The following is a 230,686-nucleotide window of genomic DNA, read 5'->3' as shown; positions in this document are numbered from 1 at the left end:
GGCCTATGGCTTTCATGGCACCAGCCACCAGTATGTGGCCGCCCAGGCCGCTACTTACCTGGGCAACCCGGCAGCCAAGATCATCACCATTCACTTGGGCAATGGCTGTAGCATGGCAGCCGTGCTGGGGGGCAAATCGGTGGATACCAGCATGGGTTTTGGGCCGCTCAGTGGCCTGGTGATGGGTACGCGCTCCGGCGACCTTGATCCGTCGATTATTTTCCATCTGATAAATGAGCGGGGCTATGAGCCGGCTCAGGTGCAAAACCTGCTCAACAAAAACAGTGGTATGCTGGGCCTTACTGGCTTCAGCGACATGCGCGACATTACCAAAGCCCTGCTAGCTGGCGACCCCACCGCCGCGCTGGCCTACGACCTTTATGCTTACCGCATTCAGAAGTACATTGGGGCGTACGCTGCCGTGCTCAACGGCCTCGACGCTGTGGTATTCACGGCCGGTGTGGGCGAAAACGACGCCCGTATTCGCGCCTTGGTCTGCCGAAGCATGGAGTTCCTGGGCCTTCACCTTGATGACGGCCGCAACGAGAAATGGGCCAAGGAGCTACGCGAAATTAATCAGGCGGAAGCGCGGGTGAAGATTCTGGTGGTGCCCACCAATGAGGAGCTGGCCATTGCCCGGCAGTGTGTTGCTTTATTACAGTCAGTATAATTCGGCGCGCGGCCCAATAGGAAACTTATTGGCGCTGTGGCCTGTATGCCCAATGCCTGGAAGCCGGCCAACCTTAGCAAATCTGTTTGAGGCGGTATCACACTGGGGTAGAACCGTGCATTCGTTGTGCTGACTGTTTTTTCCTCTTACACTAAGCTTATGATGTTTTTTGAAGTCGCGCTACTTGCGCTTGGAACTACATTGTCAGCGGCTCCGCTCGGTGCCACCACTTCTGCTGGCACTTCCCCGGTAAGTGTAGTCGTGACCGACTTGCCTTCTACCAAGGCGACACTAAAGCTGTACTTCTACAACGTGAAGGAGAATTTTCTGAAGCGGGGCAACTATACCATGCTCAAGTATGTGAAGCCCGCGGGCAGCAAACAAATTACGCTGCCCATCGACTTGCCCAATGGCGAATGGGCTGTAGCCCTTACCCAAGACATGAACGAGAATGACTTGGTAGACCGCAACTTTCTGGGTATTCCTACCGAGCCGTATGCCTTCTCGAATAACGTGTGGCCTACTATGAGGGCTCCCGAGTTCGACGAGTGTAAATTCAAAGTGAATGGCGCCAAAGTTGTGACCATTTCAATGAAAAAATAACAGCTTGCATCTACATAAAAAAGGCCGGCCCCACGCTGATTCGTCAGTGTGGGGCCGGCCTTTTTTATGTAGATGCAAGTTTAAAGTTCAGCCTGCTGATTAGCGGCCAAAATCATCCTGCACGCGCACAATGTCGTCTTCATCAGAGGGCTGGGTGGCGTCGGTGTGCTGCCAGATTTCCGCCAGTACGCCCCAATCGTCAAGGCCGACTAACCGATGACGCTCGCCCTGTTTTAAGGTAATTAGCTGGCCCACGGCGTAGGTTTTTACTTCACCCTCCTCATCGGTAGAGCTTGTTACGACACCTACGGGGCCTTGCAGCACTTTCCAAACCTCGGCGCGGCGGTGGTGGTATTGCCACGACAGCCGCTTTTGGGGCGCTACAATCAGAATCTTGGGGCTCAGCTTGCCCGAAATGCGTAGGTCTTCTACGGCCATTCCATCAAAATAAGCATCGGCAAAGGGCTGGGCTTGGTCTTCATTGATGACAAAAAAGCCCCCCCATGGGCGCGATTGATCTTGCTTGTCGATGGTAAATCCCTGCGCCTGAAGCTGTTGCTCAGTCTGCTGAAACAAGGCCTGCTTTTGAGATTCTGTATGCATTGGAGAAATAAGTAAGAGACAAGAATACGGGAACTATGCCTGACTTCAAATAATATACCGCTTACCCTACCAGGGGCAACGCCCTTTATGCCTTGTGCTGCCCGTCAGGATTTGAGGCCAGATCCAGTGGAATATCTATATAGAAAGTACTGCCTTTGCCTTCTTCGCTTTCAAACCAGATATGGCCCCGGTGCAGCCCCACAATAGTTTTGATGATAGACATCCCCAAACCCGTGGTCTTTTCGCCGCGCAGACCGGGCCGGCGGGCTTTGGTAAAACGATCAAACAAGCCGGCCTGCAAGGCCTTCGGAATGCCGATACCGTCGTCGGCTACGGTGAAGCGTACGGTTGTGGGCTCTTGTGCCACGGTCACGGTGATATGGCCACCATCGGGCGTAAACTTGACGGCGTTCGACAGCAAGTTGTTGAGCACCTGCATAAACTTATTGACGTCCAGGCTTATATAAATAGGCTCTTGGGGGGCAATTAGCTGGAAATGCTTATCCACCAGCGACTCCGATTGCTCGTAGCTTTCCATCATCTGCTGCACGCGCTCCACCATATCCACACGCTCCGTTTTCAGCTCCACGTTGGCGGAGTCCAGAAACTCCTGATCCACAAAATCGCGGATGAGATTTACGCTCTCCTTGCAGGTGGTCTGCATGATGCTTATCATCTCATTGAGTCTCTCATTCTGCAAGGAGCTAACTTGCTCGCCCATGTATTCGGCCAGCTGCTGTAGCATGATAAACGGCCCCGCCAAATCGTGCGAGAGAATTTCCAAGGTGGCGTTTTTCTTGGCGTTGAACTTATCAGCGTTGGCTATATACTCCTTCTGGCTGGTAATCACTTCTAAAAAGCCCCCCAGCAACTCTTTTTCAGCCCCGGTTTGCTGGCGGTAAGGTTTCAGCTGCAGCCATTGCTCCGCGCCATCAGGATCCAGCAGGTTGCCATCAGGATCCAGCAGGCGGAACTCAATTTCCTTTTCTTCCAGCCTGCCACGCTGCCAGCGCCGCCAGCAATTAGCTAAGTAAGGGCGGTCATCGGGGTGCAGGCGCGCAATGAGTTGGTGCAGCTCCTGGTTCACCTGATTACGGTTGCCGCCCATTATATGCTCATAGGCCTCGTTCACGAATACTACTTCGTTTGCAGCAGGGTCATACACGAAGAAGACCTGGTTAAGATTCTCCACGAAGTCTTGAAAGAAGGGCACAGGATCAAGCATAGGAGGCATAACAGGAAGAGTTCGTGGCGCTAACTTATACGGCGAGCACCTCTTTGGTTGTTACTCATATAAGAGCAGCCGAAGGTAGCCAGAAGGTAAGGCTTGCGAAGTGCAGGGCCAAAAGTACGCTACCTCACACTTGTAAGGCTCCGGGGGCAAATTAGCGCAGCGCAACCGGGCTATATAGCTGGAGTTGCTAGCACTTTTACACTGCCTAACGGTAGTAAAAGCAACTACTTATAATTTAATCATTCCGATATGAATTTTACCTTTTTCAATACAAAAACTTGACTTCCTCCTATAAGCTCTATACATTCAGCTACTTATATACTTCAAGTACCCGCGCTACTACCTATCCACCTTTTGCTACACCATTTCATTTTTACTCATGAATTGACCTAGCAATCTATATGACTATGCCCGCAGGGGATGTATTAGTTGCTGCCCCATCCACGCTACACCGCTTAGGCCTGACTGCTATGTTGCGCGAAACATGGCCGACCCTGCGCATTTGTATCCTCCCCGACCCCGACCAGCTTCTGGCTCTGCTGGCACAGCAGCGCTTCACGCTGGTTATTGTCGATGCCATGGCTGCCGACTCCAGCTTGCTGCCCCAGTTGCTGCAGCTGCACGGCGCCCACAGCCAGCAGCAACTAGTGCTCCTCACTAGGCGGCACCTACCCAGTACTACTTGCCACCTGCTGGCGCAAATGGGCTACACTTTACTTCCACGCCGCGCTACACCCACGGAATTGATAAAGTGCGTAGGCGGCCTAATTCGCCCGGATGATTCTATTGGCTGCGCCACCCGACCTGCCCGCCGAAGCGCGCCGCCTACACCTTTCAGCCGCCGCGAGCTGGAGGTATTACGGCTGGTAATTGCCGACCACTGCAACCAGGAAATTGCCGACCGCCTGTTTCTGAGCGTGCGCACGGTGGAAAGCCACCGCCGGGCTTTACTGCAAAAAACGGGGGCCAAAACACTGGTAGGGCTGGTAGTACAGGCGATGCGGGAGGGCTGGGTGGCGGCGTAGAGGCCAGTGGCACTAATGTAGTGCTTGTAGTAAGCTTATATGTAGTCAGAAAGTAAAAGGTAGCTGCCCGCTAAACTCAAAGAAGCCTTAGCTACATGTGTAGCTAAGGCTTCTTTGAATAATTAAGTATGGCAATTACCTACCCCAGCTTCTTGTACCGTACACGCTTGGGCTCCACATCACCCAGACGCTTCTTCTTGGCTTCCTCATAATCCGAGAAGTTTCCCTCAAACCAGACCACTTCCGAGTTGCCCTCAAAAGCCAGAATGTGCGTAGCCAAGCGGTCGAGGAACCAGCGGTCGTGGCTGATGATAACGGCGCAACCGGCGAAGTTCTCCAGCGCGTCTTCCAGCGCCCGGATGGCGTTTACGTCCAAGTCGTTAGTGGGCTCATCGAGCAGCAGCAAATTTGCCCCCTGCTTCAGCGTTGTGGCCAGATGCACGCGGTTGCGCTCTCCACCGGAGAGGTTACCAACTTTCTTTTCCTGGTCGCCGCCGCGGAAGTTAAAGTTGCTCACATAGGCACGGGCATTCACCGGCCGTCCCGCCAGCAGCATGGTTTCGGTGCCGCCTGAAATCGTCTCGAACACGGACTTGTTGGGCTCCAGCGTGTCGTGCTGCTGATCCACGTAGGCAACCTGCACTGTGGGGCCAACCTCAAAGGTGCCGGCGTCGGCTTCCAGTTGGTTAGTAATGAGGCGGAATAAGGTGGATTTACCCGCTCCGTTCGGTCCGATAATGCCCACGATACCACCCTGAGGCAGAGCAAAGCTCAGGTTTTCAAATAATAGCTTGTCGCCGAAAGCTTTGGAGATGTTGTGGGCTTCAATTACCTGCCCGCCCAAACGAGGACCGTCGGGAATAAATAGCTCCAGCTTCTGCTCCTTTTCCTTCACATCAGCGCTTACCATCTTGTCGTAGCCAGCCACGCGGGCCTTGCTCTTAGCCTGCCGGGCTTTGGGCGACATACGCACCCACTCCAGCTCCCGCTGCAAGGTTTTCTGGCGCTTGCTCTCGGTTTTCTCTTCCTGAGCCAAGCGGTTCGACTTCTGCTCCAGCCATGAGGAGTAGTTGCCCTTCCACGGAATACCCTCACCGCGGTCCAGCTCCAGAATCCAGCCAGCTACGTTGTCGAGGAAGTAGCGGTCGTGGGTTACGGCAATCACGGTGCCTTTGTACTGCTGCAAGTGTTGCTCCAGCCACAGCACGCTCTCGGCGTCGAGGTGGTTGGTGGGCTCGTCCAGTAGCAGCACATCAGGTTCTTGCAGGAGCAGGCGGCAGAGGGCTACGCGGCGCTTTTCACCTCCCGAGAGGTTGCCCACGATGGCATCACCGTCGGGGGTGCGGAGGGCGTCCATGGCGCGCTCCAGCTTGCTGTCCAGGTTCCAGGCGTCCAGTTGGTCGAGGCGCTCCTGTACGATGCCCTGACGCTCGAGTAGCTTGTCGAAGTCGGCATCTTCGGCCCCGAAGGCCTCGTTTATCTCGTCGAATTCCTTGAGCAGCGCCACGGTTTCGGCCGCGCCTTCCTGCACCACTTCCATCACCGTTTTGGTGGGGTCGAGTTGGGGCTCCTGTTCTAAGTAGCCCACCGAGTAGCCCGGCGACCACACTACTTCGCCCTGAATCTGCTTATCGACGCCGGCAATTACTTTCAGCAGCGACGACTTACCTGAGCCGTTCAGACCGAGCACGCCGATTTTGGCGCCGTAGAAAAACGAGAGGTAAATATTCTTGAGAACCTGTTTCTGGGGCGGATACACTTTGCTCACGCCGGCCATTGAGAAGATGATCGTTTCGCTCATAGAGATTGGTGGGGGGCTTTTTTTAAAGTTTTTAGGCGACAAAACAAGCTGCCGCGACAGTCAGATTTCGTATAAAAAAGGCGGTCATGCAGAGCGGAGCGAAGCATCTCGCGTGTTTATCAGGATTACTAATTAAACACATCAGCACGCGGGATGCTTCGCTCCGCTCTGCATGACAGTCTGCTGGATAAGGGCTTAGATCAATTCGTCCGTTTCAACTTGGTTACCCACTCATAGCCTAACCTTGCGGCGTTGGCTTACGTTCGGTTCAGATAACCCTGGCTAACTCGGCGAACCGGCCAAAGGTAGGCAGCCTGCCCTAAGTTTCCGCCGTTTAAACCCAGGGTTTCACAGGCAGCGAATGTGCTTTCCATCCCGTAAACTTGTAGTCAGCTAATACCGTTCTTTACCCTTCCGATCCCACCACCTAGCCGCTTTCGCGTTATTATTATCATTAGTATGGAACCACAAGATCACCTGCTGGCCGAAGCCCGGCGCTACGGCTACGTCGAGGGCGACCAAGTGTGGCTACGCTCGTTTATGGATTTGCCGGCCCGTCAGGTTGGGCAGGTTAAAGAATCCGAGGAGGCCTCGCTTCAGTACTTTGCTCAGCGTTTCGAGAGCTTTCGGGCCAAGGTAGAAGACTTACTGGCTAAGATCGAAGAATCGGAGAACAAGGGTTCTTTTCTGATGAAAGCCCTGCACCTGAAGGAGCAAATGGCCTCCTACGATGCTCTGGGCGATTTTGAGGCCCTGCACCACCGCCTCACCGAAGCTGAAGAAGGCATTAAAGTAACAGTAGCCCGCAACCGCGAGAAGAACCTGAACACCAAGATTACGCTGATTCAGGAGGCTGAGGCTCTGCGCGACAGCATCGACTGGCAGACGGCCGGCGAAAAGCTTCAGGAGCTGCGCCAAGCCTGGATAAAGACTGGCCCCGTAGAAAAGCACCTCACCGAAGAGCTGGAAAACCGCTTCCGCGAAGCAGTAGATCAGTTTTTTGTACGCAAAAAGGAGTTCCTGGCCGATAAAAAGGCTATGTCGAATCGGGTGGTAGACAAGTACCGCGACCTGATCCGCAAGTCGGAAGCCATCCAAAACTCGGAAGACTACGAAGAAACCACCCGCCAACTCAAGCAACTACAGCAGGACTGGAAAGAGGTGGGCGGCTCTTTGCCCCGCAAACAAGCTAATGAATTGTGGACGCGCTTTCGGGCTGCTCACAACCACTTTTTCGACCGCCTGAAAGAGCACATCAGCACGAAGCGAGTGGATGCCAAAGACGGCTACATGGATGACAACCTGAGCCGCAAGCGCGCACTGGTAGCCGAGGCTGAAGCCCTGCTTAATCAGCCAATGTCGGCGGCCGTGGCGCGCGCCAAGGAACTGCAGGCTGCCTGGAAAAAGGTGGGCCCCGTACGCGGCGAAGAATCTGACCGCGTATGGGAACAGTTCATCATGGCCTGCGACAAAGTATTTGAGATGAGCGCATTGGAGCACTTTATCCGCAAGCGTCAGCCTAATGCACCAGAAACCGGCTCACCCGAAGACAAAATAAACGCTCGCGTGCAGGCCCTCCGCGACTTTATCAAGTACGATAAGCAGGAACAGGAAGTGCTACAGGAAAACCTGGGCAAGCTCAGCGACTCTCCCGGCAACGAAACTTTCCGCAATATGCTGGAAGGAAAAATCCGGGGATTCGAGCGAAAAATCCGCACAAAAACCGATCTTATTGAGCTGTTACGCCAGCGCTTACCTGCTTAGGCTGAACCTTACAGCACTTTTTACGTTGTCGGGAAGCAAACGCCGTTGCGCCGCTTTGGCAGGCGTTTTCAGCCGGCCGGGTTTTTGCTCATCGGCATATCACAACTTTACATTTGCCCACTTTTTTTGTAGCACACCATTATGTATTGGACTCTGGAACTTGCTTCCTATCTGGAAGATGCCCCCTGGCCCGCCACCAAGGATGAACTGATTGATTACTCCATCCGCTCGGGTGCCCCGATGGAAGTGGTGGAAAACCTGCAGGCATTGGAGGATGACGGCCAACCCTACGAGAACATCGAAGAAGTTTGGCCGGACTACCCGACCAAGGAAGACTTCATGTTCAATGAAGACGAGTACTAAGAAAGAAGCCAGGAGTTAGCAGCCGAAGTTAGAACGGATTGGATGAGTGGTATACCCGACAGTCAGTCTGCTCCGACCGCCAGCGCTCAACTCTCAACTCCTTTAACAATACAGAATCTGGTTGCGGGGTATGAACAGCGCGTTCTGCTCCGCAACCTTTTTTTGTGCGTGCCCACACCGGCATTTGTAGCCATTGTGGGGCATAATGGCTGCGGCAAAAGCACACTTTTCAGAGCGCTTACCGGCCGCATACCTTACCAGGGCAGCGTGCAGGTATTTGGCCACGACCTACGCACCGAGCGCCAACCAGCGGCTAGTGGTTTGTTGGCCCATCTGCCCCAGCGCAATACTGTCAGCTTCCCTATTGAAGTGCGTGAACTGGTCGTGATGGGCCGCTTCCGCCACCAGCGTTTTCTGAGTGTTTATGGGCCCACTGATTACGCCCAGGCTGATGAAGCCCTGGCCCGCGTGGGTGCCGCTCACCTCGCTCACCGCGACTTTACTTTGCTATCTGGCGGTGAGCAGCAGCTGGTGTGGCTAGCGCAACTCGCGCTGCAAGACGCTCAGCTTTACCTCCTCGACGAGCCCACCCAACAGCTCGACGTGTATTACCGCCGCCGCGTGTTCGATCTGCTGCAAAGCTGGGTATTAGAGGCGGGCAAAACCGTACTCTGCATCACCCACGACCTCGACAATTTGCCCCCCATGACGGGCTACTTACTCAATTTGTCGCTTCCGAAGCCAGAATTGGAATTATTGACCCCTGAGAGCGTGCGGGGGGCAAAAGCGTATCTGGAAAGTGAGGAAAGCCTGCGGATTGAGCGTATTTCTTAAGCTTGCACCTACTCTCTTCGTTTCCCTGGCTTGCCTCGTAACACCTGCCCGATAGAACGCATAAATGGCCACGGCGTCACCGAGTTCATCACCTGAAAGTTCTCGACCCAGGAAGTGCGCTCATCTAAGAAGTCAAAGATGCGCTCCACTGGATTATGCTGGAATAATTCGGTGAAAATATCGCGGGTGGTTTCGCCGCGGCGCTGCATGATATCGAGCAGCAAGGTATCGAAGAGGCGAAATTGCCACCGGTCGCCAGTAAGGTCGGACGGTGGGGTGCCGGTAGTAGCCAGCGCTTCCACTATGCGGGCCGTATGCGCCTGAATGCGTTTGAAAGCGTAGCCCGTACTTGGCTTAGCCCGCCCAGCGCGCGTCCCCAGATTGATAATATTTGCCCCCCGACGGGCGGGTAGCGGATGATCGGTCATGGGAATAGCGCCTACCTCTTCCGCCTCTATTCGGTAGTTTTTTAAGCTGAGCGTGATAGTGAGATAATCATGCATAGCGGCTTCGTAGGCAGCTTTGGGCAGTAGCTCCCCTGAAAACAGTGTGTACTCTACCAATGCCCGACGCGGGCTGAAAGGCAGCACATACATAAAGCGCGGCTCATGGTATTGTGGCCCCCGAAAATCCATAAATTCCACAGTTTCCGGATCGAACACATCCTGCTCGGTTTCTACCTCCCAGCCCACAAAATGTTGGAGCAGATAGCGGTGCTTCTCCGGTTGCTTATCAATAACCGGCGGCCGACTATCAAAAGCGTATCTAGCCGTAAATTCCCCAGCCGATGTATGCGCTACCACACCGCTGGGGGGCAAATTTTCGAGGTTATCAACAGTAGCACGGACTAAAGTGAACTGTGGGGTGTTGGCCAGAGCGGCATGTACGAACTGGTAGAAATCCAGCCCCCGAATCATCTTGTAACGGTGGCGACTAAGCGGGAAAACTTGCTCGAAGTCCGGACTACGAAAGGCTAACTGCTGCCACTCGTGGGCGACAATGCTATCAAACGGCGACGGCGCATCTGACCAGAATGACCATGTGCGGTCGTTTTGGTCTTTGGCAGCCGGCTCCAACAGCAGTACTCGCTTGTTGCGCAGGCGTGGCTCCTGGGCCAGCGCATACGCCAGACTCAGGCCGGCGGCCCCACCACCCACTATCAAATAGTCGAAATCAGTTTGCACAAACACAAAAAACCGGCGACGGAAGCATTTCCGTCGCCGGTTCAAATAACGGCTTAATACCTGAGCTTGTTTCTGAATTAGAAGTTTGGCGAGAGCAGGTACTTGGAGTAGAAATCGTCGATGATTTTGACGGCCGAAGCGGCATCATCCACGATTTGCACCAACTGCATATCCTCAGCAGAGATATTGCGCTCCTCGTACAGCATCACTTCCTCAATCCACTTGAACATACCTTCCCAATAGCGAGACCCAACCAGCACGATAGGGAAACGGCCAATCTTCTTGGTTTGAATCAGCGTGATAGCCTCAAATAGCTCATCTAGTGTGCCAAAGCCGCCGGGCATACCGATGAAGCCCTGCGCGTACTTCACGAACATCACCTTCCGTACGAAGAAGTAATCGAAGTTGATGATCTTATCGGGGTCGATATAGATGTTGTGAAATTGCTCGAAGGGCAACTCAATGTTGAGACCTACCGAACGGCCGCCTTCAGAGCGAGCCCCTTTGTTGCCGGCTTCCATGATACCAGGTCCACCGCCCGTAATTACGCCGTAGCCATGGCGCACGAGCTTGGCCGCAATCTCCTCAGCTACTTGATAGTAAGGATTGTCTGGCTTGGTGCGAGCTGAACCAAAAATCGACACGCAGGGGCCAATTTTGCTCATCTTCTCGAAGCCTTCCACGAATTCGGCCATCACCTTGAAGATCTGCCAGGAGTCGGCAATCTTAATCTCGTTCCAGTCCTTGTCCACGAACGCGCGCCGGATGCGCTGCTCATCATCGAGCTGCAGGGTGCGCTGCCCGCTGGTTTGCTCCCGAATTTCGCTGATGGAAGTTACCTTGTTGTCGTTCACATTAGGCTGACTGATCGTCTGTCCACTACCTGCATTCAGGGTTTCGTCGTGGATTTTGGTCCGACTGGTTTTTTTAAGCTTAGTCATAGATACTGCACTTTTAAGCCCGCTTACGGGAATTAGCAAGCACTTTTCGGCGCCGCGAGCCTGTTTTTAAAGAAAAAGAAAGATAATTAGAAGCCTAGCGACCAAAACGCGCAATTGCCCTCCTCCCAAAACCGGGGCGTGCAAGATAAGGCTTTGGCTCTGTTGTGCAAGACAAGGAGCTTACTTACTCCACCTGTTTTACTTCGAGCGGATGGCAATAACCGGATCAAGGTTGGATGCCAAGACCGCTGGAATAATACCTGCCAGAATACCGATGACCACCGATACGGTGAGCCCCAGCGTTACGTTGCCAGCCGAAAGAAACAAAGGCAACGAATCCTGGGGTATCAACGTGATCAGAAAGACTAGGAAAATGCCGGCCGCGCCACCAATCAGACACAGGAAGATAGCTTCGAACAGAAACTGAAACAGGATAAAGTAGTTTTTGGCCCCCAACGACTTCTGAATACCAATAATGTTGGTGCGCTCCTTCACCGATACAAACATGATGTTGGCAATACCAAAGCCCCCCACCAGCATAGCAAAGCTGCCAATAACGGCGCCAGCTACTCCAATTACCGAAAACAGCTTGGAGATAAGCTCACCGAACATCTCGGGTCGGTTGAGGGCAAAGTTGTCTTCCTCGCGCGGCTTGAGGCCCCGTACGTTGCGCATCACACCTTGCAACTCCGATTCTAGATTAGCGAGGTTTTGATCGTCTTCGCGGCCTTTCACAATGATATTGGGCGATACGCCGCCCATGCTACTACCATTATTGACGGCAAAGATTTGGCTGAACATGCCGAAGGTAATCAGGCAGTTGGTATCATTACTGGGCGTGTCAATCAGCTTTTTACCTTCTTTTTTCATCACCCCAATCACGGTGAATTTGCGCCCACGAGCCGAGAACTCGCGCCCCAAGGCAGAGCTGCCACCAAAGAGATTTTCAGCGATGTCGGCCCCGATAATGGCTACGTTGCGGGCGAGGTCAATTTCCTGGGGGGTAAAATAGCGGCCTTCCGCAATGGGTACCTTTGAAACCTGCTGATATTCGTAGCTTACACCCTGCAAGTTACAGTCGGTAAGGCTGTTATTGCCGGCCTTCAACGTATTACCACCCGTATTAGCCATAATGGCCATTCCCATATGGCTATTGGGGTTCAGCATGCGCTGTATAGCGCGAAACTCGCGCTGGGTGGGCACAGGGCGGTTGAAATATTTCCACCAAGGCCGATTAGGTTCGAACTTCCAGGGCCACTTACCAACGTAAACCACTTTCTCACCCAGAAAATCCATGCTCTGCCGGATATTCGACTCCAGCGAATCGACGACGGTAAAAACGGCGATGATAGCAAAAATGCCTACCGTGACGCCCAGCAAAGAAAGAATAGTGCGCAGCAAATTGGATTTGAGAGCTTGCCACGCGAAGCGGAAGCTTTCCAGTGTCAGGCGCAAGGCGAGCATGGAGCGGGAGGTTAAGTAGCTAAATGGTTGGCTGACTGAACTAATACAGTTTCCACTGGGCAGTAGTTCAGCTATCAGTAAAGGAACAAGTTAGCAGTTTAATCTGCCACTATTACAACTAGTTAGCTGTTCATTCATTTAAGCATTCTATGCTGATTCCGGGCGAAAAATAACGATTAATCCGGCCATTCTACGTACTTTTGCCCCCTGAAATTTTTGTTAGCTTCCCCCCCTATTGCCCATATCCGACCATGAAACTGTCCGAGTTTAAATTTGACCTGCCCGAGAACCTGCTGGCGCAGCACCCGGCCAAAAACCGCGACGAGTCGCGCTTGATGGTAGTACACCGCGATACTGGCAAAATCGAACACCGTATTTTCAAAGACATTATTGAGTATTTCAATGATGGCGACGTATTCGTGATGAATGACACGAAGGTGTTTCCGGCGCGGCTATATGGCAATAAAGAAAAGACGGGAGCAAAAATTGAAGTGTTTTTGCTGCGCGAACTGAATAAAGAAAGCCACCTGTGGGACGTGCTGGTTGATCCGGCCCGTAAAATCCGGGTGGGCAACAAATTGTACTTCGGCGAAAGCGACATGGTGGCCGAGGTTATTGACAACACCACATCTCGGGGCCGTACCATCAAATTTTTGTTTGATGGTCCTGACGAGGAGTTTTACAAAGCTCTGCACGACTTAGGTGAAACGCCGCTGCCCCGCGAGGCCATCACCCGCGATGCCGAGCCAGCCGACAAAGAGCGCTATCAGACCATTTATGCCAAGCACATTGGTGCCGTGGCCGCTCCTTCGGCGGGCCTGCACTTTACTCGCGAGGTACTGAAGCGTCTGGAAATCAAAGGTGTGGAAACCACTGCCGTCACGCTGCACGTTGGTTTGGGCACTTTCCGTCCGGTGGATGTGGAAGACCTGACTAAGCACAAGATGGACTCTGAGAACTTCATCGTTCCTGCGGAGGCGGCCATTATCGTAAATAAGGCGCTGGATGCCAAAAAGCGTGTGTGCTCGGTGGGTACTACTACCATGCGGGCCCTGGAGTCATCCGTATCGGCGCACAATCGTCTGAAAGCCAACCAAGGCTGGACCGACCGGTTTATTTTCCCTCCGTACGAGTTTAAAATCGCTAATACCCTGCTCACCAACTTCCATACCCCGGAGAGCACGCTGATGATGATGACGGCCGCCTTTGCTGGCTACGATCTGTTGGCGGAAGCCTACAAAGTAGCTATCAAAGAGAAGTACCGCTTCTTCAGCTACGGCGACGCCATGTTGATTCTGTAAACCAGAAGTCAAAAGTTAGATACCATCTTTCTTCGTCTTCACCAAAAAGCCCGGTTACCTTTGATGGCCGGGCTTTTTGATGCTCGTTATACTCCTTTTTCACTCTCGTAGCTGTTGCTCATGTCGTCTCCTAATCGGTTTGCTATACTTGTGGCTGGCGGCAGCGGCACGCGCATGGGCGCTGGTCAGCCGAAGCAATTTCTGGAGTTGCTTGGGGAGCCGGTGCTGCTGCATACGCTACGCCGCTTCGCCGAAACCAGCCTAGGGGTGCAGCAATTTGTGGTGGTTTTGCCCCCCGATCAGTTTGATACGTGGCACCACCTCTGTACCCGACATCAGGTTTCAATTCCGCATGCGGTAGTGGGTGGGGGGCATTCTCGATGGGCATCCGTACGCAATGGCCTGAAGCACCTGGCTACCTACACCGAAGGCATTGTAGCGGTGCATGATGGTGTGCGGCCGCTAGTGTCGGCGGCAGTTATTGAGAACACGTATGCGGCCGCTGCTGAGCACGGCGCGGCTATAGCCGCCGTGGCACCCAAAGACTCAGTGCGCGGCTTATCCAAAGAAGGTTCCTATGCGATGGACCGTTCCCGCTTGCGCTTAGTTCAGACACCTCAATGCTTTAATTTGGAGCTCCTGCGGCGGGCTTATCGGTTGCCGGAGTTGCCTACTTTCACCGATGACGCGAGCGTAGTGGAAGACTTACATCCCATTCACTTGGTAGAAGGCGACTATCGCAACCTCAAGATCACGACGCCGGAAGATATGCTGCTGGCCGAAGCAATTCTGCGTAGTCGGTAGCCGATTGCGGCACTGTAGCCTAAGGCATCATCCGAACGCCAACTTTCTCTTGTAATTTGCCCCCCAGGCGACGCAAGGACTACCCCACTCGGAGCCGCTTTCTACCTTTCACTGATTCTTATGTATACCTGCTTGCTCTACGATGTACGCGACGGTGTTGCGACGATTACTCTTAACCGGCCCGATGTATTCAATGCCTTCAACGACCCGCAGAGCTATGAACTGCAGGATGCTCTGAAGCAGGTAGGGCGTGACGCCTCGGTGCGGGCCGTAGTGCTCACCGGTGCCGGACGGGCGTTTTGCTCAGGTCAGGACTTGAAGGCAGCGCAGGGAGAAGAGAAACGGTCTTTTTATGACTCTTTGCATAAGCGCTACAACCCTATTATTCGGGCTATGCGGAGCTTACCGAAGCCTATTATTGGGCGGTTGAATGGAGTAGCCGCCGGCGCTGGTTGCTCGCTAGCGCTGGCCTGCGACGCGCTTATTGCCTCCACCGATGCCTCCCTAATTGAGGTATTTATCAATATTGGGCTGGTACCGGACTCGGGCTCATCGTACTTCTTGCCGCGCTTGGTGGGCACGCTAAAGGCGTTTGAGCTGTGTACGCTGGGCTCTAAGGTATCGGCCGAGGAGGCGTTGCGGCTGGGCCTAGTAAATCAAGTGGTGGCACCCGAACAGCTCGACGAGGTTACGTACGCTCTGGCAGCGCGCTACGCCGCGGCACCCACCAAATCGATTGGCCTGATCAAGCAAATGCTGAATAAAGCCAGTGCCTCAACTCTTGATGAAATGCTGGACTACGAAGCCTATTGCCAGCAGATTGCAGGCGAGTCAGGGGATTATCGGGAGGGCGTGCAGGCATTTTTAGAGAAGCGCAAGCCTCAGTTTCGTGGGGCTTAAAATAGGGCATCAAGCTGCAATTTTGGTTTGACAAAAAGCGCCACCTTGTAGTAAGGTGGCGCTTTTTGTTAGATGCTTTGCGAGCTGTTTTGGCGATGCTCAGCTATATCAAAGCCTCGTAAGAGAACGTAGAATCTCTGGCCGATGAAGCGCCATTTTCCACAAGCATTCTAGCAACTTGTGATGCAGGCAACAATTAGCAAGTGGGTAATAGCACGAAGTTTCTTTGCTCTGTTGCTAGCCGTGTGCAGCCTTCCACTGCAAGCGCAGGGACTAACGGCCGAGTTCTTTGGCGGTACGGCCTGGAGCTTACCAACCACTCTTCGGATAGAGCAGCCCAGTGAGTCAGCTATTCGCTTTCGAGCGCGCTACCGCACACGGCCCTGGCACGGGTCGCCATACTACGCCTACAGACTAGGCTACCGGCAATGGAGTGCAGAGCTGGTGCACCACAAGATTTACCTCCAGAATTCGCCACCTGAGATTGAGCATTTCGAGGTATCACATGGCTATAACATGGTCATTGTAAGCCGGACGATGCCTTTGTTGGAACAGTCCAAGGTTTTTCGGATTGGCATCGGAATGGTGATTGGCCATCCGGAGGGAAGCGTGCGCGGCAAACCTATCAATCCGGTGCGAAGCTGGCTCGGCGGTGGCTACCACATTGCGGGAGTTGGTTTTCAGGCCGCTGCCGGCCCACCAATCGGAGTAGCAGATCACTGGTTTTTCCGGCCAGAGGCAAAGCTAACGGCGGCGTGGGCCCGGATGCCATTGGCAGATGGCGGCACTGCTACCGTACCGAATATAGCGCTGCATATGCTGGTGGGGTTTGGCTACCGAAGCACGCACTAAACAAACAGAGCGAGTCTGGGGGGCTTTTTCACGTGAAAAAGCCCCCCAGACTCGCTCTAGCCTCTGCATTTTTCTGCTATCCTGCTATCCCTGATAACCACCTGCTGAGGCGGCCGTATAGGCAATAGCTTATTTTCCATTCCTCTAACTGTTTGTGTGCTATGGCTTCTACCCGTTTTCTGCTCTTAGGATGCTGCGTTGCCTTGGGTTCCTGCTCGCCCGATGCCAGCCAAAAGGATCCGGTAGCGGAAGCCAGGTTTCAAAACGAAAAGCGCATTGGGGAAGCCGCCGTGACTGAGCGACAGGAGCGCGACGCGGACTTCATGGTAAACGCTGCCAGCAGTGGAATGCTGGAACTGGAGATGAGCAAGCTGGCCCAGCAAAAATCAGCTACTCCGGCGGTCCGCAACTTAGCCCAGCGCTTAGTTCAACAGCATGGGCAGGTGAGTACGGCGCTGCGAAACTTAGCGCAGCAAAAGAATCTGATGCTGCCCAGCGGCCTTGGCGCCGACCAGCAAAAACAATATGCCGATTTAAGCGCCCTGACCGGTACGCAGTTCGATAAGCGCTATGTGGAAATGCTGCTGGAGGCCCACAAAAGCGATGTAGATGCCTTCGAGGATATGAGCAAGGACGCTTACGACGGCGACATTCGCGGCTTTGCTGCCAAATTTTTACCCACGATTGAGCAGCATCTGGATGAGGTGGGCGTCGTGGAAGACCAACTAGAAGACTTGCCTTAATTTTTCATTGTTAACCTGAATTTTACCCCATGTTTCATTTCCCAAAACGCCGCTTATTCTCTGTTCTTGCCTTATTCGCCGCTTTGTCGCTGACTAGCTGCGGCAATACTGAAACCCGCACTGATGGCACGGCCGGCGAGGCCGTAGTCGATCAGGAAGAAGCCGCCGAGCAAGGTGGCGTACAAGCTGACGCTACCGTTATCGACAACGAAGAAGGCGCTACCGTTACCGCCGATGCCGACTCCCTGGAAGAGGTCGACAATGACTAACCTTCGGATAATCTGATCCGTACACTAATGACTCTGAGCAGTTGCTCAGTTGTTTTCTGCCGCTAACCATTGGCTTTTACGCTGATTGTTGGCGGCAGACCCATTTTTTTACAGTACAAGCTCAACCATTCCACCTTCTACTACCGCTATGAAACGTACAATCATGAGCCTGTTTTGTGCAGGTATGCTACTAGCTACCAGCGCTTGCAGCAACGAAAAAACAGCCACTACTGACACCCCAACTGATTCAGAAGAGGCTGGCGGCAACGCAGGCGATAACTACATGAACGCCGCTACCGATGGCGACAGCGCCACGGCAACCATGCCTTCCGACACTACTGCTGGCGGTTCGGCGGCCGCTGCTGGCACCGCTCCCGCTGGCATGAACGCCAACAGCGCAGATCCTAACGGCCCAACGGCTCCTCACAAAGACGACCCAGAGTTCATGAAGTCGGCCGCGCACAGCGACCAGAATGAGATTCAACTGAGCCGCTTGGTACTGGAGAAAGGTGTAACGGGCATGGCGAAAGACCACGCCAACATGATGATTACGGATCATACTAAGTCGACAGCGGATTTGAAAACGCTGGCCCAGAAGAAGAACGTGACGCTGCCCACTGATATGGACGCCGAGCATAAAGCCATTGCTGATCAGATGCGTAAGCTATCAGGCAAGCAGCTAGAGCAGCGCTTCCTCCAGCAGATGGTGACCGACCACCAGAAGACGCTGAATACGATGCAAGCGCACGCCAAGATGACCAAAGACACTGAACTACAAGGCTTTATTACAAAGACTACGCCTGTCATTCAGAAGCACTTAGATATGTCGAAGCAGCACGCTGGCATGAAGATGTAAAGGTTTAAAACCAATCAAAAAAGCCCCCCAGAGTCTTCTGGGGGGCTTTTTAATTAAGCGAATTTATAGCACGAAGCTAAGACGCCACCTTATCGTCGGCGTACTTGCTCACTTTCAGCTCCTCAGCCAGAAACTTACCAGTATAGCCTTTGCCGGCCTTTGCCACTTGTTCCGGCGTGCCTTGGGCCACAATAGTGCCACCGCCGCCGCCGCCTTCCGGGCCAAGGTCAATGACATGGTCGGCCACTTTAATTAGGTCGAGGTTGTGCTCGATGATGAGGACGGTGTTGCCCTTGTCTACTAGTTTTTGCAGCACATCAGAAAGGTGGCGAATATCCTCGAAGTGCAGACCCGTGGTCGGCTCATCGAGAATGTAGAAGGTTTTGCCAGTGTCCTTTTTACCGAGTTCCGTTGCTAGCTTCACCCGCTGGGCTTCACCGCCGGAAAGCGTGGTAGCTTGCTGGCCCAAAGTCAGATAACCCAAACCTACTTCGTTGAGAACCTGAATTTTACGAATAATACGCGGCTGATTCTCGAAGTACTCTACGGCTTTCTCTACCGTCAGGTCGAGTACGTCGGTGATGCTTTTACCTTTGAAACGCACTTCCAGGGTTTCGCGGTTGTAGCGGCGGCCTTTGCAGGTTTCGCAGGGCACGTGCACGTCGGGCAGGAAATTCATCTCAATGGTGCGCAGGCCAGCACCCTCGCAGGTTTCGCAGCGTCCGCCCTTCACATTGAAGGAGAAGCGTCCCGGGCCATAACCCCGTATTTTGGCCTCCGGCAACGAAGCGAATAGACTTCGAATTTCGGTAAACACACCCGTATATGTGGCCGGATTCGAGCGCGGCGTCCGCCCAATCGGCGACTGGTCTACCTCAATTACTTTGTCAATCAATTCCAGCCCTTCAATGCCCGCGTAGGGTAGCGGGTCGCGCTTGGCATTGAAAAAGTGTTGATTCAGAATAGGATACAGCGTATCGTGGATGAGCGACGACTTACCGGAGCCCGAAACGCCCGTCACTGCCACCAGCTTACCGAGCGGAAATTTAACGGACACGTTTTTCAGGTTGTGGCCGGTGGCACCCTTCAGTGCCAGCACGTTGCCTTCCCCTTTGCGCTTCTTTTTGCGCAACTCAATGTGCCGCTCCCCACTCAGGTACTGCGAAGTCAAGCTCCCCGATTTGAAAATCTCGGTAGGCGAGCCTGAAGCCACAATATGCCCCCCATGAATGCCCGCGCCCGGCCCAATGTCCAGCACGTGGTCGGCATTCATGATCATGTCCTTGTCATGCTCCACCACAATCACCGAGTTGCCGATGTCACGCAGGTGCTGTAAAGCCTTGATCAAGCGCTCATTATCGCGCTGGTGCAGGCCGATGCTGGGCTCGTCCATAATATACAGCACGCCCACGAGCTGAGTACCAATCTGGGTAGCCAGGCGAATACGCTGCGATTCGCCCCCCGACAGCGTGCGCACTGAGCGGTGCAAGCTCAAGTACTCCAGACCCACTTCGAGGAGGAAACCAATACGCTTGCGCAGCTCCTTGAGTAGCTCCCGCCCAATCACGTTCTGGCGCTCACTCAGCCGTTCTTCCAGCCCTACAAACCACTGGCTGAGCTGGGCAATGTCCATTACCGACAGCTCACCAATATTTTTGCCATCGATTAGGAAGTGTAGTGACTCTTTTTTCAAGCGGTAGCCACGGCACTCGGGGCACTCTTGGGCCTGCGTGTATTCCTGAATCCAGGCGCGGATATTCTCCGAGTCAGACTCCATCTGGCGGCGCAGAAAAGGAATAATACCCTCGAATGGCTCCGTATAGTTGGCCTTTTTGGGGTCCGCGTCTTCATCCTCGGGCACGCCGTAGAGCAGGCGCTCCACCAAGTCTTCAGGGAGCTTTTCTATCGGCGTAGACAGGCTGAACTTTTGCTTTTTGAGGATGAGCTGGAGCTGCTGAAAAATCCAGATGTCCCGGTACTCGCCCAGGGGGGCAATTCCGCCCCGGCTGATGCTTAGCTTCTTATCCGGCAGCACCGAGTCCTCAGTGATTTGCTGCACCTCACCTAAGCCATTGCAGGTAGGGCAAGCGCCGTAGGGCGAGTTGAAAGAGAAAGTGTTCGGCGCTGGGTCGTCGTAGGCGATGCCCGTGGTGGGGTCCATGAGAAAGCGCGAAAAAAACTGCGTTTTCTTCGTGTCCGGGTCCAATACGAGCATAGTGCCTTTGCCGTGGGTCAGCGCATTCTGCACCGAGCCCGACAACCGGAACCGGTCCTCCGCTTTAACCACCAGCCGATCAATGACGATTTCGATGTCGTGGATTTTGTATCGGTCCACCTGCATCTTGGGCGTCAGGTCGAGCAGTTCGCCATCCACGCGCACTTTGGCAAAACCGAGCTTGGCAATCTGCTGAAACAGCTCCCGGTAGTGGCCTTTGCGACCTTTCACCACCGGAGCCAGCACGACTAGCTTTTTCTCGTTGAAGTGCTTGAGAATGTAGTTGATAATCTGCTCGTCGCTCTGCCGGATCATCTTGGCGCCCGTAGCGTAGCTGAATGCCTCCGCCGTGCGGGCGTAAAGCAATCGCAGGAAGTCGTAAATTTCGGTGATGGTACCCACGGTGGAGCGCGGGTTGCGTGAAGTGGTTTTCTGCTCAATGCTGATTACCGGCGACAAACCCTCAATTTTGTCCACATCGGGCCGCTCCAGGCCGCCCATGAAAGAGCGGGCATAAGCCGAAAACGTCTCCATGTAACGGCGCTGTCCCTCAGCATAAATCGTATCAAAGGCCAGACTGGATTTGCCTGAACCCGAAATGCCCGTGAACACCACCAGCTTACCTCGCGGAATCTGAACCGAAACGTTTTTTAGGTTGTGCTCTCGTGCCCCGTACACTTCAATAAATGGCGCCTCCACATCGGCCGCGTGGCCGTTGGTAGCCACTACTGTGGCAGCAAGCTGGGGGGCAATTTCGGGAGTGACGGGGGCAACGGAAGCAGATGTTTTCTTAGCCATGCAGCGCGAATCGAATAAGTCCGCAAAGGTAGGCAAAACTCACCCCTTTCACTATCCGGAATAGCTTATTTGCCAGAGGGTTTAGCAGAATATACCGGGGGTTTAAGGGAACTAAAATTCTACTTGCTGTATAACCATACAGTGCGCAGCGCAACAGCTGGATAATAGTTCGGCGGCCGACACGCTTCTGGTCTTGCGCACACCCTAGCGTTTGGCGCTGTTCTTGCCCACAGTAGGATAATTCCTTCACGCTACATTCTCCCTTCATGTCCTTCCTACCCAAACTCACGCTTGCTGCCGCTTTTGCGCTGGCTATGCTAGGTACTACCGAACCAGCCCAAGCCCAAGTAAATATCAATATAAATCCCCCCTCTTGGGGACCCGCGGCCCCAGCCGGCACGCAGTACTACTACATTCCTGAAGTAGGTGGCTACTACGACCTGCGCGACCAGCATTATGTGGTGCAGCGCGAAGGCAAATGGAAGCGCGTAAGGACTGTGTCCAACTATAATCCCAGCAGCTTTCACCCGGTTGTTATCAACTATGTGGGTGCGCAGCCATGGGTACTTATCCGGGAGCACAAAGGGAAGTACCCGAAGGCTGGTCATCCGCACGGAATGCCCCCCGGCCAGGCTAAAAAAATGCGCGCTACCTACCCTGCGGGCAACGTGATAGTTGTCCAGCAACCAGGGGGACACCCCGACAAGGGAAAGGGCCACGGAAATGGCAAGGGAAAAGGCAAGCATTAACTCCTCTTTCTACCTCCTACTAAAACACCCCGATTGGTCACCCAATCGGGGTGTTTTGCGTTTTAGCACGCATGAAAACCTACCAACCCATCAGCTGCTCTTTCTACGACGAGCTAGAGGCCCGCGCCACCACCCGCCAGCCCTGCACCCTCACCTACCGTCTGGAGCCCGATACGCCCCCCAGTACCTACCAAGGTATTATCAGTGACTTGTTTATCAAGGATAAAGTAGAATACCTGCGCTTGCAGGAGGGCTTCGAGCTGCGGCTGGATGCGCTGGTAGCAGTAGACGATAAAGAACTGCGCAATTACTGCTAAGCGTGCTTCTTTACCCTGTATTCGTTCACTAAGCCCAAAGTCTCAGGCATAGTATTACGGCAACAGATCGAACGGAAAGAGTTAAAGCCTCGTTGCCACGAGCAGTCCTGTACTGCCCTTCTGATCTTGGCGTACCTGGCTGATAAATCTTACCTTTCTGATCTGCCACACTCTGCCTATGCCTGACGCTACTCAATTGCCTACGATTCCAGAGTCTCCCGAGGCAGAAATTCGTGTCTTGCGCGAAGAAATTCGCCAGCTCCGCGAGGACCAAGCAGCAGCCACCGCGCAGGCAGCCAAGACTCATCGTTACCAGCAAAGCCAGGCTCGCTTCCGCACAGTGTTCGAGAACTCGCCCCTAGGCCAGAAAATCATTACTTCCGACCTGACCATCCGCCAGGTTAACCCAGCCATCTTATCCATGATGGGCTATAGCCGGCCCGACGAGCTTATTGGCCGGCGCATTCTTGACTTTTCGCACGCGCACTATCGCGATGACTGGAAGCAATTGCAGACGAAGCTGTGGGAACATAAGCTACCGTACTTCGTCTTAGAAACCTGCCTGGAGCGCGCCGATGGCTCTACCTTTTGGTGCCAGGTAACTTCTGTCCTGTTCCCCGACGATGGTGGCGAGCTCGGGTATACCATCTTAGAGGATATTTCTGAGCGCAAAAGTTTGGAGACCAGGCTAAAACGTCTTTACGACGCGCAGGAAACGATTCTACAACTGGCCACGCACGATATAAAGGCCCCTATTGCCCACATCGAATTGCTGACAGACCTTCTTCAGCGTGAAGTACACAGCCGGGGCGGGGGCGAGCCGTCTGCACCAGAAATGAGCCATTACCTGATGCTCATTCAACAGGCCTGCGCCCAAGCTAGCTCCTTGCTCGACGACGTGCTTTACGTAGGTGACCTCGATGTGCATGGGCTACAGAAAGATTCAACTGATCTAAATGCATACCTAACGGCACAGCTTGAGAAGTATCGTCTACAAGCTCAGGATAAAGGCATAAGCCTAGCCCTCGACTTACCCACTGAGATCATTCATGCCAATATCAATCCTGAAAAGTTCAGCCGGGTATTGAGCAACCTGCTCGGCAACTCCCTGAAGTTTACCCCTACTGGAGGAACGGTTACGATCGGCCTGCAGATGCACGATACCCGGGCCCTTCTGACGGTGCAGGACACAGGTATTGGTATCCCAAGTAAGCTACACGCTCATTTATTCGACAAGTTCAACCCTACTCGGCGCGCGGGCCTGCACGGCGAGATTACTACTGGCCTTGGGCTGTTCATCGCCAAGCAAATTGTGCAGCTACATGGTGGCGAAATCTGGCTGGAAAGCCGTGAACAAGAGGGCACCTGCTTTTTTATTGAGCTGCCTTCCCAATAGAGTGGCGTTGCTTCGCGCAAATTTTACTTCTTCCTCATACAAAAAATGCCCCCCCCCGCATGTACGGGGGGAGGGGGGGCATTTTTTGTATGAGGAAGAAGTACGTTAAAAAGTAGAAGCGCTACTTATCAATTTTAAAACTCTGCGTTTTTTGGGAAGCGGGGGAAAGGAATCACGTCCCGAATATTGGCCATACCGGTCACGAAAAGTACCAGCCGCTCGAAGCCCAAACCAAACCCAGCGTGGGGGGCAGTTCCGAACTTCCGTAGCTCTAAGTACCACCATAGCTCGTGTTCCTCCACGTGCATCTGCTCCATGCGGGTGCGCAGCTTTTCCAGGCTTTCCTCACGCTGAGAGCCGCCGATGATTTCGCCAATGCCAGGAAACAGAACGTCCATGGCGCGAACGGTATGGTCGTCGTCGTTGAGCTTCATGTAGAACGCCTTGATATCCTTGGGGTAATCAGTTAGGATAACGGGCTTTTTGAAGTGCTTCTCAACCAAATAACGCTCATGCTCGCTTTGCAGGTCGGTGCCCCAATCCACGGGAAACTCGAACTTCTGCTTAGCGACTTTCAGAATCTCCACGGCCTCAGTGTAAGTCAGGCGCTGAAAGTCATTGTCGATTACAAAGCGCAGGCGGTTAAGCAACTCCTTGTCGTACTGGTCGTTGAGAAACTGTAGATCGTCGGCGCACTTCTCCAGCGCTTGACGCACGAGGCTTTTGAGGAAATCCTCGGCCAGGTCCATGTTGTCCTGCAAGTCGTTGAAAGCCACCTCGGGCTCGATCATCCAGAACTCCGCTAAGTGGCGGGCCGTGTTGGAGTTTTCGGCGCGGAAAGTAGGCCCGAAGGTGTATACCTTACCCAGCGCCATAGCGGCTACTTCCGCCTCCAGCTGGCCCGATACGGTCAGGTTGGTTTGCTTGCCGAAGAAGTCCTCCTTGTAATCCACGGAGCCATCGGCGGTGCGGGGCGGGTGCTCGGGGGGCAAAGTTGTAACTCGAAACATCTGACCGGCGCCCTCGGCGTCCGAACCGGTGATGACGGGCGTGTGCACGTAGTAAAAGCCGTGGTCATTGAAATACTGATGTACAGCAAACGCTAAGGCGTGGCGCACGCGTAGCACGGCGCCGAAGGTATTGGTGCGGGGCCGCAGGTGGGCAATTTCGCGCAGAAACTCCAAAGAGTGTCCTTTCTTTTGCAATGGATATTCTTCTGGATCAGCAGTACCAAGCACTTCTATCTCAATAGCTTGAATCTCTACCGCCTGACCTTTACCCTGAGAAGCTACCAGTTGGCCGCGCACCGACAAGCAAGCGCCGGTGGCCACGTCCTTCAACGTTTCCTCCGGAAACTTCTCCGCATCGGCTACCACCTGAATATTATGGATGGTAGAGCCGTCGTTCAGGGCGATAAACTGCACATACTTATTTCCGCGGCGGGTGCGCACCCAACCTTTTACTACTACCTCGCGCTCCAGCTCCTGGCTTTGCAGCAGCTGCTGTACACTCGACCTTCTGACGGACATCGGACTCGAATTTCTGTGGTTTATAATCTATGGGGGCAAAGGTAGAGGTTTTCGCTAGCGCAGAAATTTGCACTGTTCTTTAATGCTTTCTGATGGCCTCAACTTTTTTACTTCAACTCAAGTAGAGAATACGCTACATTTGAAGTAGTGCCCCATTTCACCGTCGCTGGGGCTTATTGCGATTTCTGTGTATGCAACGACTTGATATGAAGCAGCTTCTCTCGCAGAAGCTGTCTCCCCAACAGATCCAATTCATTAAGCTGCTGCAAATTCCGACGGCGGAATTAGAGACGCGCATTAAAGAAGAGCTGGAAGTAAACCCAGCGCTGGAAGAAGGCGACGAGAATGAGGAAGAACTGGAGCGCGACGACGATGACGACAGCGATGACGATTTCGATGATCCCGACTCGGAGTTCGATAACGACGACAACACCCTTGACGAAGACTTCGACGACCGCTCTGAGGAGCAGCCTGAGGTAGAGCTTCCCAAGGATGATATCGCCGATGCGCCGGACAACCAGGATCTGGACCTGAGCGACTACCTCAACGACGATGAGATTGCCGGTTACAAAATGCAGGGCGACGGCCCCGGCGACGCTGAGGACGACCGTGAAATGCCGCTGGCCGATACCGGTTCTACGCTCATCGACTCGCTTTTTGATCAATTGGGCTTTGCTAACCTAGATGACAAGCAACTAGCGATTGGCCGCCAATTACTGGGCTCTATCGACGGCGACGGCTACATCCGGCGTGATCTATCGGCTATTGCCAACGACTTGGCCTTTGCCCAAAATATCGAAGCTACCCCGGCCGAGATTGAGCGCGTGCTGCACGTCATTCAGGCCTTTGACCCGGCCGGTATCGGGGCGCGCGACCTGCGTGAGTGCCTGCTCCTGCAACTAGAGCGCCGTCCCGTAGATGACACCGTGGAGGCTGCCGAACGCATTCTTTCCGAGTGCTACGACGAATTTACTAAGAAGCACTATCCGCGCATTCAGCAGCGGCTCGATCTGGAAGACGACGAGCTAAAGGATGCTATTGCTCTAATTCTGAAGCTCAACCCGAAGCCCGGCGGCAGCGGCCCTACTGGCTTGGGCAAAGTACAGTACATCATCCCCGACTTCATTCTTACCAACGACAACGGTCAATTCAACTTAACGCTGAACTCGCGTAATGCCCCCGATTTGCGGGTTGCGCCGGCGTATACCGAGATGTTTCAGGCCTATGATAAGGCCTCGAAAAAAGATCGGAAGATGAAGGAGGCTGTAACGTTCGTGAAGCAGAAGCTCGACGCAGCCCGTTGGTTTATTGATGCTATTCGGCAGCGCCAGCAAACCCTGCTGCGCACGATGGATGCCATTGTGCGCTACCAGCGCGAGTTCTTCCTGGAAGGCGACGAAAGCAAGCTTCGCCCCATGATCCTGAAGGATATAGCCCAGGAAATCAGCATGGACATTTCGACCGTGAGCCGGGTAGCAAATAGCAAGTCGGTACAAACCGAGTTCGGCATTTATCCGTTGAAGTACTTTTTCTCCGAAGGTATTGCCACTGATTCGGGTGAGGACGCTAGCTCGCGGGAGGTGAAGCATATTCTGAAGGAAATCATTGAGGGGGAAAGCAAAGGCAAGCCGCTTTCTGATGATAAGCTGGAGAAAATGCTCAACGCTCGTGGCTACAACATTGCCCGGCGTACGGTGGCCAAGTACCGCGAGCAGCTCAATATTCCGGTAGCTCGACTTCGAAAGGAGTTGTAGAGTTGGGGGGGCTGGGGGGCTTTTTTTACGCTTAACCTACTCAGCTTATGCGACTTCTTCTGCTTCCTTGCCTGCTCCTATTAGCCACTGCCTGCGAGCGACCAACTGGGTCTACTGTAAATTCCACCGATACCTCGCTCCCGGCCGATGGTATGGTAGGACGCGCCGCGTCGCCCAGCATGGGCTCTCCTTCCATTGCGGTGGCTACCGAAGGTCTGGGGGGCATTTATCAGGGATTGCTGCCCTGCGCCGACTGCGCTGGTATCGAAACTGTGCTTTACCTCTATCCTGACAGCACTTACATGGAACGCCGGACCTATTTAGATCAGCCCAAGGAAGGCAACAACGATCAGGTAAGCTCCGGTCGGTGGGCGCAGGTATCGGCTAATCTGGTGCGGCTCACGCGGCGCAGCCCCGCCGGCCCCACTGATTACCGTATGCGTCCCCGCGCTCTACAACAGCTTGATCTGGATGGGCAGGAAATAACCGGTGATTTGGCCGAGCGCTATGTGCTGGCGCAGGTAGGCAACTTTTAGTTTCTAGAATTCGAAGCCAAAGTCACTGTAGCTTAGGGCTTGCAATCCTACTTTCTACTCTGTTGAATAAATCATTGGCAACGGCTCTTTCGCTGGCGTTCCATCCGTTGCTGGTGCCATCCTATCTGTTCTACGTGGTCTGCTATCAGCTGCCGGGCGTGATAGCGCAGCCAGCCGTAGCAGACCGCTGGATAGTACTGGCCGTCGTGTTTGGCTTTACATTTTTACTGCCCGCCTTGGGTACAGGCGCTTTGTACTGGTTTGGCCGCCTCGATTCGTTGCTTCTGCGCGAGCGGGCCCAACGGCCGCTACCTTTGTTGTTGGCCGCTATCAGCTTTGCCGGCGCTGCTTTCCTCCTGCACCAACCGCCTTTTGCTCCTCTGCTCGGCCGCATGATGCTGGGCATGACTCTGGCCGTTCTGCTAACGCTTATCATCTCGCTGCGCTGGAAAATCAGTGCTCATGGCGTGGGCGTGGGGGGCTCTTTTGGGCTGTTTTTACTTCTGCATCTTACAAATGCGGCGGGCTGGGCTGGCTTTTGGTGGCTACTGGCCGCTGCCCTTCTGGCTCTGGCCGTACTTAGCGCCCGCTTGGCTCTTGATGCGCACACGCCGGCCCAAGCCTGGGCTGGACTGGGCCTGGGAATCAGCGTGGTGATAGGGTTGGTGCTGGGAGTTGCTTCTTTCTAAATCCTTGCTTTAGTACTAAAATTTGCCCTTGACCGCTGCCTCGGTAGGTGTATCTTTACCGACCGCCCATCTGTCGTCATTACCGCGCATGCCCCTTTCCACTTTATCGGCCACTCCCGACTCTGCAGAAGCTTTGCTCACCCAATTACACCACGAGCGAACCCGGCGGGCGGAAGCAGAACAGGAACTCGCCGCCCTACGGTATGAGCTTGAGGTTGCCCAGGCCAATGCGCAGCGCCATCAGTCGCGGCTGACGGCATTAGCCCAAAACCTAAAAATGGGCATAATGCTCGTGGACAACGATGGCCGCGTGCTTTTAGTCAACCGGCCTTATTGCCAGCTCTTTGGTATTCCCGACGAGCCGGAAAGCCTGTATGGAGCTATGGGCTTGGAAATAGCAGCGCGCAGTCAGCATAACTACTCCGATCCGGCGGCCTATCTAGCGCGGGCCAAAGCAGTAAGAGCGGCTGGTCGTACGGTGATGAGTGAGGAGGTAATGCTGGCTGACGGCCGGGTGCTGGAGCGCGACTACATAGTGCTCGATGACGTGCTGGCCGGCCGGTTGGTTTGCTACCGCGACATCACTATTCGTTATCGCCGCAATGCCCGCGCAAGTACTATTTCTCTGCTGGCTCAGCAAAGCCCGAATCCGATATTGCGCCTTACGCCCGGCGGGGAGCTCTTGTATGCCAACCCAGCGGCATACCAGCTTGCGCAAATCTATAAGCAGGACGGCCCCAATGAGCTGCGCACTCAGCTGGTAGCCTTGGTAACGATAGCGCTCCGTACAACTGCTCATCACCAGCGCGATATAAGTGTAGAAAATGAGCATTATCTGCTCATTGTGACTCCTGTGCCTGGCGAGAACTATGCGAGCTTATACCTAACCAACATTACGGCTCGCCGGGAGGCAGAGCAGAAGCTAGCCCAACAGCGCGAGTTCTACGAAACTATTCTTAATCAGCTGCCCGTTGGCGTAGCCGCTCTAGATGCTGAGCACCGCTACTTATTTGCCAACCCGACAGCGGCTCCCGACCCTATAACTCGCAGCGAGATGCTGGGCATGACGAATCAAGAGGCTTGTTTGTATCGGCAGCGTCCTCTGGCCTTAGCTGAATTACGCGACGCTTACTTCGCCCAAGCCATCCAAGAGCGCCAGGGCATAAGCTGGGAAGAAAATTTTCTGGAGCCTGGGGGGCAAATCCAAGTATTGCGCAGCTTCCAGCCTGTATTTAATCCTGATGGCTCGCTACGCATGGTAGTCAGCTCAGGACTGGACATCTCAGCCCGCCATCAGGCAGAAGAGAAGCTGGCGGCGCAACAGCAGTTTTACGAAGCGGTTCTCAATCAGCTGCCCGCCGATATAGCCGTACTCGATGCTCACGGTCGCTACGTGTTTGCCAATCCGGTAAGCATTAAAGATCAGGACATTCGAGAGTGGATAATTGGCAGGACTGATCTAGACTATTGTGCATACCGCCAGCGGCCCACCGACGTGGCCGAGAATCGGCAGCGCATGTTTGAACAAGCTGTGCGCGAGCGGGGCCAGGTAACGTGGGAAGAGTTGACCGTTGGCAACCACGAGCCGCGCTACGTCCTGCGCCGATTCCAGCCGGTATTCAATCCCAATGGCGAGCTGCATTTAATGCTGGCTTACGGCCTCGACATTACGGAGCGTCATCAAGCCGAAGAGCTGCACCGCCGCAGCGAATTGGTTGTGCGCGAGCAGCAGGAGTTTATTCGTCAGATAGTCGATACCGTTCCTAACCTGCTCTATGTCAATGATGAGGAAGGAAACATTATGTTTTCCAACACCGCATTTGATGATCTAGCTAGTCGGAGCAATCATGCCCGAGTGCGGAAGAACGAGGAATCACCCGAAGAAACTGAAATTCAACAGCTTAACGTGCTTAACCGACGAGTATTGGCTAATCGGCGGGAACACGCAGCCGAAATGCCCTTTACCTTGGCTAGCGGCGAGGTGCGGCACTTTCAGGTAGTAAAGCGGCCATTGGTCCGCCCCGAGGGCACGGTGCAGGTGCTTACCGTCAGCACGGATATTACGGAGGTAAAGCGCATTCGTCACACCCTAGAGCGCAAGGCCAAGCAGTATCGCGACCTAATGCAGTACACGCAAGCGCTTATCTGTACCCACGACCTCGACGGCGTTATTCTTTCTGCCAACCCAGCTTTGGCAAGCCTTATGGGCGTCGCGGTCAGTAACATGGTAGGGAGGCCGCTTGCTGAAGGCTTAGTAGTAGACCAAGAGGCTGATCTTGTCGATTACCTAGCTGCATTTCGCCAACAGCGGGAAGTATCGGGCATTGTGAGCGTAAAGCCGGTTGCTAGCTCTGGCCCACGCTACTTGCTGTATCACAACTGTTTAGTAGCCGAGGCCGGTGAGCTACCCTATGTGATTGCCTACGCTCAGGATATAACCGACCGTATACTGGCCGAGGATGAGCTACGGCGGGCAAAGCTGGTAGCTGAATCAGCAGCTCGCTCGCGGGAGAACTTCTTGGCTAACATGAGTCATGAAATCCGCACACCTATGAATGGAGTGCTGGGCATGGCCGGTTTGCTGGCACGTACGGATCTGAACGCTCAACAGCGCGAGTACCTCGACATTATTCGCAACTCCGGTCAGCACTTGCTGGGTGTGCTAAACGACGTGCTAGATGTAGCCAAAATAACTTCCGGAAATCTAGAGCTGGAACGTACTCCCTTCGACTTGTGCCAGGCCCTGAAAATGGCGGGTCAAACCGTCGCTTTTCAGGCAGCCGAGAAAGGTATCAGCTTCGATGTACTACCTCCTGCCCTCACCGAGCCACTGGTGCTCAGCGACCCGTATCGACTCAAGCAAGTATTACTTAACTTACTCAGCAACAGCATCAAGTTTACTGATAAGGGCAGCGTAGCGCTGACGTGCCAACTACTAGATGAGACGGCTAAAGAAGTTACTATCAGTTTTCAGGTAAGCGATACGGGCCCGGGCGTGCCCCTTCATAAACAGGAGGCCATCTTCGCTAGCTTCTCGCAGGCCTACGCCGATACGACGCGCCGATTTGGGGGCACGGGCTTGGGCCTGACCATCAGCAGTAGCTTAGTGGAGCAATTGGGCGGGCACCTGCTAATGTGCAGTGAGCCGGGACGTGGCAGCACGTTTAGCTTCACACTCACCTTCGAAAAAGCCCCCCAAGGCACCACTGTCGCTACTAAAGCCGACGCGGAGCTTGAGTACGCTACGGCGGCAGTGCATGGCATGCGTGTACTGCTAGTGGAGGACAATGACGTGAACCGCCAAGTAGCGCAGTTGGTATTGGCCAACTATGGGGTGGCCGTCGATGCAGCTTCCAATGGTGCTACCGCGCTTCGTTTGTTCGAGGAACAACGCTATGATTTGATCCTGATGGATATCCAGATGCCCGGCATGAGCGGCCTGGAAGTTACCGCTCAAATCCGGCGGCATGCTGACTCTGTTCGGGCTCGCACGCCCATTATTGCGCTCACTGCCAACGCATTCCATAAAGCCAATGAAAAGTACCTGGCCGCCGGCATGGATGACTGCCTTACTAAGCCTTTTGAAGAGGCCGAGTTGCTGGAAAAAATGGGTGCCTTGCGTCAGGCATCGACGCAGGCCACACGGCCTCTATTCGACTTAAGTGAGCTGTACCAGATGGCGCACGGCCAGACGAAGTTCGTGCGAAGCATTCTTGACTCCTTTCTGGAGAATACCCCAGAGGTTGTGACTCAACTTACCGCCGCCGCCGAAGCCTCGGACTGGGCGCAGGTTGCCGCCTTAGTGCACAAGATTAAGCCTTCGCTCAAGGTTCTACATGCCCACGATTTGCTGACGCCTATCCAAATGTTGGAAGACTCTGATTCCCTCGCAGAAGAAAGCGCAAAGGCAACCAAACAGCTTATTCAGTTACTACAGCAGTTGCTCCGGGCCTTGGAGCAGCGCCGGCAGAAGCTCTCGTAGATAGTAGCTCTTATAGAAACTAGTATCGCAAATCTACACCAGCAGGGAGAACAGGTTGTAGCCGCTCTGCCACCCGCTGCACAGCTTGCTGGAAACGGTCGTAGGAGAAGGGCTTTACCAAGTAATCAGCTATGTTCAGCTCGTACGCTTCCATGCCAAAGCTCTCGTAGGCGGTCGTAAAAATCACTTCCGGCGGCTCGGGCAGCAAGCGCATCATCTCGATGCCGTTCAGGTCGGGCATCTCCACATCCAGAAAAAGCACATCAACGCGGCGACCTAGACTGAAAAAATTCAGGCCTTCTACGCCGCCTTTCAAGGAAGCTACCAGATGAAGGGAGTCGGTGAGGCCAATGCAATGCTGAAGGGTTAAGCGATTAATCTCGTCGTCGTCGATGATAGCACAGGTTAGAATGCGGGGAGAGACGGGGCCTTCAAGCAACATAACTAAACAAACAGGACAGCAGAAGAGAATGTGCGTGTAAGCAATCAAAAAGCGCTCCTAAAAAGCAGTTGATAAAACAACCAAATTACCGGCCAGATTATCGAATCAAGCATTTTCCGATAAATATAATCCAACCAACGACCAATTTGATTGAAAGATATCAGCACAGCAATTGGAGTACCGATGTCAACAACAAATTATTAGACTTTGGGTAAAGCTAAAACAGGAGCTATTATTTTAGAATAATTCCGTTGTCTTGCTACTCAGACCTATCAGTAGTGCTGGGGGGCTTTTTTGAATAAATCGGCGCTAAGCCAAGCTGGAAATAGAGTCAATTTTCTCCATTTCTTGTCGCACCATTTCCTGCACAGTGGGCAAATCATAATCTGCCTCGGTTTGGATATGCGGCATGAGGCGCTGCATAATGCTTTCCTGCCGCTGGCCGTTGGCCCAGGCATCGGCGTAGGGCGTGTCCGAAAACGTGACCTGTGAATAAAGTGGCAGCCACTGATCGGGATACTGAGCTGAAATCTTACTTTCGATTTTCTTTTGCAGCAGAAAGCGCGGATCAGCTACCCGGTCGCGCATTTCCTCGAAATTATAAATGGCTAGGTCGGCCATTGCGTCGGCGTTGGGTTTGCGCTGGCGCTGAAACTCACTGAACACCATATGCCAATCCTCACCGTACTGATTGAGTAAAGAATCCAGAACGCTGCAATCTTCGAAGCCGGCGTTCATTCCTTGCCCGTAAAAGGGCACAATAGCGTGCGAGGCATCTCCGAGCAGCACTATTTCATCCTTGTGCACCCATGGAAAACACTTAACCGTAATCAGGGAGCCAGTTGGGTTCTGGATGAACTCTTCAGCCAAATCGGGCATAAAAGGCACCGCATCGGGAAACCTTTCCTCGAAAAACTCCTGCACCTGCGAAGCCGTTTCTAGGGCCGTAAATGACTCCTGGCCTTCATAGGGGAAGAACAATGTGCAATTAAACGACCCGTCCAAGTTGGGCAGGGCAATCATCATATACTGCCCCCGGGGCCAGATATGAAGGGCGTTTTTCTCTAACTGCCACTCGCCGTTGGGACCAGCTTCAATGGTTAGTTCTTTGTAGCCATACTCCAAGTAGCTCTGAGAGAACTCGTAACGGTCTGTTTTCTGCATGGCTCCGCGCACCGCCGAGTAGGCGCCATCGGCTCCAAACAAGCGGCGAAACGGCAGCGTTTGCTCCTGATCGGTGAGCGTGTTGTGCATTTCCAGCCGCCGGGCACGCAAATCGACGTGTTGGCAATGCTCATTGAAATGCATGCGGATGCGCGGATCGGCCTCCGTGAGGTTGAGCAGCGTACGATTCAGCCCACCGCGCGACACAGAATAGATGGCCTGGTTTTCGCGGCCGTAGGGCTGATATGTGAGGCGACCCTGCTGGTCGTGCATCACACGCCGATACATGGGTATGGCCACTTCTCGTACCTGCTCGCTGATCCCGACACCCTCAAGCGCCCGCCAGCCTCTATCCGACAACGCCAGATTGATAGACCGGCCTTCCACGGCTCCGCTCAGACGCGGATCAGCGCGGCGCTCATACACATCAACTTGGTGACCGCGTCGGGCCAGGTAGAGCGCGAGCAGCGACCCTACCAGCCCCGCCCCCATAATGGTGCAAGGCGACAGATCGGTGGCAGCAGCCACAGTGGCAGAAGAAGGCGTACCCATAAGCAAAGAAGCTGAAAGCCGACAAGTAAAACGACGGGCGGCAAAAGTAGTCGTTTACGACCTATTTGGCCCGGTGGCCAAACGAATGCGCCAGAACTGCTACTGGGGGGCAATTATCTGACTACTGTAGTTGATTTTTGGCCTCAACAATACGCCGAAAAGTTAGATTCAAACGCGCTTCCACCATGCGAGCAGTTTTTGGCAGCGCGTGTTGCCAGCGCTGCTGCGTGGGGCCGCGCATCACTAGCAGGCTGCCGGAGGGCAAATCTACCCCAACAGGCGCATGCGGAGGTGTGCCAGCGCCGGGCCGCAACCGAAAACGACGAGTTGCGCCAAGGCTTACAGAGGCAATAATTGGGTTTGGGCCCAGTTCCGGCTCGTTGTCGGCGTGCCATCCCATACTATCTTGGCCAGTGCGGTAAAGATTGAGTAGTACGCTGTTGAAATCCGCCCCGGCAGCATTACTTACCTGCTGACGCAAACGCTGCAAAGCTGGTGTCCAGGGCTGTGGCTCTAGGCTTAACCCTGAGTAACGGTAGCGCGCGGCAGGGTCGCCGTGCCAGGAGGTAAGGCGGGGCTGCATCACCTCTTTGCCAAATAGCTTAATGGGCTCGTGTCGCCACGGAATGGTATCGAACAATTCCTGAAAAAGCTCTTCGGCCTCTGTAGGGGGCAAAAAGTGCTGATCGAGCAGCACTTCGGCATCGGGCAGGAGCAAGAGCGTGAGCGGCACGGCGATTATTTAGGACGTTGCTAGCAATGCCTCACAACGAATTATTGTCCTGGCAGCTTGCCGAGGAATTTAGCCAGAAAACTAGCCGCCCATAGGGTCAGACCAATTTTGATGGCGGCACAAATGATAAACGGCAAAAGCCAGCTACGGCTCTGATAAGGCGTTGACCCCACATAACGGGGCCAAAACCAGAAGATATACACCACAATGGCCGGCAGATCGAAGAAGGCCCCAAACCAAGGATTCAGCCCATAGCGCTGCACAACCCAGTTTAGAATCAGGCCACCCACAACCAGATAAGCGATTATAAACAGAACAAGCCGCACAGTAGCACCAGTGCGCTTAAGGGCGCGAAAATTGAGCGCTAACAAAGCTCCACCTGCTAACATCGAGAATACCACCGAAAATAAGGTGATAGTGCTGGGCGAGTACAACATTGGGCCCGTTTCCGCTGCTTCTTCCGCGGCGGTGGCCTCAACGGCACGCTGTTGCGCCTCAGCTGTTTGCGCTACCTGTTTTTGAACTTCAGCCTCCAACTCGGGACGCAGCTGGGCATCGTCAGGATGAGGCTCACCGCGCCGGGCCAGCTCGTCGAGCGCAGCCAGTACGGCATCTTCGCGGTACTGGGCGCGGCCGCTCACATACTGCTGGAGTTCAGCGAGGGTTTTGCGGCCCATTTTGGCCACGTAATCTTCAGTCATCTTAGTAATGAAGGGCGAGGAGGCTGCAAAAAGGACAGCCACAAATTCCTCTACGTAAATTCACTCCAAAACGAACAGCTAACGCACTCGTTCTGCCCATGCAGCCATCAGTTCGCCCACGCGCTGCACTTCCCCAAAGGTGTTATACAGCGGCACCGGGGCCAAGCGAATCACGTTGGGCTCGCGCCAGTCGCCGATTACGCCGGCCTCCGACAAATAGTCAAACAGACCGCGGCCGTCTTTGTGTACCAGCAGAGAAAGCTGGCAGCCACGGTCCTGGGGCTCAGAGGGCGTAATAATTTCGAGGATGCTGGGGGGCAAATTCAGGTTGCGCAATACAAACTCCAGATAAGCCGTGAGCTCCTCACTCTTGCGCCGAAGCACAGCAATGCCGCCCGCCTCATCCACAATATTCAGGGCCGCGCGGTGCATGGCCAGCGCGATGATCTGCCCGTTGGCCAACTGCCAGCCCGCAGCCCCAGCCATTGGCTTAAAGCCTTTTTTCATTTGAAAGCGCTCGGACGCATCGTGGCCCCACCAGCCCGCGAGGCGCGGCAAATCGGGGCGGTTGGCGAAGCGCTCGTGCACAAATGCCCCGCTTACGCCACCGGGGCCAGAGTTGAGGTATTTGTAGGAGCACCAGCAGGCGAAGTCCACGTCCCAGTCGTGGAGGTGCATGACCAGGTTGCCGGCCGCGTGCGCCAAGTCGAAGCCTACGGTAGCGCCTACCGCGTGCCCAGCCTTGGTAATAGCCTGCATATCAAACGCCTGGCCCGTGTAATAATTAATGCCCCCCAGCAGCACCAAAGCCAGCTCTTCGCCTACTTCCCGAATTTTAGCTTCAATATCTTCGGTGCGCAAGGTGCGCTCACCGGGCCGAGGTACCAGTTCCACAATGGCATCATCGGGCGCGTAGCCATGCAGCTTCACCTGCGACTCTACCGCATATTGGTCCGAAGGAAAAGCACCGCCTTCCATCAGCACTTTGTAGCGCGTGGCTGTAGGCCGATAAAAGGAAATCAGCAGCAGGTGCAGGTTGGTAGTCAGATTGTTCATCACAATGACTTCCAACGGCTTGGCGCCTACCAGCCGCGCCGTGGAGTCGGCCAGCGTTTCGTGGTAGGGCATCCAGGGTGACGACCCGCGAAAGTGCCCTTCCACGGCCTGCCGTTCCCACGATTCCAGCTCCTGCTCAATGGCGGCCCGCACAGTTCGCGGCTGCAAGCCCAGCGAGTTGCCGCAGAAATAGATGCTCTCGCCCCCATCGGGTGCGGGCGGAATGTGAAACTGCTCGCGGAAGCGGCGTAGCGGATCTTGGGCGTCGAGGGTAGCGGCGAACTCGGGGGTGGCTTGGAAAGTGGTCATCGGAAGCAAAGATAGCCACAATGGGTTTGCTTACCCATACCCGAACAGGACCTTCTAGGCGGGCACCGGCGCAGGCTTTTCCATCACCGTTCCGCAGTTGCGGCAGGTGCGCAGCTCATCCGATTCCCAGAAACGGTTCATGATGGGGGGCAATTGCTGCACGATATCCGTGATTTCGGCGTACTCCTCGTGCAGCTTGGTGCCACAGTTCTCGCAAAACCACAGGAAGCCGTCTAGCTCGCCAGCGGTGCGGTAGCGCTCCAACACCAGCCCCACGGTGCCAGCCGGGCGCCGGGGCGAATGGGGAACCCCACCCGGTAACAGAAACATCTCTCCGGCCCGCACCGGAATATCGACCGGCTTCCCGTCCTCAATTATCTTAATAACAATATCGCCCTCAATCTGCAGAAAAAGCTCCTCGCCTTCGTCGTAGTGGTAGTCTTTGCGGGCATTAGGCCCACCCACCACCATCACGATAAAGTCTTTATTATCCATAAAGACCTGCTGATTGCCAACGGGCGGCTTCAGCAGATGGCGGTGTTCATCAATCCACTGCTGAAAATTGAAAGGACGGGCGAGAGCCATAAGGTTTTGCTGCTTTGTAAACGTGAGCCGAAGTAACCGGCAAATAACAGGTCTGTTTTACGGAAACAGCTGGTTCGTAGCTACCTCCAAACGAAAGGTTATTCCCGGCCCTCTTTACTCGGCCACCTGACCGTTGCTCTTGCGAGTCTTTTCTTCTGGGTAAGCCATGAAATAATAATTGAGCGACTTCTCAAACTGCTCCACAAACTCCGCGCGGGTGAAAGACGGCTGTCCGGCCAGCCACCGCGCCATCGTGGATACGTGCAGGTTACCAGCGCCCGTGAGCAGCTCGAATATCTGTTCGGGGCGCGTGCCGTAGCAATCGGAAGCGCCCAGGCCATGCTCAAAAATGATGGCTGGCCGGCTATGTTGAATCGTCTTCGCCGCGCCTTGCAATACCTCCAACTCCGCACCTTCCACATCAATCTTTATCAGGTCGATGCGGGTGCCGGGGGGCAAAATTTGATCAAGGGGCTGTTTTTTGACTTTAATCAATGTGTCCACTTCATCGGCCTTATCATACTTGCGCTTTACAAAGCCGCTATAAGCCGGATTGGTGAGCACATAGTTGAAGGACGTTTCGCCGGTCATGTTGCTGAGGCCCAACTGGTAGAAGTGGCAGTTGGCGTAGTCCGCAAAGTGTGTGGTCAGCTTCTCGTATAAATCCGGAATGGGCTCGAAGCCATAGTGTTGGCCCTGGGGGGCATATTTAAGCATCAACTCCAGCACTTCGCCCTTGTGGCAGCCCACATCCACGCAGTTTGCCTGCGAGTGGCATACCGCCCGCAGCACCCGCTCCGTGTCGCGGTCATATTGCTGGTTTTTAGTGAAAGCAATAGGAATGCGCTTTAAAATCCTTTTGGCCAACTCCTTCATGAAAGGGCTCTGAAACTATCGTAGGTAAATAGTAAAGGGCAAAAGTAAGCAACTATGCCATGCCTGCCCTTACCTGCTGGGTTTGGGTGAAGCGAGGAAGCGGCAGCTTCGGCATAGCATAGTCCTAATACGTTATTGAATTTATTAAGTCGTGCGGCTGCCAAACAGGTACTCCGGCTAGAACCTTCTACTTTCGCGGAGTCGGTTGTTTTAGCTCCTATCCTTTGGTAAAGTTCGATACGCTCTCCATTCTCATTCCCGTTTACAACGAGGCCCGCACCATCACGCAGGTGCTGGATATGTTGCGGGAAGTGGAATTGGCGGGAAATATTCAGAAGGAAATCATTCTGATTGACGACTGCTCTACCGATAACTCGGCAGCACTTATTACCGCTTATGCCACCCGTCATCCGGCGCTGAGGCTACGCTTACAACAGCACACAACCAACCAAGGTAAAGGGGCGGCTCTGCACACTGGCATTCGCGAGGCCACCGGCGACTACATCATCATTCAGGACGCCGACCTCGAATACGACCCCGCCGACTACAACGCCCTAATCGAGCCAGTTGTACGCGGCTTTGCGGATGTAGTGTATGGCTCCCGCTTTATGGGGGGCAAACCGCACCGGGTTTTGTTCTTCTGGCACAGCATCGGCAACGCGGTGCTTACCTTCCTCTCCAACATGTTCACCGACCTGAACCTGACGGACATGGAGACCGGCTACAAACTGTTTCGCCGCGACATCCTCCAAGGCCTGTCGTTGCGAGAGAAGCGGTTTGGCTTTGAGCCGGAAGTGACCGCCAAAATGACGCGCGTTCCCGGTATACGCATCTACGAGGTGGGCATCAGCTATTATGGTCGCACGTATGCCGAGGGCAAAAAAATCAGCTGGCGCGACGGGCTCTGGGCGCTGTGGTGTATTCTGCGGTATGGCTTAATAAAATAAAGAAGAAGTTAAGCCCAACAGTATCATTATCAATAATTTATACCAAAGACTACTTTGCGTTAAGCGCTTAGACAAGCTTGACTACTCCAGTATTACAAGAGACACATCATCAATATACACCGGCACCTCCGCATTTGCGCGCCATAAGAACACCCTTATTTCGTGGCTATAGGCAATGTTTTCCGGCAACCTGATTGTCTTCTCGGCCTTTACCCAAGTTCTATAATCATTTATCATGTTGGTGAGAACAACACCATCTTCAAATATTTTCTCTCCCGTTACGGGTTCCAGAATCTGGAGTTGATAATGAGCTGTGGCCTTATTACTAGGAAGATATGCCCAGCAAGACAATTTGACTTTGTAGGGCTTACGGGAACTTACTTTCCCCAGAAAGTTTCTAAATCCCATGCTGTATTCTTGCGCCTTATCTACCTTGATGGAGTACTTGCCACTATGTGCTTGCTCCGAATTAAGAGATCCATTAGCTGGAATCCAGCCATCAAATGCCTCAAAATCATTGGTCATGATATAATTGGCGTTTTTATTCTCCTGATCACCAGAGGTGGAGCAGGCAGCGATTAGTGGCAGCAACAGTAGCAGCAGTAAATATTTTCTCATACAGTCAAACTGCTGGAGTAGTCCTAGGTGATGATGAGGAGAAGCAATTAACCAGACACCTAAGCTACCGGCCATTTTTAGGGTTCTTTGCCATATTTTTTATTGTCAAAACTACCTAATCTTCCTAAATAACCCGAGGCTACTCGACAGTCGGGCGGTGGTTTCTTTCTGTATCTTCGCGGCTCTCAGATAGGCGTGTCGCAGGGCCTGCCTCCTTATTTTATGCACTATCGTCCTGGCTTGCGAGCTACTATTTTACCCAGCACTGCCCGCTTGCACCCTGCTTCACTAGCAGGTTTTTTTTCGCCTACAACTGGGCTCCTGCTGCTCTTGCTAGCGCTAGCTTATTTCCCCCTGTATTATGACCTGGGCCGTCATCCAATTCAACTTTGGGATGAGTCGCGGCAGGCTGTGAATGCTGTGGAAATGCTGCGTAGTGGTGATTGGCTGATAACACGCTTTGAAGGCCAACCCGACTTGTGGAATACCAAGCCCCCACTCCTGATATGGTTGCAGGCGCTAAGTCTATACTTCTTCGGGTTTTCCGAATTGGCCGTGCGGCTACCTACTGCCTTGGCTACTGGTGGTACCATACTGATAGTTTACTTTTTTGCGGCTCGTACCTTACGTCGGCCCTTAGTAGGTTTTTTAGCAGGTCTAGTATTAATCACCAGCCTAGGGTATGTACGCTTGCATGTAGCCCGCACAGGCGACTATGATGCCCTTCTTACTTTCTTTCAGACCCTACTCTGGAGCAGTTTATATCGCTATTTGGTTACTGGTCGTAAGCGCGAGGCTGCGCTGTTGACTGTAGCCGTAACAGGTGCGATTCTTACGAAAGGTGTGGCAGGTGTATTAGGTTTGCCAGCGCTATTCTTATATGTGCTATACCGGCGTCGAATAGGGTGGCTGTTACGTCAGCCAAGTTTCTATTTGGCAGCGGGCAGCACCGTATTCTTAGTAGCCGGATACTATGGCATCCGCGAATGGGCGGCCCCTGGCTATTGGGCGGCGGTACAGCAGAATGAACTAGGCGGACGTTTCGACACTGTATTAAGTGGGCATCAGCACCCCTGGGATTACTATATTTTAGCCATGCAGGAGCTGCGCTTTGCCCCCTGGCATTGGGTATTGCTACCAACGCTGGTTCTGGCATGGAGACAGCCCCGTCGTCCGTTGCAGCACGCTGTGGTGCTGCTAGCATTGTTCAGTATAGTTTGGCTCTTGGTCATTAGCAATGCGCAAACGAAGCTTGAATGGTATGATGCGCCTGTATATCCAGCCCTCAGTTTGTTAGTAGGCTTGGGGCTTTGGTGGCTAGGGCGTGCAGTGGTTTCAACCTACTTCGCTGCGACCTACAATCAGCTGTTAGGTGCTTTAGGGCTGATAATCTTTGTTTTTTATGCACCCTACCAACGAGTGCTCGAGCAAATAAGAGAGGATCGATATAGCGACTATGGTCTTGGGCCTAATGCTCGTATTGGCAGCTACCTACGGCAACTACATCATGATCAACCGTTAGCTGACAGTCTGCAAGTGCTTTACCCTGGTGGCTACGATGCCCGGCTTACCTATTATCAACTTACGTCTCCGCAGCGTTTTCAGAAGAACATAACTATAATATCGCCCGGCGCGCAAAAGTCTCTGCGCCCACGCCAAGTAGTAGTAGTATGCGACCCAAATGAAGCGCTTCGTCTTGATTCGCTATACCAAACTGTGCCTTTGCACAGCGCTGAAAACTGTAATACGCTATTGATTCTGCGGCCCCGCTAAGGTTTATTGAGATTAAGGCTCAACGCTTAGCTTCATGTCATCCAGGTATGCGGGAGCAGTAGCACTAGCCCGCCATAAATAGATTCGGACCTGATCCATAGGATCTAAGACTGTAGGTAAAGTCAGCACCTTGCTTACCTGCTCCCAGGAATTGACCTTGTTGATGTCAATCTTCTCGTAGAACACACTGGTTTGATCAGCTCGTGTGATTTGAAAAACTAAAGCTGCAGCGCCTGGCGCGGTCAAGTATCCCCAAGCCGTTAGCCGTACCTTATCAAACCGCTTAGGCGAAAGGCGAGCTAATTGATTCGTATACGTCTGGCTGAACTCTATATTTTGGTCAACTTTAATCGAGTAGAGACCGGTATGCGCTTTCTCTTTATTCAGTGACGGGTTCTCAGCTACCCACCCTTCAAAGTCCTCGAAACTGGTGGTGAATAGCACCCGATCAGCAGCAACATCAGGAATCTTTTCCTTTGTCTCATTAGCATCACTCGAGCAAGCAGTTATTAAGATAGCAAGGGCAATCCAAGTAGTCAGACGAGGCATAAATGAGGTGAGTATACAAAAACGCAGTTTGCAGCAAATATAGACCTATATACCACAACTGTAGCTGAAGGCTATCGGTCCCAATTCTGTAGTTTTGTTGCCATTCGCTGTTGTCTATCCGACTCATTTAACTAGATAACAGCTTTTGTTCTCCTACTTTCTCTTGTGATTTTATTGAATGAATCTATCTCGTCGAAATGCGCATTGGCTTGGCATGGCTGGGGTTGGGCTAGCTGCTGCCGGTTTACTCACTGTGCTTTTCTCCTTTGTCTTAGCTAATCCTAATGACTATTTCTTTCTCGCAGCTGGCGATGGCCTCCAGAGCTATTACGTCACTGCCTTTTATGCTTTTTACGACACTGGAATCCACTTCAGCGGCATGAACTATCCCTTCGGGGAAAACTTCACTTACCCTAACTTACAGCCACTCATTGCGCTGTTTATTAATGTGTTGCATCGCTTGGGTTTGCCAGCTGCTGAGCGCACCATAGCCATCACCAATTTAGTGGCTTTATTGGGCGTGTGGCTTACTCCGCTGGTTGTATATGCTATTTTGCGGCGTTTGCATATGCCAATTTTGTATGCTGGCCTAATGGCTTTGCTGATCGGTTTTTTATCGCCCCAAATCCAGCGCTTGGGTGCGCATATGTCGTTAAGCTACCCTTGCTTCGTGCCGATATTATGGTACTGTATTTTACGGATGCAGGAGGCTCCGCGCCAGTTCAGGTGGTATATGCTGTTTGGAGTAAGCAGCCTGCTTATGGGATTAGTTCAGGTGTACTTTTTAGCTTGTGGTTGCTTTTTTCTCTTGGCCCACGTGCTTGTACTGAGCTTTCAACGTCCGCGCCCTATAGCACTGCTATGGCGTATGGCTTTAGCTGCACTATTGCCCTTGGTGCTCTTTCGAAGCTGGCTTTGGCTTACAGACCATGTCACTGACCGCCCACCGAATCCCTACGGCTTTCTAGTATACAAAGCGACGCCTAGCGGCGTATTTACCCCAGCCTTATCACCCATGCGCGAGGTGTGGGCGGCCCTATTACCTGCCGGTGATATTAGCTTCGAGGGAATGTCCTATGTGGGGTTAGTAGCTACTGGAGTACTACTCGTTTCGGGTATGCGGGTGGCACAACACGTGTGGAAGCGGCGCGGCCATAAGCTGCGCCTCCGACGCGCAATGCCTACACCTTTGTATACAGCACTTTGGGCGTCGGGCCTGCTATTGATTTTCTCCTTCGGAATACCCTTTATTTTCCCAATGTTCTCGGGCTTAGAAAAGTATCTAGGTCCGTTGAAGCAGCTGCGGGCCTTAGGGCGTTTTGCCTGGCCCTTCTATTTTGTCTTTACTACCTACACAGCTTACTACTTATATCGTCTGTGGCGGTATCAGCGGCAACGCAACGTAGCAGTGCTGGCATTACCCTGGCTACCGCTGTTAGTTATATTATGGGCTGGAGAAGCCTGGATAAATATTGCCACCAAAGCGAAGGAAGTAGCTCAGGGAGCTGGCGCACGGGACTTCATGAGCCGCGAGAATAACCTGCTAGTTCAGCATTTGAGTTGGGCGAGCCGCCAGCCCAGCGATTTTCAAGCCATTCTCCCCCTGCCTTATTTCAATAATGGCAGTGATAAGATTGCCTTACCCGGCTCAGAGGCTTCTATAGCTCAAGTTTATAAACTATCAATTGCAACAGGCCTACCCCAACTGTCTAGCTACATGCCTCGAGCTTCTGTAGGGCAGGTGCTGCAGCACGCGCAATTGCTGAGTAGCCCATTACTGGACAAGTCCTTAGTGCGTCATTTCCCCTCAACTAAGCCCATACTGCTTTTGGTGGCTGAGGGCGCGCTGTCGCCGGCGGAGCAGCGCTTGGTAAGTTTGGCCCGTCCCCTTATTTCATCGCCTGAGGTAAAGCTGTATGAATTATCGTTGGCGGCTTTAACAGCAACAACTCGGGCTCAGGAAAAGGCTAAGGCCGCCAAGCTGCTGCCTACACTGCCAGTGCGTGCCAATGGTGTTCAGACAACCACCTCAAAGGGTGTATTCCTGCAATCCTTCGATACTAGCCCCGATCGTCGGGGGCGGCTGGGGGCTGGAGCTTTTTATGAGCCCGCAGAGAAGTTCTCTATCCTATATGATGGCCCCGTTCCCGCACCAGCCGATACGGGTCGCTATGAAGTCAGCGTCTGGATACATGGCAAAATGGATGAAGGGTACGGCAATATGCAGGTAAAGCAATATATAAATGGCGTACTAGTAGATCACCAATTAGCTGATGCCCGATTAAGCACTGATATTGATGGCGACTGGGTGCGGGTGGCGCTCCCTATTCGAGTAAAACCACGAGTTGACCGCCTAGAGGTACTGTATGATAATAGCGAATTACTGGTTGATGACTTACTTATTCGACCACTGGATACGGATGTGTACTGGTATGACGAGCGGCGGCGTCTAATCTTAAACGGTTACAGCATAGAGCCTTGATGCCCTACTTGCTAGTATAACTATACTTGGTATTATAGGTGGTAACTCTTAGTCATAAACTGATAACTACCTTTGTATCCATTGTATCTATGGACGTAGCTTACTAGAACCTTCCACATTATCTATCTCTTGCTTAGCCTCCCACTACAATATGGATTTAGCTTATGAAGTCACTTATCACCAATTAGAAGAGCAAAATTGGTGGTTTGCCAGTCGCCGAGACATGGTTTTTGATATAGTAAAGCACCTAAAACTCCCTTCTACTGCTCCTATTCTTGAAATAGGTTGCTCTGGGGGGCCTTTGTTGCTGGCATTACGTGCGGCAGGCTATAAGCATCTAAAGGGGATTGATGTAAGTGAGAAAGGCATCACACTTGCTCAGGAACGAGGGTTGACAGATGTCGCCGTAATGGACGGGGCACACTTAGACTTTCCAGACGCTTCCTTCGACTTGGTGATTGCCTCTGACGTACTTGAGCATATAGAAGATGAAGCGCAAGCTCTACGTGAGTGGCGGCGGGTGCTTCGCCCAGGCGGCCGCCTACTGGTTTTTGTTCCGGCCCATCAATACTTGTGGAGTCGGCATGACGAAGTAAATCATCACTTCCGCCGTTACTCGGCCAAGTCACTGCGTACGGCCATTACAAAGGCTAGCTTACGGGTCGAACGCCTAGCATTCTGGAATTTTACTTTGTTTTTCCCGACTGCTATGGTCCGCCTGATGCAGCGTGTATTACCAAAACCTGAAGGCCCGGTTACGGGCGACCTGGTTCCTTTGCCACCCTTGGCTAATACGGGGTTGCTGCGCTTAATAAAGGCTGAAAACCGGTTGCTGCGGGTTTTAAATTTTCCGGTTGGGGTAAGCGTCTTTGCTCTGGCGCAGAAGGCGGAATAGATTTACATGCGCCCTAGCCTTTTGAAAGCCAGATATTTAACACCTTCTGCTAAGTAAGTTTAACCTCCCTACTATCCGCACTGCGCTCGTTTTGGCACTTATTCGCTTCCTACCTCCGACTACCTGACTTATGGACTTATCTATTATTGTTCCCATCTATAACGAAGAGTCAAACATTGAAGCCCTCTACAAGCGGTTGCGCAGCGTGATCGACCCAATGGCTTTGCAATACGAGTTCATTTTTATTAATGATGGCTCGCGCGACTGCTCCTTATCTTTAATCCATGATTTAACGGCTAGCGACCTGCGGGTTCGCTACATTGATTTCAGTCGCAATTTTGGCCACCAGATTGCCGTCACCGCTGGCTTAGACTTAGCAGCAGGCGCGGCTGTGGTAATCATTGATGCTGACTTGCAGGATCCTCCCGAGTTGATTCCTAAGCTGTACCAAAAGCTACAGGAGGGCTACGAGGTAGTATATGCCAAGCGTCGCTCACGCAAGGGGGAAAGCGCTGCCAAGAAGTTCACAGCCAGATTATTTTATCGAGTGTTGGCTAGTATTACACACATATCCATTCCGGTAGATACGGGAGATTTTCGCATTATCTCGCGTAAAGTGGTGAATGCGTTGAAGCAAATGCCCGAACAAAACAAGTTTATCAGGGGGCAAATTTCCTGGATTGGCTACCGTCAAACCTATCTAGAATATGATCGAGCCGAGCGGGCAGGTGGGGCAACTGGCTACACGTATCGCAAAATGATCCGCCTGGCATTAGATGGTATTACTGGCTTCTCAGATGCACCTTTGAAAGCAGCAACTATAGGCGGATTTATCGTGTCTGGAGTTGCCTTCTTGGTGATGGTGTATACGCTCTATGCCCGATTTATAACCAAAGATTACGAACCTGGTTGGTCGTCTCTCATGGTAAGCATTCTGTTTATGGGCGGTATTCAGTTAATAGCCATCGGTATAATCGGAGAGTACATCGCTCGGCTAAGCGCGAACGTAAGGCAACGGCCTCTGTACATCATCTCTGACACTAATATTCCACTGGAAGAAGTTCCCGCTCCAACAATGCCGTTAGCTCCGCATAATAGTTAAATAGCTACGGACAACTCATTTATTCGAGGACAATTCTAATAAGCGGTTTTCCATAAAACCATCTCACTTCAAACGCTCCAGCATTCGCTCCAACTCTTCCAAAGTCGTTTCGCGGAAGGCTAAGGCTTCAGTGGCATGGCGGCCGGTCGTGGTTTCGCGCAGGGCCACGAATGGCACATCGTTTTGGTAACGAATCCCAATGATGACCGCCCGTTTGTTGGCCGGCACATTTCGGAAAGCATAGCCTCCTTCTTCCGGCTGACCAGTTACCAAGGTTTTGGCCTCCCGAAACACGAGATAAACACTAGTGCCGGGGTCGGTATCGGCAGTAGCGATAAGGTCGGTGGCGGGGTTGCCGGTGGCGTGCCACACCCGGTCGCAGTTGAGCCAGCCGAGTTGGGCGCTGCTGAATAAGTAACGGTCGGTGGGCTCTACGTTGAAGCTGGGCTCACTGGAGGGCATTTCTTCGTTAGCCAGCGCCATCGCTGAGTCGGGCGTGGCCTCCATATTGGCAGCACTATCGAGCGACGAGGCCATGCCTGCGTGAAAGGCAAAGCGTACGGGCAGTACCATCTTAACTTTCACGGCTTTGCCGGCCTGTAAGCCAGGTTTCCAGCGGCCGGAGGTTTGGCGCAGCACGCGCAACAGTTCCTCGTCGCAGCCGTCGCCGATGCCCCGCACAATCTTGGGATTCACCACGCGGCCGGCCTCATCGACTACAAAAGCGGCAAAAACCAACCCTTGCGTTTGCTTAGCAATGGCTTGCTTGGGGTACCGAATCAGCTTATTTATATCGGCGGGTCCTTTGCCGTAGGCGGGCATCTTTTCGGGCTCCGTATAGAATTTCTCTTCGGCTGGCTCTGCCTTCAGAGTAAGCGCTACCCAGCGCAGCAGCTTGCGCCGGTCCCCCAGCCCGCGCGAAAGGCGCATTCCAGGCTGGCGGCGCGGGGCGGGCATATCGATTTGAATCGTTTGCCCTTCGGCCACGCGCAACTGCTGCCCTTGGGCCGAGGCCTGCACCAGCACAATGCCACCCGTTTCGAGCAGGTCGTTGTTGTCGGAAACGGTGGAGAGGTTGGAGAGCAGAATATCGGCCATGGAGTAGCACTCCTTCAACTCAACCCACACGGGGCCACGAGCAGGAGCTTGCTTTTCCGTTACCAACGAGCCGGCCGGAATCCGCACAATAGTGCCTTCGCGCCCATGCACTTCACTGGCTTGCGTAGGATCAATGCGAAAATACTCGCTGGCTTTCAGCGTGATATCGTGCAACTCCGCTTCGGGTGGCGGGGGCACGCCGGGGGGCAATTTGGTGATGCCCCGCAAGCTCCGGCGGCTCAGAAGTGGCGCATCGGGGTTGGTACGCTTGGCCAAGCGGTGCCATGAAGCTGAGTTGGTATCCAGTGGGGTAGCTGCTGGAATGGTATCCAAAAAATCCTCGGCCATCTCTGGTTCTGATGCTTCCGTGACAGCCGGCTTGTCGCGCTGACACGCACTTGCCATCAATAGAAAGCCAGCCAGGCCGAGGATTTTTGGTATGCGGACCATTAGAAACTGCAGCTTATAAACAACGAGAAAGGTGAAATGAATGACTAGTTCATCCCGTAAAAAAGCCCCTCAGACAACCTCTACAGGTTTTTCAGGATAAAATCGGTCATCTGGCGGTAGAGGTGCAGGCGCGTGTTGCCACCCGAAATACCGTGGTTGCGGTTGGGGTAATACAGCGTCTGGTAGTCTTTATTGGCTTTCACCAGGGCATCGGTCCAGGCTACGGAGTTCTGGAAATGCACATTGTCGTCGCCGGTGCCGTGCACCAGTAAGTACTTACCCTTCAGCTGCTCCGCAAATTGCACGGGCGAGTTGTCGTCGTAGCCACCGGGGTTTTCCTGGGGCGTTTTCAGGAAACGCTCGGTGTACACGGTGTCGTAGTAGCGCCAGTTGGTGACGGGCGCCACCGAAATACCGGCCTTGAACAAATCGGCCTCCTTGGTCATGGCCAAGGCCGTCATGTAGCCACCGAAGCTCCAGCCCCAAATGCCGATGCGGGCCTTGTCCACGTAGGGCAGCGTGCCCAGGTATTTGGCGCCTTCACCCTGGTCGATGGTTTCGAGCTTGCCGAGGTTGGCGTAGGTGCTTTTCTTGAATTTTGCCCCCCGAGCACCCGTTCCGCGTCCATCTACCGATACCACGATGTAGCCGTTTTGGGCCAGCATCTGGTGCCATAGATAGTTAGTTAAGGCTACGCCACCGCCGGTATTATCGAGCACGGTTTGGGAGCCGGGGCCGCCGTATACGTGCATCAGCACAGGGTATTTTTTGCTCGGGTCGAAGTTGGCGGGCTTAATCATCCATCCGTTGAGCGTGGTGCCCTCGGTAGTTTTGAAGTCGAAGAACTCCACCTTGCCCATGTTGTACTGGCTCAGGGTTTGGCGCAGGGCAGCATTGTCTTCCAATACCTTCACCAGCTTACCATCTTTGCCATCGCGCAGACTCACGGTGGTAGGCTCGCCGGCGGCAGAGTGGTAGTTGAGGTAGTAGCGGGTATCGGGGCTTATGTTCACGACATCGGAGCCGGCGCCCGTTTCGCCCAAACGGCTTTTGCCTTTGCCTTTCAAGCTCACGCGGTAGAGGTGGCGCTGCAAGGGCGAGGCTTCAGTACTGGTAAAATATACCTGCCCATTTTTCTCGTCGAGGCCTTCGATGGCGCCGATTTCCCAGTTGCCTTTGGTAAGCTGACGGGCCAGTTTGCCTTTCATATCATACAGATACAAATGGCGGTAGCCGTCTTTTTCGCTGCTGAAGATGAACTGCTTACCGTCTTTCAGGTAGCGGAGGTCGTCGGCTACGTCCACGTAAGCAGGGTCGGTATCGGTGAGCACCACCTGGGTTTTGCCCGTGACCGCATCAGCGTGTAGCAGTTCCAGCTTATTCTGCAGACGATTCATGCGCTGAATGCTGAGCAGATTGGGCGTTTTGGTCCAGAGCACCCGTGGGATGTACTGGTCAGCCTCGGGGCCCACGTCCATCTTGGTAGTGCGACCCGCCGCTACATCGTGCACCGATACGCTTACCACCGAGTTTTTCTCGCCGGCCTTGGGGTACTTGTAGCGGTAGTCTTTGGGGTAAAGTGCGCCCCACTCCTGCATATTATACTCGGGTACCTGGCTTTCATCGAAGGTGTAAAAAGCCAAATGGCGGCTATCCGGCGACCAGAAAAAGCCCTGAGCGAAGGAAAATTCCTCCTCGTATACCCAATCGGCGGAGCCGTTGATGATTTTATTTACGACGCCATCGGTCGTCACGGCTTTTTCCTGCATCGTGGCCAGATCGACCACAAACAGGTTGTTGTTGCGGGCGAAGGCTACGCACTTGCCATCGGGCGAGAAGGTGGCATAGCTTTGCTTGCCGCCAGCGCTGAGTGGTGCTAACTTCTTGGTAGCCCGGTCAAACACGAAGTAATTTGCCTTGGAACTGCGGCGGTAAATAGGCTCTTCAGCAGTCCAGAACAGGATTTTCTGCTCGTCAGCATTGAAGCTGTAGCCATCTACGGCCAGGGGTTCGTTGCTGCCGGCCACGCGCAAATCTTGGGCGGCAACTAAGGTACTGACGGGCTTGCCGGTCGTTACATCCGACTGCACCAGATTGCCCCCATCGAGGGCGGAGTAGTAACGGCCGTCGCGCATCCAGTTGAAGCCAGGTATCGAGCGGGCCCGGAAGGTGGGCTTCGACCAGATATCTTCGAGGGTAATGGCTTGTTTTTGCTGGGCAACCGCCTGGGGGGCAATTTGGGGTACTAACGCAGGACTAGCCGTGGTGAGAAATAAGGCCAGCCCGAAAGAACGAAACTTCATAGAGTGAAATAAAATGACGGCGGAGTTATGTGGGTTAAAGGTATTCAATAAATCAAAATGGTAGTAAATTTTGGACCCTGGGGGGCAAATTGGATTAAAGTAGCCGGCACCATACCGGCTGTTGCGTACTAGCTTCGGCCCTGGGGGCGTTAGCATTCGCCTCCTATCCCCGACCTTTGTTGTCTATGCGTCTGTCTCTGATTCTTCTGTCGCTGCTGAGCTTGCTGGCAGCCTGTACCCCCGACCCCGGCTCCGGTCCGCGGATTGACTTTGTTGGTAATAGCCGCTTTGTGAGCAACAACCGCCTCGTGACGGCTCCCGGCGATACGCTTTCCACCCGCATCTTCGCCGACAACCGCGACTCGGCCAATGGGCCGCTGCTCCAGCGCCTGCTCATCACGGTGAAGTATGAACCTCAGTCGAGCCCCTTCATCTACGCCAGCCCCTACGACCCCGAACTGGCCCCCAAGGATAGCGTGGTATATCTCGACTCCTTGCTTACGGTTCCTAAGCTTGCCTACCAACTCACTTTTGGCACCCGCACTACTTCGGGCCGCGAAACGTGGCGCTTTGAGGTCACCGATGCTGATGGCAATAAAGCCAGTCGCCGTTTCTGGCTCACGACCCGCAAAACTGACTCACTGACTGTTACTTACCATGAATACATTGCCCGCCTGCAAGCGCCCACGTCACAACGCACCATGAGCTTTCTGGATCTGGACGCCGGCTTGCTGTTTCCCAATACCGCCGTTCGCACCAATCCCGTTGTGCAGCAGCGCATTGACGTATTGTACTTTCCTTCCTCTGGCAACGCGCCCATTCTCGTCACGCCCGCCGAGCCGTTGTTTACTGCAAATGGTATTTTAGGCATCAGGGCTTGGCCGGCTAAAAACCAGACAATCCTCAAGCAAACCCAACTGCTTCCTACTGCCTTTGCTGGCGCTACCAACCCACAAGCCCTTACCACAGCTTTCGACAACGCTCAGAACACAACCGTCACGCGCACTGGAGCGCTGGCCCTCAACCAAGTGTTTGCATTTCGTACCACTGGGGGGCAAACCGGATTGATACTAGTAGAGAAACTCCCGACCTCCGACCGCCCGACCGTCGATTTGCGCGTGCGCGTTACGAAGCAGCAGCCTTAATACTCGCCTAGCCATGCTCGCTAACCCCTAGACATGTGCGACTGATAATTCTAGTCTGAGCAAATGCCCGGACCGGCATCGCAAATCTTAACTAGGCAAGAGCACCAAAAAGGCACGAGCCGGACCCGTAATCACGGATCCGGCTCGTCCTTTTTTGAGTGGTATGACTACTCTAATACGGTTATTTCCAAATCGTCGACGTAAGCGGGCTCAATACCGCCATTATTCCAAGCGTACACAAATATCTGGGTGTCATAAGTAGCTTCGGGAGGCAACGTAATGTCAGCATATCGTCTGATCCAACGGCCATACTTTTGATCTTTTCCAAAAGTGATGCCTTCCCAGATCAGCTTTGTTCCATTCGTAGGATTAACTAGTTCGGTTACCAGTACGGGGTTAGAATTTTTGGTAGGAAGCAGCCCCCACGCCGCAACCCGGATTTTATTGGGCCGAACTTTACTGAATTTACCTAACATGTTAGAGTAGCTCATGCTATAATTCAGGCCTGGTCCCACCTTTAGCGCGGTAGTACCGGAGTGCGCGGCCTCTTGTGTAAGGCTCCCTGCCGTTTCCGCAGGTATCCATCCCTCCAAGTTCTCAAAGTCATTATGGGCAACTACGTTGCCTTGGGGAGCTTCCGGTTTTTTCTTTGAACAAGCATTTAGCAGGCTGCACAGTAATAGAACACAAAGGGGAAATCGCATAAAATGTAGAAAGGGAAATACGGGAAGCAGAATGACTATTTAGGTAAAATCAGGCCCGCAAAATAGAGCGTTTTCTTAGTTGAAAACAAAAAAAGCCGGGCTAGCTGTCTGTTGATAATATATTTGTGACCAGCCTTACTATCAATCTTGACTAAAACGTCTTCGATTCTCACTAACCAACGTCGCTATTCAATCCTCTATTTTCTTGTATGCTTTCTTCCCCTGAAACAGGCTTACCCTCTTCTGCTGATCCTTGGCCGCGCTGGTTGCCCCACTTGCTACTCCTACTGCTGCTGCCCTTAATTTTCTATTCATTATTCTATCAATTGGGGGGCAATCCTATTCCTATGTGGGATGAAGGCCGCTTAGCTGTAAACGCAGCTGAGATGGATCTAAACAATAACTGGATAGTAACATATTTTGGCGGCGCGCCTGATATGTGGAATACGAAGCCACCTCTTATGATCTGGCTGGAGGTACTCTCGTTACGGCTGTTTGGTTATACTAACACTGCACTTCGGCTACCCTCTGCCTTCGCCGCATTGGCCACGGTCATCGTGTTGTATGTTTTTGCCCGATTTTATCTACGGCAGATGCTGGGGGGCGTTTTTGCCGTTATAGTGCTCCTCACTTCCGATGGCTATATAGATCAGCATGTTACGCGCACCGGCGATTATGATTCCTTGCTGACGCTTATGCTCACGAGCGCTGCGCTGTTCTTTTTTTGGTATTTAGAATCGGGGCGTCGGGTGGCACTTGTGGGCTTTGCCACGGCTATAGTTCTGGCAGCTCTCACCAAAGGCGTAGCAGGTCTGTTTTGGCTACCACCACTTGTCTTTTATACAGTATGGCGCCGACGCCTTTTCTGGTTGCTGCAGCGCCGGGAGGTATACGTAGCCATGATAGCAGTCATAGCAGTTATTGCCAGCTATTATATAACCAGGGAACAGTATAATCCTGGCTACTGGAGAGCGGTATCAGACAACGAGTTGGGTGGACGCCTGCTGGGCACACTTGACAATCACTCTCACCCGTGGTACTGGTTTATCCAGAATCTCTACGATAGAAGATTTGCCCCCTGGCTGCTGGCGCTACCGTTTGGCTTGTTCATGCTGGGCATACAGCCCCGTGATACACGCAGCCATAAGCTAGCTTGGCTAGTGGCGCTACTCTTCGTGTTTCATATTACTATCATCAGCACGGCTAAAACAAAGTTGGTGTGGTATGATGCACCCGTATTTCCTTTAGCCTCCCTAGTTGTGGGACTAGGATTTGGCCGCGCCGCTGAGATGCTCTTACGCCAGCAGGTTACGCCCTGGAAACGCACTAGCCTTGTTCTACTGTTCATCGCTGCTTTATTCTTTTACCCCATTCAGCGCATCGTTGACAAACTAAATTACCTTTACAGTCTGCGCTTTACTGACAATAACCTGCAGCACGGGTTTCAGATTAAAGCACTACGGGAGCAAGTTCCACAGGCAACTGAATACACCGTCTTTAGCGATCAGAATTACGAGCCAACGATGACATTTTATGCCATAGGAGCTCGCAAAGATTATGGCCACGATGTAACCATTAAGTATCGTTCCGAAGGCTATACTTTACATGTTGGTGAGTTAGTCCTAGTGTGTGGAGAAAGCGACAGAGCCTTCGTGCAGGATCGTTTCGAGACTATCCCCGTACTGCGTGAAAACAATTGTGCAGCATTGTATCTACAGGCCATAAAGAAGCCTGAAAGCGAGAAGTCGAAAAAGACAGGGAAAGGGAAGGTAGCAAAAGCGGAAAAACCTAAAAAATAGAATCAATAAAAAAGGCTGCCTCCATAAGTGGAAGCAGCCTTTTTTGCGCGGTAGCTACTGCTAGCTAGAAAGTAATACCAGCGGTTACGGAAGTAACGAAGCGGTTGGCGTCTACAGTAATCACAGGCTCATTGCCGGAGTTCAGCGTGTAAGCCCGATAGTATTGGTTACCAGTATTGTACACACCAGCTACATCCAGGAAAAACTTATTCTGGCGAATGCCAAGGCCACCAGTGAAGTAGTTTTGAGTGCCATTTAAGCCACTGCCTTCATACGGGCTGCCGTAGCGTGCGTACCCCATCCGAAAACGAAACGCATTGTAGCGGGCCTCACCACCAATTCGCAGATTCACCGTAGGGCGGTACAGCGCGGCAATGGCGTCGTTTTGCGAATCGAAAGAGCCGGAGAGTCCGGTATCCGAATCGTCCTTCAATCGTGCGCTCGGATAGTTTACGTATTCCAAGTCGCCGCTCACAAAACCGAATTTGCCAATCAGCACCGCTACGCCCCCAGATGCCCGGAAAGGTGTTGTCAGACCGTAGCTAAATTCGCCACCCGTGGAAGCTGAGCCATCAGAGACCCGCTCGATAACCTGTCCATTCTCGTTCACAAACTCAATAGCTGGCGTGAATTGCGTAGTGAGCGAAGTGCTATAGGTATCATCAAGCTGCATGAATGTTGGCGTTTGAACGGAGGCGCCAAAACGAACCTGGTCATTAGGCCGATAAATGGCCCCCAAGCGCGCATTGAAACCATTTCCTCGCGTCTCCAGATTATCCCGCAGTGTCAGGTTCACTCCACTGTTTGGGTCGGTGCCCACCTCATTGAACACGCGGGTTTGAATAAAGCGGGTGCTTACAACTCCAATGGCGCCCCCGATATAAATCTTATCCCGGAAGCTGGCTCCATAGCCAAAATCAAACTGGGTCTGCGAGCCCTCATTCACGACGGTCTCCTGCTGCTGGATAGGGCCATTGCGCGGTACCGTCACAACCTGCTCAGCCGTACCCGGACCGTTATCCTGAATATTAGTCAGGTAGGCCCCGTAAGCTAGGCCTTCCAGATCTAGGTAGTTGCCTGTGTTATCCTGATTTATAATATCATCCAGCGTTTGGGGCAAGGAGCCGTTCAGCAGGCGCGGCTCACGAAGACGTTGAAAAAACGACTGATTATCCTGGACAGTGCCCGAATAGCGGAAACTCGTGTTAAAATCGTTTATTCGGTTGAGGCCCACGGCAAACGCCCCAGCCCGCCAGTCCGATGTGTTATCATCGTCGGGGCGACGATTCACAAAAACGGCCCCCAGGCTTCCTATTTGCAAGCCATTGCGCGATTCTGAGAGTTGAGCACCTGTACCCGAGGTAGTGGTATTGCCGATGTTCAGCCCCGGCGTGAAAGTCACTTCCGACTGCTGAAAAAGCCCCAGACCAGCGGGGTTGCTCACCAGGTTGCCTAGGTCGGCGCCCACGGCTACATTGGCGCCGCCGATACCCAGCGTGCGGGAGGTGCCACCAAATTGCAGCTGCGAATACCGTAGTGCATCCGTTTCACTTTGGGCAAAGGCGTGGCTGGCCCAACCCAAAAGGGTCAGACCAAGCCAGTATTTCAGGTTTTTCATGAAGGAGAGATAGACAAGTTCGCGTAAACGAACGTGCGCAGATTATTATTGAGCTTACGCCTTTGGCTTAACGAATGCGTCCACGGCTTCCGCCGCTGTTGCTGTCACCGCTATTGCTAGGGCTAGGGCTGCTCATCGAAGGAGATGAGTAAGATTCCGAACGCGAAGGCTGCGAATATGACTCGGAGCGCGATGGCTGTGAGTACGTCCGGGTTGAACGCTCAGATCTTGAAGATTCAGAGCGCTCAGGACGTGACACTTGCTCCCTAGGCGCGTTGCGCATCTCCCGACGTGATGGGAAGGTACGAGTAGGCTCAGCAGGTGAGGCAGTACCAGCGTTATTAGCTGGATCTACCGTGCGCCACCGGCGTGGCTGGCTGGCGCTGGTTGCCGATTCGGTAACCACACCAGGCTGCGAAGGCTGGGCAGTAGGCTGCGGGGAATCTGAGCCTGACGCGTTCAGCACACGACCACGGCCACGGCCGGCAGTAGTAGGCGCTGGAGCGGCGGAACCATCAATCACGTTGCCACCCCGGCTGCGGGTAGACATGACAGGACCGCTGTTGGTCGGACGGTCCAAGTTATACGCTTGGCTGCTACGGTCGCGGCGTGGAGCCACGTTTACGTTGCTACGGCGGTTGTCGGTGTAGTTACGATTATACACGTTGCCGTACCCCAGGCCGCCGTAGCCTAAGCCCCCATAGCCATAACCGCGCAGCCCCCCATAGAAGCCGTTGTTGAAACCATCGTAGTAGCCGAGGCCATAGCCGCCACCGTAACCATAGCGCCATGGGCGCGCCCATGGATTGCCGAAGCCCAAGCCAATATTAATGAATGAGCCGCCGCCAAAAGCGTAAGGGTTGTAGAAAGGATCGTAGAAGCCGCCGTAGGGCGAATAAGCACCATAATAGGCATTAGACCCGTACCAAAAAGGATCGGTATAAGCTAAATCGTAATAGCCCAGGCCGGTGCCACGGTATGGCTGATGAAAGCGACGAATACGCGTCGAGTAGCCATAGTCTTCATCATAATATTCATCTGAGCCACTACGCACGTTCGATGAGGCAGCACCCTCGTTGTAATCAGGATTGGCCGCTTCATCAGTGGTGGCTTCGTAGCCGCCTTCCTCATACGAGGCAGGTGCAGCCGAAGCAACGAGAGTTGTCTTATCCTTAGAACTATAGTAAACACCGTCGGTCTCCGTGGAGGTGAGCGCCGACGTGCCAACGCAGCCCCCAAGCGTAAGCAGGGCCAAAGTGGGCAATAAGGCTGGAAGGAAATTTTTCATGTCTGCTGGCGCGAAAGTGTGAACCAAGAAAGGAGAGAATGCGGGTAACCTAACGGGACCCTCGCTCTTCTCCGCTAATGTAGCGGACTGCTTGGGTTTTAATAACGTAATTTGCCCCGAAACGGTGCCTTTTGTTGTGTCAAATGTTGTACCAGAGTACGAACAGATTTGCTTATTTAAAGATACTCCAAAGATGAGTAAAAGTTTGCCGAAGCGGAGCGAAGATTATTCGCTGTGGTACAATGAGTTAGTGAAGCGCGCCGGCCTCGCCGAGAACTCGGCTGTACGAGGTTGTATGGTTATCAAGCCATATGGGTATGCCATCTGGGAAAAGATGCAGCGCCAGCTCGACGATATGTTCAAGCGCACGGGCCACGAAAACGCCTACTTTCCGCTGTTTGTACCCAAAAGTTTATTTGAAGCCGAAGAAAAAAACGCGGAAGGTTTTGCCAAGGAATGCGCCGTAGTAACCCACTACCGGTTGCAGACCGACCCCGACAATCCGGGGAAGCTGCGCGTCGATCCGAATGCGAAGCTGGAGGAAGAATTGATTGTGCGGCCTACTTCGGAAGCCATTATCTGGAGCACCTACAAAAATTGGATTCAGAGCTACCGCGACCTGCCTTTGCTCATTAATCAGTGGGCCAACGTGGTGCGCTGGGAAATGCGCACGCGCTTGTTTCTGCGCACCGCGGAATTCCTGTGGCAGGAAGGTCATACAGCCCACGCCACCGCTGAAGAAGCCCTCACCGAAACGCGCCAGATGCTGGATGTGTACGCCGAGTTTGCGGAAGAGTGGATGGCCCTGCCGGTGGTAAAAGGTGTGAAGACAGAAAATGAGCGCTTCGCGGGTGCCCTCGAAACCTACTGCATCGAGGGTTTGATGCAGGACGGCAAGGCCTTGCAGGCAGGCACTTCTCACTTTCTGGGGCAGAATTTTGCCAAAGCCTTCGACGTACAGTTTACCAACAAAGAAGGCAGCCTGGAGCACGTTTGGGGTACGAGCTGGGGCGTAAGCACCCGCCTGATGGGTGCCTTGGTTATGGCTCACTCCGACGACGATGGCCTGATTTTGCCCCCCAAGCTGGCTCCTATCCAAGTTGTTATTGTGCCTATCTACAAAACCGGCCAGCTTGATGAGCTAAAGGAGCGCATCCGGCCGATTCAGATGGGCCTGCTGGAGCGTGGCATCAGCGTGAAGCTCGACGACCGCGACACGGAGCGCCCCGGCTTTAAGTTTGCGGAATGGGAGCTGAAAGGCGTACCCGTGCGCTTGGCCATCGGTATGCGCGACTTGGAGAACGGTACCGTGGAAGTAGCTCGCCGCGACACCAAGGAGAAGCTGAATCTGCCGCTCACCGACATCGTGAACAACATCGATCAGCTGCTTCAGGATATCCAAAAGAATATCTACCAGCGCGCTCACAACTTCCGCGAAACCCACACTACCCGTGTGGACAGCTATGAAGAGTTCAAACAAGTGCTCGATGGCCTTGGCGGCTTCGTGGTAGCGCACTACGACGGTACCCCCGAAACGGAGGAGCGCATCAAGGAGGAAACGAAAGCCACGATTCGCTGCCTGGCGCTTGCCGAGCCTGATGAAGATGGCTTCTGCATCGTGACTGGTAAGCCCAGCACGCGGCGCGCTCACTTTGCGCGAGCGTATTAGGAGTGTTGCCTTTATTAAAAAAGCCCCCCACAATTAACTGTGGGGGGCTTTTTTACTGTTTATTCTGTTAGCTGCAAGAACCAGCCGACTCAATAGCAGTAGTTAGCTCCTCATCCGAAAGCTCTTCCAGCCAGTCTTTATCCAGTTCCAGACGCACAGTTTGGGCGCCGCCGCTGGGCGTACAAACTACTGTCACGGTTCCATCTTCGGTTTCGGCTAGCTTGGTGGCTTGCTCGGCGGTTTTGCTGTCGAGGCCAGCGTAGGCTTGCACGCAGGTCCAGGCGGTATTTGATTGGTCGGTTATCTCACGTTGTTTCATCATGACCCCAATACGAAAGTAGATCGCAATTGGTGGGTTCAACATGCCTCATCTTGCTTACCCAAATATGTCTGGACGGTACTTCACAGAGAAATGCCAACGAACCAAACCACCTAGATAATAGCAGCAGAAGCTCGGCGCTTGCTCTGGTAACGGCGGTTGTTTTTGTGTATATTTAAGAACACATCCTACTTTCCTTTCTATGGACTGGCTTACCGTTGTTTTATTGTTGCTTTTCGGCCTGCTGTTTTTGGTAGTTGAGGTGCTCTTTATTCCGGGTACTACTTTGGTCGGACTGGTTGGATTTGGGTTGCTGGTGGTGGGCGTATGGCTGGGCTACCGTGATTTGGGCACCACGGCTGGCCACTACGCGCTGTTGTTTTCAGTGGTGGCGGCGGGTGTGATGCTGTATGTCGGCCTTCGACCGAAAAACCTGCATAGGTTTGCCCTCACCGATGTGAATGACAGCCACGTGCGCGATGTGCGTCGCCCCGATGTGCAGCCCGGTACTACCGGACGGACTCTATCGGCGCTACGGCCCGCCGGCACTGTTCTGTTTGGCGAGGACCGGCGGGAAGCCGCCACGCGGGGTGAGTTTCTGGATGCCGGCACCGCCGTGCGCGTTTTGCGCATCGAGCAGAACCGTATTATTGTAGAGCAAGCCTAACCTTGAAAGCCGCGCTGGCTCAGCTTTAAAAAAGCCCCCAATTAGTCTTTTCCCCTATTTACACCCAAGTCTACACCCTCACTTAATGGAGTTTCCCTTTATTCCGCTTGCCATCGCGGCCGTAGCTCTGCTCGTATTCCTGTATTTCTTTCCCATCGGGCTCTGGATTACGGCTATTTTCTCGGGGGTGCGGGTCAGCCTGTTTCAGCTGGTACTAATGCGGGTGCGTAAGGTGTCGCCCACGCTCATCGTCAACTCGCTGATTACGAGCACTAAGGCGGGCCTAGAACTAACCGCGAACGATCTGGAAACGCACTACCTGGCCGGCGGCAATATTCCAAGCGTTATCAAAGCGCTTATTTCGGCTGATAAGGCCAATATTCCGCTCACCTTTAAGCAGGCCACCGCTATTGACCTAGCCGGTCGCGACGTATTTGAGGCCGTCACTACTTCCGTTAATCCCAAAGTTATCAACACACCCAATGTGGCGGCGGTAGCGCAGGATGGTATTCAGCTCATTGCCAAAGCCCGCATTACGGTGCGCGCCAACATTACACAGTTGGTGGGTGGCGCGGGTGAAGAAACGATTCTGGCCCGTGTGGGCGAGGGCATCGTAACCAGTATCGGCTCGTCGCGCTCCCATAAGGAAGTCCTCGAAAACCCGGATAAAATATCGAAGCTGGTACTTAGCAAAGGCTTAGACGCGGGTACTGCCTTCGAGATTCTCTCCATTGATATTGCTGACATCGACATCGGCGAAAACATCGGGGCAAAGCTGCAAATCGACCAGGCCACCGCCGACCTGAAAGTGGCCGAAGCCAAAGCCGAAGAACGCCGGGCTATGGCTGTAGCCGTGGAGCAGGAAAACCGCGCTAAGACCCAGGAAGCCAAAGCCCGCGTAGTTGAAGCCGAAGCCGAGATTCCGAAAGCTATGGCGGAGGCATTCCGCAGTGGCAACCTCGGCATCATGGACTACTACAAAATGCGCAACATCCAGTCAGACACGGACATGCGCGACTCCATTGCGAACCCTGGGGGGCAAAGCAGCAGCATCAAGCCCGGCCGCGACGAAACCCGTCAGACCTGATAAGCAGCGGTGGCAGCCAGCGCTTTTGCATTTATGCTTTTATAAAAAAGCCCTCCGAACACTTAGCGTTTAGGGGGCTTTTTTTCTTTGCAATCAGGCTATACAGCCCGGGCAAAACCTGTCTGTGCTTATTCCTGTGGCAGCTCTCGGTTAAAATGAGCTTTCAAAATATCGTTTACTTTCTCTTTGGTCAGTGGCTTATTCATAAAGCCCGCAATGCCTAGTTGCTGTACGCGCTCTACGTCGCGCGGGTGCAGCGAAGTAGTGAGCATAATAATGATAACATGTTCTTTAGGTGCAATATCGAGTTGGTCGTAAGCTTCCAAAAACTCGAAGCCGTTCATCACAGGCATATTTACATCGAGCAATACCAGCGTTGGGCATACCGACTCCCGGCATTCCTTTTCAAACATTGAAAGCGCCTCCTTACCGTTCAGGGCCGTAAGCAGCTTCTCCGTCATGTTAAGGCCTTCCAAGAGCCTTTGGTTGAGAAAATTATTAATGCGGTCGTCGTCTACTAAGAGGGTGCAAGAAATCTTATCCACAGGCAAGGTTGTATCAGGCGATCAGCGTAGGAGAAGCGTGACTTTATTGCCGCTTCCGACAGTCAAATGCTCTGTTTGCTTAGAGATACGCTGACTTTTCGTTTTTAATTTGAAGTACGGCTACTCGCTGAAGTAGACGATAAAAGGGAAGGTCTGGTTTAGCTGACCGTGCAAACTCCTCCTACTCATGAAGTATATACGGGCCATGAATTCCATATAAAAAATGCCCCCCAACTCAGCTGGGGGGCATTTTTTATATGAAAAGTATCAGATAATGAACTGCTATTTCTTTGTGATCCTGAATTCAACCCGACGGTTGAGGCGGCGCGTTTCCTCTTGGTCGTTGCTGCCTACGGGCTTACTACCACCAAAGCCTTCCGTGGTAATACGAGTGGCAGAAATGCCTCGGGCCACCAAGTATTTCTTTACCTCATTCACGCGGTCAAGGCTCAGCTTCACGTTCAAAGCAGGGTCGCCCTGATTGTCGGTGTGGCCTTCTAGCTTGATTTCCATATTTGGGTACTCTTTCATAATCCCGATCAGGCGTTGCAGCTCGGGGTAAGAGTTCTCACGCAGAAAGAATTTGCTCTGGGCAAAGAAAATATTGGTCAGCTTGATGGTTTGCCCTACCGTGAACGGAATCAGGTACAAATCCTGCGTCAGCTCGGTGTATTTCTGCCGGTCAGTTACGTCGATGTTGTCGCTTTCCGAAATGTAGTCGGCGGCCTCCGCTCGGTAGCCATAGTGCGCTCCCGAAGGAAGTACAATTGTATAAGAGCCATCTACCGGGCTGGTTTCAGCCACGCCCAACTCTTCGCCGGTCAGCAGGTTTTCGTAGCGAATTTTGGCGGCAACTGGCTTTTTGGTGCTGGCATCAAGCACGCGTCCCCGAACCAGGGTTACTATTTCCGGCTTAAACTGAGGTGTGAGGCCAATGCGAAAAATATCGCGTGAGCCTTCTGTACCGTTGCGCGACGACACGAGGTAAGCGTCCTCTCCCGCTGCCGATACGGTATAGTAAGCGTCGAAGTCAGAGGAATTGATATTGGACCCCAGATTACGTGGCTTAGTCCAGCTTGTCCAGGTATCGTCGAGGCGCTTGCTGTAGAAAATGTCGCTTTGTCCGTACCCACCGTGGCCTTCGGAGGCGAAGTACAAGGTTTTGCCATCAGCGGCCAGAAAAGGGGCAAACTCGGCCTTTTTGGTATTTATCGAAGTGCCCAAATTGCGAGGTTTGCCCCATGTTTTGCCATCACTCTTGAGCAGACTCACATACAGATCCTGCTGGCCTTGTCCGTCTTTGCGCTGTACTGCCATCAGTAGTTCCTTGCCCGACGTAGCAAGATAGAAATCAACGTTTTCGGGGTCGTCGTTATAGAAATCCTCTACTTCAATCTTCGTTGGCTTTGTCCAGCCGGTGGGCGTGCGCCGGGCCAGACTCAAGCCTTTGGGGTCCAATGAGCCATCGGGATTGTACACGTTAATCAATACCACAGCATTACCATCCGACGACACCGAAGCTAAGCCATTGGGACCGGGCGTGTTAATGGGTCCACCAATATTCTTGGCGGGGTTCCACGACTTACTTGCAGCATCGCGCAGCGTGCTGTACCACACGTCCTGCACATCATCTTTGCCCCCCACGTTCTGCGGGCTTTCCTGACGAGCGAAGAACAGCGTCTTGCCATCGGGCGATATAACCGGGTGAGTATCAACATACTTTGAATTGACAGTAGGCCCCAAGTTCACCATCGACGAATCAGCCGACACGCCGTTGTCATCTGCGGCGGCCGTTTTAAACTCTTCTTTCACCATGGTGGCCACCACGTCGGCAATACCAATGGCATCAATCTGATTCACGCCATTTACTTTGAGCGTGTTCATGGTGACCCGTACGCCAATAGTCCGGTAAGTGCCCGGCTCAAAAGTCACTTGCAGAGAGCGAAACATTTCTGGAATGGGGCCCGGGTTCTTGTTTTCATACACCTGATGCTTGCCGCCGCGCGTGTCGATTAATTCAATTTTAGTGACCGAGCCAGGATTAAAATTTTCCACTACCGTCACTTGGCGGGCAATCAACGACTTGCTAAAGCGAACTTCCACGAACTCCTCTTTCCCTTCTTTCTTCGGAATCCAGGCATCGTTGCTCACTTGGCCGAGCGGCTTGGCGTTCGGCTCACCTAACACCTTGTCAGGCGAAAACGCCTCTTTTCCCTCAGCCTTCTGCGACGATACCTCTACTACTTTATTGGCCCATACAGCATGTTGAGCCTGAGCTTTTAAGCTCACAGCTAGTACGACCGCCAGCGTAAAAAATGACTTGTAAAAATGCATAGTTAACACCAAAAAGATATTGCGAGAGAGCTCATTAAGCTCATCTTTGACTTCGTTTCTTGCCCCATCACCATCCAAGTAGTTTAGGGAGCGGCTCCGGTCTGCGAAAGCCAAGCCAAAACTACTAACTGTGAACGTAAGGGAAGATTTTTTTTAAAAATAGAACTTTTTCTTTATTAAAAAGAACCTATATAATCTAACACATTAAAAAAAGCCTGTTCACGCTGAGCATGAACAGGCTTTTACTGAAAATAAAGTAATCAGCAACAGCTGCTTAGGGCTGAAGGGTAAACGTACGGGTGACGGAGTTGAACGGCCCCGGAATAACGGTACCATTGCTGTCGACTAGCTCCAGCTTTACGGTGTTTTGGCCGGCGGGCAAGCCTTCCATCATATACGGCAGCCACTGATCAAGCATAAACTCGGTTCCGTTGATGGTAGCGCGTACTTTGTTTCCTTCAGGGCTAAGCGTAGTGTTAACTAGATAAAAATCCAGCATTACTTTCTTCGTATCGTTACCTGAATAGGTATCCTTAGGCCGGCTGTAGAACATGTGTGGAGCGGCCAAATCGGCCCCCAGCGGGGTGGCGCGCGTAGAACCAACATTGATCACGCGCAGGTCGTACGCGCCACGATGCTTAAGGCTTTCGTGATAGGAGCGTGACAGAAACGACAGCACCACGTGCTGACCATCAGGGATATTCTTAGTGAACTCGGTCGTGTAGTGAGCGGTGTAGGGCTCATTGTCGACGATATTATGAATGTGCTGACCTTGCTGCGAATTTGCCATGTGCTCCGCGTGTATGCCGCCGGTCATTTTGGTCAGTTGGAAGTTACTCAAGTCATAGTCGAAGGGCACAGCACCGGAGGCTACGGTATTGCCAGAGGTCGGCGACTTCAGCCGCAATTGTGACTCCGGGTATTTAGGCGAGTCGTTGAAAGGAGTCAGGCGAATACCATTCTTTTCCATGCTTGCCAAACCACCGGTACCAGGCGCTGTGTTCTCAGCAATAGTAGCCGTTTCAGTTTGCTGACGGGTGGTATCGCAGGCTACTACGCCTAAAAACATGGCGCCGCTTAAGAGTAAAGTTGATGCTTTCATAATGAAAAAGGAAATAGTACCAAAGAAGCCGAATATCGGGTAATGTTGAGTTGCAAAGATGACATTTGATTTTTGAGTACCTTGCACAACACGAAATGATTGCTCAAAAGTATCTTGATTTTCCGCTATGGACCCAACATTGCTGGAAGAAATTCCATCCCTCGATCTAGCCGACTTTCGGTCCGGCGACCCGGAGCGCAAGCAGCGCTTCGTTCAACAACTCGGCGATGCTTACCAAAGCATCGGCTTCGTGGCCCTGCGTAACCACGGCTTAACCGAAGAGCAAACCACCCAGCTCTACGCCGACGTGAAATCTTTTTTCTCGCTGCCCGATGAGGTAAAGCAAACCTACGAGAACCCTGCTTTGGCCGGGCAGCGCGGCTACATCGGCAAAGGCAAGGAGCACGCAAAAGGCCGCAACACCGGCGACCTGAAGGAATTCTACCACGTAGGCCAAGAGGTAGACGACCCGAACGACCCCATTAAAAACGAGTACCCCGACAACATCTGGCCGAAGGAAGTACCTACCTTTCACCAGACGACGCTGACCACGTACAAAACGCTGGAAGCTGCGGGCAAAGACGTACTGCGGGCCATTGCTTTGTATCTGAACCTGCCCGAAAATTACTTCGATGATAAGGTGCGCAACGGCAACAGCATCCTGCGCCCCATTCATTACTTCCCCATCGAGAACCCCGATGCGGTGCCAGCTGATGCAGTACGGGCCGCCGAGCACGGCGATATCAACCTGATTACGCTGCTCATGGGCGCTTCGGCTGATGGTTTGCAAGTGTTGCGTCGGGATGGCAAGTGGATTCCGATCACGGCTCTGCCTGATCAGATTGTGGTAAACGTGGGCGACATGCTCCAGCGCCTGACCAATGGCGTGCTCAAAAGCACTATTCACCGCGTGGTAAATCCGCCCCGCGAGAAGATGAATTCTTCGCGCTTCTCCGTTCCCTTCTTTATGCATCCTCGCTCCGAAATGAGCTTAGCTGCCTTGGAGAATTGCGTAACGCCCGACAATCCTAAGCAGGAAGCAGACATCACCGCCGGCGAATTCCTGAATGAGCGTTTGATTGAGCTTGGCTTGAAGAAGAAGTAGCTGTTGTTGTCAGCTAACTTCTGACAACCGATAATTGAGGTAAAAAAGCCCCCCGGCATTTTTCTGGGGGGCTTTTTTCTGATAATACCGTATCTTTTCTTCGCACTATGAAGGCCTTAGTATCTGGCTGTTAAAAGTACCAAGCTCTAAAAAAGTGGAAACGGAAGAGGTTAGCTTGGTTCCCCCACCCCGCCGGAGCGGCAACCGCACCAAGCGCGTACGCGGTATCATTTTCCTGAAGGATGTGGCCGTGCTGGCTCTCACCAGCTTTGGCGGCCCGCAGGCGCACCTAGCCATGATGTTCCGCTTGCTGGTTGATAAGCGACGCTACCTCACGTCGGCGGAGTTGGTGGAGCTAACGGCTTTGTGTCAGATTGTGCCTGGCCCTTCCTCTACCCAAACGATTACTGCAATTGGCTTCCGGCTGGGCGGCCCCAACCTAGCCTATCTCACGCTGCTGGTCTGGATGATGCCCGCCGTGACGTTCATGACTGTTTTCGCCCTCAGCATCAGCTATTTGGATGCTGGACTGGTAGCTCGACTGGTGCAGTTTGTGCAGCCTATTGCCATTGGCTTTGTGGCTTACTCAGCGTATAAAATTGCCGAAAAGGTAATCCATACCAAGACCTCTGTAGCCCTGATGGTGTCGGGGGCCATGCTTGCTTATTCCTTCCAGTTGCCGGCCGTATTGCCCTTACTTCTATTGGCTGGGGGGCTAATTACGGCCTTTCGGTATAGCAAACTGCCGCAGGTGGAGCAAAAGCAGCCACTGCGCGTGGAGTGGGCCAATTTTATTCTTTGGCTGGGTGTGCTAGTAGCTGCGGCCGTACTAGGTCATTACACACGCTGGCTACCGGTGCGTCTTTTCGAGAACTTCTATCGCAACGGCAGCCTCGTATTTGGGGGCGGGCAAGTGCTGGCTCCGCTCCTGTTTGCTGAGTTTGTGGAGTTTAAGCGCTACCTCACAGCCCCGGAGTTTCTATCAGGGCTGGGACTGGTGCAGGCCATGCCAGGGCCTAACTTCTCCTTTGCTTCCTATATCGGTACGCTTGCCATGCGGCGGGAAGATGCTGGTGTGAGCGGCCAACTGTTGGGTGCATTGGTTGCTTCAGCGGGTATTTTTCTGCCGGGCACCTTTCTCATCTTCTTTCTGATTCGCTTCTGGGACCAGCTGAAGCAGTACCGCGTGGTAAAAGCGTCGTTGGAAGGCATTAATGCCGTGAGTGCGGGCCTGGTGTGGGCAGCCACCTTTCTGCTCTACCATCCGCTGCCTGATACGCCCATCAATCTGATTTTGGTAGCCGCTACTTTCCTGCTGCTACTATGGAATAAAATCCCGTCCTACGCTATCATCGGGGCCGGACTATTAGCTGGACTCTTGTTTTAACATTTCTCTGACACAGACATAAAAAAGCCCCCCAGGTCAATTTGGGGGGCTTTTTTATATATTATTTCTGTGTATTTACGCTTCCAGCATCTGCGTTTCGGGCAGGTTCATCAGATAATCGCCATAACCGCTTTTGCGCAAGGGCTCGGCAATTTTTCGCAGCTGATCAGCCGTAATAAAACCCTGACGGTAAGCGACTTCCTCAATGGATCCTACTTTCAAGCCCTGACGATGCTCAATTACCCGCACAAACTCGGAGGCCTGCATCAAGCTCTCAAACGTACCGGTATCCAGCCAAGCCGTGCCGCGACCCAGAATCCCTACTTTCAGCTTGCCACGACGCAGATACTCCTGATTTACGTCTGTGATTTCGTACTCGCCCCGAGGGCTGGGCTTGAGGTTACGAGCAATCTCAATTACTTCGTTATCATAGAAGTACAGGCCCGGCACCGCATAGTTGCTTTTTGGAGCTTTAGGCTTTTCCTCAATACTAAGAGCCTTTTTATCAGCATCAAACTCTACTACGCCGTAGCGCTCGGGGTCATTTACGTGGTAGGCATACACCACGCCACCGTCGGGGTTGCTGTTACTTTGCAACAATTGTTCTAGTCCTTCGCCGTAGAAAATGTTATCCCCCAAGACCAAGGCTACTTTATCATCACCGATAAAGTCGGCACCAATGACAAACGCCTGAGCCAAGCCGTTGGGCACTTCCTGAATGGCATATTGGAAGTTGCAACCCAAGCTCTTTCCATCCCCAAGCAAACGCTTAAATTGCTCCTGATCATGGGGCGTGGTAATGAGCAGGATATCCCGAATTCCGGCCATCATCAAAATAGACAGCGGATAATAAATCATGGGCTTGTCATACACCGGCATAAGCTGCTTGCTAACGGCCAGCGTGAGGGGATGCAGTCGGGTGCCGGATCCACCGGCGAGTATAATACCTTTCATTTGTTAGGAAGACGAACCGAGTATAAATAGAATGAGACACGAACGGCCTGCATGGCCGCCCAAAGTTTAGTTGCTCTCGCGAATGAAAGCCTGATTTGCTTTAAACCACGCCAGTGTTTGCTGTAAGCCTTCCCGAATGCGAATCTGAGGATCATAGCCGAGCAGGTTCTTTGCCTTAGAAATATCAGCCAGCGAGTCGCGAATATCACCGGGCCGATCGGGGCCATATTCGGGTGTGATGTCGGAGCCAGCTTCCTCCTTCAGGATGTTAAACAAGTCGTTGAGCGACGTGCGGTCTGCTACGGCAATGTTATACACCTCATTCAGCGCTGCCGGATTCGTGGTCAAAGCCGCTCTGATGTTGGCCTGCACACAGTTTTCGACGAAAGTAAAGTCGCGCGTCTGGCCACCATCTCCGTTCATACGGGGGGCTTTTCCTTGCAACACCGCGTCAATAAATAGCGGAATTACGGCCGCATAAGCACCATTAGGATCTTGGCGGGGGCCAAAAATGTTGAAGTAGCGCAAGCCGATAATAGGCATGCCATAGGTTTTACCAAATACATCAGCGTAAAGCTCATTGGCGTACTTAGTCACAGCATACGGCGACAGAGGCTTCCCGATACGGTCTTCCACCTTCGGCAGGTGAGGTGAATCGCCGTAGGTTGACGAAGAAGCCGCATATACAAAGCGCTGCACGTTAGCCTCTTTAGCAGCTACCAGCATATTCACGAAGCCTCCCACGTTCACATCATTACTAGTGATGGGGTCATTGATAGAACGTGGTACGGAGCCCAGCGCAGCCTGATGCAGCACCACATTTGCCCCCTGGCAAGCGTCGCGGCACACCTGTGGGTCGCGGATGTCGCCCTCGATAACTTCTAATGCCGGGTGCTCCTCAAACAGACGTATATTTTTGCGGAAGCCGTTGGAGTAATTATCCAGCACACGCACGCGCCCGGCGCCGTACTTAAGCAGGTATTCAACCAGGTTGGAGCCAATGAAGCCAGCACCACCCGTTACCAAAAAAGTCAAGTTATCGAGGGGCTGGTCGTGAAAAGGGGTTTCGTACACGTTATCGGGGAATGTGAAGGAAAGAGGAGCCACTACCTGCTAGGCATGAGTTGTGGCTCCTCATGCATTAATTACTGTACTGCTTAATATAGTATTCTTGGTAGGCACCGGTAGTCACTCGCTCTAGCCATTCGGTATTTGCTAGGTACCAATCTACCGTTTGGGCCAGGCCTTGCTCGAACGTAACAGAAGGCTTCCAGCCCAGTTCTTTCATGATTTTGCTGGAATCGATGGCGTAGCGTAGGTCGTGCCCGGCCCGGTCTTTCACGAAGGTGATCAGCTTGCGCGAAGTGCCAGGAGCCTGGCCGGTTTTCTCGTCCACTACATCACACAGCAGATGAATCAGCTCCAGGTTTTGCCACTCATTTACGCCCCCAATATTGTAGGTGTCACCCACTTTGCCTTTATGAAACACCGCATCGATGGCCGTAGCATGATCTTTCACAAAGAGCCAGTCGCGCACATTTTCGCCCTTACCATACACCGGTACCGGCTGCTGAGTGCGGATGCGGTGAATAGCCAACGGAATCAGCTTTTCCGGAAAATGATTGGGTCCGTAGTTATTAGAGCAGTTGCTCAGCTTCACCGGCAAACCATAAGTGTGATACCATGCCCGCACAAAGTGGTCGGAGCTTGCCTTGGAAGCCGAATAGGGAGAGCGAGGATCATACGCCGTGTCCTCCGTGAACATATCAGGACCCATTTCCAGGGAGCCGTATACTTCGTCGGTACTTACGTGGTAGAACGTTTTGCCCTCATACCCCAGCGGTTTCCATAGGTTTTTGGCCGCATTCAACAAGTGCACCGTCCCGAGCACATTAGTCTTTACGAAAGCCAACGGGTCAGTGATAGAGCGGTCCACATGCGACTCGGCAGCGAGATGGATTACTGCATCGGGTTCTTCGCGCGCAAACAGCTCATCAATGAATGGCTGATCGGCAATGTCGCCTTTTATAAAGCGGTAATTAGGCGCGTTCTCTATGTCGCGCAGGTTTTCAAGGTTGCCCGCGTAAGTCAGCGCATCCAGATTGATAATCTGGTACTCTGGGTATTTGGTTACAAACAGGCGCACTACGTGCGATCCAATAAACCCAGCACCGCCAGTGATAATAATTTTCATTTGCTTACAGTTGAACCTTTAAATGATTAAAAAGCCATTGTTCAGCTCTTTAACCCGCATTATCCGCCATCAATTTCTGCTGCCACTTCCAGGAGCTAGCCAGGCTTTCCTCTAAGGTAGTAGTGGTTTCAAACCCTAGCACCTGATTCGCCTTCGTTACATCGGCATAAATTGCCGGAACGTCGCCGGGGCGAGGAGGACCGATCACGTAATTGAGCTTCTGGCCAGTTGCCTTCTCAAATGTCTGCACTACTTCAAGTACGCTATTGCCGCGACCGGTGCCAACATTGAAGGTTTCAACTGGCTCGCTTTCACCCTTTAACAGACGTTCCACGGCCACCACGTGAGCCTTTGCCAAGTCTACCACGTGAATGTAGTCGCGGATGTTGGTGCCGTCGGGGGTGTCGTACGTATTGCCAAAAATGGTGAGCTTCTCCCGAATGCCAGCCGCCGTTTGGGTCACGAAAGGCACCAGATTGTTAGGTACGCCTAGCGGCAACTCACCAATCAGGGCCGAAGGATGAGCTCCGATAGGATTGAAATAGCGTAGTAAGATTGTACGCACGCTGCTATTCGGCGCGGCCACTACGTCACGCAGTATGTCTTCACATATCTTCTTCGTGTTGCCGTAGGGCGAGGTAGCCGGCTTGGTGGGCGTCTCCTCCGTAACGGGCAGATGGTCGGGAATGCCGTACACGGTGCAAGAAGAAGAAAATACTACGTTAGGCACCTCAAACTCCTGCATTACTTTCAGGAGCGTGAGTAAGGAGTCGATATTGTTGTGATAGTAAGCCAGTGGCTTCTGCACCGACTCGCCGACCGCTTTGTAGGCGGCAAAGTGGATGGCACCGCGCACGTCTTTTTCGTGTGCAAAAACCTTCCGCAGCGCTATTTCATCAGCGCAGTCGATAGCATAGCACGCAATGCTCGTACCCAGAATCTCTTTTAGTCCGTGCATCACAGACTCGGAAGAGTTACTGAAGTTATCGACAATAACGGGCTGATATCCAGCTTCATACAGCTCTACCACTGCGTGCGAGCCAATATAACCTGCACCGCCTGTTACTAATATTTTCGTCCTTTCCATATCTAGTTTGTTTCCTTACAAGCTCCAGTAATGCATATCCTGCATCTTGCTGCGGTACAGTCCCTTAATATCAACTAGTACGGCGTTTTCGGCCGTGATTGACTTAAAATATGCTTCGTTCTTTTCGAGGTAAGGCTTATGGCTGACGGCTACAATAACGGCATCATAGTCAGTTCTTGTCTCATCGGCGGATGTGAGACGGAAGCCATACTCATGGTGTAGCTCGTCAGAGTCCGCGTGGGGATCCACGATGTCCACGTTAACAGAGAAGTTTTTCAATTCCTGAATCACGTCGGCCACCTTAGAGTTACGAATATCTTCTACGTTTTCCTTAAAGGTAGCACCCATCACTAGTACCCGACTTCTGGCTACGTCCTTACCCTGCTTAATCATCATCTGCACCGTTTTGCGGGCGATGTAAGCGCCCATATTGTCGTTGGTGCTGCGACCCGAAAGGATAACCTTGGCATCGAAGCCTAGCTCTTTCGCTTTGTACGTTAGGTAGTAAGGGTCGACACCAATGCAGTGACCGCCTACCAAGCCGGGCGAGAATTTGAGGAAATTCCATTTGGTGCCCGCAGCCTCCAACACCTCGTAGGTATTGATGTTCATGCGGTCAAAAATCAACGACAACTCATTCATCAGCGCAATGTTGACATCGCGCTGGGTGTTCTCGATAATCTTGGCGGCCTCGGCCACTTTAATGCTGCTAGCCCGATGCACACCAGCCTTCACCACCAACTCATAGAGTTTGGCAATGATGTCCAGCGACTCATCATCGCAGCCGGCCACCACTTTTATAATGCTGGTCAGTGTGTGCTCTTTATCACCGGGATTGATACGCTCGGGTGAGTAGCCCACCTTGAAATCCTGAGGGAACGACAGGCCCGACAGCTTCTCCATCACTGGGATACAGTCTTCCTCGGTGCAACCGGGATATACGGTGCTTTCAAACACTACGTAATCACCCTTTTTGAGCACTTTGCCTACGCTGGTTGAGGCACCCAGAAGGGGCTTTAAATCAGGCATGGCGTGCTCGTCGATGGGCGTGGGCACGGCCACGATGTAGAAATTGGCCTCACGCAATACCTCCAAAGAGTCGGTGAACGTGATGTCGCAGCCCTCGAAGTCTTTGGCCTCCAACTCGCCGCTGGGGTCTATGCCATTTCGCATCAAGTCGACGCGGGCGGCGTTTATATCGAAGCCGATAACGCTGAGTTTGCGGGCAAACTCAAGGGCGATAGGCAAGCCCACATACCCAAGACCGATAACGGCTAGCTTGGCTTTTTTCTGAAGTAATTGCTCGTACACAGGGAGAGAAAATTCTGAGTTTTGACTTATGGATTTTGGATCGAAATAACAGGTAGCACCTGATTATCAACGGTTAATTCATACTGCATGCCGCTTTCGGGGCAAGTTGCTTGCCGGCTGGCATCAAAAGCAAGGCGATGCCCCGCGCGGCTTATCCAGCCTTGATGCCGGGCCGGATTACCATACACCAAGGAGTAAGGAGCCACGTCGTGGGTTACTACGGAACCGGCGCCTACAAAGGCGTATTCCCCCAACCGAACTCCGCATATAATAGTAGAATTGGCCCCCACGCTTACTCCGCGCTCCAGCACGGTGGGTTGATATTCGTGGCGGCGCGGCACGGCGCTACGCGGGTTGCGCACATTGGTAAATACGACGGAAGGGCCGAGAAAAACATCATCGGCGCACTCTACGCCCGTGTAGAGGCTCACGTTGTTTTGCACTTTCACGTTGCTCCCCAGGCGGACGCCGTCGGCTATCATTACGTTCTGCCCGATGCTGCAGTTTTCGCCCAGCTCGCAGCCCGCCATCAGGTGGGAGAAGTGCCAGATGCGACACCCGGCGCCAATGCGGCAGCCGTCGTCGAGCACAGCGGTGGGGTGGGCAAAATAGGCAACCGTATCAGTCACGAAAGCAGATAACTAGCTCGGCAGGCCGCCGATTTTGAGCCCGCAAAGGTAGGACTTTTTAAGTTTTAGAAATTTCGGGAATACAACTTTGAGAAGTTCGGATTCTGTGAGCCTGCGGGCACCTACTCGCCAATTATCCCGGTCACCATGCGGTCTTTGCCGAATATATCCTGCTGAATTTGCCCCCCAGCGTACCCCAGCTCAGCGAGTAGGTTGAGTACGGCCGTTGCGTATTGCTCGTTTATTTCGAAGTATAATTTGCCCCCCGGCCGCAATAATTCCTGCCCCAGCTCAGCGATGCGCCGATAGAAAAGCAGTGGGTCATTATCCGGCACAAATAGCGCAGTGGCCGGCTCGTATTCCAATACGTTGGGTCGCATTCGTGCCCGCTCACTTTCCAGCACGTAGGGCGGATTACTCACTAGTACTGCCAAGCTGCGGGGGGCAATTCCGGCCGGCACATCCCGCAGAATATCGACTTGCTGAAGCTCTACGCTTGGTGCATAGCGGGCTGCGTTGCGCCGCGCTACGGCCAGCGCCTCCACCGAAATATCTACTCCTATCACCCGCGCCGTGGGCAACGCTTGGCTCAGGGCAACTGGAATACAGCCCGAACCGGTTCCAATGTCCAGAATAGTAAGCTGGGGGGCTTTTTTTTGCTCTTTAATAATGAGCGCCACTAGCTCCTCCGTTTCGGGCCGGGGGATGAGGGTGGCCGGCGTCACTTCCAGCTCCAGTCCCGCAAAGTGAGCAGTGCCTAGTACATATTGTAGGGGCTCGTGGCGCAGGAGTCGGGCTTGAGCAGCTTCTATGAGTTGCTCCTTCTCTATTGGTAACAACTCAACGGCTTGCATGCGGCGCGTTAAAGGAGTCAGTTCTAGATAATGCTCAATCACCTGCCCCGCAATGGCAGCGGCTTCAGGCTCAGGATAAATGCCCCCCAAAGCGGTGGTGAGGCGGCGCGTTAGCTCCAAGATGGTCATACGAGGCGAGGTTTGTACCTTCGGCCATAAAGCTACGTTGCTCCCACCCCGTATGCGTGATTTTGATGAATTGATAATGCGCCGCGCCCTCGACTTGGCCCGACTAGGTCTAGGCTATGCGCGACCGAACCCAGTCGTTGGCTGTGTGGTTACTCACCAAGGCCATATCATTGGCGAAGGCTGGCACGAGCGCTACGGCGGTCCGCACGCCGAGGTAAACGCTCTAGCTGCCGTTGCTGATAAAAGTCTGCTGCCCAAAAGCCGCGTGTACGTTACACTGGAGCCGTGTGCCCACTTCGGCAAAACGCCGCCTTGCGCCGACTTATTGATTGAAAGCGGCGTACGCGATGTCGTTATCTGCAATCTGGATCCTAACCCGCTGGTAGCCGGCCGCGGCATCGACAAGCTGCGCGCGGCTGGTGTGCACGTGGAGACAGGCGTGCTGGAGGCGGATGGTCGGTGGCTAAATAAGCGTTTCTTCACTTTTCAGGAGAAGAAACGGCCCTACGTGGTCTTGAAATGGGCCGAAACGGCCGATGGATTATTGGCCGGACGGTTTTATCAGCCCATTCAAATAAGTGGCGCGCTGGCCCGCGTGGCGGTGCATCAGTGGCGCGCCGAGGAGCAGGCTATATTGGTAGGTACCCGTACGGCGCTGCACGACAACCCAAATCTGAACGTGCGCGACTGGCCCGGCCAAAATCCCGTGCGCGTGGCTATCGACAAAAACCTCAGTTTGCCCCCCAGCCATCATCTGCTCGATGGCAAGCAGCCTACCTTGGTTTACACGTACCGCGAGCGGGCTGCCCGGCCCAACATCGAATACATCAAGCTGCCCGAAGCAGAAGACTTATTTCCTTGTATTCTGGCCAACCTCTTTGAACGTCAGATACAATCGGTGCTGGTGGAGGGTGGCCCTACTGTGCTGACTTCTCTGTTAAAGGATGGCCTTTGGGATGAAGCCCGGATACTGCGCAGCCCTAAAAATCTCGGCGCGGGCATCGCGGCACCCCAATTGGGTATCAGGCATTTGCACGAGCAGGTAACTCTGGGCGACGATATGCTGTTTATCTATCACCACTACCGCACGTAAGCAGCAACAGCTTGCTTCGCCGTAGCTCGACTTTGTTTTACATCTCACGATCACAAAAGCCGCAGCTTACCCTGCTTTTCTCATGGCTGAAGAACTCATTCTCGACCTTACGCTCACTAAAGCCGAAAAATACCGTCAGCTCCTGCCCCAGATTGAAGCCCTAACCACAGGCGAGCCCGACCTGATTGCCAACTTGGCTAACACGATGGGCGCTTTAAAGCAAACCTTCGGCTTTTTTTGGGTGGGCGCTTACTTAGTAAAAGGTGATGAGCTAGTACTCGGACCCTTTCAGGGGCCTATTGCCTGCACCCGTATCCGGCACGGCAAGGGCGTATGCGGCGCCAGTTGGGCTCAGGCCCAGACCCTCCTCGTGCCCGACGTGGAGCAGTTCCCCGGTCATATTGCCTGCAGTAGCGAGTCGAAGTCAGAAATCGTGGTGCCGGTACTGAAAGATGGGCAGGTGGTTATGGTGTTAGACGTAGACAGCGACCAGCTCAACGACTTTGACCACGATGATCAGCAGGCTTTAGAGCAACTCGCCCAACTGATGGCAAGTTGGTTTTAAAGGTGATACTACTATGCGCAAAGTGGTTCTGTACATTGCCGCGAGCCTCGACGGCTACATCGCCTCGCCTGATGGCTCAGTTGATTGGCTACCGCCTCTCCTACCGGGCGAGGACTATGGCTACACTGAATTCCTTTCGACGATAGACACCACTTTGCAGGGCCGCACTACCTATGAACAGGTGCTCACCTTTGGTGAATGGTCGTATCCTGAGCTTATCAATTACGTTTTTACCAGCAACCCTCCCACTGAAGCGGTGCATCCGTCCGTTAGGTTTGTAACGACAGATACAGTCGAGTTTGTCAAGCAATTGCGGCAAGAAGAAGGTGGCACAATCTGGCTTATTGGAGGCGGTAAACTTGTGGCACCTTTACTGGCCGCAGGGCAGGTTGATGAGTTGATGCTGTTTGTGGTTCCGAGGCTACTAGGTAACGGTATTCCGCTGTGGCAGGAGCCAAAACACTCGCAACCGCTCAAACTGTTGCGTAGCCATACTTGGCCCGATGGTATGGCGTTGTTACATTATCAGCTAACTAACATTGAATAAAAAAGCCCTCAGACTAAGTCTGGGGGCTTTTTTAGATAAAACAGATTGTATGTGCGGGTTAGAAAAGACTTGGAGTTTCCGTTTTTAGCTGGGCAATAACTGTTTCACCGCCCTTCACTTTATCTCCAAGCTGCACTTTCAGTATTGTATCCAAAGGCACATAAATATCGACGCGGGAGCCGAACTTGATGAAGCCGAACTCTTCGCCCTGGCTTACTTCGTCGCCTTCGCTCACGTACCACACAATGCGGCGGGCCATGGCGCCGGCAATCTGCCGGAAAAGGACCATTGGTCCGGCTTCCGACTGCACCACGACGGTAGTCCGCTCGTTTTTGGTGCTACTCTTAGGGTGCCAGGCTACCAAGTAGTTGCCGGGGTGATACTTGAAATAGCGCACGACACCCGAGATGGGGTTGCGGGTGATGTGCACATTGATAGGCGACATGAAGATGCTAATCTGCTTGCGCATATCGTCGAAGTACTCAGGCTCGTGTACGTCTTCAATCACGACAACTTTTCCATCGGCGGGAGCGATGAGCAGATCCTCGTGAGTAAGCAGATTGCGGTAAGGGCTGCGGAAAAACTGTAACAGCAGCAAAAACGCTACGGCCGACGCCCCTACAAATATGAAGTTGAAGGTTTCGTTGCGACTATTAAACCGGAACAGCAACAAATTAACGGCCAGCAGAGCCAGTAGCGTAAAGAATAGTATACGTCGTCCTTCTTTGTGAATCTTCATAAATCGCAGATTAGCTGCGCTGACCTAAGGATGAACCCAACCAGCAAAATGCGCAGCTACAGGGTTTCAACTAATCAAACAGATAAGAAAACTGATTTCGTTGCCGAGTTTAGTCACGAATGTACAAAAGCCTGACAAAGATAGCCCGGACCATTGGCCCGGGCTATCAATTAGACAGTTTTACAACTACTCTGTTTGCATACGCACAATTCAGCTATGTGGTCTAATAACCAGTAAAACTGACTTTAGCGCAACACACGGAAGGCTTAGTAGCCGCCGCGGAATTTATACGTCTGGGCTACTTTATCGATAGCTACGATGTAGGCCGCAATGCGCATAGGCACTTTGTATTTCTGGCTGGTGGCATACACTTTCTCGAAGGCGTCGTTCATGATGCGCGCTGCGCGCTCAATCACCATACCTTCGCTCCACTTGTAGCCCAGGCGGTTCTGTACCCACTCGAAGTAGGACACAGTAACGCCGCCGGAGTTGGCCAAAATGTCGGGCACTACCATAATGCCCTTGCGGTTGATAATATCGTCGGCGCTGGCGGAAGTAGGGCCGTTGGCACCTTCCACAATCAGCTTCGCCTGAATTCGCTCAGCGTTGTGCTCAGTAATCACGTCCTCTACGGCCGCTGGAACCAGTACGTCTACAGCGCTGGTCAGCAATTCGTCGGGGTCCATGGGAGTAGCGCCAGTGTAGCCTTCTAAGCGGCCGTTATGCGCGTTTTTGTAGGCAATAGCTTCGTCGATGTTGATGCCTTCTTCGTTCCAGTAAGCGCCGCTGATATCCGATACACCTTTAATTTTCACGCCTTTCTCGCAGAGCAGCTTTGCCGCCCACGAGCCTACGTTGCCGAAACCCTGCACCGCTGCCGATGACTTAGTGGGGTCCATGCCAAGCTTTTTCATAGCAGCAATGGCGGATACCATTACGCCCCGACCCGTAGCTTCTACCCGGCCCAAAGAGCCCCCCATTACCAAGGGCTTGCCCGTCACGACGGCAGGCGACGTTGCGCCTGTGGTCTTAGAGAATTCGTCCATGAGCCAAGCCATTTCGCGGGGACCAGTACCCATGTCAGGCGCTGGGATGTCGCGGTCAGGACCAAAAACGTCTTTCAGAGCCAGCGTGTAGCCACGGGTCATGCGCTCAATTTCGCCGGCACTCATCTTTGTTGGGTCACAGATAATGCCGCCCTTGGCGCCGCCATAGGGAATATCAACTACGGCACACTTCCAGGTCATCCAGGCAGCCAGCGCTTTTACCTCGTCGAGGTGCACATGCATATCGTAGCGGATACCGCCTTTCGACGGGCCCAGAATTGTGTTGTGCACTACGCGGTAGCCTTCAAACACCCGAATCTGACCATTGTCCATGGTCACGGGAATGTTGACGATTACCTGCTTGTCAGGTGCTTTTAAAACATTGTAGGTTGATTCGTCTAAACCCAGAATCTCCGCCGCGATATTAAAGCGCGACATCATTGATTCAAGTGGATTTTCGCGGTCCACGATTGGGGCCGGCTCTTTGTACACCGTGGTGACAGCCATAGAGGAGGATTGATTGAAAAAGGGTGGGAATTATAATTAGAGGCGCATTAAGGCCGGGTGGAGCCGTAAATGCGCCCTAGGTTTGGGGTGGTCAAAGGTACTAGGTTTGTGCATACGCTGAATAAACCGCCTTGGTACTTCACTATGCAATAATTGCCCCAATCCAGACGCTGTGACCTGTTTAAAGAGCGGAAACAGGTTTAAGCTCCACAGGTGAGAGCCACGGAGGCCAGCGAATATATATTTGAAGATCAACGGCATAACAATTGAGCTCAGGCAGTAATCTTCGCAGACCAATAAGTGCGCTGCTAATGCAGGCTTATTCCACCAATAGCTGCAGCAGCACCAACACCGGCAGCACCAGCAGCAACGCATCAAACCGATCAAGCAAGCCGCCGTGACCGGGCAGAATGCGGCCGGAGTCTTTCACACCTACGCTACGCTTGAGCATCGACTCGGCCAGGTCGCCGAGCACCCCAAATACGGCGACAACTGCTGCGGCTACCAGGCGGTGTGAAAGTGGCATATCGGGCAACAAATAGCCTAAAGCCCAGCCCATAACTAGTGTGAGCAACGCGCCACCAATCCAGCCCTCCCAGGTTTTGCCGGGCGAGATGTTGGGGGCCAATTTGTGCTTGCCCATGGTTTTGCCAGCAGCGTAAGCACCAATATCGGCGGTCCAGACAAGGAAGAGCAGGGCCAGAATCCGGCGGAAGTCGTAGCCGGTTTCAGTAAAAGCCAGCACGCTGAGCAAACTCATCGGAATGCTCACGTAAAACAGGCCTAAGAGATTGACCCCAATGTTTCCGAATGGATTCTTGGAGCGTGGCCACAGAATCATTTCCCGCAAAATCAGCAAGACCGGGATGAGAACTAAGCTACTGAGCAGGGCCCGCTGAATTAGAAAGCCGAACGAGTAAAAAGCCACTGAGCTACCCGGCGCGGCATCCGCGTTGTAGATCTGAATGGCTGAATTGCCCTCCGTATTGTAATGTCCGGCTCCTGCAATTAGGTGTACGCCCATAAAAAGCAGCACGCTCACACCTACTCCCATAGCCGCTACCGGCGCGTAGCCGGTCTTGCGCATCATGCGGTAAAATTCGAGCAACATCTTGGCCTGTACCAAGGCAAAAAACACCGCGAAGCTCCACGCGCTGTACCAGATGCAGCCGAACAGCAGCACCGCGCCCAGAGCCCCGAAAATAACGCGCTGCGTGAGGTTGGACATCGGCTTCTTGCCCGACGGCTGATCGGTCAGAGTGGATTCGGCTGGGGCGGGCGTGGGGGGCAAAATAGCGAGGTTAAGGGAAGGTAAACGTTAGGAAGCCGACTTGTCGTCATCGACCTCAATACCCCGACCGCTAAGCGTGTGGCGCTCATGTGGGACTGGCGCATTGGCGGTGCGCACGGCTACCCCGGCGCTGCCAATAGTATGGGCTTCAGTAGGTTCGGCAGTGGGGGCCATTTTTTGGGACAGATAATACAGAATGCTAGCGGTGAGCAAGGCCGAAATCAATACAAGCGGCCACGGAAGGCTTTCGGTTGAGTCGGGATTGAAGGCGTCGGTGGTCAAGGCGCGCTTCTGCACTAAGTATAGCAGCAAAAGCTGAAACGCATTCTGGGTGAAGTGAGCCGCCATAGGCACCAGAATATTGCCACTCCATGCATAGAGGTAGCCAAAAATTACGCCCAGGGCCAGACGCGGGATAAAACCAAAAAACTGAAAGTGGATGGCGCTAAAAATGGCGGCTGCCAACCAGATACCGGCGTGGTAGCTGCCCGTCCACTGCACCAAGTTGCGCTGTACCACTCCGCGAAATACCAACTCCTCACTAATGGCCGGCACAATAGCAATGACGAGCAAAGCTACCAGAAGACGCGTAACGGAATTGAACTGTGTCAGCGACTTGGTCATGGCTTCCGCTTGATTCTCCATCTGCCGAGCCCACGTTTCAAAGCCCTGCATGAAAGGCGGGAAATGCATCTTGGCATTCCATTCGACCAGGCTCGACATGGCGGGCAGGCTGACGATGACAAGAACCCCAGCCAGCAGCAGCCATTCGTTGTGCGTGGGCCGCCGGGGGGCAAAATACTCGGCCCAGCGGTAACCCTGCATCCAAGCCAGCGCTAACGCCGAACCGGCAAACCCAATGAACAGCGTCAGGCCCTGACTAAGCATGAGCAGTGACCAGCCATTGGGGTGTGAGTCGGGGCGGCGCGTGACGTTACCCATTTCCAGCAAGCCGATATCGTAGATGCTGCTGGCCAGAATAGCAATGAAAAATGTTGCCACGCACAAGCCGCCTACCATCAGGCCAACGAGCAAGAGCAGGGTCAGCAATGGGTGCAAGCGGCTGGACACGAAACCTTTCATAGCAGACAGGTGGTTACGGGAAACTTGGAAGTGTCGTAAATTTGCGCAAATTCCTCTAACTGCCTACTTGTGGTACACATCCGCGACCTAGCTCTGCCCGATTTCCCGTTGCTTTTAGCTCCTATGGAGGACGTATCCGACCCGCCGTTTCGGGCCGTGTGCAAAGCCAACGGGGCTGATTTGATGTACACCGAATTTATTTCCTCGGAAGGCCTGATTCGGGACGCAGCCAAAAGCAAGAAAAAGCTCGACGTGTTTGACTACGAGCGGCCTATCGGCATTCAGCTGTTTGGCTCCGACGTGGCAACTATGGGTGAGTGCGCCGCCATCAGCACCGCCGCCAGCCCCGATTTGATTGATATCAACTACGGCTGCCCCGTAAAGCAGGTGGCCTGCCGCGGCGCCGGCGCGGCTCTGCTGCGCGACATTCCGAAAATGGTCGAAATGACGTCGGCAGTCGTCCGCAATACGCACTTGCCCGTGACGGTGAAAACGCGCCTAGGCTGGGACGACGACACCAAAAATGTGGAGGAAGTAGCTGAGCGCCTACAGGATATTGGCATTGAGGCGCTTACTATTCACGGCCGCACCCGTGCTCAGCTCTATAAGGGCGAGGCCGATTGGACCCTGATTCACCGGATCAAAAACAACCCGCGCATCCACATTCCCATCTTCGGCAACGGCGACATCGACTCGCCCGAAAAAGCAGCGCTGTACAAGGACCGCTATGGGGTGGATGGAATTATGATAGGTCGGGCCAGCATTGGATATCCCTGGATTTTCCGCGAAGTGAAACACTATCTGGCCACGGGCGAAAAGCTGGCGCCGCCTACTATTGAGGAGCGCGTAGCCATGTGCCGCATGCATTTTGAGAAGAGCATTGAGTGGAAAGGCCCCCGCGTAGGTGTGTTTGAGATGCGCCGGCACTATGCCCAATACTTCCGCGGCCTGGAAGGAGCCAAGCAGTGGCGCACCCGCTTAGTCGATGCCGAACAGCCCGAAATCATTCTGGAAATCCTGGAAGAAATAGCCACCGCCGAGCCCGTGATGGTGGGATAAGGCCCAAGTCAGGCATTTGCCCCCCAGACTAGTTCTGGCTAACCTAGTGATAGGCCCATCTGCCGAAACTGAGCCGCTGAGTCGCGGGCACCCCAGCGCCGCTGCACTTTGCCGTCTCGGACCACGAAGTGTTCCATCGCGACAATCTCATACGTCTTGCCTGTAATAGCGCTTCCACGAAACGAACCTACCGATTGTCCACGCTCTGTATAACGCACTGCCACTTCATCGCCCTCAGTTAGTATAGACTCTACCTCTAGCTGAATGTTGAAGGCGTTATGCAACTCCTGCCAGACTGGTATTACTTGCTCCATACTACCCCAGCCGAGCACCCCATACACTAGCGCATCAGGGGCAAAAACAGTGCGTAAGGCTAGCATATCACCTTGGTTAAAGGCTTTCACATAAGCCTGTACAACTACTTTATTAGCTTCTGTCGGCTCCATGGTATCGTTTAAAACATAAGTCGTAAAGCAGCAGTCTGGCACAAGAATCCTCACAGCTACAAGTCTACAGAACGGCTTGATAATTAACCAATCAACTATTGATTTTACGTGTCTGGCGCTGAACATCCAGTTGGTGCCACTCACCAGCACCCTCCTAATACCTCATCCGATCTTTGTAGCCATTATGCCTACTGCTCCTCCCGTTGCTCCTACTATTGCTGCTCCAGTTGCTTCTATCGCCCCTGTCCAACGCATTCCGGCCTCGGCTTGGGTGTTGCTCGTTGTGCTGGCCTGCATCTGGGGCACGTCGTTTATTCTGATGAAAAAGGGGCTGGAGGTTTTTTCGGCCTTGGAACTGGGGGCGGCGCGAGTGAGCATTGCCGCGCTGGTGCTCTTGCCGTTTGGGCTGCGCCATGTGCGGCGCGTAGAGCGTGGCCGCTTCAAGTATTTGCTGCTGAGCGGCGTGGTAGGCACATTTATTCCGGCGTTCTTATTTGCTTACGCCGAAACTAAGCTGGCCTCGGGGCTGGCCGGCGTGCTTAATGCCCTGACGGTAGTGTTTACGCTGCTTGTGGGCGCGCTATTTTTCCGGCAGCGTATTACGCCGCTGCGGACGTTAGGCATCGGGCTCGGCTTTGTGGGTACGGTGGTGCTGATGGGCTTGGGCGGCAGCGGAGGCTCGGCCACTCCTACTGGTCTGGGCAATGCTTGGTACGGCCTCTACATCGTGCTAGCTACAATGGGCTACGGCGTTAGCGTGAACGTCATCAAGCACCACTTGCATAGTATTCCGTCGCTGGCGGTCACTAGTCTGCTCCTTATGCTTATCGGCGGGCCGGCTCTGATTTTCCTTTTCGGCTTCACTGATTTTCTCACGAAGCTTTCCACTGTGCCCGGCGCTTGGTCGGCCCTGGGTTACATTGCGTTGCTGGCCTTTATGAGCACAGCCGTAGCGATGGTGCTGTTCAACAAGCTGATTCAGGAGTCTACGGCGCTTTTTGCCAGTTCCAATACTTATCTGGTGCCTATTGTGGCGCTGGGCTGGGGTGTATTGGATGGCGAAACCATCAATATGCTGCACTGCTTGGGTATGATTATCATTCTAGGGGGCGTTTTTATGGTGAACAGAGCCAAGTAAATCACGCCCTATGGTTTTGCAGGCTTACCTCATTATCCACTACCAGCCATAGCGCCACACCAACAGTCCCAGCACGGTGAAGGCGGCAAGCGCTAAGCTCCAGGGCCAGTTCGCCTTTATTAGTCGCCACCATCTAGTTGGCTTGCGTCTCCTTTTTCGCACTGCTTTCAGCATGTTTAAACGTACGCACAAAAAATGAGCTGCGGATTCTCGGCATTTAGCCTGCTTATTCTGGCACCTTAATGCTAAGTAGTGCCTGGCTTTAGCGTCTAAAAAGCCCCCCACAACTCGAATTGGACCCAGCGGTGGGTGCGTCCGCCCCGAAACTCCGGCGATACCCACGTAGCCGACGGCTCGAAGCGTAGCCCACCGTAGGCGAGCACCACTCCGCCGCTTCCCTGCACTACCCCACGCTTCAGCTCGCTTGCACGCAGCGTATAAGGACTTTGCCGATTGAGTATTCCGCCCTGCATTGTAGCATTATAGCCCACCACTCGTCCTTCCAGGCGGCCCTGGGCATAAAGCTGAAATTTTTGCCCCCCAGCTCGGTTGCCCGCCGATGTTATCCCTAAGTTGCTGAAATACGGGTTCATTTTGCCCGCCCGCATTAGAACGCCCGTGGCGGCCAGCGTGTGCAACGTGCCCACCGAAGCCCGCGCTGTACCAATCAGTTCTGCAAATTTATCCCCCGCAGCTATTTGCTTCTCAGCAGCCACTTGGTAGCCCAGCACCAAGTCGTTTCGCACCTGATAATCCCAGCCCCGCGGGGTGGGCGCATCCAGTAATTCATGCACTTTGGTTTGAAAGCCTTTGGCCCCGGCGGCTGGCCCGATAAAGCCGAGGTCGAGACTAGCGGTAAGCCGCTGCCGGTATTGAGGCTGATTAGCAATACGATAAGGCGAAGCGTAGATATAAGAAGCATACGGCCGGTCGCCCAACCGAATAAAGGCGTCCTGAATTCGCAATGGCGTAAAGCCATCATACAATAGCTTCACGCCATGATAGTGCACGGCAGCCATTTTGCCCCCCAGAAGTATTTTATTTATCGGCGACTTAGCCAGAACGGGCAGCACCACATTCAGGCTCATGCCTTGGGTAAAATAATAATCGGTGCGAAAAAAGGCATCGTTGGCGAAGGAATAGACGATGATATGGTCAGGGCTGACGACACTGCTGTCGGGGGGCATTTTTTGAGCCAGCCCTATTTCAGTGAGAGCAAATGTCAGCAGTAAAGTACTCAGCCAGTAGCGCATAGTGCGTTATGTACGCAGCCTATCGCCAGTTCAGTTTTTCTCTTGTGTATGCGAGAGTGAGGCTATAGGATGAGCGTTCGTACACCTCTTAGGCGACCTTCTTCAGCCCTAGCTTACTATGCTTGTAGCCGTAGCCAAAATACACGCCGAGGCCCATTACCAGCCAAGCAAAAAACAGCAGCCAGTTGCTCACACCCAACTGCGTCATCAGGTACAGATTGGTAAGCAGGCCCAGCACCGGCAGCAACGACAGTCGATTACGGAAGGAAGCAATGCTCAGGTACACGCAGAAACCCAGGAACACCAACATCGGGATATAGTGGCGGAAGCCTTCGTAGCCACTATCGCCACGTACGGCCCGACCAAACTCAGCTACTTGCTCGCCGTTGTAAGTAAGCAGCAAAATGCCCCCCACAAGCACCACGAGTGGCACTAGGAACTTGCCATTGAGGTAAGGCACCTTGAAGCGGGCTTCGGAAGTGCCGTGCGGGTCAATCAGCAGAATGCCACCACATACCAGCGCAAAGGCGAATAAGGTACCGATGCTGGTCAGGTCAATTACTAGGTCCATGTTGAGCAGCAAAGCCGGAATACCCACGAATAGGCCCGTGACGATGGTGCTGAAAGAAGGCGTGCGGAAGCGGGGGTGTACGCGGGCAAATACGGGAGGTAAAAGTCCGTCGCGCGACATCGACATCCAGATGCGAGGCTGGCCAATCTGGAACACGAGCAGCACTGAAGCCATGGCAAAAATGGCGCTTACCGCCACCAAGCCAGCCAGCTTAGGCAGGCCCACTTTGGTGAAAACAAAAGCCAGCGGGTCACCTACGCCCAGCTCTTTATACGACACCATACCGGTGAGTACCAGCGTGATAATTACATAAAGAATGGTGCAGATGATCAGGGCATAGATCATGGCGCGGGGCAAATCGCGCTGCGGGTTCTTACATTCTTCAGCAGTGGTACTAATAGCATCAAAGCCGATGTAGGCGAAGAATACAGCAGATACGCCTTTGAGCACGCCGCTCACACCGTTAGGCGCGAAAGGGGTCCAGTTGCCAGTATTGACGTAGAAAACGCCCACGATAATTACTATGGCCACTACTATGAGCTTGAGCAGCACCAGAAGATTAGAAGCGTTTTTTGACTCTTTGATACCGACATACACAAGGCAGGTAATGAGGAAAGTGATGCCGAAAGCAGGCAAATCAATGACTAGGCGCAGGGAATCGGTGATTTGCGGCGCGGCAATCCAGGTTTGATAGCCAGCCATATCAGCCGGTGAGGCTTCGGTGAGTGGCCGCCCGGCCAGCATCAACTCCAGCACATTGTGGTAGCCTTGGTAGGCGCTCTGAAAACCCATACTTAGGTAAGCAGGCACCTCTAGGCCAATGCCTTGCATAAGTCCGGTAAAGTAATCGGACCAGGAAATAGCCACCACGATATTGCCCACCGCGTATTCCATAATCAGGGCCCAGCCAATAATCCAGGCCGTTAGTTCTCCAAACGAGGCGTAGGCATACGTATAAGCCGAGCCGCTAATGGGAATGGTGGCGGCAAACTGCGCGTAGCACAGCGCCGAAAACGCGCAGGCAATAGCAGTGAACACGAACAGCAGCGACACGGCCGGACCACCGTCGTGGCTGGCATTGCCGATGGTGCTGAAAATACCGGCCCCAATGACGGCGGCAATGCCTAGCGCCGTGAGGTCGCGGACGGTAAGGTTGCGTTCCAAGGCGCCTTCCTCGGTGCTGCCGGGGTGGACGGCAGTATCGACGGGCGGGTTTTGCAGGATGGTGGAAATGTCTTTACGACGGAAGAGGGAGGAGAAAGAACTCATTCGGAAGGTGAGAAGCGGAGGTTTGGGGGGCAAAAGATAAAGAATATTGCGGCGGGGCTGCATAACCCGACAGCAGCTTATTGCATCTGTGCCAAGCACTGGATTTAGAAGCAGGCAACTGGGCACTGGGTCTTGACTCAACTTTCAGCTCAAAAGTTTTGGCTAATCCATATGGAATCGGGGGTGAGGCGGCATCAACTGGGAAACTTGTAACTGCTAGCTGCCATGGCGTACCGCTCTACCATCTCCATTCCAAAGCCCTGTCACGAAAACTGGGACCAGATGACAACTGCCGCCCAAGGACGGCATTGCGCCGCCTGCGACAAAGTAGTGGTGGATTTTACGCGCATGACCGACACCGAAGTAGTGCTGTGGCTCCAACAAGAGCAGTCGGGCCGAACCTGCGGACGATTTGCAACGTTGCAACTGAATCGACCGCTACTGACGCCGACCGCGCCTTTATCCCGGTGGCCCCTATGTGGTTAGCGGCCACAGCAGCCGTGGCTGGGTTGCAGGCGGTAGTAGTACCCGAGGCTCAGGCTCAGCGTATTACCCCTACGGAACAGCACATAATCACGATGGAAATGGTGGCAGTGCCGCGCCGCATGGAGCCACTTGCCCTAAATTTGCCCCCCCACGGTAGTGCGTGGCTCCGTTACAGAAATAATACTGGGAAGAGTCTGCCGAGCGTACATATACTGCTCAAGAATACCACTATCAGAACTTCGACAAGTAGTGACGGTTCGTTTGAGCTGAAGATTCCTATCTCGGCTGATGAACAAACGTTAATCTTTTCATCGATCGGTTATGTCATTGAAGAAAGACGTTTGAGTGACATACAACAGGAAGAAGTTATGATAACTCTAAGCCTAGATACAGACACAACAGGTGAATTTATAATACCCGACTACCCTTCTCATAAGCCTTGGCCCTGGCGCCTACGAGCCGGATGGAGGTACTTAACGCAACCTTTTCAACGCCATTAACTCAAGCATTACCAAACCTTTTGCCCCCCAAAGGCATTATTCCGGGGTATGAGAAATATCCTGCTGCTCTCCCTATCATTATTCTTTGCTACTGCCTGCACGCTTAAGCCAACCAACAAACATGACGTTTTCACCGAAATCGCCCAACTACCACAGGAGGAAGCGCCGCATTTGCGTAACTCTCTGGAGTGGTGGTACTTCACAGGCCATCTGAAAGACAAAGTGACTGGTGAATCCTACGGCGTGGAGTACGTGTTCTTCCACTTCAACCCCACGGGCAAGCAGGATTACCAGATGGTGAACTTTGCCCTCACCGATCCGCAAACCAAGCAGTTTCGCTACGACTATAAAGTGGAGCGGCTGCCCAAGCTGCTGCCCGCTACGCTCCCGCTTAGCCTATCGATGAAGAAGAAGGATGAGCGCTGGACGCTAAGCGGTCAGGAAGGCAGCTACCATCTGCAAGCACGCATGGCTTCCCATCCGGGCTTAGCCGTGAATCTAACTACGATGCCGGCCAAGGCCATTTTGCTGCACGGCGGCACAGGCTATGAAAAATACGGCCCAGTAGCCCAGGCTGGCTATTATAGTTACCCGCGCCTTGCGGCCACTGGTACCATAGAAGTTGATGGGAAGCTCCGCGAGGTAGAAGGCGAGCTGTGGTACGACCGCCAATGGAACTGCAATTCCGTGACCACGAAAGACCTCGGCTGGGATTGGTTTTCTGTGCAGCTTGATGAGCCACGGGAAGAAATTATGGCCTACCAGCTTTTCAATAAAGCTACCGGTCAAACTGTAAGCGGCGGCTCGCATTTTGGCCCTCAGGCCGAAAACATGCACTTGGCCGCCGATGATTTTCAGCTGGAAACGATTGACTACTGGACCAGCCCGGCTACAAAGCTGCGCTACCCCAGCAAGTGGCGCCTGCGGGTGCCCAAACAAGGCTATGATCTTACCATTGAGCCGGTTATGCTCGACCAAGAACTAACGCTCAAGCTGCTGCCCGGTATTAAGATGAGCTACTGGGAAGGCATGTGCCGCGTGACGGGCACTCATAACGGAAAGCCGGTCAGCGGCAATAGCTACGTGGAAATCACCAACCGTAAAGAGGTGAAGCTGCCCCGCTCGAAGCCAATTGAAACTCCGGCCGCCACCAGCATCGCCCGTTAGCCACTGGCTACTAAGTCTTTATTCGCCATTCAGGATTATCCGAAAGGTGGTGCCTTTGCCTAGCTCTGACCATTTTACGAACAGTCGGCCCTGGTGGTAATTCTCGATGATACGCTTGGCCAACGCTAAGCCCAGGCCCCAGCCGCGCTTTTTGGTAGTGTAGCCGGGCAGGAAAACGCGGTCAATTTTGCTCTTGGAAATGCCCTTGCCGGTGTCGGTGATGTCGATGGCAATCTGGGACTTATTACGGGCGGGTCGGCGCAGATGAATAGTAATACTGCCGCGGCCATCCATGGCATCAATAGCATTTTTGCAGATATTCTCGATCACCCAGTCGAACAGCGGAATGTTGAGCTTAGCCGGTGTATGCGTAGGCAGGCTGGTTTCAATTTTAAACACCACTTTTTTCGATACCCGGCTTTGCAGATAAGCAATGGCGTTCTGTGTTACCTGCAGGATATTTTCATCCTTAAGCACGGGCACCGAACCGATATTGGAGAAGCGCTCCGTGATGATTTCCAGACGGCGTACGTCCTTGCCTAGCTCCTCCACAATGGGCTCATCCCGAAACCGCTCCGACTCCTTTAGGTATGTGTGCCAGGCCATAAGGCTGCTCAGGGGCGTGCCTAGCTGGTGAGCGGTTTCTTTGGCCAAACCTACCCATACTCGGTTCTGCTCGGCCCTGCGCGAGTAGCTGAAGGCGAAATAAGCGATAACACCCAAGCAGGCAATAATGGCCAGCTGAACCAACGGATAGTAGCGCAACTGCGTGAGCAGCACGGAGTCTTGATAATAAATATAATTGCGCAGCCCCGCCGCGTACTCCACCACAATGGGCGGGTGCTGGGCCTTCATCTTCTCGATTCGCTCGCGCAGAAACCGAATAGTGGCCTCATCCGACATGCCCTTAGGCAAGTCAATATTTTTGGTGCCCTGAATATTTCCCTGATCATCGGTGAAGATGATGGGAATGGTGGTGTTGGCATCAATGATCTGCTCCTGCACAAATACCAAATTGGTTTCCTCCTCTGTGCTGATAATATAGCGCTGGGCCTTGGCGTACAGGTCTATCTGCTGCTGCTCCCGCTCGGATAGGCGACCTACCAGAATATTGGTGTAGATAACGGTAGCGGCGGCAATGAGCAAAGCGCCAGCCAGCACCACAAGCTTAATACGGGACTTCTGATCGTAAATCGGTAGCAAAGGCAGAAAAGCTGTAAGGCACAAATGCCCCCCACGGGAGGCTCAAAGAACTATAAACGCACGGGCAACGAAGATACGTGCCCGCGCCCGATGCAGATGCTTTCACACTAGATCAGGTTCCACGGTTCTGCTTGACAGCAGAGCGCCACACGAATTTTTTAAGTTTATCTGCGCACCAAAAAGCCCCCCAGCTTGGTTATACGCCTTTTGACACGATACTTTAGGTAATCTCGAACCACCATGGAGCAACGGCTGTTTTCACACTAGCGATTTCCGCCGTATTTTTGCCCCCTGATTCTCGCACTAGCACCAGCTATGCTCCACCCATTCAAGGCTGTCAGCCTGTCTTTCAAGAAAGCGCCCCTAGCTATTCGGGAGCTTATTGCATTAGACGAGGCTGCTTGCCGCCGCTTCCTATATACGCTCCACCACGATCTGGGTCTCAGCGACCTGCTCGTGCTTAGCACCTGCAATCGGACAGAGGTGTACTACGCCGCCGACCACGACCAGAGCACGGCCATCATCACGGCCTTGGGTCATCTGAAGGGTTTGCCCGAAAGCCACGCCTATGCGTCGTACTTCGATGTGCTTGACACCTACGAGACGGCCGTTCTGCACCTCTTTGAGGTAGCGATGGGCCTCGATGCTCAGGTAGTAGGCGACTTACAAATCAGCAATCAGGTTAAGAACGCCTACCAGTGGGCCGCCGATGCGGACGCCGCGGGCCCGTTTTTGCACCGCCTGATGCATACTATCTTCTTCACCAACAAGCGCGTTCAACAAGAGACCAGCTTCCGCGATGGAGCAGCGTCTACTTCTTATGCCACGCTGGAATTGGTAGAAGAGCTGACGGCCGACGTCGCCAACCCGCGCATTTTGGTAGTCGGCTTAGGCGAAATTGGGGCCGATGTATGCCGCCACCTCGGCGACAGTAACCTATTTACCAACGTCAGCATCTGCAACCGTACCCGCACCAAGGCCGAGGAGCTAGCCCTCGAGTGTGGCCTGCGTGTACTCGACTTTGAAGACCTGGTAACGGGTCTGAAAGATGCCGACGTGGTTATTTCATCCATCAACCGTGACTCGCCCTTTTTCACTACTGATATGGTGGCGCGCCTCGACGTACTGAACTATAAGTTTTTCATCGACCTCTCGGTACCCCGTAGTGTAGAGGCAGAAGTGGAAAACGTACCAGGGGTGCTGGTATACAACATCGACGCTATCCATAGCAAGGCTAGCGCAGCGCTAGAGCGGCGCTTAGCTGCCGTGCCACAGGTACGCGCTATTATCGCCGAAAGCATTACCGGTCTCTCCGACTGGACCAAGGAAATGCTGGTTTCGCCTACCATTCAGAAGCTGAAGAATGCTTTAGAGCAGATTCGGCAGGAAGAGATGGACCGCTATCAGAAGAAAATGGCCCCCGAGGAAGCTAAGCGCATGGACGAAATCACTCGCTCCCTGATGCAGAAGTTTCTGAAGCAGCCAGTGCTTCAGCTAAAAGCAGCCTGCAAGCGCGGCGAAGCTGACCAGGTAATTGATATCATTACCGAGCTATTCGACTTAGAAAACCAGCCGACAACTGTTTAATAAAAAGCCCTAACAAGGTACTAACCAGACGAAAAAAGACCGCTATTAGCGGTCTTTTTTCGTCTGGTTTCGTGAGTGAAACAGGTAATTACATAGATTCGCAGCAATCTTCGAGTGAGTCGATCACGTCGAGCAGCTTAGGAATGGACAGGGAGTAGTAGATCTTAGTACCAACTTTGAATGACGACAGAATACCGCGGTCTTTCAAAGTAATAAGATGCTGAGAGGCAATGGCTTGAGGCAAGTCGAGCGAACGGTAGATCTCCGTTACGGTCATCTTGTCCTCCTTACCCAGCAAATCCACGATTGCGAGGCGTTTAGGGTGGGCCAACACTTTCAGCATTGCGGCAGCCTTGTCTACTTTCTTGGATTCTACGCGCGCCAGCAGTGGTTTCATATACTAGTACAAAGGTGGAAAACTTAGGGAGAGAATAAGGATCATACGATATTCTATACCTGCAAAGTTCCTTTGAAACGAACATAGCGCTGAAAAGATTTGCTACAGGCAGAGTTTAGTGCGGCTTTACTCACAAAAAATTTAGTTATAAAAGCTTATTCCTAACCGCTAGCACGGGTCTACTTACCTTTGTGCCACATTTTTCACTCTATCAATTTTCTTGTATTTCTAATGAAAGACCTGCTGGCCCAATTTGAAAATAAGCGTCCCGAAATAGTTTTTGAATGGAAGGATGCCGAAACGGAAGCCGAAGGTTGGGTTGTCATTAACTCGCTGCGAGGCGGGGCGGCCGGCGGCGGCACCCGCATGCGCTTGGGCCTGGATAAGCGCGAGGTAGAGAGTTTGGCCAAGACCATGGAAGTGAAGTTCACGGTGTCAGGGCCAGCCATCGGGGGGGCAAAATCGGGTATCAACTTTAACCCCCACGACCCACGCAAGCGCGGCGTGCTAGAGCGTTGGTACAAAGCTGTTATTCCGCTACTTAAAAGCTACTATGGTACTGGCGGCGACCTGAACGTAGACGAAATCCACGACGTGATTCCTATTACCGAGGACTATGGCCTGTGGCACCCGCAGGAGGGCATCGTAAACGGTCACTACCACGCCACTGAGCCGCAGAAGATTCAGAAGCTGGGGCAGCTGCGCCAAGGGGTCGTTAAGGTGATTGAAGATGCAACGTTCACGCCCAGCCTGAGCCGCAAGTACACCGTGGCCGACCTGATTACTGGCTACGGCGTAGCAGAGGCGGTGCGCCATTACTATGAACTTTGGGGCGGCGAACTAGTTGGCAAGCGCGCCATTATTCAGGGCTGGGGCAATGTAGGCGCAGCAGCAGCCTATTATTTGGCTACCCACGGCGTCCGCATTACGGGCATCATCGACCGGGCCGGTGGGTTGCTGCGTGCGGATGGATTTTCGCTGGAGGAGCTGCGACAGCTGTTTCTCGATAGAAAGAACAACACGCTTGTCGCTAGCGGCTTGCTTTCCTTTGAGGAAATAAGCAAGCGTATCTGGTCCTCAGGGGCCGAAATATTTATTCCTGCCGCCTCGTCGCGCCTGGTTACGCGGGATCAGGTAGAGCAAATGCTGGCGGGCGGCCTGGAGGTTATTTCCTGCGGAGCCAATGTACCGTTTCAGGATCCCGAAATCTTCTTTGGGCCAACCGGTGAATATGCCGACCAACACGTTTCCGTCATTCCCGATTTTATCGCCAACTGCGGGATGGCTCGGGTATTCGCGTACTTGATGGAAACCAACGCCGAAATCACCGACCAAGCCATTTTCGGTGATACGTCGCGTGTTATTCGTCGGGCGTTGGAGCGCACTCGCCTACAGGGTGACGACCGTACGGGGCTGGCTCAGAAATCGTTTGAGATGGCCTTGCGGGAGCTAGTATAGTTTGTTGATTGTTCTCTCAAGAGGGCAATCATATTTTGTAATTCCATGACTGTCAACGAATTTCTTCAGTACCGCATCTTCGGCAACAACGTCGGCACCTATCTCGTGTGCGGGGCTATTCTGCTGGTTGGGTACGCTTTCAAAACCTTGCTGTCGCGCTTTTTGTCGCACTTGCTATTTCGCATTCTGCGCAAGCAAACGGAGGGCGTTAGTGAGAAGCAGTTTCAGGTTTTGCTCATTAAGCCAATTGAGGTCGTCGTCGTTCTGATTACTATTTTTCTGGCGTTCAAAGTGCTGAATTATCCGGTTCGCACCTCAGATCTGGACAAAAGCGAGCACTGGTTAGAACTGCTTATTTTTCGGATTTACCAGATTGGCTTTATCACCGCTATTTGCTGGGTCATTCTGCGGCTCATCGACTTTTTTGTGCTGGTATTCAGCCGTCGAGCCGAACTTTTACCGTCCCGGCTTAATAACCAGTTAATACCTTTTGCCAAGGATCTGCTGAAGGTGTTTGTGATGATCATTACCTTTCTAATTATTCTCAGCAAAGGCTTTGGCGTGAACGTGACGGCCCTAATTGGTGGTCTAGGCATTGGCGGCTTGGCGGTGGCTTTTGCGGCCAAGGAGAGCCTCGAAAACCTCATCGCATCCTTCACCATCTTTCTTGACCGCCCCTTCAATGTAGGCGACCTAGTGACGGTGGGCGGCGTAACCGGCACCGTCGAAAAAGTGGGTTTTCGCAGCACGCGGCTGCGCACAGTGGAGAAAAGCTACGTGACGGTTCCCAATAAGTCGATGATCGACAAGCCGTTGGACAACCTGTCTCTGCGCACCGCTCGGCGCGTCAACTTCACGCTCACCATCAGCCACGAAACGACTAGCGACCAACTGCGCCGCATTATTGCCGATGCCACCGCCACCATCCGGGCACACCCCCTCACGACCGACGAGGTACAGTTGCAGTTTACGGCCCTCACGCCTACTGCCAAGGAGGCAGCCGTGCAGTACTTCGTTGAAACAAATAACTACGATGAGTTTTTGGCAGTGAAAGAGGAGCTGAACTACGCTATCGTGGAGGCTGTAGAACGCCACGGTGGCAAGTTTGCCAATATGCTGGCCAGCACTCAATCGCCCGTCGACCGGCTGCATGGCCTCGAATCAGCTGAGCAGCCTCTTTTGGGAAAGTAATAGCCGTTCAAAAATCTTAAGTGCATAAAAAAGCCCCCCAGAATATCTCTGGGGGGCTTTTTTGTAGAGATATAAAACTGGTTCTACCGACGACCACCCAGCAGGCCGCCGAGCAGGCCACCTAAGCTGCCACCACCACCGAGGAGGCTACCCAGACCACCGCCACCGGCAGAACGCGGTGCCGAGTTAGGACGTCCGCCCAAACCACCCAGAATAGACGTGAGTGAGCCTAAGCCACCGCTGCCCACATGTGAGCCACGCTGGGGTAGTTGCTGACCGCCACCACCCATTACGCTACCCAGCAGGCCGCCGCCTAGCAGACCGCCTAACAGGCCACCCATACCGCTGCCGCCCATGCCGCCCATCAGGCCACCCATGGTGCTACCGCCCATTAGGCCGCCCATACCACCGCTACCCATCATGCCGCCACGGTTGCCACCGCCCATTACGCGCGACAGCACCATTGGGGCCACTACGCCCAGCAGGCCACCCATCAGGGCGCCTTTTGGGATACCAGCGCTTTCGAGCTTATCCGTTATGCCGCCAAAGAAGCTTTGCTTAGCGGGGTCATTAGCATCGTGGGGCACTTTTTCGGCTTGATCAACCACTTGCTCCAGCGTGTGCTGCTGCTGCTGATTGATGCCGAGATAATTGGAAATTTTGTTAACCATGGCCTCTTCGTCGTTGGAATAAGCTCCATCGGCGCGGGCAAAGCTGATCAGGTCGGTTACCAGAGAAAAGCGGAGCTCACTACCTTTCAGTGCGTCCAGGTTCTGTTGTACGGTGCTATTATTGGCATCCTGAGCGGCGCTTACAACCTGCTGAGTAGCACCACTAGACAGGCCGGCAGCCTGAGAGAGCTGCTGCAAAAACTCGATTTCGGCGTCTGAAGCCTGACGGTCAGCCGAGGCTAGGCTGGCGATTACGCTGAGGTAAGCGGTTTTTTCCTGTTCGGAATAGTTCTGTAATACTTGCGTGCTGTTATCCATAGCGGTTGAGGTTGGGAGGAAAGAAAAATACCGTTCTCCTTAACGCGCTACACACGGAAATGTTGATGCTCAACTGTTGCCTATGGCAGATCCGGGTGTTACAATCACTTTTACTTACAGTTAATAACGAGGAAGCTAAAAATCAAAATATTCGTCTGGCTGCGGCTGCGCTGGCTTCTTCACGGGTTTTTTCATCTCAAATGGCTTACGGATCTCAGCAGGACGGGTAGCAGGCGTCGCGGCAGGATCAGTAGCGGCGGCTGGTCCATCCAGTAAATCACCCAGATTAAGCCGTGGACCGCCGCTGGGGGGCGTTGCGGCCGCCCGGTTGGCCTGCGCCCGCGCCCGATCGTAGCTAACCTTGAAGTTGTTCTCATCCCCCTGAATAGCCAGCAGCAGGTTGGGGCCGGTAGTGCCGCTTCCTCCTACCGAAGCCCGGTGCAGCAGCCCCGGCAATACTGGAATAGAGAGGTGATAATCCATCTGCTGGTCGAAAGTATGCGTGCCCGTAACGCGAATAATGGAAGCCGTGCGCACATTCGAGCGAATTTCCATTTCGGGCATATAGACCGTCCGACTCTGAATATAAAAGTTATTGGTAAGCTCGGCGAAGCGCAAATGCCGCAACTGTTCCCGACGTGCTATCATGGAAAGCTTCTGCAACGGCTCAAAATTATTGAGTTCCCCATCGCGCACTGTTGCTCTTACTTCGGCCTCCATACGGTCGGTAAGTGGCGTGAGTCGGCGGTCGAAATACAGGTCCGACTCGCCCGAGGCCGTAAGGCGGCCACGCAGGTGGCGAGCCGTGATAAACTTTTGCCCAAAGTCCTCAAACACGTAGAACAAGCTATCGAGCGGCAACTGCGAGCAGGCCATAGTGGTATGCACCTTGAGCAAATCGGGCTGACGCGCATCGATGCTCCCCCGAATACTTGCTTGGCCTCCGGCTGCTGCTACACTCAGCGTAGGCGAGGAAATAACTTGGTCGCGCAGCCGCACCGTGCCGTTCAGGTTACGCCCCCGAAACCGCCTAAACTGTACCCGGCTAACGCTGGCCTGCACATCCAACGCCAGATTGGGCGCTACGTGAAACTCGTATTCTGATTGCCGGGCGCGCTTTTTACTTTGTGGAGTGCTTTTCGGCGAAGCAGTCTCCGCCAACTGCGCACTCAGCAATTGGTCAAAATCCAGTAACCGCGACTCCACATCGGCCTCTACTAATAGCTGTTGGCGGGGCAGCAACAGCCAGCCCAGCGCATTCTTGAACAGACCATTTACCTGAAAGTCAGAGCGCCCAATCCGCCCTTTAAAATCACTGACCGCTACATCATTACGACGGAGAATAAAATTACCGCTGAGCCCCGTAAACGGCTGCCCGAAATCGCGTAGGCGCAGACTCACGCCCCGCAGCGTCAGGTCGCCGCTGGACTGCACCGTTGCGGCTGCGGGTTGGGCCCGAAAGGCTCGCAGATTGCCGTTGAAGCGTACAGCCAAGCGTGCGTCGCCACTGGCTGTGCGCACAGCGGCCACCGGATAGAAGCGCAACGCACGGGCCACATCAAGGTCGGCCCGCAGATCGAGTTGGACCGTAGGATCTTCGAAGTTCTGATACCGCAAATTGCCCCCCAGCGCCCGCCCATGCAGGGTGCCGCGCACTTGCCGCAAAGCCAGCGTAGACGTGCGCAGCGAACGTTTATTCCCATTGTCAAAGGAGCCCGTCAGATAGACGTGCTCTACGGTTTCTCGGTATTCAGGATGGTAGAAGGAAGCATCGCGACAGCCAAACTGCACGTCTACCCGCGGATTGCTGTAAGCAGACATAGCTCCGCGCACCGTACCCCGAAAGTATACTTCCCCCCGACTGCGGTAAGCGCTTAAGTTACCAGCTAGGCGCGGCGGCAGCAACGCCACCACCGATTGTATATCGGTCTGCCTACCTTCCAAGCGTAAATCCAACTGCGTTTCGCCCCCATACCCTACCGTACCCGCCACACTATACGTAGCGGGCCCAATGCGCAAATCGGAGGGCTGAATGGCAACCCGCCGGCCGGGCCGGTCAATGGCTATCAGCGTCTTGAGCGTCATTTCCTTCTGCCGAAAGTATTTATCCTGACCTAGCTCGATAGCCTCAATGCGCGCCTTCCCGTCGGCTTGAATGTCGATAAGCTCATCTGTCACCGAAAGCCCTGCACGCAAGTCGTGGGCCCGAATAGTATGCCGCTGGCGACGAGCTACATCATCATATACTACCAGCACGCGGCGCAGCACAATCCGCTCCAAGTCAAATGCGAAGGGTTTATCATCAGAGGCATCCGACGAGTCAGCGCGGAAAACGTCCCAGTTCGGTTGACTTTGCGCATCATAGCGCACCTGCACCGTCGCTGAGTCCAAAGTCACGGCGCGGATGCGGTAGCGGCCGGCTGCAAGGTCCCAGATATCGAAAGCACAGTACAAGCGACGAGCGCGCGCCAACGCCACAGTATCTTGAGGCAAAGATCCTCCCACTACCACATTCTGCAGCGTTACAGATACTCGCGGAAACTGATCGATCAACGAAAGATCAATTTTACCCACTTGCACAGGCGTACGCAGGTGCCGGTTGGCTTCCCGCACAAACAGCGCAATAATGCGCTCCTCCCCTAGCCAGATTCCCAAAATGCTCCCCAACAGCAGCAAAATGCCTCCTAGCAATGAGTACAGAAAAAACTTTTTTAAGCGAATCAACAACCGAAGTTTTCTGGTAGTGAAACAGTTGAGAGATTTTCTAACCTCTCTCACAAAAAATAATAGCCCGAAGGTCGCGGTTTTTTTTGCGTATTCGAAAATGACCTGCCATATTTGCCATCCCAAACGGGAACAAAGGGAGATTAGCTCAGCTGGTTCAGAGCATCTGCCTTACAAGCAGAGGGTCACTGGTTCGAACCCAGTATCTCCCACCAAAAAGGACAGTCGGAAACGGCTGTCCTTTTTTTGTTTATAGATCTGAAATTTAGGAGAAGCACAACTGATTAAACCCCGTAAAAATCAATAATTTTATTCGTTTTAGTGGGATCTTTATAATAAAGTAACCTGCTGAAGCGTATATCGTATTCAGTTTGTCACTATAGCAGCTACAATGCTGCTTAATAGCCCCATCTCTCCTACCCTTCCTGTATTATGAAACATTTACTGACCTTCAGCCTTTCCTTATTACTGGCTGTCACTTTTACTTCTTGTGGTGAAGAGAATGAGCCGGAAGCAGATGATCCTAAAACGACTCTGTTGATCAATAAAGATTGGCGCGCAACGGCTGATGTCAGCGTAACCACAACCAGTGCCGGCGCTACTACAACCGTAGATAATTACGCGGCTTTGCAAGCTTGCGGCAAGGATGATTTTATCCGCTTCAGCGATAATGGCGTTTTGGAGATAAATGAGGGGCCAAGCAAATGTGCTGCTCCTGATCCACAGACAGCAAAAGGCACTTGGAGTTGGAACGCCGACCGTACGGTCATAACTTTTACGGAGCCATGCTTGTGCCCCAATTTCCCCTCTACGCTCAGCGGTCCTGCCGATTTAACTTCCTCTACTATGACGGTTAAGCAAACATCGACTAGCAACGGCGCAACGACTGTCCGTACTGTTACTTATGGGTCTATCTAAAGGCTAGCACAGTAATCACAAAAAAGCCCGCTTCACGAATGAAGCGGGCTTTTTTGTGTCTATGGTTTTGCATTTCAACAAACACTCTGCTTCATAACTCTTGCTCGTTTAGCTGTTAACTTGCGCACTTACAGCAGCACTCTTTATGCCTGACTTGTTTCGTTTTCGCTTCTTTAAGTCGGGCAGCCAATGGATTGTGGGGGGCTTTTTTGGGATACTGCTTGGCCTAGGTCTTTGGCTGCATGATGACTACGGTGTGTCGTGGGATGAGCCCAACAACCACCTCAACGGGCTGGTGAGTGCCAAGTACTTGGCCCAGTTGGTTGCACCTGAGTTAGTAGCCCGCCAAGCCAGCAGCCGCCTGATTCCTGACATCCAGAAGTTTGCTGATGCTGATCACGGGGTGGCTTTCGAATTGCCCCTAGCCTTGCTGAGCTTTGTCTTTACCCATGGCGATTCGCAAGCGTTCTACCGCCTTCGTCACTTTTGTATTTTTCTTGTCTTCGTGCTCGGGGTTTGGGCTCTTTATCAACTTGCGAAGCAACGCTTTGAAAGCTGGCACTGGGGTTTGCTCGCAGCCGGACTACTGGTCCTCTCGCCCCGTTTTTTTGCTGAGTCCTTTTACAACGGCAAAGACATCGTGTATATGGCCCTGTTCACGCTGGCTCTCTACACGCTCACGCGCCTGCTGCAACGCCCTACCTTGGGGCGGGCTGTCATACATGGACTGGCGACCGCACTGGCCGTGGATGTGCGCGTGCAGGGGTTGCTGCTGTTGCTTGTAAGCGTATTAATGCTGGGCCTAGAAGCCCGCTACCGAGCGCCGGCCGAGCGCGGGCAATTGCTGCGAGTGGGCGGAATATATAGCGTAGCTGCGCTGACTTTAACGGTGCTGGGTTGGCCTTACTTGTGGGCTTTACCCTGGAAAGACCTCTTAGCGGCTACAAAGCGAATTAATCAGTATCCTTGGCATGGGCGGGTGGTGTACTTTGGGCGAGTCCTGCCGGGCACGCAGCTCCCTTGGCATTATATCCCTACATGGATAATCATCACAACGCCTTTGCCTTACATACTTGCCACCTTAGCCGGAGTGACCGCCTGGATGTGGGAGATAAGTCAGCGAGGGCGCGCAAGTCTGAGCACATTTGCTGGGCGCCTCGATCTGCTTTTCGTTAGCTGGTTACTGGTGCCTGTGCTGCTGGTTATTGTATTGCGCCCGGTGGTGTATGATGGCTGGCGGCACTTATACTTCATCTATCCAGCGCTGGTGCTGCTGGCGGTGCGGGGCGTGCATACGCTCATTACTATAGCGCGGCAGCGGCCTCAATGGCGGCCCCTTGCTATGGGTGCTTTCTTGGTTGTCATCTTCGGAATGGTACACGCCGCTTGGCGCATAGTGCGCGACCATCCGCACCAGCAGACGTATTTCAGCATTTTGCCCCCCAGCTATGCCCAGCGCAATTTCGACCTCGACTATTGGGGACTTTCCTATCGGCAAGGGCTTGAATGGGTACTCGCTCATGATCAGGCGCCCAACATTAGCGTGTACTCGCCCTGGCCCAGTGGCCACCTAGTTTATACAAACTCGCTAATTTTGCCCCCCACTGATCGCGCCCGCTTACGCTTTGCTAACTACCGAAACGCCGACTACATCCTCACCAACTATCGTTATCGGACGCAGTACTTCCCCGACACTATCGGGCGGGAAGTTCATACTATCCGGGTTAATGGCGTGCGCATCCTATCGGTTTTTCGACGCACCGGCCAATAAGTCGAGTATGGGGCTGCATCATTTAGCCTTTTTATAACTATACCGCTCGCCCGCTTGGTGTCGTTTCTTAATTCGTGATGTCACTCCTTGAAGTTTCTACTGCCCAGCACCGCCGGCAATTTCTGGATCTGCCTACCCGCATTTATCAAAACCATCCCAACTGGATTTCGCCTATCGACAATGATATTGAAGCCGTATTTGACGCGCGGCGCAATCCCAACTTTCGACATGGCACCGCCACCCGTTGGGTTCTCACTGATGCCCAAGGCACAGCTATTGGTCGCATCGCCGCCTTTGTAAATGAGCTTACCGCGCATACCGACCCTACTCTGCCGACTGGAGGAATTGGTTTTTTTGAGTGCGTTAATAATCAGGCGGCAGCCGACCAGCTATTCAGCGTTGCCCAAGAGTGGCTGATGGCTCGGGGAATGGCAGCGATGGATGGACCTATTAATTTCGGGGAGCGCGACCGTTTTTGGGGCTTGTTGGTCTCGGGCTTCACGGAGCCTAATTATGGGATGTTTTATCATCCGCCCTATTATCAGCAGCTATTTGAACACTATGGCTTCCAGGTGTATTTCAAGCAATACACCTGCCACCGGGAAGTAGCCGAGCCGCTGCACCCAAGCTTTGCGCGCACCGCCGAGCGCTACGCGCAGGAGGAGCCTGCGTACACATTTGCTCACTCAGGAGGTCGCTCAGCCGACCAAATGGCCCAGGATTTTCACCACGTGTATAACCTGGCTTGGGCCAATCATTCGGGCATCAACCCGATGACGCTGGACAAAGCACATCAGTTGGTACGCCAAATGCGGCCCGTAATGGATACCCGCCTGCTTTGGTTTGCTTATCACCAGGGTGAGCCCGTGGCTTTTTTTGTGAGCCTACCTGAGTTAAATCAGATTTTTAAGCACGTGGGGCCACGGTTAAATCTGGGGGGCAAAATCCGGTTTGTGTTGGAAAAATGGCGCTACGAACGCCGGAAGCCACGCAAAATGTTCGGCGTTATCTTCGGCGTGGTGCCCGCCCACCAAGGCAAAGGCGTCGAGTCGGCGATGCTGGTACACGCCCAGGAGGCGATTGTAGCGGCCGGCTACACGGAGATAGAGATGAACTGGATCGGCGACTTCAACCCCCGTATGTTGGCTCTTACGCGCTCTATTGGGGCCCGCATTTCCAAAACGCACGTTACGTACCGCAAGCTTTTCGACCCAACCCGTAAATTCGAGCGCAGCGCTATAATCAGGTAGCGGAGCGCTACGCCTGCTGCCGAAACAGTGTATCGAGCGCCAGCACCTGCGGTATAAGCAATTGCTGATCATCATTATATACGACATAATCGGCGCGCTGCATCTTCTCCTCCTCGCTCATTTGCTTGCCTACAATGGCCAGAATATCTTCAGCGGTACGGTGAGGATCGCGGCGCAATACGCGCGCCTGGCGCACGGCTTGGGGGGCAAAAACCGTAATAATGCGGTCGAGTTGCCGATAGGCACCCGACTCAAAAAGCAACGCTGCTTCCTTCAGCGAGTACGCATGCCCTGCTTGCTGCTGCGCTACGGCCCAGGTTTCAAAGTCGCGGCCTACGTGCGGATGCACCAAGGAATTAAGCAAAGTTAACTGCGCGGGGTCAGAGAAGGCGACGCGGGCCAAGTAGGCTCTATCCAGCTGGCCGGTCTCACTAAAAGTCTTAGGGCCAAATGTGGTCACCAGTTCTGCTCGCAAGCTCAAATCATTGGCCATAATCCATTTAGCCCGATAGTCAGAATCGTAAACCGACACACCTAGCAGCTGAAATAACCGGCAGACAATACTCTTCCCCGATCCAATCCCGCCGGTAATACCAATCCGCAACATACTCATCGACTCCGTGAAACCCGTACGGCGGGCGTTTTGATGAGGGTGCCCCGAGCTAATGAAGGCGCTTGTACGAGCATAGGCTCCAGGCTAGAATCGGGGGCCGTTAGCTTGCGATAGTTCAGCATCACTCGCAGTTCCTGCAGGTTCAATCGGGCAGTATCCTCAGGGAAGCACTGCACTTCTACGGTTATGGTAGCGGGGGAAAACATGAATTGCTCTCCGACCGGAAAATTATTGAGCTCAGGGACTATTTGCACAGGCACCGTTAGCAGGGGGCGCGGCTGCAGCCGCACCTGGATTTCCTGCACATTCGTTTCAACCGACGCCGGACCGCCGATGGGCACGATGATAGCACCGTCGCTGCTACCAGCCGGCGCTTTGGGCAGATGCACAGGGTAAGGGCTGGCCAGGCGGTTCACGGTGCGGGCCGGTCCTCTAAAAGCAATGCTTTCGGGCACAAAGCGCGCTGCGTAGGGCAAAGCGGACCCATCAATATCTGGGCTGAGCGTTAACGGCAGGCGGCGCGTTATCAGTTCGTCGAACTCCACCCAAAGCGTATCAGTCAGAATATAATTGAACTGCATACCTTCCATCGCTGCCTGCAAGGCGGGCCGCAACGAGCTGCCCGTAACAAAGCGAGTAGCCGTGGGCACGCGGCTTATAGGAACTTCCGCTGGCTTCACGTCCAGCATCAGTGCCTTGCGTAATAGTTTCCACCCGCGCCCCGTCACGTTTACAGCTACCTCACTGGGGAGCGGCTGCACCGGTATATAGCGCGTTGTGTCGTAGCGCCAAGTCAAGGGGTAAGTAATGCGGGTAGAATACGTTTTGTTCAGCGCATTTAGCAGCCAAAACGTGGAAGCGGCCACAAAACAAACGGTAACTGCCCGCCAGTAGCTGCTCTCCTGCCCGTAAAACGGACTGGTGAACCAGCGAACCAAACGGGCAGCACGAGTGAGCGGCAAAGTGGTAGAGTTAAGGCAATTATGGCGTTGTTACGGGCGCCTTTGCTGCTGGAGTTACTTCCCGCGCAATAGCACTACGGTCAAACTTAAGGCGAGTGCCCCGGTCTACTTCAATAATCACCGACTCTTCGTGCACATCCACGACTTTGCCGTGCAGACCTCCGATCGTAACTACCGTAGCGCCTTTGGTCAGCGACTCGCGGAATTTACGAGCCGTAGCAGCCCGCTTCTGCTGCGGCCGGATCATGAAAAAATAAACCACGGCGGCAATAGCCACCGGAAACAGAAACTGAGTAATGCCCCCCGCCGGGGCCTGCAATAAAAGCGTGAGGAACATTGGAGAGGTGTTGGGTGAACGGAAAACGCCGAAGCTACCAAGTAGCCGGCTTCACACGAATCAGCAAAAATAACAAGAGCGGCTTGAGGGCCGCCCTTACTTACCGTTTTATTGAGCTAACGGACCGTTTTGGCCGTCAGGTAGGATGTTGGTACGAATGGCAATTTGGGTGATAGTGGGCTGCGTGTTGGCCCGAATAGATACTTGCTTGTTCTGCAGGCCAGTTTTGCCTTGGCTATCAAACTGTACGTCAATGGTTCCTTTGCCGCCGGGAGCAATGGGCTCTTTGGTCCAGTTAGGAGTGGTGCAACCGCAGGAAGCCGTTGCATTTTCAATTAGCAGGGGGCTTTTTCCGGTGTTGGTGAACGTAAAGGTGTGCTTTACTACCTCACCCGGCTTGATGTCGCCAAAGTTGTGCTCGGTTTCCGCGAAGGTCATCACCGGCGCATTCGGGTTGGGCGCTTCGGTTTCGCTGGCCACGTTGGGGTTGTCAACTACCGGGCTAGCCGTAGCATCGGCAGCGGTGGCGGCGGCGTTCATGCCGGCGGTGCCTACATCAGTGGTCTTGTCGGAGTTGCAAGCGCCCAGCAACATGGCAAAGGCGAACAAGGAAGGAATCAGGGTACGTTTCATGGAGATTGTTTGCAGACCGTCTTATTTGGACAGCCTAAGTTCTTCGTTTTCAATTAAAAAAACTAAAACAGGTGAATGCGGTGCAGGGTTCCGGCACCTAGCAGCCACTTGCCCCTAGTGAGGCGCACAAAATTAGGCGCTGGGAGGCTTTTTCTATTTCAAATTATCAATTACAGCTTGGGCAAATTCGCTGGTCGAGGCCTTGCCTCCCAAGTCGCCAGTGCACTTTTCCTTTTGCAGCAAGGTAGCGTCCAAGGCAGCTTCGAGGCGGTCGGCGTGCGTGTGCTCGCCGAGGTGGTGTAGCATCATCAGGGCTGAGCGGAGCAAAGCCGTAGGGTTAGCTTTGCCTTGGCCGGCAATGTCAGGAGCCGAGCCGTGCACCGCTTCAAATACGGCCATATTATCGCCAATATTTGCCCCCGCTACTACGCCCAGGCCACCTACAAGGCCAGCGCAAAGGTCAGACAAGATATCACCGAAGAGATTGGTAGTCACGATAACATCAAACTGCTCGGGCTTATTGACGAGCTGCATGCACATGTTATCAATGATCTTGTCCTCAAACTGAATTTGCGGAAACTCAGCGGCCGCCTCTTTGCAGGCATTGATCATAAGTGTACCCGCCATCTTGAGGATGTTGGCCTTATGGGCCAGGGTTACCTTTTTGCGGTTGTGCTTGGCTGCGTACGCAAATGCCGCTCGGCAAATTTTGCGCGAGCCCTGCACCGTAATGCGGTTGAAAGAGTCGGCAATGCCTAAGCGCTCATCCCATACTTCGAGGCCCGAATACAAACCCTCGGTATTTTCGCGAAACAGCACCAAATCAATTCCTTCGTAGCGCGTCACAATGCCGGCGTTAGTCTTGGAAGGGCGAACATTCTGGTACAGGTCGTACTTCTGACGCAGCGACACGTTGATGCTGCGGAAGCCTTTCCCAACGGGCGTCGTGATTGGGCCTTTCAGGGCCACGCGATTTTTCTCCAACGAATCTAACAACGCCTGCGGAATCAACTCGCCCGACTGGTCGAAAGTCGTTTGGCCGGCGTTCTGCTCTTCCCACTGCACGGGCACCTGGGCGGCACTGAAAATATCTGTAACGGCCTTCGTGATTTCGGGCCCGATGCCGTCGCCGGGAATAAGGGTGATTGTATGCATTCTATTGATCTACTGATTGTTTGATGTGCAAATGTGCCGCAAAACGAATCGGCATTTTTAGGTAAAGCGAAGTCGCTACTTGGCTGCGTGAAATGCGAGTGTGCTGATGCGCCCCGATGGAAAACCATCCTAGGCACATCAGCACACCGTCAAATCAGCGCATTACCTAAACCGTCTTACGAGAATTGATTTGGTTGATGAGCTGGTCAACATCGCCGAGCAGCTGCTCTGCTTTGTCTTTGGCTTCGCGAATTACTTTCTGCCCTTCCGACTTAGCCGTTGAAGGACCGGCATCTACCCGGCTCGTCACTAAGCTTTCGGTAAGATCAGCGAGTACCTCACGGTACTTTTCGAGCTGATAACTCAGCCAGCTGCGGGTTTCGCGGCCTTTTTCAGGCGCGTACAGCAGACCCAAAACGGCTCCGGTAAGGGCACCGCCCGCGAAGCACACAAGGCCGGTAGTGGTTTTGCTACCCATATTTTTTAGAGAAGTGAGTACAAACAGGTGAGAAATGAGACGTTAGTTACTACTGAGTACGCAAAGACGCAAAATGAGATATATAGTCACCCTACTAATGGGTCAATGTCCTGCTTGCTACCAGTTCGTAATCCAGCTTAACTATTACTGATTGTCAAGCAAGCCACGACCCGACTTGCGGATAGCACCGCTAGCCGTCAAATCCTGGGCCAGCTTGTCCAGAATACCGTTGATGAATTGCTTGCTTTTGGGTGTGCTGTACATCTTGCTGATTTCAATGTACTCGTTGATGGTCACCTTCACTGGAATGCTGCGGAAAAGGTGCATTTCGCAGAGAGCCATCTTCAGCACGATCTTGTCGAGTTGGGCTACGCGCTCCACGTCCCAGTTCTGTACTGACTCGGCAATCAGCTTTTCGTAGCGCTCGTCATCGGCAAGCGTCTGCTGATAAAGGCTCTGCGCAAACTCCTTGTCCTCGGCCCAGTTGGCTGAAAGCGCCATGAGCTCCATGTTCTCATCGGCGGCCTCGTCCAGCATCTTCACCGTTTTGACCACCAGGTTTTTGACCACTGAGCGGTTTTCCTCCCAGTTCAAGTCGGCCTCATCCAGCTGGGTAGCCAGTGCGCCTTCCTTAAAGACGAAGGTTTTGTACAAGTGCTTCAGCGCCTCCTGGTCTTCGGCATAATTGCCCCCCGGTGCGGCCAGATACGTCTGAAAATCAGCATCCTGCTTTATTTCCTGGCGCCAGGCGGTGCGCAGTGCATCCATTTCCTGCTCGCCGTTCCACTGCAGCTTGCGCCGAATGGTGAGGTCCTGCAGCTGCTTATTGCCCACGAGCTTTTCCAGTACCTGGTTTTGCTCAAAGCGAGTAGTATCGAGCAGGGCTTCCTTGGACGGCGTAAACCGCCGCGCTTCCCGGTCGCGCTCGTCTTCCATCACCCGCAGCAAAGCCGTGGGCAGGTTCAGCAGATGAATGTACTGGTCGTGAATGCTCTCCGCAGCGTGCAGCATTTGGCCCTCAAAGAAGGTTCCTTCTTTCTTGACCTGCTTTTCGTAGAAGCTGATGGCATCGGCCACGGCTTCATTCACAGCCGCATCTTCGGTTTTTTCCGGCGTTTCCTTGGTCTTGTGCCACTCTTTGAAGATAACTTCCGCCAGCTTGCGCTGCCCCTGCAGCACCTTACGGTCCTGGGGCTCGGGAGAAGTGAGGTCGGGGGCGAATTCCTCGGCAATGCGGTCATTGGCCAGCAGAAAATCTGACCCTACTGCCTGATGGTAAGCGTATAGGGCCTGCATAACCTTGATGCGAAGCGAGCGACGATTGAGCATTCTGATGTGGTGTCTGTTACGAGTTGTGAGTTGCCTGTTGGCAGTCAGAAGATACCGCTTTATAAAAGAGTTTTTCCGCTACCTACCGAAAGGCAACCCACAACGCGCAACGCAATTAATAAGTTGATTTTACCTTGCCTAATGCAGCAATACGCTGCTCAGCTTGGCGGATAGCGGCTTTTTGAGGATGAATTCCCTCGAGTTCAGCCTTGTTAAGCACTTCAGTAGTGAAGTCGTAAATCTTTTCGGTTTGGCTGAGGGCCGACTTACGGCTACCGCCAATTACTTCCGAGTAGACGTTAATTAGCCCCCCAGCATTAATGAGGAAGTCGGGCGCATAGATGATGCCTCGCTCTACCAGGGCCGGACCATGCACGTTCTCATCCTGCAGCTGGTTGTTGGCGCAGCCCGCAATAACGCGGCACTTCAAACGGTCAATTGTGTCACTGTTGATGGTAGCACCCAGCGCGCAAGGCGAGTAGATGTCGACTTCCTGATCGTAGATCTCATCAAGACCAACGGCTACCGCGTTGTATTTGGCGGCCATTTCCAGTTTGCGGTCCTCGTAGTAGTCGGTCAGCACGATTTTGGCGCCTTCCTTAATGAGGTGCTCCAATAAATAGCCCCCCACGTGGCCAACGCCCTGCACCGCAATGCGCTTGCCCGCCAGGCTCTCCGATCCGAAGGCCTTCTTGGCGGCGGCTTTCATGCCCATGTAGGTACCGAAAGCCGTCACTGGCGATGGGTCGCCGGAGCCGCCCATGCTCTCGGGCAGGCCAGCTACATGCTTGGTTTCCATGCGGATATACTGCATATCCTTGGTGGTCATCCCTACGTCTTCGGCCGTGATGTACTTACCGTTGAGGTTCTTCACGAAGCGACCAAACTTGCGCAGCAGGGCTTCGGTTTTTTGCGTTTTGGCGTCGCCAATGATGACGGCTTTGCCGCCGCCTAGGTTCAAGCCCGAAATGGCGGCCTTGTAGGTCATGCCGCGCGATAAACGTAGCACATCGTTCAGGGCGTCTGCGTCGGATGCGTATTCCCACATGCGAGTACCGCCCAAGGCTGGGCCAAGCACCGTGTTGTGAATACCGATAATGGCCTTAAGGCCCGTCTCGTGGTCGTGGCAGAATACGACCTGTTCGTGTTGATGCTCGGCAATCTGACCGAAGACCGAGGTATCGGTCAACTCCTGGATTTCAACCATGCGGGACAAAAATTAAAAAGGGTGGGTGGGAAGGTAAACTGGGTGGAAAGCGGTTGTTGTATCTTTGAGGGCAAGACGAAGCTCCAGTGTGGTGAATCGTTGTGGTCGTAACTAACGTTAGACGTACGACGATTTGCAGAGCTAGAGCTTAGCATTACCCCTCAATTTGGGGGCAAAAGTAACCCGATTTTCTGATTTTGCCCCCCAGCCGTCGGGCTTACACCGCTTGGCGACTCCCTTCGCTACCTCATTCCAACCCCTCGACCTGTGCGCGCTCTTGCCTCTACCAATAAGTATTTGTACCGCTATAAATGGCATTTCCTAGGTGGGGTGCTGTTCGTAGCGCTGTCGACGCTGCTGGCTATTTTCCCTGCCCAAATCGTGCGCTACGCCTTCGATCTGGTGAATGAGGGCATCGATTTATATCACCTTTTTGCCGGCACCCAGGCGCAAAGCGGCGTGTATGAGTTGTTTGGGCGCAACGTCCTGCTCTACGGCCTACTCATCGTGATTATGGCGTTGCTGCGGGGTATATTCCTATTCTTTATGCGCCAGACGCTTATTGTCATGTCGCGGCGGGTAGAGAACGACCAGAAAAACGAGATTTTCCAGCACTACCAATCCTTACCGCTGAGCTTCTACCGGCGCCATAATACCGGCGACCTGATGTCGCGCATTTCCGAGGACGTGGGCCGGGTGCGCATGTACATCGGGCCGGCGCTTATGTATTTTATGCAGCTCGTTATTCTGTTTGTGCTCATCATTCCGCTGATGCTGATGGTGAACGTGAAGCTGACGATTTATACGCTTTTGCCATTACCCATTCTCTCCATCAGCATTTTCTATGTTAACAATCTGATTGAGCGCAAGTCTGATGAAATTCAACGCTCCCTCTCCAGTATGACCACTTTTGTGCAGGAGGCATTTTCGGGTATTCGGGTGCTGAAGTCGTTTGTGCGCGAAGAGGATTCGCATCAGCAGTTTACCGTGGCCAGCGACAATTACCGGGAGAAGTCGTTGAGTTTGAACTTTGTGAATTCCCTGTTTTTCCCGTTGATTCTGTTCCTGGTGGGTTTAAGCACCATTATTACCGTCTGGATTGGCGGGCAGGAAGTTATTCGCGGTACTATTAGCGTGGGCAGCATTGCTGAATTCTTAATCTACGTGAACCTGCTTACTTGGCCCGTTACGGCTCTGGGCTGGACCAGCAGCCTCGTGCAGCGGGCAGAAGCTTCACAGGCGCGCATCAACGAGTTCATGAATCAGAAGACGGATATCATCTCCCGCCAAAATGTAGAGCGTGACATTCAGGGTGATATCGTATTCGATAACGTGTCTTTCACGTACCCTGACACTGGTATTCAGGCCCTTAAAAACGTTAGCTTCCGAATTCGTCCCGGTCAAACGTTGGCGGTTATTGGTAATACGGGCTCGGGCAAAAGCACCGTGGCCGCTCTGCTCTGCCGCCTCTACGACGTAACGGACGGCAGCATTCTGGTAGATGGCACCGATGTGCGCGACTATGCCCTGACCTCTCTGCGGGAGCAGATCGGCTACGTACCCCAGGATGTATTCCTGTTTTCGGACTCCATTCGCAACAATATCAACTTCGGCCTCGAAAACCCGACCGAAGAAAGAATGCTGCAAGCGGCCAAAGACGCCAACGTATACGACAATATCGTGCAGTTTCCGCTGGGCTTCGACACCAAGCTCGGCGAACGGGGAATTACCTTATCTGGGGGGCAAAAACAGCGCGTCAGCATTGCCCGTGCCTTGGTTAAAGAGCCGAAAATTCTGATTTTGGATGACTCGCTTTCAGCCGTAGATACCAACACGGAAAATGCGATTCTGGGTAGCCTTCAACGCATTATGGCCAACCGCACCAGCCTGATAATCTCTCATCGGGTATCATCGGTGAAGCTAGCTGACGAGATTCTCGTACTCGACGACGGCCAGATTGTGCAGCATGGCACCCACGCTGCCCTCATGGCGGATGCAAATGGCCTCTACCGTGCTCTCTACGAACGGCAGTTGCAGACGGAAGAAGTGTAAGGCTGGCATCAGTAAGCCAACGACACAAAAAAGCCCCCTAGATACGTATTTAGGGGGCTTTTTTGTGTCGTTGGCTTACTGACCAAGCATTACCCGGCGCATGCCTTTTCGTTCGCCGGCGGTGCATTGCACAATGTAGTAGCCAGCAGGCAAACGACTTACGTCGAGGGAAGTGGGCTTATTACCCACCATCATGTTGCGAGTCAGCACGGGCCGGCCTTCGCCGTCGTTTATTTCTACACGGGTAGGACCCGCAGCGTCGGTGCGCACAATCAGGCTCTTAGTCAAAGGGTTATTATCCAAGCTCACCTTAAGCGCCCCGGAAGTGGCTGCCGGCGCATCCATCTTATCAGTTATCAAGGAGGGTGCGGCCGTGGGCTCAGCAGCATCGGTGGGCTTCTCTACGGCAGCGGAAGCTACTGGCGCGGAGGCCGCAGGTGTGGCTGGCTTAGCAGCAGAAGTTGCGGGTTTTGCGGCGGGTTTCGTTTGGGCGTGTGTCGGCACCGTTAGCAAAAAGACCATTCCTAAGCCCAGCAATACAGTAAAGTTTTTCATATGCATCCGAAACGAAAGGGATAAAGTCAATATCCTGTAAAAGTATCATGCAGTTGGTATTCTTCTATTCTAATTTTCCCCGTTATAACTGCATTCTATTCAGCCTCAACTGATAAGTAGATGCTCTCCCATTTACTGGCAACCGTCTTCTTCTTTTCATCAAACTTTTCAGTTTGGGTTTGGAAGCGCTTGGGGAGCTTTATCATTTTTGGCCACAAATTTTATCCTTCCGAAGATTGTGCCAAACCCAAATCGTCTCTTATCTTTGCGACTCGATTCTATCGGGGTGTAGCGTAGCCTGGTATCGCGCCAGCATGGGGTGCTGGAGGTCGTAGGTTCGAATCCTGCCACTCCGACAGAACAGTTCGCTGTTTAAAAGAAGCCTTCGAATTTCGATTCGGAGGCTTTTTTTGGGCAGTAAAAGGAAGGCTTGGTGCCCCCCAACGGCACCTCTCTCGGGGTGTAGCGCAGCCCGGTAGCGCGCGTCGTTCGGGACGACGAGGCCGTAGGTTCGAATCCTGCCACCCCGACTTACTCTAACTCTCAAAAAAGCCCCCCAGACGATTGTTTGGGGGGCTTTTTTATATATTATAATTTAATTATTATATCTACTATACAAGATGAAGTTAGGGTTGCGTTCTTTGCCAGCTTGGTATTCAATCACTTTATCTCTTTACTCCCTTTTCCACTATCTGTATGAAGAAGATCGTTTTTCTGGCATTACTCTTATCTCTAAACTTCTCAATAGCTCAAGCTCAAATAAGTAGAGGCACCTCTTTAATTGGGGGAAGTATTGGATACAATCGGTCTACTAATGAGAGCAAGTATGTTGGGTCAGTCATTCCTGCCGGTCCAAACCCAATAGAGCTCACTTATCAAAATTTTAATGTCAATCCAAATGCAGGTTACTTTATAGCTGACAATCTAGCTGCAGGGCTGTCTTTGGGATTTGGTACAACAAAAGAAATTAGGCCTTATTCTGAAAGTGCCGATCCCGCCCGCCCGAACAAACTAATAACAAAATCTAGCGCTTATAATGTGGCGCCTTTTCTGCGTTACTACTATTTCCCGATTGAGAGCTTCGGATTTTATAGCCAATTATCAGCTGGATTAAATCATCAAGTTACTACCACTACATTTGATGAAATTGACAATGAACGTAAAAGTAAAACTAATGGAGGGGGTGTCAGTATCACTCCAGCGCTAGTTTTCTTTCCTTCTCATAAACTAGGTTTGGAACTGACTGCTGGTAGTATTGGCTATTCTCGCACTCGCACTAAGCCTTCAAGTTTACAGGAGGGACAATATGATAGGGAAACTAAAACCTCAAGCTTTGGAGCCAATTTTGGCTTGAGCACTCTCACGCTAGGAGCCTCTTATTACATAGGTCGCCAATAAAATCGCCATTCTACCAAGCACAAAGCCGGCCCCGATGTCTATCCGGGCCGGCTTTGTTTTGAGGTTTCTCTACTTAACTACTGCCAACACTTCCGCCGGCCCTGCGTCCGGAAATTGCTCCACATATACTTGGCGCAGGGGTATCTTCTGTTGCTTTGCGTATTCTTTAATGCCACTATACAGCTTGCCGGGTGCTAACATATAACTAGCTTCCAAGCGGGCCTGCACTACCCGCTGCCCACCGCTGAATGTGCTGTAGCGGTAGCCGGGGGGCAAATTCTGTGAAACTGTATCCGCTACAATAAGGCCGATAAAGGCTTTTACTGTGTCGCCGGCCGCCTCGGGGTCGTTGTAATAGATATTGCCGAGTGTGCCCTGGAGGTGATTCTTCTCCCTGTACTGTTGCGCCTGACGAAACAGAGGTCCAAACTCATCTCCCTGAACGGGCCCATTGTAGTAGCGCCCAGCCAAAAAGATGGGCTTCGCAGTTGTAATCACCGTTACTTCAGGCTGACGGAAACCTCCCAGATAAGCATATATGCCACCCAGAATAAGCACCAGAGCAAAACCGATAAGCCAGAACCAACGCATTATGTAGTGTTTAAAGTGAGTGCTACAAAGTACAATGTGAATTAAGAAGTGCGAGCACTACTTCCCAGATCCACTTTTTCATTGTTCAGCTCCATGCTTACGTCTTTGTACTGCATCTGGTAGAGCTGCTGATAGAAGCCCCCATGACGCAATAGTTCTTCGTGGGTCCCCGATTCCTTGATCTCGCCGCGGTCAAGCACGATAATGCGGTCGGCCTTTTGAATAGTGCTGAGACGGTGCGCAATAACCAGTGAGGTACGGCCCTCCATAAGTTTGTCGATAGCCTCTTGTATCAGCTCCTCCGTTTCGCTATCGACCGAGGAAGTAGCCTCATCCAGAATAATAATCTGCGGCTGGTATACCATGGCCCGCACGAAGCTAATAAGCTGACGCTGACCAACGGAGAGCGTCGCGCCGCGTTCCATTACCGGATAATGCAAGCCGCCCGGCAGTCGCTCAATAAAGCGTCGGGCACCGACTAGATCGGCTGCTTCCCAGATTTGGGCTTCCGTAATATCCTTATTTCCCAGCGTGATGTTGTCGGCGATGGTGCCTGCAAACAAGAACACATCCTGCAATACCACCCCAATGTGGCGGCGCAACTCTTTCAGATCGAACTCGCGCAGATCGTGCCCATCGACGCGGATAGTACCTTTGTTGATTTCGTAGAAGCGGCTGAGCAGGTTGATAATAGAGGTTTTGCCCGCACCCGTAGCACCCACGAAGGCGATGGTCTGACCAGCTTTTACGTTAAAGCTGATGTCGCGCAGCACGTACTCTTCGTCGTTGTAGGCAAACCAGACTTTTTCAAAGGCCACATCCCCACGGATGGCGGCTGGCGCCAGCGTGCCAGTATCGGCAATAAGCTCCTTGCTGTCAAGCAATTTCAGCAGACGGTCCGTACTTACTAGGCCAAGCTGCAACGTATTGAAGCGGTCAGCAATTTGCCGAATTGGCCGGAAGAACAGCGCATTATACAGGATAAAGGCAATAAGCGCCCCCTTTGAGATAGTGCCCTCAATCTGGCCCTGCGCCGCATACCATACCAGCAACCCTACGCCAATAGCGGCCAACACCTCAGCCACTGGGAAGTAGATGGAGTAATACAGCACCGACTTCACATTGGCCCGTGTGTGCTCCTGGTTAATGGCTTTGAACTTGCGAAACTCGCGCTCTTCGTTGTTGAAGATCTGCACTACGTTCATGCCCGTTAGGTGCTCCTGCACGAAGGAATTGAGGTTGGCCACTGCCGTGCGCACCTCCTGAAATGACTGCTTTACCTTCTCTTTGAACACATACGTGCTGATAATCAAAGGCGGAATGACCGACAGGCTCACCAGCGTGAGGCGCCAGTCAATCCAGAACATAAAGCCCATAATGAACAGCAGTTGGAGAATGTCGCCAATCATGGCCGCTAACCCCTCGCTGAACACATCCGACAAAGTTTCTACGTCGGAAATATTGCGGGTTACCAGGACTCCAATGGGTGTGCGGTCGAAGAACTTAAGGCGCAGATTCAGAATGTGTTGATACAGATCAACCCGAATATCGCGCACGATATACTGACCCAGCCAACCGCCAAAGTAGGTTTGCAGATAGCTTACCAGTGTGTGAGCCACCAGTAATACCAGCAGCAAGGCAAACATGTTGTTTACGCCCGTCAAGTCGCCCTGCTCGATGCTGCGGTCCACCATTTTCTGGATCAGAAAAGGGCGCAGGGTGCCCAGCGCGGCCGTAGCAACGGTCAGGAAAATTAGAAAATAAAATATCCGCCGGTACGGCCGCACATACTTCATCAGGCGGCTTAGCACCTGCCAATCGAAGATGTTGCCGGTTTTGGTGGCGGTAGTTGTTTGCTCCACAGAGGATTTTTTAATCAATACAGGGTACTAAGGAGAAGTAACCACACATAAGCCTTAGAGGTTGCAAAAACAGCAGCGGCTTACACTCACTTTTGCCCCCCACACTCGTCACTCCTGCGGAGGAAGGATGTTAAGAAGTCGGCACAAAGTACGGCATTCCGGTAGGCTCTTCGGCTGCGACCAACTCCGACGGGTACTCAACTCGGCTCAGGAACAAGCCTTTCGCCACCGCAGCGCCACTAGCGGCAATACGGCTTTGGGTATGTAGGATATGGCCAAACTCCTCCGGTGTCAGCTTGCCCCGGCCTACGCTCAGCAGCGTTCCTACCACCAAGCGCACCATACCGCGCACAAACCGGTTGGCCCGAATGCGAAACACCAAACCGCCCGGAATAGAATGCCAGCCCGCTTCATAACACACACAGATGTAGTGGTTTTCGCCGCCTTTTACTTTGGAAAAGCTGGTAAAATCGCGGGAGCCGATGAGGTAGGCGGCCGCAGTATTCATCGCGGTCACGTCCGGCGCACGATCTAGGTAAAGGCTTTGATTAACCCCGAACGGATCAGGAATGAGGCGCACGAAGTACTCGTAGGTGCGAGCTTCGGCATCGAAGCGGGCGTGGGCTTTGTCGGGTACGGTATGCAGGCGCCGCACGGCAATGTCGGGGGGCAATGCGCGGTTGAGGCGATACAAAATGGTGGCCTCGTCCAGCGTGGGGGGCAAATCGGCGTCGAAGTGCGCTACCTGGTGGCTGGCGTGCACGCCCGTATCAGTGCGGCCACTGCCTACCGTATAGACGGGCTGGCGCAATACCTGCGAGAGGCAGCGGTCTAGCTCTTGCTGTACCGTAAGGGTGTTAGGCTGCACCTGCCAGCCGTGAAAACGGGTGCCATCGTAGGCCAGATGAAGAAAATAGCGCATGTAGAGCGGAGGCTTTGACGAGCACAATTGCTGCACTGTCTGAGGCCGTTTAATAAGGCGCAAGCTACTGCTTATGCTACTTTACTGAAGCGTAAAGCAGAGAATCCATAATTTGGCCATCCTTGGTGATACTCTTACGCAAGCGCGCTTCTAGCTCATAACCAGCCTTTCCCAGCACGCGTGCAGAAGCAGCATTCGGGGCAAACACCACAGCATACAGGCGGCACAAGTCAAAATTGGTGAACGCGTAGTCCGTCAAGGCGACAACTGCCGCTGTCGTGATGCCGCGGCCCCAAAACTGCTGCCCTAGAAAGTAACCGATTTCTGCCGAACGCCGATTGACATCTTGCTTGAATAATACGCTGATGCTCCCGGCCGCTTCCCCATCTACCTCTATGCACAAGTGCACGTCGGTCATGCCTTCCGGACTTAATACAAAGCGCAGATGGTGCTCAGCATCAGTGAGCGTATAGGGACTGGGGAACCGGTCGCGCAGGTTAAGCCAGATGGCGCGGCTATTACCGTGCGTGCTTAATGCCTGAGCATCACTAAGCTGCCAGGGCCGCAGCCGCGCCCCATGCACGAGTAGTTCCAACGTGGGGCGCAGCCGGGCAGCAGACATAAGCTGGGGGGCAAATTTAGACCTTCTCGTAAATTACTGCCGCACCCTGCCCTACTCCTACACACATGGTAGCCAGTCCGTAGCGCACGCCTTCGCGGCGCTGCATTTCGTGCAGCAGCGTCGCCGTGATACGCGAACCGCTAGCGCCCAGCGGGTGGCCGATGGCAATAGAGCCACCGTTGACGTTCACTTTTTCAGGATCAAGCTCTAGGTCGCGCATGCAGGCTATGGACTGAGCGGCAAACGCTTCATTTAGCTCAATCAAATCCATATCGTTCATGGTCAAGCCTGCGCGCTGCAATACCTTTTGGCTGGCGGGCACTGGTCCGAGACCCATGTAAGCCGGATCTACACCAGCAACGGCGGAGGCGACCACGCGGGCCAGAGGCTTGAGGTTATAACGCCGCAGTGCCTCTTCGCTCACTACTATCACTCCGGCCGCGCCGTCGTTGATGCCAGCTGAGTTGCCAGCCGTTACGGTACCATCTTGGGGCTGGAAAGCAGGTTTCAGCGTGCCTAATTTCTCCAAGGTAGACAAGCGCGGTGGCTCATCGGTGTCAAACAAGGCAGCGTCACCCTTGGGGTTGGGCACGAATACAGGCACGATTTCGCGGCGGAAACGGCCTTTCTCGTTGGCACGGTGATACTTGCGCTGGGAGTTAAAGGCAAATTCATCCTGCTCCAAACGCGTGATGCCGTATTTGCGGGCTACGTTCTCGGCCGTTTCGCCCATGGCATATGGGTGATGCAGCTTCGAGAGCTTCGGATTCACAAAACGCCAGCCCAAAGTGGTATCATGAGCAGTAAGCTCCCGGCCGAAGGCTGTTTCTGACTTCGCCATCACGAAAGGAGCGCGGGTCATGCTCTCGGCGCCACCGGCCAAATACACGTCACCTTCACCGCAGCGCACAGCCCGCGAAGCATCAATAATGCTTTGCAAACCTGAAGCGCACAGGCGATTTACGGTGTTGCCGGGCACCGTAGTGGGCAAGCCGGCTAGCAGGCCAGCCATACGAGCCACGTTGCGGTTGTCTTCGCCAGCCTGGTTGGCGGCACCAATAATAATGTCTTCTACGGCCGCCTTATCCAAGGTTGGATTGCGGCGTAATAGCTCGCGCAGTATGTGTGCGGCGAGGTCATCGGGGCGGACGCTACTGAGCGCACCGCCAAACCGTCCGATAGGGGTGCGGACGGCATCTACTATATAAGCACTTAGCATTGGCTTGGAATGCGGTTATTACGGTCGTTGTTGGCTACTTTTGCCGGCCCGTAGGCTTCGGCAACGCGGCGCGAACCGTCAAACCACAAAGATGATACAAAGAATCCAAAGCGTGTTCCTTCTTTTGCTGGCCTTGGCCATGCTGAGTGTATTAGTATTGCCCATCTGGAGCAAAACCGACCCCCTAACCGGGCAAGAAGTAGTGCTATCGGCCTACAAACTGGCTTTTACAAACCCTCAAGCGGGCTCACCAGCGCCGACGCCAACCTATCTCATTGCTATTTTGGCGCTGGTTTCGGCGGCAGTGGCGGTGTATGAAATTTTCCAATTCAAAAATCGTTTCCGCCAGCTTAAGCTAGGCTTAGTCAACTTTCTGCTGATTGTAGCTACCATTGGCGCGGGCTTCTACTACTCTGGGGTAGGCGAGCAACTGCTCAATATCAAAGTTCCCGGCGAGTTTGAGGCCGGCTTTTACCTGCCTACTCTCGCGCTGCTGCTCAATGTGCTGGCCAACCGCTTCATCCGCCGCGACGAGCAACTCGTGCGCAGCATGGACCGGCTTCGGTAACTTCTACTGCACTACCGAGTCACAAAAAAGCCCCCCAGAAACATTCTGGGGGGCTTTTTTAATGCTTAATAGATTATCTATCGCCCTCGGTTGCGCTCTACGAAAGCCTCCAGCTCACGGGCGCTGGAACTGAAGCGAAACACGTCGTAAACCCGATAGAAATTCTGCCGATCAGCCACCGCAGGGTACGCATATTTGGCTAACTCCAGCTTGTCTTTATCGAAGTCGAACTGCGTGAGCAGGTGGCGCAAATCATCGGCCCGGATGCCCGTTTCGCTCAAGGCTTGGCGGGCCACTAGCAGCTTGTCGCTATCGAAGGAACGATTTGCCAGCGCTTGTGCCAACGCGTCGACGTCCTGCGGCGTCATTACCTGATAAGCGCCAGGGTAGGCCGTGCCCGGACCGTTGTGGTACGCCCCATAAGGGTCAACGGGCGCGTTCGGCTCCCGTCGGTCATCATCGTAAATGACGTCATCGGGATACGCCCGACGGCCAGGTCCGCGGCCTAGGCCGAGCGGCACGGCAGCTACTTTCCGCAACGCTGGCGCGAAGCCATTACGGGCAATAAGCACGTAGCTAGTCTCCAACCCCGGATCCAGAAACACGCGCGTACGGTAGTTGACGGCCCGACCGTAAGGCGTCGGAATTCGAAATTCAGCCCAGTGGAAACCCGGAGCAAGGCGGTCGATGGACACTTGGCGTACGCCGCCACGCGTCAGCGGCTGCCCATCGAATACCAAGTGAAACGGCACCCCGCGCTCGGAAGCAAAGTTGACAATAACCGGCGCCGCACGCAGCTGGGCCGATAATAGCACCAGCAAACTGATGCTCAGAAGTAAGGCCTTTTTCATGTGTGAAGAATGTGAGAGCAATAGGGATGCTCCCGATAGCTTCTTTAAGCCAAGTATTATGCCATTTTGAATATAGTAAATCCTATTCGATTTCATAGTAAGGTTAGCGTTTTAATTATCAGCCTCTTATTACTTTAGGTCGTTTCTAACTATCTCTATCACTTGTTCTTAGGTGTGTTGCTGAAATTAGCTACCACAAGATTGAGGGATACACCAAAGCACAAAAAAGCCCCCCGTACGTGTACGGGGGGCTTTTTTGGTTCTATGCAGATCGTTATTCAGCTATGCGCGTCACTTTGAACTCCGTACGACGGTTGCGCTGGTGCTGCTCCTCGGTTTTGGCGTTGCGAACGACTGGTTGCGTTTCGCCATAGCCTTTGGCCGTAATGCGCTCTTTCGCAATGCCTTTGGAAATGATATAATCGACCGCTGATTGCGCACGACGCTGCGATAAGCTGGCGTTATACGCGTCCTTACCGCGCGAGTCAGTGTGGGAGCTTAGCTCAATCGTGATTTTGGGGTTGTCATTCAGCGTTTCAACCAGCTTGTCCAACTCAATTGCGGCATCAGGACGAATGTCGGCTTTGTTGTAATCGTAGAAGATATTCTCGACTACAATGGCCACGTTCTTCACAATCTTATTGAGCGTGAGTGTCGCGGGCAGGCGAATGTCATTCACTAATTCCGGCAACTGATCTTGAGCCGGCATCTTGCCTACCGTCGTTACGGAAGTACGGGCCGTGAAGTAGCCGGGGCGGTCAGCCACCAGTGCATAGGTCGTGGCCGAGTCGAGCTTGAAGCTAAACTTACCGTCAGCATCGGTGGTGACTTCCAGAAGTTTACGGTTGCCATTGGCAAACAACTCCACGTTTTCGGAGGCGACGGGCTTCGTAGTCCCGGTTTTGGCGTCGCGCTCCAGCACAGTGCCATCCACGAAGAAGTTGACGAGCTTGGTGGTATTGCGGCGGAAGCGGTACAAGTCGTCGCTGCCTTTGCCACCTGCCCGGTTCGAAGAGAATACACCCACGTTTTGGGCCGTGAAGTAGGGAGCAAAATCGTCGCCGCTGCTATTGAAGGGCGCGCCCAGATTGCGCACTTTGCCCTTATCGACCACAAACACATCCAGCTTGCCGATGCCGGGGTGCCCGTCGGAGGAGAAAAACAGCGTGCCATCGGGAGCAATGGCAGGAAAGCTCTCATTGCCCGGCGTATTGATTTCAGGACCCAGATTTTCGGCGGGCGCGAAACGACCATTGGCGGCTATGGTCGCTTTGTAAAGATCGGTGCCGCCTTCGCCACCTTTACGGCCGGAGGCAAAGTAGAGCGTTTCGCCATCGGGGGAGAAAACAGGCGAGAAGTCGTCAGTGGTGCGGTCGTTGATATTGATGAGCGCGGGCTCGGTCCAGGCGCCACTGCGGTAGTAAGAAGCCCATAAGTCAACGCTCAGGTACCCCTTTTTCTTACCACTATTCGAGCGGGCAAACACGACCATTTTGCCATCGGGGCTATACGTGGCGCTTGCTTCGTGCATGCCTTCGGTGTTAAAGATGGGATCCAGCTTGCGAACGGTGCCGCCAGTCATCTTCTCCGCATCCTCAAAGCGAATGGCATACAGGTCATTAAACCCTTCCCCATTGCCTAAGTACTTCTTTCCATCTCGGCCCGAGGCAAACACAATTTCCTTGGTGTCCGGAATCATGGTGGCGCTAAAGTCCGCCGACTCGGAGTTTACTTGATCGAGGGGTTGAATTTCATCGCGCGTTTTTAGCGCCAAAAGCTCTTTGCTCAAGCGTGTATTTTTGGCCTCTATTTCGGCCCGGGCAGCCAAGGCGCGGTTAGTGCCCAGCTTTACGTAGTCATCAAACTGGGCAATAGCCTCATCGTATTTACCATTGGCTTTTAGTGCCAATCCATAATAGAAGCCAGCATCAGCGTTCTTCAAGCCTGCTCCAACGGCCATTTTATAATATAGCTCGGCCTGCTCGATACGGTTGGATAGTCGATAGGCTTCGCCTACCCGAAAATTGCTTTGGGGGGCATTTTTGCCCCGCTCCGCCTGCGCTTTGTATAAGGCAATAGCCGTTTCATATTCACCGCGAGCAAAGCGCTTATCGGCTTTCGTACCAGATTCGGAGGTAGCGCAGCCGCTAAGGCCCAACGCAGCCACTGATCCGGCGGCAGCCCATACAACAATAGAATTCTTCATAGAAGGAAAGCAGTAGGAAGGGTAAAGCTGGCAGCGTAGACTAGCAATGTTGTTATGCCTAACAATAATACTAAGTTTCGGCAGGAGTAGAGCCGTAAGTTCAACGCTGCGGCGAGGGTTGAAAGTATTTGGCTAACCAAGTCTCAGCGGCCGGTGCGGGCCACGCTGCCGCTAGCTTGCCGTGCTGGGCAATGGTATTGTCAAAATAAGGCGTTTCGGGCTGGAGCTTGCCAGTGGCCACCGCCTCACGTAACGCCCGCCGGTCGAGCAACTGCACCTGTCCATCAACGAGGAAAGCTAAGTGCGACTTCTCCAACAGATTTGCACCCAGTTGCTTCTCCAAGCCATGCACAAATCGCACGGAAGCATCAATAGAGCAGCCACTTGCACCAGCTACCGCTTCATCTAAGCCCAACACCAAAAACTGTCCGTGCCGAAAGGCCGCCGAAGCGCGTAGCGTGCGGCCATGACTGGTCCACTCGGCGGCGAACTGAGCCAGCGCGGGCTCAACAGCCGCTAGCTCTGCCTCCGTAAGCGGCCGGTCAGCCTGATAAATCCAAATGCGGGCGCTGGGGGGCAATTCTTTGAACGGAACAAACATGGAGGAGTAGCTTGAAACTTAGAAATACACACTCTAATGATACAAAGAAACAGCCTCGCCGGGAAGTTCCGACGAGGCTGTTTCGAATAAACAAAAATGCCTTCCAGCTCGATGCTAGGCGTTCAATCCTTCAGCACTAGCAATCAGCTCCGCCAAATCGAAAACCTGCACATCCGACTCACGCTCTTTGTTCTTCACACCGTCGCTCATCATGGTCATGCAGAAAGGGCACGACACCGCAATAATTGCCCCCTGCCCGTTAGTGCGCGGGCTTGGCGTAGCGCCGGCATTGCCATCTTCTACACCACGCGTTTGCGCTAATGCAGGAGCGTTGCCATCCAGCGTAAAGAGAGCTTCTTCAGTGCGCTCGATGTTCACTTCTTTGTTGCCCGGCTCTGCTTCTTTCCACATCTGCGCGCCACCCGCTCCGCAGCACAGGCCATTAGCCTTACTCCGCTTCATCTCCACCAAGTCAGCATCGAGGGTGGCTAGTACGTCGCGGGGCGCTTCGTAAATATTGTTGGCCCGGCCCAGGTAACAAGAGTCATGGAACGTAATGCGCCGACCTTTAAACTCGCCGCCGCCAGCCACGCCTACTTTGCCTTCGTTGATAAGCTGCTGAAGGAACGTGCTGTGGTGAATAACTTCATAATTGCCCCCCAGCGCCGGGTATTCGTTCTTTATCGTATTAAAGCAGTGCGGGCAGGCCGTCACAATCTTCTTGATCTGGTAGCCATCCAGGGTAGTGATGTTCTGCATGGCCTGCATCTGAAACAGGAACTCATTGCCGGCGCGCTTAGCGGGGTCGCCAGTGCAGGTTTCTTCCATGCCCAGCACAGCGTACTTTATGCCTACGTGTTCCAGAATGCGTACAAAAGCCCGGGTCACGCGCTTATAGCGGTCGTCGAAGGCGCCTGCGCAACCCACCCAAAACAGAATTTCGGGTTGCTCGCCGCGGGCAGCCAAATCGGCCATAACAGGAACGGTAACTTGACGCTTGGTGATTTGCTCAGCCATTTAGTTAGTTTTTGATATCGTTTGCCATGCTATTCGTTGGGTGGCATGACGCTTTGGTTTATGCTGTTACAGCTTGTTTCTCGGCCAAATACAGTTCATCAGCCCAATTGAAGCGGTCGGAGGGCGAAAAAGCCCACGGCGCACCATTATTCTCAATATTGGAGAACATCACATTCAACGAATGCGGTGCAGCCGACTCTTCTAGCACCAAGAAGCGGCGCATCTCAATGATAGACTCGAGCGGGTTAATATTTACTGGGCACGACTCCACGCAGGCGTTGCAGGTTGTGCAAGCCCACAGCTCTTCGGGCGTTACCTTACCACGCAGCAACGTGTTTTGATCAGCTTCTACTTTTACCCGCTCCGTGCCTTTGCTAGCGTCACCGTATTGGTTAGGCTGAAAAATCAGCGGAGAGTTGTACTTCTCCTCCATCCGGTCGCGGGTATCCATGATGATCTTACGCGGCGACAATAGCTTACCCGTGATATTGGCTGGGCACGAGGCAGTGCAGCGTCCGCACTCCGTGCAGGAATACGCGTTGAGCAGATTAGTCCAAGCTAAATCTTCAACGTCTTTGGCTCCAAATGAGGTAGGCGCTAACGCCGAGCCGTCGGGACCTACTGGTGGGGCGGGCACCTGATAACTAGGGTCCATCATGGCTTTTACCTCATGGGTAATGCTGTCCACATTCGAGAACTGCCCCTGCGGCACCAGCCGCGAGTAGTACACGTTCGGGAAGGCCATGATAATGTGAAAGTGCTTGCTGCTCGGCAGGTAGTTCAGGAAAATCAGAATCCCCACAATGTGCGCCCACCACCCTGCACGCTCCAGGAAGTGTAACAAATTCAAATCACTAGGGAAAATGCTCATTAGTAATGAGCTAACTGGAAATGAACCCGGCATCTCCAAATTTTGTAGACGATGCCACTTTAAATCAGATGTGTTCATCACAAACAGCGCTACCATCAGCACTACTTCGATGTACAGAATCATATCGGCATCGATACGCGGCCAAGCACGCATTTCGGGCCCTGAGAAGCGACGCACCTTTTTCACATTGCGCCGCCACCAGAAAGCAATAACTGCTATAATCACCAGTGCCCCCAATATCTCATTGGTCGCCATCAGCACATCATACACCGGTCCCAGAAACTGCAAAACACGGTGCGTACCAAATACGCCGTCAATTACAATTTCAATCACCTCAATATTGATCACCAAAAACCCTACATACACCACCAGATGCAACAGAGCTGGTGTAATACGCTTGAACATTTTCTGTTGTCCAAAAGCCACTAGTAAGGTTTTTTGCAGCCGCTCCCCGATATTGCCCGACATATCCCGGTCACGGCCTACGAGAATGTTGGCGCGGATCTTTCGCGCTTGCCAGGCAAACAAGCCGAAACCGACAATGGCTACCAGCAGGAAAATGATGTTTTCGATAGTCACAGGAAAGTAGTTGGGTGGTGGGTTCGACCGAAAAGTACTCGTTATGCCTAACAAATTTAAGATTTTAAGCGAAAACTTTTTTAAGGTAAGTGTTGCAGCTTACTTTTGGTTTACTACTTTTGCCACTCCTAAGCCGTAAAGGACTAAGGAAAGTTGGTAACGTAGCTCAGTCGGTAGAGCACAGCACTGAAAATGCTGGTGTCGTTGGTTCGATTCCAACCGTTACCACTAGAAACCCTCTTCGCAAATAGCGGAGAGGGTTTTTTGTTTTTGGGGTAAAATCGTCAAGCATGATAGGTAGATTCTACAGCGTACCACCTCAGCTTAGGCAGCCAAATTTAATGCTGGATACGGCGCTGGAGAGCAAATCGTGCGGTGTACTGGCTTTATACTATCAAAAACTTACCGGTGTACTTGGGCAAAGCTAAGTACACAGATTGTCTATAAGATTTGGACAAGCCGCTACTAAGCTAGCTGGTATTCACTACTTGTCATCGGCCTGCTAATTCCAATGCGAAGTGGGGTTTTGGCTGATGTATTACCATCAACTCAGAAAAAAACCGAGCGCTATCTGCGCTAAGAAGCTTTTTTTCACTTCTTTTCCAGCTGAATGCATCCTGTAGCTGCTCGGCAGCTGAATAGCCGATGATAATACTTCTGCGCCACCTTCATTCGCTCCTATGAACTTACTAGACACTTCCACCGAACGCATTCCAACTACCGTTTATGTCGACTCGGAACAGGCTTCCGTAGCCGTAGCCCAAGACATAGCGAGTCTGATTCGGCAACGGGCGGCGGAGGGACGAAGCTGTGTACTTGGATTAGCTACAGGCTCCACTCCTACCCGCCTCTATGAGGAATTGGTGCGAATGCATCAACAGGAAGAACTTAGTTTTCAGAATGTTATTACGTTCAACCTGGACGAGTACTTCCCAATGGCTCCGGATTCCTTACAGAGCTATGTGCGGTTCATGCACGAGTATCTGTTTGACCACGTGGATATTCCGGCGGCCAATGTGCATATTCCAGATGGCACAGTGCCGGTGGAAGAGGTGGTGGAATTCTGCCGGCGTTACGAGGAGCAGATTCGGGAGGCAGGAGGTATTGATTTGCAGATTCTGGGTATTGGGCGCACGGGACATATTGGATTCAATGAGCCCGGTTCCGGCGCGGCCTCCCGTACTCGCCTCATCACGCTCGACCATATTACCCGGACCGACGCGGCCAGCGACTTTTACGGAGAAGAGAACGTACCGCGGCGTGCTATTACTATGGGCGTAGGTACTATTCTGGAAGCCCGTGAAATTGTATTGCTAGCCTGGGGCGAGGGAAAAGCCGCCGTGATTAAGCGCATGGTAGAAGGCGACATGACGGACTCTGTGCCAGCTACTTACTTACAAAAGCACCCCAACGTGCGCGTTGTGCTGGATGAGGCCGCCGGAGCTGAGCTGACCGCCCGAAAAACGCCGTGGTTAGCCGATCTGCCTTGTAACTGGCAGGATGCGGCCTTCGTGCGCAAGGCCGTGACATGGCTAGCCCGCCAGTTGCAAAAGCCGATTCTTAAGCTCACTGATCAAGATTATAACGAGCATGGGCTTTCGGGTTTGCTGGCCGAATCGGGGCAGGCGTATAGTATTAATATTAAAGTATTCAATGAGCTGCAGCACACCATTACGGGTTGGCCGGGGGGCAAACCTAGCGCCGATGACTCGCACCGCCCCGAGCGAGCGGAGCCGTTTCCGAAGCGGGTGCTCATTTTTAGCCCTCACCCTGATGATGATGTAATATCGATGGGCGGTACCTTGCTACGGTTGGTAGATCAGGGCCATGAGGTGCACGTAGCCTACCAGACATCGGGCAACATCGCAGTATTCGATGAAGAAGCTATTCGTTTTGCCGAGTTTGTGGCCGACTATGATGAGGCTTTTCGCCTCGATGAGCAGCCTGCCGAGAATTTATACAGGCGCGTAGTCGACTTCCTGCAAAATAAGGCTCCCGGTCAGGTCGACTCAAGTGAGGTACAGCAGATTAAGGGATTGATTCGGCGGGGTGAGGCGAAGTCGGCCTGCCGGTATGCCGGTGTGCCCGACGAGAATGCACACTTCATGGATCTGCCGTTTTATGAAACCGGACGCGTACGCAAAAAGCCCTTGGGCGAAGAAGATATTCAGCTTACCATTGACTTGCTGAATGAAATCAGGCCCCAGCAGATTTATGCCGCCGGCGACTTATCTGACCCGCACGGCACGCACCGCGTTTGTCTGTCGGCCATTTTTCAGGCAGTACAGCGCCTAAAAGCGGAAGGGGCGGAATGGCTGCAAGATTGTTGGGTGTGGCTTTACCGCGGTGCCTGGCAGGAATGGGACATCGATCAGATCGAAATGGCAGTCCCCATCAGCCCGGAGGAGCTAACGCGTAAGCGGCGAGCCATCTTCAAGCATCAGTCACAGAAGGACCGGCCGCTGTTTCCTGGTGCCGATCAGCGCGAGTTCTGGCAGCGGGCCGAGGAACGCAACCGCACCACCGCGCAGATTTACGACCGCCTAGGTCTGCCTGAGTATGAGGCTATTGAAGCTTTTGTGCGTTGGCATTACTGATAGTAGATCTTACTGGAAACGAATACCACATATCCGATTAACCTATCAAGCGCTTCGACAAAGTTAAACCAGCCCAAAAAAGCCCCCCAGCTATCTGATAATAGATTGGGGGGCTTTTTTGGGCTGGTTTTTTATTGACAGGTTTGTTTTTGGGCTGTATTGGCGAAACTATAGCCTAAGCGTACCGCCTGCGTGAATGCCGCGCATGCTTCCACGAGTTGGCCTTGGCGCTGAGCTACGCGCCCCAACAGATAGTGAATCTGGCCATTATTAGGGTTTGCTTTCGCTACCAGCTGATAATCCTGTTGAGCGCGGGCGTAGTCGCCGAGGCGGTAGTAGGCTAGCCCCCGCAAGGTGAGCGCATAGAGCGTTGGGGCCTTGCCCGCCACGGTACGCTGCCGCAGACCAGTGCTCAGGTCGCGGACCGCAAGATCAAACTGTCGCTGGGTGAGCAGTCGTATTTCGCCCCGTAGTATCCAGGCTCCAGCGCGCGTTGAGTCCAGCGCCACTGCTTGGGTCAGTAGCTGATCGGCTTGGGCGGGTTGCTGCTGGCGCGCTTCATAACGGCCTAACCGGTGCAAAATAAAGGCGCGGTCGGCGGGATGGGTTGTGTGGGGCAAGGCTGCGCGGTAATCATTTTGTGCAATGGCGGGCTGATGATAAATCAGCTCCGTGATTTCGGCGCGGCGACGCAGTGCCTCCGTGTAGTCGGGCTTGAAGTGCAGGGCCTCCGAAAAAAAGCTGTGAGCAGTGCTCCACTCCCCCTCGGCATAGGCACGCAGTCCATCATCATAGTTTCCCACAGCCGTTACGTGGTCCATGGTCACTTTCACCGAAAATATAAACAGCACGAATAGACCGATGAACCCGGCTGTTAGCAGGTAGTCACGGCGCGTGAACTTCCGGCGCTTCGGGATAGTGCGGTAGTGGCGCTCCGCCGACCCGGCCGGGGTACGCGTGCGCATCGGGGCAGGCGGGGGCGGCATAGGCACGCCATATACGCGCTGGCCTTGCTGGCGATAAGCTTGCTGCTGGCGCTGCACCTCCTGCGCCTGAGCAGCGCGGCGCAACTGGTGGTCGTAGACGGCCCTGCGGCCCGCATCAGAAAGTACTCGATAAGCGGCGTTTACGGCTTTAAACTGCTCCTCATATCGGGTGCTACCGCCGTGCTTATCGGGATGGTACTGAATGGCTAGGCGCTTGTAGGCCGCTTTAATGTCGCGGACCGACGCCGTGGCTCCTACACCTAAAACTTGATAATGATTCTGACTCAAAACACGGCAGTATAGGGTAAAAGTAATTCAATTTTCAGACACAAACCCGCCTTTTTCGTATGTGCAATTGGCCCGAAAAACCAGTTGCTAGGCGCTTTTTCTGGCCTTCGACCTACTAACAACTTTTCTTTCCATTCTATCCTTCCGCCGTATGGCTTTCGACGACGACTCTAAAACGCCCCCCACTGACAGCCTGATAGGCAACCTCAAAGGCTACCTTGATACACGCATCGATCTGGTGCGCCTCGAAGCGCAGGAGAAAGCAAAAATGGCTTTTGTGGCTACTGCGCATGGTGTCACGATGGCGATAATCGGGCTATTCTTCTTCATTTTTCTGAATGTATTTCTCGGCTTGCTTCTCAATGAAGCGCTCGACAGCCCTTATTGGGGTTTTGGAATAATAGCGGGCTTCTACTTGTTGCTGCTGATCATTTTTGTGGTTGGTGTCGACAAGAAGCTGTTTCAGGGCCTGGCCGACAAAACATTGGACAACACGATCTATAAATCTGATAAGCGTAACTAACTCATGGCAGAGCTACACAACCCGTTATTCGAGGACGAAAAGGAATTTCTGGAGCGCCAGAAGCTCGAATACGAGCGTGCCCTGCTGGGCGACGTTGACCACATTAAAGAGAAGACGCAGGAGGTGGGCAAATATGCCGCCATTGGAGCAGGAATCCTGGGAGGCATTTGGTTGATTTCTAAAGCGCTACGCAGCCGCGACGACTCGGATGATGACGATGAAGGCTACGAAGAGTTTGAGGACGACCGCCTAGCTCGCAAGGCGCAGAAGAAGCGTGAAAAGCTGGAAAGAAAGCAAAACAAAAACGCTCATCGGGCGTCCTATGTTTCTAATCCGGCAGTGCACGAGGCTAGCCGCCAGAGTGTTGGCGACGACTATGGCTTCGGTGGCGGACATCAGTTTGACCGTGGCCAACAATATGCACCCCACGCCGATCGGGCCGATCTAGCGCCTGACGTATATCATGCTTCTGCCGAAACCGACCCTTTCCCTCCCCTCGCTTACGATGAGGAGCGCCGTTTGCCGGTTCAAGCGTTCGATGCTCACCAGTCCTATTCCCAGAAGCAACCCAGTATGGTAGCTTCTGTGTTGCAAAGTTTCCTGCAGTCGGATACAGGTAAGATGCTAACGGCCCAGGTAACAGCCGTTTTGATGGCGTATGTGGCCAAAAAAGTCGGTGAATATTTGCCAGTGAACAAAAATTCCGACCTTGCAGACAATCCGACGGTAACGCATATGGAACCGGAAACAAAGGACATCGACTTTACTTATCACCACGACGACGCGGATGCGCCACAGCAGTCTCTATGAAACGCTTAGCAACCGCCGCCAGCGCGGCCAGAAATCTCTGGCGGTGCTCCTCGATCCTGACCAACTGGACGAGGCCGGCTGTCGGCATTTGCTAGCGCTAAGCGAGACTTATCCTATCGATTACTTTTTTGTGGGCGGCAGCCTGGTGATGAATACTCACCAGGCGTCGCTCATTTTTTTTATAAAGAGGAATAGCTCGGTACCTGTGCTGCTGTTTCCGAGTCATAGCCTGCACTTGGATACTCAAGCCGACGGCATCTTGCTATTGTCGCTTATATCGGGCCGCAACCCTGATTTCCTGATTGGGCAGCACGTAGTAGCTGCGCCATTGTTGAGGGCCAGTAACCTCGAGATTTTGCCCACCGGCTATATGTTGGTAGACACTGGCCGACAAACTACTGCCAGCTATATGAGTGGTACCACGCCCTTGCCCTACGATAAACCTAGTATCGCGGCTTGCACGGCTATGGCGGGCGAGCAGCTAGGACTACGTCTGATGTATCTTGACGGAGGCAGTGGCGCTATGTATCCGGTTGCGCCTGCTATGATTCGGGCGGTGCGGGAGGCGGTGGAAGTACCCGTAATAGTGGGTGGCGGCATCAACACTAGGGAGAAAGCCCAGGGGGCTTTAGAGGCTGGTGCCGACGTTATTGTGGTTGGCAATCAGATTGAAAAAGCCCCCCAGTTTTTGGCTGAGATGTCTGGAGTTATTCAAAGCTTCAACGCTATACTTGATACCGTATAGAGTGCGCTTTTAAAATATAGCTGTGTACTTAACATCAAAAAAGCCCCCCAGACGTGGTCTGGGGGGCTTTTTTATACTTAGAATCTTTAATTAGATATTCATAGCTGATTCGCGGCGGCGCATCTTGCCAGCAGGAATACCAAACATCATCTTGAAGCGACGGCAGAAATAAGCCGTGTCCTTGTAGCCCACTTCTTTACCAATATCGCGGATGCTCTTCTTGGTCGTGCGAAGCAAGAATACCGCGCGCTCCATGCGCTGGTATTCGATGTAGTCTTGTGGATTGATACCGGTCAGCATCTTGAAGTACTGACCCACATAGTCTTCCGACACGTTGGCTACGCTCGAAAGCACCTTATTCGACAAGTCGCCACCGATGTTCTCCTTGATGTAGTTGAACAGATCAATTAGGCGTGGATCCTTGAAGTAAGTGCTGTTGGTAGCAAGCTGCTCCACAAACATCTTGTTTTTCAAGATGTAGCGCACGATTTCCACCACAATATTCTCGGTGTAAATCGTAATCAGACGCTCACGGCCAGGCAGTTCCTGCAAGCTTTCCTCTACCACCTTAATGACTAGGTTAGCCAGCTTGGAGTTATTGGTAATCAGGAAGGCCGGCACGTCCAGCGAGGCGAAGAAGTTGACCGAGTCAAACACCTTAGCCTCAAAACTTACGTGGCTATGGCTCTCTTCTGCATCGCCGATGAGGTCGAGGTCGGAGTTGGAATGGAAAAACTTATCCTTGTTGCTGATCAGGTCGTCGTTGGTGATCAATTTGCCCCCTGAGCCACCGTAGTTCACTTTTGTAGCGCGGCCACCCGGTATGAACAGCATTTCGCCCTCTTCTACTGCTTGCTCCTCATCGCCGAAAGCAATGTGGCCTTTGTGCAGCAATATCAGATTGTTACCAACATCATAGTAATTGCGCACCGTAAAAGGCTGTTGCAATACCAAGTTCTTCGCCTTGATGTAACGTACACCAAGCGATTCAATCACTTTATTGTAATCTTCCATATTCGGGGATGTTTTGGGTAGGGATATCTAGGGGGCCGCACAGGCGTCTACAGGTAGACAATGCAAAACAACATATAAAAATTCACAAAAACGAAAAACCCAGCCATTTTCTGACTGGGTTTAATGCAAATAATCTAAATTTTAAGCTATGAACTTCTTATTTTAATAATTCCCGCGAGATTACAATTTTTTGAATCTCGGATGTTCCTTCGTAAATCTGGGTGATTTTAGCGTCTCGATAAAAGCGCTCCACATGGAATTCTTTCACAAAACCATAGCCTCCATGCACCTGCACTGCTTCTGCAGTTGCATCCATGGCCACTTTAGAAGCAAATAGCTTGGCCATAGCACCTGACTTAGTATAATCAGCGTGGTTATCCTTGTCTTGAGCAGCTTGCAGGCACAGCAGACGGGCTGCATCGATGTCGGTAGCCATATCAGCTAGCTTGAACTGAATAGCCTGATGCTTAGAGATTTCAACGCCAAAGGCTTTGCGCTCTTTTGAATATTTCAGCGCCAGTTCGAATGCTCCAGAGGCAATACCTAGTGCTTGGGCAGCAATACCGATACGCCCCCCAGCCAGCACATGCATAGCGAATTTGAAGCCGAAGCCGTCGTCGCCAATGCGGTTTTCCTTGGGCACTTTCACGTCCGTGAACATGAGGGAATGCGTATCGGAACCCCGAATACCGAGTTTGTTCTCCTTAAGACCAACCACAAAACCAGGCGTGTCTTTCTCTACAATGAGAGCGTTGATGCCGCGGTGCTTTAACTCAGGGTTGGTTTGAGCAATAACCAAGTATACCGAGGCCGTTGAGCCATTGGTTATCCAGTTTTTGGTCCCGTTAAGCAGGTAATGGTCGCCCATATCCTCGGCGGTGGTGCGCTGCATAGTCGCATCGGAACCGGCTTCGGGCTCGGAAAGGCAAAAGGCGCCAATGATTTCGCCGCTAGTCAGACGGGGCAGGTATTTCTGCTTTTGCTCCTCCGTACCGTACTTCTCTAAGCCCCAGCAAACCAACGAGTTGTTTACCGACATAATAACCGAGCAGGAGGCATCTACTTTCGATATTTCCTCCATAGCCAGCACGTACGATACCGTATCCATGCCGCCGCCGCCGTACTCCGGGCTGACCATCATACCCATGAAGCCGAGCTCGCCCATCTTCTTGATTTGCTCAGCAGGAAACTTTTGGTGTTCGTCGCGCTCAATAACGCCGGCCCAAAGTTCGGATTGGGCAAAGTCGCGGGCAGCCGCTTGTACGGCCAGTTGTTCTTCGGTGAACTGAAAATCCATTCGTAAAAAGCTTGGGTGGGAAACTAGGGTGGAAAGTTAATCACTAACTCGGGAGAGGCAGGCAAGTTACGCTCATTCGGGCTTCACTTAGCTACATTGATAACCGATCTACCAGCACAAATGTCTAGCTTAAAAAATAAAAAAGCCCCCCGGTCGCTCTGGGGGGCTTTTTTGTGGTTCAAATCTAATAAAGCCAGTTACTCATCCAGGTTAGTCGCGGCTACGGCCACCCATAAAGATGCTAACGTAGTAAAGCAGCGTTGCGAGGGAGCTGATAGCCGCTACAACATACGTCATGGCAGCCCACCAAAGAGCATCTTTAGCCATGGCATGCTCCGAGGTTGTCACGATGCCACGCTTATCAATCCAGGCCAAGGCCCGCTTGGAGGCATCAAACTCAACTGGGAGGGTAACAAACGAAAACAGTGTCGTGAGAGCGAACAATGCAATGCCAATACCCAGCGGAATCATGGAGGTATTAATCATAAATACCCCAGCGATGAGAATAAAGGGCATAAACTTCGACACGGCACTCAAGGCGGGCACCATAGCGGAGCGGAACTGCAACATGCTGTAGGCCGTAGCGTGCTGAACCGCGTGGCCGCACTCATGAGCCGCAACAGCCGCCGCCGCCGCCGAACGCTCTTCATACACGGCCTCGCTCAGGTTCACGGTCTTATCGGCGGGGTTGTAATGGTCAGTAAGACGACCTTCAGTAGAAATAACGCGCACATCGGTAATGCCATGGTCAGCCAGCATAAGCTCGGCGATTTGCTTACCGGACAAGCCTGATTGCAGACCTATTTTGGCGTATTCAGAGAACTTGCTGCGCAAGCGCCACTGAATGAGCCAGCTTACAACCATCGCCAGAATGAGGAATAGATACATGGGCTTGGAGAGAAAAATGAATGATTAAGAAGGAAGCTGACGTATGCGCTCCACGATCCGCGTGGTACTGTAGCCAGCTACGAGTGGTACGGTAAGTACCTGCCCGCCACTATTCAACACCAATTCGTGGCCGACAATTCCACTGATTGCGTAGTCATCACCCTTCACCAGAATATCGGGTTTAATCAACTCAATCAGAGTAAGCGGAGTGGGCTCATCGAACAGTACTACGGCATCCACGAACAAAAGGGACGCCAAGATGCGCGCCCGTGACATTTCGTCCTGTAGAGGCCTTCCCGGCTTCAAACAGCTGACAGAAGCGTCAGTATTCAGGCCCACGACCAATGCCCCACCCAAGTGCCGCGCCTTCTCCAAGTAATCTACGTGCCCTAGGTGCAGCAAGTCGAAGCAGCCATTGGTAAAGACCACCGGGCGATTTTCTGCGCGCCACTGCTCTAGCAATGGCGTTAAGTCACTACGGTCAACAATCTTATCCTTGCTCCACATCGGCAGTTGTAGCTACGGCCAAAGACACAGCCTTGCGGCGAGCCATCCGGCCAGATTTCACCATACTCATTATGAAGCTTATTCCGCCCATCAATACCACCAGCAAGGTTTGAGACCCATGCACTACTAGTGCATAAGCAATACCGGCTTCCTTTGAAACACCATACACGAGCAGTGTAGCTTGCACCATTATGTGAAATGTCCCTATACCGCCTGATACCGGTGCTGCCATCCCAAATGCCCCGAAGGTGAGCACTGCCAAGGCAGCCATCATGCTTAGGGTATAGGTTTCGGGGAAGGCGAAAAAGGCCAGGTAATCCATTAGATAATAAACCAACCAAGTAAAGAGCGTGTGCAGCAAAAACACGCCTTTATTTTCGAGCTTCAGCACACTAAATACGCCTGACAGCAGTCCTCTTGCCAGCCCAACAATACGGTTGAAAAACGCATTCTGACGCAGCCTTTCCAAATTTCTTAATAGCGCATAGGCGCCCATCAGGAGCAATAGTAAGGAAATAGCAGCAATGGCCAGCAATGTGGTTCGGTAGGCAGCAAATGACTCATAGTTATCAGTCAGCAAGCCCATTACAAATGACCAAAATTTATCAAATTCCAGTAGAAGTGTTGCCCCTAGCAGCCCCAAAAGCACAAGCACATCAATGACGCGCTCCGCAATGACAGTACCCAACGATACTTGCACAGGCACGCCACTACTCCGACGCAGTACGGAACACCGAATTACTTCTCCCATGCGTGGCAGCACCATATTAGCCAAATAGCCCACCATCATAGCATGATACACATCCCAATAAGAAGCTTTGTAGCCGGTCGGGTCTATCTGCATTTTCCATCGATAAGCACGGCTCAGATATCCCAACACGGATAAAACCATAGTAACGAACAGCCAGAAATAATTGGCATCCCGCACGTACTCGCCGATACGGCTCAGATCCTGCCCGCGCACGGCATACCACATCAGCAGCCCCGATAAGGCTAATAGCAGTGCATATTTAAGTATAGTGATCAGCTGTTTCATAATAACGTGACTAGGAGGCAGGCAAATGGGTAGCGCGTTAACGCACCACCCATTTGCACTCTTCAGCTTATACTAACCGATTGTGTTGATCGGGGAAGACAAGCGTTGGCTTGTGAGCGCGCGCTTCCGCAAAGTCGATGAGAGCATATGAAAAGATGATAACGATATCCCCTACGGCCACGCGCCGGGCAGCAGGACCATTAAGACATACCATACCCGAGCCACGCTCTCCGCGAATGGTATAGGTTTCAAATCTCTCGCCATTGTTCACATTTACTATCGTCACTTTCTCGTTTTCTACCATATTGGCAGCATCGAGCAAGTCCTCGTCGATGGTAACACTACCAACATAATGCAGTTCGGCCTGCGTGACTTTGGCGCGGTGAATTTTAGACTTTAGAACCTCGATATGCATAGAAGAAAATGCGTTTGAAATAAGGGCGGCAAAGATAAGGGTTGAGTCTTGAATGCATCATTGCCTCACTTTCTGTTAGCAGCCGACAGGCGTATTCTAAGCTCAGAAAAAAGCCCCCCAGGTGGCTTAGTATTGCTACTAGCCTACCTGGGGGGCTTTTTACTTGCTTTAATCCAACAGCCTACTTGGCCTGAGCTAGGCTGGCGCTAGTTACGGCGCGTAAGGCGTTCACACGGCCATGACCGTAGTTATCATCACGACCGGGGGTACCTAAGTCATCGGCCGAGGCACGCATGATGGCTTCTACCCGCTCAGGAGCCATTGGGCCGCCATTCTTACTGATGATCAGAGCGGCTACGCCGGCTGCGTGTGGGCTAGCCATACTTGTGCCCTGCGCCCAGTTATAGCCTGTGGGACTTCCGCTGCTATACACCATGTCCCACGCATAAACAGGCGCGAATCCTATTTTATAGAACACGCTTTGCACACTAGGATGCGCAGCACTACCACCGGGAGCGGCGAGATCAATAGCCGGCGACCCGTAGTTACTATAATAAGCAACTTGGTCTAGGCTGGTGTTAGGATCCAGTGCCAAACCGTAAGGAGCAGTAGCCGAAATAGAAATCACGTGCTTCGAGTCGGCGGGCACAAAAGTCGCGTTCTGATCTTTGGCATCAATCCCGTCGTTGCCAGCCGCAGCTATAAGGGTCACGCCTTTTTTGGCTGCGTAAGTCGTGACTTTGTTAATGGCCTCCACTAGTTCAGCGACTTCTTTTTGAACCTCGCTATCCTTCACCAAAAAGTCATCCGATGGATCATTTGGTGTGCCATTGTTGTCCATGTACTTACCATTGCGGGGCAACCTAGCGCCTAAGCTCATGTTGATCACATCAACCTGCTCATCAGCAGCGTACTTGATGCCTGCAATTATCCAAGAGAACTGCCCGGAGCCAATATCACCTAACACCTTTACCAAAATAAGTTTAGCGTCTGGTGCTACGCCAACTCCGCCATTAGTATTATCCACGGCCGCAACAGTGCCTGCTACGTGCGAACCGTGACTAAAAGTACTTCTGTTTCTGGCGAGCTCGCGATTAAACTGAGCTGGTTGGCCAGGCACGAAAGAGATACTTTTCTCAATATTGCCTACCAAATCGGGGTGCCCCAGATAGAATCCTCCGTCCAGCACGGCTACACGCACGTTCTGGCCACGAGCTCCGGTGAGCCAAGCCTCTGGCGCCTGAATAGCAGTATGGCCCCACTGTATGGGGAAAACAGGATCGTTGTCGGCGCTGGTGGGGGGATTGGTATTCGCTGCCTCCACGGTCTGCTCCTGTGGGTCGTAGCCCTGATAAGTATAATCGTGAATAACCGAGCGTACCCCACTGATTTTGCTGGCCTTCGCAATGAAGTTCGGGTCGTCGGAAGTAGCAGTAGCAATACCCACACCGCTGAGTAGCTTGGTTACTTTACCATTGGCTCCTCTGGCTTTGCCCTCAATATCTGCTGGCAGTGCATCGGTAGCCGAAATAATAATGTACTGATTGCCCTCGCGCACGACGGAAGTCGAGACTGATCCATCAGTGGCGCTAGTGGACGTGCGCTGGCTAAGATTTTCTGAAGGATTCAGATCCTCTTTGCTGCACCCAAAGGTGAAGAGTAGACCAAGGCCTAAACAAGAAAGGAATTTTGGAGTAAAGTGTTTGTGCTTCATTCTTGAGTTTATATGATTAATCGATGCACTAACATAACTCAAATTATATTGACACTGGTCCATTTACCAGAAAAAATATAAAATTTCCTTCTACAATTTACTATATATGGATTTGAATCAGTAATATATTATTGTTTTACAAGCCTTTATCACTTATCAGCAAATTATCAATTAAACGTACCTCTGTCAGCCATGCGGCAATGCAAAGAGCAACGTCTTGTGATTTAGAAATTCGCTCTATCGGTTGTAAGGTATGGGCATCGGCTACCTCAAAGTACTCCAACACAATGGTTTCTTCCATCGCCAAAAATTGAAGAACATCGTTTTTTACACTAGCTACGGGCCGCTTCTCCTCCAACAATTTGGCACCCAATTGTAGGGCTTTATAGAGTTGGGGGGCAATTTGTCGAGCGTCTGCTGATAACCGCCTGTTGCGTGAAGACATAGCTAAGCCATCGGCCTCGCGCACTGTTGGGAAAATAATAAGCTCCAGATCAAATGATAAGTCAGCCACTAGCTGGCGAATAATAGCGACTTGCTGCAAGTCCTTCTGGCCAAAATAAGCCCGATGAGGGCGGCTCAGGTGGAACAGCTTGCTTACCACCGTGGCCACTCCATTAAAATGACCGGGGCGATGGGCCCCTTCCATGACTTGCTCCAGGGAACCAAAATCGAAGCGCAGCTTGCTGGGCTGAGGATACATCTCCTCTACCGAGGGCAAAAACAACGCGGTGCATCCAACCGGCTCAAGCAAAGCAGCATCGGCTTCGGGCAGGCGCGGATAAAGCCGAAAGTCGTCGGGATTATTGAACTGCGTTGGATTAACAAATATACTGACTACTACTACGTCGTTTTCAGCAGCGGCGGCTTGTACCAGCCGTAGGTGGCCATCGTGTAAGGCGCCCATAGTAGGCACTAAACCAATGCGTTGACCATCGCGGCGCCATTTTTCGGTTTGGGCTTGCAACGCGGCGGCCGATTGCAGTATCTCCATAAGGTAGAAGGCCTGAGGGAAGGACCCGCAGGTGGGTTTTATTGAATTTCCGCTTAAAAATGTTTAATTTTGTGCATCCAAAACTATTGCCTCTTACTTAATCACCTCTACTAACCCGATATGTCCAAGTTGAGAATACTCTATGCTGCTACGGAAATCAACCCGTTTTTGCAGACGACCAAGGTAGCGGAGTTTCTGCGGATGTTGCCGCAAGGCATGCAGGAAATGGGGATGGAGATCCGCATTTTCGTTCCTCGTTTCGGAATTATCAACGAGCGTAAGAACCGGCTGCACGAGGTAGTTCGCTTATCGGGCATCAACATCGCCGTGGGCGAAGAAGAGAAGCCGTTGATTATCAAGGTAGCATCTATTCCAAATGCTAAGCTTCAGGTTTATTTCATCGATAACGAGGATTATTTCCACCGTAAGTCCGTGTTGGTGGATAAAAACGATAAGTTTCACGCCGATAATGACGAGCGCGCCATCTTCTTTTGCAAAGGTGTGCTTGAAACCGTGAAGAAACTAGGTTGGGCGCCCGACATCGTTCACTGCAACGACTGGATGACCGGCCTGATCCCGATGTATCTGAAAACGACGTACAAGAAAGACCCGATTTTCAAGGATGCCAAGTCGGTGTTCACGATTTACAACAACGAGTTCGATCACAAATTCAGCGGCGACATCATTGAGAAAGCCAAGATGCTGGACATTGATGACAAAATGCTGGCTGCGCTGAAATCAGCGGACTACGAGGGCTTCATCAAAGTTGGGATGGATTATGCTGATTCGGTAGTAAAATCTGACGAGGATTTCAGCGACAACATGAACGCGATGTTCACTGAGTATGCCCAGAACACCCAGAAGAAGTGCATCGGTCAGGTGGGCGCCGACGAGAACCTGTTGACTTCTTACTACGCGCTTTATAATGAATTGGCCAGCTAGCGCCTTCCGCCTCACCGCGACCCTCTGCTTTTCCGCCGCTTTCCTGCTTACTACCAGCTGCGACGATCCGAATGACATTCGGGTGGATCTGCCGGATACAGCTTCTATTACCACTGACTACAGCGAGTTCAAAGCTTCCGTAGCCACTATTTTGCAAGACTCGCTCGAAACGCTGAAAGCCGACAACTTTTTGGTTGGCCAAATCAGCGACGCAGCTTTGGGAACTACTACGGCCCGTTCGTTCCTGAATTTGCAGGTAAATATGCCGGCTGATTCATTACCTGCTAAGTTCAGTGGCACCGTGCTGGACTCGACGGTAATGATTATGAGCTTCGATCAGGTATATGGCAGCGCCACGCAAGCTGTGCGCTTTGATGTATCTGCCCTGCAGCAGAAGTTAGACGACCGCAGTTCTTACAACGCAAATACATCTGTCCCAGTAGGCCAAGTGATTGGCGCCAACCTTGCGGGTTCTCTCAACCGGACGCGGCGCGAGCGGCAACGCATTGCCTCCACCGTCACTACCGACACCGTTACTGCTATTGTAACGGTGCAGGACCGCAGGGTAAGGCTCGCGCTTTCGCGTCCTGGTCAGACTACAGCTTTCCTGGGGGGCATTTTTTCAGGTTTGCAAAGCGAAACCTTCACTCAGACTCAACTGGATGCTCTTTGGAAAGGCGTAGCTATCACTCCAGCCAACGGCTTCTCGGGTACAGTTGTGGGTTTCAATCGGGCCAATGATCTGCGGGTGGTATTTTATTATCACGATGCCACTAGTCCTAGAAAGTGGCGCTCGTATTCTGTTTACTTTGGCAGCCCGCCTCGTGGAGCCAGCGAAGCCGCGACAAGCATCAACCTGAATGCGCCGCGCTACTTCACTCAGATTATCAGTGATTTATCGGCGACTGGCCCGTTTGCTCGTCTCACAAACGGGCAGGCAGCGGTAACGTCTTCTGAAGTCGGAGGTATCACTTACGTACAGGAAGGTGTCGGTTTTGGCACTCGGCTAGATATTCCTGCTGGTCTTAAGGCGCTGAAGGATCGGAAGGACATTGCCATCAACCGTGCGGAGCTCATTATACCGGTGAAGCCATTTGCCAATGCCCTGTTTCCATTGCCACGGCGGCTTTATTTGTATGAAGCCAACGCCAACAATCAGGTATTAAAGAGCTTAACCAATAATTTTCGGACTGACCGGGTAATACTAGGTGATAGTATTGGCGGCCAAGGTCAACGCGTAGAAGCGCAAGCTCGTCTTTACGACTTAGGGAATAATAACAACTATTATAGCGTTCTGATTACGAATTACGTACAGAACTACATCTACACCCAGACGGACGCTACCCGCCCGGCCACCCTCATTCTTTCTCCCACACTTCGGACTTTACCCACCCTTACCCTTAACCGAGCTGTACTCGACGCTGACAACATCACGCTCCGCGTCTATTATTCTAAATTGCGCTAGCAATTTGCCCTTTAGGCGGCCTCAGCACGTCGGCACGACCTTTGTGCCGGAGGCGGGCCGTCTTTTCTTTTCAAAACTATAATTTCCTGACGCGCTATGTGCGGAATCGTTGCTTACATCGGCTATCGTGAAGCCTGCCCTATTATCATTAAAGGCTTACGCCGCCTAGAATATCGCGGCTATGACTCGGCCGGCGTGGCCCTGCTCAATGGAACCCTGAACGTATACAAAAAGAAGGGCAAGGTTCAGGAGCTTGTTGATTTCATTGAAGAGAAAGACACTCATGCTCGAATCGGAATGGGCCATACGCGTTGGGCAACGCATGGCGAGCCCAATGATGTCAACGCTCACCCGCACTATTCTACCTCCGAGCGTATTGCCATCATTCACAATGGCATCATTGAGAACTACGCTGCGTTGAAAACCCACTTGCAGCAGCAAGGCCACGTATTTCACTCAGATACTGATACCGAAGTATTTGTTAACCTGATTGAGGAAATCAAGAAGCAGAACAACTGTTCTCTGGAAGAAGCGGTTCGCCTGGCTTTGCACGAAGTAGTAGGCGCTTACGCTATCGTAGTGTTGAGTAAGGACAACCCAAACCAGCTAATCGCGGCCCGCAAAGGCTCGCCATTAGTTATTGGCGTTGGCAAAGACGAGTTCTTCCTCGCCTCCGATGCGACGCCCATCATCGAGTACACCAACGAAGTAGTGTATGTAAATGACTATGAGCTAGTCGTTATTCGGGATGGCAAGCTGGAAATCCGCTCAAAGGAAGACGTTAGCCAGACTCCTTATATTCAGAAGCTGGAGTTAGAGCTTGAAAGCATTGAAAAGGGTGGTTATGAGCACTTTATGCTTAAAGAAATCTTTGAGCAGCCTCGTTCTATTCTCGATTCCATGCGTGGTCGTCTAGAGCTAGAAGCCGGCCATTTGAACATGGGCGGTGTGCGGGCCTACGAGCAGAAGTTTGTAAACGCCCAGCGCATTATCATCGTGGCTTGCGGCACTTCCTGGCATGCTGGATTGGTGGCCGAATACTTGCTCGAAGACTTGGCGCGCATTCCGGTAGAAGTAGAATACGCTTCAGAATTCCGCTACCGTAATCCGGTTATTTCGGAGCGTGATATCGTTATTGCCATTTCCCAGTCGGGCGAAACGGCTGATACACTGGCCGCTATTGAGTTAGCGAAGAGTAAGGGCGCAACCATTTTTGGTGTCTGCAACGTGGTGGGTAGCAGCATTGCCCGTGCTACTGATGCCGGTGCATATACCCACGCTGGCCCCGAAATCGGCGTAGCGTCTACGAAGGCATTTACGGCGCAAGTAACAGTGCTTACGCTGTTGGCTATGATTGTGGGTCACAAGCGCGGCACCTTATCCGACGTGAAGCTGCGCGAGTTGATGGTGGAGCTGAGCAATATTCCGTCGAAAGTAGAGCAAGCGCTGCTTCTCGATACTGAGATAAAGCAGATTGCTGAAATCTTCAAAGACGTTCCAAACTTCCTGTACCTGGGCCGGGGCTACAACTTCCCTGTCGCATTAGAGGGAGCACTCAAGCTAAAGGAAATCAGTTATATCCATGCTGAGGGTTACCCTGCTGCTGAGATGAAGCACGGCCCCATCGCTCTGATTGACGAGAACATGCCGGTGGTAGTTATTGCGACCAAAGACAGCTCTTACGAGAAGGTCGTTTCCAACATTCAGGAAGTGAAAGCTCGCAAAGGCCGCATCATTGCTGTAGTAACCGAGGGCGACCAGGTGATTCCGGCAATGGCTGAGTTCGTCATTGAGGTGCCCGCTACAAGTGAGGTGCTGATGCCGCTCGTGTCAGTAGTGCCACTGCAACTGCTCTCCTACCACATTGCTGTACTACGCGGCTGCAACGTCGATCAGCCCCGTAATCTGGCTAAGTCGGTGACAGTTGAGTAATACACTGAACGCGTCAGTGAGTTATTAGTAAAAAGGGGTGCAAATCGCATCCCTTTTTTATTTTATTATTAGTGGAGGTATATGCGCTTTCCTATTTTTAAGCATTATGCTTGGTCCTTTGGGCTAAACATCTTTGCACTATTTTGTCTGCTACCATTCTTGTTGTTGGCGGCTTATTGTCATCCCTATTTAGATGATTATGAGTATCCCCAATACGTACGAAAGATGGGACTTATTAATCACACCACTTCTACTCACCTAAGCTTATCAGGCCGATTCTCGTCTTCACTTGCAACTGGTCTGCATCCATTTGTTATTCATGCAGATGAGAGCTTGATTAATTATCAAGTCTACGTAGCAGGCATAATACTACTACTTGCCTGCTCTATATACGGCGTAGTAATGGCTACGCTGGCTGGAGGCCCTATACTTCTGCGAACCAAATTGGCGGCTGGCAGCGTCATACTTAGCTTGTTTTTACTGTGGCTCCCTAATCCTACTGAAGCTTTCTATTGGTTTATTAGCACTCTATCTTACATCCTACCCTGCATCTTAGAAGCACTACTACTTATAAGTATTTGCTTACTATTCACGATTCAGCAGCCTGTTACGCGTGGTATTATTTGGTCAGGTGCTTTTCTGCTGGCTTTTCTGATTCCAGGATTTTCTGAAATAACCGCTTGTATCAGCCTAACAGCTATGCTTATTACGCTGCCATTATTACTGCGTCGCAGAACAATTTTTGGATGGTGGGCGATTTGGTTGGCTTCTGGTTTGGGTGCTACTTTAATGCTCAGTGCACCAGGCAATTTCATTCGAATTCATCAAGTGGGTGTGGGAGTAATTTATCCGCCTCATGCCGTGTTTTCTGCTACTATAGCCACTTTTTATACACTTGTCAATTGGCTAGGCACTGGTTCAATTGTTATTGTCAGCGTTCTGATATTGCCATTCTTTCAGCGCATTGCTAACACTCTAGCTGCTCCCGTTCTGCAACGCCTCACACAGTATGTGCTTGTGTGGCCTCTTTTACTTGTGGGGGGCATTTATAGCAGTTATCTGCTCACCTATTTATCAATTGACGCCCCACCACCTCTGAGATGCCGAAATCATCTTTATTTCTTTTTTGTAATCATTTGGTTTATATCCATTTATGGATGGGTCGCGTATCGTTTGCAGCAAGGGAAACACGTAACTACAGTGTCTGGCGGTGCTCGCCACCTATTGCTGTTATTAGCCGTCGTATTACTTTGGAGCGACCATGATGTAGCGCTGAGTCGTATTCATCTAAACAGGGGCTTTAATACCGTATTCACGGCCTATCGCGACTTACTTAACGGCTCAGCGGCTCACTATGATCAGCAGCAGCAAGTTCGCTATCGTCTTTTAACTGGACCAAAGCTTGACGTACTATTACCAGCTCTAACGGCGCAGTGTAAGACTATTGAAGGAAGGGACCTATCCACTGATCCAAGATGGTGGGGCAATCAAGGCTGGGCAAAATGCTTTGGAAGACGCACTGTTAGGGTAGTAATAGGTAAGTAAAGGGTATCAAATTAAGTAGAGACTGCAAGGTGTTTTTCTTCGCCGTTTACCTGGGCTGTCCATTATACTACTTTCCGCATCGCTCCTATTTAATGAAGCGCTCCATATTTCTGTAGATCAAAAGACTCGCCGCGTAAGTACATGGTTTTCAGCAGCGGGCACACTTTGTAGCGTTCATCATGCGTATCCTGCCACAGCGCTTCCAGTACATCGTACACTCGGCTCACCCCGATCAGATTAGCCCACTCGAACGGCCCACGCGGGTAGCTGGTACCCAACTTCATGCTCTTATCAATATCCTGGATACTGGCTGTGCCTTCCTGTAACGTGTAGCAGGCTTCATTGATAATCATACACACCACTCGCGGCGTTACTAGGCCCACGCGGTCCTGCACCACGCGATAGTCGGTGCCCAAGACTGCGCAAATTTCAGCGAGTTGGGGGACGTTTTCGGAGTTGTAAAGACTAACTTCCAGCAGCGGTCGGTTAAGCAGAGTCGGCAGGCCACAAAATCCGAAAAGGGTCGGGTTGAACTGCTCATCATTGGCGCTCCAAACCGCCTCATCCAGTGATGCACTGGAACACTCAAGAAAAACAGTCTTTCCAGCTAAATCAAACATACCCCAATACCTGTGAGGACCAAAGTGGAAAATGACATCACTGCTGCGGATTGAGCTTTTAATCTCTCTCTTTAGTTTCTGCCACTCTTCATCCGTAGCCTCTGTTATCTCAAAATAGGTGTATTGATGGTCTGAGCCAAACTTGGTTTCTAACTCGGTTGCCATGTGGGCTCCATCAATAATCAGCAGGTGCATATTTTCTCGTAAGTTTCGGCCTAAAGATACCTTCCATCCTCACAACCCCACCAAAATGCCCCCCACCATCATTTATTCCCCCGATGCTCCGGCTCCTATTGGCCCGTATAGCCAAGGTATTCAAGCTGGCAACACGGTTTACGTTTCGGGTCAGATTGCCCTGGATGCACACACTGGCCAGCTCGTAGGCAACGGCGACGTAACGGCCGAAACGCACCAGGTAATGCGCAATCTGCAAGCCGTGCTTCAGGCCGCCGGCCTTACGCTGCGCGATGTAGTAAAGTGCAGCATCTTCGTGAAAGACCTTGGCAATTTTGGTCTCATCAACGACATTTACGGCAGCTACTTCGAGGCCGACTACGCACCTGCTCGCGAAACCGTAGAAGTTAGCCGTTTGCCCAAAGACGTGCAGGTTGAGATTTCCTGCGTAGCCGTTCTGGCCTGATAGTTTTAGGCGCATCTTCATCATAATCACCCAGCTACAAAACCGCCCGAGCCAGCCGGCAACGGGCGGTTTTGTCGTACCTTCGCGCCGCGTTTTTTAGTCTGAGCGCGACTATTTGTTTGTATGGAAAGAGAAGTTCGGGTGCGATTTGCGCCCAGCCCTACGGGGCCGCTGCACATTGGCGGCGTGCGCACTGCGCTGTATAATTATCTACTGGCCCGCAAGCTGGGGGGCAAAATGCTGCTCCGCATCGAGGATACCGACCAGAATCGCTTCGTGCCTGGTGCCGAAAAGTACATCATGGAAGCCCTGCATTGGGCCGGTATCCAGATTGACGAAGGCCCGGAGCAAGGCGGTCCGCACGCGCCCTATCGTCAGAGCGAGCGGAAGCCGATGTACCGGCAATACGCGCAGCAGCTCATCGACAGCGGCCACGCCTACTACGCCTTCGACACACCCGAGGACCTCGACGCCATGCGCGCGCGCCTCACGGCCGCCAAGGTGCCGAATCCGCAGTACAACGCCATCACGCGCAACCAGATGCGCAACTCGCTTACCTTACCCGAGGATGAGGTAAAAGAGCTGTTGGCCAATGATACACCTTACGTTATCCGCCTGAAAGTGCCTCGCAAAGAAGAGGTGCGCTTCCAGGATTTAATTCGCGGCTGGGTAGTAGTACATTCTTCGGCTATTGATGATAAGGTCCTGATGAAGTCGGATGGAATGCCAACCTACCACTTGGCCAATATCGTAGACGACCATCTGATGGAGATTACCCACGTGATTCGGGGCGAAGAGTGGCTGCCCTCGGCGCCCCTGCACGTGCTGCTGTACCGCTATCTGGGCTGGGAGAGCACCATGCCGCAGTTTGCCCACTTGCCCCTGCTACTCAAGCCCGATGGCACGGGCAAGCTTAGCAAGCGCGACGGCGACAAGCTCGGTTTTCCCGTTTTCCCGCTTGAATGGCATGGTATCGACGGCGAAACCGGCGAGCCGACTGTCAGCAGTGGCTACCGCGAAAGTGGTTATCTGCCGGAGGCATTTATCAATTTCTTGGCGTTTTTGGGTTGGAATCCAGGTTCGCAGCAAGAGCTGTTCACGATGGACGAGCTGATCGAGTCTTTCTCGATTGAGCGCGTCAGCAAGTCGCCAGCCCGCTTCGACCAAAATAAAGTGCGTTGGTACAACGAGCAATATTTGCGAGCTAAACCCGATACGGAGCTGGCGCAGTACCTGCTGGCTGCTTTGCGCGAGCACAACATCGAGTGCTCGGAGGAAAAAGCCGAACTGATTGCCGGCGTAATGAAGGAGCGCGTTACGTTTCCTCAAGATTTCTGGCGGGAAGCGCAATACTTCTTCGAAGCCCCAACTACCTACGATGAGCAGGTGATAACCAAGAAGTGGAACGCAGCCACGGCAGCCGCACTAGCCGAATTTGCCCGTGAGCTACCTACCTCGTCCGACACTTCACCCGACGGCATTAGAGCATTGCTCACGCAGGTACTCGAGCGCCAGGGTATCAAGATCGGGCAGGTGCTACAAGCGCTGCGCGTAGTGGTAACAGGCGTTAGCGCCGGTCCCGACCTGATGGCGACGATGAGCATTATCGGGCCCGCTGAAACTGCCCAGCGCATCGAAACAGCCGTGCAGAAGTTGCCACAATAACTTAGATGTAGGGGCTTCATTCCGTGCTGCCCCTACTTTCCGCATCCACTACAGGGGCCGCGCCGTATTGCTACGGGGCGGCCTTTGCGTTTTGGAGCAGGGTGCTGTGACCTAACACACCGAAAACGGACGACGACATGGCTAAGAAACCCGTCAAAAAGAAGAAAAACGACCCGGAAAAGAAGGCCAGGGTACACAAAGACCTGGAAGGTTTTGAGATAAAAATCAATCCGCTGGGTGAAATTACCTCCACCTATACCATCGAAGAGGTCAACCAGTTTCTGAACCGCCATGTGCGCGACAAGAAGCTGGTAAACCGCGATGGGCAGTTCGGCGATAAGATTGAAGAAGACGAAGATTTTCCGCTGGAAGAAGGCACGCCCGAGCCAGAAGAAACAGAAGAGGAATTTATGCGTCGCACGAGCCGCGAGGCCAAGAAGCCCAAGAAATCACCACGCGGCGCGGCGGCTGATTCTGATGAGGAAGAGATGATTCCAACCACCGAATCGCCGGAATAGCAACGTATCACCTTCCAAAGAAAGCCCCCCAACAACCATTGGGGGGCCTTTTTGAGTGTCAACTACTTAGCCTCAGTGCTGACATAGTAAAAGGTAATAAGCCAGCGTTCAATCTTCTAAGCAATCATAGCATTTCACTATACTTGAGAAACTTTTGCTTTTCTCTCTTTCGCTATGCAATCCCACGACGTAGACTACCGCATTCTGGGCAACGATATTCAGGTACTCGAAGTAGAGCTCGACCCGAACGAAACCGTCATTGCCGAAGCCGGCGCGATGATCTACATGGACGAGGCCATTGCCTTCGAAACGAAGATGGGCGATGGGTCGGAGCCTGATCAGGGACTGATGGGCAAGCTGTTCTCGGCGGGGTCGCGCTTGCTCACGGGTGAGTCATTGTTTATGACGCACTTCACCCACCGTGGCGGCTATGGCAAAAGCCGGGTAGCATTTTCGGCACCGTATCCCGGCACCATTCTTCCGCTTGATTTACGTACTCTTCCGCAGGGATTAATTGTGCAGAAAGATGGTTTTCTGGCAGCAGCGCGGGGCACTAAAGTCGCAATTCACTTTAACCGTCGCTTGGGCGCAGGCTTTTTTGGCGGCGAAGGCTTTATCCTCCAGAAGCTGACCGGCGATGGCAAAGCCTTTATTCACGCCGGCGGCACCGTCATCGAAAGGCAACTAAATAATGAATTGCTGCGCGTTGACACGGGCTGCGTAGTTGCCTTCGAGCCCAGCATCGACTTCGACATTGTACGCGCTGGGGGGCTAAAATCGATGATTTTTGGAGGCGAGGGATTAATGCTGGCCACATTGCGCGGCACCGGTAGAGTATGGATCCAATCGATGCCCGTCAAGAAACTGATTCAGGCGCTCATGCCCAATGGCGGCAATGCCAAAAAGGAAAGTGGCGGTCTGTTAGGGAGTTTTCTTGAAGAGTAAACTACTCATATAAGGTCGTGTTTTCGCTACCCAGGCAGATGCTTGGCGCAATGCTATTCACGGGTTTACTAACCGCCGCTAAGTTGCGTAGCTATAAAGCCAATGCTAATTACTAATGTGCAAACCAGGATACCAAGCAGCCCTATGGTTACGATGGCACTCAGCGAAGAAAGCTCGCCCTTATCAGAAGTATCGTTGCGGCGGGAAACATAGGAGCGGGAGCGGGTAGTAGGGGCGGGCACAGTGTGAAGTCTAATCGTTTGAGATTTGCACAAAGTCAATACCCGCGTAATATATCAACAATAATGCCGTCTAAAATAGTTATATCTCATCTTTATTTTCGCGTATTTAATAAACACCTAAAGCCTTAGGTCATAAGTCCTGTTACAGAGGCAATGCACCTAGAGCTTTCTCACCGATTGTAGCTTGCCTGTATTGTACGTTTCTATTTTCTCAGCTTGCCCGCTGGGTGAATACGAAATCCAGTCACCTAGCCAGTAGAAGTGAGCATCCGTAGCGTCGGTTTCAAATTGTGCTTGACCACGTTTTGCCACCCGGCCATTGGGGTGATAATAGGTAATAAGCTGCCGACCAGCCGGCCGACGCAAATAGATTTCCTGCCGCTCAAGTAAACCTGACAGACCGTAATATTGCCAGCGCCCGACTGGCTGGCCATGTTTGAAACGCCCTTTAGTGCCTATTTTTTGGTACTGCTCGTCATAATAGGCATTCCATCGGCCATGCCGCTCGCCGGTGCGGTCGTACTCATTAAGCGACCAAAATCCGATGGGAAGCCGGTTGCGTGAAGTAGCAGTAGAAGCTGAGCTAGCACAGGACGAGAGCCACAGCCCCAAGCCTACAATCCAAAGGTTCTGACGCATACGAGTGCTGGTTGAAGTTGAAGCGGAGTTACAACAACGCACTGCACACCACCAGGAGTTTCAACTAAGGACGTGCATTTTTTCAATCCTCATATCCGGGTTTAATTAGCTGGTTATGAATTTATATAATGCGTAAAATTTCTTCTAGCAACTCGCGCGAGTTGCTGAGGCGGGGCACTTTATGCTGGCCACCGAGCTTGCCTTTACTGGCCAGCCACCGCTCAAATGTGCCTGACGGCGCTACGGTAAGCTGGGGCGGGGCCAGAGCCAGATCACGGTGACGCTTGGCATCATAGTCGGAGTTGAGCTGGCGCAGCGTTTGGTCCAGCACGGCAACGAACTGGTCGGGGCTGGGGGGCATTTTTGTGAACTCGATAAGCCACTGATGGCCGCCACGGGACGTAGCAGAAGCATCGAAGTAAATGGGCGCGGCTGTGTAGTCTCGTACGGTGGTACCGGTAGCTTGGCAGGCGGCAGCAATAGCGGCGTCGGCATTTTCAATCACGACTTCCTCGCCGAAAGCATTTAGGAAATGCTTGGTGCGTCCCGTGATACGGATACGATAAGGCGCCAGACAGGTGAAACGCACCGTATCGCCGATTTTGTAGCGCCATAGCCCAGCATTGGTACTTATGACCAAAGCATAACTGCGCCCTAGCTCTACTTCATCTAGCTGAAGGGTACGCGGGTTTTCTGCCTCAAACTGATCAGCAGGGATAAACTCATAGTAAATGCCGTGGTCGAGCAGGAGCAACAGGTCTTCCGAGTTAGGCTCATCCTGCACGGCGATATAGCCTTCCGAGGCATTATAAATTTCCAGATAACGCATACGCTCATCCGGAATCAACTCTTTGAACAAGGCTCGATAGGGTCCGAAGGCCACCGCACCGTGCAAAAAGAGGCGCAGGTTAGGCCATACCTCCGTGATATTATCGGCGCCGGTCAAGGTCGTTACGCGGCGCAGCAAAAGCATCATCCAGGTAGGCACCCCAGCCAGCGTAGTCACATTAACGTGCTGTACGTGGCGGGCAATACGCTCAATTTTCTCTTCCCACTCATCCAGCAAGGCTAGCTCCAGCGGAGGAGTACGCAGGAACTCAGCCCACCGGGGCAAATTCTGCATAATGACCGCCGAGACATCGCCGACGCGGGAACTGGAGTCGTCGGGGCGGAAAGGATTGGGGCCGTGCGTGCCGCCCAAGGACAATGTTTTGCCCCCCAGAATCCGCTCCGACGGATACAGCGCTGTAGCCAGAGCCACCATGTCGCGGCCGGCGCGGTAGTGCCCCGCATCCAACGATTCGCGGGTAACGGGAATGTACTTGCTCCGCGCATTGGTCGTGCCGCTGGATTTGGCAAACCACGTCACCTGGCCCGGCCACAGTACGTTGGCCTCGCCTTGTAATACCCGCTCAATAGCGGGGTATAAATCTTCGTAGCTGCTGACGGGCAGACGTCGGGCCAGTTCGCGGCCATCGAAGGCGTCAGCGAAGCCGTATCGCTTTCCCCATTCCGTAGCCTGTGCCGTGTGAAGCAGCCCTCGTAACAGTTCGCGCTGCACCTCATGTGGGTGGTTCCGAAAGTGGTTGATAGCAGCCATTCGCCGTTGCACGGCCCACGTCAGGACAGAATCAATCATGGAAATAGTGGGGTTGAGCGGTGATTCGACGGATAGTTACAACCAAAAAACCTCTCGTATCAAGCTTTGCCTGACGCGAGAGGTATAGCACGAACTGCAAACCACCGCTAGATTTTTCGCTTATACTCGAAATGCTTACCTAAGTATACACGGCGCACGGTTTCGTCAGCGGCCAGCTCTTCGGCGGTGCCGGCTTTAAGCAGCTTTCCTTCGAACAGCAGGTACGCCCGATCGACGATACTGAGCGTTTCGTTCACGTTGTGGTCGGTGATAAGGATGCCGATATTCTTGTGCTTGAGCTTAGCTACGATGCCCTGAATCTCCTCAACGGCAATGGGGTCGACACCGGCAAAAGGCTCATCAAGCAGCACAAATTTAGGATCGACGGCCAGGGCCCGGGCAATTTCGGTGCGCCGCCGCTCTCCGCCGGAAAGCACCCGACCCAGGTTTTTGCGCACGTGCGTAAGGCTGAACTCATGGAGCAACTCCTCTACCTTATCGCGCTGGGCCTTCTTGGGCAGATCTGTCATTTCCAGCACCGCCAGAATGTTCTCCTCTACGGTCAGGTCGCGAAAAACGGATGCTTCCTGAGCCAGATAGCCTACCCCACGCTGGGCCCGCCGAAACATAGGCAGCTTCGTGATATTTTCGTCGTCGAGGTGTATGGTACCTGAGTTGGGCTTCACCATGCCCACAATCATGTAAAAGCAGGTGGTTTTGCCAGCCCCATTCGGCCCCAGCAAACCCACAATTTCGCCCTGCTCCACGGTCACGCTCATGTCGTTGACTACGGTGCGGGCTTTATAGGTTTTAATCAGATGGTCGGCGCGTAGAATCATGGGGTAAAGGTAGGACGGTTGGCGGGTTTCAGCGTATTGAAAACAAGCGGTCAGGCTGCTATCTGCTGCCTGACCGCTTATATATGAGTTCTCTCAGTTACGCTTTGGGAGCGAGCAGTTGAGTACGTAGAGCCTGCTGAGCGGGTGTGGGGGCAGGACTGGCCTCTACCACGTTGGTTAGCTCTACCTCAAACTCCTGCGGCGTAGCTTGGCGCTCCTGGGGGGCTTTTTGATCTTTGGATTGAAAACGCACTTTCACCGGCGCGGTTGAAGTTGGCTCTACTAACGGGCGCAGGAGCTTTTCGGCATTCGACATATCCAGCTTGGTGCCATTCACGGCCAGGATTACATCGTCGTCTTGCAGGCCGAACGCATTCTGATCGGGCGCGGTGGAGGCCACTTTGAACTGCTGCTTCTCCGTATCGTAGCCGAAGCCTAAACGGCCAAATGCCAGCACTTTACTTTGCTCTGTGGGAGCGTAGCGCCAGCCTATTTTGGCGAAGTACTCGGCGTAAGGTAGCGGCTGATTGCCAATAACATACTGATCAAAGAACTGCTGAATCTGTGGATTGGTAAGGGCCACGATTTCTGGGATGAGCTTATCGTCCTCGAAGGAACGTGTGGGACCGTACTTCTGGCGTAAGGTCAGCAGCACGTCGCGCAGGCTCTGACGGCCCTGGCTTAGCTCCTGAATCCGAATATCGAGCAGAAGGCCAATCAGCGCGCCCTTGTCGTACACGTTCTGGTACATATCCTTGTAGGGCGGCACCAGAATATTGCGGCTCATTTCTGTGAACGACACATCCTTGAACTTCGAGGCATTGTCGATTTTCTCCTTCATCTTTTCTCGGAATGCGTCGGGAGTTACTAAGCCACCGCGTACCTGCACGAGCTGGGCAAAGTACTCGGTTACGCCCTCGTAAAGCCATAAATGCTGCGACATTTTAGGGTCGCGGAAGTCAAACTCGCCAATTTCACGGCTGTGAATGTTCAGCGGCGCTAGCATGTGTAGAAACTCGTGCGAGGCCACTTCCTGCACCATGCTACGCAGGCGCGCCGAATCCGGAAACTCAGGCAGAAAGTACACTGAGGAGTACGAATGCTCCATAGCCCCGAAGCCGCCGTCTTTGCTGATCAGCGGGGAGCCTAACGCCGGGAAATACATCAGGAAATGGTACTTCGGCACCGGCATTTGCCCAAAAAACTGCGTCAGGGCTTCCGCCATCGGGCGCATAATCTCGCGCACGTCGGCGGCCTTTATCTGCCCCGTTTCCGACACCACCGATACCCCAATGCGGGCGCCGCCAGTAGCGAAGCTGGTCGTGTCGGGGCGGCTGTAGAGGATTGGGCCATCGGCCAAGTCGACGTAGTTGGGCGCGGTATATAAATCTTGGGTTGGCGTGGGGGCCTTTTTTTCCAGAGAAGTGGCGCCGTATAGGTCAGCGGGCCTAGCTACCGTTACCTGGTAAGGAACCATCTTGTAACCCTCCAGGTAGCCGTACAGCCCGTAGTGGTTGAGCACATAGTTGTTGCCTGCTTCGAAATTGGTGCCGCCCGGCTGGAAGATATAATCGTCGCCTTGTTTGGCATCCCAGGTATCATCTACCAAATACTCAAGGCGTGTCAGTCCTTTGGCTTTGTTGATGACAAACAGGTTAGGATTCGGCTGCGTGACTTTTAGGGCTCTGCCTTTTTTGTCGAACGCCTTGAAGCTGGTGACGAAGCGGCCGTAGTCTTTTTTGGAGTAAGAGCCGGGCACTACCGAAGGCATCACATACGATACCTGCGACTCTTTCACAGGCGGCGTATTCACAACCACGCGCACCTGATCATTAACCACATTCTGCAAATCGACGGCAATCTGATAACCCGCGGAAGCTGGCTGCTGCGCCTGAGCCGCGACGGCGGCCCCTAATCCAAGCCCGAGGGCAAGACCAAGAATTTTCATGCAATAAGAGTATCGGGGAAGTAAGGGAGCGGTTAAAACGAGCGCACAAGGTATACATTGCTCTTCGCGAATTCTTCTCAACGCAGAATAGCCGGGCCGGATTCCCTATACTGCAGTTTGACGCTAAATGCGCCCTACTTTTGCCCCCCAGAATGACTCGTTATACTACTGTTAGTCGCTATGCGCTGGGCCTGCTGCTCGTGGTAGCCGGAGTGCTGCATTTTGTAGCGCCGGCACCGTATGTGCGCATTATGCCGCCCTATCTGCCGGCTCCTCTCCTGCTGGTATATCTGAGTGGCTTTTGCGAAATCGGGCTGGGACTGGGGCTGTTTTTCCGACAAACCAAGCGTTGGGCGGCCTGGGGCACAGTGGCACTATTTATAGCCGTGTTGCCCGCTAACGTGTATATGGCTCAGGCCAATGACTCCTTATTTCATTTGCCAGCGTGGCTCGTGTGGGGTCGGCTGCCGTTGCAGCTTGTGCTCATTGCCTGGGCGTGGAGGCACACGCGGCTGTAGCGCGAACTTTTAGTTCGCGTATAGTTAAACAATAAGCTGGGGGGCATTTTTACCAGCGGCTGAAGCAATGTGCGACCTGAAAGTTCGCGCTACATCTCAAGGCGTTACTTTTGCCCCCCCCCAAGTGCTCTATTTCGCTTTATGACAACTACTCTACCGTCTACGCGCTGGCAACGTTTGTTGCATCACCCTGCAAGCTTGCCGGCCGTTTATGCCCTGCTGACGGTGGCCGCTACGGTGGTGCAGTTTCTGAAAAGCAGCAATCTGCCGTATACCAACTACAACAACTACATCATCTTCCGCAACGCGTTTTACCACCTGTTGCAAGGCCAGGACATGTACATTCTGCACCTAGTGGAGCAGTACGATTTGTATAAATACAGCCCCACGTTTGCCCTGCTCATGGGTCCATTTGCTGTGTTGCCCAATTTTGTAGGCTTGCTGGGCTGGAATGCCTTGAATGCCGCCGCCCTCTACTGGGCGGTGCAACAGCTGCCCACCATTGACACCAGAGCACGTCGCGTAGTCCTCTGGCTGTCGGCCATTGAGTTGCTGACTTCTATGCAAAATGCCCAGAGCAACGGTCTGGTGGCTGGGCTTATCATTGGGGGAGCGGTGGCGCTGGAGCGCGCCCGGCCGGGTAGAGCGGCGCTGTGGCTGTTGTTGAGTGTGTTCGTGAAGCTATTTGGGCTGGTGGCTTTCGTACTGTTTTGGCTGTATCCGCGCCAGCGGGTGCGCTTTGTGCTGTGGTCGGTTGGGCTAGGAATTGTGCTGGCGCTGCTGCCTCTGTTGGTGGCGTCGCCTGCTGAGCTGCTGGCCCAATACCAAAGCTGGGGCGTTATGCTGGCCGCCGACCATTCGGCTTCCTTCGGGTTGTCGGTAATGGGGTGGCTGGAAACCTGGTTCGGATTTTTGCCCCCCAAGACGGCCGTGGTGCTGGTAGGAGCCGCGCTATTTTGCCTACCGTTGCTTCGCTTTAAGCAATACCAGCACGCCGCGTTTCGGACGGGTATGCTGGCGGCGGTATTGTTGTGGGTAGTCGTGTTCAATCATAAGGCCGAGTCGCCGACGTTCGTTATTGCGGTGGCGGGCGTGGGGCTGTGGTGGAGCTTGCAGCCCAGCCGGCGCTGGCCCGATCTGGTGCTCCTGCTCAGCGTCATTCTGTTCACGGTGCTCTCCCCCACCGACTTGTTTCCGCGCTTCCTGCGTAAGGCCTACGTAGTGCCTTACGTGCTCAAGGCCGTACCCTGCATCTTCGTTTGGGCACGCCTGACGTACGAGCTGCTAACCCGCAATTTTGCCCCCCAGCCTACTTCTGCTGCCAACGCACCTGTTAAGGCGGTTTCAGCTGCCTCTCTTTCCGTTTAGCTTATGCCCCCCGAATACGCTCAATTATTGATGAAGCTGGTCAAGTATGGAGTGGTGGGAGGTTTTGGGGTAGCCGTCGATTTCAGCTTGACTTATCTGGCCAAGGAGAAGCTACGGCTGAATCCGTATGTAGCCAATGCCATTGGCTTCAGCGTGGCTACCTGCGTCAATTTTTTCCTGAATCGTGTCTGGACTTTTCGAAGCCAAGACCCGGCTATCCTTGGCCAGTTCGGATATTTCGCGCTGGCAGCCATTATCGGATTAGGCCTGAACACCTTGCTTCTACGCTGGCTGTATCAGCGCTGGAAAGTGCCGTTTTACGTGGCTAAGCTGATTTCTACCGGCGTAGTAGTGATCTGGAACTTCGTGATTAACGCCTTTTATACGTTCGCTTAATCAGGGGACAACCTTTACTCTTCCCAGCGAATATCCTTTATCCGCAGTTGCAGACTTTTCACGCCCCGGAACTCGTTCATTTCCACCGTGTAGCATACGCTAAAGGGGTTGCCCTGCATGATGCGGTCAAGGTATTCACCTAGTCCAAAACCAATGGCATCTATCGTGTAGTGCCCATCCTGGGTGAGCACGAGCTTGAGGTGAGAGTTGCCAACAATACGCGCCGAATGAGGCACGATGTATACATTCCGCGACTCAAATACCGGGTTAGAGTTGCCTGGTCCGAACGGCTCCATTTGCCGAAGCAGATTAAAGAAGCCCGGCGTCACGTCGCTTAGTCGCAGTACGCCATCGATTTCTACTGGCGGAATGAGCTGCTCGGGCAAGATTCGGCCGGCCACTATACGCTCAAATTTCTCGCGGAAGGCGGGCACGTTTTCGATGGGCATGGTAAGACCAGCGGCGTACATATGCCCTCCAAACTGGTCGAGCAGGTCGGCGCATTCACCAATGGCCTCGTGCACGTCGAAGCCTATTACGGAGCGAGCCGAGCCGGTGGCTTTGCCGTCGTTGCTGGCCGTCAGGATGATGGTAGGGCGGTAGTATTTGTCGAGGCAGCGCGAGGCCACAATACCTACCACACCCTTGTGCCAATCCTGCTTGAAGAGTACCGTGGAGCTAGCCGTGCGCAGCACCGCATCGTCCTCAATCATTTGCAGCGCTTCTTTCGTGGTGCTGGTATCGAAGCCGCGCCTCTCCTGGTTGGTTTTATCAACTACTCCAGCTTTCTCCTTCGCTTCTTCCTTGGATTGAGCCAAGAGCATGGCCACTGAGCGTTTGGCATCGCCCATGCGGCCGGCGGCATTAATACGCGGGGAAAAGCCAAAAACCAGACTTGTGATATTCAGCTCATTTACGCCCAAGCCAGCCAACTCGCGCAGGGCGTCGAGGCCGGGACGCTGAGGGCGCTGAGGGTCATTGAGCAAGCGCAGGCCATGATAAGCCAGAATGCGATTTTCGCCGGTAATGGGCACGATATCGGCCGCGATACTGACGGCCAGCAAATCAAGCAACTCATGGAGCGGCTCTTCATCCAGACCCAAATGCTCGCCCAGCGCCTGCATAAGCTTGAAGCCTACGCCGCAGCCTGACAGCTCCTTGTACGGATACTCGCAATCAGTGCGCTTAGGGTCGAGCACGGCCACGGCGGGGGGCAATTCCTGGCCGGGCAAGTGGTGGTCGCAGATGATAAAATCGACGCCGCGGGTGTTGGCATAGGTTACTTTATCCACCGATTTTACGCCACAGTCCAGCGCGATAATCAGCGCATAGCCGTGCTGCGCAGCATAGTCAATGCCAGCTTCCGATACGCCGTAGCCCTCTTGGTAGCGGTCAGGAATGTAATAGTCGATGCGCTCGGGTCCGAAAAGCGGCAGTAGATACGAGTAGACTACCGCTACGGAAGTAGTACCGTCCACGTCGTAGTCCCCGAATACGAGCACCCGCTCGCCTTCATGCAAGGCACGCACGAGGCGCTCCACGGCGCGGTCCATGTCGCGCATGCGCAACGGGTTGGGCAACTCCTGAAGTACGGGCCGGAAGTAAGCGCGCGCTTCCTCAAAAGAACTTACCTCTCGCTGACAGAGTAAGCTAATGATGGCCTCGTTTACGCGCAACGCATCGGCCAAATGCCGCACGGTGGCCGGGTCGGGCACAGGCTTACGAATCCATCTCTTTTCCATACTAGTCGGCGGGGGTCGCCTACAGCGGACGACGACTTCAAAAGTAAGCAGAAAAACGCCGCCTCGCCCACTAATGCGTATTTTTGCCCCCCAGTCTTTTGCCCTAGTACTTTATGAAAAAGCTTCGCGCGTTTTACCAGCAATACCGGCAATATATCCTCACTGATGGGCTGATGTACCTGGTTTTCATCCTGTTTATTGCGCTGCTGTTCGTTTTCTTTGCCTAGAGTAGCCACAAAGCGAGCGCAAATCGAAGCTGATTATAGTAAGCAACAACTACACTTTCGCTCCAGTTTCTACGAGTTATCGCCGCGCAGCTTGCGGAAGCGCTTACGGGCTTCGGCTACATAAATACTCCCCGGATACTTCACCATAACCTGATTGTAGAGTTCCTGAGCTTTAGCTTGATCTTTCACGTCTTCTTCCATAATAGTGGCCGTCAGGAAGAGAGCGTCATCGCTGAGCACATCGTATTTGGGGTTGCCGGTAATTCGACTGAGCGTAGTAATTGCCCCCTGATAATCGCCGATGCGGCGCTGAAGCTGGCCTTTGAGATACCAGGCATCGTCGGTGAGCGCGTGGCCGGGATATTTCTGCAAGAGATTATCGAGGCCCTTCAAGGCTTCCGTGAGCTTATTCTGAAATACCAACTGCTCCACGGCAGCGTAGTCGCGCAGAGCCACGCCAGACGTATCCTGTGCGGTATTATCGGTGATGAGCAGGCTGAGCTGCATAGCATCGTTGGCGATTTCACGGCTGGTGGCTTGCTTTAGAATATCAAGGTGGCTCTGGGCTAGCTTGAAGTTACCGGCGTAGTAGTTCAGGCGGGCGTTGCGGAGCTTGGCATCGTAGCCCACGGGTGAATCCTTGTGCGACTTTTCCACTTGCGAATACAGCAGCGTGGCTTCCCAGGGCTCATTGCGTAATAGATAAATGTCGGCCAGGTTGAGTTTGGCGTCGTCCACTACTGTCAGGCTGGCGCGGGGCATATCAATTACCTGTTGCAAAAGCGCCATAGCTTTGGGCTTATCGTCGAGCTGAAAAGCATAGAGCGTAGCCATATTGCGCAGCACTGGAGCAGTTTCGGGCGTGCGACCCAATTCGGTTAGCACCTGCTCATACTCGGTAATGAGGCTGCGTATTTTAGTTACATCAATCGGAAAGGTGTTGCGCACCTGCTCCTCGCGGGTTTGCACCAAGCGCTGCCGGGCCACGGGGTAAAACGGCCCCTGCTTATGCTCCCGAATCACGTACTCGTAGCCGGCAATGGCGCTTTCGTAGTCCTTGTTGCGCTGGGCAATAGCGGCCAGATCCAACACGCGGCCACCCTCGGCGCGGGCGCGGCGGTCGAGGGCTTTAGCCTGCACGAGGGCGCCGGTGAAGTCGCGGCGCTGCACCTGTAGCCACAGCAGCAGCTCGCTGTACACCACCTGGTCGGGGTTCTGCTGGACGTTGGTAAGCAGAATCTTCTCCAACACCTCAAAGTCCTTTTCCTCGCGCAGGCTGTTCTGAAGCATGTTGCGCACAAAAGGCAATTGCCGGTCGTCGTCGCGGATGAGGCGCAGGGTTTCGGCCATCAGGGGGGCATTTTGCCCACTCTGGGTGTAAAGCTGGATGAGCTGGGGGGCAAATTCGGTTTCGTTGCCCGCCAGCTGACGCCCGCGCAGAAAGGTTTTTTCGGCCCACTCCGGCAGCTTTCGGTTCATGAACTCCGTAGCTACGGGCACCACCTGCTCGGCCGTGAGTTGACTTACTACCTTCTCGTACTGCTTGGTGGCGGCAGATTGGTCACCACTGTTGGTATAAATGCCCCCCAGCAGCACGCCGTAGCCGATTTCCTTGGGCTGCTGCCGAATGGCTTTCTTCACCAGCTTCTCGGCATCGCGGTGGCGCTTTAAGCTCTGTAGCGCGCTTACGTAATCGGGCAGTACATTGGGAGCCAGTTGCTCATCGGCGCGCAGACGGCCAAAGAGGAAAGCGGCTTTCTCGTTTTCGCCCTTGCGCACGTACTCGCGGGCCAGGGCAATATCGCCTCCTTCCTGCTGAGCATGCAGAGGCACCGATAGAGCCACACCTAGCAGGATTAGAAAGAAGAAACGGAACCGACGAAGATTAAGGAATAGCATAGAAGCGATTGGAGACGTGTACAAATAACTGGTTACGGGCCAGTTTCATTTCACCACCAAGAAGAAAGTAACGCAATGACCAAGTAAAAGATCGGAAGAATCTACTTAGTAATACTTCACACTTTGGTTAATAGTGTGTGAGGTATAACGGATACTGCCGGTATATACACTCAACAAAAAAGGGTCGCTTTTGCGACCCTTTTCACTTAATCAACTAGCAACTTCGGTTTAAAAGAACTTCGTGCGCTCGTCTTTGATGTTGGCGTTAGCTTTTACGGCTTCGTAGGTGGCGCCATCGGTGCGGGCGGTGCGCTGCGAAGCAAGCTGTTGGCGAACGGCTTTCAGATCGGCAGGGGCAGCAGCGGGTGTGATGCTCACAGGCTCCACGATTACTACGCCTTGCTCACCCTGGATGGGCGCTGACTTTTGGCCAGGCTTCAATCCAAATACTTTACCTACAGCTACTGGCTCAGCGCCCAAGCCCTGAATGATGCCAGAGCTGATAACTACGTCATTAGCCGTTTTCACCTGAGCTTGTGAGCCGTAGCCAGCAGCAATTTGCTCCAGCGTACCGGTCTTGCCTTTCAGCTTCTCCATAATCTGCTGGGCCTTCAGGTCATTGCGAACTGCGGCCGTCAACTCAGGCCGGATGCTGGCTATATCAGCAGTGCCTTTGGTGCGCTCGCCGGTGAGGGCAGCAATCACGTATTGGTCACCAATTTCAAAAACCTCCGATACATCACCGATTTTGGTTTCCGGTCCGCCCTGGTTTGCACCGTAAGCCCAGCGTACAATTGCCCGAGCACCTTGCATGTTGTTCACAGCCTGGTCACCGCGGCCAAGGCCTTTAACCTCCAGCTTTTGCAGCGACTTATCAGCAGCTACTGCTTTGCGGAAAGCCTCCAGGTTGGTAGCGGCACCTTTCAACTCCTGCGCTTTCTGATAAGCAGTTTCACGGGTAGCTTCACTCGGCACAAGGTTCTTCTGTACGGCGGCTATCTGATATGTTTGGTTTGTCTTAGGAGCCGTAACCTTGATGATATGGTAGCCAAAAGAGGTTTCTACTGGATTAGGCAGCAAGCCAGTAGCAGTAGCTCCAAAAATGGCCTTCTCAAACTCCGGTACCATGCGGCCCTGCGTGAACCAGCCTAAGTCGCCGCCGGTAGCGGTAGTACCATCGGTTCCGTACTGACGAGCCATAGCAGCGAAATCAGCACCACCTTTAATTTGAGCCAACACATCTTTTGCCTTAGCCAAGGCAGCAGCTTTGGCTTCCGGAGTTGTGTTTTCGGGCTTAATGAGAATGTGGCTGGCACGGGCGGCAGGCTGAGTGCCGGCTTTTTGGCCAGTCACTTTGAAGATAGAGTACACGCCATTCTCAGCATAAGGTCCGTACACCTGGCCTACTTGCAAGGGTAGTTGCTCACGAAGCTTCTCAGGCAAATCGGCGGGCGAAACGTAGGCACCGCTGTAAGGCTGGTCGGAGTTAAGCTTGGCGAACAGCGAATCGTTGGGTGCCGAGCGGAACTGAGCAGTCAACTGATCAACAGAAGCACGAACGGCGGCGCTGTCTTCTTTCGAAGCCGTTACAGGAATGGTCACATACTCAATGTCACGACCATCTTCCACCTTGTAGCGGCCTTTGTTTTTATCCAGATAAGCCTGTAACTGCTCGTCGGTTACTTTCACCGCCGAATCCGAAATAGAGAAGTACGGCACAATGAGGTAGCGAATATTGGCGCGGGTGTTCTGAGCTTCATGGAAGCGCTTAGCCTCGGCCGACGTTACGTAGGTGCTCAGCTTAAGCAGATTGTTGTACTTCGTAGCCAAACGGTCGGGGGTTAGGCCAGCTTCAAAATTCCGCCACTGATCCTGCGCCTGGGGGGGCAATTTGTCGAGGTTCTTTAGGTACTCTACAACCTTGTTACGGTCGAACTGGCCAGTTTGTGGGTCAGAGAAAGCTTGACGAATGCTGGGGTGCACGTTGCGGCCCTGCACCATGTCGTATAGCTCATCGTCGCTTACTTCTAAGCCCAGCGCCTCAAATTGCTCCTTGAAAGCAATACGGTAGATGGTCTGATTCCAGGCTTGGTCGCGTAGGTAGCCTAGAGTGTTTTCGTCGGGCTGACGTCCCTGCTGAGCGATAAAAGCCTGTTTGGCTTGCTCGAGGGTGTTATTGAAGTCGTTGAGCTCCACTTTCTCACCGGAAATCTCCCCTACCGTCGTATCGTTACGATTGAAGAGTCGGTTCTGACCCGAAATCAGGTCGCCGCCGATAATGAAGAGCAGTAGGCCAAAAACGATGGCGCCGACGGCCCAGCCCGATTTTTCTCGAATCGTGTTAATTAATGCCATGTACTTGAAAAAAAGCGCAGTATAGAAAAGTGGAAAGAGTCGCAAAATAACCAGAATCCGCCGGACATTCAAAGCGCAGCGCCAGAATGCCGCCCGGCAGACGATTACCTAGCGGCGGCCTTTCTTGCGGGGAGCAAGGTTGCGCGACTGTGATTTGGTGGGTGCAGACTTCGTGGGCGCGGTTGGACTGGGCGTATTGGCTTTGGTTTGACCGAGGTAGCGGTACCACATCATGCAGGCAAACGACACCATAAACAGCCAATAATTGCGCGAAATAGCATCCAGGCTATTCGACAGAATGGTTTCGTAGACGCCAATAACTAGGGCTACTACCGCCACGGAAAACAGCACGGTGCGCCCCAGCGCTCTATCAAATTTAAAATCCATGCAGTTGCTACAGTGTAAACCAACGGATTGCGTTGGCTAGTTGGTTTAATCGCTTAAAGAGCCCCCCAGCCATTCAGGAAGTAATTCACTAGCATGGCTGAGGGGCTTTTTCGTTACTCTTCTACCGGCGCTTCGACGGTGAAAACGCCAGCGGGCTTGAGAATTTTGTAGCGCGAGAAATTCTGGTTGGCAGTCAGGCCGGTACCGGTCAGGATCTCGGTAGGCGTTTCGACGCGCACAAATTTTTCGGTGTAGATGATGGCTTTTTGCTTGTCGTAATACAGCTCTTCGGAGTTCATTTTCTGCTTCTTCTCCTCATTGCTCACCCGCACATCATTGCGCACGAGGTAAAGATCTTTGGCTTTGTCGTACCGGCCGTACTTACCCTGCAGCGTATTCACGATGCCACCATTCTTCGAATAGAAAGTCACCTTCATACCCTTCGGGTACACCTGGTCGCCGCTTTCAAATTGCTGCGACACAGGAGCCGTCAGCTTGATCTGGAGCTTGGCCGAGTCGCTGACCAGCATGGTCACGTTGGTGGCTTCCAGCAAAGGCCCATTGTACACCACTTTCTTTTTAACCTCGGCGTCGTTTTTCTGGCAGCCCGTACTCAAACCGGCCACCATTAAAATGCCCCCCAGGAGCCTCATCCAACTGCGGCTAAGCGCTTGCACGAGCGTACCTTGGTTACTCAATGCGCCGCTTGATAAACCAGCGGTTGTTGAGCGTTAGACCTAGCTGCACCCGCACATAGTCCTCGCGCACGTTGCCGTTGGGGTTCGCCTCGTTAGGGTCGGTGTTGCCGCGCTGCCCGTAGGTAAAGGCCAGGTTCATGCTGGCGGCTTCCAATGGCGTAGCCGATGGTACAGGAAGGCTGAAACCCCAACTTACAGCGCGGTCGTAGAGCGTTTGGCCAGCCGGACGGTATGGCAGCTGCGCGGCGCTAATACCAGCACGGTAGGTTACCCGCTTGAAGTAGCTATCTACGGAGGTCGGATCAGGAGTGTATTCGCCCCCCAGCCCTACGCGCACCGTATTATCCAAAGGGGTACCGATGCCGGCCCCACCAGTAATACCGAAGGAGCGAAACTTCGACCATTGCTGATGAGCTACATCGAGGTTGGCGCTGAAGTTTTTATTGTTGTCGATGCTGATGCCGAACTGAGCCATGGCGGGCACGCGGGCCTCGCCTTTCTGGCTGTCCTCTAGCTGAATACGCTCCAGCTGATTGCCGGCAATGTCTTCGCGGTCAAGAGAAGTATTGCGCACGCCGTCTATGCTCGAGCGGAAGGTATAAACGCCCCCCAGACTATAGTTGAGCTTGCTATTGATGGCGCCGCGGTAGTGCGCCGCGCCCCGAAAGGTGAAATCGGAGTAGCGCACGTGTTCCAGCAATACAACACTGGCCAGTTGCGAAGGGTCGGTAACGCCTGCGGGCGCTACCTGCGTAGCTACGCGCTGGTCGATGCTACCGAATACGTATGCGGCCGTACCGCCCACTGTCAGGCCTTTAGCCAATCGGTACGCCTGCCCAATGTAAGCTTCCGACAGGCCACCTTCGCCCTGATAGCGCTTGAGCACCTGCGTGCCAGCAGGTCCGGAGGCTACGGTTTCGACTACGTTGCTCTCATAATCGACGGCGCTGTAAGGCTTCAGGCCAACAGCGCCAGCCCAACTCTTGGATAGTGGCACAGCCAAGGCCAGGTAGCCCAGCGTACCGCTTCCGTCGCGCTGAGAATTAGTTTGGTTGCGAAGCGTTTTGATTTGCCCATTCACAGCCATTTCGTAGGTAGTACGAGCCGTGTAATAAAGCAGAGCCGGGTTCAATTCGTTTATATGAATGCTGTTAGGCGCGGCCAAACCGACACCGCCCATTCCTTGCTGACGCGCCCCGCCAGTATTGAGGTTGAAATCGCCCAGGCCCAAGCGTGAGTACGGCGAGTTGCCGAGCCCTTGTCCTTGGCTTTGCGGCGCTGTTGCCAAACCCATCAACCCTACACCGATCAGGCCGGCTAATTTATTCTTCCACATAGTCAATGGTATGCACCAAAATTCGGTGAAGCCCGAGCAGCACGAGTTCGGGAATTACAAAGATAGGGCCTTTGAGCCGCGATTGAAAAAAGGCCGCGTCGCCGCCCGCCAGGAGTACCCCTAAAGCGGGCCGCAGAGCACGGTACTGATCAAGCATTCCATTCACTTCCGCCACGGCTCCATTAAGCACCCCGCTTCGAATAGCAGATTCCGTGTCATCACCGGTCAGCGGAATCTCAGCCGTAAGGTCGGGGGGCATTTCCAGTAACGGCAGCCGGCCCGTAAACGTGTGTAGTGCCTGAAAGCGTAGCCGTAGTCCCGGCGCAATACTACCGCCCCGGAACGTATGCCCGCCTTCTACCCAGTCGCACTTGATGGCCGTACCCGCGTCAATTATCAGCGAGTCGCGGCCCGGCCGGAGCCACGCTGCGCCCACTGCCGCCGCTAGCCGATCAGCGCCGAGGGTCTGAGGAGTTGCGTATCCGTTACGAATAGGAAGAGGCGTAGATGCCGGCTTAAACTCTACTATCCGCCCCGGCACCCTCGTGCGCAGATCAGCAGCCCACGCATCCGTTGGACCAGCCACCGACGCCAGAATAACGTGGGCTGGCTTCCAACGTTCCACGACCTCGCTTACCTGTCCTTTAGTCTGAACAGTGACGGTTTCGCGTAGCACATAATCCTCGAAGCAACCGTATTTCACGGTGGTATTGCCAATGTCGAGGGTGAGAGTGCGCATGAAAACAGGGCTTACCTGCGGCATCTGCTTAGTCAGCACTTCTTTTGAGAAATAGCTTTCTGAAGTTAGCCGTTAAGGCAGTCGAGATTAATTGGATAGAGAAGTCAAAAGCGACGGGAAGGGCCAAAAGCAAAGGACGCCTTACCGACTTGGTCATGAGTCGGTAAAGCGTCCGTAGGTTGCTTCTTACAAGAAATACTTCAGGCGAATAACTTCCTTCTCGTTCAGGTAGCGCCACTTGCCACGAGGGAGATCTTTTTTGGTAAGTCCTGCATACTGTACGCGGTCCAGAGAAACGACTTCGTAACCCAAGTACTCAAATATGCGGCGCACGATACGGTTGCGACCAATATGCAGTTCAACGCCTACAAAGTGCGCATTGCCGGCCACCACGGCCACATCATCCACCTCCGCTTTGCCATCTTCCAGCTCAATGCCTTCGGCAATCTGGCGCAAATGATCTTCGGTGAGCGGCGTGTTCAGCTCCACCTGATAGATCTTCTTGTTCTTGTGTGACGGATGCGTAAGTTTCTGGGCCACCTCACCATCATTAGTGAAGAGCAGCAGACCAGTTGTGTTGCGGTCTAGGCGGCCGACCGGGAAGATGCGCTCCTTGGAGGCAGTGGCTACCAGATCCATTACCGTTTTGCGGCCCTCCGGGTCATCGGTGGTAGTAATGAAGTCTTTCGGCTTATTGAGCAGCACATACACCTCCTTTTCACGCTTGAGGTTGGTTTTGCCATATTGCACGGTATCCGTGGGCTGCACTTGGTAGCCCATTTCGGTAACTACCTCGCCATTCACCCGAATTTCACCGGCGGCAATAAGTGCATCTGCCTCGCGACGTGAGCAAACACCCGCGTTGGCGATGTAGCGATTCAAGCGCAGCGTGTCGCCAGCCGAATCGTCTTCTTCCCGCCGACGCTTGTTACCACGGGTTTTATCCTCTTCGTAAAACTTTAGGTTCTTGTAAGCAGGAGCTTCGCCGGGTACTTCGTCGCGCTTGGGCTTATCTGCCCGGTTGCTGCTGGCATCACGCGCTGGCCGATTCTCGGGCCGCGCCGGACGCTCACCAAATGGTCGGGCGTCGCGGGGAGCAGAGGAGCCGAAGTCGCGGCCACCAGCATTGCTACGGTCGCCGTAGCTACCACGCTCACCGGTGCTGCGGGGGGCAAAATTACCGCGCTTGTCATCGGTGTTGCGGTTGCCAAATCCACCTTCGCGGCGTTGGTCGCCGCGGGGGGCAAATTTGCCTCGCTCATCGTCGCGACGTGGGCCACCGAAGCTGCCTTCGTTGCGGTCGCGCCGTTCGTAGCCACCTTCGCGGCGTTGGTCGCCGCGGTCAGCATCTCTGTCCTGGGGGGCATTTTTGAAATCGAAAGGCCGTGCCGGGCGTATTGGCCGGTCCGGACCTGATTCGTCAGTCCGAGGGTCGCGGCGAGTGTCGGGCTCATATGGAGCCTTAGCCGGCGCCGGCTTATCGGTTTCAAAAGGATTGACCTTATTAAACTTCCGGTTGCGCTCACCTGCCCCACCGCGCGGAACGGCTGGCTTGCCTTCCTGCCGGTATGGCTGGCCGGGCCAGTTAGCTTTAGGCTGATAAGGTTGCGCTGGCCGCTCATCGGCGCGGTCACGGTCGCGACCAAAGCCACTGTCGCGACGTTCGTCGAAGCGGCGGGGAGCATCGCGGTCGAATGAGCGAGTGGGGCGCTCGTTATTATTGCGGTTGAAAGTAGGCCGGCTGTCGCCATCGCGCCGGGGGGCAAAGTTGCCCCGTGACCCGCGCTCCTCCCCGCGGTTGAAGTCTCCACCAGTTGGCCGACTGCTTCTATCGCCAAATTTGCCCCCCGCGTTTCCGCCACCAAAGCGACCACCACCGGGAGTATTACCCGTGTTAGGCCGACCAAAAGTAGGGCGCGAAGGGAAGTCGCTGCCACGACGAGAGTCGTTGCCATCCCGATTAGCAGGTCGGTCCGAGGACTTACGGAAGCCTTCGGAGCCCCCCGTATTACCGGAAGGACGAGAGTCGTTGCGGCCGTTGCGGCCACCGTTAAAATCAGGTTTGTGCTTTTTGCCCATGGTCGGGAAAGTAAGTGCCGTATCGCTACGGTACGGTTGAGAAGTAAATATCGCTAAATAAGACGAGGTGATGCTAACGCACTAGTCAACAAAACAGTGCCCGAACCTGCGCCGCAACCCTACTTTGGGTAGCCGGTCGCAAGTCCGGGCAATCTGTAGGTAGCAGGAAAGCTATTAGTCGCGGCGCGCCATCTTAGCCTCAATGGAATGCTGGGTGTGAGGTACAGCCCGCAGACGCTCTTTCGGAATCAGCTTGCCGGTGCCAATGCACACACCGTACGTACCGTTCTTGATGCGCACCAGCGCATTCTCCAACTGCTGAATGAACTTCATCTGGCGCGAAGCCAACTGGTTCATGCTTTCCTTTTCGGCCGTATCAGCGCCATCCTCCAATACCTTGGAAGAAGAGGCAGTATTGTCGGTACCCGAATCGTTGCGGCGGCTCAGTGTTTCTTTGATAAATGACACCTCCTTACGGGCGGCCGTAAGCTTGTCCTGGATGATTTCTTCGAACTCCGCTAGATCTTCTCTGGAGTAGCGTATGGTTTCTTCACTCATGTTAGCTAAGGAAAGTAAACTATTGAATGTGAATTAATTAGCCAACCTTTTTCAGAACGAAGATCAGCTTTGTACCCCTTCTAACACTGGTTGAACCAGTTTAGTTGTTAGAAGATAAAATGGCTTTAGGGAGTTATGAATTTGGTATTCTGACGGATTCCTATGGTGTATTTGGCCGCAAAGCTACGCTTTTGTGCGCTAATTGACCACTATACATTCATCTTAACAAAACTCTAATCTTGTACTTATCAGAAGCCTAGCATTTGAATAGCAGCTACAGCCGCTTCCACTCCTTTGTTGCCATGTTTGCCTCCCGCCCGATCCCAGGCTTGCTCCAGGGTATTGGTTGTCACTAAGCCAAAGATGACGGGCTTATTATATTTCAATCCCACATTCGTTATACCGTTGGCTACGGCATAGCAGATGTAATCATCATGCTTTGTGTCGCCTTTAATCACGACGCCTAAGCAGATGACGGCATCAATCTCCTCATGCTGGGCCAATAGCTGAGCGCCTAGTGTTAGCTCAAAGCTACCCGGTACTGTATTGCGAAAAATATTGACGGCTTGGGCGCCATGCTTGAGCAGGGTCTCGTAGGCACCGGCGCTGAGTATATCCGTTATTTCGCGGTTCCACTCGGCCACCACCAAGCCGAAACGCTTGTCAGTAATATCAACAAAGTGGTCAGAGTTGTAATCGCTAAGATTTTTAAGAGCGGTTGCCATGGATCAGATATTTGTAGAACGATCGTCTTGCGAAGGGTAAGTATGAGGCTGCTTATTCTTCGACGTGATATGGATGAACTCACTATTAGCAAAAGGAAAAGGACGGTAAGAAACCGTCCTTTTCCTTTTACGAAACCGCAGAGTCTACGGACTTGGAATGATTACTTACCAGCCAGAGCTTGAACGCGGGCCAAGTATTGTTTAGCCTCCGTTACTTCAGCAGCATTCTGATACTCATCAACGATTCTGGTGTAGGCCTTAATGGCTCCTTCATAGTCTTTGGCAAGCTCGCGGGCCGTAGCTTCCTTCATCAGGTAGCCAGGCGAGAAGTATTCGTTGGACTTAAAGTTAGCAGCCTTCTCATATTGATCAGCTGCCTCCTTGAACTTGTTCAGTTCCAGATAAGCGTCACCGATCAGAGAGTAAGCACGGGCTTGCACCAGCAGATCATCTGAAGTGAAGTCTTCCAGATAGTCAATAGCGTTTTGGTACTTGCCATCTTTTAACGCAGCTACACCAGCATAGAAGTTAGCCAGATTGGCTGCCTGCGTACCATTGTACTCCGAAGTGATAGTAGCCAAACCATCGTACTGCCCATCACCCTTGAGGGCTTTGTTCAGCGAATCAGCTTCCCAATAGTTCACCGCCTGATACATGGCAGCCTGTCCCTTTTCATTCTGGGTATTACGCCATGTGTAGAACGCAAACCCGCCAACAACGGCCAGTACTACCACCGCTAGTAAGCTTAGCAAGGCCGTCTTGTTGCGCCGAACAAAGTCTTCAGACTCCACCAGCCGGAGAGCCAGCGCGTCGGGGTCTTCCATCAACGGATGCTCGGTCACACCGTCCGTGACAGGTTGGTTTGGATCTGCGGGCACCTCGGTTCGCTGGCGGGCGTTAGGGGTATTGCGCGTGTAGGGAATCTTCGACATTACGGGGGGCAAAAAGGCAGCCTCGCGGCTGGGGAAATTCGACAGTTAGTCGCGGATATAAGGATAGTCCTGCTGCACGTACACGTCCTTGTAGAGCTCGTCGGCAGTGGGATATGGCGAGGTTTCAGCAAACTCTACGGACTCATTCACGGCCGCTTTGATTTGCTCGTCAATAGCATTAAGATCGTCCTCGGTGGCCATGTTGTTCGTCAGGATAGTATGACGAACGGCCTCGATAGAATCGCGTGAGCGATAGTCTTCCAATTCTTCTTTTGTCCGATACTTCGCTGGGTCGCTCATGGAGTGGCCCTTGTAGCGGTAGGTTTTAAACTCGAGCAGCGTAGGTCCCTCGCCGGCGCGGGCGCGCTCAGCCGCTTGGGCGACGGCCTCATGCACGTCTTCTACGTTCATAGCATTCACCGGGAATGAAGGCATATCATAACTCTCGCCCAGCGTGTACAGTTCCGTTACGTTAGAGCTACGTTGCACGGCAGTGCCCATTGCGTAGCCGTTATTTTCGATAACGAAGATAACCGGCAGCTTCCAGAGCATGGCCATGTTGAAGGCCTCATGCAAGGCACCTTGACGCACGGCACCATCGCCCATATAGCAGATGCAGAGGTTGCCTGTCTTGTTATACTTTTCTGAAAAAGCAATACCAGCACCCAGCGGAACCTGACCACCTACGATGCCGTGCCCACCCATGAAATTCACTTCTTTATCGAAGATGTGCATGGAGCCACCTTTGCCTTTGGAGCAACCGGTAGCTTTCGCAAACAGCTCGGCCATGATGGCGTTGGGCGAAGTACCGAGTGCCAGCGGATGAGCATGGTCGCGGTAAGCCGTTATCCACTTATCATCTTTAGTTAAGGCTGATACCGCACCGGCTACGCAAGCCTCCTGACCGATGTACAGGTGGCAGAAGCCTTTAATTTTTTGCTGACCATAAAGCTGCCCGGCCTTCTCCTCAAACTTGCGCATGAGCTGCATTTGCTCATACCACTGCAAGTAAGTCTCCTTAGGAAACTTTGGATTGGCGGGCACAGTAGCCTTGGGCGCACCAGTCGCTTCTTTCGCTTCCTCGTTAGAGGGTGGCATACCCGAGTCAGGCTGGTTCACCGTTTTGGTAACCGACGCCGCGTCGTTACCGTTGGAAGTGCCTTTCGGGCTTGCCGCTTTTTTTGCCGACTTAGTCGCTTTTGAGTCAGCCTTTACTTTCGTCTCCGCCATCGTGCTTTCGGTTGTTCGCGTTTGGGATGCGAAAGTACGCAAAAGGATTGCAATTTCGAACCGGATGATTCTGGAAACCCTACACCTATTGTTCTTTAAAAATTACGATGAAGCCACTTTGGCTTTCTCTCCTCACATCAATTGCTTTGTCGGTGACAATGGAAGTGGCAAGACGAATCTGCTCGATGCTATCCACTATTTGTCTCTTACTCGAAGCGCCTTTGCTACTGCCGATGCCCAGAGCATTAAGCAGGGTGCAGAGTTTTTTGTAGTGAAGGGCCGCTTCCAAACGCCCCCCAGCGACACCGACACTATTCAGTGCAGCCTTCGTGTAGGGCAAAAGAAACTGGTCACGCGCAACAAACAAGCATATGAACGTATTGCGGATCATATAGGTCGCTACCCAGTAGTGCTTATCTCACCTTATGATACCGACTTGATTCGGGAGGGTAGTGAGGAGCGGCGCAAGTACTTTGACAGTTTGATCTCCCAGTTGGATCATGACTATCTGGAGCTCCTTATTACTTACTCTAATTTACTGCGTCAGCGCAACGCTTTGCTCAAGCTTGCCGCTGACGGCCGCGGTTACGATCGCGACTACTTGCTGGTACTTGACGAACAGATGGTACCCGCTGGGGGGCAAATTATGGAGCGGCGCCAACAATTTCTGACGGAGTTCACCCCTCTTTTTCAGCGCCACTACCAGCAGCTGGCTGATGGCCGCGAACAGGTAAGCCTTGAATATAAGAGCCAACTTCCCGGCGCCGACTTTGCCCATCTACTTCGCACCAATGAGCGGCGCGATATCACGTTGCAGCGCACCACTATTGGACCTCATAAAGACGACTTCACTTTTCTAATGGATGAGTTGCCGGTTAAGGGTTATGGTTCTCAAGGCCAGCAGAAGTCGTATGCTATTGCTTTGAAGCTTGCCCAATTTGAAATCTTTGCCAGCCGCAAACAACATAAGCCTCTGCTCCTGCTTGATGATATCTTCGACCGGCTCGATGAAAAGCGCATCACTCGATTAATGCAGTTGGTAGCAGAATATACCTTCGGTCAGGTCTTTCTAACCGATACACACCTGGAGCGCACCGACCGAATTCTTGCAACCATCTCGGAGCAAGTAGCTCGCTTTGCGGTGCACAACGGAACCGTTACTGCCCTTTAGCGGAGCTTGAATATCGTACCTTTGTAGCCATCTAATTTTGCCCCCCCGGTAGCTATTCTGCTATCTGGCTCGCGCATTATTGTATTGCATTCCCTTGAAAAAACCAAGCAACTCCGACAACTCGCGTCAGGCTGATATTGTCCCTTTAAAGGATGGTATTAAGGCGCTGCTCAAAGCGTATCGCTTACAGGGTAAGCTCAATGAGGTATTCGTCGTGTCGAGTTGGGAACGCATTATGGGTAAGGCTGTAGCCCTCAAGACCCAGGAGATTTATATCAGTAATGGCAAACTCTTCGTGCGCCTAAGTTCGGCCCCCCTCAAACATGAACTCGTTATGGCTAAGACGCGCGTAATGGAGCTTATTAATGATGAGGTTGGTGAAACCGTTATTAAAGAGGTGGTTTTCCTCTAGCCCAGTTTTCCTTATTCCTATATCATCCTTTGTGGTTCGGAGCTCAATGCTTTGTGGCAGCTCCTATAATGATGTGAGCATGGGCTGCCCCCTATCTCGGCCCCAACAGGAAAACCTGTCATCAGTAAGTCGGCGAGTCACCCTTTCTTAGTTCCGACACGACTTTCCTTATTATGTGTTCTTGGTCGCCATCGGCTACACTAGGGCTACATGGCGAGCTATATCTTCACGTCAGTCAGCTAGGTGTTGCTCACCTTTAAGAGCAATCCCGAAGGCTACCTGCGCGCCTCCCCCACGGGCCCACACCTCGCCTTCTGCATTTAGGTCTTTACATCTTATCCCGAACTTTCTTTTTATGTCATCTTCCCTCCGACCCGAATTCCGCTTAGTGTCCCACTCGCGGGTAACTCTCACCGAACTTATGATACCATCATATGCCAATCTGGGGGGCAAAATTCATGGCGGGATTCTGCTATCGCTTATGGACAAGGTAGCTTATGCCGCCGCCGCAAAGCACGCCGGCACTTACTGTGTGACGGTGAGTGTAGATGGTGTAAACTTCCTCCAGCCAGTTGAGGTGGGCGAGTTAGTATCACTGCTTGCTTCCGTTAACTACGTTGGTCGCACCTCGCTCGTAATCGGTATCAAAGTCATTGCCGAAGACGTTCGGACCGGCTCTGTGAAACATACCAACACCTGCTATTTTACCATGGTTGCCAAGGATGACAATGGTCGTCCTACCCCTGTGCCGGGCCTGCTTTTAGAAACTCCTGATGACACGCGGCGCTTCATGGAAGCCATCAAACGCAAGGAGCTAAAAGCCCAATACAGTGTCGAGTTTGATAACGCTCGCTCTATGCTAGCCGTGGCTCAGCAGGCCGATCTGTTGCGAAATGAGAACTGTCAATTGGGCTACTAAATACTGTTGCTTTTTTATGCAAATCCAAGGCCTTAACGGCACTTGCTATACTACCCTAGTACACGCCCGTAACGGCCACATGTTTCACGTGGAACATATTTGTCACTTAGGACTGTACACTTTCAACAAGAGCTCATTATAGGCCTCTAACAAGGCTATATACTTAGCCTGAAGAGCCATAAGCTGCTTAACAGGGTCACTATCGCTAGATTGTAACGGCGCAGGGCGATGCGTTACACCACTTGTAACAGAAACAGAAGGTGTAACGGACACAAAGGGTAACACTACTTGTTGTAACGATGTAAAGTCTTGCGAAAAATCATGTGTAATGATTTCGCCAACTTGCTTTACGAAACCGTAATCAAGTGTTTCTTCCTTGAATTTACGATAGATAGTTGGACGCGTAATACCCAGTTCCTCCACAATGCGTGTGATGGAAATACCACTGTTTTTGATGGCATCTTGAAGGATTTTGCCCTGGTGCGGCATAATTAAGCGTTATATATCGGTGGGGCTGTAAAGGTGTTAAATTTGTTTCATACGTACAAATATGTTCGCAAAAACGAACAGTTACACAATGTGCAAATACAATACAGTATTACAATACGTAACATTGTACACTTTACAGCCTCACTGTAACAATACATATCGTTACCATTCTTGTTACATATGTATAAATACAATATAAACCTGCCTAATAAGGCTGAAAAAGCACTTTTTAGTTAAGGGCACTTGTAACACCATATCGTACGCCTGAAATAAACTCGCCAGTATAAAGAAGTAGTTAATTTTTATCCCGAAGACGACGCATTACTACACACTGAACAGAGGTACACTTCTGCTTAGTGCTATCGTAATAGTAAACCCACTAGGAGGTCAGGATAGTCAGTAGTGATACCGTCGACGCCAAGCGTAAGGAGGCGTTGCATATCGGCTGGTTCGTTTACTGTCCAGGGAATGATTCGCATGCCATGAGTATGGGCTTTTGCTACGAGTTTCTCATCGACAAGGCGGTGCTCTGGGCCATAGACAGCGGGCACAAAACCCAGCTCCCTCAGGTGATCAGCAAGCGGATGTGCATCTTCAACCAATAGGCATAAGGGCAGATACGGAACTTGGTTCCGGGCGGCTTGCAAAACCCGTTTATCGAAGCTCAGCAGTGTGGTACGTTTAGCTACATCGGCAGCGTGCACGACCGCCGAGACCAGTTCGACGAAGCGTGGTGGGGAAGGATGCAATATGCCATCCCCAGCCAAGCTGCTTTTTATCTCAATGCTGAAAAATGGCAACGGTCGGCCGAGGTATTGAGCATACCTATTTGCCTCCGCAATTACCTCCTGCAGCAGGGGTTTGTAAGCGGCATTAAGCAGTTGATGGGGAAAGCGCGGGTTTCGAACAGAGCCGCAATCACAGGGGCGGATGGCAGCGTATGGCATCAAAAAAAGATTGTGCAAACGCTCACTGGCGGGGTCGATGCGCTCGCCGGCAGCATCCCGACAGATAGCAGCTGAAAGCCAGGGCTCGTGCGATACAACCACCTGCTCATCGGCTGAGATGACGACATCTAATTCCAGGGCATCTACCCCCAACTCTAAGGCATAAAGGAAGCCCGCAAGCGTATTCTCAGGGCGCAAGCCACGACAACCACGATGTCCATGTACTTCAGGAAGTATAAGTGGCTTGGGGGGCATTTTTCAGCACATTAGGGAATCCTGAATACGCATGCACCTCTTGCTCGGCTAGCTTTAGTTGGCAAAAAGCCCCCCAGAATACACTGCATGATTTTAAACAGAGAATGTTTCTGGCATTTATACAGACCAGATGCCAGCAATGAAATGCGGTACTTTGGCCCTCCTTAAAGCGTAATCAATTCCTTTTACCACACTCTATGAAGAAAGTATTGTTGCTCGCACTGTTGATAATTGTCGGAGCAGGTGGCTATTGGTACTATCGCATGGTAGTAATGGCAAGTCCGCAGTACTCGCTTGCGCAAGCCGCCAATGCTGTCCGCACACATGACGTTACCACTTTTGAGCGCTACGTAGACGTTGATAGGGTAGCGCGCAACTTAGTCGACCAGGTTTCGGATGAAAGCTCCGCACTGGAAGGACTGAACGTGAACGGGGCGATTATTCAAAGCGCCCTACGGCTGCTGAAGCCGCAGCTGGCACAATCTGCGACGCAAGAAGTAAGACGTTATATCGAATCGGGCTCGGCGGAAGAAGTGGCCGCAGCAGGACAAAATATTGGTGGAATGAACGTGTCGGTGATGGGGTTGGCCGGTCGGGTGATTGGGCCAAACCCTCAATTCAAGGGGATCAAATACGTTAATCAACAGGATGCCCAAACTTTGGTTGGCTTAGAAATAACGCAACCTCAATACGACACTACTCTGGTTCTGGAATTGAAAATGCTCGACCAAGGTGACTACTGGCGCGTGACGGAAATTGCCAATATGGGCACCTTAATTAAGCATACAGCTCGATTGGAGAAGCAGCGCATACTGAAAACCAGATAGCTAACCAAGCAATTTTAACTAACTATTCAGAGCTCTGAGAATTGAATTTAAAAACACGAAAAGGCCCCGGCGCAAGCGAGCGGCGGGGCCTTTTCGTGTTTTTTAAGCGGGAGTTATTTACGCCCTGAGAACAGGAAGTAGATGATAGAGCCAAGGAAAGGGAAGAACCATATTACCAAGCCCCAAATAATCTTTTTGCCGATAGACCAGTCCTGCTTGATCAGGCTGACAACGGCCAGCACAGCCAGCAAAAGATAGATAATACCGGCAATGGTGATGTTACCGTTGGAACTGCGACCTGAGCAACCACCAAGCAGAGGAGCCAAAGCCAGAGAGAAAAGCATGGCTACAGCGGGCAGTCGATTAGTAAGAGAAAGAAGCTTGTTCATAGCAGGTGTTGTTGGAGAGAAAAGATGATATGATGCCCTTTACGGACCTGCTGAGATATTAGATATTATTTTGCTTATGTTTGATACACAAATATTTAATAATCAACTAGTTAAATAAATAAGATTGGATTTCTTTCCAGAAAATCGATCCTGAGATCGGAACGAGTAGCAGTGTCAGGATGATACCGTAGATAGCCCCATAGAAGTGAGCATCGTGGTTGATATTATCGCCCTGCCGACGGCCTTGGTAGTAGGAATAAGCCAGGTAAAGGATACCAAAAAGAACACCTGGAATGGCAAAAGGAATAGGAAAGATGTAGATTCCTCCCTCAATGGGCCGGAACAGAATACTTGCAAAAATGACGGAGGCGACGCCACCCGACGCTCCTAGGCTGTGGTAGTTGGGGTCGTTGCGATGGCGTAGATAAGTAGGAATGTCTGACACAATAATGCCCCCCAGATACAGCAGTAGAAACCGCCAGATACCGCCCATTACGCCAAACACCTGCACAAAGACATCCTGAATGAGGCCGCCAAAGGAGTAAAAGGCCAGCATGTTAAAGATGAGGTGCATCCAGTCGGCGTGCAGGAAGCCGGACGTGAGGAAGCGGTACCACTCGTTGCGCCGGCGCACCAGAAAGGGCGTCATGATCCAGCTTTCCCGCAGAGTTGGGTTTGACCAAGCGTATAAGGAAATGCCCCCCGTCAGGATAACGAGCACGAGCACTACATTCAGATTAAGCATCAGGAGACAAATAAGAAGTAATAAGGAGGAAGCCGCATTTACGGCTCCTATGCGTCTTTGACGACAGTAGTAATAGCCAAGCTCAACTTAAACCGCAAAATGCTGACAGCGGGCCTAAATTTGGCTAGAAACCGAAACTAACTCTCGCGAGCCATTAGCTCAAGTGCCCACTGCCGCAAAATGGCCTTGCGCGGCGTTGGTGCCGTGACGCGGTCTAGGTGCAAAAGTGCGTCTTGGAAGTATTCATTTATGCGAGCTTCCGTTTGAATGCGGATGCCAAGCTGGTCATAGACTGCTGTAATTGCCTGAACCTTGGCGGCAGTGTCAGCGCTGGGCTGGCCGAGGTATTGGGCCAGCATAGCTTGCTGGGGGGCATTTGCCTGAGCCTGGGCCGTGAGCAGCAGAAAGGTTTTCTTATCCGACACGATGTCGCCGCCTACGCGCTTGCCGAAGGTAGCCGCGTCGCCATACACATCTAGCAGATCGTCGCGCAGTTGGAAGGCGATACCAACGTCGGTACCGAATTGGCGCAGGTGGTCGGCATCCTCCGTGGAAGCACCACCCAGCAAGGCTCCTAGCTCCAGACAAAAGCCGAGTAGCACAGCTGTTTTCAGCCGAATCATATCCAGGTATTGCTCGATAGAGACGTGCTCATTCGTCTCAAAATCCATGTCCCATTGTTGGCCTTCACACACCTCGGCTGCGGTCTGGCTGAACTTGCGCAGCACGGTTGGCAATAGGGCCGGCGGCACGTTTAGGAACAGCTCATAAGCCCGCACCAGCATCACGTCGCCGCTCAGGATGGCCACGTTGGCGTTCCACTTCTCATGCACCGTGGGCTGGCCCCGGCGCAGGGGAGCCTGGTCCATGATATCATCGTGGAGCAGGGTGAAGTTGTGAAAAACTTCGGTAGCCAAAGCCGGCCGTAGCACGGGGTCCAGCTCATCGGTGAAGAGGTGAGCGCCCATCAGGGTAAGCAAGGGGCGGATGCGTTTGCCCCCCAAGGCCATGATGTAGCGAATGGGCTCGTAGAGGGCTACTGGCTGCTGACCGTACTCAAGACTAGCCAGGGCGGCGGTTATTTTTTGCGTGAAATCAGTGGGGCTCACAGGGGCAAGATGTATTGAGGCGGGAAAGGTACGGAGGAACGGGCTGGAGTGGATTAGACGTAATGCTGGGGGGCAAATTAGCGCAACAGAAAAGCCTGATGTCCGCACACTGTGCAGCCATCAGGCTTTCTAATCTTAAATGGCCACTATTTAACGGCGGCGCTTACCACCGCCGCCTGGGCCACCACTGCTTTTGCCGCCACGGTCCCGCTCAGGTCCTCGCTCCGACCGACGGCTACGGCCGCTTTCCTCGCGACGCGGTGTATCGTTGCGGCGTTGCGACATAGGGCGCTCATCTACCAGTTCGAAGTCGATGGTGCGGTCGAGCAGGTTGGCTGCTTTCACGATGACTTGCAGCTCGTCGCCAAACTGAATGATGCGCTTGCTGCGCTGGCCAACGAGGCGGTAGTTATCCTTGTCGAGCTCGAAGAAGTCGCCGGGAATATCGCTGATGCGGATCATGCCTTCGCACTTGTTCTCCTCCACTTCCACATACATACCCCACTCCGTGAGGCCCGATACCACACCCTTGAACTGCTCACCTACGCGGGCAGCCATGTACTCCACCTGCTTGTATTTGATGCTGGCGCGCTCGGCATTTGCAGCTAGCTTTTCACGCTCGGAGGAGTGCTTGCACTCTTCTTCTACGGGCTCAGCCTCCACGTTTTTGCCCCCCTGCAGGTAGTGTTCCAACAGGCGGTGCGCCATCATATCGGGGTAGCGACGGATGGGCGAAGTGAAGTGCGAATAGTGGTCGAAGGCCAAACCGAAGTGACCCAGCGGCTCAGTGGTATACTTAGCCTTGGCCATGGTACGGATAGCCAAGGTCTGAATTACATTCTGCTCAGGCTTGCCCACTACGTTTTCCGACAGGCTGTTCAGTTCATTAGAAAGCTTCTTAGGGTTCTCCAAGTTCAGGTCGTGACCAAACTTCTTGGCGAACAAAGCGAAGTTCTGTAGGCGGTCGGCATCGGGCGCATCGTGGGTACGATACACCATAGTGAAGCGCGGCTTGGTCTTCTTTTTCTGGAACACGAAGTCGGCCACCTTGCGGTTAGCCAGTAGCATAAACTCTTCAATGAGCTTATGCGCATCCTGGCGTTCCTTCACGTACACGCCCACCGGCTTACCATTCTCGTCTAGCTGGAATTTTACCTCCTGCGTTTCGAAGCCAATAGCACCTTTCTTGAAGCGCTGAGCCTGGAGTTTCTTGGCAATGTTGTTCAGTGTATTTACCTCTTCAACAAAGTCACCCTCCCCCGTTTCAATACGTTCCTGCGCTTCGCCATAAGCAAAGCGACGGTCGGAGTGAATAACGGTTTTGCCAAACCACGAGTCATAGAGCTTGCCGTTCTCGTCCAACTCAAACACCGCTGAGAAAGTCAGTTTGTCTTCATTGGGCCGCAACGAGCACAGCCCATTCGACAGGCGCTCGGGCAGCATTGGAATCACGCGGTCGACTAAGTAAACCGAAGTTGCGCGGTGGCGGGCCTCCCGCTCCAGCATCGACTCGGGCCGCACATAGTGGGTCACGTCGGCAATGTGAACGCCGATTTCCCAGTTGCCATTCTCCAGTTTTTGGATGGATAGCGCGTCGTCGAAATCCTTAGCGTCGGCGGGGTCAATGGTGAAGGTGGTGATGTCGCGGAAGTCGCGGCGGCGCGCAATTTCGTCTTCCTGAATGCGGTCCGAAATACTTTCCGACTCTTCCTCCACATCCTGAGGAAACTCGAACGGCAGCCCAAACTCCGCCATGATGGCGTTGATCTCAGCCTCGTTCTCGCCGGCCTGGCCAAAAGAGCGCACGATTTCGCCCACAGGCTGACGTCCGGGGTCCTCAGGCCACTCCGTGATGCGCACGAGGACTTTCTCGCCGCTACGGGCATCTTTGAGGCCTTCGTGAGGCACAAAGACATCGAAGTACATCTTGCGATGGTCGGGTGATACGAAACCGAAGCCGGCGTTCTGCACCGTCAGTTGGCCTACTATTTCTTCCCGCTCCCGCTTTACTACTTCCAGCACGTCGCCCACGGGACGGCCGTCGCGCTCACCACGCAGACGCACTCGTACTGTGTCGCCGTTCATGGCAAACTTCAAACGGTCAGTGAAAACGCGGATGTCGTTTTCGCTTTCCTCGCTTATTACGAAAGCGTACTTATTGGTAGCCAAAGCTACCGTACCGGTGATGATGTCGCCACCGGAGCCGGGTCGCTCGCGGAAGCGTTGACGGTCGTCGCCAGGGAAGTCGAACCCAGCATCGCGCCGACGATGTACTAGTGGATCCTGCCCAAACTGAGCCTCAATGGCAGCGCCATCTGGCCGAGATTTGCCCCCCTTGTTACGGCCGCGCTCAGGGCGCTGGCCGGCGTCGGGCTGCATGCGTAGCGCGGCCGGGTCGGTAAGGCGGTAGTCGTCGTTTTGGAGCAGGGTAAGCTGATTGGATTTGCGCAGGGCTTTGAGGTGATCAAACACCTCTTCGCGCTGCTCTTTGGTGGTCACGCCGAGGCGGCGTGAGAGTTGACGATAGGAAAATACTTTGCCGGGGTTGTCGGCAAATACCCGGTACACTTGCGTTTTGGTAACGGGGGCAGCAGCGGCTTTTTCGCCGCGGGCAGCTTTCGCGCGAGGGGCGCGGGGAGCTGCAGATTCATCTTGTTTCTTCATTCGAAAAGAAGGTGCCGCCCAATGGTTGTAGTTTTCGCAGGCGGCCGAGTATAGGTAGGTTGGAGTATACGCAGGTGCGTTTCTCCGGGGTTATTCAAAAATCAGAAGTCGCCGGAAGGGCGATTAAACGTGGGTGGAAGTAAAGGATTCCAGCTCCAAAGTAGATACTACGGAATATTAGAGAAAATAACTATTTACTGATGATAATGATGCGTTATGAAATTATTGTGATGACCTATTAAGCTCCTCCTTGAGCAAGCATGAAGCTTATTATTCACCAAAGTAGTAGTACATACTCTGAGTCTGCGTTTCACTGCAGTTATTGCAAAAAAGCCCCCAGCTAACTGTTCAGCAGTTTTGCAAGTCGGAACTTGGCGCTACGCTACTTCCGCCGCCCGACGTGCCTGGGCCGCCCGGATATCAGATGGTTCATCTTTTGGGATGGCACTGAGCAGGGTACGGGTGTACTCATGCTGGGGATTAGCATAGACCGCCGCCGCAGGTCCACTCTCCACTATCTGCCCTTTGTTCATTACCAACAGTCGATCCGACATAAACCGGGCTACCGATAAATCATGGGTAATGAAGAGGTAGGTGATACCAAAGTCACGCTTGAGCTGATTCAGCAAGTTCAGCACCTGCGCCTGCACCGACACGTCAAGCGCGGATACGGACTCATCACAAATAATGCACTTGGGCTGCAATGCCAACGCCCGCGCAATACAAATGCGCTGGCGCTGCCCACCCGAAAACTCGTGCGGATAGCGCAGGTAATGATCTTCGCGCAGCCCTACGGTGCGCAACAGCTCCATCACTTTAGCCTTTTGCTGTTGTTTGGTGCCTCCCACGCCGTGCACCTGCATGGGCTCGATGATGGCCTCTCCTACCGTCATCATCGGGTTGAGCGCCGCATAGGGGTCTTGAAACACCATCTGGAACTCGCGCCGCCGCCGCCGCAACTCGCCCGCCGGCAGGGTAGCCAGGTCAGTGCCTTCGAACAGGATGCGACCCGCCGTTGGTTCCACTAACCGTAACAAGGCCCGGCCTAGCGTCGTCTTGCCGCAGCCCGACTCGCCTACCAGCCCTACTGTCTCGCCGGAATAGATATCGAAGCTCACGCCATCCACCGCTCGCACGTACTCCTTAGTCCGATTGAACAAGCCTTTGCGGATAGGAAAGTGCACGTTCAAGCCTTCCACCCGTAGCAGAACCGGCCCAGTCTTTTCGGCCGGTTTCGAGCCGGTTTCACTGGCTAAACTTCCCCCCAAAGCAGGCTCTGAAATAGCAGATTCTGAAGACGATTTTATGGCTGAAACAGGCGTAAAATGTTCCCCGTGGAACATTTTGGGGATTTCGACTGGTATGTTCTCCGTCAGTGTAGGCGCTCTATCTAACTCAACGCTAGGAGCTTCGGGCACCGGAGCGCTGATTTCGGTGAGCTGGCCAGAAGCGTCTTCAGCCATAAAATCGGCTACAACGGGCAAGCGCTGCTTACCCACGGAGAGCTTGGGCCGACAGGCCAGAAGGCCCTTCGTATAGGGGTGCTGAGGGTTGGTAAAAATATCGAGCACAAGGCCCTGCTCTACCACCTTTCCGCGATACATAACGAGGATGCGGTCAGCGATTTCGGCTACCACACCCAAGTCGTGAGTGATGAAGAGGACAGCCGTGTTATTCTGACGCCGCAGGTCGTCGATAAGCTGGAGCATGCGGGCCTGTACCGTCACGTCGAGGGCAGTGGTGGGCTCGTCGGCAATGAGGATTGCGGGGTTACAAGCCATGGCCATGGCTATCATCACCCGCTGTTTTTGCCCCCCAGAGATTTCGTGCGGATAGGCTTTGAAGATTTTCTCCGGCCGCGGCAACTGGGCAGTTGCGAAGAGCTCGATAGTCCGGGCTTCGGTTTCTTTAGAGGACAACGAAGTATGCAAACGCAACGCTTCTACCACTTGGGCACCACAAGTGTGCACAGGGTTGAGCGAGGTCATCGGCTCCTGAAAAATCATCGAAATCTCGTTGCCCCGCACCCGCCGCAACTGCTCATCAGAAAGCTTTAGCAAGTCAACTTCGCCTAGTTCCTCAGACTGAAACCGCGTCTGGCCAGTGGTCACACGACCGGGGGGCATTTGTATCAGCCCCATCAGCGCCAGCGACGTCACCGACTTCCCCGAACCCGATTCGCCCACGATAGCCAGCGTCTCGCCCCGGCGCAGCTCAAACGACACGTCATTCACCGCCCGTACGTCGCCGCGGTGAGAGGTGAAGTCGATGGTAAGATTAGAGACGGTGAGGAGTGGCTGCACAGAGTGGATAGCTAAAAGAAGAGATGAAAGAACAGGCTGTAGCTAAAATCAAAGCTACCTAAAACGGCTGTCATCCTGACAAAGGAAGGACCTTATCGAACCAGAAAGACGATTGTGTCAACGTCTCGTTCTAGCTTGATAAGGTCCTTCCTTCGTCAGGATGACAGAAGACTTTTAGCGTGAAAGCAGTTAGCTACAGTTGAACATGCTCCGTCGACGTTGGCTCGGTGTCGCGGCGAGGGACTACGGTTTTCGTAGGGGAATCTTCGTGCTGGAAAAACTTACTTTGATTGAGCAGAATAAGCGCTACTCCGATAAAGATTGCTGAGTCGGCGATGTTGAAGATGGGCCACAGCGAGAGGTGAGAACCACCAATTAGTGGCCAACTCATAGGCAAAAAGCCTTCGTACAAATCCAGATAAATCATGTCGATTACCTGGCCATGTAGCCACGGTGTAGGCGCTTCGAAAGGGGCGTTATTGTAGATCACGCCATAGAACATAGAGTCGATCAGGTTGCCGATGGCGCCGCCCAAAATAAGCCCCCCACAGGCTAGCAGACCGGGATGCGTGTCTCGAAGACTGTGCTTGCGAATGAGATAGGCAATAAAAGTGACGGCCACCAAGCGAAAAGTGGTCAGGATAATCTTGCCATAGGGCGCCGGCAGCTCTACCCCGAAAGCCATGCCCGGATTTAGGGTGTAATGGAGCTTAAACCAGTCGCCGATGAGCGGAATTTCGCCCGGCATTCCTGGCTCCATATAGGTGTGCACCGCCCATTTCGAGACCTGATCGATGAGGATAACCAGCAAGGCCAGCAAGTAATATTTCCAGTACTTCATTCTTGTGCTTCTAACGCTTGAGTACAAGCTCCGGGGGGCTTTTTGTGCCGTTTTGGGCCTGATTTATGAGTTTTTAAACGACTTTAAACGCACCCCCCAATGCTTTGTGCGAGGTTATACCAACCGGGCTTTTTACGGCTCGGTTGGCTATTCATTATCAAGCAGTTACCACTTCCAGCTGAGCCGGCACGCTGTAGTCATCAAACTCCAGGGTCACGCCGCCCGTCAGCTCCGGGCTGAATGTGAGCGAAAGCGCCTGGGTTTCAGTGCGGATATAGTCGCCGAAGAACTGCACGGCGGCCGCCAAATCGGGCTGCTCACCGCCCAGCGTGATGCGGATTTTGTCCTGCACTTCCAGGCCGCTGTCCTTGCGCAGGTTTTGCAGACGATTAACCAGCTCACGGGCCACACCTTCGCGGCGCAGCTCGTCAGTCAGCGTCACATCGAGGGCCACGGTGAGCGGACCGTCGGTAGCTACAAGCCAGCCGGGCAAGTCGTCGGTGCGGATTTCTACGTCGTCGGGGGCCAAATTCAGTTGCTCCCCTTCTACTTCCACGGCCAGCGTTCCGATCGATTCCAGTACGCTGATTTCCTCGGGCGTCATCTGCTGAATGCGGGCCGCCACAGCTTTCAGCTTCGGGCCATATTGCTGACCCAAACGCTTGAAGTTAGGCTTCACCGACTTCACCAACACGCCGCTGGTGTCGTCCAAAAATTCCACGTGCTTCACGTTTACCTCAGCGCAAATCAAATCTTCCACCAAGCCCACCTGGTCGCGGGTGGTGTCGTTGAGTACCGGCACTAAGATGCGCTGCAAAGGCTGGCGCACTTTCAGCACCGACTTTTTGCGCAGCGAATGGGTCAAAGAACTGATGCGCTGGGCCAGTTCCATACGCTCCTCCAGCGCCGTGTCAATCCGACGCGTGTCGGCTTCCACGAGCAACGTGAGATGCACCGATTCGGGGGCCAGCGGCGTGTTATTCGCTAAGGCTTCCTGACGCATGCCGTCGGTCATATTCTTGTAGAGCCACTCGCCGAAGAAGGGCGCGATGGGTGCCATCAGCTGCGCTACGACCACCAGGCATTCCTGCAAGGTCTCGAAAGCGGCCTTTTTATCCGTGGTCAATTCGCCCTTCCAGAAACGGCGACGCGAGAGCCGCACATACCAGTTGGACAGCTGATCGGTGACGAAATCCTGGATGGCGCGGGCCGCTTTGGTAGGGTCATAATTGTCGTAATGCCCCCTAACTTCCAGAATCAAGGACTGCAACTTCGATAGCACCCAACGGTCCAGCTCACTCAAATCGGTGAACGGAATACGGTCGAACTCGCGGGTGCGGAACTCGTCGAGGTTGGCGTAAAGCGCGAAGAAGGAATACGTGTTGAACAGCGTACCGAAGAAGCGACGCTGCACCTCCGTCACGCCAGCGGGGTCGAACTTGAGGTTGTCCCACGGTGGCGCGTTGACAATCAGATACCAGCGGGTGGCATCGGGCCCAAACTGCTGGATAGTCGCAAACGGATCGACGGCGTTGCCAAGGCGCTTGCTCATCTTCTGCCCGTCTTTCGCCAACACTAAGCCATTGGCAATCACGTTCTTAAACGCCACGGAGTCTTCCAGCATCACGCCCAAAGCATGTAGCGTAAAGAACCAGCCGCGGGTTTGGTCCACGCCTTCGGCAATAAAATCGGCGGGGAAGTTCTTCTGAAATTTCGCTTCGTTTTCGAGCGGGTAGTGCCACTGCGCGTAGGGCATAGCGCCGCTGTCGAACCACACGTCGATGAGGTCGGTTTCGCGGTACATGGCCTGGCCAGTGGGCGACACGAGGAAAATATCGTCCACGTAGGGCCGGTGCAGATCAATTTGCCCCCCAGCCGTCAACGGGTTGTGGGTCATAATCTCGGCGGCCACGGCCTTGTCAATTTCGGCGCTCAGTTGGGCAATAGAGCCAATACAGATTTCCTCCGAGCCATCTTGACTGCGCCAGATGGGCAGCGGCGTACCCCAATAGCGCGAGCGGCTGAGGTTCCAGTCGACCAGGTTTTCGAGCCAGTTGCCGAAGCGGCCGGAGCCGGTGCTTTCGGGCTTCCAGTTGATGGTTTTGTTAAGCTCGATGAGGCGGTCCTTCACGGCCGTGGTCTTGATAAACCAGGAGTCGAGCGGGTAGTAAAGTACGGGCTTATCGGTGCGCCAGCAGTGCGGATAGGTGTGCTCGTACTTCTCCACTTTGAAGGCGGTGCCGTCCCCTTTCATCCGAATGGCGATACTCTCATCCAAGGTTTTGTAGTCGGCGCCGGTTTCGTCGTGGCCGTCGTAGTTTTTCACCAAACGACCACCAAACTCACCCATCTGCAGCACATAGCGGCCCGTCCGATCTACGATAGGCGTCAGCTTGCCTTCGGCATCGGTAACCAGCAGGGCTGGGATGTCATTGAGCTGAGCTACCCGGAAGTCATCAGCGCCAAACGTAGGCGAAATGTGCACGATACCAGTACCGTCTTCGGTCGTAACAAAGTCGCCGGCAACGACGCGGAAACCTTTTTCCTCGCCTTCAAACGGAGTGAAATCGAAAAGGCGCTCGTAGCGGATATTCACGAGATCTTGACCCAAAAACTCGCCTTCCAAACGCCAAGGCAATACTTTGTCGCCGGCTTTGTAGTCTTCTAAAGAAGCCTCAGCACCTTTTTCTGTGAAATAGCGATTCACCAAATCCTTAGCCAGCACTACCCGAATAGGCTGATGCGTGTACGGGTTGAAGGTGCGCACCAGCGCGTAGCGGATATTCTTGCCTACGGCTAGGGCCGTATTGCCCGGCAAGGTCCAAGGCGTAGTGGTCCAGGCGAGAATAAACGTATCGATTTGCCCCCCAGAGGCAGAATTACCCCCCAGGTTTTCCACACCCGCGAATAGCTTTTCCGAAGCTTCATCCCGCTTCACCTTGAACTGCGCCACGATGGTCGTGTCCTTCACATCACGGTAAGTGCCGGGCTGGTTCAGCTCATGCGAAGACAAGCCGGTGCCGGCTGCCGGTGAATAAGGCTGAATAGTGTAGCCTTTATACAGCAAACCCTTGTCGTAGAGCTTCTTGAGCAGCGCCCAGCAGCTTTCGATGTACTCCGATTCGAAGGTGATGTACGGGTCGTCGAGGTCAACCCAGTAGCCCATCTTTTGTGTAAGGTCGTCCCACTGCGCCTTGAAGCGCATCACGGTTTCGCGGCAACGCTGGTTGTAATCGGCAATCGAAATCTTCTTGCCGATATCTTCCTTCGTGATGCCCAGTTCCTTTTCAACCTGCAACTCAATGGGTAGACCGTGGGTATCCCAGCCGCCCTTGCGCGACACCTGTTTGCCCAGCAAGGTCTGATAGCGGCAGAAGATATCCTTCACCGTCCGGGCCATTACGTGGTGAATGCCGGGCGCACCATTTGCCGACGGCGGACCTTCGTAAAACACGTAGGTGGGCTGCCCCTCGCGGGTGCTCACGCTCTTCTCAAAAATGCCGTTTTCCTGCCACCATTTGAGGATGTCGGTACCGACTTGGGCGTAGTTGAGCGGCTGTTTGTATTCGGAATATTTCATGGGGTGGTGTTCTGTATACTCCAATTCCATCGCCTTCTATAAGTGAGAAAACAACGGAACAGATTGAAAACTAGCTTTCGGTACCTATCCGCTTCACCGTCATACGGCTGAGGTTAAGCTCGTAGTCATCGTCTTCCTGGTGATAATCGTCGTCGTAGTGCTGAAGTAGTGATTGGTCGATGGTCTCATCCTTGCCGTGCTCAAATGTTACGAGCAGGCAGGGCAGCAGAATCAGGTTAGAGAAGTTGGTAATGAGCAAGCTCGCCGACATCAACAACCCCAAGGCTTTGGTGCCACCGAACTCGCTGAAAGCAAACACACTAAAACCCAGAAACAGTGTAATGCTAGTATAAATCATACTAGTTCCCGCCTCCCGCAAGGTAGTGCTGATAGCGGCCTTCACTCGGCGGCCGTTCACGGCTAGCTCCTGCCTGAATTTGGCTATTAAGTGGATGGAGTTGTCGCCGTCAATACCCAGGGCAATGCTGAAAATCAGAGCCGTGCTGGGTTTGAGCGGGATACCAAAGTAGCCCATCAGGCCACCCGTCAGAATCAGGGTAACCAGGTTGGGCAGCAACGTAAAGAATACCGCCCGCAACGAGCGGAACAGAATTAGGACCACCAGGCCGACCAGCGCAAAGGCAATTATAATACTCTCCTTCAGCGTGTTAATAAGGTATTCGTTGCCTTTGGTAAAGAGAATGGTCGTGCCCGTCAGCTTCACCGTCATCCCCGAGCCGTTAAAGATCTCCTGGATTTGAGGCTGAATCTGGCGGTTAATCAGGGTGTCGAGATTGCGGGAGCCGATATCCGCAATCTTGAGGGAGATGCGCGCCCGCTGGCCAGTAGAGTCAGCAAAGGAGCGCAGCAGCTTATCACTCATCGGGCCATTAGCTGATTCTTTACCTCTCGACTGAGCCAAGTACCGCAGGATAAAGTTCTTCTCCGAATTGTCGGGGAGGCGGTAATACTCGGGGTTGTCGTTGTAGAAAGCTTGGGTCGAAGCTTTAAGGAAAGTAACAATGCTAACCGGCGACGACAGCACGGGCTGGGTGCGCAGGTATTTCTCCAACCGGTCTATCTTCTCCAGGTTCTTAATCTTAAGGATGCCCTGCTTCTTGCCCGTGTCAATAACGATTTCCAAGGGCATGATACCATTGAAATGCTGCTCAAAGAACTTCAAGTCGCTATTTACGGAGCTTTCTTTGGGCAAATCGTCTACCATGTAGGAGACCGATTTGATCTTCGTGATACCTAACAACGAGATTGCTACCAGGCCTGCTCCTATCAAATACACGGTGCCGCGGCGCTCCAACACCAAGTGCTCGAAGAACTCCAGCAGTTTAGTTAGCGGCTTGGCATCTAGGTGCTTTAGCTGTTTGGGTGTGGGCGGCGGTAGGTAGGTAAATACAGCCGGAATCAGGATAAATGAAACGGCAAAAGCCACAAAAATATTGATTGTAGCAATCAGCCCGAACTGATACAGTATGGCAATATCAGTGAAGCAGAACACGAGAAAGCCAATGGCCGTTGTCGTATTATTCATCAAAGTCACCAACCCAATTTTGCGCACCACGCGCGTCATGGCCAGAATCTGATTACCCGATTTTCGGTAATCGTAATGGTAGCGCGAGAGTAGATACGTACAGTTGGGAACTCCGATAACAATCAGGATACTGGGAATCAGGCCAGTAAGAAGGTTGATTTTGTACCCCAATAGCACCATGGTGCCCACGCACCAGATTACCACTACCAGTACCACCAGAATAGGGAAGATAACGGCCGCCCACGTTCGGAAGAACATGAACAGGGTAGCGCCCATCATAAGCACCGTGAGCAGCACGAAAAACTTCATTTCGGCCGCCACTTTCGTGGTCATGGTGGAGCGCACGTAGGGCAGACCCGCGTAGTGCAGACGAATACCGGTTTTCTTGCTGAAAGCCTCTGCGTGGCCCAGAATCTCATTCATTACGGCCTGACGTCGTGACGAATTCAAGTACTTGGGGTCCATGGTGAGGGCCAGCAATGTGGCGCCGGTACTAGGTGAAATGAGCTGGCCTTTATAGAACTCCACCCGATTCACTTCCCGCATCAAGCTGTCCAGCTCGCGTTGGGTTTCGGGGGCTTTCGCAAAGATTGGGACAGCCTTAAACTGCTGAGTAGCGGTGTCTTTGCGCAAGGCAAAAACCTTTGTGACTGACAACACACCGTTCACACCCTCTACGCCGCTTAGGGTATCGGTGAGGTTGCGCAGCTCGGTGAAGTTGCCCAGCTTATACACGCTGCTGTCCTGCAAGCCCAACACGAGTACATTGCCATCTTCGCCGAAGGTCTTCTTGAAATTCTGAAAGTAGACTACGTCCGGATCGTCCGGACTAACGACCTGGGCAAAGTCGTAGGTCATTTCTACGTCTTTGGCTTTCCAGGCCATAAATACAGTCATCGCGGCTATGAGCAGGATAAGAATCCGCCGCTGCTTGATGACGAAAAGCGCAAGAGAGCTCCACATAGGCCGTTAAAATGCAGCAAAGGTACGGAAAGCCGAGTAGGTAGTAAGCCTAGAAGTTTTCAAGTACCAACCAACAGTCCTAGGCAACCGAAAAGTCTGCATTTGAATCTTTCAAGTTGAATTTTTGTAAACGAAGGCAGTTCAATCCGCGTATTAGTCCCTCTACCGCAATTTTTGCCCCCCAATGCCGTTATAGACGCTGGTTCGCCACTGTCCCGCTTCCATGATTTTGTACCAAACGCCTACTGTGTCCCTTGCTTATCATGCTGCTACTGCTACCATGCAGCTGCAGTATGCGGCATCCTCATTGGCGGAAACTTTTGAGAAAGTATATCAGCTGGCACTTGAAGCTATGCACAATCTGGGTGTGGATAAGTTGCTCTTGGACTTGAAGCGTAACGCGCCGCCCACCGACGATGACGAAGAGTTTCTGCTGGCACCTATCATGCGTCATTTGCCGGCACACTCATCTCGGCAGTTGTTTATTGCGGCTCTGCTCTCCGAAGGCCAGTACCAACACCAGATGGGCTGCTACTCCCCTTCCTTCGACCGTGCATTTGCCCCCCAGCAAGTGGAGTTCAACTACTTCACCTCACGCCGCGAAGCCACCGACTGGCTGAGTGACAATTAGGATATGGTCTTACGAAAAAGCCCCCCAGAACTGCTCTGGGGGGCTTTTTATGCGTTTTCTAAGTAAAGTCTACAGTTTCTCAAAAATTCGCTTGAAGCTGACAGCCTCGCCGATGTAGTTGCGCAGCTCGCTGATCGGCATGCGGGTTTGCTCGCGGGAGTCGCGGTGACGCACGGTTACGGTATTGTCTTCCAGCGTTTGGTGGTCGACGGCAATGCAGAAGGGCGTACCGATGAGATCCTGGCGGGTGTAGCGCTTGCCGATGGCGTCGCGTTCCTCGTACACAAGGCGGAAATCGTGGCGCAGCTCGTCGAAGATTTCGGTGGCTTTCTCGGGCAGGCCGTCCTTGCGCACTAGGGGGAATATGGCGGCTTTCACCGGGGCCAAGGCTGGGTGCAGGCGTAGCACGGTGCGGGTTTTGGTTTGCTGCTGTTCACCCTCCCCTTCCGTAATGGTTTCTTCAGTATATGCCTGGCACAGCGTGGCCAGAAACAGCCGGTCGGCGCCCACAGAGGTTTCCACTACAAAAGGCACATAGTTGCCGTACGCCTTGCCGTTCTCATCGAGGTCGTTGTCGAAAAACTGCTGCTTTTTGCGGCTCAGCGTCTGATGTTGGGTCAGGTCGAAGTCGGTGCGTGAGTGAATGCCTTCGATTTCCTTAAAGCCGAAAGGGAATTCAAACTCGATGTCCACGGCTGCGTTGGCGTAGTGAGCCAGTTTGTCGTGGTCGTGAAAACGCAGCTTTTCGGCGGGCAGGCCGAGGGCTTCGTGCCAGCGCTTGCGCGTTTCTTTCCACTGCTGATACCACTCCATCTCGGTGCCAGGACGCACAAAGAATTGCATCTCCATTTGCTCAAACTCCCGCATGCGGAAGATGAACTGACGAGCGACAATCTCATTGCGAAAAGCCTTCCCAATCTGGGCAATACCAAACGGAATCTTCATCCGGGCCGACTTCTGCACGTTCAGGAAGTTGACAAAAATGCCCTGAGCTGTTTCGGGCCGCAGGTAGATTAAGCTGGAATCATCAGCCACTGAACCCACCTGCGTCGAGAACATCAGGTTGAACTGACGTACCTCGGTCCAGTTGGCGGTGCCGGACACGGGACAGGTTATTTTCTCATCAATGATAAGCTGGCGCACGCCGGTCAGGTCCTCGGCCGTGAGCAGGCGGCCCATGTCGGCCAGCAGCATGTCAGCGCGTATTTTGTCGCCGGCGTTTTCGTACTGGGCGGCTTTTTCCTCCAACAATACGTCGGCCCGGTAGCGCTTCTTCGAGTCCAGATTATCAATCATGGGGTCAGAGAAGCCGTCGACGTGGCCGCTGGCTTTCCAGGTGAGCGGGTGCATGAAAATGGCCGCATCGATGCCCACCACGTTCTGATTGAGCTGGGTCATGGCCCGCCACCAGAGCTGCTTGAGGTTATTCTTCAGCTCTACGCCGTTGGGGCCGTAGTCGTACACGGCTTGCAGGCCATCGTAGATTTCGGACGAAGGAAATACGAAGCCGTATTCCTTGGCGTGGGCCACAATGTCCTTTAGCTGGGTATTTTCGAGAGAGGGTTTCTGCGTCGCGTTGCTCATAGCAGCAAAGATAGGCTGCTGATTCAACTGAGTGGAGGAAAAAACAGATTCGTAGCTTACGGCGCTATTCATGCAGACGAAGCCGTAAGCAATTTGCTCCCAAGCCACTGCCCAAATCTTTTTTATAGCTCAGTTAGCCGCTCACCGGGTCGCTTGCGTATCGGGGCCTTTACGACTGGTATTGTTAACTACAAATTTTCGCTGATTGCACAACGAAGAAATCTGGCGCAGGATGTCAGGTAACAATTTGATAATCTTGCCCCGTTTTTGGTAACATTACCTTTGGGCGCCCGTTTTTTTGTACCTATTTCCCCTCCTATGTTTGGCTTAGAGCCTCAAGTGCTGTTTTTGCTGCTCCTCTGTCTGGTAGCAGCCTGCGCTTTTGAATTCGTCAATGGCTTTCACGATACGGCTAATGCCGTCGCAACAGTCATTTATACCAATACCCTGCGCCCTTGGGTGGCCGTTATCTGGTCGGCTTTCTGGAATTTCATTGGCGTGTTTGCCGGTGGTATTGCCGTGGCAATGGGCATCGTGTACCTGCTGCCCGTCGAGAGCTTGGTAGATCAGAATGTGTACCACGGCATTGCCATGGTGGGTGCGCTTATTCTGTCGGCTATTCTCTGGAACGTGGGTACCTGGTACTATGGTATTCCGGCTTCCAGCTCTCATGCGCTTATCGGTTCTATTCTGGGCGTCGGTATTGCGTTTTCGCTGCTGCCCGAGTCTAGTGGAGCGGCTGTCAACTGGAGCAAGGCCGGCGAAACCGGCGTGGCGCTGCTCGTGGGGCCGCTGTTTGGCTTCACGCTGACTATTCTGCTCATGTTCATCTTGCGCCGGTTTGTGCGCAACAAGGCCATCTTCCGGGAGCCCCACAAGCGCAAGCCCCCGCCCCTCTGGATTCGCCTGATTCTGATTGTGACCTGTACGCTGGTCAGCTTTTTTCACGGCTCCAACGATGGCCAAAAAGGCGTAGGCCTGATTATGCTGATTCTTATCGGCATCGTGCCTACCTTTTTTGCTTTGAATGATGACCTCAATCCTCTGGATATGCGCGCTTCTCTGGCCCGTGTAGAGCAAGTGGTGAAGAAGGTAGACCCCGCAGAGCTAAGTGCTGAAGACCGCAAAACGCTGGTTGAGATTCGTACGCAAACCGATGCCCTTGATAGTGTTTTCGTGGGAAAAACCAGCGTACGTCAACTTCCCCAAAACGCCCGCTTCGAGATTCGTAAAGCAATTCTGCTCCTCGACAACCGCACCAAAAAACTCCTGGGTAGCGAAAAGCTAAACCTGAGCAGCGCTGACCAAGCTATCTATAAAGCCGGCGTAACCGACCTACGATCTTACACCGATTACGCGCCTTGGTGGGTACTTCTTATGGTGTCCACGTCTTTGGGCATCGGCACGATGGTAGGCTGGCAGCGTATCGTTAAAACTATTGGTGAGCGCATCGGTAAAGAGCACCTCACTTATGCGCAGGGTGCCTCTTCTGAACTAGTAGCAGCCAGCATGATTGGGGTATCCACGGCTATTGGTTTGCCTAGTTCCACTACCCACGTATTGTCATCAGCCATTGCTGGCTCTATGGTGGCCAACCGCGGTGTGAAGAACCTGAACCCCCAGATGGTGCGCAACATTGCATTGGCTTGGGTACTTACCCTGCCCGTCACAATGGTATTATCAGGGGCCCTGTTTTTGTTCTTCCGGGCTATCCTATAAGGCTGAGTCATTCTTGAATAGAGCCAAAAAAGCCACCCTCTAAGAGGGTGGCTTTTTTCGTTTTGAAGCTTTCTGTTAACAACTGTGGACAAGCCACTGGGGGCATTTTCCACTGATTTAATTGTGTAAAGTGTCGGGTTAATAGGCACTTATCCACTTTTCCACACACAAAATCATGTGTTTTGTGGATAACTACTAATTAGCTTGGCCATTGTACTTCCAGATCGTCAGATATAAACACTCCAAAGTTGACAAACTGTAGCTCATCCTCATCGAAGTATAAGTCAATCATCTCCTTCTCATAAGAGAGGCGAACTTCGCCGGTCTCCATACGCTCAGTTTCGGGGTTGTTGTACCCATGCTGACGCATCAGTTCCTCAATAGCGGCCTGGCTCTTGCCGTGAATTGGCTGACCGAAAAGGCGCAAGCCAGGGTGGTCCGTTTCGATGCAGCTGAGGCGGTAGTCATCTTCGCGGTCGAAGTAGAGGGAGTAGCCTTCCTCCAAGTAGTTCCAAGCTTGATGCTCGAACTCGTCGTCATCCTCCGACTCTTCAATTTCTTCGGGCTCTCCCATCAGGGCGCGCACCTCGTCCATGGAGGCTCCAAACTTCAGAGGTCCCATGCCGGTACCTAGGGTGATTTCGTTTTCTTCCATGCTGGTTGGTTGGTCTGGCTTTGTCATAGCCGTGGGGTGAGGTCTAAGTTTAGATAAAGGTAGGAATCTGTGGCTCACTTGCCGTAGCGAGCCTGAAAATCGGCGCGCTGACGCTCGTACTCGGGGTAGTGCTGGGCCTGGTCCCATTTCTGTTTGAAGATGGCAGCAGCGGCAGCTTTCTCGGGGTCTTCGGGGGAGCGGGGCAACTCAGCACGTCCATGAGCTCCGCTCTGACCTTTTTTATCGTCGGGCACCGGGCCATCGTACTTTTTGCCTCCCTTATGATTGGCGTAGCGCCGGGCTCGGGTAAAGCCCATTTGCAGGAATTTACGCGCCATATCAGCTCCTACAAAGTCGTTGTCTTTCAGATAGCCCAGAAACAGCTCGTAGATCCGCTCCGATGACTCCTGCGCTATTTCGGGCGTGCGAAAGCGCCAGTACGGCAGTATCTCCGATTTATAAGGCTCTACTAATAGCACGCCCTGCTCGCCTTTGCCCACGCGATACAATTCGGGCTGCTGCCGAAAATCAACTTTTTTGAAATCGAGCGAATAATCAAAGGGCATGGCGGCCTGCTAAAGCTGAACTGCTGTATACGCGAGAAGCCGCAAATTGTGTTGGGGGGCTTTTTTGGGAAACGCCCGATTTATCCACAGGGTTAATAACTTTTTAAAAGAGATTTTAAGAAATATTTTTTTAATCCCCCACCATTAGGGCTGTGCATAAGTTGATAAGATTTCAGAGTTATAAACAGTGCTGAAAACTTGTGTACAAGCTAGGGCTTATGCACCAGCTATCAACAGGGTGTGTGGATTGTAACTTGTTGATATTAAATAAATTAATTACTTTATTCACAATCCACGACGTTATCCACGAATCCACAATTCACACGAACCAGGCAGTGTGGATTAGGTCTTTTCTGAGGGGAAGTTGTCCACCCTTATCCACAGCTTAACTGTGCTGTGTTGGCTTTCATACCTGCAAAAAAACTTGTCCGCAATTTCTCCACGAGTTATCCCCACGTTACGCCCGTATTATCCACAGATTACCTGTGCGTATTTATAACCCCGTGGATAACCTCGTGTATAGCCTGTGGAAAACCACAAAAAAGCCCCCCAGGGCATCTGCGAGGCAATTCATATAGTGTGGATAGCTCGCTAGTAGGTCGGATCACCCATTTTGAGGCCTAGATGGAAAAGGTGTAACGCAGCAACTCAGGTTGCGTCCACACCAGGAAGCCAAACCCACATACTTTCGTAATGAAAGCGACTACGGTACGCAAAAGGCACTTTGCTAGAAGCTGATATTCTCCTCCTGTTCCCAGTTAGCACGCACGTCAAGCTTCTTGGGAAAGATATAAACTGGCTCGGCGGGCAGCCGAAACTGCGGGTCGCCTCCGTACCAGGTACCGTTGGCATCAGCATCAATCAGAACACGAATCTGATACGAGCCAGGGGCAATATTGGTAAATACGTAGCGGTTTTTCGGGCTGTCGAGTACGGCTACGGGCTGAAAAGCATCATTGATCAGCTGAATCTGGTAGCGCTTAAACTTGGTTTGGATAGCCCCGGATAGCGTGCCGGAAGGCGACTGCTCAGAGATGCGCAGGCGCAGGGGCCGCAGTCCCAACGACCGACCAGTGACGCTGCTAACAGCGGTGCTATCGAGAATGATGGTGGCAGTTTTGCGAGCCTTAAAATTCGGTTTCACCGTCAGACGGACGCGGTCAGGGCTGAGCGTACCATCCTGCGGCAGGCGAAGCGGACGGCGGGCAGTCGAATCCTCTACCAGCATACCAAATGGCTGATTGGGGGGCAAAATGACCGGCTCAGTAAATAGAAACTGAACCTGACCCTGATAATAAACTTCCTGCGGATTACCTTCTACGGTGTAGGCTGGCGCACGCCGCGCCGGCGCGTTGCCCTGAAAGCGCACATTGATAGTATCGCGGCCTACGTTGCCCACACTGTCGGTAGCGGATAGTAGATAGCGGCCCTCGGTAACGGCTTTCGTTTTGTAAAGCATCACCGATTTGCCCTGATCAGCTACCTGCAACGCATTATTTAGCTGCGCCACGGCCTCCGGTGAAGTTGCTCCGCCACCAGGTAAAGGGGCCAGCACAGCCTGCCGAATGCCTTCGTTGTAGCTTACTTTAAACTGCGTGGGTGCCCCCTGTCGGCCGGTGGCTAAGGGGCGACGGGCATCAGGCCGCACGAGCACCAGCGCTATCGAGTCGAGGCCGGGCGCCACCGTAATCAGCTCCGGTAAGTAGGCTATCCTCTCCCCTTCTTCGTAGCGGCGCGTATTATTCTTGTCTTGTAAAGCAAACAGGCGGTAGCGACCTTCCCGTAGGTTTTGGAAAGCGTACTGCCCGTTTTTAGTGGTGCGAGCCAAATAATAAGGCCTTCCCCGCCGAATATTTGCGGTGTCGGCTTCGGGATAAAGTATTACCGAAATATCCTCAGCTGTCCGCTTGGTAAGCAGGTCTGTCACGCGCCCGAATACCCGACCCGAATCCAGATCGGCACCGGTGCTGAAGCTCAGCATGACGTTAGGGGCCTCATTATTTTCCGTGATGTCCGTAATGGCCTTACCGAAATTGAACGAGTAAGTCGTGTTTTTATCGAGGGGCTGCTCGAAAGTAAGCGTGATGCCACCTTTGTCTTCACGCACCTGATACTTATTCTCTTCCGGAATAACGGGCGCGATAATCAGGTTCTTCTGCAAGTCCTTCAGCTGCACCGTCTCCGAAAACTCCAGCCGAATACTGCGCTGGGTAACGTTGCGGGCGCCCTGCTCCGGCGAAGTACGCACCAGCTTCGGAGGCGTCAAATCTTTGGGTCCACCCTCCGGCGAGCTAACGGCCGCGCAGCCACTCAGTCCTACCCCAATTCCCAGTAAAAACAGCAAATGAGCGCGTACAGACATCAAAGGTGAAATGGGGATTAAATGAAGGGTGAAAAACAGAACGTCATGCCAAGATGCTTCGCGCTGCTCGGCATGACGTTCTGTTTGTTGCTCGTACTTCTACCGTTTAGCAGCTACGTAAATTAAGCTGGAATATTGCCCTTCATGCTCCGCCGCGTACTGATTGGACTTATAACCGGCTTTGAGGACGCTCAGTAACCCACCATTACGCTCGGCGCGGTGCTTCTCGCTGAGCATGCTTACGTAATAAGCATCCAAAGGCAGCGGCAGTGTTTCCCGCACCGACAGCTTATGCTTTTTGAGCAACTGGGTCATGGTTTTGGGGCTGAAATGATACAGGTGGCGCGGCACGTCGTAGGCCGCCCAATCCTGGCGGTAGTGCTGTGCGTCGAAGCTTTCCACGTTGGGTACGGCAATTAACAGCACGCCATCTGGCTTCAGCAGACTGATGAGGTGCTTCAAGGTAGCAGCTAGCTCATGCACATGTTCGAGCACGTGCCAGAGTGTAATCGCGTCGAAGGACTCAGGAGAAAAGCCCCCCAGATCGTCCGTGCCGATGGGCTGACCTACGCGGCGTGCGGCTTCTTCGCGGGCTCGCGCATTGGGCTCTACACCAACTACCTGCCAGCCATTGGACTTACAAGCAGCCAGAAAATGACCGGTTCCGCAGCCGTAATCCAATACTTTTCCTTTGCGGGGGGCTTTTTTATTCAGCAACGCCACCTTACGACGCATGGTAAAAAACCGGGCGACTTTGTAGGCTTGATTGATAACGCCCTGAGCGCCGCTATTGTGCGACACGTACTCGTCCGACTCGTAGTAGCGCCCGATATCAGCTGGGCCCGGGCGTGGATTGGTGAACTGAAAGCCGCAGCTCTCGCACTGCACAATGGCAAAGCTTTCCTTGCTTACTGACTTATCTTCTACTACCAGCTTGTTGCGAAACTCGCTTTTGCCGCACACCGGGCAGGCTGACAGACGTTCGTAGGACACAGGCTAAGGACTAAGTTTTTAGTAAAAGTAGTAGATATGGGTTGGTACTATTTTACCCGAAAAAAAGCTCAGTAAATGCTAATCGAATAATTAATAAAAACTGCCACACCAAACTGATGATAGAACTAATGTAAAGACAGCCCATTTCACTGCAAGCCAATAATATCGCCTCCACAATTGGTGAATGAATAAGACGAACCCTATTATCGCCTCAATTGCTAATAGGTAAAAAAGTGCCTCAAGCACTAAGCCAGAACGTATTATATGGGGTACAGTAAGTGGCACCTTGCTCACCCAAAGCAATAATCCCCCCAAGCCAGCTATTGTGACCCCAGCGATAGATAGAAGTGAACGAGAGGCATTTCGCCATAGCGAACTCGCACTAGCCGCTTCCAACTTACTTTCCTAAGTAGACCATCAATACCGAAATATCCGCTGGCGACACGCCGCTAATGCGTGCAGCTTGGCCGATAGTTTCGGGTTGTACGCGCAGGAGTTTCTCGCGTGCCTCATGCGACAAAGCTGGCATTTGCTTGTAGTCCAAGCGGCCTTGAATCACGAAGTTTTCCAGCTCACCCACGCGGGCAGCCTGTAAGTGCTCCTTTTGAATGTAGGATTCGTACTTGATGGCAATAATAGCCTGCTCCAAGCTGTCCGCCTGAAATTGGCCTAGTTCCAACACGAGCGTTGGAAGGTGACGCGTAAGGTGCTCCAACTCCACATTGGGACGGCGCAGTAGATTTACGGCCCGCGTTTTCTCGCTGATAGTAGCCGAACCTAGTTCCGTGAGCAGCCCGTTTATCTCGGTTGGCTCAATGGATTTCTTCTGTAGATATTCTATTATCTCCGCCGTCTCACGCTGCTTTTGCTCTACGCGCTGCATACGCTCATCCGACGCCAAACCCAGCGCGTAGCCCATAGGCGTGAGGCGCAAATCAGCATTATCCTGGCGCAGCACGATGCGATGCTCGGCGCGGGACGTGAACATGCGGTAAGGCTCGTCGGTACCTTTATTCACCAAGTCATCAATAAGAACCCCGATGTAAGCCTCACTCCTTTTCAGGACGAACGGTTGCTTGCCGTGCACGCGGTTGTGAGCGTTGATACCAGCCATTAGGCCCTGGCAGGCAGCTTCCTCGTAGCCAGTGGTGCCGTTAATCTGGCCCGCGAAATAGAGGTTGCGCACGCGCTTAGTTTCCAGCGTCAGATTAAGCTGGGTAGGCGGGAAAAAGTCGTACTCAATGGCATAGCCGGGTCGGAACATCTTGGCATTCTCGAAGCCCGCAATTTTACGCAAGGCCCGGTACTGCACGTCCTCCGGCAACGAGCTGCTAAAACCGTTGATGTACATTTCCACGGTGCTACTTCCCTCCGGCTCCACAAAAATCTGGTGACGGTCCTTGTCGGCGAAACGGTTGATTTTGTCCTCTACCGACGGGCAATAGCGCGGTCCCAACCCCTTGATGCGACCCTGGAACATAGGCGACTTCTCGAAGCCAGTACGCAGGATCTCGTGCACCTCTGGGTTGGTGTAGGTGATATAGCACGGGCGCTGCTTGACCAGCGTAGGTGTGTCGAGGTAAGAGAAACGACCGGGTATTTCGTCGCCGGGCTGCTCTTCCATTTTGGAGTAGTCCAGGGAGCGGCCATCCACGCGGGGCGGCGTACCGGTTTTCATGCGGCCAGCTTCAAAGCCCAACTCCAACAACTGCTCGGTCAGGCCAGAGCTAGCTTTTTCGGCCGCACGGCCACCACCAAACTGCTTTTCGCCAATATGAATCAGACCGTTGAGGAAGGTACCGTTGGTAAGCACCACCGCCTTGCCACGAAACTCCACGCCCAAGGCCGTTCGGATACCTACAATGGTTTCATTTTCAACAAGCAAGCCGGTTACGGCTTCCTGCCAGAAGTCTACGTTGAGCGTTTGTTCCAATGTTAGGCGCCATTCTTCAGCGAAACGCATCCGGTCGCTTTGGGCGCGCGGGCTCCACATGGCCGGACCTTTAGACCGATTCAGCATCCGGAACTGAATCATGGTCTTGTCGGTCACGATGCCACTTTGCCCCCCAAGGGCATCTACCTCCCGCAGAATCTGCCCCTTGGCTACCCCGCCCATGGCCGGATTGCACGACATCTGGGCGATAGTGTTCATGTTCATGGTTACGAGCAGCACCTTGGAGCCAAGGTTAGCGGCAGCAGCGGCGGCTTCGCAACCCGCGTGGCCTGCGCCTACTACAATAACATCGTAATCTTCTTGCTGAAACATGGCTGGGGGGCTTTTTTTGCTGTCATACTAACAGCAAAGAGCTTATAAGTAAAAGGCAGACGACAACCTATCTATCGTTTGTGCCAGACCTGCTAGATTGGATTGCACAACGACGAATGCGCCCTTGTACGTTCCTGAAAACCAAAAAACCGCCGCCGTTCAAAACGGCCTGCGGTTTTCTGATAATTTCTTAGAAAAGAGGAAAGGCAACGTGCTCAGAACGTGCGCAAAGATAGGCAGTAATCCTCTTTTTTGCGCATGGCCGTTTGGCTCAGTAGGTCTTTATCCTGATAGCCTAGTAAGTGCAACATGCCATGAATCATGACGCGGTGCAACTCGTCGCAGAAGGGTACGCCCAACTGCTCGGCATTTTCGCGTACTCGCTCCACGCTGATGAAAATGTCGCCCTCAATAATGTCCGACGTGTCCGCATTATCGAAGGTGATAACGTCGGTGTACGTGTCGTGGTCGAGGTACTCTACGTTTACGCGATGCAGGTATTCGTCGGAGCAGAAAATGTAAGTAAGCTGCACAATCTCATGCTCGTGCACTTCGGCAATGCGCTCGATCCAAGCTGTAAGGGCCTCCGCCTCCGCCAGCTCAAAATCTACATCCTCTACAATAAACTCGATGCCGTGTACCTCGTGCGACTGCTCGGGCAGGCCGTTATTCATCTCGTCCTCGGTACCTGGCGGGTGCTGGTTCATGCCGCGTTATGATCGGAAGATAAGGAGTCTGAGCCCGAGGTTTCCAGATCGGAAGTAGGAGCTAACAGGAACGTAAGCTGAACATTGCGTCCCTCTTTCTGAAACTCTACCTCGTCGGCGAGGTGGCGAATCAGAAAAATACCGCGGCCCCCCGGGTTTTCCAGGTTTTCGGGAGCCGTAGGATCAATCAGATTGGTATAATCGAAGCCATCACCCTGATCCTCCACCTCAAATTTGATACGGTCGGAAGCTACATGCAGCGACAGGTACACGTTTTTATCCTTATCGAATTTGTTACCGTGACGAATGGCATTATTGACGGCTTCCGTAACCGCCACCATGATATTGCCATAGATATCATCTTCAATATCAAAGGTATCCTTCGAATTGTCGATGAAGCTTTCTACCACGCGAATATTCTCAACGAGCGAAGGAATCTGTATTTTAACCTGCTTCATAGTAAAAGTAAGAGGGAGGGCAGCAGCAGTAAAAGTAGCGAGGCGCTACTTCATTTTCTGAAAATATTCACTTACCTCCCGCTGATAATAGGGCGTGAGGGCGGGTGGTACTGTGCGGAGTAGCTCAGTTTGCCGCTCTTTTTGCCGCTTATATTGGTCAAAAGCGGGTGGAAAAACGGGTGGCTTCGCTTGAGCAGTCTGTGCTTCACGCTTATCATCGAGGTCCCGCTCCCGGGCCGATTTCTCGGCTTCCAGCAAGCGAGTCAGGATTTGGCGCTGGCGCATAACAGTTTCCTCCGTCAGCCGCTTGTTTACGAGGTCGGTTTCGGTTTGTTCCATTAATTTTTTCAGGTCGCCGGTGCCGCCTTGGCCTTCCTGACCTTTGCCTTTTTGCCCCCCAGCCTGCTGCTGCATTTTATCCAGCTCCTTGAGGGCCTCGCGCAGCATCTGCTGCTGTCCTGCCAGCTTCGCCAGCTCCTCCGACAACTCCCGGCCCTGCTTGCCGCTCTGCTGCAATTGCTGAATCTGCTGGTTGAGCTGCTGCTGCATACGCCCCATCTGACCTTCGCCGGCAGCCTGACCTTTCTTCTTTTTCTTGCCCGGCTTGCCGTCGCCCTGCTGGTTCTGCTGACTCTGGCGCTGCTGCTCCTGCATTTGTTGCAAAGCATCGTTGAGCATCAGGGCCAGGTTGTTCATGCTGGTCATGGCCAACTGCTGGCTACTGGTGGCGCGGGGCACATTGCGCTGCCGAATCTGGTTCAGCGACTCGTCCATCTGGTTGTTCATCTCCCCTACTTCGCGGGTTACGAAGCTCTGGATCTGAAATACCTTTTTGGCCAGCGCGTACAGCGAATCTTGCACGATGGCTGCGTCGTCCTTAAGCTTGCGCTGGGTCTGGCCGAGCTGCACAAAGCGCGGGTCCGTCTGGTCTACCTGGCGGAAGTCTTTCATCAGTCCTTCCTGATCAAAGCTGATTTTGAGTAGATTTTCCAGGATGTCGCGTAGGCTGTCGATGTTTTCCTGCTGCTTATCGCCTTCCTCTTCTTCCTGCTGCTCGCGCATCTGCTGGGCCATTTTCTGCATTTTCTGCCCGGCGTCCTGCTGGCTCTGACTGGCCTTTTGGTTCTGGTTTTTGCTGAGTTGCTCCTGGCTCTCCTGCATCTCCTGATCCACCTGCTCCTGCTGATCTTTCATCTCGTCGGCGCCATTCTCGCCATCGAGCTGCTCGTCCAGCTTCTTCAGGTCTTGGAGATCCTGCTTTACTTCGTTGAAATCCTGCTGCTTTTCAGCTTGCTGCTTCTGTAGCTCCTGCTGCTTTTGTTGCTGCTGGGGGCCTTTTTGCTGCGACTTATCGTTCTGTTGGGTTTGCTCGGCTAGCTGCTGCTGCTCTTTGGCCAACTCTTCCAGCTTATTGATGGCGTTTTCCTGCTTTTGCTCAAACTGTAGCTGCTTGAACATTTCCAGCGCGCGCTCTAGCTCTTTCTGTAAGGTGTTTTCTTTGTTTTCGAGCTGCTGAAGCAATTTCTGCATTTCAGGCTGCGTCTGGTCCTGCTGCTGCTCCAGTAGCTTTTGCAGCTCTTCGTACAGCTTTTTGGTTTCGGGGTCGAGCAGCGTTTCCATCAGCTTTTCCAACTCCTTGGCCTTTTCTGCCATTTCCTGGCTTTTCGGGTCAAGCTGGTCTTCGCGCTGGTTCATCTCCTCAAACATCTTTTTCATGTCGGCCAGTTGCTGATCCATCTGCTGCTTCTGGTCCAGCATATCCTGCAGCTGCTTGCGGTCCTGGAAGTTCAGCTCGCGCTTGGTCTTGAGCTTATCTTCCGTCTTGGCCAACTCCCGCTCCAGCTTCTTCGACTGCTCCGCCGACTTACTCATCTGGTTCTGCACCGACTGCGACTGCGCGTTCAGCTGCTCGCGCATCTCTTTGCGGGCCGGCAGCCGGAACTCTGAGTTGCGTGTGCGGGCACTTTTAGGGCCATTCACGCCGTCGTTATCCCACACCTGCACAAAGTATTCGAGCCGGTCGCCGGGCTTCATGTTAAGGCCTGCCAAATCCCACTGGTAAGCATAGGCCTGCGCCGGACCACTCTGTAATGGCAGCGCCCGCGTTTTATAGCCCGTGTTGGACTTAGGCCCCGATGTGACTCGGTAGTTTAGCTGCAAGCGCGTGAAGCCATAATCATCGCGCAAATTGCCCCCCAGCCCTAAGTAGCGCAAAGACGTTGTATCGGAGAAAGCCTCCAAAGTTATTTCTGGTACCTGATCAGGAATGGCGGTAATTTGGTACTGAATAGGGTCGCGGTTGAGGCTGGCGGCATTGCGCAGGCGGACAGCATATTCCTGGCTGCGCAGCACGCGGCGCGAGGCCTGAAACTGGTCGTTGGCCGCGGTGGCTGTTACAGTTTCATCCGGGTTTTTAAACAGCAGTTGCAGCTCATCGGTAGCTGTGGTGGCAAATTCCCAGCGCACGGTACTGCCTTCGGGCACCGTCAGGTTGCCACTGTTTCGGATGGTTTCGGCGGGTTTGCCGAGATAAGTGGGGTAAGAAACGTGCACCGCAAAATCGCGCAAGTCGGGGCGGGCGCGTACGGTCAGGTCGTAATCGTCGGAGGTAAAGCCGGCGCCGGCCAGTTGAAATTCGGTGCTGTTTTGAAGCTGCCGGAATTCATAGCTGTAGCGGTTGCTGCTGCCAGGCTCCTTGGTCAGGCGCCGCTCACGGCCATTGTAGCGGATGTTAATCTCATTAGGTAACGCTTTGCCTTCTATGCGCACCTGCAGCTTGAAGTCTTCGTTGCGAAAGGCCTGTAGCTTCTTGTTTTCAATGATAAACTCAAATGGCGCGGGGGGCGAATATGCGCGTCGGTAATGCAGAATGCGGCCCGTACCCTGCACGAACAGGCTCGGGTACACGAGCAGCACGCCCAACACGATGGCAGCCGGCACCGCCACATACTTCCACAGAGGTCGGCTTTGCTCTTTTATCTTGATGCCTTCGCTAAACTCTAGGCCAGTAAACTGAGCCGCACGCTGCTCTAGGCTAGCCGCAATCAAAGCATTTTCACGTGCTTGTCCCTGCAATTGCAAGGCGTTCAGTAGCTTATCCTGCACCTGCGGAAACAACTCGCCGACACGCTGGGCAGCCTGCTCGTCGGAAAGCAGGCGCCGTAGGTTGGTGAGGGCGGCCAGTGGCTTCCATATCCAGTGCAGGAAGGTGTAAACCACTAAGCCCAAGAAGCCAAACAGCAGACCGCCCCGCACCCACGTAGGCAGGTACAGGAAGTATTCCAGCAGGCTCAAAATCAAAAATAACGTCAGCAAAAGCCCCCCAGCCACTAGCGCACCGCGCACGAGCAGGTTGAGATAAAACTTACGCTTAAACGCATCGAGCTGACCCAGCACCTGTTGCAGCGCCGGCAAGCGAGTAGTTGTAGTTGCGTTAGTATCTGACACCGATTCTTTCTTCACAAGGTGTAAAAACGCCTTTCCGGGCTGAGGAAAGATACGCATTAAAGCCGCGCGTGACTTTCGTCACCAGTCTATTTTGGAACGACAACCGCTGGGGGGCAATTGTTCCAAGATAATGCTGCACCAAGAGTAAGTTTAGTGTTACCGCAGCTCCACTACGGCTGGGCAATGATCGGAGTGCATCACATCAGGCAAAAGACCAGCACTAGCCACGCGCGGTTGCAGGGTATCATCTACCAAGAGGTGATCGAGGCGCCAGCCCACATTGCGGGCGCGGGCCCCGGCTCGGTACGTCCACCACGAATAATGTCCCCCAGCGTCGCCATGGTGGTGGCGAAACGAATCGGTGAAGCCGTCGGCCAGGAAATCTGCAAACCAGCGCCGCTCTTCGGGCGTGAAACCCGTGCTGTTTTGGTTGGCTTTTGGGTTATGCAGATCGAGTTCGCGCTGGCAGCAGTTGAAATCACCTACGATGACGAGCGGCGGCAAAGTAGGGCGTAAGTCCCGCACGTATTCGCGGAAAAAATGTAGCCATTCCACCTTAAACGCCTGCCGCTCGGGGCCGCTGGTGCCAGAGGGCATGTAGGTGTTAAGCACCGAAAACTCGTCGAAATCGAGTCGTAACACCCTCCCTTCACAGTCGTAGCACTCCGTACCGCAGCCGACGGCTACGTTGTTGGGCTTGTGCTTAGAAAACGTAGCTACACCACTGTAGCCGGGCTTGGCGGCTGGGTGCAAGTATGCCTGGTAACCCAACGCTTCGAAACCCGACACGTCGAGCGGCTCGCGGCCGGCTTTTATCTCTTGGAGGCAAAGTACGTCGGGCGCGGCCTCCCGCACCCAGTCAAGCAAGCCCTTGCTCAAAGCGGAGCGCAGGCCATTGACGTTATAGCTGATAATCTTCAAGGAAAGAAATAAGGGGTGTTGAACGAAGGACTAGCGTAGTAAGCTAGTCCTTCATCCACTTATCAAAATACTCCAGAATGTGCCACTTTAGCATGCGCTCCTGTTCTTTGAGGTTGGCAAAAGGCACGGGCCGCAGTAGCTTATAGTGCGGCCAACCATCCTCATCGACGCTTTCTAGCTCGTAGTGGCCGGAGAGGCTAAAGAGACGGCAGGTAGCAATGTGCATCAGGTCCTGTTTCTGCTCCTTGGTAAACGGCCCAGCACCCTGACCAAGCTCCTGCACGCCAATAAGCAACAACAGCGCGTTCAGATCCGGTTTTTTACCAAACCGCTCCCTCATGTCATTCATTAACTGCCACCAACGGGCTTCAAATTCGGCCTCGGTTTCCTGCGCGTCCATGCTTATGCGTCGTGGGCGTGAGGCGGCGCAGCTGTTACGGCTTCTTCTTTGAGAGCTTCCCAATACTCCACGGCGCGGCGAAAATGCGGAATCACGATGCTGCCACCAATGAGGTTGGCAATGGCAAACACCTCATAGATTTCCTCATCGGTGAGACCTTCCTCATGGCATTTGCCCAAGTGATATTTGATGCAATCATCGCAACGCAATACCATGGAGCAGGCCAGGCCCAGCATTTCCTTGGTCTTGACGTCGATGGCGCCAGCTTGGTAGGTATTGGTGTCGAGGTTGAAAAAGCGCTTGATGACCTTGTTGTCGGCCGCCATGATCTTTTCGTTCATGCGCTCCCGGTAGTCGTTGAATTCGGTGACGATACTCATATTGAATGGAGGATGTAAGTCAGAGGTGAGAATCTATAACACGAAAGTAGGCAGAAATGCCCCGCATATTTGCTAGGTATTGCTGGGCCCGCTACCTTACTCCTTGCCTGATTTCTATCTTTTTGCAGTTTTAGCTATGCGTATTGTTCGGTTGTGGCGTGTTGGACTAATGGTGTTTCTGGGGGCCACTTTCTTCACCTCCGGCATGGCTAAGCTTTACGCTGGACACCACTTTCCGGGCTGGATTGGACCCGTATGGCTGATTGAAAAACTTCAAGCGTATCAACTTGGTATGTACGCGGCATTCATTGCGCTTAGCCAAGTTATAACTGGGTTCTTGCTGCTCACACGCAGGTTTTGGCTGCTCGGAGCCATAGCGCTGATGCCTATGCTGCTCAATATTCTACTGATTACTATCTCACAGAAATGGGCTGGTACGCCTTACGTGATTGGCGTGATGCTGTTGATGGATATGGCTCTGCTCCTGTCAGAGTATCGTCGTTTGCGTGTGCTTTGGACGGATGAACCTTACGTGCCACGTTCTGGAAGCCAACCTAGTCGCACCCTAGTCGGGCATTTGATGTGGTCGTTGGGCTTAGTATTGGTAATAGCCGCTATCCTTGTTTCCTATCAAACTCTTAGCTTAAGTTATTGGCTAGTGTGTGGCGGGCTACTTCTGGCTTGGTTTAGCTTTTTAGCTGACCGCCTCAGAAGCGTGGCCACGTTTTTGCCCCCCAGCGCTTCATGATTCGCACTGCGCTGGCCGACTTTGTTTCTCTCATTTTTCCGCAAGTTTGCTTAGCATGCGACGAGCCGTTAGCCCGCGGCGAAGACCATATTTGCACGGGCTGCCGAGTTCAGTTTCCGTATACCGATTACCACAAATTGCCCCCCAACGAGAATCCGTTGGCCCGTAAGTTCTGGGGTAAGTTGCCCGTGCGCTATTCCCTAAGCTATCTGCGTTTCTTGCGGCGCGGTCGGGTACAACATTTACTGCATCAACTCAAGTACCAAGGGCAGCGGGATATCGGGCGCGTACTAGGCCGTTGGTACGGTACTGAGCTCACCGATCATGGCCTAGCTACGGAATTCGACCTTATTGTGCCCGTTCCATTGCACCCGCGCAAACTGGCTAAGCGAGGCTATAATCAGTCCGATACTTTCGCGGAGGGCTTATCAACGAGCCTTCAGGTGCCGTGGAGCGCCACTGCCTTGCGTCGCACCGAGCATACGTCTTCCCAAACCCAGAAAAACCGGGCGGAGCGCTGGCAAAACGTAGCGGAGGTGTTTGAAGTAAGTCAGCCAGCAGATATTCTAAATAAACGCATTCTCATCGTAGACGACGTGCTGACTACTGGTGCTACGCTTGAAGCCTGTGCCGCAGCCTTGCTAGCTGCAGGCTGTAGCGAGGTTAGTATTGCGACCATTGCCTGCGCCGAGAATTAAACTCGATTTGGATGGTATGTAAGCCGTGACCACTCTGGTAGTTTACCAACTGACTTTGATACAAAGAAAAAGCCCCCCAGCACTCGGCTGGGGGGCTTTTTCTTTGTCGTTAATCGACTACTAAGTCAGACTACTTGTTCGAGCCAGCGTTGATCATGGCGCAGCGGAAACCGATAGCAGCAGTAGCTGAGTCTTCAGCCATGAAGCGACGGGTGCCGGGCGACAACCAGTAAGCTACGTCCTTCCACGAACCACCTTTGTATACACGAACGTGGTCATCGATGAGCGACTGGTAGCCTTTCTTATCGTAGCCAGTGCTGCTGCCGTTACCCGATTCTGCTGGGTCAAGGAAGCCGTTGCGGCGGAAGGGGTTCAAATCTTCTACGTCCTCAAACGAGAGCGGACGATAAATATCTTGTACCCACTCGTTTACGTTGCCAGCCATGTTGTATAGGCCGTAATCGTTCGGAGGATAGTTATAGATGTACTCCGTAATCATGGCGCCATCATTCAGGCTACCAGCGATACCGGCATAGTCACCGCGGCCACGCTTAAAGTTAGCCAGGAACTGGCCCATCTTCTTACCGTAGGGGTTACGCACTTGGCGACCATCCCAAGGATAGATACGCTTGTTCTCTTGGTTCTCGTTGCCAACTTCCTGGGTACCAACAAGGGCCTGAGCAGCAAATTCCCACTCAGCCTCTGTGGGCAGACGGTAATTAGGCAGGGTATTACCATCTTCGATAGAAGGCTTTGCTGCGCCAGCACCTTCTGCTGCATCAGCGGCTTCGTCGGCAGCAGCATTCTTTTTGCTGCGGCCAAATAATCCACCACCTTTTTTCTTGGATGTGCCACCGCCACTAGCCAAAGTCTCATTCACTTTAGCTGTGCGCCAAGTGCAATAATCATTAGCCTGGAGCCAGCTAACTCCTACTACTGGGAAGTAGCGGAAGCCGGGGTAGCGCAAATAATAGTCTACGTACGGGTCGTTGAAGGAAAGCTCACGTGCCCAAACGGCGGTGTCGGGCAACGCTGACTGATAGAACTCCTCTGCTGAGTCTTTGCGAACGAAGTGCAGGTATTCCAACCAGTGAATGTTAGCTACTTCCGCCTCGTCCATGTAGAACGATGCGATAGTAACCGTCCGCTCCACGTTGTCGCGGGTCATGGCCACATCTTCTTCGGCTGAGCCCAAAACGGTACGGCCACCTTCAATGAAGATCAGGCCCGGGCCTTCTGGAATACCAGCGTAGTCGGATACCTTCATGCCCTCTTCGGTGTTGTACTCGATGCCCGTCGTTGAGCTGTACTTACCAGGTTTAGTGGCGGTCGGCGCCCCTTTACTGCAGGCAGCCAACGCGCAGGCTCCCACGATGGCAAAGCGTAAGTATTTGGAAAGATTCATGATGTAATAGAAACTACCTGAGAGAAAATGATTTAGAGAAGGTAATTTGACGCAAGTTACTTATTTGTACTGTTGTTTAGAAAGCAGGAGTCGGAATAGCTTTGAAGTTGCGGTGCCGTAAACGGCGCCATGCGTCTTCTATTCGATCGAAATTGCGGACGCTGACCGAAAGTTCATGTGCGCCACCCAAATCGGCACTAAAATCACTCAGGCTGACATCGTAGCTGTAACCGAAGCGGAAAACGCCAGTGCTGATGCCCGCAATAGCGGCGATAATCTGCTGCGGTTGGGGAGCACCGGGCAGCGGCATTCCCCGATACACGGCACCGAGAGTAATAGGAGAAACGGTACCATATAACCCAACTTCCGCCCGCTGCGAACCACCCTGCCGGGTGTAGCTGGCCGTACCGGTCAGGCTAATCTCACGAGTTTTGATGGGAGTGGAAGTGCGCACGAAATAATGTTTGTAACCAGTATTAAAGTTCAACCGCATCGGCAGCTTGGTTTGGGTCGCAAAACCCAGATCTGGCTGATTTAAGTGGTGTGCAGCAGCCCCTATCCAAAACCGTTCCGTATATAGTAAACCACCCACGCCAATCGTAAGATAATTTATCGGATCCACGTCCAGAGTCTCTGCTGTGGGAGTTCCAATGAGGCCTTCATCCGAAAGTTGGTCGCCAAAAACAAGGTTTCCGTAGCTTACACGCTGATTTCCGTAGCTAGCCTGCAAGCCCGCGCTCAAACTTATATATTCCGTAAGACGAGTGTGATAAGCATACAAACCTCCTACCTCAAAGCGCGTGTAGCCGACGGAACCCGTGCGGTCATAGTTCAATAAAAGGCCGACGGCACTGCGTTGGTTGCGCATGCGGTAGTCGGCAGCTAGCTGGCTGGTTTGGAAGGTGCCCGCTAGGGTCGGGAATTGATTGCGATAGTTAAGTGAAACGCTATAATCATCGAGCAGACCGGTAAAAGCCGGGTTGGTGTGCAGGCGCGTAGCGTAGGGCTGGGAGAAGTATAAGTCTTGGGCCTGCGCCTCCGAATGCAAGCCAATGCTACAACCCACTGCCAATACTACCGGCGCCACAAAGCGGCTCCAAGTACACCAAAGCCGCTGGGGGGCAAAAAAAGAAAGTAGAGGTAGATGCATAAAGAAAAAACACTAACGCGCCATCTATCCCGTTTGGTACACGGGAAGCAGGTGGCGCAAGAAGTAAAAGGCAATCTTGCCCAATAAAGTAAGTAAAATGTCCGTGGATCGAATGTTAGACCTAGCGACGACCATTAGGTTAACATTGCACTATTTTTGCCTATTCAGGATTTAAAACTCAGGTAGCACGTGCTCCGGTGGATGGATTGTGCCCCGAACTTGTACGCTTCTCCTGATTCAAAGCCTCTTACTCATGCGTAAATTTTTTGTTGGCCTACTCGTGTTTTTAGTGGTGCTGGTGGCAGCTATTGCCCTCACGCCGCTATTATTCAAAGATAAGATCAAGCAAGCCCTCGATCGGCAACTGGCTGAGCGCGTGGCGGCTAAAGTAGAATATGATCCGGCCAATGTGAGCTTGAGCTTATTTCGCACTTTCCCTGATCTAGCGCTGAGCATCGACAAACTGCGCATCATCGGGCAAGATTCGTTTGCTCGCGATACGTTGGCTTACCTGCCCGCCTTTCGGGTTGGGCTGGATTTGATGAGTGTCTTGCGGGGCGAGCAGATCAAAATTAAATCTATTCAACTCGATCAGCCCGATATAAATCTGCGCGTGCTGAAAAGTGGGCGCGCCAACTGGGATATTTTTCTGTCCGATTCTACCCTGGCCACCCAAGGCAAGGATACCAGCCAACTGAGCGTGGCTATAAAGGGTTGGGAAATCGTGGGGGGCAAAATTCGCTACGAAGACCTGACAATTCCCTTCGCGGCGCAGGCTCACAATGTGAACCACACCGGCTCGGGCGACTTCACGCAGAACGTGTTCGATATGGTGTCGCAGACTACAGCAGATCGTTTCACGATGAACTATGCCGGCACGGACTATTTATCCAACACCAAGCTCAACGCCGACGTGACAATGGCTATGGACTTGAATAAGATGCTGTTCACGTTCAAGGACAACCAAGTGCGCATCAATGACTTCCCGGCCAGCTTTGCCGGCACCATTGCCATGCCTCAGGACGATATAGACTTCAACTTGACCTTCAAAGCCCTCGAAACCGACTTTAAAAACATCCTGAGCGTTGTGCCCGGCATATTCACGGAGCGCTTCAAGAATATTGAGACGGCCGGCAAAATGGCGTTCGATGGCTACTACAAAGGCACCATGAGCGATGTAAAATCGCCGGGCTACGGGGTGAATCTGCAAGTCAAAGATGGCATGTTTCACTACCCCGATTTGCCGCAGGCGGCCCGCAACATCAACGTGGATATGGTGGTGGACAATCCTTCGGGCTTCACCAACAACGTCAAAGTAAACGTGAAGCAGTTTCATCTCGACTTAGGCAAAAACCCTGTGGATGGTTCAGTAGCCATCGACGGATTGGAGCCGATGCGCGTGGATGGTCGGGTGAAGGCCAATGTCGATTTGGCGGAGGTAATGAAGGTGTATCCTGTTCAGGATCTACTGCTGAAAGGGCAATTATTCGTGGATGCAACGGCTAAAGGCATTTATTCTGCCACTCAAATGCCCGTTGTGCAGGCTGCTATGCGCCTAACCAATGGCTATGTAAAGTCGAAAAAATTTCCGGCGCCCATTGAAAATCTGACATTAAACGGTACGGTCACAAACACCACGGGCAAGCCCAACGACACGCGCCTCAATATTCCACAGTTCCGTATGCTGCTCGACGGTGAGCCACTGGAAGGCCGCATTGCCGCCCAAAATATCGACAAGCCCATCTTCGACACCGATGTGCGCGGCACTGTGGATTTGACCAAGCTGACCAAAATCTTCCCGCTGGAAGGCATGACCGTGACGGGGCGTTTGAACGGCAACATCGCCGCCAAAGGCAGTATGGCCGATATTGAAGCCGAGCGTTACCAGAACGTAGTGGCTTCAGGCACCGTGAATGCTCAAAACGTAACCTACAAAAGCGCTGATTTGCCCCAAGGCGTAAAAGTGACGCGCGCCACAGCTACGTTCAACAACGACAAGATCGTGCTGCAAAACATGAACGGCTTTGTAGGTAGCTCCGATATTGCCGCTTCCGGCACCATCAGCAACTATATGGGCTACTTGTTCACGTCGGGTCAGCCTTTACGCGGCAACCTGACGGTGAACAGCAACCGCTTCAACGTGAATGAGTGGATGGTAGATGAGGTGACTGCCAAGCCTACTACCACGGCCAAAACTGCCGCGCCTGCCCAAGCACAAGGTGTACTGCAAATCCCCAAATTCTTCGACCTGACGCTGAATAGCAACGTCGGCCAAGTGGTGTATGATAACCTCAAACTCGACAATGTGAAGGGGACAGTAGTGGTGCGCGACGAAACCGTGCGCATGGATGGGCTGACCTTTAACACGCTGGGGGGCAGTTTTGCCACAACCGGTAGCTACAGCAGCAAAGATTTGCAGCATCCCAAGTTCAACCTCGGGCTGAACATCAAGAACCTGAACTTCCAAAACGCTTTCCAGGCCTTTAACTCCGTGAAAACATTAGTGCCTCTGGCCGCCAATCTGGAAGGGATTTTCTCTACGAACTTCAACGTAAGCGGTGAAATGGGCCCCGATATGATGCCCGTGTACAGTTCACTTACCGGCAAAGGCTTGTTTGAGATAGTACGGGCTGCCGTCAGTGATTCGGAGGTGATGGACAAAATCAGTGCCCTCACTCAGTTTCAGGAACTGAAGAAGTTTGTGGTCGAAAACAAAGACGTAGCGGCTGAGGTGCTCAACGGCAATTTCATTGTGAAGCCGTTTGACGTGAACGTGGGCCAGATCAAGATGACTGTGGGCGGTTCCAACAACGTGGATGGCAACCTCGAATACATAACAGCCTTGAACGTGCCCACCGGCAAGCTAGGCAACCAACTCAACGCCCGCCTCACCTCCCTCACTGGCGTTCAAAACCTGGAAGGCACTGACCGCGTGACCCTCGGCCTGACGATTGGCGGCACGGTCAAGAATCCGCAGGTAAAGCTGAACAGTGGCAGCGTGAAGGCGCAGGCCAAAGACTTAGTGCAGAACATTGTGCAGGCCAAAGTGACCGATGCTAAATCGCAATTGCAGGCCCGCGCGCAGGTGGCGCAGGACAGCCTGCAGCGTGATTTGGCCCGTCGCCAACAGGATTTGCAGGAAAAGGCTCGTCTCGAAATTGAGAAGAAGCGCCTCGAAGCTGAAACGAAAATTCGGAGCCAAGCTAAAGACAAGCTCAACGGTATTCTGTTTGGCAAGCCCAAAACGCGTCCTACCGAGCCAACAGAGCCAGCCACTGCTACACCGGAGCAAACGCCGGCTCCGGCTGATACTACTAGCACAGGCAACAAGTAATACTTCGGTCTCAAGAAAAAGCCCCCACCAGATAATGGTGGGGGCTTTTTCTTTGGTGAGATTTGAAAAGGAAATCTTATACGACCTGGTTTCAGTATAAAAGTATATTTATTTCTTATGAATATGATAAATCTAATAAATCTGGCTTGAATATGGCTAGTGTATCCTTCAGCGACTCAAGCCTCGTTCCCCCTTTTTCATCCGCCCTCTCTTATGAAAATCCCTCATTACCTGCCCATTGCATTACTTGCTGGGCTTACGTTGGCGAGCTGCGCCGATGACAAAAGCAGTAACAACGCTACCAAGCTGCAAATCCGTTTGACGGATGCGCCCGGCGACTTCCAGAAAGTAACGCTGGATGTCCGTCAGATTGAAGTGCACCTCAAGGACGAGCAAAGTTCCGATGGCTGGGAGTTATTGCCTTTCACGCCCCAAACGCTCAATATACTTGACTATGTAAATGGTCGCTCCGCGCTGCTGGTAGATACCGACTTTGAGCCCGGTGATTTGAAAGAAATTCGCTTGGTACTTGGTCCAAACAGCACCGTCACCACCCGTGATGGCCAAGTGTATGAACTGAAAACGCCTAGCGGTCAGACTTCTGGCGTTAAGCTGAAGCTGAGTAACGCGACTTTGCGGGAGCGTGAAACCTTCCAGCTTCTGCTCGACTTCGACGTAGCCAAGTCGATTGTGCAGCGTGGCAACTGGCGCCCCGGCAACGACAAGAAAGAGCGTTTTCTGCTGAAGCCAGTTATTCGTGTTATCGCCCAGGATATTGCTGGTGGTCTGCGCGGCACGGTTACGCCTAGCGCGTCGTTGCCCCAAATATTGGCTATCCGCGCTTCTATCACGCCTGCCGATACTTTCAGCACTTCCGCTGATGCCTCGGGCGGATTCCAATTGGGTAGCTTACCCTCCGGCGTTTACCGTGTGGAGTTCTTCCCTACCACTACCGCTCCTGCTAATCAGCCAGCTTACAAAAACGTGGTTCGCACCGACATCACAGTTACTAATAATCAGGTAACTGAACTGGGTCAAACCAAACTTGATTAGGTCAGGACCAAAATTGAAAAAGCCCCCCAGATACCTTCTGGGGGGCTTTTTGTTTATAAACAACGTGTTCAGGAAGCAAAGTTGTGCTTACTTAGCGCTTAGTGCCGGCTCCAATGCCCGAACCAACTCCAGCAGTTCCCGCTGAGTCGATTGAGTTTTATCATGGGCGTACCAGCCGTGAAGCTGGGTAGCGAATTCTTCAAAGGGTAGATTCTGGCTTTTTAGCTCCCGAAACATGGCCTGGGCGGGCGCCGGACGAGGGCCCCATGTAGCAGCTTCCGTAAGCGTATCGGCATGCAATACAATGAGTTTGGGAATTGAGCGCCCGCCGTCCGTGAGATAGCGATCCATCAGATCCAGGTTCTCATCGCGCAGCAGATACCGTGATTCCAGCTTGCCATTGCTGGCTTGCGCAATCGCTTCGATTACGGGCACAATCTGGGCCGCGTCGCCGCACCAGCCTTCGGTGAGCGTCAGCCACACGTGTTTTTTTTGCAGATTGTCTAAGGCTTCGCGCAACTCGGGCAGCAGCACAATGGTTTTATCTACCCGCCGCATCCGCTGGATATTCAGGCGAGCGTACTGCAAAATGTGCTCTGTTTGGTTGGGGCCGGTCGTAAGGTTTTGGGCCATCAACTCATCAATAAGCTGGCGGTAAGAAGCGTAAGTATAAGCTGAGGCCAAGCGCTCAGGAGCCAAAACAGGAGAAAGGGGAGCAGACATAGAGAGAGTGTATTAAGGAGAATGGCTGGATAACAAACAAAAACCCTTCTGGTATGCAAGCCAGAAGGGTTTTTACGTAAGAGCGGCAAGCTCAGTAGCTACAGGCTCACGGTTTCCTTCGCCGACAACTCGCGGCAGTAAGTGATAAAGTCAGTATTGATAGGCTCTAACCCATTGTCGCGCAAACGAGTGGCTACTTGGCCGCGATGATAGTTGGCATGCACGTGCACGTGAGTCAGCACGTCGGATACCTGGCTCACGTAGGCGTCGCCCACTGAGTTGGTGTAAGTAATGGTGCGGTAAAGTTCGGTGTCGTCGGCGGCCTGAGCCATCTGCAGCAGGCGGTTAGAGGTCTGGGCGTGGAGTTGGTGCAAGCCTTCCAGCGTATGTTCCTGCCACACTTTCACTGGGCTCTGCGTGTCGGTGAGGCGTGCAATCCAGATAGCCTGCGCGTTGAGCACGTGGCTAAATAGACGCAGGGCCGCGGCCGGAATTTCGGCGCCGCCCGCTACTGCTTTATCCAGGTGAGCAAGCAGCGTATCATTGGCCCACACGTTATAAGCGGCCAGTTTTTCGATGGTGTTAATCATGGAGTTGAATGATAAAAACGGATTAGAAATCAACCGTAGCAAATGGCTTTCGAAAGGTAATTGAGAGCCAATAGTGAGGGGCAAATTTATCTGAAACCAAGTAGAATAGCCTACCGGGGATCTTGCCAAATCAGTCTTTCGCGCGATCTTTTCTGAAGAAAATCAGAGCATTTGCCGTCTCCTTTGCCCGTAATGCCACCGTCAGGCTGACAAATAATTTTGCCATCGGCCGCGTAAAGCGTAGTGAAAAAGTCGCAGCAGGGAGCCGTTTCATAATACACCACCTGGTTGTTGTAGAGGTAGCGGAATACCTGTACGGGTGGGTTGGCGGGTTCTTCGGCCAGTATTTTCTGAATACGCTCCCTCAGCCAGACTGGCTGCCTCGTGGTGTCGGCAATAGAGGAGCGAGCGGGCGTAGGCATTACCGTGTTGGCGCTGGTTGGAGCGGGAGTGCTAGTGCCCGATACGCTGCCCGTCACAGGAGGATCGGTGGGCGTGGTCACGGTCACACCAGTTTGACAACCTGCTGATAATAAGGTCGTCATCATGAGGAAAGTAAAGAGTAAGGCAGAGCGCATAACGAGCAAAAGGAAGCAGTGAACAAGAAGCAATAGGCTACTTGCGAGGCACACATCCCATTTAAGGTGGGCCTATAATCGGAACAGTAGTTCTTACGCCGCGCTTTGCTAATTGTTCTTTAGGCCCGTTTCGCGCTACTCAATTAAAGCCCATACCTGGGGGGCAAATATGAGCGCACCAACTACTATGGCCGCCAGTGCCGCCAGCAAAACGGCCCCCGCAGCTACATCCTTCGCTTTGCCCGCTAACGGGTGATACTCCGGCGATACCAAATCAGTTAGGGCCTCGATGGCCGTATTGGCCAACTCTGCCGTCCAGACGGTGCCAACGGCTAGCGCCACGATCGCCCACTCCGTCCGGCTGATGCCAAAGTAAAACCCCAAGCCTATCACGACCACCGTTGCCAAGGCGTGAAAGCGCAGATGCACCTCCGAGCGTAGCGCCGACGCCACCCCGCGGAAGGCATGCCCGAAGCTGTCGGCCCGACGCCGTAGCAAGCTGCGCTGGTTGGGGAGCAAATCAGCCATGATTCTCGAAATCCTTAAAGGTAGTGGTGCGCAACTGATGCCATTCTGGTTTTAGGACACTGAAAATGACTGTGTCGCGCCGCCGTCCGCCTTGGGTGTAGCGGTGGCTCCGCAGAGTACCTTCCTCCGTTGCTCCCATGCGACGCATCGCCGACTGCGACTTCAGATTATGAGCATCCGTTTCCAGCTCTACTCGCTCGCAGCCGAGCACGTCAAAGGCATGTCGAAACAGCAAATGCTTCGCCGCCCGATTTAGGCCGCTGCGCTGAAAATCAGTGCCCACCCAAGTATAGCCGATGGACAGACGCGCGTCATCCGGATAGATATTGTAGTAGCTCGTGCTCCCAGCCACCTGGTTCGTTTGCTTATCTATAAGTACGAAAGGGTAGCGCTGCTCCTTCTCACGGCCTTGCACCGCCGCCGCAATGTAAGCGGCCAGACTAATGCGGTCGTCACCGCGGGTAAGGGTAAACTGCCATAGATCGGGGTCGAAAGCGACGGGTTGCAATCCCTCAAAATCGTGGGCAGTCAGGGGGCGCAACTGAGCCCGGTTATTTTCAAGAATAATGTCTTGGGCGAAATCCATAGAAAGGGCAGGTGCGTGAAAGACAGCCCTAAAGATGCTGGAAAAAAGAAAAGCCACCACTCCAGGTAGGAGTGGTGGCTTTACACATACAGTTGAGCTTTAGCAGCAGCTTGACTTAAGGGACCGTCACAAGTACATACAGTGCAGCGTTAAAGTGCTCATGGGGCGTGTTGAAAAGCAGCTATTACCAGCAAACCGCCCCTATTTGGCTTGCTCACTCACTAAGTATTGCTCAATGAACTCCGACATGGCCGCCGACTGATAATCACGGTTACTTTTTTTACGGAATCCGTGACCTTCGTCTTTCGCCATGAGGAAATAGACGTCGTTGCCGTTTTTCTTGAGGGCTGAGAGCATTTGTTCGGCCTCGGTGTAGGGCACACGCGGGTCATTTTGGCCCTGCACAATCATCATCGGCTTCGTGATTTTCTGCACATTGTTCAGGGGCGCAATCTTCTGCATATAGGCCCGCATGGCCGGGTCCCGCTCGTCGCCGTACTCGGCCCGCCGCAAGTCGCGGCGGTACTCTGAGGTGCTTTCCAGAAAGGTCACGAAGTTGCTAATACCCACCACATCAATGCCAGCGCGCAGGCGGTTATTGAAGTTAGTCATGCAGGCCAACACCATGTAGCCGCCATAGGAGCCACCGTACACAGCCACGCGGCCCGCATCGAGGTCCGGTTGTGTCGCAATCCAGTCGAGCAGCTTGCCGATGTCCTGCACCGAATCTTCACGCTTCATGCCGTTGTCGGCCGCTAGGTAGGTTTTGCCGTAGCCCGATGAGCCGCGTACGTTGGGGAAGATGACCGCCACCCCCAACTCCTGCACCATGTACTGAGTAGATGGGTCGAAGCCGGGCCGAGCTTGTCCCTCTGGTCCACCATGAATATTGATAATAACGGGCAGCTTGCCCTTGCGGCTAGCAGGCTTGTACACGAAAGCCGGAATCTGACGCGGCTGTCCATTTATTTGGTCAAAAGTAGGGTAGCGCACCAGCGAGGGCTCTACCAGAGTAGCCGGATTCAAGCCCCCGATTTCGCTTTGTGTCCAGCGCGTAGTTTGGTTGCCTTTTAGCGCCAGCGAGTACACATCACCGGCAGTCTTGGCGTTGGAAAAGGTGTAGCCCAGCCGCTGCCCATCACGACTGAACTTAAGCCCGCCGATCAGGCCCTGGGGGACATTTTTCACTCGCTCGTATTTGCCGGTTTTGGTGGTCAGCAAGTACAACTCGCTGAAGCCATCGGCATTCACTGTAAAAGCCAGCAGGTCGCCTTTGGGGGTCATTTCCATTTCGTCTACGTCCCAGCTGATGCCGGCTGTGAGCGGCGTTTGCTGCTTGGTAGCCAGGTTATAGTAGCGCAAAGTATGAAACTCTGTGCCCTCATCGCTGACTAAGTATAGGCCCTTGCCATCCTCGCTAAACAGCGCCGAACCGTAGGATATTTTTTCGTTTTTGGGATTGAGAGGTGTGGCTTTACCTGTGGCCACGTCCAGCAGAAACAGGTGGCTTTCGTTAGCCGATATATACTCCTGCGCCACGATGGTTTGGTCGTCGGGACTCCAGTCGGCGGCGTTCCAAGAACCGCTTACTTCCAGCAGGCGCTTCTCGGCTTTAGGGTTGCCCACTGGGGCCATGTACAAATCATAGTCGCGGCCGTTGCGACGGGTGCTGTTGTATACATACCGGTCGCCGCGGGTGCTCCACAGCACGCCTCCGTTCTGGCTTTTGCCATCAGTAAGCAGGGTGTACTGGCCAGTGGCACGGTCGAACCAGTAGTTTTGGCGATTTTCATTGCCACCTACATCCTTAGAAAATACGAAGCCATTGTGCTTAGGATCGGGGCTCACGGAGGCGCCGCCCACAGGCTCGGGAAAGAACGTTAGCTGGCGCCGGTCGGCACCGGGCGCCGCTACGTGGTGCACCTGCGCGGCATCGCCAAAGCGGGTGCTGATATAAATACCGCCTTGGTGGTCCCAATCGAGCAAGCCAGCTGAGCGGGCATTCTGGTAAGCGTTCAGTCGTTCGCGTAAGGCAGGCGTAGGCGTCGGAATCCGTTCGATAACCAGATTTCCCTCCTCTCGGCGGGCCGGACTCACAGTGGTGGGTTGCTGGGCCAGCGCGCCTAAGGGCAGTAGCCATAGTAGACTAAGTAAGGGTCTTTTCATAAATGGGGCAGGTGGAAACTTGGTTAAAGCAAGATGTTTATGGACTCAAGTAAGGTACATCTAAATTCCCTGGTATCTAACTACTTATTCAAGCTGCTGCCACGCGAGCAATACCGTGTCCATAGACAAAATAAAAGCCCCCCGCTCATAGCGGAGAGGCTTTCAAGGCAGGCAGAAGTTGATGTTCAAAGGGCTGTAGCGGCCAACAATTTGACTAGAGCTCTTCGGGTATTAGGTGCGCGCTTTGCGTATGAGGAGTGGAGGACGATAGAATTCAAACATAGCTCATAGAGCTTTATTCACTCCGTAAACCCCAGCCCTTGCAACAACAACTTATACTCAGCAGGTGGTAAATGCCCCCCACTAGCCTGCGGGTGACCATGAGCAAAGTTAGCGGGCGGGGTAGCGCCAATTCGGGCAAACGCCGCCCGCAGCATATTCGGAATATGGAGGTCGCGGCTGGCAGCCCGCCCCGATATAGCCACGGCACCATCGGGCAAGTAGCCAAGGTTAGCACATAGCACCACTCTATCGGGCAGGCGCTGAATCCATTGCTGGGCAACGAGCGGGTGAATCTGGCAGGGCGAATCAATGGTGATAATTGCCACTGGCGCGGCGTCAGGCCCTTTGGGCGGGAACTTGGGGGGCATTTTGCGTGCGATGGCCAAGGCTGCGGCTACTTCTGCGCGGTAGGCGGCCAATGTTTCGTCTTGAGCCAGACCACGCGGGTTATCATCGTGCAGCAAATACTGCAAGGGCAAATCTAGGTCAAAGGCGCCCGCGCGACGAGCGGCATTGCACATAGCTACGGCCTCCTTGAGCCACTTGGCGGTATGCTGCTTTTTGGTTTCGGCCAGCGGCGGCCACTGCGCTTGGTCGCCCAAATCGGAAATAATTCCGATGGCCGCCACCCAGCGCAAGTCGGTCATGTCGGTTTCGGCGGCCAGCAGCTCATAGGCCAGCCAAGCCGAGCAGGGAACGGGCTCCAGGCCGTAGCCGGTGAGCACGGTAGCACCGGCCGGCGGCTGACCTTCGGGAATGTGATGGTCCACGTAAAGCACAGGTATGCCGTCTGTTTCCAAGGTGCCATTTTCATGCACACCCAGGTCAGTGACAATAAGGGCATCAGGCTCGAAGGCCAACAGCTTCTCGCGCACCGCAGGCGTTAAAAAGGCGTTTTCACCCTTACCAGAGGGCAAAACTTCCACTTCCCAACTGGCATTAATTCGGTTTAGTCCGCGCCCAAATAAGCCCCCCGCAGCCAGTCCGTCCGCATCAAAATGGCAAAACACGACTACGCGGCCGGCATCAGGAATCTGGTCAAGAAAGGCACGAAATGGCGCAACGAATTGGGGATAGGCAGACATGAAAACGGGCGCCCAGCCTGATAGCTGGTCGCCCGTTGTTCGTAGACTCACTCAACAAGGTTGTAGCGTGGGCTACTTCTTTATCTCGCCCACCATATCCTCTGGCTTCAGCCACTCATTAAACTGCTCTTCGGTGAGGTAGCCGAGCTTGAGCGCCGTTTCCTTGAGGGTGCTGCCTTCGCGGTGGGCAGTTTGGGCAATTTCGGCCGCTTTGTAGTAGCCGATGTGAGGGTTCAGGGCCGTTACCAGCATCAGGGAGCTGTTTACGTGCTTCTTGATGTTCTCTTCGATGGGTTTGATGCCTTCCGCGCACTTATCATTAAACGACACGCACACATCACCGATGAGGCGGGCCGAGTGCAGGAAGTTGTAGATCATCAGAGGCTTAAACACGTTCAGCTCGAAGTGGCCGTTCATGCCGCCGATGTTGATGGCTACGTCGTTGCCCATCACCTGCGCGGCTACCATAGTCATAGCCTCGCTCTGGGTGGGGTTTACTTTGCCGGGCATAATGCTGGAGCCGGGCTCATTATCAGGAATATACAGCTCGCCAATGCCAGCGCGCGGGCCGGAAGCCAACAGCCGAATGTCGTTGGCAATCTTCATTAGGCTGGCGGCTACCGTTTTCAAAGCGCCGTGCGCCTCCACAATGGCGTCGTGAGCGGCCAAAGCCTCAAACTTATTTTCGGCTGTCACAAAGGGTAGACCTGTTAGGTCAGCAATATGCTTGGCAACGTTTTCGGAGTAGTTGGGGGGCGTATTGATGCCCGTACCGACGGCTGTACCGCCCAAGGCCAGCTCCGACAAGTGAGCCAGCGTGTTTTTGATAGCCCGCAAGCCGTGGTCGAGCTGCGATACGTAGCCCGAAAACTCCTGGCCTACAGTTAGCGGCGTAGCGTCCATGAGGTGGGTGCGGCCAATTTTCACCACATGCATATACTCCTCCGACTTCCGCTTAAGTGTGTCGCGCAGCTTCTCAATGCCGGGCATCGTCACTTCCACCAGAATCTTGTAGGCCGCGATGTGCATGGCCGTGGGGAAGGTGTCGTTCGAGCTTTGCGACTTGTTTACGTCGTCGTTAGGAGCCAAGGCTTTCTTCTCGTCGCTGAGCTGGCCACCCTGCAATACGTGGCCGCGGTAAGCTACCACCTCGTTCACATTCATGTTCGACTGCGTACCCGAGCCGGTTTGCCACACCACCAGCGGAAACTCCGCGTCCAGCTTGCCCTCCAGAATCTCGTCGCACACGCGACCAATCAGCTCGGCTTTTTCGGCTGATAATACGCCGGCGTCGCGGTTGGTGAGGGCGGCGGCTTTCTTCAGATAGGCAAAGGCGCGGATGATTTCCTTCGGCATTCGGTTGATATCCTGAGCAATGCGAAAGTTATCAATGGAGCGCTGGGTTTGGGCGCCGTAGTAGGCGTCGGCGGGCACCTGTACGGGGCCCATGGTGTCTTTCTCGGTGCGAAAATTCATGAAGCGGAATGCTGAGGTGGCAAATTGGTTCGAGGGGGTAAAAGTACGTAACGCCGGGTCGGGGGGCAATGTTAGGACTCAGCCAGTCAACGCGCGCTTGCGTACAACCCTTCTGGCTCCCTTCGGAGTCGTTCTAAAGCTCTTTTCCACCTCCAAACGCCCCAAGCTATGAGTAGCATCAAAAAAGTAATTGAAGTACTGGCCAGCTCCGACAAAAGCTTCGAAGACGCCCTCCAGCGCGCCCTTACCGAAGCCAGCACCACGCTCAAGGGCATCCGCTCGATCTACATCAAAGACCAGAGCTGCAAAGTGCAGGACAACCGGATTGTGGAGTACCGCATCACGGCCAAAATTACCTTCGAGGTGCTGCACAAGTGGAACGCTGGCGCCATTGGCAGCGCCGAAACTGAGCAAGCCGAAACGCCCGGAACCGGCGGTGGCACTCCCGATTACAGTCACGTAGAAATGAAAACTCAGCCCGACCTGCCCCGCGAAGTAGAGCCCGGTGGCAGCGCTACTGCCTCCGAAAGCGGTGGTGGCTACAGTGGCTAAAAAGTAAGTTGAACCAGAAAAAAGCCCCCCCAGAGTTCGTCTGGGGGGGCTTTTTTGTTGAGTCTTAACTTGAAAATGAATCAGTCAGTCGTAGCACCACGGCCGCCATAATTTCTATAAACGAAACGGCACCGTAATACGCACCTGCTGAGCTGTACGGCGTCCCCCGATAATGCCCGGAAACCAGGCCGGTCCTTCGCGCACCAGGCGCATGGCTTCTTCGTCGCACTCCTTGCTCAGGCTGCTCACGACTTTCAAATCCTCAATAGCACCGCTGGCAGTTACCGTGAATCGTAGTTTCACCGTTCCCTGCGTACGATCTCGCAAAGCCTTTTCGGGGTATTTCAACTCCTCTTTTAAGTATTCGTGAAAAGCTGGTAGGCCTCCTGCTGGCGCGGGACCAACGGTTGGTGGCGCGGGCATTTTGCCTTTGCGTGTCACTACCACTTCGCTGAGGCTCCTGGTATCGGAGGCGAGGGCCAGGGTGAGCGGAGCACTTGGATTGGTCAGCTTATATTCTCTTGTCTGATAACCGATAGAGGCAATCGTCAGGGTCGATTGGCTATCGGTTACGGGCAGCGCGAAGGAGCCGTCGGCCTGGGTACTCACACCTTGCTGGGTGCCTTTCACCAGCACCGTCACCCCAGGCAATCCTTCACCGGAGCGCTGGTCTGTAATTCGGCCTCGAACCATGCTCATGCTTGAACCCGGAGCATTGCTTGCCAAAGACCGCGCATCGCTACTGGGGGGCATTTTTGCAACTTGCTGGCCTGAGTCGGCAGGGGGGGCAGCAGTGGGCGCTGTAGCTCGAGCCAGAGAAGTACGTGCCCGGTCGGGTGGGAGAGGGGCGGAAGCGGAAGCAACTGTCGGCGCTTCGGCCGCCCCCGCTAAGTTTGGGGTAGAAGTACTATCCGATACTACTTTATCTTTCCGATCAGAAGACTCGGTTCTTATCGCTGCTATACCAGCATTGACCGATTCAGCCATACGAGCCGAGCGGGTACGACCAGCTGCTCTTAATTGAGCGGAAGCCACTGCCCGCGATGGCACCAACCGAGTCAATTCAGGTTCTGACGCATCAGCTGCCACTATCTCCGCTGGCATCGGCTTCGATTCCATCGCCTCCACCTCGGGTTGGGGCGCTGGCGGCGTCATTGTCTTTTGTTGTGCTTCTATCTCTTCCCTGCGCATTACCGTTGCTACCGGCTCCGATTGCGCCTCGGTTTTGGATTGATTGAGCCGCCAGCCAACGATGCTAGCTATTAGTAATAACACGACGCTGGCCATTTGCAGCCAAGGCCAATCTGCCGCTGACTTCCGGCTGATATCCGGCGCTACGCGAGTGCGCAGGCGACTTTGTAGGTCGGTTAGGCTGTGGTCGGTGGTAGCGGCGTCGGCCATCTCCAGGCCTTCCAATACTTCGGCACAGCGCTGACAATCAAGGGTGTGTGCCTCCACGCGGTGCTGATCGGCTGGCGCTGGCGTACCGGCCACGTACTGCCGCAGCAAGGCCACAGGCAGGTGCCCACCGGGTTCGGGGGGCAAAAGTGGAGAAGGTAGCTGGTCAGTGGGCCGCATCAGGAGAAGAAGACTCTAAGTATCGTTTGAGGTTGCGCTTGCCGTTTTGCAGGTGACTTTTTACTAAGCCCAGTTCGAAGCCGGTGATGGTAGCGATGGTACGATAACACTGCTTTTCGAGGTAAAACAGTTCCAAACATCGTCGCTGACCGGGTGGCAGCTCAGCCAGGGCGAGTTCCAAGGCTTGCAGGCGTTCTTCGGTCAAAGCAGCTTCGTCGGGGTCATCAGGAGGTAGATGCGCGGCCACCGCCGATTCCATACCGACTGCATCCGGAAAGTGCAACACGAGCGCGCCGCCATTCGGACCTGCGCGCTGTCGGGCGCGCAAAATCATCAGACAGTGATTGCGAGCTGTGGTATGCAGCCAAGCTGGAAAGTTATCGACCTCGTGCCGCTGTAGGCTTTCCACCAGCTTTTCAAATAGCTGCATCACCGCGTCTTTCGCATCGTCCTCATCGCGCAGGTAGCGCCGACAAATAGCCAGCACTGCTACCATATGTCGCTCATAAAGAACACCTAAGTCGGCCACATTACCGTGTTGCCGGTAGCGCACCAGCAACTCCGCATCGGCTAACGCGGCAGGCAACTCAGGACGACGGCGTTTGAAGAACATAAGGTGCAGAGCAGGCAGCCAATGAAGCGGGAAGCTACTGCTTGGGGGGCAGAGTTCCGCCTTGGCGCGCTGAGTGAGTCATGGAAGAACTTTTTGGGCCTATTAAATTAAGTCGTCATGAAGAGCGGGTTCACAATCTGAAGTGTAACATAGAAAAGCCGCCAAGAACCGCCATACTGGGCAACTCTTAGCGGCTTTTCAATTCTGAATAGAACGGCCTATATCATCCCTATCAGCAGAAAGCTCTCAACTCGAAAAGCAGTCATTAACACTAAACAGGATGAAGCCTCAAAATTACTCCTCACTTGGGATTGGGCTGCCGGCACGCATGAATTGCCCGAAAAAGATGCTGTTTAAAAACAGCTTGTTGGTGCCGTACCAGAATGCCCGAAAGTTGGGATTATCTATCAAGGAAATAACACGACCAGCGCCGACGTCGGCAATATCCACAGCGGCGGTGCTGCGTAGCTTCCGCTCGTTCGCTTTAGAAATGAATCCGCTGGCTAAAGGCTGGGCGGTATACATCAGCGGATTGGCATAAGGACTAGCCGAGCGCTCCATGAATACGGTATGGTCGCGAAACAAGAATACATCGGGACTGTCGTAGCCGTAGCCTAGCGGGTGCGTCAAATCGAGGCGGGCATGAAAGATAGAGCCCGGAATTTCCTGAGCGCTAGAAGTATTACGCATGCTCACATACGGCTGCTGGGGGGCAATCCTTGGCTGGGGCGGTGCTGCAGGGGAGGCTACCTTAGGAGTAGGAGGCCCCGACGTACCGGCTCCGGCCGCCACTTCTGGGGCGACAGGTGTCGGTATGGAGCCAACGGCTTTAAACTTAGCGGTAGAAAGTCCATTGTCGGCTAGCCACTTAGCTCCTCTACCAAGGGCTAGCAACGTGTTGCCCCGCTGTACCCACGTGCGCAATTTCTCGCGAGTAGGAGCAGAAATGCCGTTGTAAATTCCATCCGACATGACAATAACCGTGTACCTGTCCAGATTAACGCGGTCTAGTGCTTCGGGAGCAACAAGGCTCGGCGTCATGCCGAAGCGTTGATCGAGCAGGTGCCACGCTTCACCTACCTCAGCTGGGCTCACCCCCGTACCAGCCAGCAGCATAATTTCGGGTTTTTTCAAGGTCAGAAAGTTTGCGCTACCCAGCTTTAGTCCCTGCTCCGACAAGCCAGTGGTAATGCCCACCACGTCGAGGCCATTTTCCGCGGCTACTCGTTGCATGAGGGCGTAAAGGGTGTCGGCGGAAACTGTTTGCAAACCCGCTGGCACCAGAATGCTGCCGTAATCCATTTTCTGGGTGCCGATGTAAAACGGCTCGGTGGCTACTTTCACCGTCACTTTGCGGGCCAGCAGGGTATTTAGGGCTCGAGGAGCATAATAGCCGTGCCAGCTAAAGGCATACGCGTAGGCAGTTTTATCGCCCACTAATCGGCCCGTTGGAAAACTAATGCTGTCGAGGCGCTGGCCTAGTAAGCCCGATTTAGGGGCTTTGGTCACGGAGGCAGTGGCTAGTCCAAACGCGTGAGGCAGAGTCCAAGCGGAGATATCATAGAAAATACTGTCCTGAAACTTCGTACGCTCCTCGAACATAGACTGAATCAGCCGAAACTGGGGCTGATCGGTGGGCACTATATAAGCATTGGAGGGCGTAAAAGTGTGGCCATCCAGCTTCAGGGGGCTTTTGGGGCGATATATGGCAATCTGGTGCTGGTGAATAATACGAGCCAGCTCGGAGGAGCGCGCAGGATCCTGATCGGCACCAAACACGTAGGCTTGCACACCCTGATCACGCGCTTCGCGTGCTGCTTGTTGGTAAAAGTCGCGCTGGTAAGTCAGCAAATCGACCCGCATCGCTTGCACGGCTGCAATGGACGAGAGCGTAGTGGCTACCTGGTTGCGAATGGCGAAGGGAAAGCGCAACACGCCGTTCACGCTTTCTTGGGCGTGGCCTCGGGTGCTGGCCTGCTCAAACAAGATGCCTACGGCCCCATTCACGTCGGGATAGGTTGAGCCCTTGCCGTAGTAGAAGTCATCGTATCCTTCTTCTGTAAAGTACAGGGAGCCAATCTTATCCAAAGCTTTAGCGTGGTAGCCAGCAATGCTTTTTGTGAGTTCGAAGTTGCGGTTCGGAGTAAGAGGGTGCTTGCGCGCAGGTACGCCGGGCTGAAAGAAGAACGTGGAATTGGTGCCCATCTCATGGTGATCCGTCAGCAGATTGGGCTTCCAGGCATGGAACTGCTGGAGGCGCCCCCGTGACTCGGGGTGCTGAAGCGGCAGCCAGTCCCGGTTGAGGTCAAACCAGTAATGATTGAAGCGTCCGCTGGGCCAGGTTTCGTTTTGCTCCTGGTTATTGGGGTCGGTTACAAGCGTTTTGCTACGACGCGAGTTTACCCAACTGGCAAACCGGCTCATACCGTCAGGATTGATGCTGGGGTCTACCAGAATCACCGTGTTGCGCAGCGTTTGATCGATGTCTGAGCCCTGGGCCGCTGCCAGATAATACACGGCTAGGAGAGAGGCGTTGGTGCCGCTAGGCTCATTGCCGTGCACGCTATATCCCATCCAGAGCACAGCCGGCATCCGGCTGATATCCAGCCGACCTGATGCGGCCGGGTCGGTTAGCTGATGGTGCTGCGCCTTGATTTGCGCGATGTTGCGCTGGTTTTCGGGTGAGGTAATCGTCAGTAATACCAGCGGCCGGTGCTCATGCGTGCGAGCGTATTCCGTGAGCGTAACCCGGTCGGAGGCCGCATCCACGGCCCGCATATACATGAGCAACTGGTCGTGGCTCACGTGCCATTCTCCCACTTCATAGCCCAGCACCGAGGCCGGCGTTGGGATGGCTGGGTTATAGGTAACTGTCTGGGGCAGGTAATACGCCAGATTGGATTTGGTTTGAGCTAAGGCTGGAAGCGATGCTAGCAAGAGCAGCAGCAAACCGTAATACTTTTTCATAGTTGAGGAAGGAAGAAGATGAGCTTAAAATCACCCTCGAGTGTGCAGAATGCAAGTGGTGGGAGCAAAATTTGCCCCCCGTCAATGGCTCGTTGACAAGTGGTCTCTTTACTGCGTTCGGAATATTGA

200 protein-coding genes and 4 tRNA genes (1 of these 204 running past the window's edge) are annotated in these 230,686 nt (G+C 53.2%); 80 read left to right on the top strand and 124 right to left on the bottom strand.

Annotation, left to right across the window (positions count from 1 at the left end; translation table 11 throughout):
* Both H8B13_RS16555 and H8B13_RS16550 read left to right on the top strand, forming a co-directional pair.
* On the top strand, positions 1 to 670 hold the 3' portion of the coding sequence (locus tag H8B13_RS16555; RefSeq protein ID WP_187311912.1) for an acetate/propionate family kinase. The gene continues 533 nt to the left of window position 1, outside the view; 670 of the gene's 1,203 nt are visible here — the last part of the coding sequence; the start codon falls outside the window, past its left edge; the stop codon is at positions 668 to 670.
* A gap of 159 nt (positions 671 to 829) precedes the next feature.
* Positions 830 to 1,273, top strand: a complete 444-nt coding sequence (locus H8B13_RS16550) for a DUF2141 domain-containing protein (protein ID WP_187311911.1) — start codon at positions 830 to 832, stop codon at positions 1,271 to 1,273.
* A gap of 99 nt (positions 1,274 to 1,372) precedes the next feature.
* Here H8B13_RS16550 and H8B13_RS16545 read toward each other — a convergent pair whose 3' ends face one another.
* A complete protein-coding gene (locus H8B13_RS16545) occupies positions 1,373 to 1,876 on the bottom strand; it encodes a phosphoheptose isomerase (RefSeq protein ID WP_187311910.1) in 504 nt (167 codons plus the stop codon).
* Between the two features lie 85 nt (positions 1,877 to 1,961).
* Positions 1,962 to 3,110, bottom strand: coding sequence for a PAS domain-containing sensor histidine kinase (locus H8B13_RS16540; RefSeq protein WP_187311909.1), 1,149 nt, complete (start codon positions 3,108 to 3,110; stop codon positions 1,962 to 1,964).
* A 401-nt stretch (positions 3,111 to 3,511) separates the two neighbouring features.
* Between H8B13_RS16540 and H8B13_RS16535 the strand changes: the two genes are divergently transcribed.
* Positions 3,512 to 4,135, top strand: a complete 624-nt coding sequence (locus H8B13_RS16535; protein ID WP_187311908.1) for a helix-turn-helix transcriptional regulator — start codon at positions 3,512 to 3,514, stop codon at positions 4,133 to 4,135.
* A gap of 139 nt (positions 4,136 to 4,274) precedes the next feature.
* Here H8B13_RS16535 and ettA read toward each other — a convergent pair whose 3' ends face one another.
* The gene (gene ettA, locus H8B13_RS16530; protein WP_187311907.1) at positions 4,275 to 5,936 is read right to left on the bottom strand and encodes an energy-dependent translational throttle protein EttA; all 1,662 of its coding nucleotides are present in this window, start codon (positions 5,934 to 5,936) and stop codon (positions 4,275 to 4,277) included.
* Positions 5,937 to 6,395: 459 nt separating this feature from the next.
* Between ettA and H8B13_RS16525 the strand changes: the two genes are divergently transcribed.
* From H8B13_RS16525 to H8B13_RS16515, 3 genes are all read left to right on the top strand, one after another.
* Positions 6,396 to 7,700, top strand: coding sequence for a DUF349 domain-containing protein (locus H8B13_RS16525; protein ID WP_187311906.1), 1,305 nt, complete (start codon positions 6,396 to 6,398; stop codon positions 7,698 to 7,700).
* A gap of 141 nt (positions 7,701 to 7,841) precedes the next feature.
* Positions 7,842 to 8,063, top strand: coding sequence for a DUF2795 domain-containing protein (locus tag H8B13_RS16520; protein ID WP_019948259.1), 222 nt, complete (start codon positions 7,842 to 7,844; stop codon positions 8,061 to 8,063).
* Positions 8,064 to 8,114: 51 nt separating this feature from the next.
* Positions 8,115 to 8,897 (top strand): ABC transporter ATP-binding protein, encoded by a 783-nt coding sequence (locus H8B13_RS16515; RefSeq protein WP_410054437.1) that lies wholly within the window; start codon positions 8,115 to 8,117, stop codon positions 8,895 to 8,897.
* 8 nt (positions 8,898 to 8,905) lie between these two features.
* On the opposite strand, the gene H8B13_RS16510 is transcribed toward H8B13_RS16515, so the two are convergent.
* The 3 genes from H8B13_RS16510 to H8B13_RS16500 all read right to left on the bottom strand — a co-directional run bounded on the left by H8B13_RS16510 (position 8,906) and on the right by H8B13_RS16500 (position 12,486).
* The gene (locus H8B13_RS16510) at positions 8,906 to 10,081 is read right to left on the bottom strand and encodes a lycopene cyclase family protein (protein ID WP_187311904.1); all 1,176 of its coding nucleotides are present in this window, start codon (positions 10,079 to 10,081) and stop codon (positions 8,906 to 8,908) included.
* A gap of 77 nt (positions 10,082 to 10,158) precedes the next feature.
* Positions 10,159 to 11,022 carry a TIGR00730 family Rossman fold protein gene (locus H8B13_RS16505; protein WP_187311903.1) on the bottom strand — a complete coding sequence of 288 codons (864 nt, stop codon included), beginning with the start codon at positions 11,020 to 11,022 and terminating at the stop codon, positions 10,159 to 10,161.
* 198 nt (positions 11,023 to 11,220) lie between these two features.
* Positions 11,221 to 12,486: an ABC transporter permease gene (locus H8B13_RS16500; RefSeq protein ID WP_187311902.1), complete on the bottom strand. Its 1,266-nt coding sequence runs from the start codon at positions 12,484 to 12,486 to the stop codon at positions 11,221 to 11,223.
* Between the two features lie 251 nt (positions 12,487 to 12,737).
* On the opposite strand from H8B13_RS16500, the gene queA reads away from it, so the two are divergent.
* From queA to H8B13_RS16465, 7 genes are all read left to right on the top strand, one after another.
* Entirely contained in the window at positions 12,738 to 13,787 is a 1,050-nt protein-coding gene (gene queA / locus H8B13_RS16495; protein ID WP_133271294.1) for a tRNA preQ1(34) S-adenosylmethionine ribosyltransferase-isomerase QueA, read from the top strand.
* A gap of 120 nt (positions 13,788 to 13,907) precedes the next feature.
* Complete coding sequence (locus H8B13_RS16490; protein ID WP_187311901.1) at positions 13,908 to 14,591, top strand: 2-C-methyl-D-erythritol 4-phosphate cytidylyltransferase; 684 nt, start codon at positions 13,908 to 13,910, stop codon at positions 14,589 to 14,591.
* Between the two features lie 120 nt (positions 14,592 to 14,711).
* Positions 14,712 to 15,491, top strand: coding sequence for an enoyl-CoA hydratase-related protein (locus H8B13_RS16485; RefSeq protein WP_187311900.1), 780 nt, complete (start codon positions 14,712 to 14,714; stop codon positions 15,489 to 15,491).
* A 243-nt stretch (positions 15,492 to 15,734) separates the two neighbouring features.
* Positions 15,735 to 16,343 (top strand): hypothetical protein, encoded by a 609-nt coding sequence (locus H8B13_RS16480; protein ID WP_187311899.1) that lies wholly within the window; start codon positions 15,735 to 15,737, stop codon positions 16,341 to 16,343.
* A 161-nt stretch (positions 16,344 to 16,504) separates the two neighbouring features.
* On the top strand, positions 16,505 to 17,086 hold the full coding sequence (locus tag H8B13_RS16475) for a DUF4142 domain-containing protein (RefSeq protein ID WP_187311898.1): 582 nt from the start codon (positions 16,505 to 16,507) through the stop codon (positions 17,084 to 17,086).
* Between the two features lie 29 nt (positions 17,087 to 17,115).
* A complete protein-coding gene (locus tag H8B13_RS16470; protein ID WP_187311897.1) occupies positions 17,116 to 17,355 on the top strand; it encodes a hypothetical protein in 240 nt (79 codons plus the stop codon).
* A 148-nt stretch (positions 17,356 to 17,503) separates the two neighbouring features.
* Positions 17,504 to 18,211, top strand: coding sequence for a DUF4142 domain-containing protein (locus H8B13_RS16465; RefSeq protein ID WP_187311896.1), 708 nt, complete (start codon positions 17,504 to 17,506; stop codon positions 18,209 to 18,211).
* A gap of 76 nt (positions 18,212 to 18,287) precedes the next feature.
* Here H8B13_RS16465 and uvrA read toward each other — a convergent pair whose 3' ends face one another.
* Positions 18,288 to 21,224, bottom strand: coding sequence for an excinuclease ABC subunit UvrA (uvrA, locus tag H8B13_RS16460; RefSeq protein WP_187311895.1), 2,937 nt, complete (start codon positions 21,222 to 21,224; stop codon positions 18,288 to 18,290).
* Positions 21,225 to 21,490: 266 nt separating this feature from the next.
* On the opposite strand from uvrA, the gene H8B13_RS16455 reads away from it, so the two are divergent.
* The 3 genes from H8B13_RS16455 (at position 21,491) to H8B13_RS16445 (ending at position 23,686) form a co-directional block, all read left to right on the top strand.
* The gene (locus H8B13_RS16455; RefSeq protein WP_187311894.1) at positions 21,491 to 21,973 is read left to right on the top strand and encodes a hypothetical protein; all 483 of its coding nucleotides are present in this window, start codon (positions 21,491 to 21,493) and stop codon (positions 21,971 to 21,973) included.
* Positions 21,974 to 22,044: 71 nt separating this feature from the next.
* Positions 22,045 to 22,290, top strand: a complete 246-nt coding sequence (locus H8B13_RS16450) for a hypothetical protein (RefSeq protein WP_187311893.1) — start codon at positions 22,045 to 22,047, stop codon at positions 22,288 to 22,290.
* 178 nt (positions 22,291 to 22,468) lie between these two features.
* Positions 22,469 to 23,686 carry a PAS domain-containing sensor histidine kinase gene (locus H8B13_RS16445; protein ID WP_187311892.1) on the top strand — a complete coding sequence of 406 codons (1,218 nt, stop codon included), beginning with the start codon at positions 22,469 to 22,471 and terminating at the stop codon, positions 23,684 to 23,686.
* Between the two features lie 134 nt (positions 23,687 to 23,820).
* Here H8B13_RS16445 and asnS read toward each other — a convergent pair whose 3' ends face one another.
* The gene (asnS, locus tag H8B13_RS16440) at positions 23,821 to 25,215 is read right to left on the bottom strand and encodes an asparagine--tRNA ligase (protein ID WP_187311891.1); all 1,395 of its coding nucleotides are present in this window, start codon (positions 25,213 to 25,215) and stop codon (positions 23,821 to 23,823) included.
* Between the two features lie 191 nt (positions 25,216 to 25,406).
* Between asnS and rpoN the strand changes: the two genes are divergently transcribed.
* The 4 genes from rpoN to H8B13_RS16420 all read left to right on the top strand — a co-directional run bounded on the left by rpoN (position 25,407) and on the right by H8B13_RS16420 (position 32,176).
* Positions 25,407 to 26,969, top strand: a complete 1,563-nt coding sequence (rpoN, locus tag H8B13_RS16435; RefSeq protein ID WP_187311890.1) for an RNA polymerase factor sigma-54 — start codon at positions 25,407 to 25,409, stop codon at positions 26,967 to 26,969.
* 47 nt (positions 26,970 to 27,016) lie between these two features.
* Positions 27,017 to 27,505: a copper resistance protein NlpE gene (locus H8B13_RS16430; protein ID WP_187311889.1), complete on the top strand. Its 489-nt coding sequence runs from the start codon at positions 27,017 to 27,019 to the stop codon at positions 27,503 to 27,505.
* A 62-nt stretch (positions 27,506 to 27,567) separates the two neighbouring features.
* A complete protein-coding gene (locus H8B13_RS16425; RefSeq protein WP_187311888.1) occupies positions 27,568 to 28,194 on the top strand; it encodes a hypothetical protein in 627 nt (208 codons plus the stop codon).
* Between the two features lie 88 nt (positions 28,195 to 28,282).
* A complete protein-coding gene (locus tag H8B13_RS16420; protein ID WP_187311887.1) occupies positions 28,283 to 32,176 on the top strand; it encodes a PAS domain-containing protein in 3,894 nt (1,297 codons plus the stop codon).
* Between the two features lie 19 nt (positions 32,177 to 32,195).
* Here the strand turns inward: H8B13_RS16420 and H8B13_RS16415 are convergent, their stop codons facing one another.
* The 7 genes from H8B13_RS16415 to H8B13_RS16385 all read right to left on the bottom strand — a co-directional run bounded on the left by H8B13_RS16415 (position 32,196) and on the right by H8B13_RS16385 (position 38,585).
* A complete protein-coding gene (locus H8B13_RS16415; RefSeq protein WP_187311886.1) occupies positions 32,196 to 32,618 on the bottom strand; it encodes a LytR/AlgR family response regulator transcription factor in 423 nt (140 codons plus the stop codon).
* Between the two features lie 309 nt (positions 32,619 to 32,927).
* Positions 32,928 to 34,334 (bottom strand): FAD-dependent oxidoreductase, encoded by a 1,407-nt coding sequence (locus tag H8B13_RS16410; RefSeq protein ID WP_187311885.1) that lies wholly within the window; start codon positions 34,332 to 34,334, stop codon positions 32,928 to 32,930.
* Positions 34,335 to 34,455: 121 nt separating this feature from the next.
* A complete protein-coding gene (locus H8B13_RS16405) occupies positions 34,456 to 35,067 on the bottom strand; it encodes an alpha-ketoglutarate-dependent dioxygenase AlkB family protein (protein WP_187311884.1) in 612 nt (203 codons plus the stop codon).
* Between the two features lie 41 nt (positions 35,068 to 35,108).
* Complete coding sequence (locus H8B13_RS16400; protein WP_187311883.1) at positions 35,109 to 35,768, bottom strand: hypothetical protein; 660 nt, start codon at positions 35,766 to 35,768, stop codon at positions 35,109 to 35,111.
* A 78-nt stretch (positions 35,769 to 35,846) separates the two neighbouring features.
* Positions 35,847 to 37,133: a kynureninase gene (gene kynU, locus H8B13_RS16395; protein WP_187311882.1), complete on the bottom strand. Its 1,287-nt coding sequence runs from the start codon at positions 37,131 to 37,133 to the stop codon at positions 35,847 to 35,849.
* A 54-nt stretch (positions 37,134 to 37,187) separates the two neighbouring features.
* Complete coding sequence (locus H8B13_RS16390; protein WP_187311881.1) at positions 37,188 to 37,718, bottom strand: 3-hydroxyanthranilate 3,4-dioxygenase; 531 nt, start codon at positions 37,716 to 37,718, stop codon at positions 37,188 to 37,190.
* 114 nt (positions 37,719 to 37,832) lie between these two features.
* The gene (locus H8B13_RS16385; RefSeq protein ID WP_187311880.1) at positions 37,833 to 38,585 is read right to left on the bottom strand and encodes an FkbM family methyltransferase; all 753 of its coding nucleotides are present in this window, start codon (positions 38,583 to 38,585) and stop codon (positions 37,833 to 37,835) included.
* Positions 38,586 to 38,818: 233 nt separating this feature from the next.
* On the opposite strand from H8B13_RS16385, the gene H8B13_RS16380 reads away from it, so the two are divergent.
* Positions 38,819 to 39,541: a glycosyltransferase family 2 protein gene (locus H8B13_RS16380; RefSeq protein WP_187311879.1), complete on the top strand. Its 723-nt coding sequence runs from the start codon at positions 38,819 to 38,821 to the stop codon at positions 39,539 to 39,541.
* 81 nt (positions 39,542 to 39,622) lie between these two features.
* Here H8B13_RS16380 and H8B13_RS16375 read toward each other — a convergent pair whose 3' ends face one another.
* Complete coding sequence (locus H8B13_RS16375; protein ID WP_187311878.1) at positions 39,623 to 40,159, bottom strand: carbohydrate binding domain-containing protein; 537 nt, start codon at positions 40,157 to 40,159, stop codon at positions 39,623 to 39,625.
* A gap of 222 nt (positions 40,160 to 40,381) precedes the next feature.
* Here H8B13_RS16375 and H8B13_RS16370 point away from each other — a divergent pair, with 222 nt between their 5' ends.
* Positions 40,382 to 41,932, top strand: coding sequence for an ArnT family glycosyltransferase (locus H8B13_RS16370; RefSeq protein ID WP_187311877.1), 1,551 nt, complete (start codon positions 40,382 to 40,384; stop codon positions 41,930 to 41,932).
* Between the two features lie 12 nt (positions 41,933 to 41,944).
* Here H8B13_RS16370 and H8B13_RS16365 read toward each other — a convergent pair whose 3' ends face one another.
* Positions 41,945 to 42,481 (bottom strand): hypothetical protein, encoded by a 537-nt coding sequence (locus H8B13_RS16365; RefSeq protein WP_187311876.1) that lies wholly within the window; start codon positions 42,479 to 42,481, stop codon positions 41,945 to 41,947.
* A 178-nt stretch (positions 42,482 to 42,659) separates the two neighbouring features.
* On the opposite strand from H8B13_RS16365, the gene H8B13_RS16360 reads away from it, so the two are divergent.
* The 3 genes from H8B13_RS16360 (at position 42,660) to H8B13_RS16350 (ending at position 46,960) form a co-directional block, all read left to right on the top strand.
* Entirely contained in the window at positions 42,660 to 44,963 is a 2,304-nt protein-coding gene (locus tag H8B13_RS16360; protein WP_187311875.1) for a hypothetical protein, read from the top strand.
* 151 nt (positions 44,964 to 45,114) lie between these two features.
* A complete protein-coding gene (locus H8B13_RS16355) occupies positions 45,115 to 45,858 on the top strand; it encodes a class I SAM-dependent methyltransferase (protein ID WP_187311874.1) in 744 nt (247 codons plus the stop codon).
* 130 nt (positions 45,859 to 45,988) lie between these two features.
* Positions 45,989 to 46,960: a glycosyltransferase family 2 protein gene (locus H8B13_RS16350; protein ID WP_187311873.1), complete on the top strand. Its 972-nt coding sequence runs from the start codon at positions 45,989 to 45,991 to the stop codon at positions 46,958 to 46,960.
* Between the two features lie 63 nt (positions 46,961 to 47,023).
* On the opposite strand, the gene H8B13_RS16345 is transcribed toward H8B13_RS16350, so the two are convergent.
* Positions 47,024 to 48,508 (bottom strand): energy transducer TonB, encoded by a 1,485-nt coding sequence (locus H8B13_RS16345; protein ID WP_222841446.1) that lies wholly within the window; start codon positions 48,506 to 48,508, stop codon positions 47,024 to 47,026.
* A gap of 80 nt (positions 48,509 to 48,588) precedes the next feature.
* The gene (locus tag H8B13_RS16340; RefSeq protein WP_187311872.1) at positions 48,589 to 50,811 is read right to left on the bottom strand and encodes a S9 family peptidase; all 2,223 of its coding nucleotides are present in this window, start codon (positions 50,809 to 50,811) and stop codon (positions 48,589 to 48,591) included.
* 185 nt (positions 50,812 to 50,996) lie between these two features.
* Here H8B13_RS16340 and H8B13_RS16335 point away from each other — a divergent pair, with 185 nt between their 5' ends.
* On the top strand, positions 50,997 to 51,956 hold the full coding sequence (locus H8B13_RS16335; RefSeq protein ID WP_187311871.1) for a hypothetical protein: 960 nt from the start codon (positions 50,997 to 50,999) through the stop codon (positions 51,954 to 51,956).
* Between the two features lie 167 nt (positions 51,957 to 52,123).
* Here the strand turns inward: H8B13_RS16335 and H8B13_RS16330 are convergent, their stop codons facing one another.
* The gene (locus H8B13_RS16330) at positions 52,124 to 52,447 is read right to left on the bottom strand and encodes a hypothetical protein (RefSeq protein WP_187311870.1); all 324 of its coding nucleotides are present in this window, start codon (positions 52,445 to 52,447) and stop codon (positions 52,124 to 52,126) included.
* A 422-nt stretch (positions 52,448 to 52,869) separates the two neighbouring features.
* Between H8B13_RS16330 and H8B13_RS16325 the strand changes: the two genes are divergently transcribed.
* On the top strand, positions 52,870 to 54,459 hold the full coding sequence (locus H8B13_RS16325) for an ArnT family glycosyltransferase (protein WP_187311869.1): 1,590 nt from the start codon (positions 52,870 to 52,872) through the stop codon (positions 54,457 to 54,459).
* Between the two features lie 64 nt (positions 54,460 to 54,523).
* On the opposite strand, the gene H8B13_RS16320 is transcribed toward H8B13_RS16325, so the two are convergent.
* Both H8B13_RS16320 and H8B13_RS16315 read right to left on the bottom strand, forming a co-directional pair.
* Positions 54,524 to 56,077 (bottom strand): OmpP1/FadL family transporter, encoded by a 1,554-nt coding sequence (locus H8B13_RS16320; RefSeq protein ID WP_187311868.1) that lies wholly within the window; start codon positions 56,075 to 56,077, stop codon positions 54,524 to 54,526.
* A 67-nt stretch (positions 56,078 to 56,144) separates the two neighbouring features.
* The gene (locus H8B13_RS16315; protein WP_187311867.1) at positions 56,145 to 57,365 is read right to left on the bottom strand and encodes a hypothetical protein; all 1,221 of its coding nucleotides are present in this window, start codon (positions 57,363 to 57,365) and stop codon (positions 56,145 to 56,147) included.
* A 193-nt stretch (positions 57,366 to 57,558) separates the two neighbouring features.
* On the opposite strand from H8B13_RS16315, the gene proS reads away from it, so the two are divergent.
* Entirely contained in the window at positions 57,559 to 59,034 is a 1,476-nt protein-coding gene (gene proS, locus H8B13_RS16310; protein WP_187311866.1) for a proline--tRNA ligase, read from the top strand.
* Positions 59,035 to 59,101: 67 nt separating this feature from the next.
* Here proS and H8B13_RS16305 read toward each other — a convergent pair whose 3' ends face one another.
* Positions 59,102 to 59,356, bottom strand: a complete 255-nt coding sequence (locus tag H8B13_RS16305; RefSeq protein ID WP_261990415.1) for a hypothetical protein — start codon at positions 59,354 to 59,356, stop codon at positions 59,102 to 59,104.
* 199 nt (positions 59,357 to 59,555) lie between these two features.
* On the opposite strand from H8B13_RS16305, the gene H8B13_RS16300 reads away from it, so the two are divergent.
* Both H8B13_RS16300 and floA read left to right on the top strand, forming a co-directional pair.
* Complete coding sequence (locus tag H8B13_RS16300; protein ID WP_187311865.1) at positions 59,556 to 60,020, top strand: NfeD family protein; 465 nt, start codon at positions 59,556 to 59,558, stop codon at positions 60,018 to 60,020.
* 85 nt (positions 60,021 to 60,105) lie between these two features.
* Entirely contained in the window at positions 60,106 to 61,107 is a 1,002-nt protein-coding gene (gene floA / locus H8B13_RS16295) for a flotillin-like protein FloA (RefSeq protein ID WP_133271257.1), read from the top strand.
* Between the two features lie 128 nt (positions 61,108 to 61,235).
* Here the strand turns inward: floA and H8B13_RS16290 are convergent, their stop codons facing one another.
* The 3 genes from H8B13_RS16290 to H8B13_RS16280 all read right to left on the bottom strand — a co-directional run bounded on the left by H8B13_RS16290 (position 61,236) and on the right by H8B13_RS16280 (position 65,088).
* Positions 61,236 to 61,652 carry a response regulator gene (locus H8B13_RS16290; protein WP_187311864.1) on the bottom strand — a complete coding sequence of 139 codons (417 nt, stop codon included), beginning with the start codon at positions 61,650 to 61,652 and terminating at the stop codon, positions 61,236 to 61,238.
* A 282-nt stretch (positions 61,653 to 61,934) separates the two neighbouring features.
* Entirely contained in the window at positions 61,935 to 63,986 is a 2,052-nt protein-coding gene (locus tag H8B13_RS16285; RefSeq protein WP_187311863.1) for an OmpA family protein, read from the bottom strand.
* A gap of 274 nt (positions 63,987 to 64,260) precedes the next feature.
* Positions 64,261 to 65,088 (bottom strand): hypothetical protein, encoded by an 828-nt coding sequence (locus H8B13_RS16280; protein WP_187311862.1) that lies wholly within the window; start codon positions 65,086 to 65,088, stop codon positions 64,261 to 64,263.
* Positions 65,089 to 65,215: 127 nt separating this feature from the next.
* Here H8B13_RS16280 and H8B13_RS16275 point away from each other — a divergent pair, with 127 nt between their 5' ends.
* The gene (locus H8B13_RS16275; protein WP_187311861.1) at positions 65,216 to 66,193 is read left to right on the top strand and encodes an isopenicillin N synthase family dioxygenase; all 978 of its coding nucleotides are present in this window, start codon (positions 65,216 to 65,218) and stop codon (positions 66,191 to 66,193) included.
* A 154-nt stretch (positions 66,194 to 66,347) separates the two neighbouring features.
* Entirely contained in the window at positions 66,348 to 67,580 is a 1,233-nt protein-coding gene (gene chrA / locus H8B13_RS16270; protein WP_315985155.1) for a chromate efflux transporter, read from the top strand.
* Positions 67,581 to 67,655: 75 nt separating this feature from the next.
* On the opposite strand, the gene rfbA is transcribed toward chrA, so the two are convergent.
* The 7 genes from rfbA to prmC all read right to left on the bottom strand — a co-directional run bounded on the left by rfbA (position 67,656) and on the right by prmC (position 74,738).
* Complete coding sequence (gene rfbA / locus H8B13_RS16265; protein ID WP_187311860.1) at positions 67,656 to 68,534, bottom strand: glucose-1-phosphate thymidylyltransferase RfbA; 879 nt, start codon at positions 68,532 to 68,534, stop codon at positions 67,656 to 67,658.
* A 66-nt stretch (positions 68,535 to 68,600) separates the two neighbouring features.
* Positions 68,601 to 69,608 (bottom strand): SDR family oxidoreductase, encoded by a 1,008-nt coding sequence (locus tag H8B13_RS16260; protein WP_187311986.1) that lies wholly within the window; start codon positions 69,606 to 69,608, stop codon positions 68,601 to 68,603.
* A gap of 67 nt (positions 69,609 to 69,675) precedes the next feature.
* Positions 69,676 to 70,728, bottom strand: coding sequence for a dTDP-glucose 4,6-dehydratase (gene rfbB / locus H8B13_RS16255; protein ID WP_187311859.1), 1,053 nt, complete (start codon positions 70,726 to 70,728; stop codon positions 69,676 to 69,678).
* 49 nt (positions 70,729 to 70,777) lie between these two features.
* Positions 70,778 to 71,815 carry a UDP-glucose 4-epimerase GalE gene (gene galE / locus H8B13_RS16250; protein ID WP_187311858.1) on the bottom strand — a complete coding sequence of 346 codons (1,038 nt, stop codon included), beginning with the start codon at positions 71,813 to 71,815 and terminating at the stop codon, positions 70,778 to 70,780.
* 15 nt (positions 71,816 to 71,830) lie between these two features.
* Complete coding sequence (locus H8B13_RS16245) at positions 71,831 to 73,126, bottom strand: nucleotide sugar dehydrogenase (RefSeq protein ID WP_187311857.1); 1,296 nt, start codon at positions 73,124 to 73,126, stop codon at positions 71,831 to 71,833.
* 26 nt (positions 73,127 to 73,152) lie between these two features.
* A complete protein-coding gene (locus tag H8B13_RS16240; RefSeq protein ID WP_187311856.1) occupies positions 73,153 to 73,755 on the bottom strand; it encodes an acyltransferase in 603 nt (200 codons plus the stop codon).
* Positions 73,756 to 73,877: 122 nt separating this feature from the next.
* The gene (gene prmC, locus H8B13_RS16235) at positions 73,878 to 74,738 is read right to left on the bottom strand and encodes a peptide chain release factor N(5)-glutamine methyltransferase (protein WP_187311855.1); all 861 of its coding nucleotides are present in this window, start codon (positions 74,736 to 74,738) and stop codon (positions 73,878 to 73,880) included.
* 52 nt (positions 74,739 to 74,790) lie between these two features.
* Here prmC and ribD point away from each other — a divergent pair, with 52 nt between their 5' ends.
* The 3 genes from ribD (at position 74,791) to H8B13_RS16220 (ending at position 76,943) form a co-directional block, all read left to right on the top strand.
* A complete protein-coding gene (ribD, locus tag H8B13_RS16230; RefSeq protein ID WP_187311854.1) occupies positions 74,791 to 75,831 on the top strand; it encodes a bifunctional diaminohydroxyphosphoribosylaminopyrimidine deaminase/5-amino-6-(5-phosphoribosylamino)uracil reductase RibD in 1,041 nt (346 codons plus the stop codon).
* 82 nt (positions 75,832 to 75,913) lie between these two features.
* Entirely contained in the window at positions 75,914 to 76,396 is a 483-nt protein-coding gene (locus H8B13_RS16225) for a GAF domain-containing protein (RefSeq protein WP_187311853.1), read from the top strand.
* Positions 76,397 to 76,409: 13 nt separating this feature from the next.
* Positions 76,410 to 76,943 carry a dihydrofolate reductase family protein gene (locus tag H8B13_RS16220; protein WP_187311852.1) on the top strand — a complete coding sequence of 178 codons (534 nt, stop codon included), beginning with the start codon at positions 76,410 to 76,412 and terminating at the stop codon, positions 76,941 to 76,943.
* Positions 76,944 to 77,001: 58 nt separating this feature from the next.
* Here H8B13_RS16220 and H8B13_RS16215 read toward each other — a convergent pair whose 3' ends face one another.
* The 4 genes from H8B13_RS16215 to H8B13_RS16200 form a co-directional block, all read right to left on the bottom strand.
* Positions 77,002 to 77,682, bottom strand: a complete 681-nt coding sequence (locus H8B13_RS16215) for a phosphatidylserine decarboxylase family protein (RefSeq protein ID WP_187311851.1) — start codon at positions 77,680 to 77,682, stop codon at positions 77,002 to 77,004.
* Positions 77,683 to 77,948: 266 nt separating this feature from the next.
* Positions 77,949 to 79,235, bottom strand: a complete 1,287-nt coding sequence (locus tag H8B13_RS16210; RefSeq protein ID WP_187311850.1) for a Glu/Leu/Phe/Val family dehydrogenase — start codon at positions 79,233 to 79,235, stop codon at positions 77,949 to 77,951.
* A 319-nt stretch (positions 79,236 to 79,554) separates the two neighbouring features.
* Positions 79,555 to 80,526: a phosphatidate cytidylyltransferase gene (locus tag H8B13_RS16205; protein ID WP_187311849.1), complete on the bottom strand. Its 972-nt coding sequence runs from the start codon at positions 80,524 to 80,526 to the stop codon at positions 79,555 to 79,557.
* A 27-nt stretch (positions 80,527 to 80,553) separates the two neighbouring features.
* Entirely contained in the window at positions 80,554 to 81,609 is a 1,056-nt protein-coding gene (locus H8B13_RS16200; RefSeq protein ID WP_187311848.1) for a CPBP family intramembrane glutamic endopeptidase, read from the bottom strand.
* 69 nt (positions 81,610 to 81,678) lie between these two features.
* Between H8B13_RS16200 and dusB the strand changes: the two genes are divergently transcribed.
* Positions 81,679 to 82,668, top strand: coding sequence for a tRNA dihydrouridine synthase DusB (gene dusB, locus H8B13_RS16195; protein WP_187311847.1), 990 nt, complete (start codon positions 81,679 to 81,681; stop codon positions 82,666 to 82,668).
* Between the two features lie 38 nt (positions 82,669 to 82,706).
* Here dusB and H8B13_RS16190 read toward each other — a convergent pair whose 3' ends face one another.
* Positions 82,707 to 83,114, bottom strand: coding sequence for an ester cyclase (locus H8B13_RS16190; protein WP_187311846.1), 408 nt, complete (start codon positions 83,112 to 83,114; stop codon positions 82,707 to 82,709).
* A gap of 76 nt (positions 83,115 to 83,190) precedes the next feature.
* On the opposite strand from H8B13_RS16190, the gene H8B13_RS16185 reads away from it, so the two are divergent.
* Positions 83,191 to 84,252: a DMT family transporter gene (locus H8B13_RS16185; RefSeq protein WP_261990414.1), complete on the top strand. Its 1,062-nt coding sequence runs from the start codon at positions 83,191 to 83,193 to the stop codon at positions 84,250 to 84,252.
* Between the two features lie 269 nt (positions 84,253 to 84,521).
* Here the strand turns inward: H8B13_RS16185 and H8B13_RS16180 are convergent, their stop codons facing one another.
* Both H8B13_RS16180 and H8B13_RS16175 read right to left on the bottom strand, forming a co-directional pair.
* Positions 84,522 to 85,505, bottom strand: coding sequence for a lipid A deacylase LpxR family protein (locus H8B13_RS16180; protein WP_187311845.1), 984 nt, complete (start codon positions 85,503 to 85,505; stop codon positions 84,522 to 84,524).
* Between the two features lie 88 nt (positions 85,506 to 85,593).
* Positions 85,594 to 87,345: an amino acid permease gene (locus H8B13_RS16175; protein WP_187311844.1), complete on the bottom strand. Its 1,752-nt coding sequence runs from the start codon at positions 87,343 to 87,345 to the stop codon at positions 85,594 to 85,596.
* A gap of 225 nt (positions 87,346 to 87,570) precedes the next feature.
* Between H8B13_RS16175 and H8B13_RS16170 the strand changes: the two genes are divergently transcribed.
* Genes H8B13_RS16170 through H8B13_RS16160 form a run of 3 tightly spaced genes read left to right on the top strand, consistent with a single transcriptional unit; the run spans position 87,571 to position 89,498 of the window.
* The gene (locus tag H8B13_RS16170; protein WP_187311843.1) at positions 87,571 to 87,831 is read left to right on the top strand and encodes a hypothetical protein; all 261 of its coding nucleotides are present in this window, start codon (positions 87,571 to 87,573) and stop codon (positions 87,829 to 87,831) included.
* The gene (locus H8B13_RS21705; protein ID WP_187311842.1) at positions 87,822 to 88,331 is read left to right on the top strand and encodes a carboxypeptidase-like regulatory domain-containing protein; all 510 of its coding nucleotides are present in this window, start codon (positions 87,822 to 87,824) and stop codon (positions 88,329 to 88,331) included. Before H8B13_RS16170 ends, H8B13_RS21705 begins: the two co-directional genes overlap by 10 nt.
* Positions 88,332 to 88,379: 48 nt before the next feature.
* Positions 88,380 to 89,498 (top strand): lipocalin family protein, encoded by a 1,119-nt coding sequence (locus tag H8B13_RS16160; protein ID WP_187311841.1) that lies wholly within the window; start codon positions 88,380 to 88,382, stop codon positions 89,496 to 89,498.
* Positions 89,499 to 89,516: 18 nt separating this feature from the next.
* Here H8B13_RS16160 and H8B13_RS16155 read toward each other — a convergent pair whose 3' ends face one another.
* Positions 89,517 to 90,701, bottom strand: a complete 1,185-nt coding sequence (locus H8B13_RS16155; RefSeq protein ID WP_187311840.1) for a sensor histidine kinase — start codon at positions 90,699 to 90,701, stop codon at positions 89,517 to 89,519.
* 315 nt (positions 90,702 to 91,016) lie between these two features.
* On the opposite strand from H8B13_RS16155, the gene hemA reads away from it, so the two are divergent.
* On the top strand, positions 91,017 to 92,288 hold the full coding sequence (gene hemA / locus H8B13_RS16150) for a glutamyl-tRNA reductase (RefSeq protein ID WP_187311839.1): 1,272 nt from the start codon (positions 91,017 to 91,019) through the stop codon (positions 92,286 to 92,288).
* Between the two features lie 88 nt (positions 92,289 to 92,376).
* Here the strand turns inward: hemA and H8B13_RS16145 are convergent, their stop codons facing one another.
* Positions 92,377 to 92,685 (bottom strand): ArsR/SmtB family transcription factor, encoded by a 309-nt coding sequence (locus H8B13_RS16145; RefSeq protein ID WP_084443403.1) that lies wholly within the window; start codon positions 92,683 to 92,685, stop codon positions 92,377 to 92,379.
* Positions 92,686 to 92,916: 231 nt separating this feature from the next.
* Between H8B13_RS16145 and H8B13_RS16140 the strand changes: the two genes are divergently transcribed.
* Together H8B13_RS16140 and H8B13_RS16135 are read left to right on the top strand one after the other, a co-directional pair.
* Positions 92,917 to 94,143: a Glu/Leu/Phe/Val dehydrogenase dimerization domain-containing protein gene (locus tag H8B13_RS16140; RefSeq protein WP_187311838.1), complete on the top strand. Its 1,227-nt coding sequence runs from the start codon at positions 92,917 to 92,919 to the stop codon at positions 94,141 to 94,143.
* A gap of 45 nt (positions 94,144 to 94,188) precedes the next feature.
* Positions 94,189 to 95,334: a mechanosensitive ion channel family protein gene (locus H8B13_RS16135; RefSeq protein WP_187311837.1), complete on the top strand. Its 1,146-nt coding sequence runs from the start codon at positions 94,189 to 94,191 to the stop codon at positions 95,332 to 95,334.
* 83 nt (positions 95,335 to 95,417) lie between these two features.
* On the opposite strand, the gene H8B13_RS16130 is transcribed toward H8B13_RS16135, so the two are convergent.
* The gene (locus H8B13_RS16130) at positions 95,418 to 96,323 is read right to left on the bottom strand and encodes a TerB family tellurite resistance protein (RefSeq protein ID WP_187311836.1); all 906 of its coding nucleotides are present in this window, start codon (positions 96,321 to 96,323) and stop codon (positions 95,418 to 95,420) included.
* Positions 96,324 to 96,458: 135 nt separating this feature from the next.
* Positions 96,459 to 99,050 (bottom strand): AsmA-like C-terminal region-containing protein, encoded by a 2,592-nt coding sequence (locus H8B13_RS16125; RefSeq protein WP_187311835.1) that lies wholly within the window; start codon positions 99,048 to 99,050, stop codon positions 96,459 to 96,461.
* Positions 99,051 to 99,184: 134 nt separating this feature from the next.
* On the opposite strand from H8B13_RS16125, the gene H8B13_RS16120 reads away from it, so the two are divergent.
* From H8B13_RS16120 to H8B13_RS16105, 4 genes are all read left to right on the top strand, one after another.
* Positions 99,185 to 99,262 (top strand) — tRNA-Val (locus H8B13_RS16120).
* A gap of 217 nt (positions 99,263 to 99,479) precedes the next feature.
* Positions 99,480 to 99,965: a hypothetical protein gene (locus tag H8B13_RS16115; protein WP_187311834.1), complete on the top strand. Its 486-nt coding sequence runs from the start codon at positions 99,480 to 99,482 to the stop codon at positions 99,963 to 99,965.
* 145 nt (positions 99,966 to 100,110) lie between these two features.
* A complete protein-coding gene (locus H8B13_RS16110) occupies positions 100,111 to 101,736 on the top strand; it encodes a glycosyltransferase family 39 protein (RefSeq protein WP_187311833.1) in 1,626 nt (541 codons plus the stop codon).
* Positions 101,737 to 101,813: 77 nt separating this feature from the next.
* A complete protein-coding gene (locus H8B13_RS16105) occupies positions 101,814 to 102,986 on the top strand; it encodes a hypothetical protein (protein WP_187311832.1) in 1,173 nt (390 codons plus the stop codon).
* Positions 102,987 to 102,993: 7 nt separating this feature from the next.
* On the opposite strand, the gene coaE is transcribed toward H8B13_RS16105, so the two are convergent.
* From coaE to H8B13_RS16065, 8 genes are all read right to left on the bottom strand, one after another.
* Positions 102,994 to 103,593 (bottom strand): dephospho-CoA kinase, encoded by a 600-nt coding sequence (gene coaE / locus H8B13_RS16100; RefSeq protein ID WP_187311984.1) that lies wholly within the window; start codon positions 103,591 to 103,593, stop codon positions 102,994 to 102,996.
* Positions 103,594 to 103,595: 2 nt separating this feature from the next.
* Positions 103,596 to 104,561 carry a hypothetical protein gene (locus H8B13_RS16095; protein WP_187311831.1) on the bottom strand — a complete coding sequence of 322 codons (966 nt, stop codon included), beginning with the start codon at positions 104,559 to 104,561 and terminating at the stop codon, positions 103,596 to 103,598.
* 19 nt (positions 104,562 to 104,580) lie between these two features.
* Positions 104,581 to 104,898: a preprotein translocase subunit YajC gene (gene yajC / locus H8B13_RS16090; RefSeq protein ID WP_187311830.1), complete on the bottom strand. Its 318-nt coding sequence runs from the start codon at positions 104,896 to 104,898 to the stop codon at positions 104,581 to 104,583.
* Positions 104,899 to 105,006: 108 nt separating this feature from the next.
* Complete coding sequence (locus H8B13_RS16085) at positions 105,007 to 105,531, bottom strand: DUF1573 domain-containing protein (RefSeq protein ID WP_187311829.1); 525 nt, start codon at positions 105,529 to 105,531, stop codon at positions 105,007 to 105,009.
* A 153-nt stretch (positions 105,532 to 105,684) separates the two neighbouring features.
* Complete coding sequence (locus H8B13_RS16080) at positions 105,685 to 106,686, bottom strand: isocitrate/isopropylmalate dehydrogenase family protein (RefSeq protein ID WP_187311828.1); 1,002 nt, start codon at positions 106,684 to 106,686, stop codon at positions 105,685 to 105,687.
* A 166-nt stretch (positions 106,687 to 106,852) separates the two neighbouring features.
* Complete coding sequence (locus tag H8B13_RS16075; protein WP_084443414.1) at positions 106,853 to 107,164, bottom strand: YtxH domain-containing protein; 312 nt, start codon at positions 107,162 to 107,164, stop codon at positions 106,853 to 106,855.
* Positions 107,165 to 107,308: 144 nt separating this feature from the next.
* The gene (nusB, locus tag H8B13_RS16070; RefSeq protein WP_187311827.1) at positions 107,309 to 108,493 is read right to left on the bottom strand and encodes a transcription antitermination factor NusB; all 1,185 of its coding nucleotides are present in this window, start codon (positions 108,491 to 108,493) and stop codon (positions 107,309 to 107,311) included.
* A gap of 115 nt (positions 108,494 to 108,608) precedes the next feature.
* Positions 108,609 to 109,700 (bottom strand): Glu/Leu/Phe/Val dehydrogenase, encoded by a 1,092-nt coding sequence (locus H8B13_RS16065; protein WP_187311826.1) that lies wholly within the window; start codon positions 109,698 to 109,700, stop codon positions 108,609 to 108,611.
* Between the two features lie 267 nt (positions 109,701 to 109,967).
* On the opposite strand from H8B13_RS16065, the gene H8B13_RS16060 reads away from it, so the two are divergent.
* On the top strand, positions 109,968 to 111,752 hold the full coding sequence (locus H8B13_RS16060) for an ABC transporter ATP-binding protein (RefSeq protein WP_187311825.1): 1,785 nt from the start codon (positions 109,968 to 109,970) through the stop codon (positions 111,750 to 111,752).
* Positions 111,753 to 111,827: 75 nt separating this feature from the next.
* Here the strand turns inward: H8B13_RS16060 and H8B13_RS16055 are convergent, their stop codons facing one another.
* Positions 111,828 to 112,307, bottom strand: coding sequence for a T9SS type A sorting domain-containing protein (locus H8B13_RS16055; protein WP_187311824.1), 480 nt, complete (start codon positions 112,305 to 112,307; stop codon positions 111,828 to 111,830).
* A gap of 282 nt (positions 112,308 to 112,589) precedes the next feature.
* On the opposite strand from H8B13_RS16055, the gene H8B13_RS16050 reads away from it, so the two are divergent.
* The 3 genes from H8B13_RS16050 (at position 112,590) to H8B13_RS16040 (ending at position 113,705) form a co-directional block, all read left to right on the top strand.
* Positions 112,590 to 112,663: transfer RNA gene (locus H8B13_RS16050), tRNA-Pro, on the top strand.
* Positions 112,664 to 112,763: 100 nt separating this feature from the next.
* Positions 112,764 to 112,837 (top strand) — tRNA-Pro (locus tag H8B13_RS16045).
* A 166-nt stretch (positions 112,838 to 113,003) separates the two neighbouring features.
* Positions 113,004 to 113,705, top strand: a complete 702-nt coding sequence (locus H8B13_RS16040; RefSeq protein WP_187311823.1) for an outer membrane beta-barrel protein — start codon at positions 113,004 to 113,006, stop codon at positions 113,703 to 113,705.
* A 69-nt stretch (positions 113,706 to 113,774) separates the two neighbouring features.
* On the opposite strand, the gene H8B13_RS16035 is transcribed toward H8B13_RS16040, so the two are convergent.
* The 5 genes from H8B13_RS16035 to H8B13_RS16015 form a co-directional block, all read right to left on the bottom strand.
* Positions 113,775 to 114,296 carry a hypothetical protein gene (locus H8B13_RS16035; protein ID WP_187311822.1) on the bottom strand — a complete coding sequence of 174 codons (522 nt, stop codon included), beginning with the start codon at positions 114,294 to 114,296 and terminating at the stop codon, positions 113,775 to 113,777.
* Positions 114,297 to 114,337: 41 nt separating this feature from the next.
* Positions 114,338 to 116,092: an ABC transporter ATP-binding protein gene (locus tag H8B13_RS16030; RefSeq protein WP_187311983.1), complete on the bottom strand. Its 1,755-nt coding sequence runs from the start codon at positions 116,090 to 116,092 to the stop codon at positions 114,338 to 114,340.
* Positions 116,093 to 116,288: 196 nt separating this feature from the next.
* Positions 116,289 to 117,080, bottom strand: a complete 792-nt coding sequence (gene truA, locus H8B13_RS16025; protein WP_187311821.1) for a tRNA pseudouridine(38-40) synthase TruA — start codon at positions 117,078 to 117,080, stop codon at positions 116,289 to 116,291.
* 76 nt (positions 117,081 to 117,156) lie between these two features.
* Positions 117,157 to 117,702, bottom strand: a complete 546-nt coding sequence (locus H8B13_RS16020) for a GNAT family N-acetyltransferase (RefSeq protein WP_187311820.1) — start codon at positions 117,700 to 117,702, stop codon at positions 117,157 to 117,159.
* A gap of 16 nt (positions 117,703 to 117,718) precedes the next feature.
* Positions 117,719 to 118,921 (bottom strand): thiolase family protein, encoded by a 1,203-nt coding sequence (locus tag H8B13_RS16015; RefSeq protein WP_187311819.1) that lies wholly within the window; start codon positions 118,919 to 118,921, stop codon positions 117,719 to 117,721.
* Between the two features lie 91 nt (positions 118,922 to 119,012).
* Here H8B13_RS16015 and H8B13_RS16010 point away from each other — a divergent pair, with 91 nt between their 5' ends.
* Complete coding sequence (locus tag H8B13_RS16010) at positions 119,013 to 119,489, top strand: DUF4293 domain-containing protein (protein ID WP_166073699.1); 477 nt, start codon at positions 119,013 to 119,015, stop codon at positions 119,487 to 119,489.
* A gap of 77 nt (positions 119,490 to 119,566) precedes the next feature.
* Here H8B13_RS16010 and H8B13_RS16005 read toward each other — a convergent pair whose 3' ends face one another.
* From H8B13_RS16005 to H8B13_RS15985, 5 genes are all read right to left on the bottom strand, one after another.
* A complete protein-coding gene (locus H8B13_RS16005; RefSeq protein WP_187311818.1) occupies positions 119,567 to 120,340 on the bottom strand; it encodes a DUF4476 domain-containing protein in 774 nt (257 codons plus the stop codon).
* A gap of 274 nt (positions 120,341 to 120,614) precedes the next feature.
* Complete coding sequence (locus H8B13_RS16000) at positions 120,615 to 122,546, bottom strand: OmpA family protein (RefSeq protein ID WP_187311817.1); 1,932 nt, start codon at positions 122,544 to 122,546, stop codon at positions 120,615 to 120,617.
* A 100-nt stretch (positions 122,547 to 122,646) separates the two neighbouring features.
* Positions 122,647 to 123,147, bottom strand: coding sequence for a hypothetical protein (locus tag H8B13_RS15995; RefSeq protein WP_187311816.1), 501 nt, complete (start codon positions 123,145 to 123,147; stop codon positions 122,647 to 122,649).
* Positions 123,148 to 123,261: 114 nt separating this feature from the next.
* Complete coding sequence (locus H8B13_RS15990) at positions 123,262 to 124,122, bottom strand: (Fe-S)-binding protein (protein ID WP_187311982.1); 861 nt, start codon at positions 124,120 to 124,122, stop codon at positions 123,262 to 123,264.
* A 100-nt stretch (positions 124,123 to 124,222) separates the two neighbouring features.
* The gene (locus tag H8B13_RS15985) at positions 124,223 to 125,614 is read right to left on the bottom strand and encodes a 4Fe-4S dicluster domain-containing protein (RefSeq protein ID WP_187311815.1); all 1,392 of its coding nucleotides are present in this window, start codon (positions 125,612 to 125,614) and stop codon (positions 124,223 to 124,225) included.
* Positions 125,615 to 125,769: 155 nt separating this feature from the next.
* On the opposite strand from H8B13_RS15985, the gene H8B13_RS15980 reads away from it, so the two are divergent.
* A tRNA-Phe gene (locus H8B13_RS15980) sits at positions 125,770 to 125,842 on the top strand.
* Positions 125,843 to 126,294: 452 nt separating this feature from the next.
* Positions 126,295 to 128,211: a glucosamine-6-phosphate deaminase gene (nagB, locus tag H8B13_RS15975; RefSeq protein WP_187311814.1), complete on the top strand. Its 1,917-nt coding sequence runs from the start codon at positions 126,295 to 126,297 to the stop codon at positions 128,209 to 128,211.
* Positions 128,212 to 128,342: 131 nt separating this feature from the next.
* On the opposite strand, the gene H8B13_RS15970 is transcribed toward nagB, so the two are convergent.
* Positions 128,343 to 129,485 carry a J domain-containing protein gene (locus H8B13_RS15970; protein ID WP_187311813.1) on the bottom strand — a complete coding sequence of 381 codons (1,143 nt, stop codon included), beginning with the start codon at positions 129,483 to 129,485 and terminating at the stop codon, positions 128,343 to 128,345.
* Positions 129,486 to 129,636: 151 nt separating this feature from the next.
* On the opposite strand from H8B13_RS15970, the gene H8B13_RS15965 reads away from it, so the two are divergent.
* From H8B13_RS15965 to H8B13_RS15955, 3 genes are read left to right on the top strand one after another with little or no spacing between them, the layout of a single operon-like run.
* Complete coding sequence (locus tag H8B13_RS15965; protein WP_187311812.1) at positions 129,637 to 130,008, top strand: phage holin family protein; 372 nt, start codon at positions 129,637 to 129,639, stop codon at positions 130,006 to 130,008.
* Between the two features lie 3 nt (positions 130,009 to 130,011).
* Entirely contained in the window at positions 130,012 to 130,818 is an 807-nt protein-coding gene (locus tag H8B13_RS15960) for a hypothetical protein (RefSeq protein ID WP_187311811.1), read from the top strand.
* Positions 130,796 to 131,563: a geranylgeranylglyceryl/heptaprenylglyceryl phosphate synthase gene (locus tag H8B13_RS15955; protein WP_187311810.1), complete on the top strand. Its 768-nt coding sequence runs from the start codon at positions 130,796 to 130,798 to the stop codon at positions 131,561 to 131,563. Before H8B13_RS15960 ends, H8B13_RS15955 begins: the two co-directional genes overlap by 23 nt.
* Positions 131,564 to 131,653: 90 nt before the next feature.
* Here the strand turns inward: H8B13_RS15955 and H8B13_RS15950 are convergent, their stop codons facing one another.
* The 8 genes from H8B13_RS15950 to panC all read right to left on the bottom strand — a co-directional run bounded on the left by H8B13_RS15950 (position 131,654) and on the right by panC (position 139,428).
* Positions 131,654 to 132,577 (bottom strand): helix-turn-helix domain-containing protein, encoded by a 924-nt coding sequence (locus tag H8B13_RS15950; RefSeq protein WP_084443435.1) that lies wholly within the window; start codon positions 132,575 to 132,577, stop codon positions 131,654 to 131,656.
* Positions 132,578 to 132,734: 157 nt separating this feature from the next.
* Positions 132,735 to 133,874, bottom strand: a complete 1,140-nt coding sequence (locus H8B13_RS15945) for an acyl-CoA dehydrogenase (protein WP_187311809.1) — start codon at positions 133,872 to 133,874, stop codon at positions 132,735 to 132,737.
* Positions 133,875 to 134,084: 210 nt separating this feature from the next.
* The gene (locus H8B13_RS15940; RefSeq protein ID WP_187311808.1) at positions 134,085 to 134,762 is read right to left on the bottom strand and encodes a zinc metallopeptidase; all 678 of its coding nucleotides are present in this window, start codon (positions 134,760 to 134,762) and stop codon (positions 134,085 to 134,087) included.
* A 24-nt stretch (positions 134,763 to 134,786) separates the two neighbouring features.
* Positions 134,787 to 135,269 (bottom strand): D-glycero-beta-D-manno-heptose 1-phosphate adenylyltransferase, encoded by a 483-nt coding sequence (gene rfaE2 / locus H8B13_RS15935; protein ID WP_187311807.1) that lies wholly within the window; start codon positions 135,267 to 135,269, stop codon positions 134,787 to 134,789.
* Positions 135,253 to 136,305, bottom strand: a complete 1,053-nt coding sequence (locus H8B13_RS15930; RefSeq protein ID WP_187311806.1) for a lysylphosphatidylglycerol synthase transmembrane domain-containing protein — start codon at positions 136,303 to 136,305, stop codon at positions 135,253 to 135,255. The genes rfaE2 and H8B13_RS15930 overlap by 17 nt, the downstream gene beginning before the upstream one ends.
* Positions 136,306 to 136,372: 67 nt before the next feature.
* Entirely contained in the window at positions 136,373 to 136,720 is a 348-nt protein-coding gene (gene panD, locus H8B13_RS15925; protein WP_100338329.1) for an aspartate 1-decarboxylase, read from the bottom strand.
* 181 nt (positions 136,721 to 136,901) lie between these two features.
* Positions 136,902 to 138,434 carry a S8 family peptidase gene (locus H8B13_RS15920; protein ID WP_187311805.1) on the bottom strand — a complete coding sequence of 511 codons (1,533 nt, stop codon included), beginning with the start codon at positions 138,432 to 138,434 and terminating at the stop codon, positions 136,902 to 136,904.
* 136 nt (positions 138,435 to 138,570) lie between these two features.
* On the bottom strand, positions 138,571 to 139,428 hold the full coding sequence (panC, locus tag H8B13_RS15915; RefSeq protein ID WP_187311804.1) for a pantoate--beta-alanine ligase: 858 nt from the start codon (positions 139,426 to 139,428) through the stop codon (positions 138,571 to 138,573).
* Between the two features lie 120 nt (positions 139,429 to 139,548).
* On the opposite strand from panC, the gene H8B13_RS15910 reads away from it, so the two are divergent.
* The 4 genes from H8B13_RS15910 (at position 139,549) to H8B13_RS15895 (ending at position 145,312) form a co-directional block, all read left to right on the top strand.
* Positions 139,549 to 140,370, top strand: a complete 822-nt coding sequence (locus tag H8B13_RS15910) for a glycogen/starch synthase (protein WP_133271191.1) — start codon at positions 139,549 to 139,551, stop codon at positions 140,368 to 140,370.
* On the top strand, positions 140,354 to 141,835 hold the full coding sequence (locus tag H8B13_RS15905; RefSeq protein WP_187311803.1) for a DUF4270 family protein: 1,482 nt from the start codon (positions 140,354 to 140,356) through the stop codon (positions 141,833 to 141,835). Before H8B13_RS15910 ends, H8B13_RS15905 begins: the two co-directional genes overlap by 17 nt.
* Positions 141,836 to 141,931: 96 nt before the next feature.
* Positions 141,932 to 143,767 carry a glutamine--fructose-6-phosphate transaminase (isomerizing) gene (gene glmS / locus H8B13_RS15900; protein ID WP_187311802.1) on the top strand — a complete coding sequence of 612 codons (1,836 nt, stop codon included), beginning with the start codon at positions 141,932 to 141,934 and terminating at the stop codon, positions 143,765 to 143,767.
* Positions 143,768 to 143,848: 81 nt separating this feature from the next.
* A complete protein-coding gene (locus tag H8B13_RS15895) occupies positions 143,849 to 145,312 on the top strand; it encodes a hypothetical protein (RefSeq protein WP_187311801.1) in 1,464 nt (487 codons plus the stop codon).
* 89 nt (positions 145,313 to 145,401) lie between these two features.
* Here H8B13_RS15895 and H8B13_RS15890 read toward each other — a convergent pair whose 3' ends face one another.
* Positions 145,402 to 146,127, bottom strand: a complete 726-nt coding sequence (locus tag H8B13_RS15890) for a 3-hydroxyacyl-CoA dehydrogenase family protein (RefSeq protein WP_187311800.1) — start codon at positions 146,125 to 146,127, stop codon at positions 145,402 to 145,404.
* 55 nt (positions 146,128 to 146,182) lie between these two features.
* Between H8B13_RS15890 and H8B13_RS15885 the strand changes: the two genes are divergently transcribed.
* The 4 genes from H8B13_RS15885 to H8B13_RS15870 all read left to right on the top strand — a co-directional run bounded on the left by H8B13_RS15885 (position 146,183) and on the right by H8B13_RS15870 (position 149,700).
* On the top strand, positions 146,183 to 146,572 hold the full coding sequence (locus tag H8B13_RS15885) for a RidA family protein (protein ID WP_187311799.1): 390 nt from the start codon (positions 146,183 to 146,185) through the stop codon (positions 146,570 to 146,572).
* A 123-nt stretch (positions 146,573 to 146,695) separates the two neighbouring features.
* Positions 146,696 to 148,237: a glutamate--tRNA ligase gene (gene gltX / locus H8B13_RS15880; protein ID WP_187311798.1), complete on the top strand. Its 1,542-nt coding sequence runs from the start codon at positions 146,696 to 146,698 to the stop codon at positions 148,235 to 148,237.
* A 137-nt stretch (positions 148,238 to 148,374) separates the two neighbouring features.
* The gene (locus H8B13_RS15875; RefSeq protein ID WP_187311797.1) at positions 148,375 to 148,755 is read left to right on the top strand and encodes a hypothetical protein; all 381 of its coding nucleotides are present in this window, start codon (positions 148,375 to 148,377) and stop codon (positions 148,753 to 148,755) included.
* A gap of 174 nt (positions 148,756 to 148,929) precedes the next feature.
* Positions 148,930 to 149,700 (top strand): TIGR00266 family protein, encoded by a 771-nt coding sequence (locus tag H8B13_RS15870; RefSeq protein WP_187311796.1) that lies wholly within the window; start codon positions 148,930 to 148,932, stop codon positions 149,698 to 149,700.
* 68 nt (positions 149,701 to 149,768) lie between these two features.
* Here H8B13_RS15870 and H8B13_RS15865 read toward each other — a convergent pair whose 3' ends face one another.
* The 5 genes from H8B13_RS15865 to H8B13_RS15845 form a co-directional block, all read right to left on the bottom strand.
* A complete protein-coding gene (locus tag H8B13_RS15865) occupies positions 149,769 to 149,942 on the bottom strand; it encodes a hypothetical protein (protein WP_187311795.1) in 174 nt (57 codons plus the stop codon).
* Positions 149,943 to 150,101: 159 nt separating this feature from the next.
* Positions 150,102 to 150,581 carry a hypothetical protein gene (locus tag H8B13_RS15860; RefSeq protein ID WP_187311794.1) on the bottom strand — a complete coding sequence of 160 codons (480 nt, stop codon included), beginning with the start codon at positions 150,579 to 150,581 and terminating at the stop codon, positions 150,102 to 150,104.
* A 121-nt stretch (positions 150,582 to 150,702) separates the two neighbouring features.
* A complete protein-coding gene (locus H8B13_RS15855; protein ID WP_187311793.1) occupies positions 150,703 to 152,220 on the bottom strand; it encodes a GH3 auxin-responsive promoter family protein in 1,518 nt (505 codons plus the stop codon).
* Positions 152,221 to 152,327: 107 nt separating this feature from the next.
* Positions 152,328 to 153,059: an LPS export ABC transporter ATP-binding protein gene (gene lptB / locus H8B13_RS15850; RefSeq protein ID WP_187311792.1), complete on the bottom strand. Its 732-nt coding sequence runs from the start codon at positions 153,057 to 153,059 to the stop codon at positions 152,328 to 152,330.
* 97 nt (positions 153,060 to 153,156) lie between these two features.
* Positions 153,157 to 155,007, bottom strand: coding sequence for a peptidase M61 (locus H8B13_RS15845; protein ID WP_187311791.1), 1,851 nt, complete (start codon positions 155,005 to 155,007; stop codon positions 153,157 to 153,159).
* A gap of 152 nt (positions 155,008 to 155,159) precedes the next feature.
* Here H8B13_RS15845 and H8B13_RS15840 point away from each other — a divergent pair, with 152 nt between their 5' ends.
* From H8B13_RS15840 to H8B13_RS15830, 3 genes are all read left to right on the top strand, one after another.
* Positions 155,160 to 155,525 (top strand): MauE/DoxX family redox-associated membrane protein, encoded by a 366-nt coding sequence (locus H8B13_RS15840; RefSeq protein ID WP_187311790.1) that lies wholly within the window; start codon positions 155,160 to 155,162, stop codon positions 155,523 to 155,525.
* Between the two features lie 141 nt (positions 155,526 to 155,666).
* Positions 155,667 to 156,893, top strand: a complete 1,227-nt coding sequence (locus H8B13_RS15835) for a glycosyltransferase family 87 protein (protein WP_187311789.1) — start codon at positions 155,667 to 155,669, stop codon at positions 156,891 to 156,893.
* Between the two features lie 3 nt (positions 156,894 to 156,896).
* Positions 156,897 to 157,289, top strand: coding sequence for a GtrA family protein (locus tag H8B13_RS15830; RefSeq protein ID WP_187311788.1), 393 nt, complete (start codon positions 156,897 to 156,899; stop codon positions 157,287 to 157,289).
* Positions 157,290 to 157,303: 14 nt separating this feature from the next.
* Here H8B13_RS15830 and recJ read toward each other — a convergent pair whose 3' ends face one another.
* The 3 genes from recJ to H8B13_RS15815 all read right to left on the bottom strand — a co-directional run bounded on the left by recJ (position 157,304) and on the right by H8B13_RS15815 (position 163,512).
* Positions 157,304 to 159,031 (bottom strand): single-stranded-DNA-specific exonuclease RecJ, encoded by a 1,728-nt coding sequence (gene recJ, locus H8B13_RS15825; RefSeq protein ID WP_187311787.1) that lies wholly within the window; start codon positions 159,029 to 159,031, stop codon positions 157,304 to 157,306.
* A gap of 296 nt (positions 159,032 to 159,327) precedes the next feature.
* Positions 159,328 to 161,157: a tetratricopeptide repeat protein gene (locus H8B13_RS15820; RefSeq protein WP_187311786.1), complete on the bottom strand. Its 1,830-nt coding sequence runs from the start codon at positions 161,155 to 161,157 to the stop codon at positions 159,328 to 159,330.
* Positions 161,158 to 161,385: 228 nt separating this feature from the next.
* On the bottom strand, positions 161,386 to 163,512 hold the full coding sequence (locus tag H8B13_RS15815) for a peptidylprolyl isomerase (RefSeq protein WP_187311785.1): 2,127 nt from the start codon (positions 163,510 to 163,512) through the stop codon (positions 161,386 to 161,388).
* A 124-nt stretch (positions 163,513 to 163,636) separates the two neighbouring features.
* Between H8B13_RS15815 and H8B13_RS21700 the strand changes: the two genes are divergently transcribed.
* Positions 163,637 to 163,723 carry a pentapeptide repeat-containing protein gene (locus H8B13_RS21700; RefSeq protein ID WP_187311981.1) on the top strand — a complete coding sequence of 29 codons (87 nt, stop codon included), beginning with the start codon at positions 163,637 to 163,639 and terminating at the stop codon, positions 163,721 to 163,723.
* A gap of 289 nt (positions 163,724 to 164,012) precedes the next feature.
* On the opposite strand, the gene lptC is transcribed toward H8B13_RS21700, so the two are convergent.
* The 8 genes from lptC to pdhA all read right to left on the bottom strand — a co-directional run bounded on the left by lptC (position 164,013) and on the right by pdhA (position 172,064).
* Positions 164,013 to 164,597 (bottom strand): LPS export ABC transporter periplasmic protein LptC, encoded by a 585-nt coding sequence (gene lptC, locus H8B13_RS15805; protein WP_187311784.1) that lies wholly within the window; start codon positions 164,595 to 164,597, stop codon positions 164,013 to 164,015.
* Complete coding sequence (locus tag H8B13_RS15800) at positions 164,590 to 165,933, bottom strand: OmpP1/FadL family transporter (protein ID WP_187311783.1); 1,344 nt, start codon at positions 165,931 to 165,933, stop codon at positions 164,590 to 164,592. Before H8B13_RS15800 ends, lptC begins: the two co-directional genes overlap by 8 nt.
* Positions 165,920 to 166,672, bottom strand: a complete 753-nt coding sequence (locus H8B13_RS15795) for a type III pantothenate kinase (RefSeq protein ID WP_187311782.1) — start codon at positions 166,670 to 166,672, stop codon at positions 165,920 to 165,922. Before H8B13_RS15795 ends, H8B13_RS15800 begins: the two co-directional genes overlap by 14 nt.
* A 186-nt stretch (positions 166,673 to 166,858) precedes the next feature.
* Positions 166,859 to 168,751, bottom strand: coding sequence for a pseudouridine synthase (locus H8B13_RS15790; protein ID WP_187311781.1), 1,893 nt, complete (start codon positions 168,749 to 168,751; stop codon positions 166,859 to 166,861).
* A 174-nt stretch (positions 168,752 to 168,925) separates the two neighbouring features.
* Positions 168,926 to 169,309, bottom strand: a complete 384-nt coding sequence (locus H8B13_RS15785; RefSeq protein ID WP_084443474.1) for a TraR/DksA family transcriptional regulator — start codon at positions 169,307 to 169,309, stop codon at positions 168,926 to 168,928.
* Between the two features lie 248 nt (positions 169,310 to 169,557).
* On the bottom strand, positions 169,558 to 170,034 hold the full coding sequence (gene ribH, locus H8B13_RS15780; RefSeq protein WP_187311780.1) for a 6,7-dimethyl-8-ribityllumazine synthase: 477 nt from the start codon (positions 170,032 to 170,034) through the stop codon (positions 169,558 to 169,560).
* Positions 170,035 to 170,195: 161 nt separating this feature from the next.
* A complete protein-coding gene (locus H8B13_RS15775; protein ID WP_187311779.1) occupies positions 170,196 to 170,966 on the bottom strand; it encodes a tetratricopeptide repeat protein in 771 nt (256 codons plus the stop codon).
* A 45-nt stretch (positions 170,967 to 171,011) separates the two neighbouring features.
* Complete coding sequence (gene pdhA / locus H8B13_RS15770; protein ID WP_187311980.1) at positions 171,012 to 172,064, bottom strand: pyruvate dehydrogenase (acetyl-transferring) E1 component subunit alpha; 1,053 nt, start codon at positions 172,062 to 172,064, stop codon at positions 171,012 to 171,014.
* A gap of 133 nt (positions 172,065 to 172,197) precedes the next feature.
* Here pdhA and recF point away from each other — a divergent pair, with 133 nt between their 5' ends.
* From recF to H8B13_RS15755, 3 genes are all read left to right on the top strand, one after another.
* Positions 172,198 to 173,367 carry a DNA replication/repair protein RecF gene (gene recF / locus H8B13_RS15765; RefSeq protein WP_315985154.1) on the top strand — a complete coding sequence of 390 codons (1,170 nt, stop codon included), beginning with the start codon at positions 172,198 to 172,200 and terminating at the stop codon, positions 173,365 to 173,367.
* A gap of 94 nt (positions 173,368 to 173,461) precedes the next feature.
* Positions 173,462 to 173,779, top strand: coding sequence for a DUF721 domain-containing protein (locus H8B13_RS15760; protein ID WP_261990412.1), 318 nt, complete (start codon positions 173,462 to 173,464; stop codon positions 173,777 to 173,779).
* A 355-nt stretch (positions 173,780 to 174,134) separates the two neighbouring features.
* On the top strand, positions 174,135 to 174,698 hold the full coding sequence (locus tag H8B13_RS15755) for an acyl-CoA thioesterase (RefSeq protein ID WP_187311778.1): 564 nt from the start codon (positions 174,135 to 174,137) through the stop codon (positions 174,696 to 174,698).
* A 102-nt stretch (positions 174,699 to 174,800) separates the two neighbouring features.
* Here H8B13_RS15755 and H8B13_RS15750 read toward each other — a convergent pair whose 3' ends face one another.
* The gene (locus H8B13_RS15750; RefSeq protein ID WP_187311777.1) at positions 174,801 to 175,187 is read right to left on the bottom strand and encodes a helix-turn-helix domain-containing protein; all 387 of its coding nucleotides are present in this window, start codon (positions 175,185 to 175,187) and stop codon (positions 174,801 to 174,803) included.
* 359 nt (positions 175,188 to 175,546) lie between these two features.
* A complete protein-coding gene (locus H8B13_RS15745) occupies positions 175,547 to 176,389 on the bottom strand; it encodes a glycerophosphodiester phosphodiesterase family protein (protein WP_187311776.1) in 843 nt (280 codons plus the stop codon).
* A gap of 197 nt (positions 176,390 to 176,586) precedes the next feature.
* On the opposite strand from H8B13_RS15745, the gene H8B13_RS15740 reads away from it, so the two are divergent.
* Positions 176,587 to 177,216, top strand: a complete 630-nt coding sequence (locus H8B13_RS15740) for a DUF2939 domain-containing protein (protein ID WP_187311775.1) — start codon at positions 176,587 to 176,589, stop codon at positions 177,214 to 177,216.
* A gap of 113 nt (positions 177,217 to 177,329) precedes the next feature.
* Here the strand turns inward: H8B13_RS15740 and H8B13_RS15735 are convergent, their stop codons facing one another.
* From H8B13_RS15735 to H8B13_RS15700, 8 genes are all read right to left on the bottom strand, one after another.
* Positions 177,330 to 177,605, bottom strand: a complete 276-nt coding sequence (locus tag H8B13_RS15735) for a PLD nuclease N-terminal domain-containing protein (protein WP_187311774.1) — start codon at positions 177,603 to 177,605, stop codon at positions 177,330 to 177,332.
* A gap of 106 nt (positions 177,606 to 177,711) precedes the next feature.
* Positions 177,712 to 178,350 (bottom strand): rhomboid family intramembrane serine protease, encoded by a 639-nt coding sequence (locus H8B13_RS15730; RefSeq protein ID WP_315985153.1) that lies wholly within the window; start codon positions 178,348 to 178,350, stop codon positions 177,712 to 177,714.
* A 137-nt stretch (positions 178,351 to 178,487) separates the two neighbouring features.
* Positions 178,488 to 179,459, bottom strand: coding sequence for a polyprenyl synthetase family protein (locus H8B13_RS15725; RefSeq protein ID WP_187311773.1), 972 nt, complete (start codon positions 179,457 to 179,459; stop codon positions 178,488 to 178,490).
* A 150-nt stretch (positions 179,460 to 179,609) separates the two neighbouring features.
* Positions 179,610 to 182,123: a ribonuclease R gene (gene rnr / locus H8B13_RS15720; RefSeq protein ID WP_187311772.1), complete on the bottom strand. Its 2,514-nt coding sequence runs from the start codon at positions 182,121 to 182,123 to the stop codon at positions 179,610 to 179,612.
* Between the two features lie 377 nt (positions 182,124 to 182,500).
* Positions 182,501 to 184,426, bottom strand: a complete 1,926-nt coding sequence (locus tag H8B13_RS15715; protein ID WP_315985152.1) for an ABC transporter ATP-binding protein — start codon at positions 184,424 to 184,426, stop codon at positions 182,501 to 182,503.
* Between the two features lie 193 nt (positions 184,427 to 184,619).
* Positions 184,620 to 185,267, bottom strand: a complete 648-nt coding sequence (locus H8B13_RS15710; RefSeq protein WP_187311771.1) for a lipoprotein signal peptidase — start codon at positions 185,265 to 185,267, stop codon at positions 184,620 to 184,622.
* A gap of 157 nt (positions 185,268 to 185,424) precedes the next feature.
* Complete coding sequence (ileS, locus tag H8B13_RS15705) at positions 185,425 to 188,847, bottom strand: isoleucine--tRNA ligase (protein WP_187311770.1); 3,423 nt, start codon at positions 188,845 to 188,847, stop codon at positions 185,425 to 185,427.
* A 70-nt stretch (positions 188,848 to 188,917) separates the two neighbouring features.
* A complete protein-coding gene (locus H8B13_RS15700; protein ID WP_187311769.1) occupies positions 188,918 to 191,356 on the bottom strand; it encodes an efflux RND transporter permease subunit in 2,439 nt (812 codons plus the stop codon).
* Positions 191,357 to 191,579: 223 nt separating this feature from the next.
* On the opposite strand from H8B13_RS15700, the gene H8B13_RS15695 reads away from it, so the two are divergent.
* Positions 191,580 to 191,987 (top strand): hypothetical protein, encoded by a 408-nt coding sequence (locus H8B13_RS15695; protein ID WP_187311768.1) that lies wholly within the window; start codon positions 191,580 to 191,582, stop codon positions 191,985 to 191,987.
* A 69-nt stretch (positions 191,988 to 192,056) separates the two neighbouring features.
* Here H8B13_RS15695 and H8B13_RS15690 read toward each other — a convergent pair whose 3' ends face one another.
* On the bottom strand, positions 192,057 to 193,571 hold the full coding sequence (locus H8B13_RS15690; RefSeq protein ID WP_187311767.1) for a glycine--tRNA ligase: 1,515 nt from the start codon (positions 193,569 to 193,571) through the stop codon (positions 192,057 to 192,059).
* 318 nt (positions 193,572 to 193,889) lie between these two features.
* Here H8B13_RS15690 and H8B13_RS15685 point away from each other — a divergent pair, with 318 nt between their 5' ends.
* Positions 193,890 to 195,290, top strand: coding sequence for an inorganic phosphate transporter (locus tag H8B13_RS15685; RefSeq protein WP_187311766.1), 1,401 nt, complete (start codon positions 193,890 to 193,892; stop codon positions 195,288 to 195,290).
* A gap of 199 nt (positions 195,291 to 195,489) precedes the next feature.
* On the opposite strand, the gene H8B13_RS15680 is transcribed toward H8B13_RS15685, so the two are convergent.
* From H8B13_RS15680 to H8B13_RS15630, 11 genes are all read right to left on the bottom strand, one after another.
* Complete coding sequence (locus H8B13_RS15680; RefSeq protein ID WP_261990411.1) at positions 195,490 to 195,972, bottom strand: hypothetical protein; 483 nt, start codon at positions 195,970 to 195,972, stop codon at positions 195,490 to 195,492.
* A gap of 47 nt (positions 195,973 to 196,019) precedes the next feature.
* Complete coding sequence (locus H8B13_RS15675; protein ID WP_187311765.1) at positions 196,020 to 196,511, bottom strand: DUF4385 domain-containing protein; 492 nt, start codon at positions 196,509 to 196,511, stop codon at positions 196,020 to 196,022.
* Between the two features lie 727 nt (positions 196,512 to 197,238).
* A complete protein-coding gene (locus tag H8B13_RS15670; RefSeq protein ID WP_187311764.1) occupies positions 197,239 to 198,873 on the bottom strand; it encodes an Ig-like domain-containing protein in 1,635 nt (544 codons plus the stop codon).
* A gap of 99 nt (positions 198,874 to 198,972) precedes the next feature.
* Entirely contained in the window at positions 198,973 to 199,866 is an 894-nt protein-coding gene (locus tag H8B13_RS15665) for a class I SAM-dependent methyltransferase (RefSeq protein ID WP_187311763.1), read from the bottom strand.
* A 397-nt stretch (positions 199,867 to 200,263) separates the two neighbouring features.
* Complete coding sequence (mnmG, locus tag H8B13_RS15660; protein WP_187311762.1) at positions 200,264 to 202,132, bottom strand: tRNA uridine-5-carboxymethylaminomethyl(34) synthesis enzyme MnmG; 1,869 nt, start codon at positions 202,130 to 202,132, stop codon at positions 200,264 to 200,266.
* A 215-nt stretch (positions 202,133 to 202,347) separates the two neighbouring features.
* The gene (gene ybeY / locus H8B13_RS15655; RefSeq protein WP_187311761.1) at positions 202,348 to 202,839 is read right to left on the bottom strand and encodes an rRNA maturation RNase YbeY; all 492 of its coding nucleotides are present in this window, start codon (positions 202,837 to 202,839) and stop codon (positions 202,348 to 202,350) included.
* Entirely contained in the window at positions 202,836 to 203,297 is a 462-nt protein-coding gene (locus H8B13_RS15650) for an ATP-binding protein (RefSeq protein WP_187311760.1), read from the bottom strand. Before H8B13_RS15650 ends, ybeY begins: the two co-directional genes overlap by 4 nt.
* Positions 203,298 to 203,342: 45 nt before the next feature.
* Entirely contained in the window at positions 203,343 to 206,759 is a 3,417-nt protein-coding gene (locus tag H8B13_RS15645) for a DUF4175 family protein (protein ID WP_315985151.1), read from the bottom strand.
* A 141-nt stretch (positions 206,760 to 206,900) separates the two neighbouring features.
* Positions 206,901 to 207,665: an exodeoxyribonuclease III gene (locus H8B13_RS15640; protein WP_187311758.1), complete on the bottom strand. Its 765-nt coding sequence runs from the start codon at positions 207,663 to 207,665 to the stop codon at positions 206,901 to 206,903.
* A gap of 43 nt (positions 207,666 to 207,708) precedes the next feature.
* Positions 207,709 to 208,065 carry a hypothetical protein gene (locus H8B13_RS15635; RefSeq protein ID WP_187311757.1) on the bottom strand — a complete coding sequence of 119 codons (357 nt, stop codon included), beginning with the start codon at positions 208,063 to 208,065 and terminating at the stop codon, positions 207,709 to 207,711.
* A gap of 2 nt (positions 208,066 to 208,067) precedes the next feature.
* A complete protein-coding gene (locus H8B13_RS15630) occupies positions 208,068 to 208,445 on the bottom strand; it encodes a carboxymuconolactone decarboxylase family protein (protein WP_187311756.1) in 378 nt (125 codons plus the stop codon).
* Positions 208,446 to 208,581: 136 nt separating this feature from the next.
* On the opposite strand from H8B13_RS15630, the gene H8B13_RS15625 reads away from it, so the two are divergent.
* Both H8B13_RS15625 and H8B13_RS15620 read left to right on the top strand, forming a co-directional pair.
* Entirely contained in the window at positions 208,582 to 209,193 is a 612-nt protein-coding gene (locus tag H8B13_RS15625) for a hypothetical protein (protein WP_187311755.1), read from the top strand.
* The gene (locus H8B13_RS15620) at positions 209,190 to 209,891 is read left to right on the top strand and encodes a ComF family protein (RefSeq protein ID WP_187311754.1); all 702 of its coding nucleotides are present in this window, start codon (positions 209,190 to 209,192) and stop codon (positions 209,889 to 209,891) included. The genes H8B13_RS15625 and H8B13_RS15620 overlap by 4 nt, the downstream gene beginning before the upstream one ends.
* A 130-nt stretch (positions 209,892 to 210,021) precedes the next feature.
* On the opposite strand, the gene H8B13_RS15615 is transcribed toward H8B13_RS15620, so the two are convergent.
* Both H8B13_RS15615 and H8B13_RS15610 read right to left on the bottom strand, forming a co-directional pair.
* Positions 210,022 to 211,296 carry an SUMF1/EgtB/PvdO family nonheme iron enzyme gene (locus H8B13_RS15615; RefSeq protein ID WP_187311753.1) on the bottom strand — a complete coding sequence of 425 codons (1,275 nt, stop codon included), beginning with the start codon at positions 211,294 to 211,296 and terminating at the stop codon, positions 210,022 to 210,024.
* A gap of 76 nt (positions 211,297 to 211,372) precedes the next feature.
* The gene (locus H8B13_RS15610; protein ID WP_187311752.1) at positions 211,373 to 212,446 is read right to left on the bottom strand and encodes a PorP/SprF family type IX secretion system membrane protein; all 1,074 of its coding nucleotides are present in this window, start codon (positions 212,444 to 212,446) and stop codon (positions 211,373 to 211,375) included.
* A gap of 253 nt (positions 212,447 to 212,699) precedes the next feature.
* On the opposite strand from H8B13_RS15610, the gene H8B13_RS15605 reads away from it, so the two are divergent.
* A complete protein-coding gene (locus tag H8B13_RS15605) occupies positions 212,700 to 215,780 on the top strand; it encodes an AsmA-like C-terminal region-containing protein (protein WP_187311751.1) in 3,081 nt (1,026 codons plus the stop codon).
* A 213-nt stretch (positions 215,781 to 215,993) separates the two neighbouring features.
* Positions 215,994 to 216,833: a DUF4382 domain-containing protein gene (locus tag H8B13_RS15600; RefSeq protein WP_187311750.1), complete on the top strand. Its 840-nt coding sequence runs from the start codon at positions 215,994 to 215,996 to the stop codon at positions 216,831 to 216,833.
* Between the two features lie 87 nt (positions 216,834 to 216,920).
* Here H8B13_RS15600 and H8B13_RS15595 read toward each other — a convergent pair whose 3' ends face one another.
* The 8 genes from H8B13_RS15595 to fumC form a co-directional block, all read right to left on the bottom strand.
* Complete coding sequence (locus H8B13_RS15595; RefSeq protein WP_187311749.1) at positions 216,921 to 217,556, bottom strand: thioredoxin family protein; 636 nt, start codon at positions 217,554 to 217,556, stop codon at positions 216,921 to 216,923.
* A gap of 98 nt (positions 217,557 to 217,654) precedes the next feature.
* On the bottom strand, positions 217,655 to 218,146 hold the full coding sequence (locus H8B13_RS15590; RefSeq protein ID WP_187311748.1) for a DinB family protein: 492 nt from the start codon (positions 218,144 to 218,146) through the stop codon (positions 217,655 to 217,657).
* A 110-nt stretch (positions 218,147 to 218,256) separates the two neighbouring features.
* Positions 218,257 to 218,694, bottom strand: coding sequence for a DUF6970 domain-containing protein (locus tag H8B13_RS15585; protein WP_187311747.1), 438 nt, complete (start codon positions 218,692 to 218,694; stop codon positions 218,257 to 218,259).
* A gap of 165 nt (positions 218,695 to 218,859) precedes the next feature.
* Positions 218,860 to 219,252, bottom strand: coding sequence for a diacylglycerol kinase family protein (locus tag H8B13_RS15580; protein WP_187311746.1), 393 nt, complete (start codon positions 219,250 to 219,252; stop codon positions 218,860 to 218,862).
* Positions 219,245 to 219,838 (bottom strand): GNAT family N-acetyltransferase, encoded by a 594-nt coding sequence (locus tag H8B13_RS15575; RefSeq protein WP_187311745.1) that lies wholly within the window; start codon positions 219,836 to 219,838, stop codon positions 219,245 to 219,247. Before H8B13_RS15575 ends, H8B13_RS15580 begins: the two co-directional genes overlap by 8 nt.
* A gap of 201 nt (positions 219,839 to 220,039) precedes the next feature.
* Positions 220,040 to 222,004: a prolyl oligopeptidase family serine peptidase gene (locus tag H8B13_RS15570; protein WP_187311744.1), complete on the bottom strand. Its 1,965-nt coding sequence runs from the start codon at positions 222,002 to 222,004 to the stop codon at positions 220,040 to 220,042.
* A gap of 299 nt (positions 222,005 to 222,303) precedes the next feature.
* Entirely contained in the window at positions 222,304 to 223,371 is a 1,068-nt protein-coding gene (locus H8B13_RS15565; RefSeq protein ID WP_187311743.1) for a DHH family phosphoesterase, read from the bottom strand.
* 72 nt (positions 223,372 to 223,443) lie between these two features.
* Positions 223,444 to 224,847 carry a class II fumarate hydratase gene (gene fumC / locus H8B13_RS15560; protein ID WP_187311742.1) on the bottom strand — a complete coding sequence of 468 codons (1,404 nt, stop codon included), beginning with the start codon at positions 224,845 to 224,847 and terminating at the stop codon, positions 223,444 to 223,446.
* Positions 224,848 to 225,015: 168 nt separating this feature from the next.
* On the opposite strand from fumC, the gene H8B13_RS15555 reads away from it, so the two are divergent.
* Positions 225,016 to 225,399, top strand: a complete 384-nt coding sequence (locus tag H8B13_RS15555; protein ID WP_187311741.1) for a dodecin family protein — start codon at positions 225,016 to 225,018, stop codon at positions 225,397 to 225,399.
* Between the two features lie 114 nt (positions 225,400 to 225,513).
* Here the strand turns inward: H8B13_RS15555 and H8B13_RS15550 are convergent, their stop codons facing one another.
* The 3 genes from H8B13_RS15550 to H8B13_RS15540 form a co-directional block, all read right to left on the bottom strand.
* Positions 225,514 to 226,944: a TonB family protein gene (locus H8B13_RS15550; protein WP_187311740.1), complete on the bottom strand. Its 1,431-nt coding sequence runs from the start codon at positions 226,942 to 226,944 to the stop codon at positions 225,514 to 225,516.
* 19 nt (positions 226,945 to 226,963) lie between these two features.
* A complete protein-coding gene (locus H8B13_RS15545) occupies positions 226,964 to 227,590 on the bottom strand; it encodes an RNA polymerase sigma factor (protein WP_187311739.1) in 627 nt (208 codons plus the stop codon).
* A gap of 294 nt (positions 227,591 to 227,884) precedes the next feature.
* Positions 227,885 to 230,557, bottom strand: a complete 2,673-nt coding sequence (locus H8B13_RS15540) for a M14 family metallopeptidase (protein WP_187311738.1) — start codon at positions 230,555 to 230,557, stop codon at positions 227,885 to 227,887.
* Positions 230,558 to 230,686: the final 129 nt, after the last annotated feature.

This window comes from Hymenobacter sp. BT188, assembly GCF_014333585.1.
Classification (GTDB): Bacteria; Bacteroidota; Bacteroidia; order Cytophagales; family Hymenobacteraceae; genus Hymenobacter.
The sequence above is the reverse complement of the archived record's forward strand: the minus strand, read 5'-3'. Positions and strand labels throughout refer to the sequence as shown.

Coding starts and splice junctions, on each gene's coding strand:
- H8B13_RS16345 (WP_222841446.1), bottom strand. CDS start 48,508: ATGGTCCGCATACCAAAAATCCTCGGCCTGGCTGGCTTTCTATTGATG.
- H8B13_RS16540 (WP_187311909.1), bottom strand. CDS start 3,110: ATGCCTCCTATGCTTGATCCTGTGCCCTTCTTTCAAGACTTCGTGGAG.
- H8B13_RS15650 (WP_187311760.1), bottom strand. CDS start 203,297: ATGAAGCAGGTTAAAATACAGATTCCTTCGCTCGTTGAGAATATTCGC.
- H8B13_RS16130 (WP_187311836.1), bottom strand. CDS start 96,323: ATGGATAACAGCACGCAAGTATTACAGAACTATTCCGAACAGGAAAAA.
- H8B13_RS16065 (WP_187311826.1), bottom strand. CDS start 109,700: ATGGTTGAAATCCAGGAGTTGACCGATACCTCGGTCTTCGGTCAGATT.
- H8B13_RS16370 (WP_187311877.1), top strand. CDS start 40,382: ATGCACTATCGTCCTGGCTTGCGAGCTACTATTTTACCCAGCACTGCC.
- H8B13_RS16145 (WP_084443403.1), bottom strand. CDS start 92,685: ATGAAACCACTGCTGGCGCGCGTAGAATCCAAGAAAGTAGACAAGGCT.
- H8B13_RS16455 (WP_187311894.1), top strand. CDS start 21,491: ATGTCCTTCCTACCCAAACTCACGCTTGCTGCCGCTTTTGCGCTGGCT.
- H8B13_RS16170 (WP_187311843.1), top strand. CDS start 87,571: ATGGCGTACCGCTCTACCATCTCCATTCCAAAGCCCTGTCACGAAAAC.
- galE (WP_187311858.1), bottom strand. CDS start 71,815: ATGGAAAGGACGAAAATATTAGTAACAGGCGGTGCAGGTTATATTGGC.
- panD (WP_100338329.1), bottom strand. CDS start 136,720: ATGCATATCGAGGTTCTAAAGTCTAAAATTCACCGCGCCAAAGTCACG.
- H8B13_RS16190 (WP_187311846.1), bottom strand. CDS start 83,114: ATGGAGCCGACAGAAGCTAATAAAGTAGTTGTACAGGCTTATGTGAAA.
- asnS (WP_187311891.1), bottom strand. CDS start 25,215: ATGTCCGTCAGAAGGTCGAGTGTACAGCAGCTGCTGCAAAGCCAGGAG.
- H8B13_RS15730 (WP_315985153.1), bottom strand. CDS start 178,350: ATGCTTAATCTGAATGTAGTGCTCGTGCTCGTTATCCTGACGGGGGGC.
- rnr (WP_187311772.1), bottom strand. CDS start 182,123: ATGAAGAAACAAGATGAATCTGCAGCTCCCCGCGCCCCTCGCGCGAAA.
- H8B13_RS15870 (WP_187311796.1), top strand. CDS start 148,930: ATGCAATCCCACGACGTAGACTACCGCATTCTGGGCAACGATATTCAG.
- H8B13_RS15855 (WP_187311793.1), bottom strand. CDS start 152,220: ATGATTGATTCTGTCCTGACGTGGGCCGTGCAACGGCGAATGGCTGCT.
- H8B13_RS16400 (WP_187311883.1), bottom strand. CDS start 35,768: ATGACTGAAGATTACGTGGCCAAAATGGGCCGCAAAACCCTCGCTGAA.
- H8B13_RS15680 (WP_261990411.1), bottom strand. CDS start 195,972: ATGACAAAGCCAGACCAACCAACCAGCATGGAAGAAAACGAAATCACC.
- H8B13_RS15795 (WP_187311782.1), bottom strand. CDS start 166,672: ATGCGCACTCTCACCCTCGACATTGGCAATACCACCGTGAAATACGGT.
- H8B13_RS16470 (WP_187311897.1), top strand. CDS start 17,116: ATGTTTCATTTCCCAAAACGCCGCTTATTCTCTGTTCTTGCCTTATTC.
- H8B13_RS16445 (WP_187311892.1), top strand. CDS start 22,469: ATGCCTGACGCTACTCAATTGCCTACGATTCCAGAGTCTCCCGAGGCA.
- H8B13_RS15740 (WP_187311775.1), top strand. CDS start 176,587: ATGAAGAAAGTATTGTTGCTCGCACTGTTGATAATTGTCGGAGCAGGT.
- H8B13_RS16055 (WP_187311824.1), bottom strand. CDS start 112,307: ATGAAAAACTTTACTGTATTGCTGGGCTTAGGAATGGTCTTTTTGCTA.
- mnmG (WP_187311762.1), bottom strand. CDS start 202,132: ATGTTTCAGCAAGAAGATTACGATGTTATTGTAGTAGGCGCAGGCCAC.
- rfaE2 (WP_187311807.1), bottom strand. CDS start 135,269: ATGTGGAGCAAGGATAAGATTGTTGACCGTAGTGACTTAACGCCATTG.
- ribD (WP_187311854.1), top strand. CDS start 74,791: ATGCGTGATTTTGATGAATTGATAATGCGCCGCGCCCTCGACTTGGCC.
- H8B13_RS16420 (WP_187311887.1), top strand. CDS start 28,283: ATGCCCCTTTCCACTTTATCGGCCACTCCCGACTCTGCAGAAGCTTTG.
- floA (WP_133271257.1), top strand. CDS start 60,106: ATGGAGTTTCCCTTTATTCCGCTTGCCATCGCGGCCGTAGCTCTGCTC.
- coaE (WP_187311984.1), bottom strand. CDS start 103,593: ATGTTGCGGATTGGTATTACCGGCGGGATTGGATCGGGGAAGAGTATT.
- H8B13_RS15830 (WP_187311788.1), top strand. CDS start 156,897: ATGCCCCCCGAATACGCTCAATTATTGATGAAGCTGGTCAAGTATGGA.
- H8B13_RS15930 (WP_187311806.1), bottom strand. CDS start 136,305: ATGAAACAGCTGATCACTATACTTAAATATGCACTGCTATTAGCCTTA.
- H8B13_RS16315 (WP_187311867.1), bottom strand. CDS start 57,365: ATGAAAAATTTCCTTCCAGCCTTATTGCCCACTTTGGCCCTGCTTACG.
- H8B13_RS15625 (WP_187311755.1), top strand. CDS start 208,582: ATGCGTATTGTTCGGTTGTGGCGTGTTGGACTAATGGTGTTTCTGGGG.
- H8B13_RS16365 (WP_187311876.1), bottom strand. CDS start 42,481: ATGCCTCGTCTGACTACTTGGATTGCCCTTGCTATCTTAATAACTGCT.
- H8B13_RS16035 (WP_187311822.1), bottom strand. CDS start 114,296: ATGCGTTGGTTCTGGCTTATCGGTTTTGCTCTGGTGCTTATTCTGGGT.
- recJ (WP_187311787.1), bottom strand. CDS start 159,031: ATGGAAAAGAGATGGATTCGTAAGCCTGTGCCCGACCCGGCCACCGTG.
- H8B13_RS16300 (WP_187311865.1), top strand. CDS start 59,556: ATGGACTGGCTTACCGTTGTTTTATTGTTGCTTTTCGGCCTGCTGTTT.
- rfbA (WP_187311860.1), bottom strand. CDS start 68,534: ATGAAAGGTATTATACTCGCCGGTGGATCCGGCACCCGACTGCATCCC.
- H8B13_RS16350 (WP_187311873.1), top strand. CDS start 45,989: ATGGACTTATCTATTATTGTTCCCATCTATAACGAAGAGTCAAACATT.
- truA (WP_187311821.1), bottom strand. CDS start 117,080: ATGCGCTATTTTCTTCATCTGGCCTACGATGGCACCCGTTTTCACGGC.
- H8B13_RS15885 (WP_187311799.1), top strand. CDS start 146,183: ATGCCCCCCACCATCATTTATTCCCCCGATGCTCCGGCTCCTATTGGC.
- H8B13_RS16325 (WP_187311869.1), top strand. CDS start 52,870: ATGCTTTCTTCCCCTGAAACAGGCTTACCCTCTTCTGCTGATCCTTGG.
- H8B13_RS16110 (WP_187311833.1), top strand. CDS start 100,111: ATGCCTGACTTGTTTCGTTTTCGCTTCTTTAAGTCGGGCAGCCAATGG.
- lptB (WP_187311792.1), bottom strand. CDS start 153,059: ATGATTCTACGCGCCGACCATCTGATTAAAACCTATAAAGCCCGCACC.
- H8B13_RS15595 (WP_187311749.1), bottom strand. CDS start 217,556: ATGTCTGCTCCCCTTTCTCCTGTTTTGGCTCCTGAGCGCTTGGCCTCA.
- H8B13_RS15790 (WP_187311781.1), bottom strand. CDS start 168,751: ATGGGCAAAAAGCACAAACCTGATTTTAACGGTGGCCGCAACGGCCGC.
- gltX (WP_187311798.1), top strand. CDS start 146,696: ATGGAAAGAGAAGTTCGGGTGCGATTTGCGCCCAGCCCTACGGGGCCG.
- H8B13_RS15745 (WP_187311776.1), bottom strand. CDS start 176,389: ATGCCCCCCAAGCCACTTATACTTCCTGAAGTACATGGACATCGTGGT.
- H8B13_RS15950 (WP_084443435.1), bottom strand. CDS start 132,577: ATGGAAGATTACAATAAAGTGATTGAATCGCTTGGTGTACGTTACATC.
- H8B13_RS15575 (WP_187311745.1), bottom strand. CDS start 219,838: ATGGATTTCGCCCAAGACATTATTCTTGAAAATAACCGGGCTCAGTTG.
- H8B13_RS15910 (WP_133271191.1), top strand. CDS start 139,549: ATGTCCAAGTTGAGAATACTCTATGCTGCTACGGAAATCAACCCGTTT.
- H8B13_RS16340 (WP_187311872.1), bottom strand. CDS start 50,811: ATGAAGTTTCGTTCTTTCGGGCTGGCCTTATTTCTCACCACGGCTAGT.
- H8B13_RS15710 (WP_187311771.1), bottom strand. CDS start 185,267: ATGAAGTACTGGAAATATTACTTGCTGGCCTTGCTGGTTATCCTCATC.
- H8B13_RS15840 (WP_187311790.1), top strand. CDS start 155,160: ATGACTCGTTATACTACTGTTAGTCGCTATGCGCTGGGCCTGCTGCTC.
- H8B13_RS16005 (WP_187311818.1), bottom strand. CDS start 120,340: ATGAAAAAGGCCTTACTTCTGAGCATCAGTTTGCTGGTGCTATTATCG.
- H8B13_RS15995 (WP_187311816.1), bottom strand. CDS start 123,147: ATGTTTGTTCCGTTCAAAGAATTGCCCCCCAGCGCCCGCATTTGGATT.
- H8B13_RS15860 (WP_187311794.1), bottom strand. CDS start 150,581: ATGCGTCAGAACCTTTGGATTGTAGGCTTGGGGCTGTGGCTCTCGTCC.
- H8B13_RS16410 (WP_187311885.1), bottom strand. CDS start 34,334: ATGGGTACGCCTTCTTCTGCCACTGTGGCTGCTGCCACCGATCTGTCG.
- pdhA (WP_187311980.1), bottom strand. CDS start 172,064: ATGCCACCCTCTAACGAGGAAGCGAAAGAAGCGACTGGTGCGCCCAAG.
- uvrA (WP_187311895.1), bottom strand. CDS start 21,224: ATGGCTAAGAAAACATCTGCTTCCGTTGCCCCCGTCACTCCCGAAATT.
- H8B13_RS15630 (WP_187311756.1), bottom strand. CDS start 208,445: ATGAGTATCGTCACCGAATTCAACGACTACCGGGAGCGCATGAACGAA.
- H8B13_RS16135 (WP_187311837.1), top strand. CDS start 94,189: ATGACTGTCAACGAATTTCTTCAGTACCGCATCTTCGGCAACAACGTC.
- nagB (WP_187311814.1), top strand. CDS start 126,295: ATGAACTTACTAGACACTTCCACCGAACGCATTCCAACTACCGTTTAT.
- prmC (WP_187311855.1), bottom strand. CDS start 74,738: ATGACCATCTTGGAGCTAACGCGCCGCCTCACCACCGCTTTGGGGGGC.
- H8B13_RS15690 (WP_187311767.1), bottom strand. CDS start 193,571: ATGAGCAACGCGACGCAGAAACCCTCTCTCGAAAATACCCAGCTAAAG.
- ettA (WP_187311907.1), bottom strand. CDS start 5,936: ATGAGCGAAACGATCATCTTCTCAATGGCCGGCGTGAGCAAAGTGTAT.
- H8B13_RS16030 (WP_187311983.1), bottom strand. CDS start 116,092: ATGAAGTATGTGCGGCCGTACCGGCGGATATTTTATTTTCTAATTTTC.
- H8B13_RS16175 (WP_187311844.1), bottom strand. CDS start 87,345: ATGAGTTCTTTCTCCTCCCTCTTCCGTCGTAAAGACATTTCCACCATC.
- H8B13_RS15945 (WP_187311809.1), bottom strand. CDS start 133,874: ATGGATTTTCAGTTCACCGAAGAACAACTGGCCGTACAAGCGGCTGCC.
- H8B13_RS15815 (WP_187311785.1), bottom strand. CDS start 163,512: ATGGCATTAATTAACACGATTCGAGAAAAATCGGGCTGGGCCGTCGGC.
- H8B13_RS15775 (WP_187311779.1), bottom strand. CDS start 170,966: ATGTCGAAGATTCCCTACACGCGCAATACCCCTAACGCCCGCCAGCGA.
- H8B13_RS16535 (WP_187311908.1), top strand. CDS start 3,512: ATGACTATGCCCGCAGGGGATGTATTAGTTGCTGCCCCATCCACGCTA.
- H8B13_RS16485 (WP_187311900.1), top strand. CDS start 14,712: ATGTATACCTGCTTGCTCTACGATGTACGCGACGGTGTTGCGACGATT.
- H8B13_RS16020 (WP_187311820.1), bottom strand. CDS start 117,702: ATGTCTGCTGCCCGGCTGCGCCCCACGTTGGAACTACTCGTGCATGGG.
- H8B13_RS15600 (WP_187311750.1), top strand. CDS start 215,994: ATGAAAATCCCTCATTACCTGCCCATTGCATTACTTGCTGGGCTTACG.
- H8B13_RS16305 (WP_261990415.1), bottom strand. CDS start 59,356: ATGATGAAACAACGTGAGATAACCGACCAATCAAATACCGCCTGGACC.
- fumC (WP_187311742.1), bottom strand. CDS start 224,847: ATGAATTTTCGCACCGAGAAAGACACCATGGGCCCCGTACAGGTGCCC.
- H8B13_RS16080 (WP_187311828.1), bottom strand. CDS start 106,686: ATGCATACAATCACCCTTATTCCCGGCGACGGCATCGGGCCCGAAATC.
- H8B13_RS15960 (WP_187311811.1), top strand. CDS start 130,012: ATGGCAGAGCTACACAACCCGTTATTCGAGGACGAAAAGGAATTTCTG.
- H8B13_RS16375 (WP_187311878.1), bottom strand. CDS start 40,159: ATGAGAAAATATTTACTGCTGCTACTGTTGCTGCCACTAATCGCTGCC.
- H8B13_RS15675 (WP_187311765.1), bottom strand. CDS start 196,511: ATGCCCTTTGATTATTCGCTCGATTTCAAAAAAGTTGATTTTCGGCAG.
- H8B13_RS15670 (WP_187311764.1), bottom strand. CDS start 198,873: ATGTCTGTACGCGCTCATTTGCTGTTTTTACTGGGAATTGGGGTAGGA.
- H8B13_RS16015 (WP_187311819.1), bottom strand. CDS start 118,921: ATGCTAAGTGCTTATATAGTAGATGCCGTCCGCACCCCTATCGGACGG.
- H8B13_RS16525 (WP_187311906.1), top strand. CDS start 6,396: ATGGAACCACAAGATCACCTGCTGGCCGAAGCCCGGCGCTACGGCTAC.
- H8B13_RS15570 (WP_187311744.1), bottom strand. CDS start 222,004: ATGAAAAGACCCTTACTTAGTCTACTATGGCTACTGCCCTTAGGCGCG.
- proS (WP_187311866.1), top strand. CDS start 57,559: ATGAGTAAAAGTTTGCCGAAGCGGAGCGAAGATTATTCGCTGTGGTAC.
- H8B13_RS15750 (WP_187311777.1), bottom strand. CDS start 175,187: ATGCCGCACCAGGGCAAAATCCTTCAAGATGCCATCAAAAACAGTGGT.
- H8B13_RS15820 (WP_187311786.1), bottom strand. CDS start 161,157: ATGCTATTCCTTAATCTTCGTCGGTTCCGTTTCTTCTTTCTAATCCTG.
- H8B13_RS15695 (WP_187311768.1), top strand. CDS start 191,580: ATGATTTTGTACCAAACGCCTACTGTGTCCCTTGCTTATCATGCTGCT.
- H8B13_RS16355 (WP_187311874.1), top strand. CDS start 45,115: ATGGATTTAGCTTATGAAGTCACTTATCACCAATTAGAAGAGCAAAAT.
- H8B13_RS16500 (WP_187311902.1), bottom strand. CDS start 12,486: ATGCTCGCCTTGCGCCTGACACTGGAAAGCTTCCGCTTCGCGTGGCAA.
- H8B13_RS16390 (WP_187311881.1), bottom strand. CDS start 37,718: ATGGCTCTCGCCCGTCCTTTCAATTTTCAGCAGTGGATTGATGAACAC.
- H8B13_RS16200 (WP_187311848.1), bottom strand. CDS start 81,609: ATGAAAGGTTTCGTGTCCAGCCGCTTGCACCCATTGCTGACCCTGCTC.
- H8B13_RS15620 (WP_187311754.1), top strand. CDS start 209,190: ATGATTCGCACTGCGCTGGCCGACTTTGTTTCTCTCATTTTTCCGCAA.
- H8B13_RS15735 (WP_187311774.1), bottom strand. CDS start 177,605: ATGAACAAGCTTCTTTCTCTTACTAATCGACTGCCCGCTGTAGCCATG.
- H8B13_RS15965 (WP_187311812.1), top strand. CDS start 129,637: ATGGCTTTCGACGACGACTCTAAAACGCCCCCCACTGACAGCCTGATA.
- H8B13_RS16225 (WP_187311853.1), top strand. CDS start 75,914: ATGGCTGAAGAACTCATTCTCGACCTTACGCTCACTAAAGCCGAAAAA.
- panC (WP_187311804.1), bottom strand. CDS start 139,428: ATGGAGATACTGCAATCGGCCGCCGCGTTGCAAGCCCAAACCGAAAAA.
- H8B13_RS15590 (WP_187311748.1), bottom strand. CDS start 218,146: ATGATTAACACCATCGAAAAACTGGCCGCTTATAACGTGTGGGCCAAT.
- H8B13_RS15920 (WP_187311805.1), bottom strand. CDS start 138,434: ATGAAGCACAAACACTTTACTCCAAAATTCCTTTCTTGTTTAGGCCTT.
- rfbB (WP_187311859.1), bottom strand. CDS start 70,728: ATGAAAATTATTATCACTGGCGGTGCTGGGTTTATTGGATCGCACGTA.
- H8B13_RS15605 (WP_187311751.1), top strand. CDS start 212,700: ATGCGTAAATTTTTTGTTGGCCTACTCGTGTTTTTAGTGGTGCTGGTG.
- H8B13_RS16335 (WP_187311871.1), top strand. CDS start 50,997: ATGCGTCTGTCTCTGATTCTTCTGTCGCTGCTGAGCTTGCTGGCAGCC.
- H8B13_RS21705 (WP_187311842.1), top strand. CDS start 87,822: ATGTGGTTAGCGGCCACAGCAGCCGTGGCTGGGTTGCAGGCGGTAGTA.
- H8B13_RS16000 (WP_187311817.1), bottom strand. CDS start 122,546: ATGAAGAATTCTATTGTTGTATGGGCTGCCGCCGGATCAGTGGCTGCG.
- H8B13_RS16285 (WP_187311863.1), bottom strand. CDS start 63,986: ATGCATTTTTACAAGTCATTTTTTACGCTGGCGGTCGTACTAGCTGTG.
- H8B13_RS16075 (WP_084443414.1), bottom strand. CDS start 107,164: ATGGGTAGCAAAACCACTACCGGCCTTGTGTGCTTCGCGGGCGGTGCC.
- H8B13_RS15540 (WP_187311738.1), bottom strand. CDS start 230,557: ATGAAAAAGTATTACGGTTTGCTGCTGCTCTTGCTAGCATCGCTTCCA.
- H8B13_RS15905 (WP_187311803.1), top strand. CDS start 140,354: ATGAATTGGCCAGCTAGCGCCTTCCGCCTCACCGCGACCCTCTGCTTT.
- H8B13_RS16280 (WP_187311862.1), bottom strand. CDS start 65,088: ATGAAAGCATCAACTTTACTCTTAAGCGGCGCCATGTTTTTAGGCGTA.
- H8B13_RS16220 (WP_187311852.1), top strand. CDS start 76,410: ATGCGCAAAGTGGTTCTGTACATTGCCGCGAGCCTCGACGGCTACATC.
- H8B13_RS16430 (WP_187311889.1), top strand. CDS start 27,017: ATGCGACTTCTTCTGCTTCCTTGCCTGCTCCTATTAGCCACTGCCTGC.
- H8B13_RS15785 (WP_084443474.1), bottom strand. CDS start 169,309: ATGAGTGAAGAAACCATACGCTACTCCAGAGAAGATCTAGCGGAGTTC.
- ribH (WP_187311780.1), bottom strand. CDS start 170,034: ATGGCAACCGCTCTTAAAAATCTTAGCGATTACAACTCTGACCACTTT.
- H8B13_RS15700 (WP_187311769.1), bottom strand. CDS start 191,356: ATGTGGAGCTCTCTTGCGCTTTTCGTCATCAAGCAGCGGCGGATTCTT.
- yajC (WP_187311830.1), bottom strand. CDS start 104,898: ATGTTCCTCACGCTTTTATTGCAGGCCCCGGCGGGGGGCATTACTCAG.
- H8B13_RS15800 (WP_187311783.1), bottom strand. CDS start 165,933: ATGTGGAAGAATAAATTAGCCGGCCTGATCGGTGTAGGGTTGATGGGT.
- H8B13_RS16360 (WP_187311875.1), top strand. CDS start 42,660: ATGAATCTATCTCGTCGAAATGCGCATTGGCTTGGCATGGCTGGGGTT.
- H8B13_RS15890 (WP_187311800.1), bottom strand. CDS start 146,127: ATGCACCTGCTGATTATTGATGGAGCCCACATGGCAACCGAGTTAGAA.
- H8B13_RS16040 (WP_187311823.1), top strand. CDS start 113,004: ATGAAGAAGATCGTTTTTCTGGCATTACTCTTATCTCTAAACTTCTCA.
- H8B13_RS16180 (WP_187311845.1), bottom strand. CDS start 85,505: ATGCGCTACTGGCTGAGTACTTTACTGCTGACATTTGCTCTCACTGAA.
- H8B13_RS15940 (WP_187311808.1), bottom strand. CDS start 134,762: ATGTATCTATTCCTCATTCTGGCGATGGTTGTAAGCTGGCTCATTCAG.
- H8B13_RS15875 (WP_187311797.1), top strand. CDS start 148,375: ATGGCTAAGAAACCCGTCAAAAAGAAGAAAAACGACCCGGAAAAGAAG.
- H8B13_RS16450 (WP_187311893.1), top strand. CDS start 22,045: ATGAAAACCTACCAACCCATCAGCTGCTCTTTCTACGACGAGCTAGAG.
- H8B13_RS15610 (WP_187311752.1), bottom strand. CDS start 212,446: ATGCATCTACCTCTACTTTCTTTTTTTGCCCCCCAGCGGCTTTGGTGT.
- H8B13_RS16105 (WP_187311832.1), top strand. CDS start 101,814: ATGTCACTCCTTGAAGTTTCTACTGCCCAGCACCGCCGGCAATTTCTG.
- nusB (WP_187311827.1), bottom strand. CDS start 108,493: ATGCTCAATCGTCGCTCGCTTCGCATCAAGGTTATGCAGGCCCTATAC.
- H8B13_RS16215 (WP_187311851.1), bottom strand. CDS start 77,682: ATGAAGATTCACAAAGAAGGACGACGTATACTATTCTTTACGCTACTG.
- H8B13_RS15580 (WP_187311746.1), bottom strand. CDS start 219,252: ATGGCTGATTTGCTCCCCAACCAGCGCAGCTTGCTACGGCGTCGGGCC.
- H8B13_RS16330 (WP_187311870.1), bottom strand. CDS start 52,447: ATGAGCTACTCTAACATGTTAGGTAAATTCAGTAAAGTTCGGCCCAAT.
- H8B13_RS15835 (WP_187311789.1), top strand. CDS start 155,667: ATGACAACTACTCTACCGTCTACGCGCTGGCAACGTTTGTTGCATCAC.
- H8B13_RS15955 (WP_187311810.1), top strand. CDS start 130,796: ATGCGCCACAGCAGTCTCTATGAAACGCTTAGCAACCGCCGCCAGCGC.
- H8B13_RS15545 (WP_187311739.1), bottom strand. CDS start 227,590: ATGTTCTTCAAACGCCGTCGTCCTGAGTTGCCTGCCGCGTTAGCCGAT.
- H8B13_RS15685 (WP_187311766.1), top strand. CDS start 193,890: ATGTTTGGCTTAGAGCCTCAAGTGCTGTTTTTGCTGCTCCTCTGTCTG.
- H8B13_RS16465 (WP_187311896.1), top strand. CDS start 17,504: ATGAAACGTACAATCATGAGCCTGTTTTGTGCAGGTATGCTACTAGCT.
- H8B13_RS16275 (WP_187311861.1), top strand. CDS start 65,216: ATGGACCCAACATTGCTGGAAGAAATTCCATCCCTCGATCTAGCCGAC.
- H8B13_RS15565 (WP_187311743.1), bottom strand. CDS start 223,371: ATGTCTGCCTATCCCCAATTCGTTGCGCCATTTCGTGCCTTTCTTGAC.
- H8B13_RS16140 (WP_187311838.1), top strand. CDS start 92,917: ATGAAAGACCTGCTGGCCCAATTTGAAAATAAGCGTCCCGAAATAGTT.
- H8B13_RS15990 (WP_187311982.1), bottom strand. CDS start 124,122: ATGGCCGATTTGGCTGCCCGCGGCGAGCAACCCGAAATTCTGTTTTGG.
- H8B13_RS15585 (WP_187311747.1), bottom strand. CDS start 218,694: ATGATGACGACCTTATTATCAGCAGGTTGTCAAACTGGTGTGACCGTG.
- H8B13_RS16010 (WP_166073699.1), top strand. CDS start 119,013: ATGATACAAAGAATCCAAAGCGTGTTCCTTCTTTTGCTGGCCTTGGCC.
- H8B13_RS16545 (WP_187311910.1), bottom strand. CDS start 1,876: ATGCATACAGAATCTCAAAAGCAGGCCTTGTTTCAGCAGACTGAGCAA.
- H8B13_RS15615 (WP_187311753.1), bottom strand. CDS start 211,296: ATGAATCTTTCCAAATACTTACGCTTTGCCATCGTGGGAGCCTGCGCG.
- H8B13_RS16085 (WP_187311829.1), bottom strand. CDS start 105,531: ATGAAACGTACCCTGATTCCTTCCTTGTTCGCCTTTGCCATGTTGCTG.
- hemA (WP_187311839.1), top strand. CDS start 91,017: ATGCTCCACCCATTCAAGGCTGTCAGCCTGTCTTTCAAGAAAGCGCCC.
- H8B13_RS16550 (WP_187311911.1), top strand. CDS start 830: ATGATGTTTTTTGAAGTCGCGCTACTTGCGCTTGGAACTACATTGTCA.
- H8B13_RS16490 (WP_187311901.1), top strand. CDS start 13,908: ATGTCGTCTCCTAATCGGTTTGCTATACTTGTGGCTGGCGGCAGCGGC.
- H8B13_RS16160 (WP_187311841.1), top strand. CDS start 88,380: ATGAGAAATATCCTGCTGCTCTCCCTATCATTATTCTTTGCTACTGCC.
- glmS (WP_187311802.1), top strand. CDS start 141,932: ATGTGCGGAATCGTTGCTTACATCGGCTATCGTGAAGCCTGCCCTATT.
- kynU (WP_187311882.1), bottom strand. CDS start 37,133: ATGACCACTTTCCAAGCCACCCCCGAGTTCGCCGCTACCCTCGACGCC.
- queA (WP_133271294.1), top strand. CDS start 12,738: ATGAAACTGTCCGAGTTTAAATTTGACCTGCCCGAGAACCTGCTGGCG.
- H8B13_RS16210 (WP_187311850.1), bottom strand. CDS start 79,235: ATGGCTGTCACCACGGTGTACAAAGAGCCGGCCCCAATCGTGGACCGC.
- H8B13_RS15895 (WP_187311801.1), top strand. CDS start 143,849: ATGCGCTTTCCTATTTTTAAGCATTATGCTTGGTCCTTTGGGCTAAAC.
- H8B13_RS16320 (WP_187311868.1), bottom strand. CDS start 56,077: ATGAAAAACCTGAAATACTGGCTTGGTCTGACCCTTTTGGGTTGGGCC.
- H8B13_RS15555 (WP_187311741.1), top strand. CDS start 225,016: ATGAGTAGCATCAAAAAAGTAATTGAAGTACTGGCCAGCTCCGACAAA.
- H8B13_RS16520 (WP_019948259.1), top strand. CDS start 7,842: ATGTATTGGACTCTGGAACTTGCTTCCTATCTGGAAGATGCCCCCTGG.
- H8B13_RS16115 (WP_187311834.1), top strand. CDS start 99,480: ATGAAACATTTACTGACCTTCAGCCTTTCCTTATTACTGGCTGTCACT.
- H8B13_RS16415 (WP_187311886.1), bottom strand. CDS start 32,618: ATGTTGCTTGAAGGCCCCGTCTCTCCCCGCATTCTAACCTGTGCTATC.
- H8B13_RS16475 (WP_187311898.1), top strand. CDS start 16,505: ATGGCTTCTACCCGTTTTCTGCTCTTAGGATGCTGCGTTGCCTTGGGT.
- H8B13_RS15635 (WP_187311757.1), bottom strand. CDS start 208,065: ATGGACGCGCAGGAAACCGAGGCCGAATTTGAAGCCCGTTGGTGGCAG.
- H8B13_RS15755 (WP_187311778.1), top strand. CDS start 174,135: ATGTCATCTTCCCTCCGACCCGAATTCCGCTTAGTGTCCCACTCGCGG.
- ileS (WP_187311770.1), bottom strand. CDS start 188,847: ATGAAATATTCCGAATACAAACAGCCGCTCAACTACGCCCAAGTCGGT.
- ybeY (WP_187311761.1), bottom strand. CDS start 202,839: ATGAACCAGCACCCGCCAGGTACCGAGGACGAGATGAATAACGGCCTG.
- H8B13_RS16505 (WP_187311903.1), bottom strand. CDS start 11,022: ATGACTAAGCTTAAAAAAACCAGTCGGACCAAAATCCACGACGAAACC.
- H8B13_RS15845 (WP_187311791.1), bottom strand. CDS start 155,007: ATGAAAATTCTTGGTCTTGCCCTCGGGCTTGGATTAGGGGCCGCCGTC.
- rpoN (WP_187311890.1), top strand. CDS start 25,407: ATGCAACGACTTGATATGAAGCAGCTTCTCTCGCAGAAGCTGTCTCCC.